This is a genomic window from Candidatus Kinetoplastibacterium sorsogonicusi (genome assembly GCF_003072465.1).
Classification (GTDB): Bacteria; Pseudomonadota; Gammaproteobacteria; order Burkholderiales; family Burkholderiaceae_B; genus Kinetoplastidibacterium; species Kinetoplastidibacterium kentomonadis.
In genome coordinates this window covers 1-172,500 of record NZ_CP025628.1, presented here as the reverse complement: position 1 = coordinate 172,500, position 172,500 = coordinate 1, and the positions used below count along the sequence as shown (strand labels likewise).

Annotated in this window: 155 protein-coding genes, 17 tRNA genes and 1 other RNA gene (1 of these 173 only partly in view); 83 read left to right on the top strand and 90 right to left on the bottom strand. The window is 25.0% G+C overall.

All coding sequences use genetic code 11. The annotated features are described in order from the left end of the window. Window positions 1–13, top strand: partial view of an elongation factor P maturation arginine rhamnosyltransferase EarP gene (gene earP, locus CKSOR_RS00865; protein ID WP_108673723.1) — the 3' end only. Its footprint begins 1,097 nt before the window's first position; the window shows 13 of its 1,110 coding nt (coding positions 1,098–1,110); its start codon lies beyond the left edge, outside the window; the stop codon is at window positions 11–13. 27 nt (window positions 14–40) lie between these two features. Continuing rightward, window positions 41–598 (top strand): elongation factor P, encoded by a 558-nt coding sequence (gene efp, locus CKSOR_RS00860; RefSeq protein WP_108673722.1) that lies wholly within the window; start codon window positions 41–43, stop codon window positions 596–598. 87 nt (window positions 599–685) lie between these two features. On the opposite strand, the gene CKSOR_RS00855 is transcribed toward efp, so the two are convergent. From CKSOR_RS00855 to cysS, 7 genes are all read right to left on the bottom strand, one after another. After that, window positions 686–763 (bottom strand) — tRNA-Arg (locus CKSOR_RS00855). Between the two features lie 66 nt (window positions 764–829). Then, a tRNA-Ser gene (locus CKSOR_RS00850) sits at window positions 830–921 on the bottom strand. A gap of 63 nt (window positions 922–984) precedes the next feature. After that, window positions 985–2,235: an aspartate kinase gene (locus tag CKSOR_RS00845; protein ID WP_108673721.1), complete on the bottom strand. Its 1,251-nt coding sequence runs from the start codon at window positions 2,233–2,235 to the stop codon at window positions 985–987. A 99-nt stretch (window positions 2,236–2,334) separates the two neighbouring features. After that, window positions 2,335–3,333: a tRNA lysidine(34) synthetase TilS gene (tilS, locus tag CKSOR_RS00840; protein ID WP_108673720.1), complete on the bottom strand. Its 999-nt coding sequence runs from the start codon at window positions 3,331–3,333 to the stop codon at window positions 2,335–2,337. 32 nt (window positions 3,334–3,365) lie between these two features. Next, window positions 3,366–4,328 carry an acetyl-CoA carboxylase carboxyl transferase subunit alpha gene (gene accA, locus CKSOR_RS00835; protein ID WP_108673719.1) on the bottom strand — a complete coding sequence of 321 codons (963 nt, stop codon included), beginning with the start codon at window positions 4,326–4,328 and terminating at the stop codon, window positions 3,366–3,368. A 16-nt stretch (window positions 4,329–4,344) separates the two neighbouring features. Beyond that, window positions 4,345–4,989 carry a DNA-3-methyladenine glycosylase family protein gene (locus CKSOR_RS00830; protein ID WP_108673718.1) on the bottom strand — a complete coding sequence of 215 codons (645 nt, stop codon included), beginning with the start codon at window positions 4,987–4,989 and terminating at the stop codon, window positions 4,345–4,347. Between the two features lie 17 nt (window positions 4,990–5,006). Further along, window positions 5,007–6,449, bottom strand: coding sequence for a cysteine--tRNA ligase (gene cysS, locus CKSOR_RS00825; RefSeq protein ID WP_108673717.1), 1,443 nt, complete (start codon window positions 6,447–6,449; stop codon window positions 5,007–5,009). A 414-nt stretch (window positions 6,450–6,863) separates the two neighbouring features. Between cysS and CKSOR_RS00820 the strand changes: the two genes are divergently transcribed. Then, entirely contained in the window at window positions 6,864–7,376 is a 513-nt protein-coding gene (locus tag CKSOR_RS00820; protein ID WP_108673716.1) for a peptidylprolyl isomerase, read from the top strand. 183 nt (window positions 7,377–7,559) lie between these two features. Here CKSOR_RS00820 and CKSOR_RS00815 read toward each other — a convergent pair whose 3' ends face one another. The 4 genes from CKSOR_RS00815 to CKSOR_RS00800 all read right to left on the bottom strand — a co-directional run bounded on the left by CKSOR_RS00815 (window position 7,560) and on the right by CKSOR_RS00800 (window position 11,418). Further along, complete coding sequence (locus tag CKSOR_RS00815) at window positions 7,560–8,405, bottom strand: undecaprenyl-diphosphate phosphatase (RefSeq protein ID WP_108673715.1); 846 nt, start codon at window positions 8,403–8,405, stop codon at window positions 7,560–7,562. An 8-nt stretch (window positions 8,406–8,413) separates the two neighbouring features. Next, window positions 8,414–9,607 (bottom strand): TerC family protein, encoded by a 1,194-nt coding sequence (locus CKSOR_RS00810; protein WP_108673714.1) that lies wholly within the window; start codon window positions 9,605–9,607, stop codon window positions 8,414–8,416. A 69-nt stretch (window positions 9,608–9,676) separates the two neighbouring features. Beyond that, the gene (locus tag CKSOR_RS00805) at window positions 9,677–10,447 is read right to left on the bottom strand and encodes an inositol monophosphatase family protein (RefSeq protein WP_108673713.1); all 771 of its coding nucleotides are present in this window, start codon (window positions 10,445–10,447) and stop codon (window positions 9,677–9,679) included. A 152-nt stretch (window positions 10,448–10,599) separates the two neighbouring features. Beyond that, the gene (locus CKSOR_RS00800; RefSeq protein ID WP_108673712.1) at window positions 10,600–11,418 is read right to left on the bottom strand and encodes a mechanosensitive ion channel family protein; all 819 of its coding nucleotides are present in this window, start codon (window positions 11,416–11,418) and stop codon (window positions 10,600–10,602) included. Between the two features lie 35 nt (window positions 11,419–11,453). On the opposite strand from CKSOR_RS00800, the gene mutS reads away from it, so the two are divergent. After that, window positions 11,454–14,012, top strand: a complete 2,559-nt coding sequence (gene mutS / locus CKSOR_RS00795; protein WP_108673711.1) for a DNA mismatch repair protein MutS — start codon at window positions 11,454–11,456, stop codon at window positions 14,010–14,012. A 15-nt stretch (window positions 14,013–14,027) separates the two neighbouring features. Here the strand turns inward: mutS and dapA are convergent, their stop codons facing one another. The 3 genes from dapA to CKSOR_RS00780 all read right to left on the bottom strand — a co-directional run bounded on the left by dapA (window position 14,028) and on the right by CKSOR_RS00780 (window position 15,225). Next, the gene (gene dapA, locus CKSOR_RS00790; protein WP_108673710.1) at window positions 14,028–14,924 is read right to left on the bottom strand and encodes a 4-hydroxy-tetrahydrodipicolinate synthase; all 897 of its coding nucleotides are present in this window, start codon (window positions 14,922–14,924) and stop codon (window positions 14,028–14,030) included. A gap of 72 nt (window positions 14,925–14,996) precedes the next feature. Further along, window positions 14,997–15,072, bottom strand: a tRNA-His gene (locus CKSOR_RS00785). A gap of 76 nt (window positions 15,073–15,148) precedes the next feature. Further along, a tRNA-Arg gene (locus CKSOR_RS00780) sits at window positions 15,149–15,225 on the bottom strand. Between the two features lie 113 nt (window positions 15,226–15,338). Between CKSOR_RS00780 and rfbB the strand changes: the two genes are divergently transcribed. Together rfbB and CKSOR_RS00770 are read left to right on the top strand one after the other, a co-directional pair. Beyond that, window positions 15,339–16,340: a dTDP-glucose 4,6-dehydratase gene (gene rfbB, locus CKSOR_RS00775; protein WP_108673709.1), complete on the top strand. Its 1,002-nt coding sequence runs from the start codon at window positions 15,339–15,341 to the stop codon at window positions 16,338–16,340. Window positions 16,341–16,347: 7 nt separating this feature from the next. After that, the gene (locus CKSOR_RS00770; RefSeq protein WP_108673708.1) at window positions 16,348–17,232 is read left to right on the top strand and encodes an SDR family oxidoreductase; all 885 of its coding nucleotides are present in this window, start codon (window positions 16,348–16,350) and stop codon (window positions 17,230–17,232) included. Window positions 17,233–17,330: 98 nt separating this feature from the next. Here CKSOR_RS00770 and CKSOR_RS00765 read toward each other — a convergent pair. From CKSOR_RS00765 to CKSOR_RS00740, 6 genes are all read right to left on the bottom strand, one after another. Beyond that, window positions 17,331–17,407 (bottom strand) — tRNA-Pro (locus CKSOR_RS00765). A 48-nt stretch (window positions 17,408–17,455) separates the two neighbouring features. Next, a complete protein-coding gene (gene ppk1, locus CKSOR_RS00760) occupies window positions 17,456–19,540 on the bottom strand; it encodes a polyphosphate kinase 1 (protein WP_108673707.1) in 2,085 nt (694 codons plus the stop codon). A gap of 113 nt (window positions 19,541–19,653) precedes the next feature. Beyond that, window positions 19,654–20,988, bottom strand: coding sequence for a phosphoglucosamine mutase (gene glmM, locus CKSOR_RS00755; protein WP_108673706.1), 1,335 nt, complete (start codon window positions 20,986–20,988; stop codon window positions 19,654–19,656). Window positions 20,989–20,994: 6 nt separating this feature from the next. Continuing rightward, window positions 20,995–21,831: a dihydropteroate synthase gene (gene folP / locus CKSOR_RS00750; protein WP_108673705.1), complete on the bottom strand. Its 837-nt coding sequence runs from the start codon at window positions 21,829–21,831 to the stop codon at window positions 20,995–20,997. Then, window positions 21,821–23,629, bottom strand: coding sequence for an ATP-dependent zinc metalloprotease FtsH (gene ftsH, locus CKSOR_RS00745; protein WP_108673704.1), 1,809 nt, complete (start codon window positions 23,627–23,629; stop codon window positions 21,821–21,823). Before ftsH ends, folP begins: the two co-directional genes overlap by 11 nt. Before the next feature lie 184 nt (window positions 23,630–23,813). Further along, complete coding sequence (locus CKSOR_RS00740; RefSeq protein WP_108674209.1) at window positions 23,814–24,443, bottom strand: RlmE family RNA methyltransferase; 630 nt, start codon at window positions 24,441–24,443, stop codon at window positions 23,814–23,816. 16 nt (window positions 24,444–24,459) lie between these two features. On the opposite strand from CKSOR_RS00740, the gene CKSOR_RS00735 reads away from it, so the two are divergent. Next, window positions 24,460–24,744, top strand: coding sequence for a YhbY family RNA-binding protein (locus tag CKSOR_RS00735; RefSeq protein WP_108673703.1), 285 nt, complete (start codon window positions 24,460–24,462; stop codon window positions 24,742–24,744). 8 nt (window positions 24,745–24,752) lie between these two features. On the opposite strand, the gene greA is transcribed toward CKSOR_RS00735, so the two are convergent. From greA to carA, 3 genes are all read right to left on the bottom strand, one after another. Beyond that, complete coding sequence (greA, locus tag CKSOR_RS00730; protein WP_108673702.1) at window positions 24,753–25,229, bottom strand: transcription elongation factor GreA; 477 nt, start codon at window positions 25,227–25,229, stop codon at window positions 24,753–24,755. 155 nt (window positions 25,230–25,384) lie between these two features. Beyond that, window positions 25,385–28,627 (bottom strand): carbamoyl-phosphate synthase large subunit, encoded by a 3,243-nt coding sequence (carB, locus tag CKSOR_RS00725; RefSeq protein ID WP_108673701.1) that lies wholly within the window; start codon window positions 28,625–28,627, stop codon window positions 25,385–25,387. Continuing rightward, window positions 28,620–29,795: a glutamine-hydrolyzing carbamoyl-phosphate synthase small subunit gene (gene carA, locus CKSOR_RS00720; protein WP_108673700.1), complete on the bottom strand. Its 1,176-nt coding sequence runs from the start codon at window positions 29,793–29,795 to the stop codon at window positions 28,620–28,622. The genes carB and carA overlap by 8 nt, the downstream gene beginning before the upstream one ends. A gap of 285 nt (window positions 29,796–30,080) precedes the next feature. Between carA and tal the strand changes: the two genes are divergently transcribed. Further along, window positions 30,081–31,016: a transaldolase gene (gene tal, locus CKSOR_RS00715; protein ID WP_108673699.1), complete on the top strand. Its 936-nt coding sequence runs from the start codon at window positions 30,081–30,083 to the stop codon at window positions 31,014–31,016. Between the two features lie 25 nt (window positions 31,017–31,041). On the opposite strand, the gene recR is transcribed toward tal, so the two are convergent. The 6 genes from recR to CKSOR_RS00685 all read right to left on the bottom strand — a co-directional run bounded on the left by recR (window position 31,042) and on the right by CKSOR_RS00685 (window position 39,785). Next, the gene (recR, locus tag CKSOR_RS00710; protein WP_108673698.1) at window positions 31,042–31,668 is read right to left on the bottom strand and encodes a recombination mediator RecR; all 627 of its coding nucleotides are present in this window, start codon (window positions 31,666–31,668) and stop codon (window positions 31,042–31,044) included. 40 nt (window positions 31,669–31,708) lie between these two features. After that, window positions 31,709–32,035 (bottom strand): YbaB/EbfC family nucleoid-associated protein, encoded by a 327-nt coding sequence (locus CKSOR_RS00705; RefSeq protein ID WP_108673697.1) that lies wholly within the window; start codon window positions 32,033–32,035, stop codon window positions 31,709–31,711. A gap of 30 nt (window positions 32,036–32,065) precedes the next feature. Further along, window positions 32,066–33,625 (bottom strand): DNA polymerase III subunit gamma/tau, encoded by a 1,560-nt coding sequence (dnaX, locus tag CKSOR_RS00700; protein ID WP_108673696.1) that lies wholly within the window; start codon window positions 33,623–33,625, stop codon window positions 32,066–32,068. A gap of 52 nt (window positions 33,626–33,677) precedes the next feature. Beyond that, an RNA gene (gene ffs / locus CKSOR_RS00695) (signal recognition particle sRNA small type) lies at window positions 33,678–33,774 on the bottom strand. Between the two features lie 46 nt (window positions 33,775–33,820). Next, the gene (locus tag CKSOR_RS00690; RefSeq protein WP_108673695.1) at window positions 33,821–37,213 is read right to left on the bottom strand and encodes a UvrD-helicase domain-containing protein; all 3,393 of its coding nucleotides are present in this window, start codon (window positions 37,211–37,213) and stop codon (window positions 33,821–33,823) included. A 1-nt stretch (window position 37,214) separates the two neighbouring features. Beyond that, the gene (locus CKSOR_RS00685) at window positions 37,215–39,785 is read right to left on the bottom strand and encodes a PD-(D/E)XK nuclease family protein (RefSeq protein ID WP_108673694.1); all 2,571 of its coding nucleotides are present in this window, start codon (window positions 39,783–39,785) and stop codon (window positions 37,215–37,217) included. Window positions 39,786–39,809: 24 nt separating this feature from the next. Here CKSOR_RS00685 and CKSOR_RS00680 point away from each other — a divergent pair. Beyond that, window positions 39,810–39,884: transfer RNA gene (locus tag CKSOR_RS00680), tRNA-Arg, on the top strand. A gap of 16 nt (window positions 39,885–39,900) precedes the next feature. On the opposite strand, the gene CKSOR_RS00675 is transcribed toward CKSOR_RS00680, so the two are convergent. From CKSOR_RS00675 to fba, 5 genes are read right to left on the bottom strand one after another with little or no spacing between them, the layout of a single operon-like run. Further along, window positions 39,901–40,908: an L-threonylcarbamoyladenylate synthase gene (locus tag CKSOR_RS00675; protein WP_108673693.1), complete on the bottom strand. Its 1,008-nt coding sequence runs from the start codon at window positions 40,906–40,908 to the stop codon at window positions 39,901–39,903. 14 nt (window positions 40,909–40,922) lie between these two features. Further along, window positions 40,923–42,098, bottom strand: a complete 1,176-nt coding sequence (locus CKSOR_RS00670) for a 5-(carboxyamino)imidazole ribonucleotide synthase (protein ID WP_108673692.1) — start codon at window positions 42,096–42,098, stop codon at window positions 40,923–40,925. Between the two features lie 3 nt (window positions 42,099–42,101). Continuing rightward, window positions 42,102–42,605, bottom strand: a complete 504-nt coding sequence (purE, locus tag CKSOR_RS00665) for a 5-(carboxyamino)imidazole ribonucleotide mutase (protein ID WP_108673691.1) — start codon at window positions 42,603–42,605, stop codon at window positions 42,102–42,104. Window positions 42,606–42,621: 16 nt separating this feature from the next. After that, window positions 42,622–43,503 (bottom strand): phosphoribosylaminoimidazolesuccinocarboxamide synthase, encoded by an 882-nt coding sequence (locus CKSOR_RS00660; RefSeq protein ID WP_108673690.1) that lies wholly within the window; start codon window positions 43,501–43,503, stop codon window positions 42,622–42,624. A gap of 19 nt (window positions 43,504–43,522) precedes the next feature. Next, entirely contained in the window at window positions 43,523–44,587 is a 1,065-nt protein-coding gene (gene fba / locus CKSOR_RS00655) for a class II fructose-bisphosphate aldolase (RefSeq protein WP_108673689.1), read from the bottom strand. A gap of 281 nt (window positions 44,588–44,868) precedes the next feature. Here fba and CKSOR_RS00650 point away from each other — a divergent pair, with 281 nt between their 5' ends. Further along, on the top strand, window positions 44,869–46,341 hold the full coding sequence (locus tag CKSOR_RS00650) for an inorganic phosphate transporter (protein WP_108673688.1): 1,473 nt from the start codon (window positions 44,869–44,871) through the stop codon (window positions 46,339–46,341). A gap of 4 nt (window positions 46,342–46,345) precedes the next feature. On the opposite strand, the gene CKSOR_RS00645 is transcribed toward CKSOR_RS00650, so the two are convergent. Genes CKSOR_RS00645 through tkt form a run of 3 tightly spaced genes read right to left on the bottom strand, consistent with a single transcriptional unit; the run spans window position 46,346 to window position 50,633 of the window. Continuing rightward, the gene (locus tag CKSOR_RS00645) at window positions 46,346–47,536 is read right to left on the bottom strand and encodes a phosphoglycerate kinase (protein ID WP_108673687.1); all 1,191 of its coding nucleotides are present in this window, start codon (window positions 47,534–47,536) and stop codon (window positions 46,346–46,348) included. A gap of 41 nt (window positions 47,537–47,577) precedes the next feature. Further along, complete coding sequence (gene gap / locus CKSOR_RS00640; RefSeq protein ID WP_108673686.1) at window positions 47,578–48,591, bottom strand: type I glyceraldehyde-3-phosphate dehydrogenase; 1,014 nt, start codon at window positions 48,589–48,591, stop codon at window positions 47,578–47,580. Between the two features lie 17 nt (window positions 48,592–48,608). Continuing rightward, window positions 48,609–50,633: a transketolase gene (gene tkt, locus CKSOR_RS00635; protein WP_108673685.1), complete on the bottom strand. Its 2,025-nt coding sequence runs from the start codon at window positions 50,631–50,633 to the stop codon at window positions 48,609–48,611. 144 nt (window positions 50,634–50,777) lie between these two features. Between tkt and CKSOR_RS00630 the strand changes: the two genes are divergently transcribed. The 13 genes from CKSOR_RS00630 (at window position 50,778) to CKSOR_RS00570 (ending at window position 61,864) form a co-directional block, all read left to right on the top strand. Beyond that, window positions 50,778–51,518, top strand: a complete 741-nt coding sequence (locus tag CKSOR_RS00630; RefSeq protein WP_108673684.1) for a 16S rRNA (uracil(1498)-N(3))-methyltransferase — start codon at window positions 50,778–50,780, stop codon at window positions 51,516–51,518. Between the two features lie 26 nt (window positions 51,519–51,544). Continuing rightward, on the top strand, window positions 51,545–53,077 hold the full coding sequence (locus CKSOR_RS00625) for a UbiD family decarboxylase (RefSeq protein WP_108673683.1): 1,533 nt from the start codon (window positions 51,545–51,547) through the stop codon (window positions 53,075–53,077). Between the two features lie 121 nt (window positions 53,078–53,198). Next, window positions 53,199–54,266: a tRNA preQ1(34) S-adenosylmethionine ribosyltransferase-isomerase QueA gene (gene queA / locus CKSOR_RS00620; protein ID WP_108673682.1), complete on the top strand. Its 1,068-nt coding sequence runs from the start codon at window positions 53,199–53,201 to the stop codon at window positions 54,264–54,266. Next, window positions 54,254–55,396: a tRNA guanosine(34) transglycosylase Tgt gene (gene tgt / locus CKSOR_RS00615; protein WP_108673681.1), complete on the top strand. Its 1,143-nt coding sequence runs from the start codon at window positions 54,254–54,256 to the stop codon at window positions 55,394–55,396. Before queA ends, tgt begins: the two co-directional genes overlap by 13 nt. Before the next feature lie 65 nt (window positions 55,397–55,461). Further along, window positions 55,462–55,797, top strand: coding sequence for a preprotein translocase subunit YajC (gene yajC, locus CKSOR_RS00610; protein WP_108673680.1), 336 nt, complete (start codon window positions 55,462–55,464; stop codon window positions 55,795–55,797). A 17-nt stretch (window positions 55,798–55,814) separates the two neighbouring features. After that, complete coding sequence (gene secD / locus CKSOR_RS00605) at window positions 55,815–57,698, top strand: protein translocase subunit SecD (RefSeq protein ID WP_108673679.1); 1,884 nt, start codon at window positions 55,815–55,817, stop codon at window positions 57,696–57,698. Between the two features lie 22 nt (window positions 57,699–57,720). After that, on the top strand, window positions 57,721–58,629 hold the full coding sequence (gene secF / locus CKSOR_RS00600; RefSeq protein WP_108673678.1) for a protein translocase subunit SecF: 909 nt from the start codon (window positions 57,721–57,723) through the stop codon (window positions 58,627–58,629). Window positions 58,630–58,662: 33 nt separating this feature from the next. After that, window positions 58,663–60,048, top strand: coding sequence for a tRNA (N6-isopentenyl adenosine(37)-C2)-methylthiotransferase MiaB (gene miaB / locus CKSOR_RS00595; RefSeq protein ID WP_108673677.1), 1,386 nt, complete (start codon window positions 58,663–58,665; stop codon window positions 60,046–60,048). Next, window positions 60,049–61,026, top strand: coding sequence for a PhoH family protein (locus CKSOR_RS00590; protein ID WP_108673676.1), 978 nt, complete (start codon window positions 60,049–60,051; stop codon window positions 61,024–61,026). After that, window positions 61,027–61,488, top strand: a complete 462-nt coding sequence (ybeY, locus tag CKSOR_RS00585) for an rRNA maturation RNase YbeY (protein ID WP_108673675.1) — start codon at window positions 61,027–61,029, stop codon at window positions 61,486–61,488. Window positions 61,489–61,596: 108 nt separating this feature from the next. Then, window positions 61,597–61,672 (top strand) — tRNA-Ala (locus CKSOR_RS00580). 15 nt (window positions 61,673–61,687) lie between these two features. Continuing rightward, window positions 61,688–61,763, top strand: a tRNA-Glu gene (locus CKSOR_RS00575). Between the two features lie 24 nt (window positions 61,764–61,787). After that, window positions 61,788–61,864 (top strand) — tRNA-Asp (locus tag CKSOR_RS00570). A gap of 201 nt (window positions 61,865–62,065) precedes the next feature. On the opposite strand, the gene CKSOR_RS00565 is transcribed toward CKSOR_RS00570, so the two are convergent. Then, window positions 62,066–62,141 (bottom strand) — tRNA-Lys (locus tag CKSOR_RS00565). A 192-nt stretch (window positions 62,142–62,333) separates the two neighbouring features. On the opposite strand from CKSOR_RS00565, the gene CKSOR_RS00560 reads away from it, so the two are divergent. Both CKSOR_RS00560 and mgtE read left to right on the top strand, forming a co-directional pair. Next, window positions 62,334–62,708 carry an acyl-CoA thioesterase gene (locus tag CKSOR_RS00560; RefSeq protein WP_108673674.1) on the top strand — a complete coding sequence of 125 codons (375 nt, stop codon included), beginning with the start codon at window positions 62,334–62,336 and terminating at the stop codon, window positions 62,706–62,708. A 15-nt stretch (window positions 62,709–62,723) separates the two neighbouring features. Next, window positions 62,724–64,136: a magnesium transporter gene (mgtE, locus tag CKSOR_RS00555; protein ID WP_108673673.1), complete on the top strand. Its 1,413-nt coding sequence runs from the start codon at window positions 62,724–62,726 to the stop codon at window positions 64,134–64,136. A 3-nt stretch (window positions 64,137–64,139) separates the two neighbouring features. Here the strand turns inward: mgtE and rsmA are convergent, their stop codons facing one another. From rsmA to CKSOR_RS00535, 4 genes are all read right to left on the bottom strand, one after another. After that, window positions 64,140–64,922 (bottom strand): 16S rRNA (adenine(1518)-N(6)/adenine(1519)-N(6))-dimethyltransferase RsmA, encoded by a 783-nt coding sequence (gene rsmA / locus CKSOR_RS00550; protein ID WP_108673672.1) that lies wholly within the window; start codon window positions 64,920–64,922, stop codon window positions 64,140–64,142. A gap of 25 nt (window positions 64,923–64,947) precedes the next feature. Further along, on the bottom strand, window positions 64,948–66,387 hold the full coding sequence (locus tag CKSOR_RS00545) for a peptidylprolyl isomerase (protein ID WP_108673671.1): 1,440 nt from the start codon (window positions 66,385–66,387) through the stop codon (window positions 64,948–64,950). Next, on the bottom strand, window positions 66,380–68,710 hold the full coding sequence (locus tag CKSOR_RS00540; RefSeq protein ID WP_108673670.1) for an LPS-assembly protein LptD: 2,331 nt from the start codon (window positions 68,708–68,710) through the stop codon (window positions 66,380–66,382). Before CKSOR_RS00540 ends, CKSOR_RS00545 begins: the two co-directional genes overlap by 8 nt. A gap of 192 nt (window positions 68,711–68,902) precedes the next feature. Then, a tRNA-Lys gene (locus CKSOR_RS00535) sits at window positions 68,903–68,978 on the bottom strand. A 253-nt stretch (window positions 68,979–69,231) separates the two neighbouring features. Here CKSOR_RS00535 and CKSOR_RS00530 point away from each other — a divergent pair. From CKSOR_RS00530 to coaD, 3 genes are all read left to right on the top strand, one after another. Then, window positions 69,232–69,519, top strand: a complete 288-nt coding sequence (locus CKSOR_RS00530) for a co-chaperone GroES (protein WP_108673669.1) — start codon at window positions 69,232–69,234, stop codon at window positions 69,517–69,519. A gap of 31 nt (window positions 69,520–69,550) precedes the next feature. Further along, window positions 69,551–71,212: a chaperonin GroEL gene (gene groL, locus CKSOR_RS00525; protein WP_108673668.1), complete on the top strand. Its 1,662-nt coding sequence runs from the start codon at window positions 69,551–69,553 to the stop codon at window positions 71,210–71,212. A gap of 95 nt (window positions 71,213–71,307) precedes the next feature. Then, on the top strand, window positions 71,308–71,811 hold the full coding sequence (gene coaD / locus CKSOR_RS00520) for a pantetheine-phosphate adenylyltransferase (RefSeq protein ID WP_108673667.1): 504 nt from the start codon (window positions 71,308–71,310) through the stop codon (window positions 71,809–71,811). A gap of 14 nt (window positions 71,812–71,825) precedes the next feature. Here coaD and ychF read toward each other — a convergent pair whose 3' ends face one another. The 8 genes from ychF to CKSOR_RS00480 form a co-directional block, all read right to left on the bottom strand. After that, on the bottom strand, window positions 71,826–72,914 hold the full coding sequence (gene ychF / locus CKSOR_RS00515) for a redox-regulated ATPase YchF (RefSeq protein ID WP_108673666.1): 1,089 nt from the start codon (window positions 72,912–72,914) through the stop codon (window positions 71,826–71,828). 9 nt (window positions 72,915–72,923) lie between these two features. Continuing rightward, window positions 72,924–73,637: a CPBP family glutamic-type intramembrane protease gene (locus CKSOR_RS00510; protein ID WP_108673665.1), complete on the bottom strand. Its 714-nt coding sequence runs from the start codon at window positions 73,635–73,637 to the stop codon at window positions 72,924–72,926. Window positions 73,638–73,661: 24 nt separating this feature from the next. Next, a complete protein-coding gene (gene pth, locus CKSOR_RS00505) occupies window positions 73,662–74,216 on the bottom strand; it encodes an aminoacyl-tRNA hydrolase (RefSeq protein ID WP_108673664.1) in 555 nt (184 codons plus the stop codon). 41 nt (window positions 74,217–74,257) lie between these two features. Continuing rightward, entirely contained in the window at window positions 74,258–74,869 is a 612-nt protein-coding gene (locus CKSOR_RS00500; RefSeq protein ID WP_108673663.1) for a 50S ribosomal protein L25/general stress protein Ctc, read from the bottom strand. A 92-nt stretch (window positions 74,870–74,961) separates the two neighbouring features. Beyond that, window positions 74,962–75,921 (bottom strand): ribose-phosphate pyrophosphokinase, encoded by a 960-nt coding sequence (locus CKSOR_RS00495; RefSeq protein WP_199919610.1) that lies wholly within the window; start codon window positions 75,919–75,921, stop codon window positions 74,962–74,964. Between the two features lie 76 nt (window positions 75,922–75,997). Then, window positions 75,998–76,074, bottom strand: a tRNA-Gln gene (locus CKSOR_RS00490). A 5-nt stretch (window positions 76,075–76,079) separates the two neighbouring features. Continuing rightward, on the bottom strand, window positions 76,080–76,961 hold the full coding sequence (gene ispE / locus CKSOR_RS00485) for a 4-(cytidine 5'-diphospho)-2-C-methyl-D-erythritol kinase (protein WP_108673662.1): 882 nt from the start codon (window positions 76,959–76,961) through the stop codon (window positions 76,080–76,082). 17 nt (window positions 76,962–76,978) lie between these two features. Then, window positions 76,979–77,551 carry a hypothetical protein gene (locus tag CKSOR_RS00480; protein WP_108673661.1) on the bottom strand — a complete coding sequence of 191 codons (573 nt, stop codon included), beginning with the start codon at window positions 77,549–77,551 and terminating at the stop codon, window positions 76,979–76,981. 94 nt (window positions 77,552–77,645) lie between these two features. On the opposite strand from CKSOR_RS00480, the gene mutM reads away from it, so the two are divergent. Then, entirely contained in the window at window positions 77,646–78,476 is an 831-nt protein-coding gene (gene mutM / locus CKSOR_RS00475) for a bifunctional DNA-formamidopyrimidine glycosylase/DNA-(apurinic or apyrimidinic site) lyase (protein ID WP_108673660.1), read from the top strand. On the opposite strand, the gene CKSOR_RS00470 is transcribed toward mutM, so the two are convergent. After that, on the bottom strand, window positions 78,473–79,885 hold the full coding sequence (locus CKSOR_RS00470) for an FAD-binding oxidoreductase (protein ID WP_108673659.1): 1,413 nt from the start codon (window positions 79,883–79,885) through the stop codon (window positions 78,473–78,475). The genes mutM and CKSOR_RS00470 overlap by 4 nt on opposite strands. A 94-nt stretch (window positions 79,886–79,979) precedes the next feature. Between CKSOR_RS00470 and CKSOR_RS00465 the strand changes: the two genes are divergently transcribed. Next, on the top strand, window positions 79,980–81,383 hold the full coding sequence (locus tag CKSOR_RS00465; protein WP_108673658.1) for a phosphomannomutase/phosphoglucomutase: 1,404 nt from the start codon (window positions 79,980–79,982) through the stop codon (window positions 81,381–81,383). Between the two features lie 5 nt (window positions 81,384–81,388). Here CKSOR_RS00465 and coq7 read toward each other — a convergent pair whose 3' ends face one another. Beyond that, the gene (coq7, locus tag CKSOR_RS00460) at window positions 81,389–82,045 is read right to left on the bottom strand and encodes a 2-polyprenyl-3-methyl-6-methoxy-1,4-benzoquinone monooxygenase (RefSeq protein ID WP_108673657.1); all 657 of its coding nucleotides are present in this window, start codon (window positions 82,043–82,045) and stop codon (window positions 81,389–81,391) included. A gap of 79 nt (window positions 82,046–82,124) precedes the next feature. Here coq7 and CKSOR_RS00455 point away from each other — a divergent pair, with 79 nt between their 5' ends. Next, window positions 82,125–82,916, top strand: coding sequence for a thymidylate synthase (locus CKSOR_RS00455; protein ID WP_108673656.1), 792 nt, complete (start codon window positions 82,125–82,127; stop codon window positions 82,914–82,916). Between the two features lie 19 nt (window positions 82,917–82,935). Further along, entirely contained in the window at window positions 82,936–83,427 is a 492-nt protein-coding gene (locus CKSOR_RS00450) for a dihydrofolate reductase (protein WP_108673655.1), read from the top strand. A gap of 10 nt (window positions 83,428–83,437) precedes the next feature. Here CKSOR_RS00450 and CKSOR_RS00445 read toward each other — a convergent pair whose 3' ends face one another. The 5 genes from CKSOR_RS00445 to CKSOR_RS00425 all read right to left on the bottom strand — a co-directional run bounded on the left by CKSOR_RS00445 (window position 83,438) and on the right by CKSOR_RS00425 (window position 92,405). Next, window positions 83,438–85,693 (bottom strand): arginine/lysine/ornithine decarboxylase, encoded by a 2,256-nt coding sequence (locus CKSOR_RS00445; RefSeq protein ID WP_108673654.1) that lies wholly within the window; start codon window positions 85,691–85,693, stop codon window positions 83,438–83,440. Between the two features lie 39 nt (window positions 85,694–85,732). Continuing rightward, a complete protein-coding gene (dcd, locus tag CKSOR_RS00440; RefSeq protein ID WP_108673653.1) occupies window positions 85,733–86,296 on the bottom strand; it encodes a dCTP deaminase in 564 nt (187 codons plus the stop codon). A gap of 17 nt (window positions 86,297–86,313) precedes the next feature. Then, window positions 86,314–89,598: a translocation/assembly module TamB domain-containing protein gene (locus CKSOR_RS00435; protein WP_150130246.1), complete on the bottom strand. Its 3,285-nt coding sequence runs from the start codon at window positions 89,596–89,598 to the stop codon at window positions 86,314–86,316. Between the two features lie 125 nt (window positions 89,599–89,723). Continuing rightward, window positions 89,724–91,541 carry an autotransporter assembly complex protein TamA gene (locus tag CKSOR_RS00430; protein ID WP_108673651.1) on the bottom strand — a complete coding sequence of 606 codons (1,818 nt, stop codon included), beginning with the start codon at window positions 91,539–91,541 and terminating at the stop codon, window positions 89,724–89,726. Next, entirely contained in the window at window positions 91,542–92,405 is an 864-nt protein-coding gene (locus CKSOR_RS00425; RefSeq protein WP_108673650.1) for an Mrp/NBP35 family ATP-binding protein, read from the bottom strand. It lies immediately after the preceding gene. Between the two features lie 269 nt (window positions 92,406–92,674). On the opposite strand from CKSOR_RS00425, the gene metG reads away from it, so the two are divergent. Genes metG through thiS form a run of 3 tightly spaced genes read left to right on the top strand, consistent with a single transcriptional unit; the run spans window position 92,675 to window position 95,951 of the window. Beyond that, a complete protein-coding gene (metG, locus tag CKSOR_RS00420) occupies window positions 92,675–94,747 on the top strand; it encodes a methionine--tRNA ligase (protein WP_108673649.1) in 2,073 nt (690 codons plus the stop codon). A gap of 9 nt (window positions 94,748–94,756) precedes the next feature. Further along, window positions 94,757–95,722, top strand: a complete 966-nt coding sequence (locus CKSOR_RS00415) for a pyridoxal-phosphate dependent enzyme (protein WP_108673648.1) — start codon at window positions 94,757–94,759, stop codon at window positions 95,720–95,722. Between the two features lie 25 nt (window positions 95,723–95,747). Further along, window positions 95,748–95,951 carry a sulfur carrier protein ThiS gene (gene thiS / locus CKSOR_RS00410; protein ID WP_234411226.1) on the top strand — a complete coding sequence of 68 codons (204 nt, stop codon included), beginning with the start codon at window positions 95,748–95,750 and terminating at the stop codon, window positions 95,949–95,951. Between the two features lie 22 nt (window positions 95,952–95,973). Here the strand turns inward: thiS and ffh are convergent, their stop codons facing one another. Together ffh and htpG are read right to left on the bottom strand one after the other, a co-directional pair. Further along, entirely contained in the window at window positions 95,974–97,368 is a 1,395-nt protein-coding gene (gene ffh, locus CKSOR_RS00405; RefSeq protein ID WP_108673647.1) for a signal recognition particle protein, read from the bottom strand. Window positions 97,369–97,441: 73 nt separating this feature from the next. Continuing rightward, entirely contained in the window at window positions 97,442–99,340 is a 1,899-nt protein-coding gene (gene htpG, locus CKSOR_RS00400) for a molecular chaperone HtpG (RefSeq protein ID WP_108673646.1), read from the bottom strand. A 115-nt stretch (window positions 99,341–99,455) separates the two neighbouring features. Between htpG and CKSOR_RS00395 the strand changes: the two genes are divergently transcribed. Further along, window positions 99,456–99,540, top strand: a tRNA-Leu gene (locus tag CKSOR_RS00395). Window positions 99,541–99,548: 8 nt separating this feature from the next. Here the strand turns inward: CKSOR_RS00395 and CKSOR_RS00390 are convergent. Genes CKSOR_RS00390 through queC form a run of 3 tightly spaced genes read right to left on the bottom strand, consistent with a single transcriptional unit; the run spans window position 99,549 to window position 103,277 of the window. Further along, complete coding sequence (locus CKSOR_RS00390) at window positions 99,549–100,622, bottom strand: AI-2E family transporter (protein WP_108673645.1); 1,074 nt, start codon at window positions 100,620–100,622, stop codon at window positions 99,549–99,551. A 22-nt stretch (window positions 100,623–100,644) separates the two neighbouring features. After that, on the bottom strand, window positions 100,645–102,498 hold the full coding sequence (ilvD, locus tag CKSOR_RS00385; RefSeq protein WP_108673644.1) for a dihydroxy-acid dehydratase: 1,854 nt from the start codon (window positions 102,496–102,498) through the stop codon (window positions 100,645–100,647). A gap of 53 nt (window positions 102,499–102,551) precedes the next feature. Then, the gene (gene queC, locus CKSOR_RS00380) at window positions 102,552–103,277 is read right to left on the bottom strand and encodes a 7-cyano-7-deazaguanine synthase QueC (RefSeq protein WP_108673643.1); all 726 of its coding nucleotides are present in this window, start codon (window positions 103,275–103,277) and stop codon (window positions 102,552–102,554) included. A gap of 130 nt (window positions 103,278–103,407) precedes the next feature. Here queC and CKSOR_RS00375 point away from each other — a divergent pair, with 130 nt between their 5' ends. Further along, a complete protein-coding gene (locus tag CKSOR_RS00375) occupies window positions 103,408–104,004 on the top strand; it encodes a carbonic anhydrase (RefSeq protein WP_108673642.1) in 597 nt (198 codons plus the stop codon). Between the two features lie 3 nt (window positions 104,005–104,007). On the opposite strand, the gene CKSOR_RS00370 is transcribed toward CKSOR_RS00375, so the two are convergent. Genes CKSOR_RS00370 through prfA form a run of 4 tightly spaced genes read right to left on the bottom strand, consistent with a single transcriptional unit; the run spans window position 104,008 to window position 106,792 of the window. Continuing rightward, window positions 104,008–104,574: a UbiX family flavin prenyltransferase gene (locus CKSOR_RS00370; RefSeq protein ID WP_108673641.1), complete on the bottom strand. Its 567-nt coding sequence runs from the start codon at window positions 104,572–104,574 to the stop codon at window positions 104,008–104,010. Continuing rightward, a complete protein-coding gene (gene grxD / locus CKSOR_RS00365) occupies window positions 104,574–104,882 on the bottom strand; it encodes a Grx4 family monothiol glutaredoxin (RefSeq protein WP_108673640.1) in 309 nt (102 codons plus the stop codon). Before grxD ends, CKSOR_RS00370 begins: the two co-directional genes overlap by 1 nt. A gap of 16 nt (window positions 104,883–104,898) precedes the next feature. Next, window positions 104,899–105,705, bottom strand: coding sequence for a peptide chain release factor N(5)-glutamine methyltransferase (prmC, locus tag CKSOR_RS00360; protein ID WP_108673639.1), 807 nt, complete (start codon window positions 105,703–105,705; stop codon window positions 104,899–104,901). 10 nt (window positions 105,706–105,715) lie between these two features. Beyond that, the gene (prfA, locus tag CKSOR_RS00355) at window positions 105,716–106,792 is read right to left on the bottom strand and encodes a peptide chain release factor 1 (RefSeq protein WP_108674206.1); all 1,077 of its coding nucleotides are present in this window, start codon (window positions 106,790–106,792) and stop codon (window positions 105,716–105,718) included. 221 nt (window positions 106,793–107,013) lie between these two features. Here prfA and CKSOR_RS00350 point away from each other — a divergent pair. From CKSOR_RS00350 to CKSOR_RS00335, 4 genes are all read left to right on the top strand, one after another. Further along, window positions 107,014–107,089: transfer RNA gene (locus tag CKSOR_RS00350), tRNA-Phe, on the top strand. Window positions 107,090–107,252: 163 nt separating this feature from the next. Then, window positions 107,253–108,479 (top strand): bifunctional glutamate N-acetyltransferase/amino-acid acetyltransferase ArgJ, encoded by a 1,227-nt coding sequence (gene argJ / locus CKSOR_RS00345; protein ID WP_108673638.1) that lies wholly within the window; start codon window positions 107,253–107,255, stop codon window positions 108,477–108,479. Between the two features lie 2 nt (window positions 108,480–108,481). Then, complete coding sequence (locus tag CKSOR_RS00340; RefSeq protein WP_422666647.1) at window positions 108,482–109,339, top strand: ATP-binding protein; 858 nt, start codon at window positions 108,482–108,484, stop codon at window positions 109,337–109,339. After that, the gene (locus CKSOR_RS00335) at window positions 109,332–110,288 is read left to right on the top strand and encodes a thiamine phosphate synthase (protein WP_108673636.1); all 957 of its coding nucleotides are present in this window, start codon (window positions 109,332–109,334) and stop codon (window positions 110,286–110,288) included. Before CKSOR_RS00340 ends, CKSOR_RS00335 begins: the two co-directional genes overlap by 8 nt. A 13-nt stretch (window positions 110,289–110,301) precedes the next feature. Here CKSOR_RS00335 and zapD read toward each other — a convergent pair whose 3' ends face one another. Beyond that, entirely contained in the window at window positions 110,302–111,069 is a 768-nt protein-coding gene (gene zapD / locus CKSOR_RS00330) for a cell division protein ZapD (protein ID WP_234411225.1), read from the bottom strand. A 16-nt stretch (window positions 111,070–111,085) separates the two neighbouring features. Next, the gene (gene coaE, locus CKSOR_RS00325) at window positions 111,086–111,709 is read right to left on the bottom strand and encodes a dephospho-CoA kinase (protein ID WP_108673634.1); all 624 of its coding nucleotides are present in this window, start codon (window positions 111,707–111,709) and stop codon (window positions 111,086–111,088) included. 101 nt (window positions 111,710–111,810) lie between these two features. Between coaE and CKSOR_RS00320 the strand changes: the two genes are divergently transcribed. Both CKSOR_RS00320 and thiD read left to right on the top strand, forming a co-directional pair. Further along, window positions 111,811–112,614, top strand: coding sequence for a thiazole synthase (locus CKSOR_RS00320; RefSeq protein ID WP_108673633.1), 804 nt, complete (start codon window positions 111,811–111,813; stop codon window positions 112,612–112,614). A 26-nt stretch (window positions 112,615–112,640) separates the two neighbouring features. Continuing rightward, entirely contained in the window at window positions 112,641–113,459 is an 819-nt protein-coding gene (thiD, locus tag CKSOR_RS00315; protein WP_108673632.1) for a bifunctional hydroxymethylpyrimidine kinase/phosphomethylpyrimidine kinase, read from the top strand. A 300-nt stretch (window positions 113,460–113,759) separates the two neighbouring features. On the opposite strand, the gene ubiB is transcribed toward thiD, so the two are convergent. The 4 genes from ubiB to CKSOR_RS00295 all read right to left on the bottom strand — a co-directional run bounded on the left by ubiB (window position 113,760) and on the right by CKSOR_RS00295 (window position 116,770). Continuing rightward, window positions 113,760–115,265: a ubiquinone biosynthesis regulatory protein kinase UbiB gene (gene ubiB, locus CKSOR_RS00310; RefSeq protein ID WP_108673631.1), complete on the bottom strand. Its 1,506-nt coding sequence runs from the start codon at window positions 115,263–115,265 to the stop codon at window positions 113,760–113,762. A gap of 6 nt (window positions 115,266–115,271) precedes the next feature. Further along, entirely contained in the window at window positions 115,272–115,898 is a 627-nt protein-coding gene (locus CKSOR_RS00305) for a hypothetical protein (protein ID WP_108673630.1), read from the bottom strand. Between the two features lie 8 nt (window positions 115,899–115,906). Then, window positions 115,907–116,677: a class I SAM-dependent methyltransferase gene (locus tag CKSOR_RS00300; RefSeq protein ID WP_108673629.1), complete on the bottom strand. Its 771-nt coding sequence runs from the start codon at window positions 116,675–116,677 to the stop codon at window positions 115,907–115,909. 18 nt (window positions 116,678–116,695) lie between these two features. Then, window positions 116,696–116,770, bottom strand: a tRNA-Arg gene (locus tag CKSOR_RS00295). 115 nt (window positions 116,771–116,885) lie between these two features. Between CKSOR_RS00295 and CKSOR_RS00290 the strand changes: the two genes are divergently transcribed. Beyond that, window positions 116,886–117,743: an NAD(P)H-hydrate dehydratase gene (locus tag CKSOR_RS00290; protein WP_108673628.1), complete on the top strand. Its 858-nt coding sequence runs from the start codon at window positions 116,886–116,888 to the stop codon at window positions 117,741–117,743. On the opposite strand, the gene priA is transcribed toward CKSOR_RS00290, so the two are convergent. The 10 genes from priA to CKSOR_RS00240 all read right to left on the bottom strand — a co-directional run bounded on the left by priA (window position 117,732) and on the right by CKSOR_RS00240 (window position 127,228). After that, entirely contained in the window at window positions 117,732–119,804 is a 2,073-nt protein-coding gene (gene priA / locus CKSOR_RS00285) for a replication restart helicase PriA (RefSeq protein ID WP_108673627.1), read from the bottom strand. The genes CKSOR_RS00290 and priA overlap by 12 nt on opposite strands. A 356-nt stretch (window positions 119,805–120,160) precedes the next feature. Further along, complete coding sequence (locus CKSOR_RS00280; protein WP_108673626.1) at window positions 120,161–120,580, bottom strand: F0F1 ATP synthase subunit epsilon; 420 nt, start codon at window positions 120,578–120,580, stop codon at window positions 120,161–120,163. A gap of 12 nt (window positions 120,581–120,592) precedes the next feature. Then, window positions 120,593–121,990: a F0F1 ATP synthase subunit beta gene (gene atpD / locus CKSOR_RS00275; RefSeq protein WP_108673625.1), complete on the bottom strand. Its 1,398-nt coding sequence runs from the start codon at window positions 121,988–121,990 to the stop codon at window positions 120,593–120,595. Window positions 121,991–122,048: 58 nt separating this feature from the next. Further along, entirely contained in the window at window positions 122,049–122,954 is a 906-nt protein-coding gene (atpG, locus tag CKSOR_RS00270; RefSeq protein WP_108673624.1) for a F0F1 ATP synthase subunit gamma, read from the bottom strand. A 41-nt stretch (window positions 122,955–122,995) separates the two neighbouring features. Then, window positions 122,996–124,534 (bottom strand): F0F1 ATP synthase subunit alpha, encoded by a 1,539-nt coding sequence (gene atpA / locus CKSOR_RS00265; protein WP_108673623.1) that lies wholly within the window; start codon window positions 124,532–124,534, stop codon window positions 122,996–122,998. A 35-nt stretch (window positions 124,535–124,569) separates the two neighbouring features. Further along, window positions 124,570–125,103, bottom strand: coding sequence for a F0F1 ATP synthase subunit delta (locus tag CKSOR_RS00260; protein ID WP_108673622.1), 534 nt, complete (start codon window positions 125,101–125,103; stop codon window positions 124,570–124,572). A gap of 21 nt (window positions 125,104–125,124) precedes the next feature. Next, a complete protein-coding gene (atpF, locus tag CKSOR_RS00255) occupies window positions 125,125–125,532 on the bottom strand; it encodes a F0F1 ATP synthase subunit B (protein WP_234411224.1) in 408 nt (135 codons plus the stop codon). Window positions 125,533–125,652: 120 nt separating this feature from the next. After that, a complete protein-coding gene (gene atpE / locus CKSOR_RS00250; RefSeq protein ID WP_108673620.1) occupies window positions 125,653–125,895 on the bottom strand; it encodes a F0F1 ATP synthase subunit C in 243 nt (80 codons plus the stop codon). Window positions 125,896–125,941: 46 nt separating this feature from the next. Further along, complete coding sequence (gene atpB / locus CKSOR_RS00245; RefSeq protein ID WP_108673619.1) at window positions 125,942–126,823, bottom strand: F0F1 ATP synthase subunit A; 882 nt, start codon at window positions 126,821–126,823, stop codon at window positions 125,942–125,944. 45 nt (window positions 126,824–126,868) lie between these two features. After that, a complete protein-coding gene (locus CKSOR_RS00240; protein ID WP_161539531.1) occupies window positions 126,869–127,228 on the bottom strand; it encodes an ATP synthase subunit I in 360 nt (119 codons plus the stop codon). Between the two features lie 59 nt (window positions 127,229–127,287). Between CKSOR_RS00240 and CKSOR_RS00235 the strand changes: the two genes are divergently transcribed. Genes CKSOR_RS00235 through ttcA form a run of 3 tightly spaced genes read left to right on the top strand, consistent with a single transcriptional unit; the run spans window position 127,288 to window position 130,263 of the window. Continuing rightward, window positions 127,288–129,039 carry a M61 family metallopeptidase gene (locus CKSOR_RS00235; RefSeq protein ID WP_108673617.1) on the top strand — a complete coding sequence of 584 codons (1,752 nt, stop codon included), beginning with the start codon at window positions 127,288–127,290 and terminating at the stop codon, window positions 129,037–129,039. A gap of 28 nt (window positions 129,040–129,067) precedes the next feature. After that, a complete protein-coding gene (locus CKSOR_RS00230) occupies window positions 129,068–129,427 on the top strand; it encodes a dihydroneopterin aldolase (protein WP_108673616.1) in 360 nt (119 codons plus the stop codon). Between the two features lie 5 nt (window positions 129,428–129,432). Then, a complete protein-coding gene (gene ttcA, locus CKSOR_RS00225; RefSeq protein ID WP_108673615.1) occupies window positions 129,433–130,263 on the top strand; it encodes a tRNA 2-thiocytidine(32) synthetase TtcA in 831 nt (276 codons plus the stop codon). Here the strand turns inward: ttcA and CKSOR_RS00220 are convergent. Then, window positions 130,260–131,438, bottom strand: a complete 1,179-nt coding sequence (locus tag CKSOR_RS00220) for an FAD-dependent monooxygenase (RefSeq protein WP_108673614.1) — start codon at window positions 131,436–131,438, stop codon at window positions 130,260–130,262. The two genes, ttcA and CKSOR_RS00220, sit on opposite strands and share 4 nt — an antisense overlap. A 123-nt stretch (window positions 131,439–131,561) precedes the next feature. Here CKSOR_RS00220 and rpe point away from each other — a divergent pair, with 123 nt between their 5' ends. From rpe to trpC, 5 genes are all read left to right on the top strand, one after another. Then, complete coding sequence (rpe, locus tag CKSOR_RS00215) at window positions 131,562–132,245, top strand: ribulose-phosphate 3-epimerase (protein WP_108673613.1); 684 nt, start codon at window positions 131,562–131,564, stop codon at window positions 132,243–132,245. 62 nt (window positions 132,246–132,307) lie between these two features. Beyond that, on the top strand, window positions 132,308–133,828 hold the full coding sequence (locus tag CKSOR_RS00210; RefSeq protein WP_108673612.1) for an anthranilate synthase component I family protein: 1,521 nt from the start codon (window positions 132,308–132,310) through the stop codon (window positions 133,826–133,828). Window positions 133,829–133,852: 24 nt separating this feature from the next. Further along, complete coding sequence (locus CKSOR_RS00205; RefSeq protein ID WP_108673611.1) at window positions 133,853–134,443, top strand: anthranilate synthase component II; 591 nt, start codon at window positions 133,853–133,855, stop codon at window positions 134,441–134,443. After that, window positions 134,443–135,477, top strand: a complete 1,035-nt coding sequence (gene trpD / locus CKSOR_RS00200) for an anthranilate phosphoribosyltransferase (RefSeq protein WP_108673610.1) — start codon at window positions 134,443–134,445, stop codon at window positions 135,475–135,477. Before CKSOR_RS00205 ends, trpD begins: the two co-directional genes overlap by 1 nt. Next, window positions 135,474–136,265: an indole-3-glycerol phosphate synthase TrpC gene (gene trpC, locus CKSOR_RS00195; protein WP_108673609.1), complete on the top strand. Its 792-nt coding sequence runs from the start codon at window positions 135,474–135,476 to the stop codon at window positions 136,263–136,265. Before trpD ends, trpC begins: the two co-directional genes overlap by 4 nt. 27 nt (window positions 136,266–136,292) lie before the next feature. Here trpC and glmS read toward each other — a convergent pair whose 3' ends face one another. Further along, window positions 136,293–138,131 (bottom strand): glutamine--fructose-6-phosphate transaminase (isomerizing), encoded by a 1,839-nt coding sequence (gene glmS / locus CKSOR_RS00190; RefSeq protein ID WP_108673608.1) that lies wholly within the window; start codon window positions 138,129–138,131, stop codon window positions 136,293–136,295. Window positions 138,132–138,248: 117 nt separating this feature from the next. Next, window positions 138,249–139,622 carry a bifunctional UDP-N-acetylglucosamine diphosphorylase/glucosamine-1-phosphate N-acetyltransferase GlmU gene (gene glmU / locus CKSOR_RS00185; protein WP_108673607.1) on the bottom strand — a complete coding sequence of 458 codons (1,374 nt, stop codon included), beginning with the start codon at window positions 139,620–139,622 and terminating at the stop codon, window positions 138,249–138,251. 86 nt (window positions 139,623–139,708) lie between these two features. On the opposite strand from glmU, the gene CKSOR_RS00180 reads away from it, so the two are divergent. Next, a complete protein-coding gene (locus CKSOR_RS00180; RefSeq protein WP_108673606.1) occupies window positions 139,709–140,536 on the top strand; it encodes an NUDIX hydrolase in 828 nt (275 codons plus the stop codon). Between the two features lies 1 nt (window position 140,537). Here CKSOR_RS00180 and rpoH read toward each other — a convergent pair whose 3' ends face one another. Further along, window positions 140,538–141,410: an RNA polymerase sigma factor RpoH gene (gene rpoH / locus CKSOR_RS00175; RefSeq protein WP_108673605.1), complete on the bottom strand. Its 873-nt coding sequence runs from the start codon at window positions 141,408–141,410 to the stop codon at window positions 140,538–140,540. Between the two features lie 321 nt (window positions 141,411–141,731). Here rpoH and CKSOR_RS00170 point away from each other — a divergent pair, with 321 nt between their 5' ends. From CKSOR_RS00170 to CKSOR_RS00030, 29 genes are all read left to right on the top strand, one after another. Next, window positions 141,732–142,574 (top strand): ABC transporter ATP-binding protein, encoded by an 843-nt coding sequence (locus tag CKSOR_RS00170; RefSeq protein ID WP_108673604.1) that lies wholly within the window; start codon window positions 141,732–141,734, stop codon window positions 142,572–142,574. Then, a complete protein-coding gene (locus CKSOR_RS00165) occupies window positions 142,567–143,355 on the top strand; it encodes an MlaE family lipid ABC transporter permease subunit (protein WP_161539530.1) in 789 nt (262 codons plus the stop codon). Before CKSOR_RS00170 ends, CKSOR_RS00165 begins: the two co-directional genes overlap by 8 nt. Before the next feature lie 14 nt (window positions 143,356–143,369). After that, entirely contained in the window at window positions 143,370–143,825 is a 456-nt protein-coding gene (mlaD, locus tag CKSOR_RS00160; protein WP_108673602.1) for an outer membrane lipid asymmetry maintenance protein MlaD, read from the top strand. Window positions 143,826–143,879: 54 nt separating this feature from the next. Continuing rightward, window positions 143,880–144,614: an MlaA family lipoprotein gene (locus CKSOR_RS00155; RefSeq protein ID WP_108673601.1), complete on the top strand. Its 735-nt coding sequence runs from the start codon at window positions 143,880–143,882 to the stop codon at window positions 144,612–144,614. 15 nt (window positions 144,615–144,629) lie between these two features. Continuing rightward, on the top strand, window positions 144,630–145,286 hold the full coding sequence (locus tag CKSOR_RS00150) for an MlaC/ttg2D family ABC transporter substrate-binding protein (protein WP_108673600.1): 657 nt from the start codon (window positions 144,630–144,632) through the stop codon (window positions 145,284–145,286). A 20-nt stretch (window positions 145,287–145,306) separates the two neighbouring features. Next, entirely contained in the window at window positions 145,307–146,068 is a 762-nt protein-coding gene (locus CKSOR_RS00145) for an ABC transporter ATP-binding protein (protein WP_108673599.1), read from the top strand. A 29-nt stretch (window positions 146,069–146,097) separates the two neighbouring features. Next, entirely contained in the window at window positions 146,098–146,892 is a 795-nt protein-coding gene (locus CKSOR_RS00140) for an ABC transporter permease (RefSeq protein ID WP_108673598.1), read from the top strand. A gap of 6 nt (window positions 146,893–146,898) precedes the next feature. Further along, a complete protein-coding gene (locus tag CKSOR_RS00135; protein ID WP_108673597.1) occupies window positions 146,899–147,177 on the top strand; it encodes a BolA/IbaG family iron-sulfur metabolism protein in 279 nt (92 codons plus the stop codon). Continuing rightward, on the top strand, window positions 147,152–148,417 hold the full coding sequence (gene murA, locus CKSOR_RS00130) for a UDP-N-acetylglucosamine 1-carboxyvinyltransferase (protein WP_108673596.1): 1,266 nt from the start codon (window positions 147,152–147,154) through the stop codon (window positions 148,415–148,417). Before CKSOR_RS00135 ends, murA begins: the two co-directional genes overlap by 26 nt. A gap of 1 nt (window position 148,418) precedes the next feature. After that, window positions 148,419–149,081 carry an ATP phosphoribosyltransferase gene (gene hisG / locus CKSOR_RS00125; RefSeq protein WP_108673595.1) on the top strand — a complete coding sequence of 221 codons (663 nt, stop codon included), beginning with the start codon at window positions 148,419–148,421 and terminating at the stop codon, window positions 149,079–149,081. Window positions 149,082–149,117: 36 nt separating this feature from the next. After that, the gene (gene hisD / locus CKSOR_RS00120) at window positions 149,118–150,419 is read left to right on the top strand and encodes a histidinol dehydrogenase (RefSeq protein ID WP_108673594.1); all 1,302 of its coding nucleotides are present in this window, start codon (window positions 149,118–149,120) and stop codon (window positions 150,417–150,419) included. Between the two features lie 22 nt (window positions 150,420–150,441). Beyond that, window positions 150,442–151,029 (top strand): imidazoleglycerol-phosphate dehydratase HisB, encoded by a 588-nt coding sequence (gene hisB, locus CKSOR_RS00115; protein WP_108673593.1) that lies wholly within the window; start codon window positions 150,442–150,444, stop codon window positions 151,027–151,029. Between the two features lie 20 nt (window positions 151,030–151,049). Beyond that, window positions 151,050–151,694 carry an imidazole glycerol phosphate synthase subunit HisH gene (hisH, locus tag CKSOR_RS00110; RefSeq protein WP_108673592.1) on the top strand — a complete coding sequence of 215 codons (645 nt, stop codon included), beginning with the start codon at window positions 151,050–151,052 and terminating at the stop codon, window positions 151,692–151,694. 55 nt (window positions 151,695–151,749) lie between these two features. Further along, on the top strand, window positions 151,750–152,490 hold the full coding sequence (hisA, locus tag CKSOR_RS00105) for a 1-(5-phosphoribosyl)-5-[(5-phosphoribosylamino)methylideneamino]imidazole-4-carboxamide isomerase (RefSeq protein WP_108673591.1): 741 nt from the start codon (window positions 151,750–151,752) through the stop codon (window positions 152,488–152,490). Then, complete coding sequence (hisF, locus tag CKSOR_RS00100; RefSeq protein ID WP_108673590.1) at window positions 152,487–153,290, top strand: imidazole glycerol phosphate synthase subunit HisF; 804 nt, start codon at window positions 152,487–152,489, stop codon at window positions 153,288–153,290. The genes hisA and hisF overlap by 4 nt, the downstream gene beginning before the upstream one ends. A 4-nt stretch (window positions 153,291–153,294) precedes the next feature. Beyond that, the gene (hisI, locus tag CKSOR_RS00095) at window positions 153,295–153,732 is read left to right on the top strand and encodes a phosphoribosyl-AMP cyclohydrolase (RefSeq protein WP_108673589.1); all 438 of its coding nucleotides are present in this window, start codon (window positions 153,295–153,297) and stop codon (window positions 153,730–153,732) included. Further along, a complete protein-coding gene (locus CKSOR_RS00090) occupies window positions 153,725–154,081 on the top strand; it encodes a phosphoribosyl-ATP diphosphatase (protein ID WP_108673588.1) in 357 nt (118 codons plus the stop codon). Before hisI ends, CKSOR_RS00090 begins: the two co-directional genes overlap by 8 nt. A gap of 16 nt (window positions 154,082–154,097) precedes the next feature. Continuing rightward, the gene (locus CKSOR_RS00085) at window positions 154,098–154,433 is read left to right on the top strand and encodes an HIT domain-containing protein (protein WP_108673587.1); all 336 of its coding nucleotides are present in this window, start codon (window positions 154,098–154,100) and stop codon (window positions 154,431–154,433) included. 40 nt (window positions 154,434–154,473) lie between these two features. After that, window positions 154,474–155,250 (top strand): Nif3-like dinuclear metal center hexameric protein, encoded by a 777-nt coding sequence (locus CKSOR_RS00080; RefSeq protein WP_108673586.1) that lies wholly within the window; start codon window positions 154,474–154,476, stop codon window positions 155,248–155,250. A gap of 80 nt (window positions 155,251–155,330) precedes the next feature. Next, the gene (locus CKSOR_RS00075; protein WP_108673585.1) at window positions 155,331–155,933 is read left to right on the top strand and encodes a glutathione S-transferase N-terminal domain-containing protein; all 603 of its coding nucleotides are present in this window, start codon (window positions 155,331–155,333) and stop codon (window positions 155,931–155,933) included. A gap of 7 nt (window positions 155,934–155,940) precedes the next feature. Next, window positions 155,941–156,318, top strand: a complete 378-nt coding sequence (locus CKSOR_RS00070; RefSeq protein WP_108673584.1) for a ClpXP protease specificity-enhancing factor SspB — start codon at window positions 155,941–155,943, stop codon at window positions 156,316–156,318. A gap of 67 nt (window positions 156,319–156,385) precedes the next feature. Beyond that, window positions 156,386–156,461: transfer RNA gene (locus CKSOR_RS00065), tRNA-Thr, on the top strand. 70 nt (window positions 156,462–156,531) lie between these two features. After that, window positions 156,532–156,607, top strand: a tRNA-Asn gene (locus CKSOR_RS00060). 121 nt (window positions 156,608–156,728) lie between these two features. Further along, window positions 156,729–158,324, top strand: a complete 1,596-nt coding sequence (locus CKSOR_RS00055; RefSeq protein WP_108673583.1) for a peptide chain release factor 3 — start codon at window positions 156,729–156,731, stop codon at window positions 158,322–158,324. A gap of 28 nt (window positions 158,325–158,352) precedes the next feature. Then, window positions 158,353–158,613, top strand: a complete 261-nt coding sequence (locus tag CKSOR_RS00050; protein ID WP_108673582.1) for a hypothetical protein — start codon at window positions 158,353–158,355, stop codon at window positions 158,611–158,613. A 205-nt stretch (window positions 158,614–158,818) separates the two neighbouring features. Next, on the top strand, window positions 158,819–160,495 hold the full coding sequence (gene leuA / locus CKSOR_RS00045; protein ID WP_108673581.1) for a 2-isopropylmalate synthase: 1,677 nt from the start codon (window positions 158,819–158,821) through the stop codon (window positions 160,493–160,495). 139 nt (window positions 160,496–160,634) lie between these two features. Beyond that, complete coding sequence (gene argS / locus CKSOR_RS00040) at window positions 160,635–162,320, top strand: arginine--tRNA ligase (RefSeq protein WP_108673580.1); 1,686 nt, start codon at window positions 160,635–160,637, stop codon at window positions 162,318–162,320. 59 nt (window positions 162,321–162,379) lie between these two features. Continuing rightward, entirely contained in the window at window positions 162,380–162,913 is a 534-nt protein-coding gene (locus tag CKSOR_RS00035; protein ID WP_161539529.1) for an SPOR domain-containing protein, read from the top strand. 6 nt (window positions 162,914–162,919) lie between these two features. Continuing rightward, window positions 162,920–163,495 carry a thioredoxin domain-containing protein gene (locus CKSOR_RS00030; protein WP_108673578.1) on the top strand — a complete coding sequence of 192 codons (576 nt, stop codon included), beginning with the start codon at window positions 162,920–162,922 and terminating at the stop codon, window positions 163,493–163,495. On the opposite strand, the gene CKSOR_RS00025 is transcribed toward CKSOR_RS00030, so the two are convergent. Further along, window positions 163,492–164,685: an acetylornithine transaminase gene (locus CKSOR_RS00025; protein WP_108673577.1), complete on the bottom strand. Its 1,194-nt coding sequence runs from the start codon at window positions 164,683–164,685 to the stop codon at window positions 163,492–163,494. The genes CKSOR_RS00030 and CKSOR_RS00025 overlap by 4 nt on opposite strands. Window positions 164,686–164,878: 193 nt before the next feature. Between CKSOR_RS00025 and CKSOR_RS00020 the strand changes: the two genes are divergently transcribed. After that, window positions 164,879–167,338, top strand: a complete 2,460-nt coding sequence (locus CKSOR_RS00020) for a DNA topoisomerase III (RefSeq protein WP_108673576.1) — start codon at window positions 164,879–164,881, stop codon at window positions 167,336–167,338. A gap of 55 nt (window positions 167,339–167,393) precedes the next feature. Here the strand turns inward: CKSOR_RS00020 and gyrB are convergent, their stop codons facing one another. The 3 genes from gyrB to dnaA form a co-directional block, all read right to left on the bottom strand. Beyond that, window positions 167,394–169,853, bottom strand: coding sequence for a DNA topoisomerase (ATP-hydrolyzing) subunit B (gene gyrB / locus CKSOR_RS00015; RefSeq protein ID WP_234411223.1), 2,460 nt, complete (start codon window positions 169,851–169,853; stop codon window positions 167,394–167,396). 97 nt (window positions 169,854–169,950) lie between these two features. Next, a complete protein-coding gene (dnaN, locus tag CKSOR_RS00010) occupies window positions 169,951–171,063 on the bottom strand; it encodes a DNA polymerase III subunit beta (protein ID WP_108673575.1) in 1,113 nt (370 codons plus the stop codon). Window positions 171,064–171,066: 3 nt separating this feature from the next. Then, complete coding sequence (gene dnaA / locus CKSOR_RS00005) at window positions 171,067–172,500, bottom strand: chromosomal replication initiator protein DnaA (RefSeq protein ID WP_108673574.1); 1,434 nt, start codon at window positions 172,498–172,500, stop codon at window positions 171,067–171,069.

The following is a 172,500-nucleotide window of genomic DNA, read 5'->3' as shown; positions in this document are numbered from 1 at the left end:
GAAAATAAATTAACTTTTAAAAATAAGGAATTATATATTCATGAAAACAGCTCAAGAATTAAGAATTGGTAACGTAGTAATGATTTTAGGAGATCCATTAATTGTTCAAAAAACTGAATATAATAAATCTGGTAGAAATTCTGCTGTAGTTAAATTAAAATTCAAAAATTTACTAACATCATCTATTAGTGAATCTGTATATAAAGCTGATGAAAAATTTGAAGTAGTACAGCTAGAAAAAAAAGAATGTGTTTTTTCATATTTTATAGATCCAATGTATGTATTTTTAGATGAAAATTATAATCAACATGAAGTCGAAAAAAATAATATGCTCGAAATATTAAAATATTTAGAAAATAATATGAAGGTAGAAATCATATTTTTTAATGATAAAATCATAGCAGTAGAATTACCTAATATAATTGTACGTGAAATTACATATACTGAACCTGCAACTAGAGGAGATACCTCTGGAAAAGTAATGAAACCTGCTCAAATTTCATCTGGGCATGAAATTAATGTACCTATTTTTTGCAAAATAGGAGATAAAATAGAAATTGATACACGTACAAATGAATATCATGGCATTATAAATTAATTACCCATATTTTATGGAAAAATATGTCAATAAAATTTATAGAATTTTAAAAAACATAAACTAATTGTATATATAAAACACTTATGATGGTGCGCCCGGCAGGATTCGAACCCACGACCCCTTGGTTCGTAGCCAAGTACTCTAATCCAACTGAGCTACGGGCGCTAGAATATTATTCCAACACTATATATTGTATCAAATTTTATTAACACGTACAATATAATAACATACTGGCGGAGGTAGTGAGATTCGAACTCACGATACAGTTTTAGCCGCATACTCCCTTAGCAGGGGAGCCCCTTCAGCCACTCGGGCATACCTCCATAATTTCTATTGAATATTATACCATTATAATTAATTATATTAAAGAATAGTATAATAAATAATTATTTAGCATCTAATCCAAATACGTGATGTAAAGATCTTACAGCTAGTTCCATATATTTAATATCAATTATAATTGATGTTTTAATTTCACTAGTACTAATCATTTTAATATTTACACCTTCTTTGGCTAATGTTTTAAACATAGTACTTGCTACACCTACATGAGATTTCATACCAAGACCAACTATAGATACTTTAGCTACTTTTTCTTCAATTGCTAAATCACGAGCTTTTACAGCTGGAATTACAACGTCTTTTAATAAATTAACAGTTCTTTGAAAATCTACATGATTTATAGTAAAAGAAAAATCTGTATTACCATCTACTGATTGGTTTTGTACTATCATATCAACATCTATATTAGCATCAGCAACTGGAGTTAATATAGAACTAGCAATACCAGGAGTATCAGGTACATCTAATAAAGTAATTCTTGATTCATTGTTACTAAATGCAATACCAGAAACAACAGCAGATTCCATTTCTTTATCTTCCTCAAAATTTATTAAAGTTCCAGATATCATTTCTTCCTCTAAAGGAATCAGAGGATCTGTTAATGATGATAATACTCTTGTTGGAACACGATATTTACCTGCAAATTCTACAGACCTAATTTGTAATACTTTAGATCCTAAAGAAGACATTTCCATCATTTCTTCAAAAGAAACAGTAGACATTCTTCTAGCTTCTGATACAATTCTAGGATCTGTAGTATAAACACCATCTACATCAGTATAAATAAGACATTCTTTAGCTTTTAAAACAGCAGCTATTGCTACTGCAGAAGTATCAGATCCACCTCTACCTAAAGTTGTAATATCACCATTTTCATTAATACCTTGAAATCCTGTTACTACTACAACCTTTCCATCATTTAAATTATCTAATATTTTTTTATGGTCTATAGAAATAATTCGTGCCTTAGTATGAGAATTATCTGTATATATAGGTAATTGCCACCCTGTATAACTTCTAGCTGGTATCCCTTCTGCTAATAATGCCATTGCTAAGAGTGCACTACTAGCCTGCTCACCAGTAGATGCTAACATGTCTAATTCTCTTTCATGTGGCAAGGGTGTAATTTCTTTAGCCATATTTAACAAACGATTTGTTTCTCCTGACATAGCAGAAGGAACTACAACTACTTTGTAGCCAGCAGAATGCCATTTAGCTACACGACGTGCTACATTCTTAATGCGTTCTATTGAACCCATAGATGTACCACCATATTTGTGAACAATTACAGACATTTTTAGCTCTATTTAAAATTAATTTAAAAATTAATAATAACAAAAAATTACACAAATAGAATAAAAAAAATTTATTTTGAAATAATTTAACAACACATTTTATTTTATACTTCTAATAAATATTCTATTACGAGTACAACATATTTCTACATCTTCATGTTTAACTACCATAAAACGATCATAACCTAAATTATGTAAGTTCATTAATTGTTTATTCAAATTTAGTAAACGTGCTCTAGAAGGCATCATGATATTTTGAATATTAAGCCAATGACGTATTAATAAATTTCTTCTAGATTGAGACAAATGTCGCCATTTTTCTAAAGAAAAACTATAATCATTAGTATTAAAATCTAATAGATTTAAGTCATCTTGCGCGACAGAATTTAATATTTCTAAAGCTTCTTCCATATTTTTAGAAAATCTAGTCAAATTTTTTTGCCATCCATGCCATTTTTTATTCAATATAGGTGATATTAAAACCCTTATAGCAGATCTAGTATAGTTAGTACTATAGTTCATAGGATCTTCTGATAAGATAATTTTTTTATTATTAATAATATATTTGCTATTTTCTAAAATAATTTTTTTATCAATATTTAACCATGGTCTTATATATACAATATTATCTTTAATAGAACATTCTCTCATAGCAATAGAACCGGTAACTCCAGTACCCCTTAATAATCTTAATAATATCGTTTCTGCTTGATCATCTCTATGGTGTGCTAAAAATATAGTATTGATATCATGTTTTATTGATAGATGTTTAAATGCTAAATAACGATATTCTCTTGCTGCTTCTTCAAGGCAACTGCCTTTATTGATATTAATATCAACTTTAACTTCTAAAAATTTATATTTTAATAATTTAGCAAAATTTTTTGCATTTTTTGCCCATAAATCTGAATCAATCTGAATAGAATGATTAATATGAAGTAGATATACTTGAATATTATATAATTTAGCAACATTAGACATTGCAAGAGATAACATTGTAGAATCTAGACCTCCACTTAATCCTATACCTATACGCTTAGGAATTTTTTTTAAAGATTCTAAATTTTTTTTTATTGGTTCTAATAATATTTTATTCATTATTATTTCTTATAATAAAAATATTAAAGTATTTATAAATTTTTAAAATATCCATATGATAATAATAAATTCATTCTTTGATTGACTAATTGCTCTGGTGTCATGTTTTTTAAAAATCTTAAAGTCTCATCCAATGTATTATATAATATTTTATACATGGAATTAGGATATCTATGAGCACCACCTATTGGTTCATTAACTACAAATGTTATTAATCCTAATTCCTTCAATTTATTAGCTGTAATTGGTAATGCTTCATCTGATTTTTTATCTAAATTATTCCAAAATTTAGAATCAAATATTTCTGATGAAATCAATGAATATATAGAATATTTTAGCATTAATACTCTATTCCCTATGGAAAGAACTAAAGAACTTACAGAACCACTTTCTCCTATGATAGTAGATATAATAGGAACTTTTAATCTAGAAATTAAGCATAAATTCTGACCAATAAATTCTGATTTTTCTATCTTATTTTCATCAATTTTTGAATTAATATAAGGAATGTTATCTACAAAAGTAAATATTGGTATATTAAATTTTTCAGCTAATTTCATTAAACGTAATATTTTTCTATAACCTTCTGGACGTGGATTTCCAAAATTATGTAAAAATCTTTCTTCAGGATTTCTACCTTTTTTATGACCTATAATCATACATGCAAATCCATCAAATTTTGCTAATCCACCTATTATAGCCTGATCATCAAAATACATTCTATCACCATGTAATTCATGAAAATCAGTAAATATATTATTAATATAATCTAAAATATAAGGTCTTTTAGGATGATTTGCTATTAATGCAATTTGCCAAGGTGTTAACTTGGAATATATATCAATTGTTAATTTTTCACTTTGTTTTTTTAAAAAATTAATTTCATTTAAAATATGTATTGCTGATCCAGATTTAGTATTCCTCAGCTCTTCTATTTTATTTTCTATTTCAGATAAAGGTTGTTCAAATTCTAAAAAATATTGCACATTAAACATCCATAATAAAGTATTATCATTTAATTGGTAAAAAATTTAAACTTTGCCATAAATAGTAACTTGCAACTGTTCTCCAAGGTTTCCATGCTACAGATACTTCTCTAGCCTCAAAACGTGAAACTGGTTCTCCACTAAAATAATGAAAAGATATAGCTTTTAATAAATCTTTATCATCTAAAGGCATTATATCTGGTCGTTGCATACCAAACATTAAGAAAATTTCTGCAGTCCATCTTCCTATTCCTTTTATAGATAAAAGTTCCTTAACTATAGATTCATTATCCATAGTATTCCAATCTTCATATTTTACTTTTTTTTCACAAAAACTTAATGCTAAATGATACAAATAATTTGCTTTTCTATTATTTACCCCCATAGATTTTAAAGTATCTTTAGATGTTATTAAAATAGAATATGGATCTAAAAATATTTTATTTTTAAATATATTCCATATATTATCTACAGTTTCATTAGCAATATTAGAAATTTTTTGACATATTATAGCTTTAGATAATATTTGAAAATAATTTTCAGAAAAAATTGAAAAATTTTTATTACATAAAGGGATAATTTTTTTTAAAATTCTATCTTTTTTCAATAAATATGATGTAGCTTCATGCCAATAAATTGGTTCTTGTAAATATTTGTTATTAAATTCCATAAAATATCTCTAGAATATTAGATTCTACTCCAAATAGTATTGCCATCTATAGTATCTTCTAATGATATACTGTTAGATAATAAAAAATTCCGTATTTTATCTGCATCAATATATCTATTCTCTTTTTTTGCTATATACCTTGCCAATATAAGTTTTTCTATTTCTTCATCATTTAATTTATTTATATTCACATTATAGTTTATACTATATCTTGTTGGTAATTTAAAATAAGACTTAGGATCTTGTTGTAACAAACCAAGTATTTTAGCAAGATTTTTTAATATTAATATATTATTAATACTTTTATTACGATTTATTTCAGATGCTAATTCGAATAATACAGATATAGCTATAGGTGTATTAAAATCATCATTCATTGCATTTTCAAATTTTTTAGCAAAGTAATTATCCCATTTAATTGTAAAATTAACATCTAAATCTGCACCTTCTATATTAAGTACACGATATAATTTATCTAAAGAATTTTGAGCATCAATTAAATGTTCTTGAGAATATGTTTGTATGCTCCTATAATGTGATCTAACAATAAAAAACCGTAACATTTCAGCTTCTCTTTTATTAATCACAAAATTTTTGTTCAAAATGTCTTCATAGCCAATTATTTGTCTAATTGTAAAAAAATTACCTACAGATTTAGACATTTTTTCTTTGCCCATCATTAGTGGACCACAGTGAATCCATGTATTAGCCAATAAACAATCAAAAGCAGATTCACTTTGAGCTATTTCATTTTCATGATGAGGAAATTTTAAATCTGGTCCACCTCCATGAATATCTAAAGGTAATCCTAGAGAACTATGACTCATTGCAGAACATTCTATATGCCATCCTGGACGCCCTAGTCCATACTTAGAATTCCATTTTGAATCTATAGGATCTTTATCTTTTGAAGCTTTCCAAAGTACAAAGTCCAGAGGATCATGTTTATTAATATCTAACTCCCCAGATTTTAATTGATTTATATTTTTGCCAGATAAAATTCCATATTTTTTAAATGATCTAACTGAAAAATTTATATCTCCATTTTTAGAAATATATGCAATACCTTTATTATGTAATTTTTCTATTATATTTAAAATGGATTCTATATATTCGGTAGCTTTTGGTTCTAAGGTTGGAGATAAAACACCCAACGCAATTTCATCATTATGCATCGCATCTATGAAAAAATTAGTTATTTCATTAATAGGAATTTTTTGATTGATAGATTTATTAATAATTTTGTCATCAATATCTGTTATATTTCTAACATATGATACTTTTAGTCCTAATATTTTAAACCAGCGGTAAATAATGTCGAAAACAATCATTACTCTAGCATGTCCAAGATGACAATAATCATAAACTGTCATACCACATACATACATTTTTACAAAACCTGGAGTAATTGGTTTAAAAATTTCTTTTTTATTTGTTAGTGTATTATAAATCCTTAGCATAATAATTTATACTCTCTTTTTTGATAATTTTAGAAAAAGGTTTTATAAAAAATCTATCAATCAAATGATCTATAAGTGTTATAATGATCAAGAATAATATTTATATATACGCTTTAAAATAATAACTTGCTATTTAAAATTTTTAATTAATACATACTTATAAAAAAATTTATATTAAATTATTTATATTTATGCAAAATATATACTCTAATTATGATATAGATAATTTTAATCATAAATATGATATCTATAAAAAAATATTTATACAAGAATTAAGATTTAATGTTTATATATATGTCATGAATTAGATAATATAATTCAAAAAAAATTAATAAATATAAATGACATAAAGAATATTTGTATAAAACAATTAATTTATCAATTAATATAACTTTTTATTAAAAAAGATTAACTATGAATATATATAAAAAAGTTAGTATAACTACTAATTATGGCAATATAATTTTAGAATTAAATCATGAAAAAGCACCTAAAACAGTAGAAAATTTCATTTTGTATGTAAAAGAAGGATTTTATGATGGTACTATATTTCATAGAATTATAGATAATTTTATGATTCAAGGTGGTGGTTTTTCAAAAGGAATGATACAAAAAAATACTCATAATCCTATAGAAAATGAAGCATTTAATGGTTTAAAAAATTTAGCTTATACAATTGCTATGGCACGTACAAATGAAATTCATTCTGCTACATCACAATTTTTTATTAATTTAGTTGATAATAATTTTCTTGATTATACTGCACCAACCATAAATGGGTGGGGATATACAGTTTTTGGCAAAGTAATTGAAGGTATAGATACTGTAGATAAAATTGGGAAATTAAAAACTAAAAATTTTGGTTTTTATCAAGATGTACCAATAGATGATGTTATCATGAAAAAGGTAGAATTAATCTATAAATAATATTTATTAGCAAGTTAAATAATCAAAAAATATTCAATAACAAATAAATCATATTGTAAATTTACAATATGATTTATTTAATTTTTTGTTATAAAAATCATATATAATTGAAGTAAAATAAATAATTTATTAAAAATTGATTTATGGATGATATTGTGTATATTTACTTAATATCATTACAAATTATGTAGCAATATATATAAGTAATATTAAAAAACCTAAGAAAATTCTATACCATGCAAATATAAGAAAGGTATTATGAGATATATATTTTATTACTGATTTGATAACATAAATTGAAATAAAATAAGAGGAAATACATCCTATAATAACTGGAATAAAGTCATTAATAGAAATACTATTTAGATTAACCCAAATATCATATACAGAAGCACTAATTATAGTAGGTACTGCAAGAAAGAAAGAAAATTCTGTTGCAATATTGCGCTTTATTCCTAAAGTCATAGCTCCCATTATAGTTGCTCCAGATCTAGAAATTCCTGGAATTAAAGCAATTGCTTGATATAAACCAATATATAGAGATTGTTTAGAAGATATATCTTCTATATTAGATATATAATATCTTTTGTTAAAAAAGTTTTTATTATCTATTTTAATTTTAGAAAATTTAGGATAAATTAAATATTCCACTATAATAATAAAAAAACCACCTAATATCAATGATATAGCAATTATTAAATAATTAAAGAAAAGTTTTTTTATTAAATGAATAAATAAAAATCCTATAATAATTGATGGTATCATAGAAATGACAATATTTCTAAAAATACATATGGCATTATATTCTAATTTAACTATTCCTTTTAATATATTAAAAATACGAATTTTATATATATATATAATTGCTAATATTGCTCCAGACTGAATTATTACTTCAAAAAATTTAGAAGGATTTTGATATTGCATAAGCTTTTCTAATAGCAAAATGTGCGCTGTACTAGATACCGGTATAAATTCTGTTATACCTTCTAATATACCTAATACAAAAGCTTGCAAAAAATAAATCATTTTATAAATCACAATATTTTAATATGAAATGAAATTTCATCTATTTTATTTAATAAATCAAACATATGTTTTAATGTAACAAAGCCAATAACTTTATTATCATGCATAACAAAAGCAATATCACAATTACGTACAGAAAAAATTTTTAATAAATCAATAGATTTTACATTTAAATCTATTAATATAGGTTTACAACAATCTTTTACATTAATATTTTTATCCCTATATAATCCATTTATTATTAATGTTTGAATTTTACCAACTCCGATAATATTATCAATAATATTATCGTATAACACAAAATAATTATAATCTAATTTTGTTAAAATAGTTTCTTTATCTATTTTATTATCATTATGAACATTAATAAATAATAATTTATCTATATTTATAATAAATTTATCTATTTTTTGAGAAGATAAAGTAAGAGAATTTATGGGATCTTTTAATGGTATTAAATCACAAATTATTTTTTTATTCGAATTATTTTCAAACATATTATTAACTTTATTAAAAGAAGTTAATATTTCTATTAATACAGAAAACAAAATAGATAGATAAAAATATTCTTTTGGAATCGTGATACCAATACTTTCAAATATTAAAGATAAGCCAATAAATATTAAAAATACTAAACATAATATTATTATATTAGGATATAACTTTAAAAATATAGTCAAAGATTTAGATGCTATTAGCATGAAAATCATTGCTATTGTAATAGCAATCATCATTACAATTAAATTATCTACTATGCTAATTGCTGTAATTACTGCATCTAAAGAAAAAACTGCATCTAATAAAACTATTTCCAATACTACAAACCAAAAATTAGTATAATTATTTATTTTTATAATAGTATTATTTTTTATAGTTAATCTATTATATAGTTCAAGAAAGCTTTTTATTAATAAAATAAAACCACCTATTAATAAAATTATATTTTTTATTGAAAAAGGAAATGTAGATATAAAAAAAATTGGATGATTAAAGTTTAATAACCAAGATATTGCAAATAATAATATAAAGCGCATTATTAATGCAAAAACAATACCTACTATAAGAGCTTTGTCTTTTTGGTTAAAAGGTAATTTATCTATTAAAATAGTAATAAAAATTAAATTATCAATTCCAAGAATTACTTCCAAAAAAATCAATGTAAAAAATCCGATCCAAATATTTGGATCTAGAGCCCATCCCATAATGAGATTCCCGTACTAAGTTAAATTCTAAATATAAATAAGATAATTTCAATAAAAATATTCAATACATTAGTTATTTAATTTATTTAATATCTTTGAGAAAATTTTAGGTGTTGCTGCTATTATATTTCCAGAATTCATCCATTCTTGCTCTCCAAAATAATCTGATACTAGACCTCCAGCTTCAGTAACTATTAGTGAACCAGCAGCTAAATCCCATGGTTTTAAATTGATACCACAAAATCCATCCAATCTACCACATGCAACATATGCAAGATCAATGACAGTAGAGCCCATTCTACGCACAGCAGTACATTCATCAGCTAAAATATTAAACTTGTTTTCAACATCATTTTTGCTAAACGTACTGCAATGCATTCCTAATAATGAATATTGTAATATATTTTGTTTTGATACTCTTATACGACGATTATTTAAAAAAGCTCCAGATCCTCTACTAGCAGTAAATAATTCGTCTCTAGATGGATCATAAATTACTGCTTGAATAATTTTATCCTTAAAAGAAAGCGCTATAGAAACTGCATAATTAGGAAATCCGTGTATAAAATTTGTAGTACCATCTATTGGATCGATAATCCATAAAAAATCTGATTTAGAAGAACCATAATTCCCAAACTCTTCACCTAAAAATGAATGAGAAGGATAAGATTCTTTTAAAATTTCTACTATAGCTTTTTCAGCTAATTGGTCAATTTCTGTAACATAATTTTTAGGACCTTTACAGGAAACTTTAATTTTTTCTAATTCTAAGCAGGAGCGATTTATAATTACTCCTGCTTTTCTTGCTGCTTTAACAGCAATAGTAAGCATAGGGTGCATAAATTAAAACATATTTTAACATTATTAAATCATTTTAAATAAAAAATTTTATCTAAAAACATAATATTTTTCATTTAATAAAATATTTATTGAATGGTAATTATATCATACCATTTTATATGAATACGTTTTTTTAAAAAAGTTCATTAAATTTATAATTTATTTATTAAAAATGTTTTATTAATAGATTCTCTAACATTTAAATTTTTAATAATTTCCCATATTTGATAATTTAATTGATATTTAAGCTTTGAGTAGTTAATAGATTTTGTCCATGCTCTTACATTTATTAAAATATAATTTTCTTTGTAATCAGCAATATTTACTGATGATTGATGTTTATTTAATACCATATCATTAGATTTAATCAACTGTGTTAAATGTTCTATAATTTTATCTAAAGAATCGTCATAATTGACTGGTATATATATATCTATTCTTCTTTCATCAGTTCTACTAAAATTCTTGATAACAGCTCCCCAAATAGTACTATTTGGCATTATAATAATAATTCCATTTGGATAAGATAACGTTGTAAGAAATAACCCTATTTCTTTTACTAAACAATCTTCTATATTATTTATGGAAATATATTCATTAGTTCTAATAGGTCTTAAAATAAGTAACATAATACCTGCAGCAATATTTTGTAAAGTGCCTTGTAGTGCTAAACCTATTGCTAAACCAGCAGCACCAAGCATAGTAATGATGCTTGTGGTTTGAATGCCAAAACGTGATAATATAGTTATTAAAATACATGTTCTAATAGTCCATATTATTAATGTTTTTAATATTGGTAAAATCGTACTATCTATTTTTGGTGAAATTTGCAATGCTTGTTGAATGAAATTTCCAGCAAAGTTTGAAAAATTCCATCCTAAAACAAAAATAAAAAAAGATGTAATAATATTTAAAGAGTTTTCTATTAAAAAAGGGGTAAAAAAATTAAAACAATAAATAATATATTCCATTATTAATAATCCTTATATTTATATAGAATTTAACCATGAATGATTTTAATTTATCATCTATAGAAAAACATACACCTATGATGCAACAATATTTAGAAATTAAAGCACAAGCTAAAGATTTAATATTGTTATACAGACTAGGTGATTTTTATGAAATGTTTTTTGATGATGCAATACAAGCATCTAAATTATTAAATTTAACTTTAACTAAAAGAGGTTTTTTTAATAACAAACCAATACCTATGGCTGGCATCCCAGCAATTTCTCTGGATCAATATTTAGCTAAATTTTTAGATCAAGGTCAATCGATAGCTATTTGTGAACAAATAGGAGAAATCAATATCAATAATAAAGGTCCAATTGAAAGAAAAATAGTTAAAATAATTACACCAGGTACTTTGACAGATGATTTTTTATTGCCAACTAAATCTGACCGTATTGTATTATCTATTCATAATACAAAACATAGTACAGGAATTTCATATTTAAATCTAGCTAATGGAGAATTTTATGTTTTAGAATGTGAACCACATGAGCTAGAAACAGAAATACATAGATTAGACCCAGCAGAAATTTTAATTTCTGAAAATGATAAATTAAATTTTTCATATAAAGCAAAAATTTCTAAAATTGCTTCTATTAATTTTAATATTGATAATGCAATGCAAGAACTTTTAAATCATTTTAAAATAAATTCTATAAATTGTTTTGATATTCAAAATATGAAAAATGCAGTATGTGCTGCAGGTGCATTAATTAAATATGTCATACAAACACAATTTACTGATTTAAAACATATTAAAAATATAAAAATAGAAAATAATAATGAATATGTGATACTAAATCCAGAAACGCGTAAAAATTTAGAACTCACAACGTCAATAAATGGTAATAACTCAACTTTATTTACAATTATGGATAATTGTTCTACTTCTATGGGCAGTAGAACTTTAAAAAGATGGTTGCAAAATCCTATAAGAAATATACAAATTTTAAGAAAAAGACAAGAAGCAATAGATACACTATATCAGTATATTTGCCAAAATAATAAAAATCAAAATTTTTTAAAAGAATTAAGATCTTTTCCAGATTTAGAGAGAATTTCATCTAGAATTTCAATGAAATCTGCAAAGCCAAAAGAAATAAGTAGTTTAAGAGATGCTATATCTTTATTGCCTATAATTTCTGAACAATTAATTAATTTGAATTTAACAAAAAAATCTTCTTTAATAAAAAGTATTAATAATTGTTTTTATATAGATAATGATCTTTTAATATTATTAAATAAATCTATAGTAACAGAACCTTCAAATAATTTAAAAGATGGGAATATTATATTATCTGGATTTGATCAAGAATTAGATAAATTAAGAGATATATATCTAAATAGTCATATGCATTTATCCAAAATAGAAGAAATAGAGAAAAAAAATACTGGTATTAATAATCTAAAAATAGAATTTAATCGTATTAATGGTTTTTATATAGAAGTTAGTAAAGGACAGATTTATAAAATTCCTAAACATTATGTTAGAAAACAAACTTTAAAAAATACTGAAAGATATATAACTGAAGAATTAAAAAATTTAGAAAATACAATCTTGGCATCAAAAGATCAAGCAATAAGAAGAGAAAAATTGCTATATGAAAATTTATTATCTGAAATAGATAAATATTATGATGAATTATCTAATTGTGCTAAATCATTGGCACAATTAGATGTTTTATTAAACTTAGCTATACATGCATATAATAATAATTGGAATTTACCAATAATTAGTGAAGATAATGAGATTATTATAAAAGATGGTAGACATCCTGTAGTAGAAAACAATATAGAATGCTTTATACCTAATAGTTGTGAATTAAAAAATGATGCTAATAGAATTTATATTATTACTGGACCAAATATGGGTGGTAAATCAACATATATGCGTCAAGTAGCATTGATTACTATATTAGCAAAAATTGGTAGTTTTATTCCTGCAAAAACAGCAATAATAGGTAATATTGATCGTATTTTTACTAGAATAGGCGCTAATGATGATATTTCTCATAATAAATCAACATTTATGGTAGAAATGACAGAAGCAGCATTAATATTAAATACAAGTACTAAAAATAGTTTAGTGTTAATGGATGAAATAGGAAGAGGAACTTCTACATATGATGGTTTATCTTTAGCATGGTCAATAGTAATAACATTATTGACTGTTAATAAATCATTAACACTTTTTTCTACTCATTATTTCGAATTAACAGAAATTACTAAAAAATATTCTCATATAACTAATGTACATTTAACCATTTCTGAAGAATCAGATAATATTACGTTTTTACATGAAGTAAAAAAAGGCATATGTAATAAAAGCTATGGTATTCATGTAGCAAAGACAGCTGGAATACCTCAAGAAGTAATAAATATAGCCACAAAAAAATTAAAATATTTAGAAAATAAAAAAAATAATGCTACTTATAAATCTATTATAAATAACATTATTAATTTAAAGTTGGATGATATAACAGGACTTGAAGCACTAAATATTTTAAATAATTTCAAAATACAAATAAAAAATATAAATAAAAAAATATAATAAATGAAAACTTTATTAAAATATACAACCAGCTAATTTCATAGCATTACGTACTAGATTATGATATTTTTCATTTAATGGTATTAATGGTAATCTATATCCTAAAGAAATCATACCTAATTCGCTAAGAGCCCATTTTACTGGTATAGGATTTGCTTCAATAAATAAAGCTTTATTTATTGGAGCTAACATTGAGTTTAGTTCACGAGCTTTTTTTATATCACCTTGCATAGAAGCATCACATAGCATCTTTAACGTTTTAGGTAATATGTTAGCTGTAACTGAAATACTTCCAGAACAACCTAACATCATTAAAGCTGCAGCAGTTGAATCATCTCCACTAAAAATTTTAAAATCACTAGGACAATCTCTAATTAATAATGCTCCTCTTGCAATATCACCAGTTGCATCTTTAATACCTATAATTCCAGGAATTTCGGTTAATTTAATAACCGTTTCATTTGACATATCTACTGATGTTCTACCTGGTACATTGTATAAAATGATAGGTAAATCAACATTTTCAGCAATATTTTTAAAATGCTGATATATTCCATCTTGAGATGGCTTATTATAGTATGGCACTACTGATAATCCAGCATCAGCACCTACTTTTTTTGCAAATTTTGTTAAATGGATAGCTTCACTTGTAGAGTTAGCACCTACTCCAGATATAATAGGAATTCTACCATTTGAATATTCAACAGCTACTTTTATTAACTCTGCATTTTCATCCATAGAAACAGAAGGTGATTCACCAGTAGTACCTACTACTACTAAAGCATCAGTACCTTCTTCTATATGCCAATCTATTAAGCGTTTATATGTAATATAATCAATATTTCCTTCAGGTGTCATAGGAGTTATTAATGCTACAATACTACCGCTAATTTTTTTTGTAGAAAAAACCATATAAAATAAGCCTAGAAATAAAAATATGAAAATAATATATTGATATTTTACTAAAATATTAATATAAAAATATGGGGTGGTCGATGGGGCTCGAACCCACGACAACCGGAATCACAATCCGGGACTCTACCAACTGAGCTACGACCACCATAATTTAATTATGCAAAAAATATACAATTTAATATAATTATATATTAAAAAACATATTTTTGTTAATAAAAATATGGTGCGGCATGAGGGGCTCGAACCCCCGACCCCGGGCTTAGAAGGCCCGTGCTCTATCCAGCTGAGCTAATGCCGCAACAACTATTTGATAATATTATAGAACAAAACAATGAAAATCTCTATAAAAAATATAATTATTAATTATATAAAAAACATATAATTTACATTTTATACATAAAGTTTAACAATATGACTATATTAGTAACTGGTGGAGCTGGATTTATAGGCTCTAATTTTATAAAATTATTTTTGTCAAAACATAATGAAACGATTGTAAATATAGATAAATTTACTTATGCTGGCAAAAAAGAAAATATATGTGATGTATTAAAAAATAAGAATCATATATTAATTAAAAATTGTATTACAGATAAATATTCATTACAAAAAATATTTGAAACATTTCGTCCTAGAGCAGTTATACATCTTGCAGCAGAATCACATGTAGATAATTCTATTAATATACCAAGAAATTTTATTGATACAAATATTATTGGTTCATTTGAATTAATTGAAATTTCAAAAAAATATTTTCAATCATTAACTGCACAAGAAAAATATAATTTCAAATTTATTAATATTTCAACAGATGAGGTATATGGAGATTTAAGCGAAACAGGAAAACCATTTGAAGAAAATGATCCATATAAACCAAATAATCCATATTCTGCAAGTAAAGCAGCAAGTAGCCATATAATGAGATCATATTTTAAAACATATAATATACCTACTATTACTACACATTGCTCTAATAATTATGGACCATTTCAATCATCTGAAAAATTAATTCCTATGATAATTAAAAAGGCATTAAATATGGAAAATATTCCTATATATGGCAATGGTAGTCAAATTAGAGACTGGATTCATGTAAATGACCACTGTCTTGCTATATTGAAAATTTTAGAATTAGGTATACCAGGAGAACATTATAACATTGGTGGAGGTAATGAATTAACTACAATTTCCATAGCTAATCATATATGTAATATATTAGATATATTACAACCAAACATATCATCCTATAAAAAATTAATTAAATTTGTACCTAATAGGCCAGGATGTGATTATAGGTACTCTATAAATTATAATAAAATTTTTCAACAAACTAATTGGCAACCATTATATAAATTTGATGTAGGTATTTTTGATACAGTAAAATGGTATGTAGAAAATCCTTTTTATAAATAAATATAGCATGAAAATATTATTAATAGGTAGTAATGGAAGATTAGGAAAAGCATTAAAATATAAAATAAAAAAATTAAATGTTAATATAGTACAAATTAATAGAAAAGATATTAATTTATATTATGCTAAAAACTTAATTGAAAAATTAAATATTATTAAACCAGATATCATTATAAATGCTGCTGCATTTACTAATGTAGATCAAGCAGAATTATCACCTAAATATGTATTTATGCTAAATACATATTTAGTATCAATTCTTGCTAAATATTCATATGAAAATGGTATTTTAATCATTCATTATTCAACAAATTATGTATTTGATGGTAACAAAAAAGATTTATATAATGAAAATGATAGGACAAACCCTATTAATATTTATGGATATTCCAAATATTTAAGTGAAAATAATATTTTTATTAGTAAATCTAAATATTTAATTTTTCGCTTTGGATGGTTAATATCTAATTATAAAAATAATTTAGTTACTAATATAATAAATTCTCTCTTAACAGATAAAATTTTAAGCATTAATTATAATCAAATTATTGTTCCAACACATGTAGATATTATAGTTGATATTACAATTATATTTATTATTTATTACATTAATAATATAAATATTAATATAGGTTTATATCATATAAGCCCATTAGGTAGAGTTAATATATATAATTTATCTTGTTATATATTAGATTATATGAATTTTTTAGATATTAAAACTAAAATTGATAAAAACAATATTATTATTAATAATAACAATAAAATTAATTTAAGGCCCTATAATGCATGTCTAAATTCTTCAAAAATAAAAAAATTATTAAGAATAAACATACCTCATTGGAAAATTGGTGTTAATAAAGTTATTAATCAATTTTTTAAATCATATTAATTAAATTTTTTTAGATAAAAGAGAGTAATAATAATAGGTTATTTAATCAATTATAAAATAATATTAAATAATCATATTTATATCAAATAAAATTTGTATGGTCGGGGTGGTGGGATTCGAACTCACGACCCTCTGCTCCCAAAGCAGATGCGCTACCAGGCTGCGCTACACCCCGATAAGAATTATTATATATCTTATAAATCAAAACGTCAAAGATAATTAATTATATATGAAAATTAATTTCATTATCAAGATAGTTTTGTACATTAAATTTTGAATCGATATTTTTTATTTTTATATAATTACCATCTATTTGCTCCCAGGATAATTGATTATCTTGAAATGCATATATAAAAGCTTCTTGAATTATTCTTTTTTTTAAAATTTTATCATAAATTGGAAAAGCAATTTCTACCCTACGAAATAAATTTCTATCCATCCAATCTGCAGAAGAAAGATATACTATTTCTTCTCCAGCAGAGTAAAAATAAAATACTCTTGAATGTTCTAAATATTTTCCAATAATAGATCTAACTCTAATATTATCAGATAAATTTGGAACACCAGCACGTAAAGCACATGCTCCCCTAACTATTAAATCTATTTTCACTCCTGCTTGACTAGCAGTATATAATTCCTTTATTATGCCTGGTTCTAATAAAGCATTCATTTTTGCCATAATAATAGCTTTTTTTCCTTTAATAGCTTCTAATGATTCTCTTTTAATATGTGCTATCATTGCATCTCGTAATGTAAATGGAGATTGCAATAAAGATTGCATTGATAAACGAGCACTAAATCCTGTTAATTGTAAAAAAATTTTATCTATATCATTAGCAATTTTTTCATTAGCAGTGATTAAACCAAAGTCTGTATAACAACTAGCTGTATAAGAATGGTAATTACCTGTGCTAATATGAACATATTTTTTTATTTTATTTTTTTCACGCCTTACAATCATTGCCATTTTTGCGTGAACTTTATAAGCAACTACTCCGTATATAACATGTGCTCCTACTTCTTCTAAACGAGCAGCCCAATTAATATTAGTTTGTTCATCAAATCTAGCCATTAATTCTAATATCACAGTTACTTCTTTACCCATTTTAGCAGCATATAAGAGTATTTTCATTAACTCTGAATCTTCTCCTGTTCTATATATTGTTTGCTTTATTACAACAACATTAGGATCATAAGCGGCAGATGCTAAAAAATCTAATACCGTTTGAAATGATTGATAAGGATGATGTAATAAAATATCTTGTTTAGATATTTTTTCAAATATAGTTTCAATTTTATGAGAATTTCTATTAAATATATCTGTAATAGATATCAAATTATTTTGATTAATATTATTTTTATTACGCACAAAATTATATATTGGCATTAATCTTGCAATATTTACTGGACCTTTAACTCTATAAGTAACATTTTCTGACAAAGAAAATTCGCGCTGTAATAATTTTTCAAATTCTTTTGGAGTATCTTCATCTATTTCAAGTCTTACAGCTGCGCCAAAATTACGTTGAGATAATTCTCCTTGTAACGCTTCTCTTAAATCAATCATTTCTTCTTCATCTACAAATAAATTACTATTTCTTGTCACTCTCCATTGATAACATCTATTTACATTTAACCCAATAAATAATTTGTTAACAAATGTTTTTAATATAGAAGTAGTTAATACAAATAATGTTTTTTTATTAGATAAATTTGATGGTATTTGCATTAATGTTGGTAACACATTTGGAGCTTGTATAATTGCTACAGATGATAAACGATTAAAAGCATCATTTGCTCCAGATAATGAAATAATAAAGTTTAAACTTTTATTATACACCCTAGGAAAAGGATGCGAAGGATCTAATCCAATAGGTGTTAATAGTGGCATTATATCGTTTTCGAATATAGACATTGCCCAATCATATTGATCTTTATTCCACATTTTAGGAGATAAAAGAAAGATATTTTCTTTTTCTAATTCGGGCAATATTTGATTATTTAATAATGAATACTGTTTGTTACATATTTCATGCGTTAATTTCATTACTTTTTTGATAATATCAAATAAAGTAAATCCATCATATCTTTCAATAAGAAAATCTTGTCTATACTGTTGTTCTTTCAAACTAGGGAATCTTACTTCAAAAAATTCATCTAAATTAGATGAAACAATACATAAAAATCTAAGGCGTTCAATTATAGATATATTTTTATCTTCAACCATAGACATAATTCTTTCATTAAAATTTAGCAAAGAAATATCTCTATTTAATAATAATGGTTTATTAGAAATATCTTTTATCATAAATTACATTAAATAACAGTAAAATTGAAAATTAATAATATTAAATATATTTAAATTAAAAATCTTAAAAATATTTTGATATATTTGTATATTATTAGAAATTTTTTGATAATTTAATCAAATATTGATTTTAGTTCTTGAATACAAGATAAAGCAAGATTTTTATCAGCAGCTTCAACCATTAAACGTAGTTTTGGTTCTGTCCCTGAATTACGTATTAATACTCTACCTCTATTTGACAATTTTTTCTCTATTTCTTGTTTTTTTATAAGAATTTTATTATTTTTTTCCCAAGAATATTGATAATTCCACGGAACATTTACAATATATTGTGGATACATATATAAATCTTTTATGAAAGAAGATATTGACTGATTATGTCTAATAATAGCAGCTAAAATTTGTAAAGAAGAAATAATACCATCACCAGTAGAATGTCTATCTAAACAAATTAAATGTCCAGAATTTTCACCACCATATAAACAATTATATAATTTCATTGTTTCTATAACATTTCTATCTCCAACATTTGTTCTATAAAATTTGATATGCAGTTTATGCATTTGTTTTTCAAAACCATAATTTGTCATTAATGTACCTACAACACCATTGACAATATTATATGATAAACGATCTATTACAATAGAATATAATAACTCATCACCATTAAATATTCTGCCATTACTATCTATCATTAAAACTCTATCAGCATCACCATCAAATGCTATTCCTAAATCTGCTTTTTTAGATATTACTACTTGTTTTAATGTATCTGGAAATATTGAACCAATTTTATCATTAATATTTTTTCCATTTGGATTAGATCCAATTGCAAAGACATTAGCTCCCAATGCATTAAAAATATATGGTGCTATTTTATAAGCAGAACCATTAGCAGAATCAATAACAAGTTTTATACCTTTAAGACTTATATTGTTAGGGAAAGTACTTTTGCAAAAATCAATATATTTCTCTTCGATATTACTTATTTTAGTTACTATACCTTTTTTTGAATATAAAATAACTGGATTAGAAATTTCTTTTTCAATAGCTGCTTCCATATGTAAACTTAATTTACTACCATTTCCTGAAAAAAATTTAATACCATTATCAAGATAATGATTATGAGAAGCACTTATAACTATACCAGCCGAAAAATTAGATATATATGATATATATGCTATTGCTGATGTTGGAATTACACCAGCCAAGAAAACATCTACATTAGCAGATATAAGACCTTCTACTATAGAATTTTCAAGCATATCAGAAGATATTCTTGTATCTTTTCCTATAACTACTTTTACTTTATTATGTGGATTACAATTTGTATTATTTAGTACTACACCGAATGCATAGCCAAGTTTAAAAATAAAATCTGTATTAATTAAATCTCCTCCAACTTGTCCTCTGATTCCATCAGTACCAAAATAATTCATTTTGCTCATATATAATTAACCAATTTTTCCTATTTTTTCCCAAATTTTTAAAGCACTAATAGTTGCACTAACATCATGTACTCTAATAATAGATGCACCATTTAATACACAAGCTAATGCAGCTGATATACTACCTGATAATCTATTTATAGTTTCTTTACCAACAATATTACTAATCATAGATTTTCTAGATAAACCAGCAAGAATTGGAAATTCTTGATTTAAATAGTTTAAATTTTTGATAATTTTATAATTATCATCTAAAGTTTTACCAAATCCAAATCCAGGATCTTGTAATATTCTATTTTTTGATATACCTGATTTAGTTAAATTTTTTATTATATTATTAAGAAAATTATTAATATCTTCTATTAAATTATTATATTTAGGATCATGTTGCATATAAGAAGGTTCACCTTGCATATGTACAACACACAATCCACAATTATAATTATTAACAATTTCTATAGCACCAGGTATTCTAAAAGCATATACGTCATTTATTAGATCTACACCAGCATCTAATACTTTTTTCATTACTGATGGTTTATATGTATCTATTGATATTGGTATATCTAAATTTTTCAATGATTCAATTACAGGTAATAATCTAGCTATTTCTATTTCTGAACTAACTTTATTAGCTCCTGGCCTAGTAGATTCAGCACCAATATCTAAAATATCTACACCTTCTGCAATTAATTTTTTAGCATGAACAATAGCATTATCAACATCAATATATAAACCACCATCCGAAAAAGAATCAATAGTGACATTTACAATACCCATTACAACTGGTTTAGATGCTAAATCTATTTCAAAACGCCCACAAATAAATTTTCTATTTCTCATTTTTTAAAATATTACCTGCAATAATATCATCTATCTGTTGTGCATCAATAGTTTCTAATTCTAATAAATACATAGCCATTTTTTCAACAATTTCTTTATTATTTTCTATAATATTAAGTGCTATAGCATATTGAGTATCTATTATTTTCCTAACTTCATTATCTATTTTTTGTATAGTATAATCAGAAATATGTACAGTTTTAGTAACACTACGACCTAAAAAAACTTCACCTTCATTATCTGTATATATCATTGGTCCTAATTCATCAGACATTCCATAACGAGTAACTATATCTCTAGCAATAGAAGTAGCTTTTTCAAAATCATTAGATGCACCAGTAGTTTGTTGCTTCATAAAAATTTCTTCAGCAATACGACCACCAAAAAGCACGGAAATAGTATTTAATAAACGTTCTTTATCCATACTATAACGATCTCTTTCTGGTAATTGCATAGTTACACCTAAAGCTAACCCTCTTGGAATAATTGTAACTTTATGAACAGGATCGGTTTTATTTAACATTTTAGCAACTATAGCATGTCCAGATTCATGATAAGCAGTATTTTTTCTCTCATCATCAGGCATAACTATAGATTTTCTTTCAGGACCCATAATTAATTTATCTTTAGCTTTTTCAAAATCTTGCATATCTACTGTAAAAGCATTACGACGAGCTGCAAATAAAGCAGCTTCATTCACTAAATTTGATAAATCAGCTCCAGAAAATCCTGGAGTACCTCTAGCTAGTATATTAATATTAGTATTTTCAGATAATGGTACTTTACGTATATGAACTTTTAAAATTTGTTCACGGCCTTTAATATCTGGTAAAGGCACTACAACTTGCCTGTCAAATCTACCAGGCCTTAATAAGGCTGGATCTAAAACATCTGGTCTATTTGTAGCAGCAATTACTATAACTCCTTGTCCAGGATCAAATCCATCCATTTCTACTAACATTTGATTTAATGTTTGCTCTCTTTCATCATTTCCACCACCTAATCCAGCACCTCTTTGACGGCCAACAGCATCAATTTCATCTATAAAAATAATACATGGCGCATGCTTTTTAGCATTTTCAAACATATCTCTTACTCTCGAAGCTCCAACACCAACAAACATTTCTACAAAATCTGATCCTGATATATGAAAAAAAGGTACTTTAGCTTCACCAGCTATTGCTCTAGCTAATAAAGTTTTACCTGTTCCTGGTGATCCCATTAATAATACACCTTTTGGTATTCTTCCTCCTAATTTTTCAAATTTACTAGGATCTCGTAAAAAATCTACTAATTCACGTACTTCTTCTTTTGCTTCATCACATCCAGCAACATCAGCAAACGATGTATTATTTTTTGCAGTATCTATCATTTTGGCACGAGATTTACCAAAACTAAAAGCTCCACCTTTACCACCACCTTGCAATTGTTTCATAAAAAATATCCATACTCCAATTAACAATAGCATTGGAAACCATGAAACAAAAACACTTATTAAAAATGAAGGTTCTTCTCTAGGTTTACCAGAAATTTGAACTCCATACTTCATTAAATCAGAAACCATCCAAATATCTCCAGGTGATGTTAAAGAATAAGGAAGGCCTTGATTTGGGATGACTTTAATATTATCACCTTGTATATCTACTCTTCTAATTCGTCCAGATTTAGCATCATCCATAAATTGTGTATATGTATATCTTTCACTATGTCTTGGTCGGTAATCAAAATTTTTAAAAATTGTAAAAAGACCTATAGCTACTAGTAACCATACCATAATTTTTGATAAATTATTATTCAAAACTCAGCTCCTGCTTTTGATTTTTTATAAATTTTATTAAAACAAAATTTTTACCAATAATATTTAATATTTGTTTAAAATAAACAAATGATATTTATATAATTTTTTTCTTTAAAAAAAATTATATTTAATAATTATAAACAATTATAAATTAATATTTATATTCTAAAATAATTAAAAATAATTATTTTAGAAATTTAGCTACAATAAAAACTTCAGATGAACTAGATCTAGATGCCTTGGGTTTTCGTTCTACAACTACTTTAAAATGTAATTTAAATAGTTGCATAATTTGTGAAAAACCACTGCCATGAAATGTTTTTAATACAATAAATCCATCTTTAGAAAGATATTTCTTAGCAAATTCAAATACTAAATTAGCAATATCTATAATTCTCACATTATCTACAGTAGGTATTCCTGATAAATTAGGAGACATATCAGAAAAAATAAATTTTATTTTGTTCAATCCAATTTTTTTACTTAATTCAATTTCAACATTTTTATCACGAAAATCACCTTGTAAAAAATCAACACCATCTATAGATTCCATTGGCAATAAATCTAGTGCTATAATTTTGTTTTTGATATGTTTATTATTAATAAATTTTTTACATATAACTTGTGACCAACTACCTGGAGATGATCCTAAATCTATAATGTATCCATCAGATATTTCTATTTTTTCTATATCTAAGATTTCTAATAGTTTAAAGGCAGCTCTGGATCTATAACCCTCTTTATTTGCTAATTTAACATATGGATCATTTATATGTTTAAGTAACCACTTTTTAGAATTTTTTTTCAACATTATCACTCAATATAAAAATATGGACATAAATATAAATAACTCTAAACAAAAGAATCAACTGAAATCTAAATCACAAAAATTGAAACCTGTTGTAATAATAGGTATAAAAGGTTTGACAACAGAAGTTATAAAAGAAATTGATGTAGCATTATCTGCTCATAACATTATAAAAATACGTTTTTTAGAAAAAAATAAAAATACATATAAAATTATAATTTCTGAAATATGCAATCACTTATCATGCTCACATGTATATTCAATAGGTAATATAGTTATTTTATATAGAAAACCTAAAATATCTTAAAAAATGATTTATTTATAAGATATTTCCAATATCTCATACTCATGAATACCTGATGGAGCATCAACTGATGCTATATCTCCAACTCGTTTTCCAATAAGTGCTCTAGCTAGTGGACTAGATACTGATATTAAATTAGATTTAATATCTGATTCTGCATTTCCAACGATTTGGTAAGAAGTAATTTCACCTGAAGAAATTTCTTCAATTTTTATAAAAGCACCAAATACTATACGATCTTCAGCATCAAGAGTCTTAGGATCTATAATATTTGCATTTGATAATATAGATTCTAATTCTGATATACGTCCTTCTATAAAGCTTTGTTTTTCACGAGCTACATCATATTCAGCATTTTCCGAAAGATCTCCATGAGACCTTGCTTCTGAAATTGCATTTATAATTTCAGGGCGCTTTATAGTTTTTAAATGATGTAATTCTTTTTTTAAACGTTCTGCTCCATTAACTGTTAAATAAATAGCAGACATGATTATCTCCTTTTTAATATTTTTTGTTATTTTATTAATTATAAAAATTAATAAAATAATAAAGCCCCGATTATCATCGGGGCAAATTTTTTAATTTTTAATAAATTTTTATATAATTAATTTATCAAAAATTTTTGCAAATTATTACTGATATTTTATGCCTTTAATGAAGATTCATGTACTTCTTGTAAAGAGTATACTTTAATGCCTTTCTGTTTTTTTAGATACACCATACCATCAACAGCTGCCTTTGCACCATTTATAGTTGTAAAAATAGTAATTTTTGATAAAACAGATTGTGTACGAATAAATTTAGAGTCACTAATAGCATTACGTTTTTCTTCTACAGTATTTATAACCATAGAAATCTCTCCATTTTTTAACATATCTATTACATTAGGTCTACCTTCATTAACCTTATTTATAATTCTAACAGGAATACCTAATTCTGCAATAATTTTTGCAGTACCTATAGTTGATATTATCTCAAACCCTAAATTATGCAAATGTAAAACTATATCTTTTATTTTTGGCTTATCTTGATTTTTAACACTAATAAATATTTTACCATTATTAGGTAATACAATACCTGCACCTAATTGAGCTTTTACAAAAGCTTCTGCAAAACTTAAACCAATACCCATAACTTCGCCAGTTGACTTCATTTCAGGACCTAATATACTATCAACACCTGGAAATTTTGCAAATGGAAAAACAGCTTCTTTTACAGAATAAAAATTTGGTGTTATTTCATTTACGATATTTTGAGATTTTAAACTTTGGCCTACCATAACTCTAGCAGCAACTTTAGCTAATTGTAACCCAGTAGCTTTAGAAACATATGGAATAGTACGAGAAGCTCTTGGATTAACTTCTAAAATATATATTACGTTATCTTGAATAGCAAATTGAACATTCATTAATCCTTTAACATTTAAAGCTTTAGCTAAGGAAGTAGTTTGTTTCTTGATATCTGATATAATTTTTTCTGATAAAGAATAAGGTGGTAAACTACATGCAGAGTCACCTGAATGTACACCTGCTTGTTCAATATGCTCCATTATGCCACCTATAAATACATCTTTCCCATCACAAATACAATCTACATCTACTTCAATAGCATTATTTAAAAAACTATCTAACAATACAGGAGAATCATTACTTACCTTAACCGCTTCACGCATATAACGTTCTAAATCATATCTTTCATGTACTATTTCCATAGCTCTACCACCTAATACATAGCTAGGACGTACAACCAATGGATAACCAATATTATCAGCAATAGATATTGCTTCTATTTCATTACGAGCAGTAGCATTTTTTGGTTGTAGTAATTTTATTTTATGTATAAGTTTTTGAAAGCGTTCTCTATCTTCTGCTATATCAATAGAATCAGGACTTGTTCCTATTATAGGTACACCATTTGCCTCTAATGCTCTTGCTAATTTCAAAGGAGTTTGTCCTCCATATTGAACAATAACACCATATGGTTGTTCTTTGTAAAAAATTTCTAAAACATTTTCTAATGATAAAGGCTCAAAATATAATCTATCTGATATATCGTAATCTGTTGATACTGTTTCAGGATTACAATTTATCATAATTGTTTCATATCCGTCTTCATGTAGAGCCATTGCTGCATGAACACAACAATAATCAAATTCAATACCTTGACCTATACGATTAGGACCACCACCTAAAATCATAATTTTCTTTTTATTAGATGGATCAGATTCGCATTCATCTTCATATGTTGAGTAGAGATATGCAGTGCTAGTAGAAAATTCTGCTGCACATGTATCAACTCTTTTATATACTGGTCTAATATTGAAATTATGCCTTAATTTACGAATTTCATTTTCAGATGAATCTAATAAATATGCCAATCTAGCATCAGAAAAACCTCTACGTTTTAATTCTAATAAAAGATCTTTATTTAAATCTGAAATATTTTTCAATTCTAGAGATAATTCTATATCCACAATTTCTTTTATTTGAGATAAAAACCAAGCATCTATCTTAGTATATTTATGCACATCTTCAATACTAAATCCTTGTGCAAATGCATCTCCAATATACCATATTCTTTCTGGACCAGGGGATCCTAATTCTAATTGTAATATTTCACGATCTATAGTTTTTTGATTTAATCCATCAACACCTACTTCTAAACTTCTAAGTGCTTTTTGAAAAGATTCTTGAAATGTTCTACCTATAGCCATAACTTCACCAACAGATTTCATTTGGGTAGTTAATTTAGAATCTGCTGTTACAAACTTTTCAAAAGCAAATCTAGGAATTTTAGTTACTATATAATCTATGGAAGGCTCAAAAGAGGCCGGCATAGTACCACCAGTAATATCATTACTTAGTTCATCTAATGTATAACCAATAGATAATAAAGCTGCAATTTTAGCTATTGGAAATCCAGTTGCTTTTGAGGCTAAAGCAGATGATCGTGAAACTCTAGGATTCATTTCAATTACAATCATTCTTCCATTAATTGGATTGACAGCAAATTGTACATTTGAACCACCAGTATCTACTCCAATTTCTCTTAAAACAGCAAATGAGGCATCTCTCATAATTTGATATTCTTTATCTGTCAAAGTTTGAGCAGGAGCAACTGTAATAGAATCACCAGTATGTATACCCATAGGATCTAAATTTTCTATAGAGCATACTATAATACAATTATCATTCTTATCACGAATAACTTCCATTTCAAATTCTTTCCAACCTAATAAAGACTCTTCAATCAATAACTCATGTGTTGGAGAAGCTTCTAACCCTCTGTTACATATTGTTTCAAATTCTTCTGAGTTATATGCAATACCGCCCCCTGATCCACCCATTGTAAAGCTGGGACGAATAACTATTGGAAAACCATTATTATTATTGTCAATAGCAATTTTTTTCTGTATTAACCAAGCTTCTTCTAAACTATGAGCAATATCAGATTTTGCTGACTGTAATCCTATAGAATCCATAGCTTTTTTAAATAATTGTCTATCTTCTGCTTTTTCTATTGCATTTGAATTAGCTCCAATTAGTTCTACATTATATTTTTTTAATACTCCATTACGAGATAAATCTAAAGCACAATTTAAAGCTGTTTGACCTCCCATAGTAGGTAATAAAGCATCTGGTCTTTCTTTTTCGATAATTTTTTCCAAAGATTGCCAATTTATAGGTTCAATATAAACTACATCAGCTGTTTCAGGATCAGTCATTATAGTAGCTGGATTACTATTAACTAATATAGTTTTATAATTTTCTTCTTTAAAAGCTTTACATGCTTGCACACCAGAATAGTCAAACTCACAAGCTTGTCCTATAACTATAGGTCCAGACCCAATTATTAATATACTATGCAAATCTTTACGTTTAGGCATTTTCATTCTCCTTAATCACGGTCTGAGACATTAATTTTATAAATTTATCAAATAAATGATGAATATCGTGAGGTCCAGGACTTCCTTCAGGATGGCCTTGAAAACAAAAAACAGGATGATCTATTAATTCCATACCCTGTAACGTATTATCAAATAATGAAATATGCGTAGGTCTTGCGTTTTTAGGTAATGTATCAATATCTACAGTAAAACCATGATTTTGGCTAGTAATAAAAACTTGACCAGTTGCTAAATCTTTGATAGGGTGATTAGCACCATGGTGTCCAGTTTTCATTTTGATTGTTTTAGCACCAATAGCTAAACTAATGATTTGATGCCCCAAACATATACCAAACAAAGGAATATTCATATTTATGAATTTTTTTGTAGCTTTTATAGCATATTCACATGTTTCTGGATCTCCTGGGCCATTAGACAAAAATATTCCATCTGGATTTAATTTAAGTACATCTTCTGCAGTAGTAGTTGCAGGCACTATAGTTAATTTACAACCACGATCTACTAATAAACGTAATATATTGCTTTTTACTCCAAAATCATACACAACAACATGAAATTTGATTTCTTTTTTCTTATTCTTGTCTATTTCAAAATTCCAAGAATTTTCATTCCATGTACTAATTCTTTTAGTAGAAACTTCTGTTGCTAACTCTTGACCTTTCATTCCAGCAAATTCTTTTGCTTTTTTAATAGCAAAATTTTCATCTGTGCCGACAAAGATACATGCACCTTGTGTACCTAATTCTCTTAATATTTTTGTTAATTTTCTTGTATCTATACCTGAAATTGCAATGATATTATTTCTTATTAAATAGCTTGATAAGGATTCATTAGACCTAAAATTAGAATACACATTAGGGTAATCTCTGATTACTAAACCAGAAATATGTACTTTGTTAGATTCAATATCCTCATTATTTACACCTGTATTACCAATATGTGGGTGAGTTAATGTTACGATTTGTCCAGAATAACTTGGATCAGTAGCAATTTCTTGATAACCAGTCATAGAAGTATTAAAAACTATTTCTGCTGTTACATAATTTGTCACTCCTATAGATATACCATAGAAAATAGTACCATTTGATAATGCCAAAATCGCTGGAGGTGATTTTTTAATTTTATCCAAAATATTATAATATTCCACAAAAGCTCCTTTGATTTAGATATAGAAAATATTTGAATATGTATATTTTTTTCAAATATATTAAATATATATATTTAAGAAAGTATTACTATTTGATATAAATAAACTAATAAGCATAATTATTTTAAACTAACAGTATATTAGTATTACTATTAGTATTATAATACATAAAATAATAGAAAATTATTTATAGCATAAATAATACTAACTTTGACTACAAAATTTGTTTCTTTCATTAAAACAACTCGTTTTCATACTCTTAAACACATACATTAGAGAAAAATTATGTTAAGTCAGCTTGATTCATTACGTAAATATACAACAATAGTTGCAGATACAGGTGATTTTAAAACGATTAAAGATTTAAAACCAACAGATGCTACTACTAATCCTTCTCTTATATTAAAAGCAGTACAACTTGAAGAATATAAACCAATAATAAAAAAAATTAAAAAAGATTATAAAAATGCAAGCATTTCTGAAATTTATGATCGCATAACAGTTGCATTTGGTTATGAAATATTACAAATTATACCAGGAAGAGTTTCTACTGAAATAGATGCTAGATTATCATTTGACATAAATAAAACAATTGAAAAAGCAAGATTTATTATTAAACAATATGAAAATCTAGGTATTTCAAGGGAAAGAGTATTAATAAAAATAGCCGCTACTTGGGAAGGTATAAAAGCTGCTAGTATTTTAGAATTAGAAAATATTAGATGTAATCTCACTCTTATTTTTTCTATAGAGCAGGCTATATTATGTGCAGAAGCTAAAGTAAAATTAATATCTCCATTTGTTGGTAGAATTTATGATTGGTATAAAAAACATTATGATTATCAACAGTATTCTATTGATCCTGGTGTACAGTTTGTAACTGATGTATTCAATTACTACAAATCGTATGATATTAAAACAGAAATTATGGGAGCTAGCTTCCGTAATACAAAACAAATAATTGCACTATGTGGGTGTGATTTACTTACAATTAGTCCTAATTTAATTTCAGAATTAAAAATTAATTACAATGATAATGATATAGAATTAGCTTTGGATAAAAATAAAGCAAAAAATCTTAAAATAAATAAATTAATTTTAAATGAACAGTCTTTTAGAACTAAAATGAATAATAATTGTATGGCATCTGATAAATTAAATGAAGGTATCAGATTGTTTATACAAGATACTATTAAGATGGAATCTATTATTGATAATTAAATAAAATCAATCACAAGATCTCTTATTATTTTGAGATCTTTGTTTTTTTTCTTTCAATAAAAGCCCAAGCAAGACTATTAGAATCAATATATTCTATTTCACTTCCAGATGGAATACCTCTAGATAATCTGCTAATTTGGATATTTTTATTAATAGATAAAATATCAGATAAATAATGAGCAGTAGTTTCTCCTTCAGCAGTAAAATTAGTAGCTATTATTACTTCTAAGATATTTTTATCTGTATTTGCTCTTTCTATTAAATGTTCGAAATTCAATTCTTTAGGTCCTATGCCATCTAGAGGAGATAGTTTTCCCATTAATACGTAATATAATCCATTAAAAATTTTACTAGATTCCAAAACGTTCATATCTGATGGTGTTTCTACTATACATAATATAGTATTATCCCTATCAGGATTACTACATATTTGACAAATTTGTTGACATGAAAAACTATTACATTTTATACATCTAATCAAATTTTTATTTGCATTTATTAATGCTTTTGACAAAATCTCTAATCCTTCAATATCATATTGAAGGAGGTGATATACCATACGACGTGCTGATTTTAATCCTATACCAGGTAAACGATTTAAGGCTTGTACAAGATCTACTAAATAATCAGGTTCAACAAATTTATTTTTCATAAATTTATCTAAAAATTAAATAAAGTTTAGTTTTAATGATTTAAAATGGAAATTTAAATCCAGGTGGTATTGGTAATCCTCCAGTAATTGAAGACATTTTTTCTTGAGATTTTAATTCTACTTTTTTTAAAGCATCATTTAGTGATGCTACTATCAAATCTTCTAAAATATCCTTATCTTCATTTAATAAACTTTCATCGATTTCGATTTTTTTTACATCATAATTACAACTAATTATAGTTTTAATTAATCCACCTCCAGATATGCCTTCAACTTGTAAATTTGATAGATCATCTTTTGCTTTTTGTAAATTATCTTGCATTTGTTGAGCTTGCTTCATGAAACCAGCAATTTGATTTTTCATAATATTTTATAATCCTTGTTATATTAAATAATGTTAATTTTTTATATTTTTGATACTATTGTCAACTATTTTACTATCTAATTTCAAAATTAAATTTTGAACATAATCATCTTCTAAAATAGATTTTTCAGCTTTTTTTAATAAATCATTTTCATTTTTTTTTTGAAGCAAAAATGAAGTCATTTGTGTTTTTCCAAAGCTGACCTTTAAAGTAATATTAGCATTAAAATATTGATTTAATGCTAATTCTAATTTTGCAATAGATTCTTTATTAACAAAGGTTTTCATTTCTGTCATTATATTAATAATTTCATTTTGGAAACTAATAAATTCACTTTGTTTAGCTAATTCTAAAGATAAACCATCTAAATTTAAATTATTAATTATATTAGGCCAATTGTTAATAGATAATTCATTAATATTTTTTTCTTCTATACCTGAATTAATATTATGTTCATTATTTAAAGATTTTATACTTAAATCATTTTCTAATTGATTCTGATTATTTTCTTTTAATATAGATAGCAATCTTAAACATATCATAATAAACCCAGAATATTCAGTAGGAGCAAATTTCAATTCATCTATACTATTAATTAAAATAGCATAAAATAACTGTATTAAATCATTATGCATATTATTTGCAAATAATTTCAAATCTTCTATTGAAAAAATGCTATCTTCAAAATTTGAAGATGTTTCTTTAAAAATAGCTATTTTAGTTATTAAAATTAAAAAATTAGACAATATTACATTAAATGAAAGAGATCTAACATTAATTTCATCACATAAATTTAAAATTGATTTAAGGTCATTTGATAAAATAAATTTTAATATCTTAACTATAACTTCATCTTCAGCAATTCCCAATAAATCATATACCATTTCTTTTGTTACCTTATTTGTACCAGCATATGATATTATTTGATCAGATATAGATAATGCATCTCTCAATGAACCATTAGCATTTTTTGAAATAATTTCTAATGACTCTGATTCGTATAGAATAGACTCATTATTAAAAATTTTAGATAAAAAATTAAATATTAATTTAATAGGAATTTTTTTAAGATTAAATTGTAAACATCTAGACAATATAGTAATAGGTATTTTATTAATTTCAGTAGTAGCTAATATAAATTTTACATATTCAGGTGGTTCTTCTAAAATTTTTAACATTGCATTAAATGCATGACCACTTAACATATGAACTTCATCTATTACATATATTTTATAACGACCAATACTAGGCAAATAAGTAATGTTATCTAATAACTTAGTCATTTCTTCAACTCCACGGTTCGATGCAGCATCTAATTCTATATAATCTATAAAACAACCTGCATCAATTTCTATACAAGAACGGCATTTTCCACATGGAATTGGACTAATATCAATTTCACAATTTAAAGATTTAGCTAATATTCTAGCAAAACTAGTTTTTCCTACACCTCTTGTCCCACTAAACAGCCAAGCATGATGGATTTTCTTAAGTATTAAAGAATTTGTTAGTGCTTGAACAACATGTTGTTGACCAATCACTTGATTAAAAAAGCGAGGACGCCATTTTCTAGCTAATGCTAAATAATTCATCTCGGAAAAATAGAAGAAAAAATCTAAAACTTATTTGAAGAAATATAAAATATAAGATGAGCCATACTTCATCACTAATTCATAAGATTATGGCTGCTTTGTTCCCAATCTGACCAGGTTCATCGTAGAATCATGAGAAGATGCTCATCATACATAATTTTAACAGAAATTTTAATATAAACCAATAATATTTATTTATAGTTTTATCCAAATATTAAAAGTTGGAATAAATATTGCAAATTTTACGCTATATTGTTTATATAACTCTTTTACTACTTTATAATAATCAAAGAATTCTGATTTATTTTTTTTATCAATTTCTTTTTGCAAAGATTTTAGATCTAATTTTTCAATAAAGTGAGTTATGTGATAATTAATTATCAGTAATTCATTATTTTCTTTATATAATAAAATATCTATTTTTATTAATTTTCCTGTATGATGCAAAAATGAAATATTATTTAAAAATTTAAAATTTGTTAATAATTGTTTCCAATATTTATTATTTATTGTATTAGACATTATTTTAGTAATTAAACAAGTATTATTATCTAAATCATTTGCTGAAAATATATTACTCCGAATTAAGTCTTTTTGTATATTTTGATATAAAGATTCAATTTTTAATATATTCCACATTTCAGGATTTTGTTCTATAATGTGCAACCATTTATGAGTTATAGAATCTATTTCTATATTAAATAAATTTTCATTCATGAAAATATTATTGTTTTTAAAAAAAATATCTTCATTTTTTTGCATTAAATATTTTATAGATTCAATACTAAATCTTGATATGTATGAATTATCTTCATATTTATCATCAATTTTATAATAATTATTATCATCTAAAAAATATTGATAATGTTCTAAACTTTCCCATAAAATATATAAAAAACTTTTTTTATTTGGTTTTTTAATTTTGTTATTTTTATCATAGTATATATTTCCTATAAAATATATACTATTTTTAGATCTTGTGCATGCTACATATACTAATCTATTAAGTTCATATTGATATTTTATTTCATCTCTTTTTTTTAAATATAAAAATATCGGATTTTGATATTTATCATCAATACTTTTAATAGAACTAAACAATGTTAAATTATCATAATAATTTTTATCAAACCTAAACAAAGGTTCTCTATCATTTATAGATGTTTTATGAATATCATATAGTATAACATTATCAAATTCTAATCCTTTAGATTTATGTATAGTCATTATTTCTATATAAAATTCATTATTATTTTTTTTAATTATTGATGAATAACTATTTTTTATTTGCTCTTCTATTAAATCTATATCAATATTATTATCTGTAGTAGTTTCATCTATAATTTGAAAAAAATTCTGAACATCTTGAGTTGTATCATTAAAATAAGCATATTGACCTCCCAATTGATTCCAAATTTTCATTAATTCATATGTAAAAGAGTTATAACTAAATTCATTTTTTATCATAGCATTTGCAATGTGCTTAATACGCAAATATTCATCTAATAGAATACCTTGACTTTGACATTGACAATATGTTTCTATTTCTATTTTGTTAATATCACATATACACATCTTTAACAAATTATTGTCATTTTGTATAAAAAACCAATCTCCTTTTAAAACAATAAATTTCATTATATATGGTATTGATAAATCATCATATATGCCAAATAATTTATGTAGAGTATTTAAACTTAAACCGCAAAAAGGAGATCTTAATAATGACAGCCATGCTAATCTATCACTAGGATGAAGTATAGCTTTTATTATTTGGAGTAAGTCAGAAATTACTGCTTTGCTATTTAAAGGAATAATATCAATTGCTTGATATGGAATATTTTCTTTATCAAAACGTTTAATTAAATTTAAAACATGATTACGTGATCTTACTAATAATACAGTTGAATTGTTTCTTTGCTTAGATTTTATAATTTTACGTATTAAATTAATAACTATATTTTCAGATTGTGTATTTTCTAGAGTATTATTGTTTTTAATAATATTAGGCAAAAATTTAACATGATTATTATCACCATATTCTTTATATGAAATAGATTTTTCATATAAAAATTGCCCTAATGTACTATCATTATTAGGCATTAATTTTTTAAAACAATTATTAATCCATTCAATTAAAAATTTGTTTGAACGAAAATTTAAATTTAATTTAAGATGAATCAATTTAATCTTATTTATCCCATTATTTTTTACATACGAAAATATACTTACATCTGCATTACGAAATTTATAAATAGATTGATTTGGATCACCTACTAAAAATAAAGTTTTTTTATCATTAACTTTCCATTCTAAAGTTAATGTTTCTAATAAATTTAGTTGATTATGACTTGTATCTTGAAATTCATCTATTAATATATGAGATATATTTAAATATTTTTTTATAAAAATATTATTATTAGAATTTTTTTTATTAAATAAATTTTTTAAATAAGAATATGTTAATTCTTCTATCTCTATAAAATCAATTTCTCCGTATTTTTGAAAATAAAATTTTAATTTCTGAATAGCTATTTTTAATACTTCAAATTGGTAATCTAAATAATCAGTTTTATTAAAATGAAAATTGTTTTCTAATATATCCCTAATTAAAATTAATCTAAATATCCAAGGAGAGTTTTTATCAATTTTTTTTAACCATTCTACAAAAATTGATTTATGTAAAGAATCAGAAGGAAACCCTAGCTTTTTATTAACTCCTGAAGCACTACGAATCTTATTAGCTTCTGTTAATATCAAAAAAGCAAAACTTTTCCAAAAAGGTAAATCATTTATAGTAGTTTTAAATTCACCATTCCAATTAATAAAATTCTCTAAAGGATTATTTACATTATTTTTTAAATAATTAGCTGCTGATGTAATAGCTTCTTTTACTTTAATATCCATATCACATATATTATGTTTAATAAAACATAAATCTAATTCGATACTTTTTATGAAAGAACTTTTTAATAAATTTTTTTTATATCCATTTTTTATCAAAGAAATCCATTGATCTCTTGTTTTTAGCATATAAATAATATGATGCTTAAATAATGATAAATTTAAATCTATATGTAATAATAATTTTCTAATAGACGCTTTCTGATCTATCATATTTAATATAGAATTAGCTACTTGAACATAATATTTATCAGGATAATTAGTAATTTTAATGTGAAAATTACTTTCGAAATAGATTTGTAATTTAGATAAAATATCTACACAAAATGCATCAAAAGTTTTTATTGATAATTTGCTTGTATTATTTAATAAATCCCAATTTAAAATTTTTGATCTTTGTAAAACTTTAAATGCCAAATTAGAACTATCATATTGACTTGCTGCTTGATTTAGTTTGAAAATGATACGTTCATGCATTTCAGATGCTGCTTTTTTAGTAAAAGTAATAGCTAATATTTCCTCAGGCGTATTTACTATAGTTAATAAAGACAAAATTCTATTTACTAATAATTCAGTTTTTCCAGAACCAGCAGGCGCCTGTATTAAAAATGATTTATATACATCTAAAGAGTGATTTCTATTATCAATATCCAATATCTGATCAAGATTATATGTTTTTAACATTTTATACTAAATTAGAGCGCAAAAATGGTAATATATCACAAAATTTTATGTCTTCAATATTGCTAAAATTGTTATTAGCATAACCATTAATAAAATCATCAGTTAATATTTGTAATGATTTATTCCATATCTTATTTATTTCTTCCCAAGAAATATTATTTTTAATAATATCATTTGGCAAAATATGTATACCATCAATAAATAGATTTAATTTAGAAAGACCATAATATTTGAAATTAAAAGGATAAATATGTGCAATAACAAATCCATTTATAGAGCCATTAAAATTTAAATTATTTAGTAAAGCAGAGTAAATTGGTAATTGTAAATTTCTTAATTTTTTACTAAACCAATCCTCTAATTTATAATTAAAAATTTTTCCTGTTTTGTAATCAATTATAATAAATTTATTATCATCAATTTCATCTACTCTATCTACAATTATATTAATTTGTAATCTTCCTTTAAAAAAAGTAAATTTTTTTTCTAAGGATGATATAGCAAAATTAGGTCTATTTGTTTCAAATAATAGCCATTTATACAATAAATTAAAAGAACGATATTTTTCTAATTCAATTAATTTTTTATTATAATTAAAAAATTCTAATTTTATTGACTTTTTGATAATAGCTTTTAATATATTATGTAATTTATTATTTTCAATAATTTTTTTTAAAGAAAATTGATTTTTTACTATAGACCAAAATAATTCTAATGATTTATGTATTATTTTGCCTCTAATATAAGCATAATTATTATTATTATAATTTTTAATTTTGTTAGCCTTTAATCTATATTTAACAAATGCCCACTGTGGATTACGAGCTTGTAATTCTAATATATCAATTCCTCCACTAAAAGTAGTATTATTATCAATTTCAGGGCCTTTATCATCTTTGAAATATTCTATATTTATATCTTGTGACTTGTTCTTAAAATTTGAAAAATTATTTTCTAAAAATTTTATATTGTCTATAAAAGTTAATGTTTTATTTTTGATAATTTCATTTGTTTTACAAAAACTTATTATTAAAATTTCTGTAGAATTTTTAATTTTTTCATATAATATATTTTCTGATAATAACTTATTATAAAAATTATCAGGTAAAAATGGATTTTTTGATTCAATAGGTAAATTTATATACCATACACCATCCCAACTAATATCTATACATTCTGATGGATCAAGAATATAAAAATTTGTTTTTCTTATATAATTATCATTTTTTGTATATATTTTTTTAGATACATTTTCTAAAATATCAATTAATTCATCTCCGTTTATAATACCTTTTATATTTGATAATATAAATAAATTATTTAATAACTGATTTATTTGTATTTGAATGAAGTATTCATTTGATTGCTCTCCTGGAAAGCCTATAGCTTTTAAAACTTCTATAATTGTTTTGATCCAATTATCGAGCTTTGTATGATTTTTAACAGCTTTCCATATCTTGAAAGCTGAAACAAGGTTTTTTTTTAAAGATCCATATTTATCTATATATACTAATAGTTCTTTTTTACTAAGATTATCATTTGTTAAGGTTCTAAATTCAATATCTAACAGAGAATAATTATAAAAATCTTTTTTATTATTAAAATAACATCCAGATAATAAAGCCTTACCATACAAAGATGGTTTATGCTGATTATAATAAACTGATCTATGTATAGCTTTTAACCAAAAAATAGCAGCTTTAACAAAATCAAAAAAAAATAAAGATTTTGATAAAGAAATATATACATTATTAATCGAATAACTATTTAATAATCTATTAATTAAATTTATATTTTTATCAATATTAGATGATACAATGGCAAATTTTTTTTTAGAATTTTCTAATAAATTATTTGATACCCATTTAATTGCAGTAGACCATTCATCTTCAAAATCAATAGCAATATATTTACGGTAATATTTTAAATTTTTACTATGAGTAACAATATATATATTAGTATTATTTATAGATAATGAATTTAAAAAGCAATTCAATCTAGGAGAAAATTGAAAAAAACCTATTAAAATTATATTGAATGGTAGTAAAATTTCAAATTTTGATAATGCTATTAATATTTTTTGAAATAATATATCAAAATCTTCTAATTCATTATTTTTTAAATATTTTCTATATTTTTTTAGTTTTTCTAGAAAAATATTATATTTCTGATTATTTTCTAGATATTCTATATTTAAATTCCATTCGTTGATTATATCATATGATTCTTTAGCAAAGGTTTCGAGTAATTTGAAATATTTAGATTTTTGTTTTGATAAAAGTATTTCTTGCCAAATTAAATTTTCTTCAACATCATTGAGTATTTTTTTTGAATTTACATTTTTAGAAGATATTTTTATATTATATTCATAATATAAATCATATATCCAATCTTTTAATGTTAATATTTTATATAATTTTATTGGTTTATCAATTTTTTTAGAATAGAATATAAATTCTTCATATGTTTTATTTTTAATAAAATTATTACTAACTAAAATTAAAGTTTCTTTAGATTCAAATTTGAAAATTTCGTATAATTCTAAATATTGGTAATTATTAATTTTTTTCATATTTCAATAATAAAACAGATATTGCTCACCGTAGTTAAATGGATATAACAGATTCCTCCTAAGAATCAATCAGTGGTTCGATTCCACTCGGTGAGACCATAAATAAAATTTAAATTTATGATGCTGCTCTATTAATTCGATCATTAATTGCTTCCCAATAAATATCTTTAGGAGGTTCTTCAATGATAATTAAATCATATTTTATAGAATCTATATAGCGTAATTGAGAATAAATTTTTTTTGCAAATTCATTAGGATTATTAGATATTTTATAAAGTGTAAGGCTGGAGTTAGAATTATAATGTAAATTTGAAAAATGAATAATAGCTATATTTTTATTATGAATATCATTATTATGCATATCTTTTAATAAATAGTATGGCAAGATTTTTAATTTCGTTCTAGGAGCATAATGAGATTTCATCATTCCTGAATATTTAACATTATTTTTATTATTTCTACTAATATTACAATTTAAGATATTAGATATCTGTTCTATAGTAATATACCCTGGTCGTAATAATACTGGAATACGTTCACCATATTCATTCAAATTAGATAAATCTAATACTGTAGATTCAATGCCAATAGAAGAATCACCACCATTTAATAATAATATATTAGAATCTTTATTTAAATTAAATTCTTCTATTACATGACTTGAATGTGTAGGAGAAATCCTACCAAATTTATTTGCTGATGGAGCTACTACACCACCATAACCTTTATTCATTTTAATAAAAGATTTTAATAAAGCATGTGCTATTGGATGAGACGGGCATCTTAATCCAATATTAGATTGACCAGCACTAATAATATTATTAATATATTTAGATTTTTTTAAAATTAAAGTCAAAGGTCCTGGCCAAAAATTTTCAATTAAAACATCAGCTTCTTTAGGTAAAGATTCTATCCAATAATATATATCTTCCTTTTTAGATATATGTACAATCATAGGATGATTTAGCGGTCTTTCTTTAATTTTGTATAAATTTATAACTGATTCTTCTTTTTGAGCATTTGCTCCTAAACCATATACTGTTTCTGTAGGAAAAGCAACAAGCCCACCTTCTAATAGATATCTTGCTGCATGATCAATTTGCTTATTAGAGAAAATTTTCATGGGTCTAATAACTATCAAAGTAATTTTTTTAATTTTAATATAGATGCAATATCTTTAGATTTTTTATATACATAATCAAAATCACTATAACTAATATTTATATGTCCCATTTTTCTGTTTTTTTTAATTTCTTTTTTATCATATAAATGTAATTTTACACCTGGTTCTGACATGATAGAAAACCAATCAGGTTCAATTAATTTATTAGATTCACCAGAATACCATATATCTCCAAGAATATTTAACATAATTGTAGGATATAATAATCTATTATATCCTAAAGGCATACCTGACATAATTCTAACTTGCTGCTCAAATTGACTACTTATACAACTATCTATAGAATAATGACCACTATTATGAGGTCTAGGAGCAATTTCATTGACAATAATATCACCATTTTTTGATACAAAAAATTCTACACATAATACACCATAATAATTTAATTCATTAGATATAGCTATTGCTATATCTTTAGCAGATTTTTTTATTCTTTCATTAAGATTTTTTTCATCTACGATAGAAGCAAATAAAATTCCATTATCATGAATATTAATTGGTATTGGAAAAATTTGTATATTAGAATCAATATCTCGAGCAAGTATTACAGATATCTCATAATCTAAATTTATTTCTTTCTCAAAAATACAAGGAATATTAATAAATTTTTCATATATATTTATTAATTCAAGTTTATTTTTAATTTTTACTTGACCTTTACCATCATAACCAAATTTAGATGTCTTTAATATCCCAGGAAATAATTTATCATCAATTCTAATAACATCTTCTTTTGAATTAATAATTACATATGGAACTGTTTTAAAATTATGTAAATTTAAAAAATTTTTTTCTAAAATTCTATCTTGTGATATAGAAACAGCATTTTCTCCTGGGCTAACAAAAGAATATTTAGATAAATATTTTAAGCTATTAGAAGGAATATTTTCAAACTCTATAGTAATAGATTTACATAAATCAGCAAACTTTTTTAATGATATCAAATCATCATAATTAGCATGTATATGTAAATTAGCTATATCTATTGCTGGGCCATTTTCTGCAGGATCAAAAACAGCTACTTTATATCCTATAGATTGTGCTGCTTGGCAAAACATTCTTCCAAGTTGTCCTCCTCCTAAGATGCCTAGCCAATCACCTGGTTTTATTTTTTTATCAAGATTACTCATATATTACAATTGGACCTTCATATTACGTGCAATTTCACTTTGCTCGTTTCGAAAATTTAATAATTCATTTCTGATTTTTTCATTATTCATAGAAAAAAATGCTATTACATGTAAAGCAGCATTATAAGCACCAGATTCTCCAATTGCAAATGTTGCCACAGGTATACCTTTAGGCATTTGCACTATAGATAATAAAGAATCTTGACCATTTAAATATTTTGATGGTATTGGAACACCAAATACAGGCACATCTGTCATTGATGCTATCATACCAGGTAGATGAGCTGCACCGCCTGCACCTGCAATAATAGCACGAAGTCCTCTATTATATGCTTTATGACTATAATCAAACATATCATCAGGCATTCTATGAGCAGATAATACTTCTGCTTTAAATGGTATAGAAAATTTTTCTAATATTATAGTAGCATGTTTCATGATTTCCCAATCACTTGAAGAACCCATTACTACTCCAACTATAGGATTATGTACTTTATCATTAGACATATAATTATGTTCACCATTAATTTGTTATCATAGATAATAATGCATTATAATTTGAAGAAGTTTTTTTAATTAACCATTCAGGTAATTTAGGTGGTGGAACTTCTTTATTCCAACCTGAATTTTCAAGCCAATCTCTAATATCTTGCTTATCAAAAGATAAAGGATTTATTCCAACTTTATATGCGCTTTTTAACCAAAATCTAGATGAATCAGGTGTTAAAACTTCATCCATAAGACAAATATTACCACTTTCATCAAAACCAAACTCAAATTTTGTATCCGCTATTATAATACCTTTATTTATAGCAAAATCATATGCTGATTCATATAAATTTAAGGAGATTTTTTTAATATAATTTGCAGTATCTTCACCAACAATTTTTATAAAATGATCAAAATCAATATTTTGATCATGATATCCTACTTCTGCTTTAATAGCTGGAGTAAAAATAGGTTGTGACAATTTATCAGCTAATTTTAAATCATTTGGCAATTTAATACCGCAAATTGATTTATTTAAATTATATTCTTTCCATCCAGATCCAATTATATATCCACGAACTACAGCTTCTATCATAATAGGTCTTAATTTTTTTACGACAACTGCTCTATCAATAACTTGCTCTACTTCATTAAGTGAAACTACTTCTTCGGGAAGAATATTTGTAGAATGATTTTTTACAATATTTGATAATTTTTTTAGCCAAAAATCAGTAATTTTTTTTAATACTACACCTTTGCCTGGAATAGGTTCGCTTAAGATAATATCAAAAGCTGATATCCTATCTGATGTAATTATTAGCAATTTATCATTTTCTACTAAATATATATCACGAACTTTACCTTTAGATAATAAAGGTAAAGATTTTATATCAGATTCATATAGTATATTTTGCATAAAACACCATAAAAATTATTCATATGATTTTTTGAATTAATATTCCATTTTTATAATTTTCTGCCATTTTATTTAAGCTAATTGGTTTAATTTTACTAGCATTACCAGCAGTTCCAAACTCTACATAACGCGATTTACAAATTTCTTTAGCTGATTTAATAGCAGTTTTTAAATATTCTCGTGGATCAAATTTATCAGGATGATTAACAAAAAATTCTCTTATTGATGCTGTCATAGATAATCTAATATCGGTATCTATATTTACTTTTCTAACTCCGTACTTAATAGCTTCCTGGATTTCTTCTACAGGTACTCCATAGGTTTCTTTAATATTACCACCAAATTCACGTATTTTAGATAAAATTTCTTGAGGAACACTAGAGCTTCCATGCATTACTAAATGAGTATTAGGTAATCTTTCATGAATTTCTTTAATTCTTTGAATAGATAAAATATCCCCTGTAGGTTTACGCGTAAATTTATAAGCTCCATGACTAGTACCTATTGCTATTGCAAGAGCATCTAATTTAGTAGCTTTTACAAAATCGACGGCTTGATTTGGATCAGTTAATAACTGATTTAATTCAAGCTTTCCATCTGCTCCATGGCCATCTTCTTTATCTCCTTGCATAGTTTCTAAAGATCCTAAACAACCTAATTCTCCTTCTACTGTAATACCTAAAGGGTGTGCAATATCTACTACTTGTTTAGTAACATCCACATTGTAATCATAACTTGAGATAGTTTTACCATCACTCATTAAAGATCCATCCATCATCACACTAGAAAATCCTAAATTAATCGCACTCATACAAACTTCCAATGATTGACCATGATCTTGATGCATAACGATAGGAATATTTGGGTAAGACTCTATGGCAGCCTTTATTAAATATTTCAAAAATAGTTCACCTGCATATTTGCGTGCACCAGCTGAAGCTTGCATAATAACTGGACTATCAGTTTCTTTAGCTGCCTCCATAATTGCAATTACTTGCTCTAAATTATTTACATTAAAAGCAGGAATGGCATAATTATACTCTGCTGCATGGTCAAGTAGTTGTCGCATAGAAACTAAAGGCATGAAAACTCCATAAGAAAAATATCAATTGAAAATTTATTTTTATTATAATACTTTATATTATTATAAATATGATATATATTAAATATATTAATTATTTAAATATATCTAAACAATTAAACCACAAATTATATTAATTTTATCAATGAAATGAATATAATATTCATAAATAATATATTTCAAATATATATTAAATAAATTACAATTTCATATATTAATGATATAGTAACTTCTTTAATAAACAATAATTAGTTTTAAACAATAAAAATTAATCTACAATTCAAATGTTTGATATATTTGCTAGCTTAGATCTCCATACAAAAATAAGTCTTATATTAGCACTAACTTTTATACTTACTTATGAATTTATAAACGGTTTTCATGATACCGCAAATGCTGTAGCTACTGTAGTATATACAAAAGCTATGCCTCCCAATCTTGCTGTCATGTTATCAGGAATTTTTAATTTTCTTGGGGTATTACTTGGAGGAGTGGGAGTTGCATATACAATAATACATATATTGCCAGTAGAATTAGTAGTAAGTGTAAATGGCCCTAGTGGATTAATGATGATTTTTTCAATGCTATTAGCCGCTATTACATGGAATTTAGGTACTTGGTATTTAGGTATACCAACTTCAAGTTCACATACTTTAATAGGATCTATTATAGGTGTTAGTATTGCTAATTCTTATGTAGCTAAAATTCCTATAAAAGATGGTTTTAATTGGGAAATAGTAACAGATATAGGATTATCTCTTATAGCATCACCTATAATAGGATTTGTATTAGCAGGTAGTATTTTTTTATGTTTAAAAAAATTAAACCCTTTATCTAAAATTCATAATACCCCTAAACAAAGGAAATTAACTACTTCTAAGAAAAGACCTCCATTTTGGAACCGTTTAGTACTAGTAATATCAGCTATGGGAGTTAGTTTTGTTCATGGTTCAAATGATGGACAAAAGGGCATTGGATTAATTATGTTAACGCTTATTTGTATTGTCCCATCTAAATTTGTTTTAAATTTAGATAGTACATCTTATCAAATAGGTAGAACTTGTAATGCTGTAGTGCATATGAAAGAATTTTGTTTAAAAAATAAAAATTTTCTTGAAATAGAAAACAAATTAAATACTGATTTCAACAAAAAAAATAAAAAAATATTTAAATACGATAGTATTTCCATATTTAACAGACTTAATATAGTTGAAGATACCCTAAAAAATGTTATTAAATATGATGTATTACCTGTAAAGAAGAGAATTGAAATTAGAAAACATTTATTATATTTAGATGACACTGTTAGAAATATTATCAAAATTAAAAATTTACCTCTTCAGGAAAGAATGGATTTAGAAAAATTAAGATCCGACTTAACTATAACAACTGAATATGCTCCTTTATGGGTAATAATTTCAGTCGCATTATCTATAGGGCTTGGCACAATGGTAGGATGGCGTCGAGTTGCTTCAACAATTGGAGAAAAAATAGGAAAAGAAGGGATGACATATGCTCAAGGTGCAGCAGCTCAAGCTACAACAGTTGGAGCTATAGGATTAGCAAATATTATGAGTTTGCCTGTATCTACAACACATGTTTTATCTTCTGGTATAGCTGGTACAATGGTTGCTAACAAAAAAGGCTTACAAATGAAAACAATAAGACACATTTTGTTAGCATGGATTATTACTTTACCAGCTGCAATAACTTTATCATATACAATATTCTGGTTATTAATTACAAAAATAATATAAAAAATTATAGCAATTTTTTCTTCAAAATTTGAATAGCTGGTAACTCTTTACCTTCCAAATATTCTAAGAAAGCCCCACCACCAGTTGAAATATAACCTATTTTATCTTGAATATTATACTTATTAATAGCAGCTAATGTATCACCACCACCTGCAATAGAAAATGCTTCTGTATTTGCAATAGATCTTGCAATTGATTCAGTACCTTTAGAAAATTGTTCATATTCAAAGACTCCTAGTGGACCATTCCAGATAATTGTGCCAGCATTTTCAATTATATTAGATAATATTAGTATAGATGCAGGACCTAGATCCAAAATCATATCATCATCCCCTATATCTGCAATATTTTTATTATATGATATAGAATTTTGATTACAATTATTAGAACAAATTACATCAATAGGAATTGGTATATCAGCACCTCTCAATTTCATTATTTCAATAATATCTAAAGCAGATTTTGATAAATTTTTTTCTATTAACGACTTACCTGTAGGTAAATTTAAAGAATACATAAATGTATTTAAAATACCTCCACCAACTATCATTTTATCGACTTTCTTAGATAAATTTTTTAAAATAGATAATTTTGTAGAAACTTTAGATCCTCCAACTATAGCTACTAGAGGTTTTTTAGGATTATTAAATATCATATCTAATGAATCCAATTCTTTACATAATAAAGGTCCAGCACAAGCTAAATTTACAAAATTTGCAATACCATAAGTAGTTGCTTCTTTTCTATGAGCTGTACCAAAAGCATCATTAACATAAATATCACATAAAGATGCTATACAACGTGAAAGAATTTCATCATTCTTTTTTTCACCTATATTAAATCTACAATTTTCTAATAAAACAACTTGACCTGAATTTACCGAAACTCCGTTTATCCAATTTTTTATAAGAGGTACTTCCATACCAATTAATTTGGATAATCTCTGTGATATGTTATATAACGAATATTTTTCATCATATATGCCTTCTGTTGGTCTTCCTAAATGAGAAGTAACCATTACTGCTGCTCCATGATCTAAAAGCATTTTAATACAAGGAATTGAAGCACGTATGCGAGTATCATCAGAGATTGAACCATCTTCATTAATTGGTACATTCATATCAGATCTAACAAATACTTTTTTATTTGATATATCTAATGATTTAATAATATTAGATAACTTATTTATTGACATAAATTTCCTATAAAAAATTATTTTTAAATTTATTTGATGTATTATTTAGCTAGCATCATAGCAACAGTTGTATCTAACATTCTATTAGAAAATCCCCATTCATTATCATACCATGCATAAACTTTTACAAGTTTACCTGAAACTTTAGTTAAAGAAGAATCAAATATGCTAGAAGAAGAATTATGATTATGATCTGAAGATACCAATAATTCTGAACTATATTCTAATATTCCCTTGAATTCATTATGAGCTGCTTCTTTTATAAAATTATTTATCTCTTCAGTATTACTATAATTTTTTGATATAAAAGATAAATCAACTAAAGAAACATTAATAGTGGGGACTCTAATAGATATACCATCTAATTTACCACTTAATTCTGGCAAAATAAGCCCCACAGCAGCAGCGGCTCCTGTTTTTGTAGGTATCATATTCATAGTTGCAGATCTGGCTCTCCTTATGTCTTTATGTGAAACATCTGTTAATACCTGATCATTTGTATAAGAATGTATTGTAGTCATAAGACCATTTTCTATACCAATTTTATCATTAAGAATTTTTACAATTGGAGCAAGACAATTAGTAGTACATGAAGCATTTGATACTATTTTATGCGCTGATTTGAGAGTATTATGATTTACACCAAACACTATTGTTGCATCTACATCATTACCACCTGGTGCAGATATTAAAACTTTTCTTGCACCACTTTTAATATGCACCATTGCTTTTTCTTTGGAAGTAAATGCTCCTGTACACTCTAAAACTACATCTACTTTTAGATCTCCCCAAGGTATATTTTCTGGGTTACGATCTGAAAACATTGTAATTCTATCTCCATTAATAATTAAAGTATTTTTTTCGATCTGGATATCACAATTAAATTTTCCATGAACACTGTCAAATTTAGTTAAATGAGCCGTTGTGTTGAGATTATTAGATAAGTCATTGATAGCGACTATATCAATATTATGTTTTTTATTTGACTCATAAAGAGCACGCAAAATATTTCTTCCTATACGACCATATCCATTTATTGCTACACGGATGTTCATAAATATACTCCTATTATTTATATAATATTTTTAATAGATTTAATAATATTATCAACAGTAATATTAAAAAATTTAAATAAAACATCAGCTGGAGCAGATTCACCATAACTATCTATACCAATAACAACTCCATTTGAACCTACATATTTATGCCAAAAAGCACTTGTTCCAGCTTCTATTGCTAATTTAGGTAACTCTTTAGGTAATACTAATTCTTTCCAATTATTATCTTGTTGATCAAAAACATCTGTACTAGGCATAGATATTACTTTTACATTAATACCTTCTTGCATAAGTTTTAATTGTGCTTCCATCGCAAGATGTACTTCAGACCCAGTAGCAATAATAATTGCTACTGGATTATCAACATCTTTTAAAATATATCCACCTCGATAAATAGATTTTATTGTATTTTTATCTCTTTCAAAAAAAGGTAAATTTTGTCTTGATAATAAAATTGCTGTTGGACCACTATTATTAACATTATCTAAGCTATTTCTTTGAATAGCGTAAATCCAAGCAATAGCAGTTTCTAAAGTATCACAAGGGCGCCATACAGATAAATTAGGAATGAGACGTAAACTAGAAACATGTTCTATAGATTGATGTGTAGGTCCATCTTCTCCTAATCCAATAGAATCATGAGTAAAAATATGGATAATTTTTTGTCTCATTAGAGCTGACATTCTAATAGCATTTCTAGAATAATCTGAAAAAGTTAAAAATGTTCCACCAAAAGGTATATATCCACCATGCAAAGCAATTCCATTCATGATAGCAGCCATACCAAATTCTCTAACTCCATAATTTATATGTCTACCAAATTTTACTATTCCATGTTGTCCAGATCTTACTGGTTTTACATCTTTCCAATCTGTTAAATTAGAACTAGTTAAATCAGCTGAACCACCTAATAATTCTGGTATAAATTTAGAAAATTCTTGTATTACATTTTGTGAAGCTTTTCTAGTTGCTATTATTTCTTTTTTTTCTACAATAGAATCAATAATAGAAGCAATTTTTGCATCAAAATTATCTACAAATTTTCCAGACATTCGACGTATAAATTCTGCAGCTAATTCAGGATATTTTTTTTGATAAGTATCAAATTTAGATTGCCAAGATTTTTGCAAATTTAGACCTTTTTGTCTAACATCACATTGCTTATATAAATATTCAGGAATTACAAACTCTTCTTCTTTCCATCCTATATTTTTTTTTGTAGCAGTAATTTCTAAAGATCCTAATGGAGATCCATGTACTTTGTTAGTACCAGACATATTAGGGGATCCTTTTCCAATAACAGTATTACAAATTATAATAGTAGGTTTTTCAATTTGTTTTTTAGCTTGCAAAATTGCAGAATTTATCTGTTCTATGTTATGACCATCTACATTATTGATGACATTCCATCCATAAGATTCAAATCGTAGTGCAGTATTATCATTAAACCAATTTTTTATATCACCATCGATTGAAATATTATTACTATCATATAAAACAATAAGTTTTGATAATTTTAAAGTACCAGCTAAAGAACAAACTTCATGAGATATACCTTCCATTAAACATCCATCACCTACTAAAACGTAAGTGTAATGATTCACTATATCATAATTTGGTTTATTAAATTCAGATGATAATAATGATTCTGCAAGTGCCATACCTACTGCATTTGCTAATCCTTGTCCTAGAGGTCCAGTAGTAGTTTCAATACCTGGTGTAATATTAACTTCAGGATGTCCAGGAGTTTTCGAATGTAATTGTCTAAAATTCTTTAAATCATCTAATGATAAATCATATCCAGTTAAATGTAATATGGAATATATTAGCATGGAAGCATGTCCATTAGACAAAATAACACGATCGCGATTAATCCATTTAGGATCTGTAGGATTATGATTTAAATTATTTATCCATAATGCTTCTGCTATTTCAGCCATACCCATAGGAGCTCCTGGATGACCAGATTTAGCTTTTTGTACTGCATCCATAGATAATGCTCTAATAGCATCAGCAGGTGTAGATTCTTTTTCTAACATAATAAAATTCCTTATTTATATTGATATATTTATTATTAATAATAAAAAATATATCAATAATTTATTCTATAATATTCAATACAAATATTATTCGAATTTATAAATTCATTAACAATAAATAACATAAATATTTTTTAATTATATATGTCAATACCAAGATTTTTTTATCAAAATACTATTAACAATGATTCAAATATTTTATTACCAAAAAATATTATTCTACATTCTATACAAGCTTTAAGAATGAAAAATGGAGATCCATGTATATTATTTAATGGAAATGGTATTGATTACTATTGCATTATAAAAATAATAAACAATAAAATATATGCAACTGTTAAAAATTTTTATCAAAATAAATCTGAACTTCCAGGAAAAATAATACTGGTACAAGCAATTACTGTTAAAAATAAAATGGATTTGATTGTAGAAAAAGCAACAGAACTAGGAGTTAATAAAATAATTCCACTCAATAGTAATAGAATTATTAAAAAATTTAATTCAGAAAAATCTACAAAATATGTTAATCATTGGAAAAATATTGCTATATCTGCTAGCGAACAATGTGGCAGGAATCAAATTATGAATATAGAATATCCAATAAGTTTTCATGAGTTTATTAAAAAAGAAAACTATGATTTATTGATAATTTGTGAACCATGCTCAAATAATAAAATGAAAGATATACTATATAAATATAAGAATACAAATAATATCAATATAGCAATTATTATAGGACCTGAAGGTGGATGGACTGAATCAGAAAAATTAATAGCTAAAACTCATAATATTTTAGATGTAAATATTGGACCAAGAATACTAAGAACAGAAACTGCTGGGATAGTAGCAATCACATCAATTCTTACTATATTAAATTGGTTTTAATGTTATATATATATAGGAGATCATAATTGAAATACAAAAGTCTTAGAGATTTAATTGATAAATTAGAAAAAAAAAATGAACTAAAAATTATTGATCAAAAAATTTCTTCATATTTAGAATTAACAGAAATTTCTAGTAGAGTTTTAGAAAAACAAGGTCCTGCACTTTTATTTAAAAATGTAATACATAATGGTATTAATTCTAATATACCAGTATTAACTAATTTATTTGGTACATTGGATCGTATTATTTTATCTATGGGATTAAAGAATTTAGAATCTTTGAAAAATATGGGTGAACTTTTAGCATATTTAAAAAATCCTGAAAAAATTACAAATTTTAAAAATAATTTTTCAAAAATTGCATTATTAAAAAATGCCTTATGGGATATGCACCCTACATTAATAAAAAATGCTCCATGTCAAGAAATAATTTTTGAAGGTAAAGATGTAGATTTATATAAGATTCCAATACAAACTTGTTGGCCTGAAGATATTGGTCCCCTAATATCTTGGGGGTTAACTGTGACTAAAGGACCGAATAAGAAAAGAAATAATATAGGTATATATAGACAACAGTTATTATCTCATAACAAATTAATTATGAGATGGTTGAATCATAGAGGAGGTGCTTTAGATTTTAGAGATCATATAATTGCACATCCAGAAAAACCATTCCCTATTGTTGTTGCTATAGGTGCAGATCCAGCAACTATAATTAGTGCAGTAACTCCTATTCCAGATAGTATATCAGAATATCAATTTGCTGGATTATTAAGAGGATCAAAAACCGAACTAGTAAAAGCAATAGATAAAAACATAGAATTGTTAATACCTGCTACATCAGAAATAGTACTGGAAGGATATATTTTACCTAAATCTGATATAAGAGCTAATATTTATAAAAATGCTCCAAATGTTAGTTATGAGATTGCTTTAGAAGGTCCTTTTGGAGATCATACTGGATATTATAATGAACAAGAATGGTTTCCAGTATTTACAGTTGAAAAAATTACAACTAGAAAAAATCCTATTTATATGTCTACATATACAGGTAAACCACCAGATGAACCTGCTATTTTAGGAATAGCACTTAATGAATTATTTATTCCTTTATTACGTATGCAAATACCTGAAATTGTTGACTTTTATCTTCCTCCAGAAGGTTGTAGTTATAGACTTGCTATAGCATCTATTAAAAAACAATATATAGGACAGGGTACAAAAGTTATGTTAGGAATTTGGAGTTCATTAAGACAATTTATGTATACAAAATTTATCATTATAGTAGATGATGATATAAATATAAAAAATTGGCAAGAAGTAATATGGGCAATATCTACTCGTTCAGATCCTGCAAGAGATGTAACTACAATTGTAAATACTCCTATTGATTACTTAGATTTTGCTTCACCAATATCAGGTATTGGAAGTAAAATGGGAATAGATGCAACTAATAAATGGCCAGGAGAAACCAATAGAAAATGGGGTGAAAAAATTTATATGAGTGAATTTATAAAAAATAAAATAGACTCTATATGGGATACATTAGGTCTATAATATATAAAATTTTATTATCAAAAATCTTAATAATTTATATTATTAACAAAAAAATATTTTGTATGAAATGTATTATTTTCATACGAAAACACTTATTACATAAAATTTAATAAAAAAATAAATGATAAAAAATAATGAACAATTTGAAACTAATGATTTTGATTATAATTTACCAAATGAATTAATTGCTCAAATACCTATTAAAAATCGCGAAAATAGTAGATTACTATATATTGATAAATATAGTAAATTTCATGATTTATCTTTTTCTAACATCATTAATTTAGTTAGTAAAAATGATTTGATTGTTTTTAACAATACTAAAGTTATCAATGCTAGATTTTTCGGAAAAAAAAATTCTGGTGGCAAGATAGAAATATTAATTGAAAAAATTATTTCAAATAATATAGGATTGGCTTATATAAAAAGTAATAAAGCAGTTAAGTTGAATTCTGTAATAAATTTAGATGATAATGTTCAGTTATTTATTAATAAAAGAATTGATGATTTATTTGAAATACAATTTCCATATAATATTTATGAAATAATCGAAAAATATGGTCAACTTCCATTACCACCATATATAAAAAAAATACCAGATGAAATTGACCAAATAAGATATCAAACTATATTTGCACAAAAATTAGGTTCAGTAGCAGCACCAACTGCTGGTCTTCATTTTACAAAAAATATTATTGATCAATTAAAATATAAAGGAGTACAGATTGCATTTCTAACACTACATATTGGTTCAGGAACTTTTAAACCAGTTAAAACAAAAAATATAAATGATCATGTAATGCATTCTGAATTTTTTAATATTCCATATGAAACTATATTAAAGATAATAAATACAATTAATACAAATGGGAAAATCATAGCAGTAGGTACAACAACATTACGTGCATTAGAAGCATCAGCAAATCAAATTAAAAATTTTAATTTACAAAAATTTTCTAATATCGTAGATAATACTAATATATTTATTAAACCTGGCTATAAATTTCAAATCATTAATACTTTGATTACAAATTTTCATTTGCCAAAATCAACATTAATTATGCTCGTATCTGCTTTAGCAGGAAAAAAAAATATAGACTTAGCATATGCACATGCTATATCTATGAAATATCAATTTTTTAGCTATGGAGATGCAATGTTTATAGAATCACCTTTATGTCTAATATAAATTTTCAGATTCTTGCTAAAAATAATAAAGCAAGATTAGGATCTATTTTGTTTAAAAAATATAACAAAATAGTAGATACTCCTGTATTTATGCCAGTAGGAACATATGGTTGTGTAAAAACCATATTACCAAATGAATTAGAAAGTATAGGCACTCAAATTATTTTAAGTAATACTTTTCATCTTTGGTTAAGACCTGGTATAGATATTGTTAACAAGCACAATGGTTTACATAATTTCATGAAATGGGATAAACCTATTCTTACTGATTCAGGAGGGTTTCAAGTTTTTAGTTTAAATAATGCAAATAAAATTTCAGAGGAAGGAGTATCATTTTCTTCACCTATAGATGGTCGTAAACTATTTTTAACTCCAGAAAAATCTATGCAGATTCAATATTATTTAGATTCCAATATTGTAATGGTATTTGATGAATGTACTCCATATAAAAAAAATAATAAAATTATCAGTATAGATGATGCTCGTAGATCAATGAATTTATCAATGAGATGGGCTCAAAGATCTAAATTAGAATTTAATCGTATAGAAAATAAAAATAATATATTTGGTATAGTACAAGGAGGTATGTATGAATCATTAAGAGAAGAATCAATAGAAAAGCTTATTAATATAGGATTTGATGGTTATGCAATAGGTGGACTATCAGTTGGGGAACCTAAAGATGATATGAAAAGATTATTAGAATTTATTCCTGATAAATTACCATCTAATTTGCCACGTTATTTAATGGGAGTAGGAACTCCGGAAGATATTATTTATGCAATTTCAAATGGTATTGATATGTTTGATTGTGTTATGCCTACAAGAAATGCAAGAAATGGTTTATTATTTACTAGTTATGGGAATTTGAAAATCAGAAATTCTAGATATCGTGATGATTTGAAACCTATTGATGATAGCTGTCAGTGTTATACTTGTAAAATTTTCACAAGATCATATTTACATCACTTACAAAAAACAAATGAAATTGTTGGGTCTAGATTAAATACTATACATAATTTATTTTTTTATATTAATATGATGAAAGAAATACGTGCATCTATAAAAAATAATAAATTTACTGAATGGAGTAAAAATTTTATAACAAAAAGAAGCATAGGTATACAATAAAAAAACATTGTTAAATAATTTTTAATTCAAAATATTCAAAAATTACAATATTCACAGGAGTATATATGTCTATAATAAACATAGTTGCAGAAATAAATCAAATTACAGAATCTAATATCATTAGTAACTTTGCACCCATCATCTTAATGTTTATTTTTTTATATTTTATCATGATACGTCCTCAGATCAAAAAACAAAAAGAACATAAAAGTTTAATTTCCTCTATAGAAATAGATGATGAAATAGTAACTATTGGAGGAATAATAGGAAAAGTTCGAGATATTAAAAATCAATATTTCATTGTTGAAATATCTCATAATTTAGATGGAAAATATAATATTGTTTTACAAAAAGATGCAATAGTTTCTATGTTACCAAAAAATACAATGAAACAAATTTGAATTGAAGAATAAATAAAATGAACCGTTATCCTACATGGAAATACATACTGGTACTGCTTTCAATAATTATAAGCACACTATATGTATTACCTACATTTTGTAAATTAAAACCTTCAATACAAATTACATCGAATAATTCTAATTTACAGTTTAATAATTTCATTGCAAAAAATACTTGTGAAATTCTGAAAAAAAATAATATAAATGTAGATAATTATTTTATTTATAATAAAAAAAATTCATTTATTATAAATTCATCTATTACATTTTGTTTTGAAAATGAAGATGATAGGAATAATTCTAAATCTATTATAGAAAATGAGTTATCTAAAATTAGTTATAAAAATTGTAATATTTCATTTATTAATGCTCCATCTTTGCCTAAATACATGAATTTTTTATATAAAATAGGTGCTAAACCAATTTCTCTTGGATTAGATTTAAAAGGTGGTGTGCATTTTTTATTAGAAATGGATTTTAAACCAATTATAGAAAATAGTTTAATATCTATTTCTAATGAAATAAAAAAAATCTTTCAAGAAAAAAATATTAATTTTAAATCTATAGAAGTAATGAATTTAAATTTGATTATTACTTTAAATAATTTAAATGATTATAAAAATATAAATACAATATTATCTAATATAGGATTAGAATCTGAAATTCTAAAAAATACTAACAATATTTGTTTAAAAATAAAATTTAATGATAACTTTTTTAAAAAAATCAAAAATGATGCTATTAAACAAAATATAGATATTATACATAAAAGAGTCAATGAATTAGGTGTATCAGAACCAATTATTCAACAACAAAATTTAAATAGAATCATTGTACAATTACCAGGTATACATGATATTGTAAAAGCAAAAGAAATTTTAGGCAGAATCGCTGCTTTAGAAATTAGAATGGTAGAAGATGATATAACTGCTTGTGAATTAGCTAAAAATGGTTTCATACCTGTAGGTTCGAAAATGTATAATTTTCCAGATAATTCATTTATTTTAGTAAAAAATAATATTTTATTAACTGGAAAAAATATAAAAAATGCATTTGCTAGTTATGATAAATCTAATGCATTACCAATTGTTCATATAGTATTAGATGATATTGGCACTAAAATATTTAAAAATATTACTAGAGAAAATCTTGGTAAACGTTTAGCAATTATATTAGTTGATGAAAAAACGGAAGAATTAATAACGGCTCCGGTTATTAAAAGCGAAATAAGTGAAGGACAAGTCCAAATTTCTGGTTCAATGAATTCACAAGAAGCTTATGATATGGCTTTATTGTTAAGATCTGGATCATTATCTACTCCAATGAATATAATAGAAGAAAAAAATGTTGGCCCTACTTTAGGAGAAGGAAATATACAAAAAGGATGTTTATCTACTATATTTGGATTTTCTTCAATTATAATATTTATAGTAATTTATTATAGATTATTTGGATTTTTTTCTGCTATTGGATTAACTGTTAATTTATTACTTATGTTATCAGTATTATCAATATTACAAGCTACACTGACTCTTCCAGGTATTTCTGCATTAGCTTTAAATCTTGGTATGGCTATAGATTCTAATGTATTAATTAATGAAAGAATTAGGGAAGAATTAAGAAGTGGTTCGATTCCAGAAGAAGCAATTAGCAAAGGTTTTGCATTAGCTTGGAATACGATATTAGATTCAAATTTAACAGCTTTGATTATAGGTATGGCCTTACTATCTTTTACTTCAGGGCCAATACGTGGTTTTGCTGTTGTGCATTGTTTAGGCGTACTAACTTCCATGTTTTCATCAGTAATTGTAGTAAGAGCATTAGTAAATATTTGGTATGGTTATAGAAAAAATTTATCTAATATTTCTATTGGTACCATATGGTATAAAAATAAAAAATAATTAAGATAAAAAGAGAAATTATATGGAATTGTTTAAAATTAAAAAAACTATACCTTTTATGAAGCATGCTTTATTACTTAATTTAATAAGTTTATTCACATTTTTATTTTCTATGTTTTGTATATATACATATGGTATGAATTTTTCTATAGAATTTACTGGAGGAAAAATTATAGCTTTACATTATGATAAAGAATTTAATGTAGAAAATATAAGGCAAACTTTAGATGATATAGGTTGTCATGGTTGTCAAGTACAAAATTTTGGATCTAATCAAGATGTTATAATAAAAATACCTATTTATGAAAAAAACAATATAGATATAAATTATATATCAGATAATTTATTGTCTGATGTAGATTATAAAGCTAAAATTAACTATATAGAATCTATAGGTCCACAAATTGGTGAGGAATTATTTACAAATGGCATTATAGCTATGATATTTGTTATATTAGGTATAATTACTTATTTAGGATTTAGATTTGAGTGGAAATTTGCTATTGCATGTGTTATAGCAAATTTACATGATGTAATCATCATACTAGGTTTTTTTGCTTTTATGCAATGGGATTTTTCTTTATCAGTGTTGACTGGTATTTTAGCTGTATTAGGTTATTCTGTAAATGAATCTGTAATTATAATGGATAGGATTAGAGAAAATTTTTGCAAATATAATCATGATAATCTTTATAATATTATTAATAAATCTATTACCCAAACAATTTCTCGTACTATTATTACTCATGGTTCAACACAAATGATGATTATATCAATACTTGTGTTTGGAGGACCTAGTTTACATTATTTCGCTATAGCAATTACTATAGGAATATGGTTTGGTATATATTCTTCAGTATTTATTTCATCTAGTTTAGCCATGTGGATGAAAGTAAATAAATATGATATATTGAAAAAATACAATAAATAACAACTTGATCCATTATCTAAATAATTGTCTAATATGAAACAATCAATTATAAAAATACATAGAAATTTAGATATTAAAAATAATTTTAGTGATATTAAGATAACAAAAAAATTATTCATACGTACTTTTGGATGTCAAATGAATGAATATGATTCTGAGAAAATTATAGATATCTTAAATCAAAAATATAATTTATTTGAAGTAAAAAGTCCTGACGAAGCAGATATAATAATTTTTAACACATGTTCTATAAGAGAAAAAGCACAAGAAAAAGTATTTTCTGATTTAGGACGTATAAAACCTTTAAAACAAAAAAATCCAGAATTAATTTTATGTGTAGGTGGATGTGTAGCTAGTCAAGAAGGTAATTTTATACTAGAGAGAGCACCTTTTGTTGATATAATATTTGGGCCACAGACAATTCATAGAATTTATGACTTAATACAAAAAAAATTACAAGAAAATTTACCTCAAATTGATATAAGTTTTCCAGAAATAGAAAAATTTGATTCTTTACCTATACCCCATAGAAATAAATCTTCAGCATTTGTTTCTATAATGGAAGGTTGTAATAAATATTGTAGTTATTGTATAGTTCCTTATACTAGAGGTATAGAAATATATAGACCATTAAAAGATATAATATTTGAAATTAAGAAATTATCTGATATAGGTGTAAAAGATATTACACTATTAGGTCAAAATGTTAATGCTTATAAGACTAATATTGATAATAAAATTATAGATTTTGCTTCTTTACTTGAATATGTTCATGAAATTAATGGCATAGAAAGAATTCGATTTATGACATCTCATCCAAAAGAAATGACGAATAAAATGCTAGATGTTTATAAAAATTTATATAAATTAGTTTCATTTTTGCATTTACCAGTACAATCTGGTAGTGATAAGATACTTTCTTCTATGAAGCGAGGCTATACAGTAGCAGAATTTAGATATGTAATAGATCAGTTACGTAAAGCAAGACCATCATTAGCATTATCTACTGATTTTATAGTTGGATTTCCTGGAGAAAGTGAAGAAGATTTTGAAAACACTATACAATTAGCTCAAGAAATAAAATTTTCATCTGCATTTTCTTTTATTTATTCGGCAAGGCCAGGAACACCTGCTTCTACTTTTCCAGATAATGTTACTTACCATGAAAAACAATCTAGATTATTTAAATTGCAAGAAGTCATTAATATTCATAGTCAAGAATTTGCAAAATCTTTAATAGGTACTAAACAACGAGTATTAGCTGAAAATGTATCTACTCGTGATGAAAAGCAAATTTTTGGTAGAACAGAATATAATAAAATTGTTAATTTTACTGCACCAAAATCTATTATAGGAACCATGGTAGATGTAATTATAACAAATGTAAATACAAATACCCTAAATGCTAGATTAATATAAATGACAGATGAAAATAATGTTTTTATAAAAAATAAATTATTGATAAATATTAATAAAGATAATAATATTTTATCTAATTTGTATGGTCCATTAGATAAAAATTTAAAACAAATTGAAAATTTAGTTAATGTAAAAATAACAAAAATCAATAATAAAATTACTATAGAAGGTAATCTTAATGATATATTTATTACACAAAATTTGTTTAAATTATTAATTAAAGAAGCTATCTATAAAAGTATTACTAATGAAGATATCAAATTAACTTTTTTAGAATTAAATAAAAATAATTCAATTGCATTTTATGATTCGAAAAAAGATGATACATGTAATAGTTTAGAAATAAAAAATGTTAAACCACGTACAAAAAATCAGCATGATTATATTAAACATATTTTAAGTAAGGATATTATTTTTGGTATTGGACCAGCTGGTACAGGAAAAACATTATTAGCAGTTGCAAGTGCTATACATTTATTAAATAAGCAAATTATTAAGCGTATTATATTTACTAGGCCAGTGGTAGAGGCAGGAGAAAATTTGGGATTTTTACCTGGTGATTTAACCCAAAAACTCGATCCATATTTACGTCCTATATATGATTTTTTATACAATATAATTGGACATGAAAAAACAAATAAATTATTTGATAAAAAAATTTTAGAGATAGCTCCACTTGCATACATGAGAGGTAGAACTTTAGATAATGCCTGTATTATTTTAGATGAAGCACAAAATACTACAAATGAACAATTAAAAATGTTTATAACACGTATAGGTTTTGGAAGTAAAATGATCATTAATGGAGATCCATCTCAAATTGATTTAATGAAACATCAAGAAAGCGGACTTATTAAAGCAGTTAATATACTAAAAAATATTGATCAAATTGGTATTATTTTATTTAATAATTTTGATATCGTAAGACATGAAATTATAGATAAAATAATTTCTGCCTATAAAAGAGAAAAAAATTAAATGAAAATCAATATTTCTATACAATATTCATGTAAAAAAATACCAATAAAAAAAATAAATATTAAAAATATTATATTAATTGCTATCAAATTTTTAAAAAAAAATAAATTGATTAATCCAATAAAAGCATTAGAAATTCTCGTAAAAATTACTAATGCAGATGAAATTACTTACTTAAATAAAAAATATCGCAATATTAATAAAGCAACTAATGTTCTAACATTTGAGTATGGCATAGAAAATCAAATATTAAGAAGTGATATTATATTGTGTTTATCAATTTTAAATCAAGAAGCAGAATTTCAAAATAAAAATATAATAGATCATATGACTCATATCATTATACATGGTTTACTACACTCTTTAGGATATGATCATATTAATGATCAAGATGCAGAAATAATGGAAAAAATAGAAATTGATATATTAAATATATTGAATATCAATAATCCTTATTTTTAAATATTTAAAAATAAATTATAATTCCTACTTGCACTAAATGTAAAATTTGTGCATAATAAACAAAGTGTGAATTTAAATGTATGCTAGTAAAAATAATTATCTCCAAATGGGGGTATAGCTCAGCTGGGAGAGCGCTTGCATGGCATGCAAGAGGTCAGCGGTTCGATCCCGCTTACCTCCACCATCTTTTTTTGTATATGTCCCCTTCGTCTAGAGGCCTAGGACACCACCCTTTCACGGTGGGTACAGGGGTTCGAATCCCCTAGGGGACGCCATTAATTTTATTGGCTTAAAAAATTGGAGCGGTAGTTCAGTTGGTTAGAATACCGGCCTGTCACGCCGGGGGTCGCGGGTTCGAGTCCCGTCCGCTCCGCCAATTTTGTTAACAATTTTACCAATTCAGTATACTTTATTTCTTTTAATTAAAACAATTACTTAATTTTAAGCATGTTGATTTTTTGTTTGATAGTTAATTGTTTAAAATTATCATATTAATCAGAATTATACTATTTTTTGATAGAAAAATTGATATATATTGACAATATAAATACTTGCGTAGATATTTATATTTTGGTATTGGTGGGGTGTGCGGGATTCGAACCCACGACCAATTGATTAAAAGTCAACTGCTCTACCAACTGAGCTAACACCCCTGAATAGATTAAGGTTATTGTAACATATTTATATGAAAATTATTCAAAAAAATTAATAAAATAATAAAATATTTTATATGCTTATAAAATAATATAATATCCTACTTTTTAAATTATGTTCACTTTAGTTTATTATTTCAACTATAATATATTTATTTTATATATAAATATTTAACTAAGAGCTCAATAATAATGTGTGATGGTAACCCAATTATAAAAATTATGCCTATGCCTGCAGACTCTAATCTTAATGGCAAAGTATTTGGTGGATGGATTATGTCTCAAATAGATATTGCTGGATCAATATTAGCAAGAGAAAGAGCACAAGGTAAGGTTGCTACTGTAGCAGTAAATCATATTCATTTTAAATATCCTATGTTGATTGGAGATTTAATTAGCATTTATGCAAATATAATAAAAACTGGCAATACGTCTATTACTATAAAAATAGAAGTATTTTCTAATAGAAGTAATGGTCTCAATAATTTAAAAACTGTTGATGCTATTTTAACATACGTAGCTATTGATGATAATAACAATAGTAGAATTTTACCTAATTTATCATAAAGTCTTATATTTCAAATGTCTAATAATAGAACCAATACTAATTTAACTAAATTAAAATTAGATCCTGAAGATATTCAACGTACATTAATAGATATTCAAAAATATCTTAATTGTTTGGATAACCTTGATACTAATAATGAATCTTATTTAAATGATTTAAAATCTTTAATAAATAGTTTACATTCATCCAATATAGCTTTTATCTTAGAATCTTTACAAAAAGATCAAAGAGATAAATTATGGAAAATGGTATCTACTGTTAACAGATCTGGTGTATTGCTTGAAATAGACAATTGGACTAGAGAATCATTAATAGAAACTCTAAGTTTTGAAGATTTGATAGAAATCACTAGTATTTTAGATACAGATGAACTTGCATATCTAGCTGATGATTTACCGCTAGATGTGATTGTTGAAGCACAAAAAAAATTAAATCCTGAAGAAAGATTTCAATTTTTAAGAGCTATGGGATATCCAGAAGATAGTGTAGGTGCTATTATGGACTTTGAAATGATTAAAGTGCGTGAAGATATTACATTAGAAGTGGTATTACGTTATCTGAGAAGATTACAAGAATTACCTGATCATACTGACCAAATTTTTGTAGTAGATAGACAAGAAAAATTACAAGGTACATTATCATTGGCTAAAATTTTAGTTAGTGAATTAGATGTTGAAGTAAAGGATGTTATGGATTCTGATTTTTTAACTCTTAATCCATTAGATTCTGATTCAGATGCAGCTAGTGCTTTTGAAAGATATGATTTAGTATCTGCACCAGTAATGGATGACAAGGGTAGATTAATAGGAAGAGTAACTGTAGCAGATGTAGTAGACATTATACAAGAAGACTCACAGGAGCAAGATTTATCTAGAGCAGGTTTACAAGAAGAAGATATATTTGCCCCAATTTTAACTGCTATTCAAAATAGAGCTCCATGGTTATTATTTAATCTTTGTACTGCAACAATAGCTTCTTTATTAGCTGCTCGTTTTGAAACTACAGTTAGTAGAATAGTAATTCTTGCTTTTTTAATGCCTATTGTTGCTGGTATAGGAGGAAATTCTGGTAATCAAACTATGACCATGATTATTAGAGCATTAGCTGTTGGTAGAATTACTGAAGATAATATCTGGCAATTAGTAAAAAAGGAACTAAAAGTCACTTTTTTAGTTGGTATTTTAGGTGGAGCACTATCAGCATTATTTGCTTGGATTATTTCAAATTCAATACAAATAACTATAGTAACTGTTATAGCTATGATCTGTAATATGCTTGTTGGTGCAGTAATTGGTGTTTTAGTACCTATGTTAAGAGCTCATTTTGGTAAAGATCCAGCTATAGGATCTTCAGTAATTTTAACATTTATAACAGATTCTTTTGGTTTTTTTATATTTTTAAGTCTTGCTACTTTTCTTTTATTATAAAAATTAAAAATTTTTTAATGTTATCGCATTAGATAATTTTATAAAATCTTCTACACTAAGATTCTCTGCTCTATCAGTAGGTTTAATACCAATTTCTTCCCATGGAATAATTTTAGACCATAATCCAATGGAATGTCGTAGCATTTTTCTTTTTTGTAAAAAAGCTTTTTTTATAACATCTTCAAACATATTATAATCAATAATCTTATTCTTATTTTTTGATAGAGGCACCATTCTAATAAAAGAAGAAGTAACTTTAGGTTTAGGATTAAAACTATTTGGTGATATATCAAATAGCTTTGTAATACGATAATGTAATTGTAAAATTACAGATAAACGTCCATAATTTGAATTATTATTTAAAGAAGTAATTCTATCAGCTACTTCTTTTTGTAACATAAAATGTTGATCAATAACTTGATCTGAATATTTTATTAATTTTAGTAATAATTTGCTAGTAATATTATAAGGTAAATTACCTATCAATCTTAATTTAGATCCAAATTTTGTAAAATCTAACTCTAGAACATTCTTTTCTAATATACAAAAATTACCATAATTTTTATATTTATTTTGAAGAAAATATACAAGATCTTTGTCTATTTCAATAGCAATTAATTTATCTAATGTTTGAATCAATGGATCAGTAATAGCAGATAAGCCAGGACCTATTTCGATTACTTTGTCATCTTTTTTATGATTAAAATTATTGATGATATCATTAATAATAATATCATCTATTAAAAAATTTTGACCAAATTTTTTTTTTGCTTTATATAAATCCATAATTATTTATGTGATATTAAAAAAATTACAATCTGATATCTATATAAGAGTTTCCTTTTATATTTTCAATCCAATTAGTAAAAATAATATTTACACGTTGTTCTAATAAAAAACTATATACCTTTGTTTTAATTATTTCTAGTAAATCTTCATTAATACAGTATTCATTAAATTGTATTAAATAAAAATTACTATTACCTATTTTTAGAATATCACTCATATCACCATATTTAATATTATTGATATCTATTTTAAAGTCATTAAATAATTGTTTTTCATTAATCCAACATGTATATATTTGGTAATTTAAATCATATTTAGGTTTTAAATAAACCTTTCCAAGTTTAATTTCATTAGACAATGCTGTTTTTTTATATTCTAATAAGTCATTTAATATTTTTTTATTGCTTAGATATTCATTTGATATTTTTTGTATATATTGTATTTTTATATTTTTTAATGAAGAAAGGTCTACATCTAAAATAAAAGGATTACCATGGATATCAGAATATCCAAGAAAATAATTATAATCTTCTTTATTGCAAATATTATAATTTATAAAGCGATCAGAAATTTTAATTATATGAAAGCCTTTATTACTTGTTATTATTTCAGAATAATCATTAGTATTTAAATTTTTTATATTTTCAGCAAATAAATTTGGCCAATTCTTTAAGGCTTTAACACCTAATGAACTATACTGATAAATTTGATTTTGATTATATGATATATTATTCATAATATCATTAATTTCAGAACCATTTTTTAATTGGTCTAGAATATTTTGAGTTTTTTTATATATTATGTTAATTTCATTTTTAGAAGATTTTTGAGGTATTTTTACTAAAAATTCAGATAAATTATAAAATATCTTTGATGGATCTTGTGAAATTTTATCTTTTCTCATATTTTCTAAAATTCTATATTCTTCAAGAAAAGTGATTATATCACAATCACTTATAATAACATGTTGAGCCATAAAGTTTTGTAATTTTTTTTTTAATAGAATATATTTGATATCATTAATATAATCTATCCATTTAATACCATTATTTATTACTTTAAATTTTAATAAATTAAAATCAATATTATTGTGATTAGCTATCTCTTGAATAAATTCTATAATTTCATTTTCATCTACAGAAATATTTAATAAATTAGATTGTTGATGTATAAGTAAATTATTTATCAAATTATTTAAACAATTTTTTATTAAATCTATATTAATTTCTTTATGGTGAAATTTTTGAATTTCTTGATATAAGTCATAAAAAGTAATAGTATCTGTATTTACTATAGCAACAATTTTATCAAAAATATCTGTTTTAGTTATTGTATTATTGCAATACTTTTCGAATTCTACCATTCGATTACTATATAACGATGCTAAGCTTGAAACAGGATATATAGTAGAAATTACTATAAACAAAAAATTTTTTATAAAATTAATATAGAGTCTATTCATATATTTCGAAAATAGAATTATTATGTTCGTTTATTAAAGAATGTGATGATATATTTTTTTTTAATATATCTATTCCATTAGAACCTAAAGAACTTAATCCAAAAATTTCAAATTGTAAAAATATAGATTTATTAGATTTAGGAAATTTACTATATTGAAAAATTAATCTACTTATCCAATAATTACTTTTATATTCAATACCTGTAACAGATTGTGAAATACAAGGATAATATAAATTCTTTTTAATATTAGATAATTGAGAAAAATCGATTCTTCCAACACTATATAATTTTTTTGAAATTGGCAATTGGTATGATGTACTGAATTGTTTTTTATTATTATAATCTTTACATGATAATGTAATATTTGTTAATTTTTTAGGTAACCAACTAGCTTTTATCATACTAAGAAAAAATTGATTATTATCATATTCATATCTTGAAAGTATATCTAATTTAATAGAATCTTGTAAAAAAGTTTTTATAGAAAACATATAATCTGAATCATCTATTTGTAATGTATCTTTTGTATTTAATAATACTTTTCTATTTTCAAAGCACCATCTTTTAGCACATATGATAGATATTTTATCAAAACCACTTTGATGTTCAAACCATCTACTATTAATTGATAATGTAATATGATTAGCATTAGGGATTCTTCCTATAGTATTAGTATAAATATCTTCTGTTAATATATTAGAGATATTACAATTATCTATAGAAGTATCAAAACAATTTAAACCTATTTGATTACAATATGGGATATACATATAAACAATGCGAGGTTCTATAGTTTGTGATGCATTTTTACCAAACAATGAAATTTCTTTCATAAAAGATGCTCCTGTATCTAAAGAAGCAATTGGTATGGTATTAGCATGTTCATTATATTTTAAAAAATTAAAAAATATATTATTACTATAATTTGTATAATATAATCCAAATTTTGGTGTAAAATAATAGCCAGATCTCATAAATGGATATGATATTGAAGGATATAAACTAAATCTACTACCTGATTCTATATCATTTTCGTGTAATTTTCTCTTTAAACTTAAAATTTTACATTCTAATGAACAATCTATTCCTTTATAGTCACAATAGTTACCATTAATTGATATTTCTGGTACTTTATCAAAAGGTGTTTGTGTAGGTGTTTTTATATCTTGTAATGTTTGAAATTTATGAATTTGTCCATATATTTCCCAATACTTATTTGACCACCCGATAAGAATTTGTTTAGGTAAATAATTATTAGATGAAGTTTGATTTATTATAGAAGATGATAAATCTTTAAAGTAATTATTATCAGATACTTCTGCTAATTCAATATTTGTATAAAATCCATTATCAAAATTATAGTCATGAGCAAATCTATAAGCCCACCTATGTTTATTTGTAATTATATCTTTATGCATATAATTAAATTCAGATATTCCAACATAATTAGTTCCAGAATATCTAAACTCAGTATCTAACGATAAGCCTCGTTTACTTAAAATTTTAGGCGATATAGTTATATCACAATCATCATTAATATTAAGATAATACGGTGTACTTATCTCAAAACCACTTTGATTTCTTGTATTAAAGCCATAAGTTGGCATTAATAATCCTGATTTAGGATCATTTTTTAATTGAAAAGTGAAATAAGGAATGGTAGAAATTGGAATTTCATCAAAATATAAAGTATTTTGCTTTACACTCCCTTTATTTTTTTCAAAATTGATGTATAAAGATTTTGCCTTAGAATACCAAGATTTTTTTTCATAAGATTGGTCAGTATATATTACATTATTAAATATAATTTCAGATTTATTTAATATTTCAACATCATCAGCATTAATAAAAATAGAATCTGATATAATATGTAATTTTGGGTAGATAGCATTTCCTTTAAAGGTATTAATATTAAAATTTATTTTTTCACCTAAAATTACTGTATTATCAAATATTAATTTAGCAGATCCAATTGAATTTATATCGCCACTATTTTTATAGTATTGAATACTGTTACCTTTTATGATTGCACCAAAACATCTAATTTCTACATTACCAGTTAATGATAATTTATTTGACAAATGTCCATCAATATTGTTGGTTTTTATAAAAATCGGTAGCTCATCATTAGAAGTAATAGAAAAATTAATACCATTAGCAATTAAAATATTTTTATCTTTATTTATCTTAATTTCTAAATTATTTAATAAATTTTCTTGATATGTATCAGCTAAAACTATATTTTCACTAAATATATATATAACAAATAAAAACAATATTTTTCTATAACACATGAAATTTAAAAGATCTTTTAAATACATATCAATATTTATAAATTATAAATTTATATAAAATGATTGAATAATATTAAAAATAATATATATTACAAGATACATATATTATTTCTTATGATAGCAACCAATATGGAAAGTAAGATATATTATATTTAATATAAATGACAATATAAATTGATATTAATAGAATATTTTTCATAAATAGTTGCTTCTTTATGTTGGTGGGCTGTGAGTGATTCGAACACTCGACCTACGGATTAAGAGTCCGCTGCTCTACCAACTGAGCTAACAACCCTAGAAAAAATAATAAATAGTAACTCAATATTAATCAAAATATATTATTAATTGAACATAATCTCATTTTATGATTCTTTTATAAAATTTTCAATTAAAATTTATAGTTATTTATTTTAAGAATTTTTTTATTAACCCCTCTTGAACATATAAATATCGTCCATATATTTGTATTAAGCAACTTATTATTTCAGTTGCAAATTAGTATAATAATTTTATATTTTAAAAATTTTTTAATGTAACAGGAGTTTTATATGGCACTACGTCCTTTACACGATCGTGTTATCGTTAAACGTCTGGACAATGAACGTAAAACTGCATCAGGAATAGTAATCCCTGACAGTGCTGCTGAAAAACCTGATCAAGGTGAAGTATTATCTGTTGGTCCAGGTAAGAAAACTGATGACGGTAAGTTATTACCAATGGATTTAAAAGTTGGTGATAAAGTATTGTTTGGTAAATATTCAGGACAAGCAGTAAAAGTTGATGGCGAAGAACTTTTAGTTATTCGCGAGGATGAAATATTCGCTGTAATTTCATAATTTTTTATATAGTATTTTTTAAGGAATAAACATGGCTGCCAAACAAGTTTTATTTGGTGATGATTCTCGCACTCGTATAGTACGAGGAGTTAATATTCTTGCTAATGCTGTAAAAACTACTTTAGGTCCTAAAGGACGTAATGTTGTTATAGAAAGATCATTTGGTGCACCAACTGTAACAAAAGATGGTGTTTCAGTTGCTAAAGAAATAGAATTAAAAGATAGATTTGAAAATATTGGAGCTCAGCTAGTAAAAGATGTTGCATCTAAAACATCCGATGCGGCTGGAGATGGTACAACTACAGCTACTGTATTAGCACAATCAATAGTACAAGAAGGTATTAAATATGTTGCAGCTGGCTTTAATCCAATAGACTTAAAGCGTGGTATAGATAAAGCTGTTACAGCAGCTGTTGCTGAACTAAAAAAACAATCCAAAGCTATAACTACTAATAAAGAAATAGCTCAAGTTGGTTCTATTTCTGCTAACAGTGATGCTTCTATTGGCGATATAATAGCAAAAGCTATGGATAAAGTCGGTAAAGAAGGTGTTATTACTGTAGAAGATGGCAAATCATTGGAAAATGAGTTAGATGTAGTTGAAGGTATGCAATTTGATAGAGGTTATTTATCTCCATATTTTATAAATAACCAAGAAAAACAAGTAGCTGCACTTGAAGATCCTTATATACTAATTTTCGATAAAAAAATTAGTAATATAAGAGATTTATTGCCAATTTTAGAACAAGTTGCAAAATCTAGTAAACCTTTATTAATTATAGCTGAAGATGTTGAAGGTGAAGCTTTAGCAACATTAGTAGTAAATAATATCCGTGGCATACTAAAAACTACAGCTGTAAAGGCTCCTGGTTTTGGAGATCGTCGCAAAGCAATGTTAGAAGATATTGCTATTTTAACTGGTGGTGTTGTTATATCTGAAGAAACTGGAATGTCTTTAGAAAAAGCTACTATTGAAGATTTAGGACAAGCTAAAAGAGTAGAAGTAGGTAAAGAAAATACTACTATTATAGATGGTGCTGGAGACAAAAAATCTATAGAAGCTAGAGTTAAACAAATTAGAACTCAAGTAGAAGAATCTACATCAGATTATGATAGAGAAAAACTTCAAGAACGTGTAGCCAAACTTGCAGGTGGTGTAGCTGTTATTCGTGTAGGAGCTGCAACTGAAGTTGAAATGAAAGAAAAGAAAGCTAGGGTAGAAGATGCCTTGCATGCAACTAGAGCAGCAGTAGAAGAAGGTGTAGTTGCTGGTGGTGGTGTTGCTTTATTAAGAGCTAAACAAGCTATATCTGATCTTAAAGGTGATACAGCTGACCAAAATGCCGGTATACGTTTAATATTAAGAGCAGTAGAAGAACCTCTTAGAACAATAGTATCTAATGCAGGCGATGAAGCTAGCGTTATTGTAAATAATGTATTAAATGGTAAAGGTAATTATGGTTATAATGCAGCAACTGGTGAATATACAGACTTAGTTGCACAAGGTGTGTTAGATCCTACTAAAGTAACACGTACAGCATTACAAAACGCTGCTTCTGTTGCTAGCTTATTATTAACTGCAGAAGCAGCAATAGTAGAATTAGTTGAAGATAAACCATCTGCAACTCCTCCAATGCCAAGCGGTATGGGTGGTATGGGCGGTATGGGCGGTATGGGTGGTATGGATTTTTAATTAAATAAAATACATATTACTATACTTTTTTAATAAAAGCCCCTTAATAAATAAAATATTTAGGGGCTTTTATACTTTTATTATTAAATATATATATGAAAATAGCCATATATCCAGGTACTTTTGATCCATTTACAAAGGGTCATGAAGATATCGTACGTAGATCAATAAAATTATTTGATAAAGTTATTGTAGGTATAGCTATTAGCGAAAATAAAAAACCTTTTTTTAATTTATTAGAAAGAATAGAACTTACAAAAGAAATATTATTATCATATAATAATGTTGAAATATGTGGCTTTGATATTTTATTATCAGAATTTGCTAAAAAATCAAATGCAAATGTGATTATTAGAGGACTAAGAGCTATATCTGATTTTGAATATGAAGGAAAAATGGCTGGTATGAACAGATATATGATGCCAGATATTGAAACAATATTTATGACACCATCTGATAAATATCAGTTTATATCAAGCAGTATGGTTAGAGAAATAAGTAGATTAGGTGGAAATGTTGATAATTTTGTTCATAAAAATGTTATACATAAAATGAAAATAAAATTTTCACAAATAAATAAAAAATTGCTTGATAAATAATTGGTATTTATATGTTATACATTAAATAAAAAATTGATTATGTCACCATCTTGAACAACATATTCTTTTCCTTCATATCTCATTTTACCAGCTTCTTTAGCTGCAACTTCATTTTTATATTGGATAAAATCATTATAAGAAATAACTTGAGCTCTTATAAAACCTTTTTCGAAATCAGTATGTATGATACCAGCAGCTTGAGGTGCTAAAGTTCCTATTGGTATTGTCCATGATCTAATTTCTTTTTTTCCAACAGTAAAATAATTATGTAAACCTAATAATTTAAATGCCTGTTTAACAAAATTATTTAATCCAGGTTCTTGAATACCTAAATATGATAAAAATTCATATCTTTCTGAATCAGATAATTCGAATAATTCAGCTTCTATAGATGCATTTATTGTAATCATATTTATATTATTCTTTAGTGATAAATTTTTTAATTGATCTAATAAATGACTATTTTTTGTATGATCATTTATATTTGCAACATACATACAAGGTTTATTTGTTAAAAAACAAAATTGTTGAATTAGAATTTGATCTTCTAAAGAAAATTTTAAATTTCTAATAGGTTTTAAATTATTTAAATGAGACAAACATCTCTCTAATAAATCAATAACTTTTTTTGCTGATTTATCACCAGAACGATTAATTTTAATATAACGCGAAAATATTTTATCTATAGTTTGAATATCAGCCAAAATAAGTTCTGTATCTATAGTTTCTATATCAGATATAGGATTTACTTTATTTGAAACATGTATTATATTTTTATCATCGAAACAGCGAACAACATGAATAATAGCATCTGTTTCTCTTATATGAGATAAAAATTTATTACCTAGTCCTTCTCCTTTACTAGCTCCAGATACTAATCCAGCTATATCTACAAATTCTACTGTAGAATGAATGATTCTATTGGTTTTAACTAAATTATTTAATGTATATAATCTATCATCTGGTAATGGTACAATACCTATGTTAGGTTCTATAGTACAGAAAGGATAATTTTCTGCAGCAATATTAGATTTTGTTAAAGCATTAAATAAGGTAGATTTACCAACATTAGGTAATCCCACTATACCACATTTTAAAGACATATATCCTCACTAAGAAAATTTGAAAAAATATAATAAAATCAATGGTAATAAGTTAAATAATGAATGTAATAAAATAGAATCATATATACTATAACGCATACGTATCCATCCTAAAACTATACCGGTAAACCATTGAGGTAATACTAAAAAAGGTATTAAAATTGAAAATTTGCTTATATTTGAAAAATTTAATATATGTAATAGTGCAAATAAAATAGAAATTAAATGAAAAATATAAGGAAAAATTTTTACATAATTACGTAACCAGCAAAATTTTAAATTTTTCCTTAAAACATAATTACATAATATTAATGGCATTAATATTAAAAAAATTTTAATATTAGATAAATTAAATATAAAAGAAATTATTAATGGATAAATGATTATAAACCCTAAAGGTTTTCTTAATATATATCGAAACATTAACTCTTCTACAATAGGAGCAACAATTACTGCCTTAAAAAAAGATAAATTTAAATGATTTATTTTATGTTGAACACCAGTTTTTAAAATAATGAAATTAACAATTGGACCAATAAAAAAAATATTTAATATCCATAATAAAAATACACATATAATTAGATATTTCAATCTTTTTATAAAAAATGATATATTTTTTATATCATTTTTTTTATATTTAGAATGAAAATTTGGAGATTTTATAAATAATTGAAAATCTTTTATTTCTTGAATAAATAAATATAAGTTATTTTTAAAATTCATTTTTAATATTATTTACACCAAATATTAGATAATACCATCTATAATATTACATATATTTGATGAGTATAATTTTTCAAAGTTATATAAATATTCAATTTCTTCTAAAGAAAGGTTATGTAAAACAAAATCAGCTACAGATTGTTTTAAGTTAAGTGTTTTTGGATGTCCTACTCCAATACGTGCTCGCCAAAAATTTGCAGATTTTATCGATTGTTGAATACTCTTTAAACCATTATGGCCAGCATTACTACCACCTATTTTAAATTTAATTATTCCAGGCATCAAATCTATATCATCATGAATAACTAAAATTTCTTCTGGAAGTAATTTATAAAACAATAAAAATTTATTAACAGAAAATCCAGAATTATTCATGTAACTATTTGGTTTAAGAAGAAAAAACTGACGTTTATTATATATTTTAGCTACATGTCCATGAATTTTTTTTTCTAAATAAAACATAGCATGTAGCTTATCAGCTATTAAATCAATGATTCTAAAACCAGTATTATGTCTAGTATTTTTATATGTATCTCCAGGATTTCCTAATCCTACAATTAGCTTAATATTAAAAATCATTTAAAAATTCATATGATACATTAAGAATTGAAAATTTTACATTAAATAGTTTCATTTTTATTATCGATTTCAGCTTCATTATCTTTTTCTTCTATAGATACTGCAGATACTATCAAAGGATCTATATCAGAACTATGAGCATTATATACAATACCTTCAGGTAACTTAATTTTAGAAAGGTGAACAACTTCACCAATATCTATATTAGACAAATCTACTTCTATAAATTTAGGTAATAAAGAAGGTAAACAACTAATATCTAGTTCAGTAACTACGTGATTAATAATACCACTATGTAATTTTACTGCAGGAGAAATATCTTCATTAATAAAATGAAGAGGTACCTTTGTATTAATATTTTTATTAGCATTAACACGTTGAAAATCTACATGTAAAACTTGTTGTTTATATGGATGCCATTGAACTGCGCGTAATAAAACAGATTCAGATTTATTATCATCAAAAAACATTTCTAAGATAGAAGAATGAAATTCTTCTTTACGTAGTAAATGATAAATTTCATTATGATCAAGTTCAATATTTAACGGTTTATGATTGCTACCATAAACTATTCCTGGAATTAATCCAGCATGGCGTAACCGGCGACTTGCACTAGTACCATGAACATTACGTATTACAGCATTAAACTTCATGGAAAGACTCCAAATAAAATATTGGCGACTCATTGTCGCCAAATTAAATTATATTAAAATAATAAAACTAAAATTATATTGTCAGGTCAATATTATAAATTTTCAGAAAATAAAGATGCTACTGATTCAGCATTAGCAATACGCATTATTGTTTCCCCAAATAAAGCAGCACAAGATAATTGACGAATTTTATCAGATTTTATAGCTATTTGAGGTAATGGTATTGTATCTGTTACAACAAGACCATCTAAACAAGAAGAATTAATTCTATCAATAGCATTACCAGATAAAACAGGATGCGTACAATAAGAAAATACAGATAAAGCTCCTCTTTCTTTCAAAGCTTGAGCTGCTTTACATAAGGTACCTGCAGTATCTACCATATCATCCATTATTATACATGTTCTACCCTCTATTTCTCCTATTATATTCATAACCTCAGAAACATTAGCACGAGGACGCCTTTTATCAATTATAGCTAAATCAACTTCTAAAGCTTTTGCTAAAGATCTTGCTCTTACAACACCTCCTATATCTGGAGACACTATTACTAAATTAGAATAATCTTGAGATTTTATATCATTCAATAAAATAGGAGCTCCATATATATTATCAACAGGAATATCAAAAAAACCTTGAATTTGATCGGCATGTAAATCCATTGTGAGCACTCTATGCACACCTACAACTTGTAACATATTAGCGATAACTTTAGCTGAAATAGAAACCCGAGCTGAACGAGATCTTCTATCTTGCCTTGCATAACCAAAATATGGAATAGCTGCTGTAATTCTATTTGCAGAAGCTCTACGCATAGCATCAACCATACACATTACTTCCATTAAGTTATCATTAGTTGGAGCACATGTAGATTGAAGAATGAAAATATCTTTGCCTCTAACATTTTCTTTTATTTCTACCATAATTTCCCCATCAGAGAATTTACCAACAGAAATTTTTCCCAAAGAAATACCAAGATAAGAAGCAACATCCATAGCTAATTTAGGATTAGCTGTTCCAGTAAAGACCATGAAATCGTTATAATTAGCCATATTGATATAGATTAGTATAATAAATAAAATTCAAATATCAGATTTTCATAATAAAATGAAATAAATCGAAAAAATTTGGCTGAGGAGGAAGGATTCGAACCTTCGAATGCCGGAATCAAAATCCGGTGCCTTAACCAGCTTGGCGACTCCCCAAAAAACTAATTCATCCAATTGAATAAAGGATGTTTATCTAAACTAGAACAAATATACATAAAATTATGTTCTTTATCATTTATTATATCTTCAATTTTTGTTTTAGCAAGTATAGCATCAGAAATATTATCAAATTCTGAAAAAAAACATGACCCTGATCCAGTCATACGAATATTAATTCCTATATTAACAATTTTATCATAAATTTTCAAAAAATTTGGATATTTTATTAATATTAAATTTTCAAAATCATTTTTCCCAACAAAATTATTTGTTTGATAATTATATATAAAAATTTTCTTATCAATTTTATTTGTATAAATTTTATTATAAAAATGATATATTTCAAATATTTTTTTAGTAGATATATCAATAGATGGTTTAAATAATAAATATATTTTCTTAGGCAAATTAATATGATTAAGAATTTCACCTATTCCACCAGCAAATGCAGATTGTCCAAAAATAAAAAAAGGTATATCAGCACCTAATTTTAATCCAATTTTCATTAATTCTATACGTGATAAATTAAGAGCCCATAACTTATTTAATACTATAAGTGTTGTAGCTGCATCACTAGATCCACCACCTAATCCTGACTGCATTGGTATATGTTTTTTTATATTAATATATACACCTTTTTTTGTACCAGTTATTTGACGTAATAAATAAGCTGCTTTCACAGTCAAGTCATCCATCATGCTAATATTTGTGTTTTTATTTATATCTCTAGTAATACTACCATTTAAAGACACATCAAAACTAATATAATCATTTAAATTAACTAATTTAAATACAGTTTGTAATTCATGATATCCGTCATTTCTACGACCTATTATATGTAAAAAAAGATTAATTTTTGCCGGAGCTGGTATATCATATAACATAATTTTTTAGATAAAATTTATTTATTAATAAATATATATAATATCAATTTTTTATTATTTTTTTTACCATCTATAGTAATTATATTTGGATATTTTGAATTTATTTTTTTAAATTTTATATAAAAAATTTTATCAGATAATTGATTATTTTTATCATCTAACAAATCATGATTTAATAATTTATAATTCATATTAGTAGGAATATTACCTTCTAATATAGTAGATATATCCTTCATATGTACATATGTATTTATAAAAACATCAAGATCAATACAAAATTTATTTAAATATGATTTAATCTTTTCTGTGACATTAATATTTATATATCCGTCAATTTCTTCTAATTTTAGTATCGTAGAACCAATAATACTATTGATTTCTAAAATATAGTTATTTTTATATTTATTATCTATAAAAGAAAAGCAGCCACTAGCTAACATTTCGTTATAATTTTCTAAATCTATTATTTTAAAAGAAAATTTTCCTGAATATTTATATATATTATTTTTGTTTATAATCATATTAGATTTCATTGAACAACTACTAGATAATAAAGTAATTACTAATATAAAAAATATTCTAAATTTCATACTCAATATAAATTGTTTATAAATACATAAATTGATTAACTATAATAAATGTTTTATTTTATAATAATTTTTTTTTAAATAGGAGTCATAAATTATGCCAGAATTACCAGAAGTAGAAAATACTATTAGAGGAATTAAATCAATTATTGGTAAACGCTTAAATAAATTAATAATTAATAATTATAATATGAGATGGAAGATTTCAACAAAATTACCTAATATTTTACAAAATCAAATAGTATTAAATTGTCAAAGAAGAGGAAAAATTATTTTAATATATTTTCAAAATGGAATACAACTTATACACTTAGGTATGTCAGGTATGTTATATAGATCTGATATTTCTAGTAATAAAAAAAAACATGATCATGTAGAATGGTTATTTGATAATGAGATAATTAGATTAAATGACCCCAGGAGATTTGGTTATGTATTATGGCATTCTAATGATAGCGGTTCAATAGAACTACATCCTAGAATTAAAAATTTGGGTATAGAACCATTCTCTAATAAATTAAATGCAGAATATTTGTATAAAATTTTTCAAAAAAAAAATACAGAAATTAAACAAGCCATTATGAATTCTAATATTATTGTTGGAATTGGTAATATTTATGCATCAGAAATTTTATTCAATGCTCAAATTAATCCATTTAAATTAGTTAAAGAGTTAAGTTTAAAAGAATGCAGTAGATTGATTTTTAATATCAAAAAAATTCTCAATATTGCAATAAATTCAGGTGGTAGTTCTATTAAAAATTATAAAAACATGGAAGGTGTTAATGGTTCTTTTATATATAAATATGCTATGGTATACAACTTAGAAGGAAAAAATTGTAAAATATGCAACAGTTTAATTATCAAAAAAACTCAAAAACAAAGATCAACATATCTATGTCCTAGTTGTCAAAAATTTAATATTTAATTTAAGCTTATTACTTTTCCTGGATTCATAATATTATGTGGATCTAATGCGATTTTGATTTTTTTCATTAATTCAATTTCTAAAAAACTTTTATATTTACTTATTTCATCTACTTTAAGTTGTCCCACTCCATGCTCAGCACATATTGATCCATTAAATTTATAAACATTATTATGAACTATATTATATATTTCTGATTGTAATGATAAGAAGAAATCTTCGCTAATATCGTTTTGTGATCTAAATATATTGTAATGTAAATTTCCGTCTCCTAAATGTCCAAAAATTACAAAATTAATATCTTTAAAAAAAGATATTAATTGTTGGTTTGTAAATTTTAAAAATTCACTTATAGAAGATATTGGTAGCGATATATCATGTTTTATTCCTTTACCTAATTTAGCTTCAGCTAATGGAATACTTTCTCTTATTTTCCAAAATAAACTTTGTTGTTCAGAATTTTTAGCTACTATAGCATCAATAATAATATTTTTTTCTAATCCTAATATTAATACTTTTTCTAATAAGTTTAAAGTACTCACTTTTTCTTCATAATTATGGATTTCTATCAAAATAACCCAGTTAATTTGATCATTAATTATAATATTTTTTTCATTAATAAAATTTATAGATAATTCAATAGAATATTTGCTCATAATTTCAAAAGTTATTAAATTAGATCCAAATTTTGATTTACTATAAGATAATAAATTTATTGCATCTTCTATAGAATTTACATACACTAATCCAGTGCATATAATTAATGGTTTATGGTAAAGTTTTAATGATGCTGCGGTAATAATACCCAAAGTGCCTTCACTACCTATATATAAATCTTTTAAAGAATATCCTGAATTATCTTTTCTTAAACTTTTTAAATTATTTAAAATTAATCCTTCTGCTGTAACAACTTCTAATCCAAGAGCGAGTTCACGTACATTACCATACCTAAAAACTTGAGTTCCACCTGCATTAGTAGATAAATTGCCACCAATAGTACAAGTTCCTTCAGATGCTAAACTTATAGGCAAAAAACGATTATGTTTATTTGCATAATCTTGAATATTTTTTAATATACATCCAGCCTCTACAATTAAAACATCATCTTGCAAATTTATGTTTCTTATATTATTTAAAAATTTTGTAGAAATAACTATTGATTGACCGTAAGAATCTGGAATTGATCCGCCACATAAGCTTGTGTTACCTCCCTGAGGTACGATAGATATTTTATAATGAATACATAATTTTACTATTTCAGAAATCTCTATAGTACTTTTTGGAAATACTACAGCAATAGTATTTCCAAAAAATCTTTTTCTCCAATCAATTAAAAATAAGTTAGCATCCTGACCCTTAATTACTCTATTATTTCCTAATAAAGTTACTAAACTTTTAAAAATTGACATAAATATTTAATTCTCCTAAGTTTATAATATAAATTATAATTTAAATAAATTAACAAATACATATATAAAATATATATTTTTTTATAACATTATTATGTACAAAATAAAAAATATTGATAATGATCCATTCAAAGAATATGACATAAGAGGATTATTTCCAAATGTTATTAATAAATTATTTGCTTACAAATTAGGTACGTCAATATCTATAGAATTAGCATCAATAGGATTAAATAAAATAATAATTGGTAAAGATAATAGATTAAGTAGCACTATACTATTAAAAGCATTAGAAAGAGGATTAATTGATAATGGAATGAATGTATTAAATATAGGTTATGTCACAAGTCCAATGTTATATTTTGCAAATTATTTTTATAATATAGAATCAAGTGTTATAGTTACAGCTAGTCATAATCCAGCAGAATATAATGGTTTCAAAATTATTATAAATTGGGAAAATATTTTTGGTGATAGGCTTAGAAATTTAAAATTAAATATGAATCGTATTAAATTGATTAATAATGGTAATATAGGAAAAATATCGAATTTATCAATAAAAAAACATTATATTTATAAAGTTGTAAATAATATCAAATTAAAACCTAATATAAAATTAGCAATAGATTGTGGAAATGGAGTCACAAGTTTAATAGCAACTAAAATTTTTCAATTATTAGGATGTCAAACATTTGATATATACTCTAATATGGATGGTAGATTCCCTAACCATGATCCAGATCCATCTAATCGAAATAATTTAAAAGATTTAATTAAACATGTTAAGAAAAATAATTGTGAATTTGGATTTGCTTTTGATGGTGATGGTGATAGAATAGCGATTGTTAATCATGATGGTGATATTATTACTACTGATCAACAACTATCTCTATTTTCATATGATATTTTAAAAAAATATCCGTCTTCTGATATTTTATATGACATAAAATTTAATCACCAAATAGAAAAAACTATTGTTAAATTAGGTGGCAATCCAATTATACATAAATCTGGACATTCTTTAATAAAAAATACTATTAATGAAAAAAGAATATTTTTAGCTGGTGAAATGAGTGGTCATATTTTTTTTAAAGATAAATGGTATGGATTTGATGATGGTATATATGCTGGAGCAAGATTCTTAGAGATATTTTCAAACTATAATAGTTATTCTCAATTTTTTGATAAAATTCATAAAAAGTTTGTTCACGAAGAAATTAAGCTTCCTATGCGTTTAACACAAGCTTATAATATAATTAACAATCTTAAAAAAAATGATAATTTTGGTAAATATAATAGAATATTATATTTAGATGGTATTAGGGTAGATTATAAAAATGGTTTTGGATTAATAAGATTTTCAAATACTATGCCATACTTAGTATTAACATTTGAAGCTAGTAATACAAAATATTTAAAATATATAAAAAATATTTTTGTCAAACAAATTAAAATTCATTTGAATAAAAAATTAAAAAAAATTCTATTAAAAAAATAATTTAACTAAATTTTATATGATATTGTAGTCATAATTTTAGCTGATAATTTCATAATAACAGTTAAAAATTTTGGTAAAACTACACCACCATATTTTTCAGCTGTATTTTTATGAATAAGTTCATCAATTTTCATCTGTTCTAATATTATTTTAGATGTATAATCATTATTAGGTAACAATTCTAAGCATTTAATCAAATGATGTTCTACCTGTTTTTCAGTTTCTGCCATAAATCCTAAGTTCCATTTTTGGTTATTTAAACTCATTAATAAACCAATAAAAAAAGACCCCATATACCAAAAAATATTCAAATAACTTTCATGCCCATTTAGCTCACACAATCTATGTTTACACCAAATTAAATGATCAATCTCTTCCTCAGCAGCATTTAAAAAAACATTTTTTATATATATATCTTGACAAAAAAAAGACTGACCACGATATAAAGCTTGTGCACATATCTCTCCAGAATGATTTACTCTCATTATAGAAGCAGAAATTTTTTGTTCCTGTAAAGTTAAGATACTTCCATTATTAGTACAATCTGCTATTTTATAAGTTCTTTTTCTAATAACAGTGCCTGTTAATACTTTCATTGCAGTATCAAACTCTATAATTAAGTTATCTATAGAGCTTAATGATCGAAAATTTGTTAGAATCATAAATATCTCACTTAAAAAAATTAGTAATACATATCCTTATATTACTACATTTTCAATATAACTTTTTAATAAAAATTAAATGAAACAATACTTAGATCTTATGCATTATATAAATAATAATGGTATAAATAAAAATGATAGAACTGGTATAGGTACTAAATCTATATTTGGTTATCAAATGCGCTTTAATTTATCACAAGGATTTCCTATTATTACAACTAAAAATATTCATTTCAAAAGTATAGTTTTTGAATTATTATGGTTTTTAAACGGTGATACAAATATCAAATTTTTAAAAGATAATGGAATAAATATTTGGAATGAATGGGCAGATAAATACGGAAATTTAGGACCTATATATGGTTATCAATGGAGATCTTGGCCTAAAACAAATGGGCAATATATCGATCAGATTTCTAAATTAATTGAAAATATAAAATTAAATCCAAATTCTAGAAGATTAATAGTATCTGCATGGAATGTATCAGATTTAGAGAAAATGGCTTTACCTCCTTGTCATATATTATTTCAATTTCATGTAGCAAACAAAAAATTATCTTGTCATTTATATCAAAGAAGTGCAGATATTTTTTTAGGATTACCTTTCAATATAACAAGTTATTCATTATTAACTCATATGATTGCACAACAATGTGATCTAGAAGTTGGTGAATTTATTTGGAGTGGAGGTGATTGTCATATATATAACAATCATACAGAACAAGTAAAAATTCAATTATCTAGAAAACCATATCCTTTACCTAAAATTCATATTAATCCAGCTAATTCTATATTTAATTATAAATATGAAAATTTCAAATTAATAAATTATCAATCAAGTTCACATATAAAAGCCAGTGTTGCAATTTAATTAATACATAATGATTATTATGAATAAACAACCAATTATTATAGTAGCTTATACATTAAATCGTATTATAGGTATTAATAATACAATTCCATGGATATTACCAGGAGATATGAAGCATTTTAAAAATATAACAATAAATCATATAGTTATAATGGGTAGAAAAACTTGGGAATCTTTGAAAAAACCTTTAATAAATAGAATTAATATAGTAATTAGCAGTCAAAAAAATTACATAGCTAAAGGTGCCATTGTTTTTCATAGTGTACAAGATGCAATAGAACATTTTCATGATACAAACAAAGAAATATTTATTATAGGTGGAGAAAGTATATATAGACAATCCTTAATATTATCTAAAAAAATTATAGCTACTGAAATATATATAGAAATCATAGGAGATGCTTATTTTCCTAAAATTTCCTCTTTAGAATGGAATGAAACTTTTAGAGAAGCACAAAGTAAAGAAAATAATATCAAATATGATTTCGTAATATATACTAAAGCAAAATAAGCTAAAAATACTATTCTATTAAACAATTTATGTAATAATCTTTTTTGCCATTATTTTCTTCTATAGAAAGACCATGTATATATGTTTCGAATCCAGGAAATAATTCATTAAAATCTCTAGTAAATTCTAAGTAATTTATAATATGTTCATTAAATCTTTCACCTGGTATCAAAAGTGGAATACCAGGTGGATACGGAGTCAATAAAACACCTGTAATTCTATTGTATAATTTTGATATATGTACTTTTTCTACTTCTTTATGAGACATTTTTGCAAAAGCATCTGAAGGTTTTAATGCTGGTATCATTTCACTAAGATAAGCTTCAGTGGTTACTTTAGTAATATTTCTTTTTTTATATTCATCATGAATACTTTTACATAAATCTTTTAATCCATATTTTTCATATCTTTTATTAGATTTACAAAAATCAGGTAATACTTTCCATAAAGGATGATTTTTATCATAATCATCTTTAAATTGCTGTAATGCAGTCAATAAACTATTCCAACGACCTTTGGTAATACCTATAGTAAATAAAATAAAAAAAGAATATAAACCTGTTTTTTCAACTACAACACCATGTTCATTTAAATATCTTGATACTAATGCTGCAGGTATACCATTATTTGCAAATTCACCTGACATATCTAAACCAGGAGTAATTATTGTAGCTTTTATAGGATCTAACATATTAAAATTATCAGCAATATTTCCAAAGCCATGCCATAAATCTTCAGATTCTAATATCCAATCATCTCTATTTCCTATATCTTCATTAGCTAATTTATTAGGTCCCCAAACTTTAAACCACCAGTCATTTTTGCCAAATTCAGATTCAACTTTACGCATAGCTCTTCTAAAATCCATAGATTCTCGAATACTTTCTTCGACTAATGCTGTTCCTCCAGGTGGTTCCATCATAGCAGCAGAAACATCACAAGAAGCAATAATGGCATATTGTGGAGAAGTAGATGAATGCATTAAATATGCCTCATTAAATACATTACGATCTAATTTTTTATTTTCAGCTTCCTGTACTATAATTTGTGAAGCTTGTGATATTCCCGCTAATAACTTATGAGTTGAATGTGTTGCAAATATAATGGCATCAGAACTTCGTGGTCTGTTTACACCTATAGCATGCATACTATGATAAAAATCATGAAATGAAGCATGCGGCAACCAAGCTTCATCAAAATGCAAAGTTTCTACATAATTACCTAAACGATCTTTTATCATATCTACATTATAAATAATTCCATCATAAGTACTTTGTGTTAATGTGAGAATTCTTGGTTTTTTATTAATAATATTTTTTGCTAAAGGATGATTATTAATTTTATTGATTATATTATTTGGTTCGAATTCTTCCAATGGAATCGGGCCTATGATACCAAAATTATTTCTTTTTGGTTTTAAAAAAACAGGAATAGCACCAGTCATTGTAATAGCATGTAATATAGATTTATGGCAATTACGGTCAACTAAAACTATATCATTAGCTGCAACATTTGCATGCCATACTATTTTATTAGATGTTGACGTTCCATTAGTAACAAAATAACAATAATCTGAATTAAATATTCTAGCAGCATTAATTTCTGATTCTGCTATTGGTCCAGTATGATCCAATAACTGCCCAAGCTCATCTACAGCATTACATACATCTGCTCTTAACATATTTTCACCAAAAAATTGATGAAACATTTGACCAACAGGACTTTTTAAAAAAGCTACACCGCCTGAATGTCCTGGACAATGCCAAGAATATGATCCATCTTGAGCATAATTCACTAATTCTCGAAAAAATGGAGGAGCAAGAGTATTAATATAATTATTAGCTTCACGAATTATATGGCGAGCTACAAATTCAGGAGTATCTTCAAACATATGAATAAAACCATGTAATTCACGCAAGATATCATTAGGTATATGTTCTGATGTTCTAGTTTCTCCATACAAATAAATAGGTATATCCACATTACGAAAGCGTAGTTCGCTAATAAAATTTCTTATTTTTTTTATTGCGCTAGCAACATCTTCAGGTGAATCTACATCAAATTCTTCATCATCAATTGATAATATAAAAGCACTGGCCCTGCTTTGTTGCTGAGCAAAAGAACTTAAATCACCATAACTAGTAACACCTATTACTTCTACACCTTCTTTTTTAATAGCATCAGATAAGGCTCTTATACCTAATCCTGATGCATTTTCAGATCTATAATCTTCATCAATAATGAAAATAGGAAATAAAAATTTCATTATATAACCCCATAGTATATATTCGTTAAATAAAATTATTTATAATTTTGGTAGTGTAACACCTATTTGATTTTGATATTTTCCAGATCTATCAGCATAAGAAGTTTCACATTCATCATCACTTTCTAAAAAAATCATTTGAGCACAACCCTGACCTGCATATATTTTTGCTGGTAACGGTGTTGTATTAGAAAACTCTAAAGTTATGTAACCTTCCCATTCTGGTTCTAATGGTGTAACATTCACTATAATTCCACATCTTGCATAAGTACTTTTACCAAGGCATATAGTTAAAATATTACGTGGTATAGAAAAATATTCTATTGTTCTAGCTAAAGCAAATGAATTTGGTGGAATTATACATATATCATTCTTAATATTTACAAAAGATCTTTGATCAAATGAAACTGGATCTACTATTACAGTATTTATATTAGTAAATATTTTAAATTCATTTGCACATCTAACATCATAACCATAACTACTAGTACCATAACTAATAATTTTTTTATTATCTAAACAATTAACTTGATTTGGTTCAAAAGGATTTATCATACCATTTTTAGCTGCTGATCTAATCCATTTATCATTTTTAATACTCATTATTTTTCTTTTATTATTTAATTATTAAAAAAACTACTGTAAATTATTGCTATACCTTTTACAGATCCGCACTTTATATCAATTGATATATTTTTTAATATACTATAACTTAACTTGCTAATAATATCTTCACTAGATAATGATTGTTCTATAGATACAGATATTCCATTATTAAATTTTTTACTTATAGTTAAAAATTGGTGAGCTAAATTTCCAAAATTATCATTTATGCTACCAGCTACAGTATAACCAGGTAACAAACTACTATATGTACCTATTAAACCGTTTTTAATACTTAAATCACTTAATCCTAATTGTTTATATAAAGGTTCTCCTGAGCCTATCATAGCACTCCCAAGAGATACTAATAATGCAGCATCACTTCCACTATTATCAAGACCTCTACCAAAAATTAACCATGATAATTTTTGTATATCACTAACATCTGGATAAGAAACTATATCTATCTTAGGATTTTGCAAAGCACCAGTGACTTTTATACCAGCTTCAATTAATTCACCACTTCTTAAAGCTTCAATATCTAATAATGGATTATCTAAACGACCTTGAAAAGTTAATTTACCACGTGTTAAATGTAATTTTTGTCCATATATCTCTATCAATCCATTTGATGTATTCAAATCACCTACCCCAATCAATTGATTATCTTTTTTAGACATAAAATGAATATTACCAAATAATCCAGTAGATAATCCCAGTCCAGTTGCATAAAAATTTTTTCCAATATCTATATTTAGATCTACGAAAAAATTTATTTTTGATTTAAGTTTTCTATTAAAATCTATAATGTTATCTTTACTAAACAGTATATCATCATCTATTTTAGATATACCTTTTAATATTTCTAAGCTTACCCATCCACGATTTACTGTTAAATCTCCATTCATAAAAATTTTTTTAGAATCAATTGCATTAATATATAATTGACCTGAAATTATTGAGCATCTGTCTTCACGCTGAATTAAGGGAAATTTATTGAAAATTACAGTACATTTACCAATATTTTTATAAAAATTCCAAACACCTTCTAAATTAAGAGAGCTATTATGATCTATTATTAATTCATTAGATAATTTTTTAATAAATTTTTTAGGAGTTTCAATTTTTAATATTGATGGAAATTTTAATTTATGAATAACAATTTTATCTTTTTTGATATTGGCTATTAACGAGCCATTCAATAATTTAATTCCATCAGCAATACTTATAATATTTAAATTTTGTCCATTTATATAGCCATTTAAATCTATATTATTTTTTAAAATAATATTCATTTTAAAATGGCCATTAACTTTAAAGCTATTATCAATAATATAATTAAATAAACCTAAATTATGTAAATTAGCATTAATATATCCATATGAGTTTCTTTCTAAGAAAAATGATAATTTAGTGAAATTTCTATGCATTGAAATATTACAAATATCTGATTTTATATATCCAAATAAGTTACTATTTATATTTAATTTGATACTTATCTTACTTTTATTAAATTTCAATGAATTAATATCTAGGCTAAAAATTTTCATACATTTATTATATATGTATATATGACCATTTAAACCTTCGTTATGATTATTAATATCATTAAAAGACAAACACCAATCAATATCACATTTTAATTGTTGTTTTTCATTATCTTGGTAAAATTGTTTTAATTTTTTTGTTCTAAAATTATTTTTTTGATTGAAATATATAGGGTTAAATATAAAATTATTTACTTTGCCTGATGTTTTCCAAGTACTATTAAATCCTATAGTATTTTCATGATTAATCGAAATAATATTTCCATCTAAATCTTTTAAATCTAAACAAAATTTGCCTATATACCAGTTAATATTTTTATATCCATACATCAAATTAAATTTAATAGAATCTTTATTTTCTATATAAAAATTAGGTGTATTAGCTTTTATCAAAAAAATTTCATTAGACCATATATTTTTTATATGTCCATTTATATTATTTTTATAATAAGATCCTGAAAATATTAATTTAATATTAACTGGATTTTTAATATCATTTGAACAAATATTTATTTTACAAATATGGTAATTAATATCACCAACAATATTCAAATTTATATTTGATGAATATGTTTTTGTAATATTATTTAATTTTAAATTTCCATAATTATTGTTCCAATTACCTATAACATTCCAATTATTTTTACCTAATATAAAATAAGATTTGAAATATACATTTTTAATATCATTAAAATTATATAAAAATATATTTTCATAGATCTTATTAAAATTTATATACCCTTTTAAAAATAAATTGCATGATTGATCATATATATAAGTTGCATTATTTAAATTAACACTAAAATCAATTATATTTAATAAATTTGAATTATCTAATTTTGTACTAATATCAATTGACATTGATATTAATGATTTTTTACCATTGATATTAAAAAAAAAATTACTTATTTTTATGTTGCCAAATAATTTTTTTTTAGAAATATTACTAAATTTATTAAAAATATTACTTGAAAAAAATACTGATAAACAATTAAAATTATTTGCTTGATAAAGATTAAAATCGATATTTTTGAATAGAATTTTTTCTAAAATAGTAAATTCTGATTTACAATTACATGTAAAGTTTTTAGATTTTATGTAACTATCTAATATAGCAAGTTTTAAATTTCCATTTATTTTACCTAAAATTTCTATTTTAGATTTTTGTATGTTATTTTGAATAATTTCTATGTGTTCTTTTTTATAATTTAAGATTTTTTGAAATTTTCCATTTGCACTAAAATTCAATTCAAAAGGTAGGTTATCCATATTATGAATAATTATCCCCCCCCTAAAATTACTACTAGTAAAATGATTACTAAAATATAGATTATTTACATTTATATTACATTGATTTTTATTAATGATAATATTAGAATCAATATTATTAATAAAGAATTTTATTCTTTTTTCACCTAAAGAAAATATGCTTAATTTATTTATTTCTAATTTTTTTAAATATAATTGTGACAAAAAATAACCAAAAACATTATATTGAAATTTACTATATTCTTTAATGTAATTTTGACCATGTATTTCTTTACAAGAAATATTTATTTCTTGTAAAGAAACATTTCTTAAACATAAAGTTTTATTTAATAAATCATGCCATAGAAAATTTAGTTTTAATCCATGTATTTCTATTTTGATATCATTATTGAATAATACTAATTCATCTATACAAACCCCATTTAAAAAAGAACCTTGAATTTTAATATTATGATGAAAATTTATATTATTTAATAAACTTTTCAAAACCAAATGAGTACCTATATTAGTTGAAAAAATTACAGCTATTAAAACAAAGAAAATAAGAAATATTAAAATAAATAATCTAATACAAAATAAGATAATTTTTTTAAAAAAATTCCGTATCTCTATCAAAATGAAATTCCTAAAGAAAAATGTAATTTAAATTTTTTTTCACGATGTCCATAAGCTAAATCAAATAGCAAAGGTCCAGCAGGCGTTAAAAATCTCATACCTAAACCATAACCACTTGCAAATTTCATATCTAAAAATGATAGTGATGCATCTCCAGCATCTATAAAAATACCTATGCCAAGACGTTTATTAAAATAATGGTCATATCCTGAACTAAATATAGCAAGTGAAGAAACTCCTTCCATAGAATTTTCATATTTAGAACCTAAACTATGGTAACTATAACCTCTAATAGCTCTAGTTCCTCCAGTACGAAAACTAAAATCATTATATATCTGTGTATGCTCTTTCCAAATTTTACCAATTTCACTTCTAAATGTAATTACATCATATTTTGCAATAGGAAACCATTTTTGTAATTTAATTTTTGATAAACAGTAAGGATGAAATTTATTTAAAGTAATTCCAGCTCCACATCTTAAAGATAATAAGCTTCCTTGTCTGGTATTATATTTATTATCTACATTTCTTCTTATCCATTCTGATGTTAAATTTAATGATGGTAAATTAAGAATATTACCTGTTTTAGATTTGACAATATCATGTGCTAATATAGATCCTATTCTATTATCATATTGGATTTTTCTATCTGACAAACCACTATAAATAGTTTCTTGTTTTGATCTAGTAAAACCAAAAGCAATTCTTTTGACATCTAAACCATTACTATTTGATCTATCGAATAATATACCCATAGAATCATTACTCATATTGGCATTTGGAAGTAAATCAAAATCTAAAAATATTTTTTGTCTAAAACGATCTAAACCAAAACCAGTAGATAATGATGTAGGAATTCCCATAATAATATTTTTCTTATAAATGGATTCTAAGCGAATTCCTGCATTACTATCTATACCAATAGATGAAGACATATGAATTGTAGGTACTTCAGAAACAGAAATATGAATAGGCAAGGTTAAGCTTTTTAAATTATTAATATTATAATTTTTCGAACTAGAATGATATTTTGATATATTATATTTATCAATATATGAATTATCAATATAGACAAAAGCTCCATGAAAAAATTTTAAAGATTGTAATTTTTGTTGCCAATTATTTAAAATTTCTTGCTTAAATTCATCTCCTTCATTATACCTAATATAATTATTTATAAATTTTGGTGGAATTTTTTTAAAACCATGGAAATGTATAGGACCCATGAAAATTTCAGGTCCACTATCTATTTCAATGTGTAAAGAAGCAAAAGAATCATCTTTATTAATTAAAACATATGAATTTATTATCTTTGCCAATAAAAAATTATTTGAAGATATAGAGTTTAATAAATATGATTTTGCTTTATTCCAATTATCATTAATAAAAGGATCTCCAATTTTTAAAGGACAATTTTTTTTTAAAATTTGCAATCTATTATCAAATTTTTGATTTTGAATAGCACCTTTAAAACATATATCTATATTAGATATAATAGTACGATCACCAGGATCTATAGAAAACAACCAAATTTCTTGTTCATTATTAATATAAATATTTAAATCAACAATAGGAGAAAAATAACCATCTGAAGCTAAAGCAGAAATAGCTGCATTTCTAGCATAATATCTTAATAGATCTGTCTCCTTACTATCTTTAAATAATATAGCAACAGAATTAACAGAATTTTCAATTATTTTGATAGTATCTGGTGTAATAATTTTAGATTTGATTATAAAAGATGGACAACTAGCTTCTGCATTACTAATAATAGAAAAAAATATAAGAAAAAATAAAGTTATATTTAAATTCATTTATTTAGATTTATACATTTTTTTGAAAAAAATAGGAATTTTTCCTTCTTTTGAATGATTTTTTTCCTGTTCTAAATTATTTAATATTGATAATTTATTAACAATTTTTTTTGCAATATTTAAAAATATAGAAGAAATTTCATTATCAACATTATTACATGATTCAATGATCCCATTATCTAAATTCTTCATCATTTCTATACTAAATGGTATATTTCCTAAAAGATCTACATTATATTTTTTCGAAATAAATTGACCTCCATTTTTACTAAAAATATTTTCACTATTACCACAATATGCGCATTTAAAATTTGACATATTCTCTATTACTCCTAACATAGGTATATTAAACTTTTTCATCATTAGCATACTTTTGTTCACATCACTAAGAGCTATATTTTGTGATGTAGTAATAATTATTGAGGTTACCTTTGGTAAGGCACTAATTAAACTAATTGAAATATCTCCAGTACCAGGTGGCATATCTAAGATTAAATAATCAATATTTTGCCATGTTGTTAAATATAACAATTGTTCTAAACATTTAGATGCCATGGGACCTCTCCACATTACAGGAGATTCTTCATCTATAAAAAAACCTATTGAATTAATTTGTAAGCCATGTGCTTGTATTGGATTAATTTTATTATTATCAAGTATATTTTTACTATCTTTAACTCCCAATAATAATGGAATACTAGGTCCATATATATCGGCATCTAATATTCCAACATTAGCACCCAATTTTGTTAATGCTAATGCTATGTTAACAGATATAGTACTTTTTCCTACACCACCTTTACCAGAAACAATTGCGATAATATTTTTTACATTATCTAATTTTTTTATATTATTAGAAACCATATATGAATTAAATTATATAGAAATATTTAAATTAATAAATTTGATTTGAAAAATATAAAATTTTATTTTCTAATAAAATTTTATATTTTCATTTATTTTATTGTTTTTTTACGAAAATTTATATGAAAAAATTAACTCTAAAAATTTTTTTAATAGTAACGTTTATATAGTTACTATTATTTTCAAAAAGCATATAATGAATATATTAAAATAAAATTGTAGTATAAAATATTATATAAACTTTATTCAATCTTTTAAAAATATAAAAAATGCAAAGAACTATTTTTGTAACAACAGCTCTACCTTATGCTAATGGGGAATTACATATAGGTCATATCATGGAATATATACAAGCTGACATTTGGGTAAGATCTATGAGAATGTCAAAACATACTGTATATTTTATTGGAGCAGACGATGCACATGGTGCACCTATTATGTTAAAAGCTGAAAAAGAAGGTATTACTCCAGAAGAATTAGTTAAACGTTATACAACAAACAGACAACAATATTTTAAAGGGTTTTATATTAGTTTTGACCATTGGGATACAACTTTATCTAAAGAAAATAAAGATTTATCTTGTAAATTTTATAAAGAACTAAAAAAACAAGGTCTAATATATAGTAAATTTATAGATCAATTTTATGATCCTATGAAAGATATGTTTTTATCTGATAGATATATAAGAGGCACTTGTCCAGAATGTAATGCAAATGATCAATATGGTGATTCTTGTGAAAAATGTGGTTCAGTATATTCTCCAATGGATTTAATAAATCCATATTCTTCATTAACTGGTGAAAAACCAATAATTAAGTCTTCTGAACATTTTTTCTTTAAATTATCAGATCCTAAATGTGTAAATTTTCTAGAAACTTGGGTACATGGAAAAAATAGGCATGGACAATTACACCTTCAAGAAGAAGTTTCATCAAAAATTAAGGAATGGTTAAATATTGTTGATAATAAAATTCTTATAAAAGATTGGGACATATCACGTGATGCTCCATATTTTGGTATAGAAATACCTGATACTAAAGATAAATTTTTTTATGTATGGCTTGATGCTCCAATTGGATATTTGTCATCATTCAAAATATATTGTGAAAAAAACAATATCAATTTTGATGAAATAATAAAACCAGATAGTAATATTGAACAAATACATTTTATAGGAAAAGATATAACATATTTTCATGCTTTATTTTGGCCTGCTATGACAAATTTTGCTATGTATAAAGTTCCAGATAGATTAAATGTACATGGATTTATTACTATAAATAATGAAAAAATGTCTAAAAGTAGAGGTACTGGATTATCTCCTTTAAAGTATCTTAATATAGGAATGAATCCAGAATGGTTAAGATACTATTTAGCAACTAAACTAAATGGAACAATTGCAGATATTGATTTTAATAAAAAAGATTTTATTAATCGTATTAATAGTGATCTAGTTGGTAAATTTGCAAACCTTGCAAGCCGTTCTTCTAAATTTATTAATGAATATTTTCAAGGGATTCTATATTATGACGATAACACTAAATTATCATTACAAAATGAAATAATAAATTTTATTGAAAAAATTAAATTACTTTTTGAAAATCATAATTATAGTAAATCATTAAGAGAAATTATGTCTTTTAATGATTCAGCAAATAAGGATTTTGACAAAGCTAAACCTTGGTTGATAGCAAAAGAAATTAATTTTAATCAATTTTTAAAAAATCAATTACATTTAACTTGTTCTATAGCCTTGGCAAAATTTAGAGCAATATCAATTGCTTTATCACCAGTCTTACCTAATATTTCAGCAAATATTGCAAAAAATGTATTTGGTAATAAAAATGAATTTATATGGCAAGATGCTCATATATTGCCATATAAAATAAATCATTTTAAACATTTAATTAATAGAATAGATGAAAAAATTATGGAAAAATTGTTTGATTCTAATGATACATCAGATCAAAAAAATCATAATGATGTAAATATAATTAATAATAACTATATTACTATTGAAGATGTAGCAAAAATAGATATGCGTGTTGCAAAAATTATAGATTGTCATGAAATCATAAATTCAGAAAAAATGTTATCCTTTACTTTAGATATAGGACAAAATAAATATATAACAGTTTTTTCTGGTATTAAAAATTCTTATGATCCTGAATCTTTAATAGGTAAATTCACAATTGTCATTGTAAATTTACAACCACGAAAAATGAGGTTTGGTATATCAGAAGGCATGATATTAGCTGCATCAGATAGCAATGATAAAAACGATAAAATATATCTATTAGAACCACATAATGGCGCATATGCCGGCATGAAAATTAAATAAATTTATTATATGCAAAATATATCCTCTAAACATGACATAATAGTAGCAGCTAATAATTTGAAAAATATAATTTTTGAAACGCCTATTATTAATTCATTATTAATAGATGATATGTTAAGAATGAAGGTATTTTTTAAATGTGAAAATCTACAACATACAGGATCTTTTAAATTTCGTGGTGCTTTTAATGCCGTTTCTAATGTAAATTTACATGATAAAAAAAGAGGTATTGTTAGTTTTTCCTCTGGAAATCATGGACAAGCTATGTCTTTAGCTTGTAAAATATTAAAATATGATTCTACAATTTTGATGCCAATAGATGCTCCGTTAATAAAAATTAATGGAGCAAAATATTATGGAAGTAATGTTATATTTTATAACAGATATACTGATGATCGTGAAAAAATTAGTCAAGATATTATTTTAGAAAAAGGATTTTCATTAATTTCTCCATATGATAATAATGATGTAATATCTGGAGCAGGTACTATTGCAAAAGAAATTTTTGAAAAAATTAAAAATATAGATGCTATAATGATACCATTAGGAGGAGGTAGTTTACTGTCTGGGTGTGCTACTTACATACGTTCTATCAATTCTAAATGCAAAATTTATGGTATTGAACCAGAAAATGGTAATGATGGACAAATTTCTTTTAGAAACAAATCTTTAACAAAAATAAATGTACCAAATACTATAGCAGATGGAGCACAAACACAACAAATTGGGTATAAAAATTTTGAAATTATAAAAAAATATGTTGATGATATATTTACTGTAAAAGATTCAGAAATTATTAATGCTATGAACATTATAGCTCAATACAGTAAATTAATTGTAGAACCAACAGGTGCTATGGGCTTGGCATTTTTATTAAAACATAAAGAAAAATTTTTTCATAAAAATGTTGTTATAATATTAAGTGGAGGTAATATTGATATAAATAAATTTTGTCAATTAATAAATAAAAATTGAGAATATATAAAATTTGGATTTTAATATGATAAATATTACATTAAACGGTCAAATAAAAAAATTTCGACGAGATATAACCATATCTGAATTATTAATCATCATTGATGAAGCAAATAATAAAATAGCAGTCGAAAAAAATGGTGAAGTAGTACCTAATAGTTTGCATGCAACAACATCATTAAAAAATAATGATGTTGTTGAAATAATAAGAGCTGTTGGTGGAGGATAGTAAAGTATCCTAAATATTTCTTTTATTTAAGTAAATCTTTTATATTAAATGGCATATTTTTTAATATTTTATTAAAATTACCTTTATGAAATTTTTTCATTATTTCTTGTACATTCTTAAATTGAGAAATTAATTTATTGATGTCTTGAACGTTAACACCTGCTCCTTTAGCAATACGTTTTTTTCTTGATGATTTTAAAATATCTGGATTTTCACGTTCATATGGAGTCATAGAAAAAATAATTGCTTGTATTTTAGACAAATGATTATTAGTATCCATATTTTCTGATACAGGCAACATATTTTTTATATTTAAAGGTAACTTATCTAAAATGGTATTTATATTTCCTAATTTTTTAGTTTGTAAAATGTAATCATTAAAATCATTAAAATTGAATTTAGTGCCACTATTTATTTTATCTATTAATTTTTTTGCTTGTATTTTATCTATACGTTCTTTAGTTTCTTCAAAAATAGAGATTATATCTCCCATACCTAATATTCTTTTTGCAATTCTATCAGGATAAAAAATTTCTAATCCATCAATTTTTTCAGAATTACCAATAAATTTAATTGGTTTACCAATAACATGTCTAACTGATAAAGATGCACCACCTCTAGCATCTCCATCCATTTTAGTTAAAATAATTCCAGTAATTGGTAAAAATTTTAGAAAATTTTTAGCAGATATGATTGCATCTTGACCTTGCATAGAATCAAGTATAAATAATGTTTCTACTGGTTTTAAAATATTATATATATGATAAATTTCATTCATCATATATTCATCTATACTAATTCTACCAGCTGTATCTACTATTAATACATCATAGTAATATTTTTTAGCATAATCCAAAGCTTCTTGCGTAATTTTTTCAGGATCATAATTTTCAGAAATGGAAAAAAAATCAGCACCTACTTTATTTGCAAGTATTTTTAATTGTTCTATAGCTGCTGGTCTATATATATCAACACTTGTTAATAAAACTTTTTTCTTTCCAGTATTTTTTCCATTTTTTAAATGTTTACCTTTTATAAGCCAATTTGCTAATTTAGCAGTAGTAGTCGTTTTACCAGACCCCTGCATACCACATATTAAAATTACTGCAGGTGGAATAGTTGTAAGAGAAATTTCATTAGAATAATCACCAAGATCATTGCCTATAATATCAGATAATTCTTTATATACTAGCCCAACCATAGTCTGTCCAGGTGTTAAACTATCTAAGACAGATGATCCTAATGATTTTTCTTTTATACGAAAAATTAACTCTTTTACTACGGAAAGCGCTACATCAGCTTCCAATAATGCTTTTCTAATTTCTCTTAAAATTTCTTCTGTATTCTTTTCTGTTAAACGAGCTTCACCTTTTAATTTTTTAATAATATTAGATAATCTTTGAGTTAAATTATTCATATTTTTATTTTATATTCCAATTACTAGTTTAGTATGTTGTTTAATATAATAAACTAGTAATTGAATTCATAATTTATTTAACGATAAAATGATTTATATTTTTTATAAATTCTGAAAAATCTGGTAATTGTCCTCCAGCTAATAGTAAAGATTGATCAAAAATAATATTTGCCATTTCCTTAAATTCATTATCACCCAATGTTTTCATATATTCTAAAATAGGATGTTTAGGATTAACTTCAAGTATAGGTTTAGTAAAATTTGGGTTTTGTCCTGCATTTTTTAAAATTTGAATCATATGTGGACTTAAATCATTTTTACCAACAACAATACAAGCTGGTGAATCAACTAAACGATTTGATACTAATACGTCTTTTACTTTATCCGATAGAACTTCTTTAATATTTTTGATAAATTCTTTTGAAGAATCTATTAGCTCTTTTTGTTCAACTTTATCTTTTTCATCAATAAAATTACTTAAATCTAAATCTGATTTTGCTATTGAAATTAATTTTTTTTCTTGAAAATCCTGCAAATAAGAAAGCATCCATTCATCAATACGATCAGATAAAAGTAATACCTCTATATTTTTTTTGCGAAATATTTCTATATGAGGACTATTAATAGCAGCTTCATAAGAATCTGCTGTAATGTAATAAATATCATTTTGATTTTCTTTCATCCTTGAAACATAATCTATTAATGATACTTTTTGTGAATTATCTTGAGAATTAGTAGAAGCAAATCTTAATAACTTAGATAAACGTAATTTATTATTAAAATCTTCTCCTATACCTTCTTTAAGAATTTGTCCAAATTCATTCCAAAATAATAGATAATCTTCATGTTTATTATTTGCAATATCCTCTAATAAAGATATGACTCTTTTAGTAGAGCTATCTTTTATAATTTTAATATATCTACTTTCTTGTAAAATTTCTCGAGAAATATTTAAAGGTAAATCAGAAGCATCAATAATACCTTTAACAAAACGTAAAAAATTAGGTAATAATTGATCAGAATCGTCCATTATAAATACTTTTTTTACATATAATTTTAAATTACTTTTATGATCACGTTCCCATAAATCAAATTGTGATTTTTTAGGTATAAATAATAGTTGTGTATATTCATGATTACCTTCAACATGATTATGAGTCCAAGCTAATGGATCGTTAAAATCATTAAAAGTAGTTTTATAAAAATCAATATATTGTTCATTAGTAATATCTGTTTTATTTCTTGCCCACAATGCATTAGCAATATTTATAATTTCTAGCTGATCAGTAATAATTTGTTCTTTTTTTTCTTCATTCCATTCTTCTTTAAACATTTTTATAGGTAAAGAAATATGATTTGAAAATCGTCTTACTATATCTCTAATTTTCCATCCATTTAAAAATTCATTTTCATCTGCTTTTAAATGTAAGATTACATCAGTACCTGAAGATTTTTTATTAGTATAATTTATAGAAAATTCACCCTCACCATTAGATTCCCAGCAAATAGCTTGATTTTCTTCTACATTAAATTTACGACTAATTACTGATACTTGATCTGCGACAATAAATGCAGAATAAAAACCTACCCCAAATTGACCAATTAAATTTGAGTCTTTTTGTTTATCGCCAGTCAATTTAGAAAAAAAATCTTTAGTACCTGATCGTGCAATAGTACCCAAATTTTCGATAGCCTCTTCACGATTTAAACCAATTCCATTATCAGAAATAGTAATTGTACCTTTTTCTTTACTATAAGTAATAATAATACTCAAATCTTTATTATTTAGTAGACTTGAATTTTCAATAGATTCAAATCTTAATTTATCACAAGCATCTGATGCATTAGATATTAATTCTCTTAAAAAAATTTCTTTATTACTATAAAGAGAATGAATCATTAGATGTAATAGCTGTTTGACTTCTGTTTGAAAACTAATAGTTTCTTTTGCTAAATTATTATTTTTTGTCATAATATATAATTAAATTGTTAAATTAATATCAAATAAAAAGTTTAATAAAAAATAGATTTTTTAATAAATAAAATTCTTATGTTATAATTATAATATTGTTCTATATGATTGAATAGCCCAGGTGGTGAAATAGGTAGACGCATGGGACTCAAAATCCCACGCCGCAAGGCATGCCGGTTCGATTCCGGCCCTGGGCACCATATTAAAATTATGCTTTATTAGTGCTGTTTAATATAATGTTCTTAATCCATTCTCTCCAAAGAGAAACTAATAAAGCCATTAAAACTGGTCCAACAAATAATCCTATAATACCCATAGTTTTAATACCTCCAACTAAACCAAAAAAAGTAGGTAAAAAAGGTAATTTTACTGGTCCTCCTACTAAACGTGGTCTTAGAGTTTTATCAACAATAAATAATTCAGTAGTACCCCATAGAAATAACATAATACCTGCAAAATTATTAGATGTACTAATTAAATACAAAGATACTAATGTAAAAGATATAGGAGCACCACCTGGAATTAAAGCCATAAAACAAGTTATAACACCTAATAATACAGGAGATGGTACATTTGCTAACCAATATGCAAATCCAAGTACAACACCTTCACCTAATGCAATTAATCCCATGCCTGTAAAAGTAGCATTTATAGTAGCAGGTACCATTCTAGATAAATTATACCATCTATCTTGTAATATTAATTCACCTATTAAATCTAATTGAGAAACAATTGATCTGCCATCTTTATAAACAAAAAATAATATTATAAGCATGAAAAGTATATTTAACACTAGATGAAAAGTATTACCAGTAGCAGAAATTATCATCCTATAAATATTTCCTAGATTTTCTCCACTTATTACTTTAACTAATTTTCCAATTGCATAAGGTTCTCCTATATAAAAATTCCATATATCTTCTAATTTTTCTCCTAATATAGGTATAGATATAATCCAACTCGGTGGTGCAATACCATTTTTATTGGATTCTAATGCCCATACAATAAAAACACTTGCTTCTTGTACAGCATATAATAATGCAAAACAAATAGGCATTACTATTAATAGGATAACTAATAATAATATAACAGAAGCTGCTATTTGGTTATTATTTTTAAAAAAATATAATAAACGTTTATATATTGGCCAACTTGCAAAACCAATTATTAATGCTGTTAAAATCGGTATTAAAAATACGTGTAAAAAATATAACCCAGCAAGAATAATTAATAACAATGAAAATCTAGTAATAAAGAAAGAAGGTATTATAGGATTAATCATAAATTTTTAAAAAATATATTAATTATGTTTTGATTTGTGATATATCTCTTACAGCACCACAATCAGCTGAAGTTGCAAGAGCAGCATATGCTTGTAATGCTAAAGATACTTTACGATTTCTGTTAATAGGTTTCCATGCCATATTTCCTTTAGATTGCATTAACATTTTACGATTATCTAAGATATCATCTGTAACATTTAAATGAATTTTTCTATTTGGTATATCTATATTAATAGTATCTCCATTTTCTATAAGTGCTATTAATCCACCTTGAGCTGCTTCTGGAGAAACATGTCCTATAACTAATCCAGATGAACCTCCAGAAAATCTACCATCAGTTATTAAAGCACAAACTTTACCTAATCCTTTAGACTTTAAATATGAAGTGGGATATAACATTTCTTGCATACCAGGGCCACCTTTTGGACCTTCATATCTAATTACTACAATGTCACCTGGATATATTAAATCTCCTAAAATTGCAGCAACTGCAGAATCTTGGCTTTCAAATACCTTTGCAGTACCATTAAATATTAATTGCGATTCATCTACACCAGCAGTTTTTACTATGCATCCGTTTATAGCTATATTTCCATATAAAACAGCTAAACCTCCATCTTTAGAATATGCATTTTGGATATTTCTAATACAACCACTTACTCGATCTGTATCTAATGAATCAAATAGTTGATTTTGACTAAAAGCTTCAGTAGTTTTAATTCCACCTGGAGCAGCTTTATAAAATGTTTCTACAAATTTATCTTTACTTTGATTTATATCCCAATTTTGAATAGCTTTGGATAAAGTTCCACAATATAAATTACTGACATTAGAATTTATTAAATTTGCTTTATCCAATTCAGCAAGAATACCAATAATACCACCAGCTCTATGTACATCTTCTATATGATATTTATTTGTAGCAGGAGCAGCTTTACAAATACAAGGCACTTTTCGTGATATTTGATCAATATCTTTCATGGAAAAATCTACATTTGCTTCTTTAGCAATTGCTAATAAATGTAAAACAGTATTAGTAGATCCACCCATAGCTACATCTAATGCTATAGCATTTTCAAAAGCATTTTTATTTGCTATATTTCTTGGTAATACTGAATAATCATTTTTGATATAAAATTTTTCGCATAGTTCTACTATTAACTTGCCTGCATTTTTAAAAAGTTCTTTTCTAAACGCATGTGTTGCCAATAAAGTACCATTACCAGGTAATGCTAATCCTATTGCTTCAGTTAAACAATTCATGGAATTTGCTGTGAACATACCAGAACATGAACCACATGTTTGACAAGCATTTTGTTCTGTTTGTTTTACTAGCTCATCACTAACATTAGGATCTCCAGCTACTATCATTGCATCTACTAAATCAATTTTTGATATTTTGCCATTAGTATTTATGATTTTACCTGCTTCCATTGGTCCACCAGATACAAAAATAGTAGGTATATTGATTCTCATAGCTGCCATTAACATACCTGGAGTAATCTTATCACAGTTTGAAATACAAACCATAGCATCAGCACAATGAGCATTAACCATATATTCTACAGAATCAGCAATTAATTCCCTTGATGGTAATGAATATAGCATACCATCATGTCCCATAGCTATACCATCATCAATAGCAATAGTATTAAATTCTTTAGCAATACCTCCATTATTTTCTATTTCATCTGCAACTAATTTACCTAAATTACGCAAATGTACATGACCTGGAACAAATTGTGTAAACGAATTTACTACAGCAATAATTGGTTTCCCAAAATCACTATCTTTCACCCCAGTTGCACGCCATAAAGCACGTGCTCCAGCCATATTTCTACCATGTGTTGAAGTATGAGAACGATATTTTGGCATAAATTTACCTATTAAAAATTAAATTAATTAATGATACTGATATTTAACAGAATTTAATGTTTTTTGATCAAATTCCATTCTATCCAACCATTTCTACGTAATATACAAGCTGGGCATTTTCCACAACCATAACCCCACTCATATCGGTTAGAACGATCTCCTAAATAACAAGTATGACTGTACTCTAATATTATATTAACAAGAAGTTCTTTACCAATACTATATGCTAATTTCCAAGAATAAGCTTTATTAATATGCATCAATGGTGTTTGAATTTTTAAATTCATGTTTCCTAAACCGATTTTTAATGCATTTTCCATAGATATAACAGATCTTTCTGTACAATCTGGATAATTAGAAAAATCAGATTCACACATGCCACCAATTATTACATTTATATTTTTAACAAAACATAATGATGCAGCAGCTGTTAAGAAAAGTAAATTCCTTCCTGGCACAAAAGTACTTGGAATATTATTATGATCATATGTGATCTTATTAACTTCAGTCAAAGATGTTTTGCATAATTTTTTTATAAAATCAATTTCTAATATAGTATCTGTACCTATTTTTTTAGAAAAATTTGGAAATTTTTTTTTTATAGCATTTATTATATTTTTTCGAGCTTCCATTTCTACAATATGTCTTTGACCATAGTTAAATCCTATAGTTTCTACATAATCATAATTATCTAATGCCCAAGCTAAGCAAATACTAGAATCTTGACCGCCAGAAAACAAACTAACGCTGATGTGTGATTTTTTTCCATATATAACCAAAAAAAATAATTAAATAACAAAGATTTATAGATTATAAAGTATAATCTATAAAAAGATATTTAAATAAATAATTGACTTTTGATGAAATTTGTAATGAAGTATATAATAAATTAATAGAACAATTTCTAATATGATTCCTAATAAATTACTAGATGGATATAAATATTTTATAAAAAATAAATTTAAAAAAGAACAAATAAAATATAAAAATCTTGCTTTGCATGGACAAAAACCAGAATGTATGATAATTAGTTGTTGTGATTCACGGGTATCACCAGAAGTAATTTTTAATGTTAATCCTGGTGAAATGTTTGTAATAAGGAATGTAGCCAATATTGTGCCTCCTTATGATAAAGATCATAAAACTTCTTATCATGGTACTAGTGCTGCTATAGAATTTGCGGTTAATGTATTGAATATAAAACATATTATTGTACTTGGTCATGCTTCCTGTGGTGGAATAGCTTCTTTACTAAATGATAGACAAAGTAATCATGAAACAGAATTAATAGATACTTGGATGTCACAAATTAAAAATATTGTAAAAAATATACCATTTATATCTCAAGATTATATAAAAGAATTAGAAATATCTGTTATTAAATATAGTATGAAGAATTTATTATCATTTCCATATATTTTAAGAAAAGTTAACAATAAAGAATTAACTATCCATGGAGCTTATTTTCGTATATATGATGGATTATTATTAAATATATATGATTAAAATTTAAATTCCTTGCCAAATTTTTTGTGGTATGTTGATATCAAATAGTTTTAGTACTCTTGCAATAGTATTATATACACTATCTTCTATTGAAGAAGGATGATTATAAAATGTAATTAAAGGAGGAAAAATTATTCCACCTATTTCTGTTATAGTAGCCATATTTTTAATATGAATTAAATTCAATGGAGCTTCTATTGGTAGTAAAACTAATCTTCTTCTTTCTTTTAATGTAACATCAGCAGATCTAGTTATTAAGTTATCAGAAATTCCGTTTGCTATAGCAGCCAATGTTCTCATAGAACATGGTGCTATAATCATTCCTGTAATATCAAAAGAACCACTAGCTACTGGTGCAGTAATATCATTAATTTTATATGTATAATCAGCTAAATCATGAAAATCTTTAATGCATAAATTAGTTTCATATTTTGCACTAATTAATCCAGGATTAGATATAATTAAATGAGTTTCAATCAAATCTATTTTTTTTAGTAGACGCAATATATTCAAAGCATATATTGCACCTGTAGCACCTGTAATTGCAATAAGTATTCTTTTTTGTACCATTATTTATTTAAAATATTAAGTAATTCACCACTATCATGTAATTCTATTATAATATCAGTGCCACCAATAAATTGTTGATTTATATATAATTGTGGAATCGTTGGCCAATTAGAAAATTTTTTAATACCTTGTCTAATATTATCATCTTCTAGAACATTTATACATACAAAATCAATATCATAACCTTTTAAAATTTGAACTGCTTTACCAGAAAAACCACACATAGGAAATTGTTTTGTACCTTTCATAAATAAAACAATATTATTTTCTTTTATAATTGTTTGGAAAAAATTGTTAATATCTTTCATATAGTTAACTTTATATTTAATATGGAAAATAACCACCACAAATTCGATCAATACCATTAAGATCTTTTTTAGATATTATATTAATAAAATTATTATTTTTCATAATATGATACACATCTTTAGATTGATTAAACCCATGTTCTACCCAAATCATAGAGCCAGGTTTTAAAAATTTTACAGATTCACTAATTATAGTATAAAAAGCAGATAAACCATCTAATCCTCCTATTAAAGCTATATTAGGTTCAAATCTTAAATCTCCAATATTTAAATGTGTATCATTATTAGAAATATAAGGTGGATTTGATAAAATTAAATCAAATTTTTGGTTATATATAGATTTAAACCAATCACTACATAAAAATTTAATATCTACATTAAAATTTTTAGCATTTTTTTTAGCAACATTTAAAGCTTTTTCACTAATATCACAAGCCCATATCTCTGCATCAGGTCTATTTATAGCAATAGATATAGCTATAATACCACTACCTGTTCCTAAATCAAGAATTTTTGGATTATTCATATTGGAAATAAATTCTAAAGAAGTATCTACCAAAAGTTCTGTATCAGGTCTAGGAATTAAAACATCAGAATTAATTAAAAAATTATGCCCATAAAATTCTCTAGATCCTATAATATAAGATATTGGTTCTCCATTTAATCTTTTTTGTAATAATTTGTAATAAGGATCTGCTTTTATAAACATTTCATCAGCATGAGCAATTATCCAACTTTTAGGTTTTTTAAGTAAATATTCTAATAATATTAATCTTTCCGAAAAAGGTATTTTGTTTTCTTTTAATAAATTTTTTAATAACATTCAATTATATTTATTCATCTAAACTCAAAGAAGCTAATTTTTCAGCTTGGTTTTCTGATATTAGCGCATCAGTTAATTCATCTAAATTACCGTCTAATACAGATTGTAATTTATATAAAGTTAAATTAATTCTATGATCAGTAACTCTACCTTGAGGGAAATTATAGGTACGTATACGTTCTGATCGATCTCCAGTACCAACTAAATTTTTTCTCTCTGTTGCTTCTTTTGCTCTTTTTTCTTGAACTTCTTTATCTTTTAAACGTGCAGCTAAAATCTGCATAGCTTTTTCTTTATTTCTATGTTGAGATCTATCTTCTTGACATTCTACAACTAAACCTGTAGGAATATGGGTGATTCTAATAGCCGAATCAGTTTTATTGATATGTTGTCCACCAGCACCACTTGCTCTAAAAGTATCTATTCTTAAATCTTGATTATTAATTACAATATCTTTCATAGGATCAGCTTGTACCATAACAGCTACTGTACATGCTGAAGTATGAACTCTACCTTGCGATTCAGTCGCTGGTATTCTTTGTACTCTATGCGTACCTGATTCAAACTTAAGACGTCCATAAGCACCATGACCATCTATTTTTAAAATAGCTTCCTTATAACCACCTAAGTCTGAAGAACTACTTGATACTAATTCTGTATACCAATTTTTTTGCTCCGCATGTCTAATATACATTCTTAATAAATCTAAAGAAAAAAGAGCACTTTCATCTCCACCAGTACCTGCCCTAATTTCTAAAAATAAACTTTTATTATCTTCAGGATCTGATGGTAATAACAATATTTGTAATTCATTTTCAAGATTTTTGATACGTTTTTTAGATATCAATAATTCTTCTGAAGCTAATTCTTTCATTTCTTTATCATTTAAAAAAGATTCTATTTCTTTGATATTAGTTTCAAGTTTTACAAAATCTCTAAATTTATTAGCTATTAATTCTAATTCTGATCTTTCACATGATAATTTTCGAAATGTTTCGACATCAAAATTAGGCTCTGCTAATATATTATCAATTTCTTCAAGACGATTAGATAAATATTCTAATCTTTGACGTATAGATGATTTCATACTAAAAATACCAAAAAATAAGAAATGAATTTTAAAAAATATTAGATATTTATATTTCATAATAAATATCTATTTATTAAAATTATATAATATAATTTATAAAGAAAATTATTTTTTTAATATTTAAATTTGTAACATTATTTTATAAATATGTAATTTTTTTAAAATTTTTAATTTTTTTCTTGAGATATATACAAATTTTATATATAGTATTACCATATGGCTCGGTAGCTCAGTCGGTAGAGCAGAGGACTGAAAATCCTTGTGTCGGTGGTTCAATTCCGCCCCGAGCCACCATATTAATTCATAATTCTTCCACAATTCATAAATAAATTATTTTAGATTACTAAAAAATCTTTAGTTAATTAATATCAATTTTAATTTTAAAAATTAATATAAATAAAATAATATATTAAATATATTTTTTATTTGAAATATTCATATATTTAGGATAAAAATAATGGCAATAAATTTAATGGTACCTGATATTGATGATATTCATAATGTAGATGGTGTAAAAATCGGCATAGCTAGCGCAGGAATCAAAAAAACTAATAAAAATGATCTTACAATTTTTACATTTACAAGTGGTACAAATGTTGCTGGTGTTTTTACAAAAAATTTATTTTGTGCACCTCCTGTTCAAATATGTAAAAATCATTTAAATATAGAAGAACATTTTGCTGGTATGATCATAAATACTGGAATTGCTAACAGTGGTACTGGCACTAAAGGAATATATGATGCATTAAAAGTATGTGAATCTTTTTCTAAATTATTAAATGTTAATGTAGAAAAAATATTACCTTTTTCTACTGGAGTAATATTAGAAAATTTACCGTCTGATAAGATTATTCATGCTATACCTATAGCTATGGGCAATTTAACTAAAAACAACTGGTATAATGCTGCTCATAGTATTATGACAACTGATACTTTGCCAAAAATTTATTCTAAAAAAATAAAAATTAATAAAGAAGATGTAGTAATTACTGGAATTAGTAAAGGTGCTGGCATGATTATGCCAAATATGGCTACTATGTTAGCTTTTATTTGTACTGATATTGGAATAGATAAATCTTTACTTAATGATATGATAAAAGATATTGTTAAAGTATCGTTCAATGCTATTACTGTTGATGGAGATACTTCTACTAATGATTCATTTATAATTGCTGCTACAGGTAAATCTAAAATTTTTATTGAATCCAAAGAAAATATTTATTATTCACTTGTATTTAATGAATTAAAAAATGCTGCTATAGACTTAGCTCAAAAAATTATTAGAGATGGAGAAGGGGCTACAAAATTTGTAACTATTCAAGTTATTAATGCAAAAAATTCTATATTAGCAAAACAAGTAGGATATTCTATAGCAAATTCACCTTTAGTGAAAACAGCACTATATGCATCAGATCCAAATTTAGGTAGAATAATTTCTGCTATTGGTCAGACATGTTTGGAAGAAATAGATATAAATAAAATAGATATATATATAGGAAACCTTTTAATTTTAAAAAATGGCAGCAAATCTGAGAATTATATTGAAAAATTAGCAAAAAATATTATGTTAGAAAAAGAAATTGTATTTACAATTTCTTTAAATAATGGAATCATAAGTGAAACAATATATACATGTGATTTATCAAATCAATATATAGATATAAACGCTAATTATAGATCTTAAATATCATGAATAACAAAATTAATGAATTATATCAACTTTCAGAAAAAGTTCTTAAGCAACTAGAAGCATGGTTACCTCCTATTCCAGAACCAATAAATTGGAATGCTAAAGCATATAAATGGTTTAAAAATGGACAAAATGGTTATCTAAAACCAATTTTTAATATTGATAAAATTAATTATAATGATCTTTTATTTATAGATAAACAAAAAAAAATTATAGATTCAAATACTAAGAATTTTATTGAAAATAAATTATCTAACAATGTTTTAATGACTGGTGCAAGAGGTACAGGTAAAAGTTCTCTAGTAAAAGCAATTTTAAATAAGTACAGTGATTGTGGTTTAAGATTAATAGAAGTCAATAAATCTGATTTAAAAGATTTGAATCAAATAGTTGATTTAATAAGACTTAGGCAAGAAAAGTTTATAATATTTTGTGATGATTTATCTTTTGAAGAAGGAGATGTAGATTATAAATCTTTAAAATCATTATTAGATGGATCTGTATCATCAAATAATGATAATGTTATTATTTATGCAACATCTAATAGAAGACATTTATTACCAGAATATATGAAAGATAATCTACATTCTAATAATGAAGAAATACATCCTGGTGAAGCTGTAGAAGAAAAAATTTCACTATCAGAAAGATTTGGAATATGGTTAGCATTTTATCCTTTTACACAAGATAGTTATTTAGCTATAGTCGAATATTGGCTTCATAAACTTGATATAAATTATGATAGTATTAAAAAATCTAAAAAATATGCTTTACAATGGGCTATAGAAAGAGGTTCTCGCTCAGGTAGAATTGCATATCAGTTTGCTAAGTATTGGTCTTCAGTAGATGAATAAGAATATTTTCTATAATTTAGTTATAAAAAATGATAGTAATCAAATATTATTATTAAAAGATAATAATCTTCATTCAGAAAATTGGAATTTACCTAAGGTATATTTTGTAAAAAATGAGAATAAGTTAAAAATTTTAAATCAATATTTAGATAATAAAATCTTGATTTCAAAAAATAATATTGCCCCTTGGATAAATTATAATGAGAAAGATAAGACATTTATTTTATTAAGAATTATTAATTATAATAATACTAATATTAGTTCAATACAAAGTAATCAATTTTGTCAATGGCATAATTTATTATGCTTTGATATTAATAATTTTTCTCCAGTTGTGAAACGTTCTATGAAATGTTTAACAATTCCTGATGTTTATGGAATAACTAATATACAAAACATTCAAAATACAAAATTATTTCTATATAAATTAGAACAATCTTTAGATTCTGGTTTAAAATTAATTCAATTTAGAGAACCAAATTTATTGGAGTGTAATAATATATCTTCAAAAAAAAATATTATAAATAATATTTTTTCTCAAGTATATAAATTATGTAAACAATATCAATCTCAATTATTAGTAAATAGCATTCATGGATTTGAATTATGTAAATTATCAGATGGTATGCACATGAGATCTGTAGATGCTTATAGGTATAAATCAAGACCTAAAATAATGCATAATAAGTTATTAGGCATATCCATACATAATAGACAAGATTTAAATCATGCAATCCTATTAGAAGCAGATTTTGTAGTTTTAGGTTCAGTATTGTATACTGAAACACATCCAAATAATAAATTTTTAGGTTGGATCAATTTTTCCAATATTATTAAAAATACTGAAATACCAGTATTTGCAATAGGAGGTCAATCTAAAGAATTAAAAGATATAGCTATATCTTTTGGCGCTCATGGAATTGCAGGAATGCGCAATATCATAACATAAAATAAATTTTACTTCATATATTACACAATGACATATAAAATTCTACATCTTGTGATACATGAGATGGTTTTAATTCATGATCATGATTAAAAAATCTTATTGAAATAATATGTTTATTTGCACTTATTTCTGGGAATACTTTATTATTATCGTTAACCATAATTCTCAACAATTGATATACTTGACCTCCTAACATTTTTCTATAACTTCCGTTTTTAGCTAAAAATTTCTTATTATAATTTGAAGCTCTCAAAAATTTTATAATAATTGCTAAACTATCATATATAGGTATTAAAGAATCGATCCATTTTTCTATATTTTTTGATCTATATTCGAAACTTTGATTTTGCCAAAAATAATAAGAAGGCATATCAACATGTGGGGTAAAACCAGAAACACTAAAACGTCCTCTAATACTATTTAACCATTCATGATCACGTAAAAATTGACCAGGCTTACCATTATTAGCTAAAGATATTAAATTTTGTTTTATCTCACAAATAGAATTTTCAAGAATTTGTTGATCTACATTAATATTACTTCTTAAATTTAATAAAACTGTTTTTTGTTTTTCAAGATCTTGCAATAAATAATTTTTTATATCTACACGTTCCATTAATTCTAATATTTCAAATAAAGTGGATATTGCTATGTGATGTGATATAGCACTGACTCCTTTTGGATCAGAAAATAAAAATAGATGTTTAAATAAATATTCTAAACGTAAATATACGCGAATTTTTTCATTAAATGGGTATTCAAAAAATATCACTTTAGACACATAAACCTATATAATATTAAAATGTATTGCTAATTTCATGCCAAATTTTATGATAACATTTTATTTGCTTTATTAGCTCATAATATTTTATATTATAACTATTATTTATTATATAATCAGCATGTCTTAAGCGCATTGATCGTTTTATTTGAGATTTTATAATTTTTTTTATCAAATACAAACTCATATTTGGGCGATTTTTAGTTCTATCAATTTGAGTTTGTAAATCACAATCTACTACGCAAATTTTATCAAACATATTTATCCACATACTGGATTCTAATAATAAAGGAACTACTATTACTAAATAATGGTATTTATTACAATTATTGTATATTTTTTCTATTTCTCTTTTTGTTTTTTTTAAAATTAATGGATGCATAATAAATTCTAATTTTTTTCTTTCATAATTGTTAGAAAATACATAAGAACGCATCCATATACGATTCATAGAACCATCAGGAGATAATGATTGATTACCAAAGTATTTTTTAATTAAAGGGATTGCCTCTCCATTAGGAGTAGTTAAGGAATGTGATATTATATCAGTATCAATTATTTTAACACCTAAATTGTTTAACATATTAGATACAGTTGTCTTACCTGAGCCTATTCCACCAGTAAGACCTATTTTTAACATAATCATTTCCTGACAATGGATGTGTTTAAATGTTTGATACTATTAGATATATATTATAATATATTATTTATTTAAATTTTTATAAAATATAAAGAAATAAAATGAACAAACAAGATAATTTATTAATTGCAAATAAAAAATATTCTTCAAGATTAATAGTTGGTACTGGAAAATATAAAAATTTTGAACAAACAAAATTAGCTGTGCAAGAAAGTGGTGCTGAAATTATAACTGTAGCTATAAGACGTACTAATATAGGACAAAATAAAAATGAACAAAATTTATTAGATTTTCTTCCAAAGTCAAATTATACTTTATTACCAAATACAGCTGGTTGTTTTACATCAAATGATGCAATTAGAACATTAAGATTAGCTAGAGAACTTTTAGATGGTGATAATTTAGTCAAATTAGAAGTTTTAGCAGATCAAGATACACTATTTCCAAATATGCCTGAAACATTGAAAGCTACATCTATTCTAGTAAAAGAAGGTTTTAATGTTATGGTATATTGTACTGATGATCCAATACAATGTCATATTTTAGAAGATTTAGGTGCTGTTGCTGTTATGCCACTGGCTTCCTTAATAGGTTCTGGTATGGGAATTTTGAATCCATGGAATATTAAATTAATTATTGATAGAATTAAAATACCTGTATTAATAGATGCTGGAGTTGGGACTGCATCTGATGCTACTATAGCTATGGAATTAGGATGTGATGGAGTTTTAATGAATTCAGCTATTGCATATGCAAATAATCCAGTATTAATGGCAAAAGCTATGAAGCAAGCTGTTCAATCTGGAAGAAATGCTTATCTTGCTGGTAGAATGGCTAAAAAAAATTATTCTGGAATAGCTAGCTCTCCAATAGATGGTTTAATAAATTCATCTTATTCTTTATAATGTAAAGATAAGGTATTAATTTCATCATGAAACATATAAATAATATATTAAGTATTGCTGGTCTAGATCCATCAGGAGGAGCTGGAGTTATAGCGGATATTAAAACTATAAGCTCTTTAGGTGGTTATGGTTGTGCTATAATTACTTCGTTAACATCTCAAAATACACAAACAGTAAATAATGTTAATATTATAGATACGTGTTTTTTAAATAATCAAATAGATACGTTATTTAATGATGTTATTATAGACTCAATTAAGATAGGTATGTTAGGAAATAAAGAGATTGTATCTTTAGTTGCCAATAAATTGAAAAAAATATGCCCTAAATATATAGTTTTAGATCCTGTGATGATTGCTAAAGGTGGTAATGTACTAACAGACAATAATACTATAAAACAAATAATTGTAGATTTGTTACCAATAGTAACTTGTTTAACACCAAATATACCTGAAGCAGAAATTTTATTAGAACGAAAAATTAATACTGTAGAACAAATGAAACAAGCAGCAAAAATGCTTAAGGAATTTCTACCAAATAATATTCATAACAAAAAATGGGTCATGTTAAAAGGTGGACATTTAATAGGTGACATGGCTATAGATATTATCTATGATGGTAATCAACTTTTAGAATTATCTACCCAAAAAATATTTACTAAAAATACTCATGGCACTGGTTGTACGTTATCAGCTGCTATTGCCACTTTATTGCCTATTTATCATAATCCTTTTTTAGTAGCTAAAATAGCTAAAAATTATTTATTTAACTCTATAAAATTTGCTAATAAATTAAATGTAGGAAAAGGTCATGGACCAGTACATCATTTTCAACAATGGTGGTAAAATATATAATTAAATATATTTTAATCTTATAATACGAGTTTAGATATTTGTATAATATAAGAAAATTATCTATATATTTTTATATATTATTGCTGTAGCCTAATACTATTAAGATAGAAATTTCACTATTTTATATGAATATTTTAAATTTTTTCAATATGCTATGTTGAAATAATCAAAATTATCTTTTTTTTAAATATTAAGAAGATTAATTATATTAAATTAAAATTTTATAATTTCTGAAGATATTCAAATTTGTAATTATTAATATTTTTCAATATCTAGAAAATAGATCTGATTTTATTTAAAAAATATCAAAAATAATAATAAAATTATCAATATTTTTTTCATTTTATTATTTTTTTTAATTTCTTTTATTTCATTCAATATAAATTCATTAGAAATAGAATTAGTTATTTGTTTATGTAACAATCTAGGCACTTGAGGAATAAATTTAGACCAATATATAGATTCGTTATGCATAGATTTTAAAAAACCTTTTAATCCTATTTGTTCTTTCATCCATATTTCTAAATAGGGCCTTGCTATATTCCAAATATCTAAAGATGGGTCTAACTTTAAACCTAACCCTTCAATATTTAATAATGTTTTCTGTAATAAAATTAATTGGGGTTGTATATATATATTAAATCTTTTAGATAGCATAAATAATCTTAATAGTAATTTACCAAGAGAAATTTGAGATAAAGGGCGATCAAAATATGGTTCACATACTGCCCTTATAGAGTTTTCTAATTCTTCTTCACGTGTATTTTTAGGTACCCATCCTGATTCAATATGTAGTTGTGCAACTTTTTTATAATTTCGTTGAAAAAATGCTAAAAAATTTTGTGCTAAATAATTTTTATCTTGCTCAGATAAAGTACAAACTATACCAAAATCCATAGCTATATATTTACCTAAAGAATTTGGATGATTAGAAACATATATGTTTCCTGGGTGCATATCTGCATGAAAAAATCCATCAAAAAAGACTTGTGTAAAAAATATTTTTACTCCATTAATAGCTAATTTAGAAATATCTATTCCAGATTTATTTATTTTATCAATATTATTAATAGGTATACCATTCATAAATTCCATGGTAAAAACATTTTTTGAAGTAATATCCCAAAATACTTTTGGGACTATAAGCATATCCTGGCGTACTTTGGATGATTGAAAATTTTTTCTTAATTGACTACAATTAGAAGCTTCTTGAATTAAATCAAGTTCATCATGAATATATTTATCAAATTCTTTAACTATTTTTCTTAAACGTAATCTTTTTAAATCAATAAAAAATTTTTCTAAAACCCAAGATAATATAGATAAAATTTTTATATCATAACTAATAATATTATTTATATTTGGCCTAATTATTTTCACAGCTACTTTTGTGCCATCATTTGTTATAGCACTATGAACTTGAGCTACTGATGCAGATGCAATAGGGATATGATCAAATTTTTTAAAAATATTATTTATTGAATTATTAAAATCTTTTTCGATTATAGCAATAGCTATATTTGAAGAAAAAGCAGGTACTTTTTCTTGTAATAAAGATAATTCTTGAATTATATCATCAGGTATTAAATCACCTCTTGTAGATAATAATTGACCAAATTTTATAAAAATTGGTCCTAAATCTTCAAAAAATAATCTTAAACTAACACCTCTAGAATATTTAGGTTTTTTCCATAATCGAGCAATTTTAAAAAACAAAAATTTATTTTTTAAAAAAAAATCTAATCGGTATTTTATAAAAGTATATATTATATATAATATACGGTAAAATATAGACATATTAATTTAGTAGTTATTATTTTTTATACGTTTATTAAGAGCATTTATATTATTTTGTAATTCATAAATTTTATTGCTGATATGATTAGTATCATTTTTAATGGTATGTAATCTTGGATAAGAAATTAACAAGTTTGATTCTTCAGTAAGAAATTCTGTGATGTTGCAAAAAAAATTATAAATTATTTTATTTAATTCGATGTGCATAGTTTTAAAAAAATTTATTATAAATAAAAAATAAACATCATCACATGTTTCTATCATTTCATTAATAATATTAAAATTTAAATTTTGCATTAAAAATAAAATAGTTTTTGCTAAAGATGCATCTCCAGATATATGTAATATTTTATTATAATTAACTTTATTATTTATTATATGATAAACTTTTAAAGCAAAATTCAATAAAGATTCATTAAAAGAGATTTTTAATAATAAATCTACTTCTTGGTTTAAATATTGCTTATTAAAAAAACCTTGATTGTTAATTTTTAAAAAAAAATTATGATCGTTTATAACAAACTTAATAATTTTACCTTTATGTTTTAGTAACGATTTATGAACCCATAATTCTTTTCTAATAAGATAATTTAAATAATCTATGAGTATTAAATTAAAAATTTTTATTAACATATTAAAACTTATATTTTAATTCCTTCATGTAAAGCTACTATTCCTGATGAAAAATTTTTATAGCGTACAATATCAAAGCCAGCACTTTTCATCATTTGCATAATTACTTTTTGAGAAGGATGCATACGTATTGATTCAACTAAATATTTGTAGCTTAATTCATCACCAGTTATTTTTTTACCTATCCAAGGAATCATACAAAAAGAATATAAATCATATAATTTTGATATAAAAAGACTATTAACTTTAGAAAATTCTAATATTAATAATCTTCCTCCTGGTTTTAATACTCTAAACATTTCCTTTAATGCTAAATCTTTATTAGTCATATTACGTAATCCAAATGATAAAATGACTCTATCAAAATATAAAGATTTAAATGGTAAATTTTCGGCATCACAAACAACAGCTGGAATTTTAAAACCATAATCTAATAGTCTAGAAATACCAATATTAAGCATATTTTTATTAATATCACTTAACCAAATTTCACCATCATTAAAATTTGATTTTTCTAATACTAATTTAGTTAAATCTCCAGTACCAGCAGCAATATCTAACAATTTCATATTGTTTCTAATATTAGCATTATTAACTAATAATTTTTTCCAAATACGATGTAAGCCAAATGACATAATATCATTCATAATATCATAACGATAAGAAACTGAATTAAATATTTTTTTTACTTTTTTAGTTTTTTCTTCTATATTGATAAATTCAAAACCAAAATCTGTTTTTTTTGATTCATCAATACTATGTATTTTATTATCATTCATTTTTTAGATTTTATTAATTGGTACACCTGACAGGAATTGAACCTGTATCTAAAGCTTCGGAAGCTTTTGTTCTATCCTTTGAACTACAGGTGTAATATATATTTAGTATTATTTTTTGCTTATATATATTAATATAATAATATATTCTTATAATTAAAAATACTAATATTAAATATTTTATAAATATAATTTTTATAATTTAATTAAAATGAATAAATATCAATCAAAAAATAATAATTTTTATAATTTTTTTAAAAAAAGATCTCCTTTTTTGCATAAAGGTGATAATGGTACTATTTGTTTAATAGGTGGATCTGAAAGTATGGTTGGTTCTATAATATTAGCTTCTAGAGCAGCATTAAAGATAGGGGCTGGTAAAGTTTTGGTAGGATTTACACAATCCAATATTCCAATGAATATAGATATTTTACAACCAGAATTAATGTTAAATTCTGTTGATTTTTGGATAAAATCAAATATTCATATAGATTCTTTTGTTATAGGATGTGGTTTAGGTCAAAAAAATGATTACATACATATTATAAATAAAATTATCAAAAATAATATACAAAAACCTATTTTATTAGATGCTGATTGTTTGAATCTTATTTCAACAAGAAAAATTATTTTAAATAATTTTAATAGTAATATTATTATTACACCACATCCTTTAGAAGCTAGCAGATTAATGAATACTGATGTAGAATATGTACAAAAAAATAGAGAAAAAACTGTAATAGATATTGCTAATTTTTATAAAACCTGGGTCATATTAAAAGGGCACAATACTTTAATTTGTAATCCATACGGAAAAATTATTTTTATTAATAAAACAGGTAATGTCGGATTAGCTACTTCAGGATCTGGAGATATACTATCTGGTATTATCGGAAGCCTTTTAGCTCAAAAAATAAGTATTGAAGAATCAATATTGAGTGGAGTATGGGTACATGGCTATGCTGCTGATAACCTTGTTAAAAAAAATATAGGACCTATTGGTTTAACTGCAACTGAACTAATAGATGAAATAAGGAATATTAGAAATACAAAAAAATCAAATTTCTAATGGATCTATTTCAATATGCCATTTTATTTTCAAATTTTTAGCTAACAATTCCACATCGTATAATATTATATTTATAAATTTATGTAACTCAGCTCTATTAATACTTTCAATTAATAATTGAGCTCTTTCAATATTAGAAATTCTTAAAATACGTAATGGTATTGGATCAAACATTAAAACATGTTTATATATATTTTGAAATTTTTCATAATAAATTTCTTTTATTTTATTAAGAAAATTTAATGCTAAAGTTACTTTTGAAGATTCTGCTATGATTAATGCTTGATAAGAAAAAGGAGGTAATGAAGCCATCTTTCTATGTTTTAGTATTAAATTAGCGAAATATTCATAATCATGTAATAATAATGTTTTATATATTTCATGCTCAGGATATGATGTTTGTATAATAACTTTTCCTTGTGTATTATGTCTACCAGCTCTTCCTGAAACTTGAATTAATTGTGCAAACAATTTCTCTGATGCTCTAAAATCTTGAGAAAAAATCATCATATCAGCATTCAAAATGCATACTAATTCTAGATCTATAAAATCATGGCCTTTAGATAGCATCTGTGTTCCTATAAAAATATCAATATTTTTAGAATTAATGTTATCAAAAATATTTTTATATCTATTTTTATTACTATCAGAATCTATTCTTAATATATTTGCATTAATAAATATTTTAGATAGATATTCTTCTACTCTTTGAGTACCATATCCCATAAAACTTAACTCGTTATTATGACAACTTGGACAATTAATTGGAATATTATAGTTTTTACCACAATGATGACATTGGAGATAAGAATTTTTTTCTTTTATTTTATGTAACACTGTAAATGTAGAGCAGTGTAAGCATGTACTTAACCACGAACATAATTTGCAATATAATATTGGTGCATAACCTCTTCTATTAATAAATATTAGAACTTTTTTCTTTTTTTCTAAACATTTTTTTATAGATTCTATTACTATTTCAGAAAAACCTTCTACTAATTTTATATTTTTTGTATTTACTAAATTGATACTAGGAAGACTTAAAGATTTAGCTCTATTTTTCAAATTAAGTCTTAAATATTTTTTATTTATAACATTTAGCCAAGTTTCTAATGATGGAGTAGCAGATCCTAATATTACTGGTATATTTAAATTTTTGCCTCTCCATATTGCTAAATCTCTAGCTGAATATCTTGATCCATGTTGCTCTTTATAAGATTGATCATGCTCTTCATCAACAATAATCAATCCAAGTTTTGGCAATTCTGCAAATATTGCCATTCTAGTACCTAACAATATTTTTGTCTTACCTTGATATAAATTTATCCAAGAAAATAATCTTTCTTTATCAGATAAACCACTATGCATAATTGTTAATAAGTTTTCACCAAAAATTGGATAAAAACGATTAATTATTACTTCTTCTAACTGTGGGGTAAGATTAATTTCAGGTACTAAAAATAATACTTGAAATCCAGATAATAGAATATCTTTTGCAATATGCAAATAAACTTCTGTTTTACCACTACCAGTTACACCATACAAAAGAACTGTTTGAAAATTTTTTATATTTGAAATAACATCAACTGCTTTTTTTTGATCAGAATTTAGAATAGGTTCTTGTATCTTTTTAACATGATATTTATGTATATATTTTTTATAATTTTCTTGTAATTTTTTTATAGGACTAATATCTTTTTTATTTTTTGCAATATAAGAAGAAACTTTTCTTAAAAGAGCAGGTATAGCATTAACAGATATTTCACCAATTGATCTTTGATAATAATTGGCTGTAAATTTTACTAATTCTATCCATGCTTTTGAAAAAGGCGGAAAATCATATAAAACTAAATCTATATTTTTAATTTGTAATGGATTTATTGTGGGAATTAGAATGATTGATATAACTATTCCTACCATTTTTCTACGACCAAATGGTACAATCACCCTTGTTCCAATTTGAATTTCTGAATGATATTTATATTCGAAGAGATTTGTTCTCATAGGAACATCTAAAGCAACATTATACCAATATAATTTATTATAAATTTTATCATTCATATTTGAAAATAAATAATATTTAATATATAAACATTATATGAAAATACTAAAAATTTTATGCTTATACTGTTAATATATGTTTTCAAAATTTACATAATATATTATTTTTTTTAATAAAAATTAAATACCATATGATTTTATATATATTAACTTATTAACTAATATTAATACTTAAGAGCATTTGAAAATAAAATATATTAATTTTTATCAATATATTATTAAAATAATTTTACAAACTTTGAATCATATTCAAAATTTATTAACTTATAAAAATAATTAATTTAATTAAATCTATTAAAATATAATTATTTTAAGAGATAATTATTGAAATTAAATATAATACATATTTTGTACAATTACTTTATAATATTTTTTCTTTTTATATTAAATTTTGCTTGATTAGATAACATAGCTAATTCTGACTCTATAGCAGCTATAGTAGTTTTGTGTTTAGCATTTAATAATGAAATCCTTGCTTTTTCTCTAGCTATTGCAGCACTAGCTTCATCATAATTATTTGCTCTAATTGCTGTATCAGTAAGTACTGTAACATAATACTTTTGAACTTCTAATATGCCACCAGCTATTAATATATGCTCCTCTGTATTATCTAATAGTACAATTTTGATATAACCTTGACGAATTAGTGATATTAGTGGAGCATGTCCTGGTAAAATACCAATATGTCCATTTACTCCAGGTACAGAAATAAATTTAGCATTACCAGAAAATATTTCTTCCATACTACTAACTATATCAATTTTTATTGAAGACATATTTCACCTAACCTAAATTTGTTTTGCTTTATTAAAAACCTCTTCTATAGAGCCTACCATATAAAAAGCTTGCTCTGGTAATTCATCACATTCTCCATTAATAATCATATTGAAACCTTTTATTGTATCTTGCAAAGTAACATATTTTCCAGCTGATCCGGTAAATACTTCAGCTACATGAAAAGGTTGAGACAAAAATCTTTGAATTTTTCTGGCTCTAGATACTATTAATTTATCTTCAGTTGATAACTCATCCATACCAAGAATAGCTATTATATCTCTTAGTTCTTTATATCTTTGTAATGTTTTTTGAACTCCTCTAGCAATATTATAATGATCTTCTCCAACAATATTTGGATCTAATTGACGGCTAGTAGAATCTAATGGATCTACAGCAGGATATATACCCAATGATGCAATATCTCTAGAAAGTACAACTGTAGAATCCAAATGTTGAAAAGTTGTAGCAGGAGATGGATCAGTCAAATCATCTGCAGGTACATAAACAGCTTGAATTGATGTAATAGAACCATTATTAGTTGAAGTAATACGTTCTTGTAATTTACCCATTTCTTCAGCTAAAGTTGGTTGATATCCAACTGCAGATGGAATTCTGCCTAATAAAGCAGAAACTTCAGTTCCAGCTAATGTATATCTATATATATTATCTATAAAGAATAAAACATCTTTGCCTTCATCTCTAAATTTTTCAGCCATAGTTAATCCAGTCAATGCAACTCTTAATCTATTGCCAGGAGGTTCATTCATTTGTCCAAATACCATAGCAACTTTATCTAATACATTAGATTCTTTCATTTCATGATAAAAATCATTACCTTCTCTAGTGCGTTCTCCAACACCTGCAAATACTGATAATCCACTATGTTGTTTAGCAATATTATTAATTAATTCCATCATATTTACAGTTTTACCAACTCCAGCACCACCAAATAAACCTACTTTACCACCCCTAGCAAAAGGACATATTAAATCTATTACTTTAATTCCAGTTTCTAAAAGCTCTGTAGAGGAAGATAAATTTTTGAATTGTGGTGCATCATTATGTATTGGCCTATATTCATCACATTTAATTTCTTCTTTACCATCTATTGCTCTACCAAGAACATCTACTATACGACCTAAAGTATTGAAACCTACAGGAACAGAAATTTTTTCCCCTGTTTTTAATACTAGCATGCCTCTCTGTAAACCATCACATGAACCAAGAGCAATTGATCTAACAATACCATCACCTAATTGCTGCTGTACTTCAAAAGTCAAATTTTTTTCAACAAATTTTGAATTATTATTTATAAGAATAAGCTTCTCATATATATTTGGTATATTATCTTTATTAAATCTTATGTCTACTACGGCACCTATACACTGAACTATAACTCCATTGCTCATTTATTTAATTCCCTTAGTATTTAAATATTATTAAAATATAATTTGTGTTTTTATAAATTTATATTACCGCAGACCCACTAACTATTTCTGAAATTTCTTTAGTAATAGAAGATTGACGTGTTTTATTATAAATCATTTGTAGTTCAGATATTACTTTTTGAGCATTATCAGAAGCAGCTTTCATTGCAACCATTCGTGCTGAATGTTCTGAAGCCATATTTTCTGCAACGGCTTGATATAAAAGACCTTCCACATATCTTTGTAATAAATCATTTATTACATCTTTTTTAGATGGTTCATATATATAATCCCAGTTATATTTATTTTCTAATTTATAACCTGAATCTAAATTATTAATTCCAATTTGATATGGATCTTCAAGGTTGGAAGGCAAAGGTAAAAGTTTTAAGAATACTGGTTCCTGTACCATAGTATTGATAAATTTATTCATTACTACATAAAGAGCATCAATCTTACCATTTTTATAATCATCTAACTGAACTTTTATAGATCCTAGTAATTTATCTAAATCTGGTATATCACCAAGATTAATTTCTTGTGAAACTAAATTAGAATCTATACGTGTCAATAAAGAAAGACCTTTAGCACCAAATGCAGTAGTTTGTACAGAAATACCACGAGATGAAAATTCTTTTATTTTAGATAGAATAATTCTGCTAACATTTGTATTCAAACCACCACATAAACCTTTATCTGTTGAAATTAATATAATACCAACTGCTTTCATATCGCGTTTGATTAAATATGGATGGCTATATTCAGGATCTGATTGCATTAAATGAAAAGCAATTTTTCTAACTTTATCAGCATAAGGACGTGATGATTGCATACGCTCTTGTGCTTTACGCATTTTAGATGCAGCTACCATTTCCATAGCCCGTGTAATTTTTTTAGTACTTTGTACACTCTTAATTTTAGTACGAATTTCTTTAATTCCAGACATAATATTTTCTTTATTATATTTTTTAGCTTAAATAAAAATTACTATAAAAAATTTTTTTTGAATTCGTCTAAACCGGCAAATAATATTTTTTCATCATTTCCTAAAAGTTCTTGGTTAGTTTCAATTTTATCAATAAAAGTACTATAATTTATTCTAAAAAATTCAAATAATTCTTTTTCAAAATTAGATACTTTTGTTTCTGCAATATCATCAACATAACCATGATTTATAGAGAATAACATGATTGCTTGTTGCCAAACTTGTAATGTTTTATATTGAGGTTGTTTTAATAATTCTACTACACGTTTACCTCTATCTAACTGACGACGGGTAGCTTCATCTAAATCAGAAGCAAATTGTGAAAAAGCTGCTAATTCACGATATTGAGCTAAATCAGTTCTAATACCACCAGACAATTTTTTTATTATTTTGGTTTGTGCAGCACTTCCTACTCTAGATACAGATATACCTGCATTTATTGCTGGTCTAATTCCAGAATTAAAAAGATCTGTTTCAAGAAAAATTTGACCATCTGTAATAGATATCACATTAGTGGGCACAAAAGCAGAAACATCACCTGCTTGTGTTTCTATAATAGGCAAAGCAGTTAATGAACCAGTTTTACCAGATATTTTATCTTCAGTAAATTTTTTAACATAATTTTCATTAACTCTAGCTGCTCTTTCTAATAATCTAGAATGTAAATAAAATACATCTCCAGGATAAGCTTCTCTTCCAGGAGGGCGTCTTAATAGCAATGATATCTGTCTATAAGCCCAAGCATGTTTAGTAAGATCATCATATACTATTAGTGCATCCTCTCCTCTATCCCTAAAAAATTCTCCCATAGTACATCCAGAATAAGGAGCTATATACTGTATAGCAGCTGATTCAGACGCAGAAGCAGCAACAATAATAGTATATTTTAATGCATCATATTCTTCTAATTTTTTTACAACATTATTAATAGTAGAAGCTTTTTGACCTATGGCAACATATATACAAGTAACATTTTTGCCTTTTTGATTAATTATTGTATCTATTGCAATAGCAGTCTTTCCAGTTTGTCTATCTCCAATAATTAACTCTCTTTGACCACGACCAATTGGTACCATTGTATCAATTGCTTTAATTCCAGTTTGTAAAGGCTGAGAAACAGATTGTCTATCCATAACACTAGGAGCAACTTTTTCAATAACATCTGTCATTTTATAATTAATTGGACCTTTATCATCAATTGGATTACCAAGGGCATCTATAACTCTACCCCTTAATTCATATCCAACAGGAACTTCTAAAATACGACCAGTAGCTTTAACATTATCTCCTTCAGAGATTGATGTATAATCACCTAAAATTACAGAACCTACTGAATCTCTTTCCAAATTAAGGACCAATCCAAAAATATTATTTTTGAATTCTAACATTTCTCCTTGCATTACATCAGATAGACCATAAATTTTTACAATTCCATCTGACACAGACACTACAGTTCCGTTAGTACTTATATCTATTTCTGGAATCAAATTTTCTATTTTTCTTTTTATTAATTCACTAATCTCTGAAGGATTAATTTTCATATTTACTCCTGGAATAAAATCCCTTCATTCAATACTTATAAAAGTAAACTTTCTTTCATGGAACACAAATAATGTTGCACAGAAGCATCAATTATTTTATCTTTAAATTTAATACGTATACCACCTATAAGATTTTTATCTATTGATATAGAAATTTTTAATTTTGATAAAAATTTTTTTTCTAAAAACATTGATAAATTTTCGATTTGTTGAGTAGATAGATCAAAAGCACTAATTATAGAAACATAGTTGACATTATCTTTTTGATCTTTTAATAGTTTAAATCCGTGGTATATATCAGAAAGAATTAATAATCTTTTATTATCTATAAGAAGATTTATAAAATTTTTTGCTTTTATGTCTATAGAGTCATCAAAAAAAGAAAGAAATAACTCCGATAATTGTATTTTATTTAAAATATTACTTTTATATAAATTTTGAAAATCTACATTTTGTGATATAAGGCTCATTTTTTTTAATAATGAATCCCATTCATTATATTTTTCATTATCAATAGAAGAAAACAAAGCCTCATAATATGGTCTAGCTGCAGAAGCATTACTGATCATAATAAACCTATATTTAAATATTTAAAGTTGTGATTTCAAAGTAGATATTAAATCACTATGAATTTTTACATCAACCTCTCTTTTTAAAATTTTTTCAGCACCTAATATGACTAATTTTGATAATTCTTCTCTTAATAAATTACGATTATTATTAATCATTTGTTCGATTTCTTTTTGTGTATGATCTAACAATTTAGAACGTTCATAATTAGCATCTATTTTAGCCTTTTCTAGCATAACAGTAATTTTTTTTTCTACTTCTGCATACCTCTTTTTTATATCTAATTGTGCTTGATTGTGCATTATAGCTATTTTTTTCTCTGCTTCAATAAGATCTACTTTAATTTTTTCAGCATCTAATAATGCCTTTGATACTTTTTGACGGCGCTCATCAATAGCTTTTATTATTGGTGGCCAAACAAATTTCATAGTAAATAATCCAAGAATAAAGAATACACATACTTGGAAAAATACAGTAGCATTTAAATTCACACTATCCTCTCTTAGTTACTTAAAAGCATAGAAAAAAACTATAATTTTATAAAAAAATTATCCTAAAAATGGATTAGCAAATGCAAATAACATAGCTACCCCTACACCAATCAAAAATGCTGCATCAATTAATCCTGCTAAAAGAAACATTTTAGTTTGTAATGGTTCCATAATTTCTGGTTGACGAGCGGAAGCTTCTAAATATTTACCACCCATTATAGCAATACCTATACAAGCACCTATTGCACCTAACCCAATAATAAAAGCACAAGATAAAGCAACTAAAGAAGCGTCTGTCATAATAACTCCTAAAAAATAAATAATAAAAAAATTTCAAATATAAAAATCAGTGTCCTTGTTGGGATTCTCCAATATATACTAATGTTAACATCATAAAAATAAAAGCCTGTAATATTATAATTAATATATGAAATATAGACCAAATTGTACCAGCAAGAATATGCACAAAACCTAAACCAACACTTAATAAACTAAAATCGTTACAAGACCCACCTAATAATGCAATTAACATAAAAATTAATTCACCAGCAAACATATTACCAAACAATCTCATACTTAAAGATATTGATTTAGCTAAATATTCTACTACATTTAAAGAAAAATTTATTGGTGCTAATAATAATAACATTAATCCTTTTGCATGAAACGGGGATGAAAAAAGATTTTTTATAAATATAGAAAATGTTTTTTCCTTTATCCCATAGTAAATAACTAATAATAAAACGCTTAAAGACATTCCAAGAGGTACATTTAAATCAGCTGTAGGTAATATTCTATGGTAATACAGTAGATCTCCATGTTTATTACCTATACCTAATAATTTGACAATACTAGGAAATAAATCTACAGGTAATAAATCTAAAGAATTCATAAATATTACCCATATAAAAATAGTTAATGCTAAAGGAGATATAAAATTTAAAGTATCTTTATTAGGAATAATAGATTTGGCTTGTGTATCTATTAATTCTACAATAATTTCCAATCCACTTTGTAGTCTATTAGGTACACCTGAAGTTGCTTTTCTAGAAATTCTCCATAATAAAAAAATAGCTAATAGTCCCATAAATAAAGACCAAAATATAGAATCATAGTTTATTGTATCGAATTGAACTATGTTAGGTTGCTTTTCACCTAAATTATTAAAATGCACTAAATGATGTTGTATATATTCTGATTGTGGTGATATGTTACTTTGAGCAGTCATTATATTCTTCTTTGTTTAGAATCATTTAAAATTAATCTTGTAGCATTAAGTGTTTTTTATAAAAGTCAATAAAAATAAATAAAAATAAATTTTTGAAACAGATATTATACCAATTAAAAATGCCCACCATATAATTATTGCATTATAAAATACACTTATATATATAATAAATAACAAAATAAGTAATATTTTAACTATTTCTCCAAAAAAAAAATATATAGCTGAAGGTTTACCAAATAAATTTTTATGAATAGTAATTTGAAAAGCAAAAATAGTATTTGGTATAAGATAAATCATTGTTCCAATAATAGTCGAGAGAAAAGCATCTGATCCTGATATACTACCAACTATAAATGAAGCCAAGATACCTGTAATAAATTGTATGGATATAATTTTAGTAATCAATTTTTTCCCATAAATATTTAAAAATATATTTTATACACAAAACATAAAAAAGAATATATATGATTAACAATCATTATTTAATAGAGCTATATGATTTAAATGCTCATAAATACAAAATCACTATTCAAATAAATAAACCAAATGAAAATATTCAAGAATTACTAGCACCAACATGGATACCTGGTAGTTATGTAATAAGAGATTTCGCTAAATATATAGAAAATATTAAAGCTTATTCAAATAATAAAATTATAAAAATTATTAAAAAAGATAATCATTCTTGGTATATAGAAAAGTGTACATCTCCTATTATTATAGAATATTTAGTATATGCTTTTGATTTATCAGTAAGAGGATCTTATATAGATACAGAAGGTTGTTTTTTTAATGGTACTAATTTATTTTTAATAGTAAAAAATCAAATTGATGATCCTTTAACATTGACTATTAAAAAAATAAATGATTGGAAAATTTATACCAGTATAGATAAAATACCTAACAAATATAACTGTTTAAAAGATAATATAACTAAATTTTATTTTCGAAATTATGATGAATTAGTAGACCATCCTATATCAATAGGTAATTTTAAATGTAGTTCTTTTCAAGCATATGGTGCTTTACACAAAATTTTATTTATAGGAAGAATACCAAAAAATTTAAATATTGAAAAAATTACTAATGATATAAAAAAAATTTGTGAATCTCAAATAATATTCTTCGATAAACAAAATAAAAAGGCAGCTTTTTTAGATAGATATAATTCTTATCTATTTATTATTATAGACTCAGATAAATATTCAGGTGGATTAGAACATAGATCTTCATGTGCTATTATGATTAACTATAGGTATTTACCTATTAAGCATAAATGTTTACATGAAAAATATATTAATTTTCTAAGTATTGTTAGTCATGAATATTTTCATACTTGGCATATAAAAAGAATTAAACCTCATAAATTTATTAATTATGATTTTCAAAAACCAAATTTAACAAAATTGTTGTGGATTTTTGAAGGATTTACATCTTATTATGAAAGTATTTTTCTTCTCAAAACTAATATTATAAATTATGAACAATATCTAAATATTATATCAAATAATATTAATTATTTATTAAATAATTCAGGTAGATTTAAACAATCCCTTACAGAAAGCTCATTTGATGCATGGATAAAATATTACAAACAAGATGAAAATTCCATTAACTCTATTGTAAGTTATTATATAAAAGGCTCATTAATAGCACTAGGATTAGATTCAGAAATAAGAAAAAGTAGTAATAAATCTTTAGATGATTTATTATTATTTATGTGGGAAAAATATGGAAAAAATTTTTATAAAGATAAAAAAAATGGAATTTTAGAAAATAATATTGAAGATTTGATTACAAAAGCTGTAGGAATCAATGTTAAAGAATTTATTGATAAATATGTTGAAGGAACTAAAGAAATACCAATAAAAAAATGGCTTGGTACATTCGGTATAAATCTACTATTAGAAAACAAGTTGAATATTTCAGCAAACACAATAGGTATGCTATTAAAGCAAATCGATGAATCTGTAACAGTTTATTCAGTTCTTGAAAATAGTATAGCTATGATATCAGGCATTTCAAATGGAGACATACTATTATCTATAGATTATAGAAAAATTGTTAATATAGATGATGTTAGTTACTTACTAACTCAATATAATATCAACGACTCAATAATTTTACATGTTTTTCATAAAAATTATCTAAAAAAAATTCGTTTGTTATTATGCAAAGATAAATTAATTAGAAAATGTTTTTTATCGAAAACATAAATTTTATAGTAATTTTTTAAAAAAATATATGCTAAATAAGTCTTACAAAATAATATTGTCTGAAATGGTAGTAGATACATTTATAGGAATTTTAGATATTGAAAAAACATCTACTCAACCAATTATTATTGATTTGATCATTGATTTATATTTAAATGATTATAATGATGACATATCTGATGTATTAGATTACAGAATTATAAGAAATATAATTATTGAAGAATCAAAAAGAAAACATATTAATCTTATAGAAACTTTAGCAGATAATATATTAAATAGAATATTTCAAGAAGTAAAATTAATTAATAAAATTACTATAAAAATTTCAAAACCAATGGTATTTCACGATTGTAAAAGTATATCAGTAGAAATGACATATTATAAATAAATTTTATGAATAAAATGCAAAAAATTTCATTAATAGAAAAACAATATTCTGATAAGAATTATATAAATATAAAAAAATTGAATAAAAAAATTTCTAGAGATACTACAAAAGCTATATCTGATTTTAATATGATAGAAGATGGAGATTTAGTAATGGTATGTATGTCAGGAGGAAAAGATTCTTATGCATTATTAGATATATTACAAAAAATAAAATTAAGAGCTCCTTTCAATTTTGAATTAATTGCTGTTAATTTAGATCAAGGACAGCCTAATTTTCCAAAGACAACTTTACCTACATATTTGAAAGAAAAAGGAATAAAATTTCATATAGAAGAACAAAACACTTATAATATAGTAAATAATATTTTAAAAAAAAACGAAACTAAATGTTCTTTATGTTCACGATTACGTAGAGGTATATTATATAAAGTTGCAGATAAATTAGGAGCAAATAAAATTGCCCTTGGTCATCATATGAATGATATTATAAATACATTTTTTTTAAATATGCTATATAATGGAAAACTTAAGTCTATGCCACCTAAATTATTGTCTGATAATGGTAAACATATAGTTATAAGGCCATTATCTTATATATTAGAAAAAGATTTAGAAATTTATTCAAAATTGAATAAATTTCCAATTATTCCTTGCTATTCATGTGGAACTCAAAAAGGATTAAAAAGAAAAGAAATTAATAAAATGATAAATTACATTTATAGTACCAATCCTGGAAAAATATTTAGCATATTTAATTCTTTATCTAATATTTCACCTTCACATATGCTAGATAGAAATTTATTTAATTTTGAAACATTATCTGATAATTCTTAAGAAATTTTTGAAGCATTCTCAATAATAAATCTTTTAATATAAGGAATATTATTTAATAAATTCATACTTATATTTCTAGTGTAACTAATTAATTTATATGAAGAATGAAACAAATTATATAATAAATCAGTAACAAAAATCATTTTATAAATGTTTATAGTTCGAATACTTTTATACTTCTTTAATATATAAAAATCACCAGCATGTCTAAATTTGTCTCTATTTGAAATTATCTCTACTAAAATTTTAGCATCTCCTAAACCTAAATTTAAACCTTGTCCTGCTAACGGGTGTATTTTATGTGCTGCATCGCCTATTAAAACTGCACCTAAATTACTTATAATATCTGATTTTACTAAATTTAAAGGAAAAATTTTTAAACTATTCATATTAATATTGATAATATTTCCCAATTTATTACTAATAATAGGATTAATTAAATTAATCAAATATTGTTTTTGAATATTTAAATCCATTTTTTGAATTTTAAAAAAATCTTTATTATTTAAGGATAAAACTATAGATACTTGATTATCTGTATTTGTACAATATATAGGTAATACTCCTAATATATTTTTCTCAAAAAACCATTGATATGCTATGTTATTATGATATTTTTCTACAGATATATTTGCAATGATTGCATTTGAATGATAGTCTTTTGAAGTAGATTGAATATTGAATATTTTTCTGATAGTTGATTTTGCACCATCAGCACCAACTATTAAATCTGCTTTGATAGCAGTACCATTATAAGTTTTCAATAATCCATTTGTATATTCTATACAATTATCATATATCCAAGGAATATCCATTTTTATAATTTCATTTAAAATAACTCTTTCTATTTCATCAGATTCCACTATCCATGATAATTCTGGCAACATTACATGCAAACAATCTAATTCTATAAATCCACCATTATCACCATAAATTTCCATAGAATTAACTGAGGTAATAGATGAATTAGATAATTTATTCCAAATATTTAATTCATCTAAAAAAATTTTACTAGATAATGATATAGCATATACCCTAGATATATTATCTTTTTTATAAAAATTATATTTTGGTGAAATAATTACTAAATTCTTTTGTTTTTTAGCAAACGCTAAAGCACAAGCTAATCCTACAATACCAGCTCCACAAATAGCTATTTCATAATTATTTTCCATAAAATAAACCTTTAATAAATATAATAATTTTTAACAATCTGTATAATTTAAATTATACTCTAAGTGTACTAATTTTTTACTATTTATATATTTGTTAAATTTACTTTATAAGGCATACATTAAATGAGTAATATAAAAATAGCACCTAGTATTTTGTCAGCTAATTTTACTTGTTTAGGAAAGGAAATAGAAGAAGTAACAAAATCAGGAGCTGATTGGATACATTTTGATGTTATGGATAATCACTATGTTCCTAATTTGAGTTTTGGACCTATAATATGTAAAGCTGTTAGAAAATCAACATCTATTCCTTTAGATGTTCATATTATGGCTAATAACATTGATGCGTTAATACCACAATTTGCAGATGCTGGTGCAGATATTATATCTTTTCATTGTGAAACTACTCCACATTTAGATAGAACAATTTCGTTAATTCATAAATATGGCTGTAAAGCTGGCCTTGCATTCAATCCATCTACTCCTTTACACTATTTAGATCATGTTTTATCTAATTTAGATTTAATTTTAATCATGTCAGTAAATCCTGGTTTTGCTAATCAACAATTTCTTGAATCTTCTTTAATTAAAATTAAATTAGTTAGAAAAATTATTGATGATCATATAAAAAATAGTGGTAAAAACATATTTTTAGAAGTAGATGGAGGCATCAAAACAGATAATATTGCAAAGATTAAAATTGCTGGTGCAGATATATGTGTTGCTGGATCAGCAATTTTTCATGCAGAAAATTATTCACAAGCAATCAATGCATTAAAAACTAAAGCTACAATAAATACAAATTAATTTTTTGTAAAAAATATCTTATAAATAAGATGTTTTATCAAAATTTATGGAGATAAAAAATAATGACTGAAATTGAATTTAAAGCCCTATCAGCAGAAGGATATAATAGAATTCCTATGATTTCAGAATTATATGCTGATTTAGATACACCTTTATCTATTTATTTAAAATTGGCTCATTCTGGTCCTAGATCTGGACGTATGAGCGGATTATTAGAATCAGTGGTAAGTGGTGATCGTTTTGGAAGATATTCTTTTATAGTTTTACCAGCCAGTACCGTAATAAAATCTGTTAATAATATTACAGAAGTCTTATTAAATGGAAAAATTATTGAAACTTATGAAGGTAATCCATTAGATTTTATAGAAGAATATAAATCCAGATTTAAGATAGCTTTAAGACCAGGAATGCCACGCTTTTGTGGTGGTTTAGCTGGATATTTTGGATATGATGCTGTAAGAAATATAGAAACTATTTTAGGTCCAGCTGTTAAGCCTTTCCCCGCTGGAATGGAAGAAGGAACACCTGATATATTATTAGTACATGTAGATGAACTAGCAATAGTTGACAATTTATCTGGTAGGTTATATTTAATTGTATATGCTGATACACAACATCCAGAAAGTTATTTTAAAGCTCAAAGACGATTATTAGAACTTAAAGATAAATTGAATTCTCAAGTAGAAATACCATATAGTCATGCTAGTATGCAAACTTTAGAAAATAGATCTTTTTCGAAGGAACAATATATAAAAGCTGTAAAAAAAGCTAAGGAATATATCACAAATGGTGATTTCATGCAAATTCAAATAGGTCAAGTTATAACTAAACCATTTCGTGATTCACCTATTTCATTATATAGAGCTTTAAGATCTATCAATCCATCTCCATATATGTATTTTTGGAATTTTGATACATTTCACATCGTAGGCTCTTCTCCTGAAATTTTAGTTCGCCAGGAAAATATATTATTAAAAAATGAAAAAAAATCCTCTATTACCATTAGACCACTTGCAGGAACTAGAAAAAGAGGATCTACTTCTGAAGAAGATCTTGCATTAGCAAATAATTTAAAAGAAGATATAAAGGAAGTAGCAGAACATGTAATGTTAATAGATTTAGCTAGAAATGATATTGGTAGAATATCTGAAATTGGTTCTGTGAAAGTCACTGATACCATGTCTATAGAAAAATATTCACATGTTATGCATTTAGTATCTAATGTTTCAGGTATTTTAAAAAATAATATGAAAAATACTGATGTTTTACGTGCAACTTTTCCTGCTGGTACATTAACTGGAGCACCTAAAGTTCATGCAATGGAGATAATAGATAAATTAGAACCAGTACGTAGAGGTATTTATGGTGGGGCAGTTGGTTATATGAGTTATAGTGGTGAAATGGATTTAGCAATAGCTATACGCACTGCTATTATAAAAAATGGTACACTATTTGTACAAGCATCAGCAGGCATAGTAGCCGATTCAGATCCAGAAAAAGAATGGGCTGAAACAGAATCTAAAGCTAGAGCTATATTGAGAGCTGCTGAACAAGTTCAATATGGTTTAGATGATCCAATATAATCAATATTATGGAGAAGAAATATTATGCTTTTAATGATAGATAATTATGATTCCTTTACGTATAATTTAGTACAGTATTTTGGTGAATTAGGTGAAACTGTAAAAGTAGTAAGAAATGACCAAATTACCATAGAAGGTATAAAATCTTTACGACCTGATCGTATTTGTATTTCCCCAGGACCTTGTTCTCCTAAAGAAGCTGGTATTTCTATTAATGTAATAGAAACATTTGCTGGTCAATTACCTATTTTAGGTGTTTGTTTAGGACATCAAGCTATAGGGGCTGCATATGGTGGATCTATAATAAAAGCTAAGGAAACTATGCATGGTAAAATCATAAAAATTACACATAATAACAAAAATATCTTTACCAATATACCTAGCCCTTATACTGTTACAAGGTATAATTCTTTAACTATAGATACCAAAAATTTTCCATCTTGTTTAGAAATAACAGCTACAGCACCAGATGGAGATATTATGGGTATATCTCATAAAACTTTTCAATTATTTGGTGTTCAATTTCATCCTGAATCTATTTTAAGTGAACATGGATATACTCTGCTTCGAAACTTTATTAAAATTAATAATGATAAAAGGAGCATAAAAAAATAATGACGAAAATTACTATAGAAGAAGCTTTAACACGTTGTATAGAGCACAGGGAAATATTTTATGATGAAATGCTAGATTTAATGAAGATGATTATTAATGGAAAATTATCTTCAAAACTAATAAGTGCTATTTTGATTGGTTTAAGAGTTAAAAAAGAAACTATTGGAGAAATATCTGCAGCTGCTCAAGTAATAAGAGAAATGTCATTTCAAGTTCCAATGCCTGATAAAGATAATTTATTAGATATGTGCGGTACTGGAGGTGATTCTACTAATACTTTTAATATTTCTACTGCAGCTATGTTTGTAGTTGCATCTTCTGGTGTAAAAGTAGCTAAGCATGGAAATAAAAGTGCATCTTCATCTTCAGGTAGTGCGGATGTTTTAGAAGCTTTAGGGGTTAATATTCATTTGAACTCAAATCAAGTAATAGAATGTATGCATGAAACTAATATCGGTTTTATGTTTGCTCCTCATTATAGTTTTGCTATGGAAAAAGTTTCCGCTATACGTAAAGAACTAAATGTTAGAACAATTTTTAATATACTTGGTCCATTAACTAATCCAGCAAGAGCATCGAATCAACTTATGGGTGTATTTCATCCTGATTTAGTTGGAATTCAGGCTCGTGTACTTAAAAAATTAGGATCCAAACATGTACTAGTAATTCATGGATTAGAAGGGATTGATGAAGCATCTTTAGGTGGAGCTACTATGGTAGGTGAACTTAAAGATAATAACATATTAGAATATCAAATACATGCAGAAGATTATGGCATTAATATGTCATCTTATAAAAATTTTATTGTAAAAAATAGAGAAGAATCTAGTCATATGATATTAGAAGCATTAAAAAACAAAAAAGGAGCTATTAGAGATATTGTAGCATTCAATGCTGGTCTTGCAATATATGCAGGTAATGGTGCATCTTCGATTAAAAATGGTATTCAAACAGCATTTGAAATGCTAGCTAATGGCGCTGCGTTTCAAAAATTAGAAGAATTTAAAAACTATACTAGGAAATTTGCAAAATGACAGATATTTTACATAATATAGTTAATAAAAAAAAAGAGAGATTAGCTCAAAATAAATTAAATTGTACTATATATGATTTAAAAGAAGAAATAAGTAATAAAAAATATGATATTAGAAATTTCCAAAATGCTTTAATAAATAAAATTAATTTAAAACAACCAGCAATTATTGCAGAAATTAAGCAAGCTTCGCCATCAAAAGGAATTTTAACTAATAATTTTAATCCTATTCAAATAGCTAAAAGTTACGAAGAAAATGGTGCTGCATGTTTATCTGTACTTACAGAAGAGCATTTTTTTAAAGGTTCTAAAAAATTTTTAACAGAATCAAAATTGGCTTGTAAAATACCAGTTTTAAGAAAAGATTTTATTATAGATGAATATCAAATATTCGAAGCAAAAGCAATTGGAGCTGATTGTATATTATTAATAGTATCTATATTAGATAGATATCAATTATTAGATTTTGAAAATATTGCAACAGAATTAGATATGAATATATTAGTAGAAGTTCATAATCAAAAAGAATTAGATTTAGCGTTTCAAATGAAAACTAATCTTATTGGTATTAATAATAGAAATTTACGTTCTTTTTCAACAGATTTAAATATCACACTCAATCTTTTAAAATATATTCCTAATGAAAAAATTATAATAACAGAAAGCGGTATATCAACTAAAGAAGATATATCACTTATGATGAAAAATAATGTAAATGCATTTTTGATTGGTGAATTTTTTATGAAACATGAAAATCCAGGAAATGCATTAAAATCTCTTATTAGATAAGTAATGCAATAAATTCTACATATTATTCTATTCTACAGTAACACTTTTAGCTAAATTTCTTGGTTTGTCTATATCTGTACCACGTATACGTGCTGTATGATATGCTAATAACTGTAATGGAATAGTATGTAATATAGGAGATAAGACACCGTAATGTTCAGGCATTCTTATCACATGTATACCATCACTTTCAAAAATTTTGCTATCAGAATCTGCAAATACATAAAGCATACCTCCTCTTGCTCTAACTTCATGCATATTAGATTTTAATTTTTCTAGTAAATAATCTTTTGGAGCAATAACTATAACTGGTATTTTATCTGTAATTAAAGCTAATGGTCCATGTTTTAATTCTCCAGCTGAATACGCTTCAGCATGTATATAACTAATTTCCTTTAATTTAAGAGCTCCTTCTAATGCAATAGGATAGTGAATGCCTCTACCCAAAAAAAGAATATTTTCTTTAACTGCAAAAATATTAGCCCAAGATATTATTTGCTTCTCTAGACATAAAACAGTATTGATTGCTAAAGGTAAGTGTCTTAAATATTTTAAATATATAGATTCTTGATTTTTATTTATAATATGATTATTTTTAGCTAATACTAAAGTTAATAAAAAAAGAGATACTAATTGTGTTGTAAAAGCTTTAGTTGAAGCGACACCTATTTCTACACCAGCTTTAGTAATATAGGATAATGAACATTCTTTCACTAAAGAACTAGCTTTGACATTACATATAGCAATAGTTTTTAACATTCCTAAACTTTTAGCATGTCTTAATGCATGCAAAGTATCAGCTGTTTCACCTGATTGAGATATAGCAATAATTAAATTATTTTTGTTAGGTACACTATCTCTATAACTATATTCACTGGCTATTTCTACTGAAACATGAATTTTAGCTATTGATTCTAGCCAATATTTAGCAGTTAAGCCAGCATAATAGCTAGTTCCACAGGCTATTATAAGAATATTTTTTACATTATCTAAAATATTATTTTTTTTATAATTATAAAAAATATCAGAATTGATAGTATTAATATCTTGTAAACAATCGCTTACAGCTCTAGGTTGTTCAAATATCTCCTTTTGCATATAATGCGTATATTTTCCTAAGTTTACTGCATTAATATAATGTTCTGTAGAATAATATTCCTTTCTATCAACATTCCTACCTTTTGCATCTAATATAGAAATATTATCAAGACCTAAATCTACTAAATCACCATCTTCTAAGCAAATCATCTTTTTCGTTATATCTAATAATGCAATTTCATCAGATGCTAGTAGTTTATTATTTTCACTAATACCAATAAGTAATGGAGAACCTTGTTTCACAGCTATAATTCTATTCGATTCATTATTACATAATACTGCTATAGAATATGTGCCTTTTAATAATGAAACTGCATTTTTCACAGCTAATAAAAAATTTTTTTTATAAAAATAATGTATTAAATTTGCAATAACTTCAGTATCTGTTTGAGTCCTAAATAAATAACCATTATCAATTAAATTATTACGTAATTCTTCATAATTTTCTATTATGCCATTATGAACAACACATATAATACAATTTTTTTTATTTTCATCAGAAAAATGAGGATGTGCATTATTAGTGCTAGGAATACCATGTGTAGCCCATCTTGTATGAGCTATTCCAGTTGATCCAAATAAATTATCATTTTTAACTTGCTCCCGTAATTCAGTAACTCTTCGCATACTTCTAGCTCTTTTAATAAGACCTGAAGAAGATAAAGCTATACCACAAGAATCATATCCACGATATTCTAATCTAGATAGTCCATTTAATAAAATATTGGTTACATCATTTTTGGAAATTGCCCCAATAATTCCACACATATATATTTCCTATATAAATAAGATATCTATGAAAAATAATGATTTAAAATTTTTCATAGATTAATAGATATTATTATACATAATATCTATTAATCTTGATCGGTTTACTTGATAAATTTATTTTTTATTATTTTTATTTCTATTCCATTCTCGTATAGACTTCTGAGAAACACGTGATATTGTTAATTGATTTTCAGGAGCATCTTGAACAATTGTACTTCCAGCACCAATAGTAGCATTTTTACCAATAGAAACAGGTGCAATTAATTGCGAATCAGATCCAATGAAAGCATTATCTCCAATAATAGTTTTATATTTATGAAATCCATCGTAATTACATGTAATAACACCAGCACCTATGTTAACATTTTCTCCAATTTCAGTATCTCCGATATAAGATAGATGATTAGTTTTACTATTTGGCCCAATAATAGAGTTTTTAATTTCTACAAAATTACCAATTTTAACATTTTCATGTAATATGACATTTGGACGCAAATGTGCAAATGGACCAATTTGCACATTTGCGTTAATTTTTGATTTTTCAATATAACTATATGCATAAATTTTTGAATTGGTGCCAATAATAGAATCCTCAATTATACAATATGGACCAATATATGATCCCTGAGATAATTGTATATTACCTATAAATATACAACCTATATCTATAAATACATCTTTTTCACAATACAATTTACCTCTTATATCAATACGATTGGGATCTGATATCAAAACTCCCTGTTTTAGTAAAACATCAGCTTGATATTTTTGCCACATTCTTTCCAAAAAAGATAATTCATTAGGACTATTAACACCTAATGCTTCCCACAAAAAATTTGGCTGTAATGAGTTGATAATTGCCTTATCCAAAAATGCTATTTCAATAATATCTGTTAAATAATATTCTTTTTTTACATTATAATTTTTAATTAAATTTAACCATTTTATTAACTTTGAAGTTTTAATAGATAAAATTCCTGTGTTAACTTCTTTAATGTTAAGTTCATTCTCTGATGCATCTTTATGTTCCACTATTTTGCATATATTATTTTTATTGTCTCTAATGATACGTCCATATCCATATGGCTCATCTAATCTGTTTGTAAGGATTGTTAAATCAATAGTGCTATCAATAAGTTTTTTTAATGTCTTATCTCTAATTAATGGCATATCACTATAAAGTATTAAAGTTTTATTATTTTCACTATTATTTTGCTTTAAATATGGAATAACTTGCATAACAGCATGTCCAGTACCAAATTGTTCTTTTTGAGAAATAAAAGTTACATCATCATAATTTTTCAATATAGTTCTGACAAATTCTTCTTTATACCCAACAACTATGAATATTTGGTCTGGTTTTAAGAGTCTTACACTATCTATTAAATAATCAATAAAATAACGTCCAGATAATTTATGAAGAGCTTTTGGAATATTAGATTGCATGCGACTGCCTTTTCCTGCAGCTAATATTATAATATTTAGCATATTAAAACCTTACGAAAATTTTTAAAATCAAATATAATTAATATTACTAAAAAAATTTTAATATTTATAATATTAAATTTATATTTATGTCAAAAAATCTTTTATTTCTTAATAAACTATATTACATATTTAATCAATTAATTTTATCAGCACAAGAAAAACCAAAAGTAAATAAATTGATTACTTTTATTTCAAATTATCCATGTGGTATTACTGATATAGATATTAGTTATCTTATACATGATGCAAAGTTAGGTATTATAATAAATAATTGTTTATTTATAGGTCGAAAATTAATAACAAAAAAAGAATTAAATAATATTATTTATGAAATATCTATTCTTTTAGAGAGAGAAAATATTATACAAAAAACTTCTATAGAATTTTTGGATGTATTTTCGAATTATGGAAATATTATTTGTAAAATACCAAGATCTATAGTGAGAATACTAGGTTTACATACAAAAGCAGTTCATTTAAATGGATTCACTAAAAATAATAAAATATATATTTCTCAAAGAAGTGTAAAAAAAATTATTAATCCTAATAAATTAAATACTTTAGTTAGTGGATTAGTAAGTCATAATGAAAAAGTTAATGTTACATTAGAAAGAGAATCTTTTGAAGAAGCAAAGATATATAAAAATCAACTATATAATAGGAGTAAAATTAAAAAATTAATTAATATTTATAAAAATATTGATTATGGTTTTCAAAATGAAGAAATATTATCAAGTAATTGTTTATTTAACATAAATCAACAATTTAAAAACCAAGATGGTGAAATATCAAATTTTTTTTTATTATCATATGAAGATTTATTATATTTAATTACAAAAAAATATTTTACTATTGAATCTTCATTAGTATTATTAGATTATTTAATTTCATACTATAAATATAAGATTAAATAAATTACTCTGTTAATAATAATTTCATTTTTTTCATAGCAGATGTCTCTATTTGACGAACACGCTCTGCAGAAATGCCAAATTCATTAGCTAAATCATGTAATGTTTTATTATTTTCACTTAACCAGCGCTCTTCTATTATGCGCTTAGATCTTGAATCTAATTCATTTAAAGCATTTTTTAGTTTATCACCATGTAATAATTCTATATTCATTTTTTCTATAATATTACTAGGTTCTAAACGACTGTTATCTGATAAATAAGAGATATAATTATCTTCATCATCTTTACTATCTATTGAAAGATCTTGGCCAGAAAATCTTACTTCCATGTCACTAATTTCTTCTGGTTTAACATTTAAAGATTTTGCAATATTTAATATTTGTTTGGGTGATAATGTATGATCATCTGGTTTCATACTTCTAAGATTAAAAAAAATCTTCCTTTGAGCTTTAGTAGTAGCAATCTTTACTAATTTCCAGTTACGTATAATAAATTCATGAATTTCTGCTTTAATCCAATGAACAGCAAAGGACATAAGTCTAACTCCACGAGTAGGATCAAATCTTTTTACAGCTTTCATCAACCCAATATTACCTTCTTGTATTAAATCAGCATGAGATAGTCCATAACCTAAATATTGCCTGGCTATAGATATTACCAATCTTAAATGGGAAATTACTAATTCTTTGGCAGCATCAATATCTCCATGATCTCTTAAATTAATTGCTAATTCAATTTCTCTTTCCTGGGTTATCAATGGAAAATTATTTACAACATTAATATAAGTTTCAATTGATCCTAAAGCACCAGGATTACATATTGCTTTAGATAATGTTTCATTAGACACTATTAATGATGTTTTAGATTTTTTCATGAATTGAATCTTAATAAAAATACTAAGTATTGATTTTAAAAATTTTTGTTATATTATAATTTAATGAATAAGTATAATACACAAAAATTATTTTTGATTAAAAATTATTTTTTGATTCATAAGTGATATTTATTAGATAATAATTTATCATGATCATTTGAAAGGCCTTTAGTAATAGAAAATAAAATATATACACTCTAGTATTTTATATGAATTCTACATATAAATAATCATATTCTATATCTTTTATGCTTAGAAAATATTGAATTAACAATATTAATTAACTATTAAATTATATATTTAAATACTTATTATCTTTTTATGTCAAAGAATAACAGTAAAAATTCTAAATCAATATTAACCTTTGATAATGTATCAATAGGATATAATGATATACCAATTTTAGAAAAAATAAATATCAATATAGAGCCTGGCAAAGTAATGGCTATTATGGGATCTTCAGGATCAGGTAAAACTACTTTGCTGCGTGCAGCAACTGGACAGATATTAGCTCAAAAAGGAATTATAAGTATTTTTAATAAAAATATAAGTAATATTTCACTTTCTGAATTAAATCAATTAAGAAAAAAAATTGGTGTACTATTTCAACATGGAGCATTATTTACAGATTTAAATGTATTTGATAATGTTATGTTTCCATTAAAAGAGTGTAAATATCTTACATATAAAAACATGTGTGATATCACATTCAATAAACTAGAAAAAGTAGGACTAAAACATGCAGCACATTTAAATATTTCATCTTTATCTGGTGGTATGATTAAAAGAGTTGCACTAGCAAGGGCAATAATTTTAGAGCCAGAATTAATATTTTATGATGAACCATTTTCAGGATTAGATCCTATATCTGTTGGTATTATTGCTAAATTGATAAGATCATTATCAGATGAATTAGGGTGTGCTTCTATTATGATTACTCATAATGTTAATGAATCATTATCTATAGCAGATAATGTACATATAATAGGTCATGGAAATTTTATAGCTAGCGGTACACCTAAAAGTTTATTAAATTCTAGTGATCCATATGTTATACAATTTTTAATGGGAAAAGATAATGGCCCTATTCAATTTGAATACCCAAAAACTTATGCATTTGAAAAATGGTTATTGGACGAAGGAATTATTGAGAACTATGATTAAAATATTAAAAACAATAATATCGTTTTTAAAAAAAAAAATAATATTTGCATACATGTATATTCATGAGCGTATTAAATTTTTATTAACTATTATGTTAAATTGTCACATTATAATTAGTCGACCTAAACTTATTATAGACCAAATTTTTTTTATAGGTAATAAATCTATATCTATTATATCAGCATCAGGATTATTTGTGGGTCTTGTATTAGGTTTACAAGGATATCATCATCTAAAACGTTATGGAGCTGAGCAAACTTTAGGATTAGTTGTTGGATTATCTTTAATTAGAGAGCTTGGACCTGTTATAACATCATTATTATTTACAGGTAGGGCTGGCACTTCTATAACAGCAGAAATAGGTTTAATGCAGATTGGAGAGCAAATTTCAGCAATGGAAATCATGTCTATTAATCCAATAAAAAGAATATTAGCCCCAAGATTTTTAGCTGGGATTATTTCAATCCCAATATTAGTATCTATATTTAATGTAATTGGTATTTTAGGCGGTTGGATAATAGGTGTATTATTTTTTGAAATAGATAACTCAATGTTTTGGACATTAATGCAAGAAGGTATAGATTCACGTGATATATTAAATAGCTTAATAAAAAGTATAATTTTTGGTTTTGCTATATTATTTACTACTTTATTTGAAGGAATGAAATCTAAGCATAGTCCTTCAGGAGTTGCGCTAGCAACTACTAAAACTGTAATTATTGGATCACTTTATATATTAGTATTAGATTTATTACTTACTACTATAATGTTTATTAACTAATTTAAAATTTTAATATGTCAAAACAAAAAACAGATTTATTTGTAGGTATTTTCATAGTAATAGGTATAATATCTATTATATTTTTATTTATTAAAGTAAGTAGTTATAAAAGTTTATCATTAAAATCAACATACACAATAAATGCTAAATTTGATAATATTGGTAATTTAAGGAAAAATTCTCCAGTAAAATGTTCAGGTGTCATTGTTGGTCGAGTGTCTAACATAAAATTAGATCAAGAACTATGTCAAGCTTTAGTTATTATGAAAATAGAAAATCAATATAAATTTTCTAAAGATACTTCAGCAAATATTTTTACATCTGGATTATTAGGAGAACAATATGTTGGTTTAAGTTATGGAGAAAGCACTGAATTACTATCAGATAATGATGAAATTATTTATACACAAAGTTCAATTGTATTAGAAGAATTAATTGGTAAGTTAATTTATTCTTCAATATCTAAATAAAATGTTTTTTTATAAAAAATCAAAAATATTTTTGTGATATATGGAATATTAAGTATGAATATTAAAAAATATAGAACGAAAATATTAAAGTTTCTATTAATTTCATGTTATTTAATAATATCTGGATGTTCTATAAATCAGGATAATATAGATCCTTTTGAAAAATATAATAGAGTAATTGACAAATTTAACGAAAAATTAGACAAAAATTTAGTTTGTCCAATTACTAATAATTATACATACTTTATGCCAAAACTAGCTCGTCAAGGTATTAACAATTTTTTTAGTAATATTGATGATTTGTGGTCTGCATTTAATTTCATATTGCAAGGCCATGGATTAGAGGGATCAAATAGTTTAGGAAGATTTATGCTAAATACTACTATGGGATTAGGTGGTGTTTTTGATATAGCATCATCTAATGGTTCTTTTAAATATCATAATGATTTTGGTATTACACTAGCAGTATGGGGAATAAAACAAGGACCTTATCTAGTTTTACCAATATTAGGACCTTGTTCTGTTAGAGATGGATTAGGGTTAATGGGTAGCTTGTTTATAAGTACATTTGGTGAAAATTACATATGTTACTATAATAATCACTGTAATATGAATTACATTAAAACTTTATATTTTTTAAATGAACGAGAAAAAATAAATAATAAAACTAAACTTATTAATCTAATTGCTCTTGATAAATATAGTTTAATAAGAGATTCATATTTTCAATATCGTGACTCTTTCATATTGGATAAATTTAAAAATAATTCTGTCGAATATACAGATTAAATATATATAAAATCAATGAAAAAAATTATTATGGATTTAAAAAAAAAATTAATTGCTATCAAGTATATAAAAAATAGATTACCTTTAATCATTTTAACTATTTGCATGATTACATGTTTATTTGGAATCGCAAATGCTAATAATTCTGAAAAATCATTACAACCAGAACAGTTTATAGCAAATGTTATAAATCCAGCACTTTTTGAACTAAAAAAGAATCATAAAATAGATAATGAAGATAAAAAAAGGATTGTAGAAAAATATATATTACCATACATTAATTTCGAAAAAAGTACTAGATTAGCTTCAGGTAAATATTGGGAAAATATGAATACTAATCAAAAAATAGAACTATCAAAAGCTTTTCGTAATACATTGATAGTTGCATATAGTGGTGCAATTTCTAAGATTAATAATCATACAGAGATTAAAATTTTTCCTAATAGATCAAATAATCTTTCAGATGTTATTATTAGAACTTTAGTTATTCAAAATAAAGCATCTACATTAAAAGTAGGTTATAGAATAGAAAAAGATAAAAATACATGGAAAATATATGATGTTAATATAGAAGGTATATGGCTTGTTGAAAGCTATAAAAATCAGTTTAAACAAATTTTACAAACAACAAATGTAGAAAATTTGATTAACCAACTAAATAAAAATAATTAATAATATTTTTAAAATAAATTATGATAGCTTTAAATATCCAAAATGTTTTTAAAACATACCAAACAAATTCTGCTATAAGAAAAATTTTTCATAAAAATACTTCAAAAGATATTAATTATGTATTAAATAATATTAATTTAAAAATTGAACAAGGAGAATTTTTTGGATTATTAGGTCCAAATGGTGCAGGAAAAACAACTTTAATATCTATATTAGCAGGCTTAATTAAATATACAAAAGGTCAAATTTCAGTATGTGGATATGATTTATCTAAAAATCATAAAATAATAAGAAGGTTAATTGGTATTGTGCCTCAAGAATTAGTTTTTGACCCTTTTTTTAATGTTATAGAAACACTAAAATTGCAATCTGGATATTTTGGAATAAAAAATAACGATAAATGGATAAAAGAAATATTAGAAAATTTAGGATTAGCTGAAAAATCATATACCAATATGAGGTATTTATCTGGTGGAATGAAAAGAAGGGTATTAGTAGCTCAAGCACTAGTACATAAACCCCCAATAATCATATTAGATGAACCTACTGCAGGAGTAGATATTAATTTACGAAAAACATTATGGGATTTTATTGTAAAATTAAACAAAAATGGTCATACAATACTATTAACTACTCATTATCTAGAAGAAGCAGAATCTTTATGTAATAGAATAGCAATTTTGAAAAAAGGTAATATTATTGCATTAGATAAAATAGATTCATTAATTATAAACTCTAACAGTAAAGATTTAGATCAATTTTTTACAAAAATAACTCAATAACACTTTATATAAAAATACAAGGGATATATATGGTTAAGCAAATATCATATTCTAATTATGATAAATATCATTTTGGATTTATAACTTTATTGAATAAAGAACTGTTAAGATTTTATAAAGTAAGTTTTCAAACAATAGCAGCTCCTATAATGAATGCTATGCTTTATTTATTAATTTTTTCACAAGTATTGAATGATAAAATTATATATGATAGCGTAGGTTATTTGAATTTTATTATTCCTGGATTGATTATTATGACTATTATGCAAAATGCTTTTTCTAATCCATCTTCTTCTATTTTGCAAAGTAAAATATCAGGTAATTTAATTTTTATTTTGATTACTCCTTTGACAAATATAGAAATATTATTAGCATATTTATTAGCAGCAATAGTACGTGGAATTATAGTAGGTGTATGCGTATTTTTTACATCTTATCTAATATATAATAATATTTATATTCATAATATTTACTGGGTGTTGAGTTTTTCTATTTTAGCAAGCGGGATAATGGGAATATTAGGCATAATAGCTGGCATTTATACAGAAAAATATGATCAATTAGCAGCTTTTCAAAATTTTTTAATAACACCATTAACTATGCTTTCAGGTGTTTTTTATATAAAAGGTACTTTACCAAAATTTTGGCAACAATTATCTACTTTAAATCCAATTTTTTATATAATCGATGGGTTTAGATATGGATTTTTATTAAAATCTGATACGTCACCATGGATAAGCTTATTAATTGCTACTAGTATTTTTATAATTTTATTTATATATGCTATTTTACTATTATCTTATGGTAACAAATTAAAAAATTAATATCAAATGAATGATAACAATCATATTTCTGAAAACATAAAAAAGATAATTTCACTTAAATTTACTAATAGTAGTATAAATGTAACAAATTATGATGCAAATGTATCTATAGTAATAATAAGTCAATTATTTGAAAAAAAGTCTTTAATAGAGCGTCATACTATGGTTTACAATATCTTAAAACATATGATAGATAGTAAAGAAATACATTCTTTATCATTAAAAACATACACAATGAACGAATATATGAAAAAATCTAATGGAAAAATTATTAATAAATGGTAACAAAGATTTAAATGGTGAAATATCAATTTCTGGTTCTAAGAATGCAGCTTTACCTATAATATTTGCAACTTTACTTTCTCATAAACCAATTCTAATAAATAATATTCCTAAATTACAAGATGTTAATATATCTCTAAAATTATTAAAACATTTTGGTTCAAAAATTCAATATTATGATCAACATTCAGTGTGTTTAGAATCTAATTCATTAATTAGTTTAGATGCACCATATGAATTAGTTAAAAAAATGAGAGCATCTATTCTATCTTTAGGTCCATTATTAACTAGATTTGGTGAAGTGAAAGTTAGTTTACCAGGTGGGTGCGCTATTGGACAAAGACCTGTAGATCAACATATTTCTGCCTTAAAAAAAATGGGAGCTAAGATTTGTATTGATCATGGATTTATAATTGCTAAATGTAATAAATTAAAAGGTTGTACTATTAAAAATAATATAGTTTCTGTAACTGGTACTGAAAATATCATGATGGCGGCTGTTCTTGCTGAAGGTACTACAATAATAGAAAATGCAGCTTGTGAGCCAGAAATAGTAGATCTTGCAAATTTTCTTATTCAAATTGGAGCTAAAATTTATGGACATGGCACTCCAAAAATTATTATAGATGGAGTACATTCTTTGCATGGAGTTTCATATAAAATATCTTCAGATAGAATAGAAGCAGGTACATTTATGTGTGCTGTAGGTGCTACAAAAGGTGATATTTTATTAAAAAATGTTAATCCATTAGAAATGAAAGCTACTATTTCAATATTGAGGTCAGCTGGTTTAAATATATCTACAGGAGATAATTGGATTAGATGTCAAATGTTTGATAAACCTTTACCTATAAATTTTGAAACTGACATATATCCTGGCATTCCAACAGATATGCAAGCACAATTAATGGCTTTAAGTACCGTTGCAAAAGGTAAATCTTTAATTATTGAAAATATATTTGAAAATCGTTTTATGCATGCACAAGAATTATGTAGATTAGGAGCTAATATAGATATAAATGGAAATAAAGCAACTATATATGGTGTAAATTATTTATCTGGTACAAATGTATTAGCTACAGATCTTAGAGCATCTGCTAGTCTTATTATCGCTGGATTATCAGCTAAAGGAGAAACATTAATAGAAGACATCTATCATCTTGATAGGGGTTATGAAAATATGGAATTTAAATTAAATTCTATTGGTGCAGATATCAAACGTATAATTTATGATGAGGATTGATATGAAAAATGTTAATAATATATTAACATTAGCTTTGTCTAAAGGTCGTATTTTTAAAGAAACAATACCATTTTTAACTGATGCAGGTGTCATCATACATGATGATCCAGAAACTTCTAGAAAATTGATATTGAATACTAATAATCCAAAATTAAGATTGATAATAGTTAGAGCTTCCGATGTTCCAACATATGTTCAATACGGTGCAGCTGATTTTGGTATAGCAGGTAAAGATGTATTGCTTGAACATGAATCATATCCATCAGGTACTTTATATCAACCAATTGATTTAAATATTGCTAAATGTAAATTAGCTGTAGCAGTAAAAAATGGATTCAATTATCATGAAATGGTAAAACAAGGAGCAAGATTAAGAGTAGCTACTAAATATACTAAATCAGCTAGAGAACATTTTGCAAAAAAGGGAGTATATATAGACTTAATAAAATTATATGGCTCTATGGAATTAGCCCCTTTAGTAGGTCTTGCTGATGCAATAGTAGATTTAGTATCAACAGGTAACACATTAAAAGCTAATAATTTAATAGAAGTAGAAGAAATTATGACAGTATCTTCTCGGTTAGTTGTAAATAGAGCTTCTTTGAAAAATAATGAAAAACATTTGAGACCATTTTTAGAAGTATTTGCAAAAGCAACTATTTAACCATTTATTATAAAAATAGATTATAAAAGCTCAATTATGAAAATTATCAATCGATTATCTGCTAAAGATCCTAATTTCAAATTAGATTTAGCTAAATTACTAAATATAGATACTCAACAAAATAACCAAATTACTATTGCAGTGTCTAAAATACTTTCAGATATAAAAGAAAAAGGTGATCTATCTTTATTAGAATATACTAATAAATATGATAGATTAAATATTAAATCAGTAGATTTATTAGAAATTCAAAAAATTAAATGGAAAGAAGCTTTTGATAATTTAAAATTAGAGCAAAGAAGTAATTTAGAAAAAGCAGCAGAAAGAATAAAACAATATCATCAAAAACAAATAATGAATTCATGGAGTTATAAAGACGAATATGACAATATATTAGGTCAAAGAATATCTCCATTAGAAAAAGTAGGATTATATGTTCCTGGTGGTAAAGCAGCATATCCTTCGTCAGTTATGATGAATGCTATTCCAGCTAAAGTAGCTGGTGTAAATGAATTAATTATGGTCTCACCAGCCACAAATGGAATAATAAATTCATTAGTATTATCCGCAGCTTTTTTAAGTAATGTAGACAGATTGTTTACTATAGGAGGAGCGCAAGCAATAGCTGCATTAACATATGGTACTAATTTAATACCTGCTGTAGATAAGATAGTAGGTCCAGGAAATAGCTATGTAGCAGAAGCAAAAAGACAAGTCTTTGGCAAAGTTGGTATTGATATGATAGCAGGCCCTAGTGAAATACTTATTATTTGTGATGGTAAGACACCTATTGAATGGATTGTTATGGATTTATTTTCACAAGCAGAACATGATGAGCTAGCACAATCTATATTATTATGCCCAGACATACAATATCTGAATAAAATAGAAGCTAAAATAAAGGAACTTTTACCTAACATGCCTCGCAAAGAAATAATTGCTTCTAGTTTATATAATAGAGGATTATTAATTTTAGTAGAAAATTTAGAACAAGCTTGTAATATTTCTAATTTTATTGCTCCAGAGCACTTAGAAATATCTACAGAATTTCCTAACGAATTAATGAAATTTATCAAGCATGCTGGATCTATATTTTTAGGTAAATTTTCTTCTGAATCATTAGGTGATTATTGTGCTGGACCAAATCATGTATTACCTACTTCAAGAACTTCTAGATTTTCATCTCCTTTAGGAGTATATGATTTTCAAAAACGTTCTAGTTTTATTAATGTATCTCCTAATGGTGCGAATGAATTAGGAAAAATAGCAAACAGTTTAGCACAAGAAGAAGGTTTACAAGCACATGCTCTTAGTGCTCATTATAGAATAAATTATTAATTTTAATAAATAAACAATTATTATGCGTATATCTGAAATTCATCGTGTAACTAGTGAATCTAATGTCAAAATCATTATTAATATAGATGGTACAGGAAAAAAAAATATATCAACTGGCATACCTTTCTTAAATCATATGATAGAGCAAATTGCTTTACATGGACAATTTGATATTGAAATTCAAGCTAAAGGTGATATAGACATAGATTATCATCATACAGTAGAGGATATTGGAATTACCTTAGGTATGGCTTTAAAAAAATCTATAGGATATAAATCAGGTATTAATAGATATGGTTATGCATATATACCACTAGATGAATCACTTTCAAGAGTAGTAGTTGACTTGTCTGGGCGTCCTGGATTATATTACAAAGTAGATTTTAAACGTTCACTTGTAGGTAAATTTGATGTTGATCTTATAAAAGAATTTTTTCAAGGATTAGTTAATCATGCGCTGCTAACTTTACATATTGATAATATTAAGGGTGATAATGTTCATCATCAAATTGAAACTATTTTTAAAGCTTTTGGTAGATCGCTAAAGATGGCTGTTGCTGTTGACGAAAAAATTATCGATTTAGTACCATCTACTAAAGGTATTTTATAAATATAAAATAGACAAGAATAATGAAATCAACCAATATAGTTATAGTAAATTATGGTATGGGTAATTTGCATTCCATAGCCAGAGCAGTAAATCATGTATCTTCACATACAAATATTGTTATTAGTAGTAAAAAACAAGATATAGAAAAAGCAGATAAAATCATACTACCAGGTCAAGGTGCTATGCGTGACTGTATGTTAAATTTGAAAAATTATGATTTATTGGATTCCATATTAAATATATTAAAAAATAAACCATTATTTGGAATATGTGTTGGACAACAAATGTTATTTAGTAAAAGTGAAGAAGGAGATGTTCATTGTCTAAATTTTTTACCAGGAATAGTAAAACATTTTCGTAGTAATAATTTATTTTTAAATAATGATATAAAATTAAAAGTACCACATATGGGTTGGAATACAGTACAACAAAATGTTAAACATCATATGTGGAAAGGTATTCCAAATAATGAATTTTTTTATTTTATTCATAGTTATTACGTAATACCAGAAGAATCTTCTATAATAGCTAGTACTTCTTCTTATGGCATTACTTTTGCATCTGCAATTATAAAAGATAATGTTTTTGCAACCCAATTTCACCCAGAAAAAAGTTCTAATTATGGCTTAATGTTATATAAAAATTTTATTGAGTGGCAGCCATAAAATATTAGATAGTATAAAAATACCTTATAATTAACTTTTAATAAAATATAAAATTATGTTATTAATTCCAGCAATTGATCTTAAAGATGGACAATGTGTTCGCTTACGTCAAGGCAAACTTGACAATGTTACAATATTTTCTGAAGAACCTCATTTAATGGCTTTAGATTGGTGCAACAAAGGAGCTAAAAGACTACATATTGTAGATTTGGATGGAGCTGTTTCAGGAAAGCCTAAAAATAATATAGCTATTAAGAATATTATAAAAAATATTGATAATGAAATTCCTATACAATTAGGTGGTGGTATTAGAGAGCTCAATACTATAGAATATTACTTAGATTTAGGTATTTCATATATTATAATAGGTACAGCAGCAATTAAAAATCCTGGATTTTTACATGATGCATGTGCAGCTTTTCCCGGTAAAATTATTGTTGGCTTAGATGCTAACAATGATAAAATAGCTATTGATGGATGGAGTAAATTAACACGTCATAATATATTGGATATAGCTAAAAAATTTGAAGATTATGGTTGTGAAGCTATTATATATACAGATATAAGCAGAGATGGTATGTTATCTGGTGTTAATATTGAATCAACATCTAAGTTAGCAAAACATGTAAAAATTCCAGTATTTGCTTCTGGTGGTATAGTAAATTTAGATGATATAAAATTACTATGTTCTGCCAAGGATGATGGTATTAGTGGCGCTATACTTGGTCGAAGTGTATATGAAGGCACTTTGAATTTTCAAGAAGCTCAAAAATTAGCAGATGATCTATCAAAATGAATAAATTGAATAATATAGTTAATAAAAGTAATTTATCATGCAGAATAATTCCATGTTTAGATGTAGCTAATGGAAGGGTAGTTAAAGGTATAAATTTTATTAACTTAAAAGATGCTGGTGATCCTGTAGAAATAGCAAAAAGATATAATGATTCCGGTGCTGATGAATTAACATTTTTAGATATTACAGCAACTCATGAAAAAAAAGATTTAATCTTTCATATTATAGAAAAAGTTGCTTCTCAAGTTTTTATACCATTAACTGTAGGTGGTGGAATTAAAGAAATATCTGATATTAAAAAATTATTAAATTCTGGAGCTGATAAAGTTAGTATTAACAGTGCTGCAATATTAAACCCTAATTTAATTTCAGAAGCAACAAATTATTATGGTTCTCAGTGTGTAACAATTGCTATAGATGCACGTAAAGTTTCTAAAAGTAATGAACAAGATAGATGGGAAGTTTTTACTCATGGAGGGCGTTATGCTACTGGATTAGATGCTATAAAGTGGGCAAAAAAAGTCACTGATTTAGGAGCCGGAGAAATATTATTAACAAGTATGGATAGAGATGGTACAAAATCAGGTTTTGATATTGAATTAATAAGTAAAATATCAAAAGTTACTAATGTTCCAATAATTGCTTCTGGTGGGGTAGGAAATTTACAGCATATTGTAGATGGAGTCTTATTAGGGCATGCTGATGCTATACTTGCTGCAAGTATTTTTCATTTTGGTCAATATTCTATATATGATTGTAAAAAATTTATGCAAAATAATAATATTTGTGTAAGGATATAACCATATGTACAAAAATGATAAAAATCAACAGGAGTGGTTAAATGAAATTAAATTTGATGAAAATGGATTAATACAAGTAATTATTCAGGATATTAATAGTAAGATATTATTAATGTCAGCTTGGATGAATATAGAAACTTTGCAAGAGTCTTTAAATACTGGTTATACTGTTTATTGGTCAAGATCTAGAAAACAAATATGGCATAAAGGATATTTATCTGGAAATTTTCAAATAATTAGAGAAATTAGACTAGATTGCGATGGTGATGTTATATTAATGCAAGTAGAACAAATTAATTCTATTTCTTGTCATACTGGTCGTAATAGTTGTTTTTTTCGTAAATTAGTACAAAAAAATAATAATGAATTTATATGGGATATAGTGGATAATGTAATAAAAGATCCTAAATTAATATATTCTTCAAAGGATAAAAATGAATAATAAAATAATCAATACCAATGATGTATTATCAAATTTAGCTAATATTTTAGAATCTAGATTATCAGAAATAGATAATGATTCAAATACAAAAGGATCTTATACATCACAATTATTTATGAATGGACCTGATGCATTTTTAAAAAAAATTGGTGAAGAATCTACTGAATTAGTAATGGCTGCAAAAGATAATATTTCTAGTAAAATAGTTAGTGAAATGGCTGATTTATGGTTTCATTGTTTAGTTTTATTATCTTACTATAAATTACGTCCAGAAGATATTTTAGTTGAACTAAAACGTAGAGAAGGAATATCTGGTATAACTGAAAAAAATAGTAGAACAAAAATTTAAATTATTGGGTTGCATAATGCAAAATAATTGTTTATTCTGTAATATAGCTAAAGGTATCATTAATTCAGAAAAAGTATACGAAGATGATGAATTTATAGCTTTTAATGATATTAAACCAATAGCAAAAATTCATATACTTTTAATACCAAAAAAGCATATTATATCTATGCAATATATTGATGATAGTGATACAGAATTGTTAGGTAAAATGATGATATTAATTTCTAAAATTGCTAAATTACATTGTAATATAAATGGATTCAGATTAATAAATAATTCTGGTTTTATAGCAAAACAAGAAATTATGCATTTGCACTTTCATATTATTAGTGATAGTAATATTTTGAAATAAGTGGAAACAAATTTCCATAAAATATTGTTATTTAATCTTCATGTATAATATAAAAAATTTTTACTTATTAGATTGGTTAGAAAATACTCTAAATTCTAATAGCATAAAAAATGATTATGCTCCTAATGGAATGCAAATAGAAGGTGATACTAATATCTCTAAAATTTTATTTGGTGTTACTTTAAATGAGCAATTAATAAAGTTAGCTATTAAAAATAAAGCAAATGCTATCATCACTCATCATGGATTATTAAATTATAAAGAAAATATTGTTGTAAAAGGAATAAAACGTAATCGTTTGAAATTAATTTTAAAAAATAATATAAATATATTTTCTTATCATTTACCATTAGACGTTCACATATCTTTAGGTAATAATTATCAATTAGCAAAATTACTCGATTTACATCCAATTCTATGTAAAAATCAATTACCATTAACTTATTGTAATGGATTATTATGGATTGGTACTTCTAAAAAAATTAATAATATAAAAGATCTATGTATCTTAATAGAAAAAAAATTAAATAGAAAACCTTTATATATTGGCCCAAAAAATAAAATTATAAATAAAATAGCTTGGTGTACTGGAGCAGGACAAAAAATGTTTAGTGATGCTATAGAGTTAGGTGCTGATGTATATATCACAGGAGAAATTTCAGAATCAAGTGTACATTTAGCTAGAGAAAATAATGTAGGATTTATAAGTGCTGGTCATCATGCTACAGAAAGATATGGAGTAAAAGCTTTAAGTCAATATATAATGGAAAAATTAAACATTGAAACACAATTTGTTGACATAGATAATCCTATATAAATGAAAGAAATTTACATTTATATAGGCAAAGATATTTTATGGTATAAATTATATATTATATATATCAAAAGGAAAGCATAATGATGGTACTGTATTCTGGGACTATTTGTCCTTTTTCACAAAGATGTAGATTTGTTTTATTTGAGAAATGGATGGATTTTGAAATTAAAGATATTGATATATTAAATAAACCTAACGATATTTCAATAATGAATCCTTATGGAAAAGTTCCTATATTAGTTGAGAGAGATTTAGTTTTATATGAATCAAATATTATAAACGAATATATAGATGAACGATTCCCTCATCCACAATTGATGCCTTCTGATCCTATTATGAGAGCTAGAGTCAGATTATTTTTATATAATTTTGAAAAAACATTATTTTCTAATATACATAAATTAGAAAAAAGAAATGATGACATTGATACAATAGAAGCAAGAAATAATATTCAAAATGGATTAATTCAATTAGCACCTATTTTATCTAAAAATAAATTTATGTTAGGAGATGATTTTTCTATGTTAGATATTTCAATAGCACCTTTATTATGGAGATTAGATTATTATGGTATTAATTTACCAAAAAATGCTGCTCCATTACAAAAGTATGCTGAACGTATTTTTTCTAGACAGGCATACATAGAATCACTTACTCCTGCAGAAAAAATAATGCGAAGATAAATATAATATGAAATATACAACCAAACCATATTTAATACGTGCTATATATAATTGGTGTATAGATAATAAATATTTGCCATATATATTAGTATATATAGACGAAAATTTACAAATTCCATTATATTTAAAAAATCAAGATTCTATAGTTTTTAATATTGATCCAGAAGCTGTATATAATTTAGAAATAAATAATCATTTTATTAACTTTGAAGCTAGATTTAATGGTAATAAAGAATTATTATCTATAAATATAGATAATATAATATCAATTTATGCTTATGAAAACCAAATTGGTTTACATTTTGATATTGAATCTTCAGCAAAAGCAAATAATATAGAAAATAAATCTATAAAAAACAAAACTAAGTTACGTTTAGTAGATTAAAAAATTTGTAAATTTATATTAAAATAATATAAAATAGAATTATAATTTATTATATTTCTTGCATAATGCCGGCTTAGCTCAGTTGGTAGAGCAGCGCACTTGTAATGCGAAGGTCGGGGGTTCAACTCCTCTAGCCGGCACCAATAAATTTTAAATTTATTTTATAAATTTAGTGACAAATAAGTTTGTTTTCGTATATAATTATTCTATAGATCCCCGATAGCTCAGTTGGTAGAGCGACGGACTGTTAATCCGCAGGTCGCTGGTTCGAGCCCAGCTCGGGGAGCCATGATTATATTATGATATATAAACTTCAAATATCTCACATCTTATTTTCAATTGATTATTATCAAAATTTTTCAATAATATTTATTATTAAAATAAATATTTTATTTTTATAATTGTTCATTATGACTATCATTCATGAAGAAGTAAAAAAACGTAGGACATTTGCAATTATTTCTCATCCTGATGCAGGTAAAACAACTATTACAGAAAAAATATTATTATTTACAGGAGCTATACAAATTGCTGGTAGTATAAAATCTCGTAAATCTAATAAATTTGCTTCTTCAGATTGGATGGAAATAGAAAAACAAAGGGGTATATCAGTAGCATCATCTGTTATGCAAATAGAATTTATGGATCATATTTTAAATTTATTAGATACTCCAGGACATGAAGATTTTTCTGAAGATACATATAGGGTATTAACAGCAGTAGATGCTGTATTAATGGTTATAGATGGGGCTCATGGTGTTGAACCACAAACTATTAGATTAATTAATGTATGCAGAGCTAGAAATATACCAATAATTACTTTTGTAAATAAAATGGATAGAGAAGTAAAAGAACCATTAGAAATTATGGCAGAAATTGAATCATATATAAATATGTCAGTAATTCCTCTTTCTTGGCCAGTAGGAATGGGAAAAAATTTTCATGGAGTAATAGATTTAATAAGAAATCATATGAAAATTTTTAAACCAGGTGAAGATAATTTAAAGCAAACTTGTGAAATTATATATGATATTAATCATCAAAAATTAACTAATTATGGTGAAGATTATAAAAAAGCAATATCAGAGATTACATTAATAAATGATGCCATGCCAAAATTCATGTACGATGAATTTATAAATTGTAAACAATCTCCTATGTTTTTTGGTTCAGCTATTAATAACTTTGGCATAAAAGAATTATTAAATGCTTTAATAAAATACGCTCCATCTCCTCAATCTATGCAAACATTACAGAGATTGATATCACCATATGAAGAAAAATTTTCTGGAGTTGTATTTAAAATACAAGCTAATATGAATCAATTTCATAGAGATAGAATAGCATTTATACGTATTAGCTCTGGTAAATTTACTAGAGGGATGACATTGAAATTAACAAGAAATAAAAAAGAAGTTAAAACTAACAATGTTGTTTCTTTTTTATCTAAAAAAAGATCTATATTAGATGAAGCATATGCAGGAGATATAATAGGAATCCCTAATCATGGTACCTTAAGATTAGGAGATGTATTAACACAAGGTGAAAATTTACAATTCATAGGTTTACCTTTTTTTGCTCCAGAAATATTTCAAGAAATAGAAAGCAAAAATCCTCTTAGAGTTAAACAGTTCAGAACTGGGTTAAAGCAATTAGGAGAAGAAGGCGCGATTCAAATTTTTAAGCCTATAAATGAAAATATTATATTGGTAGGTGCTATAGGTAATTTACAATTTGAAGTTATAGCACATAGATTAAAACTAGAATATAATGCAGAAGTAATATTTAAACCAACTAAATATATAATTTCACGTTGGATCATGTCTAATAATAAGAAAGCTATGGAAAAATTCATTAAATTAAATAGTCAAAATATTGCATTAGACGTTTCAGAAGCAATTGTGTATATTGCTAGTTCTAAATCACAATTAAAAGTTGCTCAAGAATTAAATCCAGATATCAAATTTTATACAATGAAAGAATATGGTTCAAATGAAATTTATTAAATAAACTATTTTTATAGAGTTAATTTTTATGTCTTGGAAAAAAATAATATTTATTTTGATTTTTATTTTATTTTTTACTATTTATACTGGTTATAAATTAGGTTACTGGCTTGTAGATAATGCACCATCTTCTTCTTTAGTTAATATAAAACATCAAAATAAATCTTTATTAGATGCAAATGGTAATCTTTATATTCAATCTCCACCACAACCTTTAAACGAAGGTTCTTTCATTAATAATATTAAAAACAAAAAAAACAATATTAATACACTTGATTTATTAAATTAAATATATTTAATACATATTGATGTTTGTAAAACATATAAAGTTGACTAATAAACCTTAGTAATTTATAGTTTTTAAATAAGAATATAAAAATTACTTATAATATATTTAATATTTATAATATTAAATTATAAAAAATACATTTATTTTAGATTTTTTCTAAAATATTTTTTTAACATTTTTATACATAAGTTCAGACTATATAAAAATTATGCTTACAAATCCATCTAAAAAATATGTGCCATTTCGTCCCTTTAAAAAGGATTTTTCAGAAAGAACATGGCCTAGTAAAATTATTACCAAAGCTCCAATATGGATGACAACTGATTTACGTGATGGTAACCAATCATTGGTAGATCCAATGAGTACTCATCAAAAATTGAGATTTTTTGATCAGTTAATTAAAATTGGTTTTAAAGAGATCGAAATAGGATTTCCTTCTGCATCACAAATAGAATTTGATTTTATACGTAAATTAATTGAAGAAGAAAGAATACCTGATGATGTAACAATTATACTTTTAACTCAAGCACGTGAAGATTTAATCAAAAGGACTGTTGAATCAGCTATTGGTGCAAAAAATATTATGATCCATATGTATAATTCTTGCGCCCCATCTTTTAGAAAGATAGTTTTTCGTATGACTCGTGATGAAATAAAAAATTTAGCTATTCATGGAACGGAATTAGTAAGAAATTATACTAGCTTATATCCAAAGACAGAATGGCGTTTTGAATATTCACCAGAAGTATTTAGTACAACAGAATTAGATTTTGCATTAGACATATCTAATGCAGTCATAGATACATGGAAACCTATATCAACTAATAAAATGGTTTTAAATTTACCATCTACTATAGAATCTAATACTCCAAATATATATGCTGATCAAATTGAATGGATGCATAATAATTTATCACATAGGGATAAAATTTTATTAAGTGTACATCCTCATAATGATAGAGGAACATCAGTAGCTGCTGCTGAACTATCTCTTTTAGCAGGGGCAGATAGAATAGAAGGCTGTTTATTTGGTAATGGTGAAAGAACTGGTAATGTAGATTTAATTACTTTAGCATTAAATTTATATACTCAAGGTATTTCACCAGGATTAGACTTTTCTGATATAGATGAAGTTATACGTTGTGCAGAAGAATGTAATAAAATTTCAGTACATCCTAGACATCCTTATGCTGGTGATTTAGTATTTACTGCTTTTTCTGGATCACATCAAGATGCTATTAAAAAAGGATTTGCACAACAAAAACCTGACTCTATTTGGGAAGTACCTTATTTACCAATTGATCCTGCAGATTTAGGAAGAAGCTATGATGCAATTATTAGAGTAAATAGTCAATCTGGTAAAGGAGGGGTAGCTTATTTATTAGAGCAAGAATATGGATTAATTATTCCTAGAAGATTACAAATAGAATTCAGCAAAATAATACAAAAATTAACAGATGAAACTGGCAAAGAAGTTACAGCATCAACAGTATATGCAATTTTTAAAAAAGAATATTTAGATCAAATTACTCCTTGGAAATTAATAAAACATCGTATAGATGGAAATCCAGATAGTCTTGAAAATCAAAAATTTAATATCAAAGTAGAACTTTCTTATAATAATGAAATTCAAATAATTGAAGGAACTGGTAATGGTGCTATCTCTGCATTTATTTCTTCTTTAAATATACCAATTAGAATTTCTGATTATCATGAGCATGCAATAGGTACTGGTACTAATACACAAGCAGCATGTTATGTAGAGTTGAGAGTTGAAAACTCAAGTACAAGTTTTGGTGTAGGTATAGATAAAGATATTGTAACAGCATCTTTTAAAGCAGTATTAAGTGCTTTAAATAGATATCAAAATAAACAAAAATAATTTTTTGTATAATTAAAAGTCTTATTGTATTTTATATATATTTAGTAGTAATATATTAAATATATCAAACTTTTTTTTAAAGTGTGTAAGTAAAATTACACACTTTTATTTTACTTATATTAATCTTATATATATTATTATGCTTCTCAAAGAGCAAAAAATTAAATTATCTTTATTATTAAAAAATATTATAAAAGATAGTATCAATATTAGTATTGATAATATTGTTATCAATCAGCCTAAATTATTAATACATGGAGATTTTTCTACAAATATTTCTCTTATATTAAGTCAAAAATGTCAATTAAGTGCAATGAATATTGCTAGTATATTAGTTGATCATCTTAATAATAATATTCATTTAATTGAATTTATTGATAAAATTGAATATGTCAAACCTGGATTTATAAATTTTTATAGAACTCATCAATCTAAGGTTTCAATAATAAAAGATATTGAACAACTAAGTTCTAATTATGGAAAAAAATCTAAAAATAATCAAAAAATTATTGTAGAATTTGTTTCTGCTAATCCAACAGGTCCATTACATGTAGGTCATGCAAGACAGGCTGTAATAGGAGATGTTTTATGTAATTTGTATGAAACTATTGGGTATGATGTTACTAGAGAATTTTATTATAATGACTCTGGTAATCAAATTGATAATTTAGTACATAGTGTCATAGCACGAGCAAAAAATATAGATATAAATTCTCCTTTATTTCCAGAAAATGGATATAAAGGAGAATATATTGTAGATATTGTTAAACAATATCTACAAAGGTCTTCTATAAATAATAATGGTTTATTAATTGAATCAGATGGAGATATTGAAAACCTAGAATTGTTAAAAAAGTTTGCTGTAGCATATTTACGTAAAGAACAAGATATAGATTTAAAAGCATTTAATGTCAAATTTGATAATTATTATCTGGAAAGTTCTTTATACTCTAGTGGATTAGTAGAAAAAACTGTTAATAAAATCATTAATAATCAATTTACTTATGAAAAAGATGGAGCTTTGTGGTTAAAGACAACTTCTTTGAAAACAGGAGATGATAAAGATCGCGTAATGAAAAAACGAGATGGTAGTTATACATATTTTGTACCTGACATAGCTTATCATAAAACAAAATGGGATAGAGGATTTAAAAAAGCTATTAATATACAAGGTAGCGATCATCATGGTACTATAGCTCGAGTTAGAGCAGGATTACAAGCTTTAAAAGATAGTATACCAATTAATTATCCTACATATATTTTACACAAAATGGTTAAAATAATTAAATCAGGTCAAGAGGTTAAAGTTTCAAAAAGATCTGGTAGTTATGTGACTATGAGTGACTTAATTAATTGGGTTGGTAGAGATGCAGCTAGATATTTTTTAATACAACGTAAAGCTGATACAGAATTTACTTTTGATGTAGATTTAGCCATATTAAAAAATGAAGAAAATCCAGTTTTCTATATACAATATGCACATGCTAGAATGTGTTCTATCATTAAAAAATCTACATTAAGTAATGAAAAAATAATTAATGCAAACCTAGAACTATTAAGAACCACATCAGAAATAGAGTTATTAAAAATATTAAGTGAATTTCCTGAAATAGTAGAGCAATCAGTAAAAGAATTATCACCCCATAATATGGCATTTTGGTTAAGAGAATGTGCTTCTAAGTATCATCAATGGTATAATTCTGATAAAATTATTACTAATAATCCTGATTTAACTGCATCACGTTTAAGATTGATGAAAGCTACTAAGCAAGTTTTATTAAATGGTTTAAAAATAATTGGAATATCTGCTCCTGAAAGTATGTAAATATTCTTAATAAAATTATGGCAGTAAGAAGATTTAAAAACATATATAGAAGAAAATATATGAAATCAAAATATTCATCATTTAGTATTGGATTAATTATAGGTTTAATAATTTCAGCAATTTTTGCATCTTATATAACTAAATTACCTATTCCATTTAGAGATAAAATAGATCAATTACAAAAAGAAAATTATGCTTTATCTTCTATTAGTAAAGAAAAAAATCTATTGAAACTACAAGATTGCCAAAAGCTTATGAAAAATAAAAAAGATTTATTAATCAATAATCCTATAAATGATTTAAATATCATAAATAATGATATGAATATAATTAATCAATATAAAGAAATAAATAATAAAACATATTACTTACAAGTAGGATCTTATAAAAATATTAATAATGCTCAATTGTTTAAGAACAAAATAGAAAAATTTTTAAATTTAAAAATTATAATTCAAACAGCAAAAAATAAAGATTACAATGTATATCGTGTTTTAATTGGTCCTTTTTTGGATATAAAAGAGATAGATACAATACAAAAAAATATCTTAGATAAACATAACATAAAGTCTACAATAATTATACGACAATAAAATTTAATGAATATTAAAAGATTATTTTATATATTAATATGTTTCTCTTTTGCGCAATTTGCTTATTCACAAAAATTGATTGATCATAATAATAAAAATTATCAAAAAATAGAAGTTTTAGAATTTTTTTCATATAACTGCAAATCTTGTTTTTCAATTTTTAATAATACAAATCAATTTAATTTAAGTAAAAATCAAGACTTATTTTTAAAAATACCAATATCATTTAATATTGGAATGAAAAATTTACAGCATTTATTTTTTACGATTAATTTATTAGGACGTGAAGATTTGCATAAGGAAATTTTTAAAGCTATTCATAAAGATGGTATAAAATTATATAACAAAAAAGATATAGATGAATGGATTATAAAACATCAAATCAATATTAAAAATTTTAATCAAATTTTTTATTCTTATGATGTAACTTCTAAAGTACAAGCATCTAATTTATTAGCTAAAATTTATAAAATAAATTATTTACCTGTTTTTATTATAAATAGGAAACTTATAACATTGCCAAAATATGAGAATGTTATAAGTGATATTTTATTAAATATGTTATTTTATAATAAATTTTAAAGTCTTGATTCTATAATTACTTTTTCTAAAATATTAATCATAATATTAATTTCATCTTCTGTAATATTTAGAGCTGGCATAAATCTTATTAAATCTTTTCTTGGTGAATTTATCAATAATCCTTGTGGGTTATAATTTCTGGCCATTTCAACTATTTTAGGTCCATCATCATACTCATTCAAAATTAAAGCTCTTAACATACCTAATCCTCTTTCTCCTCTTAAATTTAAACGATTAGCAAGTAAATTTAATTCTAAAGATAATTTATCTGCCTTTAAATTTACTGAATTAAGGAAATTAGGAGAATTTAATATATCAATTATAGTAACTCCAACCGCTGTACATAGAGGATTTCCATTATAGGTACCACCTTGATCACCATACTCAAAAACAGAAATATTTTTTTTGCAAAGCAAAGCAGACAAAGGAACTCCACCACCAATACCTTTTCCTAAAGTCATAATATCTGGTTCTATATTAAATTGTTGATATGCAAATAAAGAACCTGTTCGTCCCATTCCTGTTTGTACTTCATCTACTATTAGTAATATATTTTTTTCTTGTGATATTTTTCTTAATTCTCTAACAAATAATTTATCAGCAAGAATAACTCCAGCTTCTCCTTGTACTAGCTCTAGCATAATAGCAACAGTCTCATTATCTATTAGATCAATAACAGATTCAATATTATTTAAAGTAGCTTTATAAAAACCATCTACTTGTGGAGCAAATTTTTTATCCCATCCTTGTTTTCCTGAAGCAGACATAGTAGCCAAAGTGCGACCATGAAAACTATTATGCATTGTAATAATTTTATATGCTCCATTTTTTTTTATTTGACCCCATTTTCTAGCTAATTTAATTGCTCCTTCATTAGCTTCTGCACCACTATTTGCAAAAAATACTTTATCAAAACAAGATGATGATACTAATTTAGAAGATAATTGAATAGAAGGCAAATTATAGAAAGCTGGAGATGGATTTATCAATAACTCACTTTGCTTATGTATAGTTTCTTTTATTTCATTTGGGCAGTGTCCTAAAACATTTACCGCCCAACCTTGCATAAAATCTAAATATGATTTACCATCAGCATCTTCTAACCAAGAATTATGTCCTTTCACAAAAATTAAATCAGGACGATTGATAATATCCATAAGACTTTTTGTGTTATATTTACTAGTTTGCATATATTACCTTCTAATATTAGATATTGATCAATTTTAAAAATTAAAATTTAAACATATCAGACATTTTATAAAAATAAAATTCAATTATTATGATAAATTATCAATTTTGCTATATATAATATAATGATATTTATATATACATTTTATTATAATATAAAAATACTGTTATAGAATTTAATAAATCCGATTATATATGAATAATAAAACATTAATTATTGCAGAAAAACCTTCAGTAGCAAATGATATATCAAAGGCACTAGGAAAATTTACAAAAAAAAATGATTTTTTTGAAAATGAATGTTATGTAATAACTTCTAGTATTGGTCATTTGCTAACTTTAATAGCACCTAACGAGCCTAAAAAAGGTAAATGGAATCTTAATAACCTTCCTGTAATACCTGATATATTTGAATTATCTCCAACTGATAAAAAATGTGCTGAAAAACTAAAAAATATTATTAAAATCATAAAACGCAAAGATATTGATACTATTATTAATGCCTGCGATGCTGGTAGAGAAGGTGAATTAATATTTAAATATATTATACAATATTCTAAAAGTAAAAAACCTATTAAACGTTTATGGCTACAATCTATGACTAAAACTGCAATATGTGATGCTTTTAATAATTTGCGAGATAATGAGCAAATGAAATCTTTAGAAGATGCAGCCCGTTCCAGAGCTGAAGCTGATTGGTTAATAGGTATTAATGGTACAAGAGCTATTACTGCATTTAATAGTTTGGAAGGAGGTTTCTATAAAACAACTGTAGGTCGTGTGCAAACTCCTACTTTATATATAGTAGAAAATAGAGAAAATAAAATTAGAAATTTTAAAGCAAAAGAGTTTTGGGAAATTCACGCCAAATTCATATTTAATGATATATATTATCAAGCCAAATGGATAGACATAAATTTTAAAAAAGATAAAAATTTTCCTGAAAAAAATGAATCTCGTATTTGGTCATTAGATAAAGTTAATAGTATTATAGAATCTTGTCAAAAAAAAGAAGGAACAGCTAAAGATGAAATTAAAATTTCTAATCAATCTGCACCTTTATTATTTGATTTAACCTCTCTACAGCGTGAAGCAAATAACAAATTTGGTTTTTCTGCAAAAACAACTTTAAGTCTAGCTCAAAATTTATACGAAAAACATAAATGTTTAACATATCCTAGAACTGATTCTAAATATCTACCAGAAGATTATTTAACAAATGTGTATGACACTCTTAATAACATAACAAAATCAGAAACAGATATTGATAACATAAAAAAATATGCAAGCAAAATTATACAGAAAAAATGGTTATGTTTAAATAAAAAAATATTTGATAACAAAAAAATATCTGATCATTTTGCAATTATTCCTACACCACAATTACCAAATAATTTAAATGAATTAGAATATAAGATTTATAATTTAGTATTAAAAAGATTTTTAGCTATATTTTTTCCTGCTGCAGAATATGAAATAGTAACAAGAACTACAAATATTAACTCTAATATATTTATAAATGAATATAAAGTATTAAAATATTCAGGTTGGTTAGAAGTATATAATAAAACCAATGAAAATAATATTTTTCCTAAAATAAAAAATAATGATGTAGTTAAAGTTGATAAAATAGAAAAAATCAATGAATTTACAAAACCACCTGCTCATTATAATGAAGCTACTTTACTATCTACAATGGAAGTAGCTGGAAAATTAATAGAAGATGATGAATTACGTGAAGCTATGATTAATAGAGGACTAGGAACACCTGCAACTAGAGCATTCATAATTGAAGGATTAATCAAAGAAAATTATATTAGAAGAGAAAATAAAGATTTAATTACAACGGCAAAAGCAAGACAGTTAGTAAATTTGCTATCAGGATTAAATATAAAAGAATTAACTTCCCCTGAATTAACTGGCGAATGGGAGTACAAACTAAAACAAATTGAACAAGGAAACTTAAATCGATATCAATTTATGTCTGAAATAGTAACAATGTCTAAAAATATCGTACAAATTACTAAAGAATATAAGAATGATACAGTACCTGGTAATTATGTAACATTGAAACATAGTTGCATACTATGCAATGGTATAGTTAAAGAAAATTATCGAAAATATGCTTGTATTAATTGTAATTTTTATATAAATAAATATCTAGCTAGTAGAATGTTAGATATTATAGAAATAGAAGAATTGTTAAAAAATAAACAAATTGGACCTCTGTCAGGCTTTTTAAGTAAATCTTTAAAACCTTTTAGCGCATCTTTAAAAATAAATGATGAAGGTAAATTAGAATTTGATTTTCATAAAAATGAAAAACACTGCGAAAATTTTGAAATTATTAATGATATATCACTAGGAAATTGCCCAATATGCAAATTACATAATGTAGTAGAAAGCAAAAATTATTATATTTGTGAAAAAAATGGTAATTTTGAAAATAATTGCAATTTTTTATGTAGCAAAAAAATTTTGAATCAAATTATTTCCAGAGATCAAATGAATAAATTATTAAATAATGGAAAAACTGATTTATTAGAAAATTTTATATCTATAAGAACTAAAAGAAAATTCAAAGCCATAATATCAATAGATTCTAAAGGAAAAATAAAATTTATTTTTAATAAAAATAATGTTAATAATAAATAATATACAAAATTATCAGAAAAAGATTGCTATCATATTCTGATAATTTTTATTAATGTTAAATATCAATATTTTTGACTAATAAAGCATTATTCTCAATAAAATTCTTTCTCAATTCAACATCATCACCCATTAAAGTAGTAAATATTTTATCAGCTTCTATAGCATCTGCAACATTCACTCTAAGTAATCTTCTGGAATTAGGATTCATAGTAGTTTCCCATAATTGCTCTGGGTTCATTTCTCCAAGACCTTTATACCTTTGCTTAGATATAGATTTTTCAGCCTCATTTTTTAGCCAAATCATTGCTTCCATAAAATTATTTGCTTGAAATTCTTTTTGTTTATCACCAACCCCTTTACGAACAAGTAATTTTTTATTTTTAATTATATTAAATAAATTTTCACCATATTGAATTAATGAACAAATATCATTATTTTTAAATAAATTTTTATTTAATACACTAATTATCTTATTACCATAATGCGATCTATATATTTCTAAGTAATAAGAATTTTCTTCTTCATTATGTTTAATTAATATATTTATTGTTTTCTTATTTTTTTCGAAAAACGAATACAATTTATTAACTGAATCTAATGCCGAATTATAGTTATCTAAATTAATTTTTATATTATCATATAAAGCTAATAAAATTTCACGATCTATAATTTTAGATAAGTTTGTCATAATACTTTCTGAATTTACATATTCTTTAGCTAATTTTATAAATTCATTTTCATTTATAGTAGTTAAGGTATCTGCAAATAAAATACTACTATTTTTTAAAGATAATTTGAGCATAAATTGTCTTGCTTCATCTTCATCTTTTATATATTTCTCTTCTTTTCCTAATTTTATTTTATATAAAGGTGGTTGTGCTATATATACATAACCTTTTTCAATTAATATTGGCATTTGTCTATATAAGAAAGTTAATAATAAAGTTCTTATATGAGCTCCATCTACATCTGCATCAGTCATAATAATCAACCTATGATATCGTAATTTATCTAAATTAAAATCTGAAGATATACTAGTACCAAGAGCAGTGATTAAGGTTGTGATTTGTTCACTAATAATTATTTTATCAAAACGTGCTTTTTCAACATTTAATACCTTGCCTCGTAATGGTAAAATAGCTTGAAATTTACGATCTCTACCTTGTTTAGCAGAGCCTCCAGCAGAATCACCTTCAACAATATATATTTCACACAATTCTGGATTTCTTTCTTGACAATCTGCTAATTTTCCAGGTAAAGAGTTATGCTCTAAAACATTTTTTCTTCTAGTCATTTCACGAGCTTTACGAGCAGCATTTCTAGCTTTAGCTGAATCTATAATTTTATTACATATTACTTTAGCATCATTAGGATATTCTAATAACCAAATATCTAATTTATTTATTATAATTTCTTCTACAATAGGACGTACTTCACTAGAAACTAATTTGTCTTTTGTTTGACTACTAAATTTTGGTTCAGATACTTGCACTGATAAAACACATGATAAACCTTCTCTAATATCTTCTCCTGAAATATCTATTTTCAGTTTTTTAGATAAATCATTATCAATAATATATTTATTAATAACTCTTGTCATTGCTGCGCGAAGACCTGTTAAATGAGAACCACCATCTTTTTGAGGAATGTTATTTGTAAAGCATAACATATTTTCACTGTAACTATCGTTCCACTGCATAGCTACTTCTAAACCTATAGGATTTTTTTCTTCTAAATGTTTTATTTTTGTATAAAAAATATTAGTATGAATTGGTTTTTTATTAATATTCAGATATTCCACAAAACCTTTAACACCTCCAGAATATGCGAATTCTTCTGATTTATTATGAATATCATCAATTAATTTAATATTAATCCCATTATTTAAAAATGATAATTCTCGTAACCTTTTAGCAATGACGTCATAATTATACTTAATAGTGTTAAAAATTTCAGAATCTGCTAAAAATGTAATTTCAGTACCAGATTTATTTGTATCACCTAAAATGATTAACGGAGAAATAGGTATTCCTTTTTCAAATTTAATCTGATATATTTTTCCATTTTTATGGATAACTAAATTTAACCATTGTGATAAAGCATTAACACAAGATACTCCTACACCATGAAGACCTCCTGATACTTTATAAGAATTTTGATCAAATTTACCACCAGCATGCAATTCTGTCATCACTATTTCTGCTGCACTACGATTTAGTTCATCTTCTTTATGGATCTCTGTAGGTATGCCACGACCATTATCTTTAATAGTAACTGAATTATCACTGTTAATAGCAACAATAATAGAATTACAATATCCAGCAAGAGATTCATCTATAGCATTATCTAATACCTCGAATATCATATGATGTAATCCAGTACCATCAGAAGTATCTCCAATGTACATACCTGGTCTTTTTCTAACTGCTTCTAATCCTTTAAGCATTTTTATAGAATCAGCACCATAATTTTGATTATCTGTTTTATTTGACATGTTTTTAGTATCAATTGTCATTTATATAATAACACCAAGTTAAAATTGAAAATGATAATGAATAATTCTAAATAAAGCATTAGACTATTATTATCTAGTTGATAAATTATATTTTAAATTAAATCCTCATCGGCATTACAACATATTTAAAATTTTCATGATCTTGAAATCTAATAAGAGCTGAAGAATTATTATCGTTACCTATAGAAAATATCAATGTATTAGATTTAATATTATTAATAACATCCAGTAGATAATTTACATTAAATCCAATATTTAAATTTTCATATTCATATTCAATATCTATTTCTTCTAAAGCTTCTTCATGGTTTGCATTATTAGAAGAAATACTCATAAGATTTTTTTTTAAATTTATTAAAATACCTTTAAATTTATCATTAGTCATAATAGATACTCTCATTAAGCTACCATGAAATACATCCCTCTTAATTGAAAATACTCTTTTATGATGATTAGGTATAACTTTATTAAAATCAGGAAATTTGCCATCAACTAATTTAGAAATAATTTCTATATCACTAAAACTAAATTTAATTTGATTAAAACCTACATCTATATTAATATCATCATCCATATTATTTAATAAACGTATTAATTCAATAATATTTTTTCTAGGAATAATTACTTCACGATATTCTCCTTGATAATCAATTTTCATTGAATTAAAAGCTAATCGATGACCATCTGTAGCTACAGCCTTAATAATATTTTTATCAAATACTAATAATAAACCATTCAAATAGAAACGTACATCTTGATGAGCCATAGCAAAATATGTAGTATTTATTAAATCAAATAAATTTTTTTGAGATATTTTTACAAAAATATCAAACTGCTCCAATTGATTAATTACAGGAAAATCTTTATATGGTAATGTTTGTAAAGAAAATTTACTTTTTCCAGATATGATTGATAAACGATTTTCAGATAATAATGATAAACTTACATTGTTATCACATGGTAAAGATTTTAATATCTCTAATAGTTTTCTAGCAGATAATGTAATATAACAATTACTATCGCTATATCCAAATTTAGTAAATACCGTGACTTGTATTTCTAAATCAGTTGCTAAAATAGATAAATTTTTATTTTCTTTCAATAGTAATATATTAGATAGTATAGGAATAGATTGCCTTTTATCAACTACACCAGTGACTTTTAAAATAGCTTTTAACAAATAATCACGATTAACACTTACAATTTGCATTTGTTACCCTTTTATTGTTTGCTCTAATACATGCAAAATATGATTTAATTCTGTATTTTTATTACGCACTTCTTGTATTTTTCTAACAGCATGTAATACTGTAGTATGATCTCTACCACCAAATAATAATCCTATTTCAGGCAAACTTTTTTGTGTTAGTTCCTTAGCTAAGTACATTGCAATTTGTCGTGGCAAAACAATATTTGAAGTTCTTCTTTTTGAAGACATATCTGTAATTTTTATTTTAAAATAATCTGCAACTGTTTTTTGAATATTATCTATCGTTATTTGACCATTAGATACTGATAATATATCCCTAAGTGCTTCTTTACAAGTATCAATATCCAAAATATTTTTGCCATGAAATCTTACATATGCTAATATTTTTCTTAAAGCTCCTTCAAGTTCTCTAATATTACTGCGTAAATGTTTAGCTATAAAAAAAGCTATATCTTCATTAATAATCATCTCTTCAGTCTTAGCTTTATGTAAAAGTATTGCAACTCGCATTTCTAATTCAGGTGGTTCTATAGCAACAGTTAAACCAGAATCAAATCTTGATATCAGTCTACTATCGATTCCTGATAATTCTTTTGGAAAACTATCACTTGTTATAATAATTTGCTTTTTTTTATTAGAAATAGACTCAAATGCATAAAAAAATTCTTCTTGTGTTCTATTTTTACCAGATAAAAATTGTATATCATCAATTAATAATAAATCTAAAGAATGATAATATTTTTTAAATTCATCAAAAGATTTTCGCTGATAAGCTTTTACAACATCTGAAACATATTGGTCAGCATGTACATAACGTACTATAATATTATCATTAATATTTAACATAGCATTACCAATAGCATGAATTAAATGAGTTTTTCCTAAACCAACACCACCATATAAAAATAAAGGATTATATAGACTACCAGGATTTTCAGATATTTGTAAAGCTGCTGCACGAGCCAATTGATTTGCTTTACCTGTTACATAGTTATCAAAAGTTAATTCTGAATTTAATCTAGATTTTTCATATTTTAAAGTAGATAGTTGTATGTTAGATTCTTTATTAATATTATTATTTCTATCATTAAAAATAATAATATTTTCATTAATTTTTGAAATAATTCTTGAATCAATATCAGAAATATTTTTTTCATTGTGTATAACATTTTTTAATTTCACTTGCTCAGAATTTTTTTTTAATTCTAATAATACTAAAATAGGTACACCATACCATTCTAAAGCTATTTTTTCTATATGATGTAATAAATTTCTTTTAACAAAATCCAACTTAAATTTATTTGGAGCTGATAAACGCAATATAGATTTTTTACTATCAAAATCAACTGGTATCAAAGGTTTAATCCAAGCACTTATTTGTTGTGGAGGTAAAATAGTTTCTAAACGTTTGATACATATAATCCAAAATTTATTCAT

Coding starts and splice junctions, on each gene's coding strand:
- CKSOR_RS00685 (WP_108673694.1), bottom strand. CDS start 39,785: ATGAAAAAAATTAATAATTACCAATATTTAGAATTATACGAAATTTTC.
- miaB (WP_108673677.1), top strand. CDS start 58,663: ATGAAACAATCAATTATAAAAATACATAGAAATTTAGATATTAAAAAT.
- atpB (WP_108673619.1), bottom strand. CDS start 126,823: ATGACTGCTCAAAGTAACATATCACCACAATCAGAATATATACAACAT.
- CKSOR_RS00135 (WP_108673597.1), top strand. CDS start 146,899: ATGAATGATAACAATCATATTTCTGAAAACATAAAAAAGATAATTTCA.
- CKSOR_RS00630 (WP_108673684.1), top strand. CDS start 50,778: ATGTCAATACCAAGATTTTTTTATCAAAATACTATTAACAATGATTCA.
- CKSOR_RS00415 (WP_108673648.1), top strand. CDS start 94,757: ATGCAAAATATATCCTCTAAACATGACATAATAGTAGCAGCTAATAAT.
- CKSOR_RS00075 (WP_108673585.1), top strand. CDS start 155,331: ATGATGGTACTGTATTCTGGGACTATTTGTCCTTTTTCACAAAGATGT.
- CKSOR_RS00810 (WP_108673714.1), bottom strand. CDS start 9,607: ATGGGATGGGCTCTAGATCCAAATATTTGGATCGGATTTTTTACATTG.
- glmM (WP_108673706.1), bottom strand. CDS start 20,988: ATGAGCAAAATGAATTATTTTGGTACTGATGGAATCAGAGGACAAGTT.
- htpG (WP_108673646.1), bottom strand. CDS start 99,340: ATGACAAAAAATAATAATTTAGCAAAAGAAACTATTAGTTTTCAAACA.
- mutS (WP_108673711.1), top strand. CDS start 11,454: ATGAATGATTTTAATTTATCATCTATAGAAAAACATACACCTATGATG.
- argJ (WP_108673638.1), top strand. CDS start 107,253: ATGGCAATAAATTTAATGGTACCTGATATTGATGATATTCATAATGTA.
- CKSOR_RS00085 (WP_108673587.1), top strand. CDS start 154,098: ATGCAAAATAATTGTTTATTCTGTAATATAGCTAAAGGTATCATTAAT.
- CKSOR_RS00260 (WP_108673622.1), bottom strand. CDS start 125,103: ATGATCAGTAATGCTTCTGCAGCTAGACCATATTATGAGGCTTTGTTT.
- CKSOR_RS00650 (WP_108673688.1), top strand. CDS start 44,869: ATGTTTGATATATTTGCTAGCTTAGATCTCCATACAAAAATAAGTCTT.
- atpG (WP_108673624.1), bottom strand. CDS start 122,954: ATGTCTGGAATTAAAGAAATTCGTACTAAAATTAAGAGTGTACAAAGT.
- CKSOR_RS00145 (WP_108673599.1), top strand. CDS start 145,307: ATGATAGCTTTAAATATCCAAAATGTTTTTAAAACATACCAAACAAAT.
- greA (WP_108673702.1), bottom strand. CDS start 25,229: ATGTCTGCTATTTATTTAACAGTTAATGGAGCAGAACGTTTAAAAAAA.
- CKSOR_RS00805 (WP_108673713.1), bottom strand. CDS start 10,447: ATGCACCCTATGCTTACTATTGCTGTTAAAGCAGCAAGAAAAGCAGGA.
- CKSOR_RS00590 (WP_108673676.1), top strand. CDS start 60,049: ATGACAGATGAAAATAATGTTTTTATAAAAAATAAATTATTGATAAAT.
- atpD (WP_108673625.1), bottom strand. CDS start 121,990: ATGAGCAATGGAGTTATAGTTCAGTGTATAGGTGCCGTAGTAGACATA.
- CKSOR_RS00390 (WP_108673645.1), bottom strand. CDS start 100,622: ATGATTAATCCTATAATACCTTCTTTCTTTATTACTAGATTTTCATTG.
- mgtE (WP_108673673.1), top strand. CDS start 62,724: ATGTCTAATAATAGAACCAATACTAATTTAACTAAATTAAAATTAGAT.
- atpA (WP_108673623.1), bottom strand. CDS start 124,534: ATGAAAATTAATCCTTCAGAGATTAGTGAATTAATAAAAAGAAAAATA.
- CKSOR_RS00150 (WP_108673600.1), top strand. CDS start 144,630: ATGAAAAAAATTATTATGGATTTAAAAAAAAAATTAATTGCTATCAAG.
- CKSOR_RS00445 (WP_108673654.1), bottom strand. CDS start 85,693: ATGAAATTTTTATTTCCTATTTTCATTATTGATGAAGATTATAGATCT.
- hisG (WP_108673595.1), top strand. CDS start 148,419: ATGAAAAATGTTAATAATATATTAACATTAGCTTTGTCTAAAGGTCGT.
- hisH (WP_108673592.1), top strand. CDS start 151,050: ATGAAATCAACCAATATAGTTATAGTAAATTATGGTATGGGTAATTTG.
- prmC (WP_108673639.1), bottom strand. CDS start 105,705: ATGTTATTAAAAAATTTATTAAAAGAAAACAAAATACCTTTTTCGGAA.
- CKSOR_RS00370 (WP_108673641.1), bottom strand. CDS start 104,574: ATGGTACAAAAAAGAATACTTATTGCAATTACAGGTGCTACAGGTGCA.
- CKSOR_RS00055 (WP_108673583.1), top strand. CDS start 156,729: ATGACTATCATTCATGAAGAAGTAAAAAAACGTAGGACATTTGCAATT.
- CKSOR_RS00140 (WP_108673598.1), top strand. CDS start 146,098: ATGGTTAAGCAAATATCATATTCTAATTATGATAAATATCATTTTGGA.
- CKSOR_RS00820 (WP_108673716.1), top strand. CDS start 6,864: ATGAATATATATAAAAAAGTTAGTATAACTACTAATTATGGCAATATA.
- recR (WP_108673698.1), bottom strand. CDS start 31,668: ATGAAAAATAAATTTGTTGAACCTGATTATTTAGTAGATCTTGTACAA.
- CKSOR_RS00020 (WP_108673576.1), top strand. CDS start 164,879: ATGAATAATAAAACATTAATTATTGCAGAAAAACCTTCAGTAGCAAAT.
- glmS (WP_108673608.1), bottom strand. CDS start 138,131: ATGTGTGGAATTATTGGGGCAATTTCCAAAAATGATGTAACCAATATT.
- CKSOR_RS00455 (WP_108673656.1), top strand. CDS start 82,125: ATGAAACAATACTTAGATCTTATGCATTATATAAATAATAATGGTATA.
- CKSOR_RS00180 (WP_108673606.1), top strand. CDS start 139,709: ATGTCAAAAAATCTTTTATTTCTTAATAAACTATATTACATATTTAAT.
- CKSOR_RS00025 (WP_108673577.1), bottom strand. CDS start 164,685: ATGCAAACTAGTAAATATAACACAAAAAGTCTTATGGATATTATCAAT.
- CKSOR_RS00800 (WP_108673712.1), bottom strand. CDS start 11,418: ATGGAATATATTATTTATTGTTTTAATTTTTTTACCCCTTTTTTAATA.
- tgt (WP_108673681.1), top strand. CDS start 54,254: ATGTCTAATATAAATTTTCAGATTCTTGCTAAAAATAATAAAGCAAGA.
- trpD (WP_108673610.1), top strand. CDS start 134,443: ATGACGAAAATTACTATAGAAGAAGCTTTAACACGTTGTATAGAGCAC.
- trpC (WP_108673609.1), top strand. CDS start 135,474: ATGACAGATATTTTACATAATATAGTTAATAAAAAAAAAGAGAGATTA.
- ubiB (WP_108673631.1), bottom strand. CDS start 115,265: ATGTCTATATTTTACCGTATATTATATATAATATATACTTTTATAAAA.
- CKSOR_RS00035 (WP_161539529.1), top strand. CDS start 162,380: ATGAAATCAAAATATTCATCATTTAGTATTGGATTAATTATAGGTTTA.
- hisB (WP_108673593.1), top strand. CDS start 150,442: ATGCGTATATCTGAAATTCATCGTGTAACTAGTGAATCTAATGTCAAA.
- CKSOR_RS00465 (WP_108673658.1), top strand. CDS start 79,980: ATGTACAAAATAAAAAATATTGATAATGATCCATTCAAAGAATATGAC.
- thiD (WP_108673632.1), top strand. CDS start 112,641: ATGAAACATATAAATAATATATTAAGTATTGCTGGTCTAGATCCATCA.
- CKSOR_RS00675 (WP_108673693.1), bottom strand. CDS start 40,908: ATGAAAATTTTCTCTAATAAGCAAATTGATCATGCAGCAAGATATCTA.
- accA (WP_108673719.1), bottom strand. CDS start 4,328: ATGTTTAATGTGCAATATTTTTTAGAATTTGAACAACCTTTATCTGAA.
- queA (WP_108673682.1), top strand. CDS start 53,199: ATGATAAAAAATAATGAACAATTTGAAACTAATGATTTTGATTATAAT.
- rfbB (WP_108673709.1), top strand. CDS start 15,339: ATGACTATATTAGTAACTGGTGGAGCTGGATTTATAGGCTCTAATTTT.
- ffh (WP_108673647.1), bottom strand. CDS start 97,368: ATGAATAATTTAACTCAAAGATTATCTAATATTATTAAAAAATTAAAA.
- CKSOR_RS00450 (WP_108673655.1), top strand. CDS start 82,936: ATGAATAAACAACCAATTATTATAGTAGCTTATACATTAAATCGTATT.
- dnaX (WP_108673696.1), bottom strand. CDS start 33,625: ATGAATTATTTAGCATTAGCTAGAAAATGGCGTCCTCGCTTTTTTAAT.
- CKSOR_RS00300 (WP_108673629.1), bottom strand. CDS start 116,677: ATGAATGATAATAAAATACATAGTATTGATGAATCAAAAAAAACAGAT.
- CKSOR_RS00425 (WP_108673650.1), bottom strand. CDS start 92,405: ATGGTTTCTAATAATATAAAAAAATTAGATAATGTAAAAAATATTATC.
- tkt (WP_108673685.1), bottom strand. CDS start 50,633: ATGTTAGAAAAAGAATCTACACCTGCTGATGCTATTAGAGCATTATCT.
- CKSOR_RS00510 (WP_108673665.1), bottom strand. CDS start 73,637: ATGAATTTTAAAAATAACTTATATTTATTTATTCAAGAAATAAAAGAT.
- tilS (WP_108673720.1), bottom strand. CDS start 3,333: ATGAATAAAATATTATTAGAACCAATAAAAAAAAATTTAGAATCTTTA.
- efp (WP_108673722.1), top strand. CDS start 41: ATGAAAACAGCTCAAGAATTAAGAATTGGTAACGTAGTAATGATTTTA.
- CKSOR_RS00545 (WP_108673671.1), bottom strand. CDS start 66,387: ATGAATAGACTCTATATTAATTTTATAAAAAATTTTTTGTTTATAGTA.
- dnaN (WP_108673575.1), bottom strand. CDS start 171,063: ATGCAAATTGTAAGTGTTAATCGTGATTATTTGTTAAAAGCTATTTTA.
- coaD (WP_108673667.1), top strand. CDS start 71,308: ATGAAAATAGCCATATATCCAGGTACTTTTGATCCATTTACAAAGGGT.
- CKSOR_RS00220 (WP_108673614.1), bottom strand. CDS start 131,438: ATGGAAAATAATTATGAAATAGCTATTTGTGGAGCTGGTATTGTAGGA.
- CKSOR_RS00815 (WP_108673715.1), bottom strand. CDS start 8,405: ATGATTTATTTTTTGCAAGCTTTTGTATTAGGTATATTAGAAGGTATA.
- CKSOR_RS00335 (WP_108673636.1), top strand. CDS start 109,332: ATGAATAAGAATATTTTCTATAATTTAGTTATAAAAAATGATAGTAAT.
- yajC (WP_108673680.1), top strand. CDS start 55,462: ATGTCTATAATAAACATAGTTGCAGAAATAAATCAAATTACAGAATCT.
- tal (WP_108673699.1), top strand. CDS start 30,081: ATGTTAAGTCAGCTTGATTCATTACGTAAATATACAACAATAGTTGCA.
- mlaD (WP_108673602.1), top strand. CDS start 143,370: ATGTCAAAACAAAAAACAGATTTATTTGTAGGTATTTTCATAGTAATA.
- rsmA (WP_108673672.1), bottom strand. CDS start 64,922: ATGGATTTATATAAAGCAAAAAAAAAATTTGGTCAAAATTTTTTAATA.
- CKSOR_RS00090 (WP_108673588.1), top strand. CDS start 153,725: ATGAATAATAAAATAATCAATACCAATGATGTATTATCAAATTTAGCT.
- priA (WP_108673627.1), bottom strand. CDS start 119,804: ATGAATGATAAAATTTATAATAAATTATATTGGTATAATGTTGCTTTA.
- hisF (WP_108673590.1), top strand. CDS start 152,487: ATGAATAAATTGAATAATATAGTTAATAAAAGTAATTTATCATGCAGA.
- dcd (WP_108673653.1), bottom strand. CDS start 86,296: ATGAGTATTAAAAATGATAAATGGATTAGATCAGCAGCTAAAAATGGT.
- CKSOR_RS00070 (WP_108673584.1), top strand. CDS start 155,941: ATGAAATATACAACCAAACCATATTTAATACGTGCTATATATAATTGG.
- CKSOR_RS00830 (WP_108673718.1), bottom strand. CDS start 4,989: ATGGAATTTAATAACAAATATTTACAAGAACCAATTTATTGGCATGAA.
- CKSOR_RS00205 (WP_108673611.1), top strand. CDS start 133,853: ATGCTTTTAATGATAGATAATTATGATTCCTTTACGTATAATTTAGTA.
- purE (WP_108673691.1), bottom strand. CDS start 42,605: ATGTCTAATGATAAAGTACATAATCCTATAGTTGGAGTAGTAATGGGT.
- CKSOR_RS00375 (WP_108673642.1), top strand. CDS start 103,408: ATGATTCCTAATAAATTACTAGATGGATATAAATATTTTATAAAAAAT.
- mutM (WP_108673660.1), top strand. CDS start 77,646: ATGCCAGAATTACCAGAAGTAGAAAATACTATTAGAGGAATTAAATCA.
- CKSOR_RS00540 (WP_108673670.1), bottom strand. CDS start 68,710: ATGTATTTAAAAGATCTTTTAAATTTCATGTGTTATAGAAAAATATTG.
- metG (WP_108673649.1), top strand. CDS start 92,675: ATGCAAAGAACTATTTTTGTAACAACAGCTCTACCTTATGCTAATGGG.
- CKSOR_RS00210 (WP_108673612.1), top strand. CDS start 132,308: ATGACTGAAATTGAATTTAAAGCCCTATCAGCAGAAGGATATAATAGA.
- CKSOR_RS00530 (WP_108673669.1), top strand. CDS start 69,232: ATGGCACTACGTCCTTTACACGATCGTGTTATCGTTAAACGTCTGGAC.
- CKSOR_RS00480 (WP_108673661.1), bottom strand. CDS start 77,551: ATGAAATTTAGAATATTTTTTATATTAGTAATTACTTTATTATCTAGT.
- coq7 (WP_108673657.1), bottom strand. CDS start 82,045: ATGATTCTAACAAATTTTCGATCATTAAGCTCTATAGATAACTTAATT.
- CKSOR_RS00050 (WP_108673582.1), top strand. CDS start 158,353: ATGTCTTGGAAAAAAATAATATTTATTTTGATTTTTATTTTATTTTTT.
- secF (WP_108673678.1), top strand. CDS start 57,721: ATGGAATTGTTTAAAATTAAAAAAACTATACCTTTTATGAAGCATGCT.
- fba (WP_108673689.1), bottom strand. CDS start 44,587: ATGCCTTTAGTTTCTATGCGACAACTACTTGACCATGCAGCAGAGTAT.
- ppk1 (WP_108673707.1), bottom strand. CDS start 19,540: ATGATAAAAGATATTTCTAATAAACCATTATTATTAAATAGAGATATT.
- CKSOR_RS00030 (WP_108673578.1), top strand. CDS start 162,920: ATGAATATTAAAAGATTATTTTATATATTAATATGTTTCTCTTTTGCG.
- rpoH (WP_108673605.1), bottom strand. CDS start 141,410: ATGAAAAAATCTAAAACATCATTAATAGTGTCTAATGAAACATTATCT.
- gap (WP_108673686.1), bottom strand. CDS start 48,591: ATGAACATCCGTGTAGCAATAAATGGATATGGTCGTATAGGAAGAAAT.
- gyrB (WP_234411223.1), bottom strand. CDS start 169,853: ATGACAATTGATACTAAAAACATGTCAAATAAAACAGATAATCAAAAT.
- CKSOR_RS00500 (WP_108673663.1), bottom strand. CDS start 74,869: ATGAAGTTTAATGCTGTAATACGTAATGTTCATGGTACTAGTGCAAGT.
- secD (WP_108673679.1), top strand. CDS start 55,815: ATGAACCGTTATCCTACATGGAAATACATACTGGTACTGCTTTCAATA.
- atpE (WP_108673620.1), bottom strand. CDS start 125,895: ATGACAGACGCTTCTTTAGTTGCTTTATCTTGTGCTTTTATTATTGGG.
- CKSOR_RS00660 (WP_108673690.1), bottom strand. CDS start 43,503: ATGCAAAATATACTATATGAATCTGATATAAAATCTTTACCTTTATTA.
- CKSOR_RS00430 (WP_108673651.1), bottom strand. CDS start 91,541: ATGAATTTAAATATAACTTTATTTTTTCTTATATTTTTTTCTATTATT.
- CKSOR_RS00645 (WP_108673687.1), bottom strand. CDS start 47,536: ATGTCAATAAATAAGTTATCTAATATTATTAAATCATTAGATATATCA.
- CKSOR_RS00155 (WP_108673601.1), top strand. CDS start 143,880: ATGAATATTAAAAAATATAGAACGAAAATATTAAAGTTTCTATTAATT.
- CKSOR_RS00080 (WP_108673586.1), top strand. CDS start 154,474: ATGTATAATATAAAAAATTTTTACTTATTAGATTGGTTAGAAAATACT.
- groL (WP_108673668.1), top strand. CDS start 69,551: ATGGCTGCCAAACAAGTTTTATTTGGTGATGATTCTCGCACTCGTATA.
- rpe (WP_108673613.1), top strand. CDS start 131,562: ATGAGTAATATAAAAATAGCACCTAGTATTTTGTCAGCTAATTTTACT.
- thiS (WP_234411226.1), top strand. CDS start 95,748: ATGATAAATATTACATTAAACGGTCAAATAAAAAAATTTCGACGAGAT.
- hisI (WP_108673589.1), top strand. CDS start 153,295: ATGTACAAAAATGATAAAAATCAACAGGAGTGGTTAAATGAAATTAAA.
- CKSOR_RS00735 (WP_108673703.1), top strand. CDS start 24,460: ATGGACATAAATATAAATAACTCTAAACAAAAGAATCAACTGAAATCT.
- argS (WP_108673580.1), top strand. CDS start 160,635: ATGCTTCTCAAAGAGCAAAAAATTAAATTATCTTTATTATTAAAAAAT.
- ispE (WP_108673662.1), bottom strand. CDS start 76,961: ATGTTATATGATATACCAGCTCCGGCAAAAATTAATCTTTTTTTACAT.
- CKSOR_RS00670 (WP_108673692.1), bottom strand. CDS start 42,098: ATGAGTAATCTTGATAAAAAAATAAAACCAGGTGATTGGCTAGGCATC.
- CKSOR_RS00280 (WP_108673626.1), bottom strand. CDS start 120,580: ATGTCTTCAATAAAAATTGATATAGTTAGTAGTATGGAAGAAATATTT.
- grxD (WP_108673640.1), bottom strand. CDS start 104,882: ATGAAAGATATTAACAATTTTTTCCAAACAATTATAAAAGAAAATAAT.
- dapA (WP_108673710.1), bottom strand. CDS start 14,924: ATGGTTTTTTCTACAAAAAAAATTAGCGGTAGTATTGTAGCATTAATA.
- pth (WP_108673664.1), bottom strand. CDS start 74,216: ATGATTTTTAATATTAAGCTAATTGTAGGATTAGGAAATCCTGGAGAT.
- CKSOR_RS00470 (WP_108673659.1), bottom strand. CDS start 79,885: ATGTCAATTTTTAAAAGTTTAGTAACTTTATTAGGAAATAATAGAGTA.
- CKSOR_RS00305 (WP_108673630.1), bottom strand. CDS start 115,898: ATGTTAATAAAAATTTTTAATTTAATACTCATAGATTATTTAAATTAT.
- coaE (WP_108673634.1), bottom strand. CDS start 111,709: ATGTTAAAAATAGGTCTTACTGGTGGAATAGGCTCAGGTAAGACAACT.
- carB (WP_108673701.1), bottom strand. CDS start 28,627: ATGCCTAAACGTAAAGATTTGCATAGTATATTAATAATTGGGTCTGGA.
- ttcA (WP_108673615.1), top strand. CDS start 129,433: ATGAATAAAATGCAAAAAATTTCATTAATAGAAAAACAATATTCTGAT.
- CKSOR_RS00845 (WP_108673721.1), bottom strand. CDS start 2,235: ATGTCTGTAATTGTTCACAAATATGGTGGTACATCTATGGGTTCAATA.
- murA (WP_108673596.1), top strand. CDS start 147,152: ATGGAAAAATTATTAATAAATGGTAACAAAGATTTAAATGGTGAAATA.
- hisD (WP_108673594.1), top strand. CDS start 149,118: ATGAAAATTATCAATCGATTATCTGCTAAAGATCCTAATTTCAAATTA.
- ychF (WP_108673666.1), bottom strand. CDS start 72,914: ATGTCTTTAAAATGTGGTATAGTGGGATTACCTAATGTTGGTAAATCT.
- CKSOR_RS00290 (WP_108673628.1), top strand. CDS start 116,886: ATGAATAAATATCAATCAAAAAATAATAATTTTTATAATTTTTTTAAA.
- CKSOR_RS00560 (WP_108673674.1), top strand. CDS start 62,334: ATGTGTGATGGTAACCCAATTATAAAAATTATGCCTATGCCTGCAGAC.
- CKSOR_RS00230 (WP_108673616.1), top strand. CDS start 129,068: ATGCTAAATAAGTCTTACAAAATAATATTGTCTGAAATGGTAGTAGAT.
- cysS (WP_108673717.1), bottom strand. CDS start 6,449: ATGCTAAGGATTTATAATACACTAACAAATAAAAAAGAAATTTTTAAA.
- CKSOR_RS00770 (WP_108673708.1), top strand. CDS start 16,348: ATGAAAATATTATTAATAGGTAGTAATGGAAGATTAGGAAAAGCATTA.
- hisA (WP_108673591.1), top strand. CDS start 151,750: ATGTTATTAATTCCAGCAATTGATCTTAAAGATGGACAATGTGTTCGC.
- CKSOR_RS00495 (WP_199919610.1), bottom strand. CDS start 75,921: ATGGCTAATTATAACGATTTCATGGTCTTTACTGGAACAGCTAATCCT.
- CKSOR_RS00320 (WP_108673633.1), top strand. CDS start 111,811: ATGAACAAACAAGATAATTTATTAATTGCAAATAAAAAATATTCTTCA.
- atpF (WP_234411224.1), bottom strand. CDS start 125,532: ATGAAATTTGTTTGGCCACCAATAATAAAAGCTATTGATGAGCGCCGT.
- ybeY (WP_108673675.1), top strand. CDS start 61,027: ATGAAAATCAATATTTCTATACAATATTCATGTAAAAAAATACCAATA.
- prfA (WP_108674206.1), bottom strand. CDS start 106,792: ATGAAATCATCTATACGTCAAAGATTAGAATATTTATCTAATCGTCTT.
- dnaA (WP_108673574.1), bottom strand. CDS start 172,500: ATGAATAAATTTTGGATTATATGTATCAAACGTTTAGAAACTATTTTA.
- CKSOR_RS00170 (WP_108673604.1), top strand. CDS start 141,732: ATGTCAAAGAATAACAGTAAAAATTCTAAATCAATATTAACCTTTGAT.
- ilvD (WP_108673644.1), bottom strand. CDS start 102,498: ATGCCAAAATATCGTTCTCATACTTCAACACATGGTAGAAATATGGCT.
- CKSOR_RS00165 (WP_161539530.1), top strand. CDS start 142,567: ATGATTAAAATATTAAAAACAATAATATCGTTTTTAAAAAAAAAAATA.
- folP (WP_108673705.1), bottom strand. CDS start 21,831: ATGAGAAATAGAAAATTTATTTGTGGGCGTTTTGAAATAGATTTAGCA.
- CKSOR_RS00690 (WP_108673695.1), bottom strand. CDS start 37,213: ATGTTAAAAACATATAATCTTGATCAGATATTGGATATTGATAATAGA.
- glmU (WP_108673607.1), bottom strand. CDS start 139,622: ATGCTAAATATTATAATATTAGCTGCAGGAAAAGGCAGTCGCATGCAA.
- CKSOR_RS00235 (WP_108673617.1), top strand. CDS start 127,288: ATGATTAACAATCATTATTTAATAGAGCTATATGATTTAAATGCTCAT.